The organism is Candidatus Methylomirabilota bacterium, from assembly GCA_035764725.1.
Classification (GTDB): domain Bacteria; phylum Methylomirabilota; class Methylomirabilia; order Rokubacteriales; family CSP1-6; genus DASRWT01.
Map to the genome: position 1 here is coordinate 1 of DASTYT010000047.1, position 228,921 is coordinate 228,921.

Sequence of the window (228,921 nt, forward strand, 5' to 3'; positions counted from 1 at the left end):
GTGGTGGCCCCAACGGGGTTCGAACCCGTGTTTCAGCCTTGAGAGGGCCGTGTCCTAGACCACTAGACGATGGGGCCGGCCGTGCGTCGACTGCGCGCGTCTACTTGCTCCGCTGGCGTCACACCTCGAGCGCTGCGGAAACGAAAAATGGCTGGGGGAGGAGGGCTCGAACCCCCATTACCAGGGCCAGAACCTGGCGTCCTACCATTAGACGATCCCCCAGCGCGACGGCCATTGTACGTGCCCGTGTTCGCAAGTGTCAAGGCAGCGGGCGGCATTGCGCGTACTGTGTGCGGCCCCGGGCGCGAGCGTTACGGGTGAGCCGGACCGCTAGAGAACGGCGGCCTTCAGCGAGCGGCTCGGCTTGAAGCGCGGTACTTTCTTTGCGGGAATGCGAATCGCGCTGCCCGTGCGCGGGTTGCGACCGTTGCGCTCGGCGCGGCGGCTGACCATGAAAGTCCCGAAGCCGCCGATGGTGACGCGGCGCCCGTGGCGGAGCGACTGGAACACACCGCGCACGAAGGTCTCGAGCGCCTTCTCCGAGGAGACCTTCGATCCGCCGGAGGCCTTCGCCATCGCGGCGACGAGATCGGCCTTGGTCATGCCCTCATCTACCCGATGCGGTGGCGCGAAGTCAAGACCGCGCGCGCTCAGAGGGTGAGGCGCTCGATGGCGGCGAGCAGATCGTCGGCCTTGAACGGCTTCTCGAGCACGGCGATGTGCGCGGACTGGACGAAGGCCCACGCGCCGGGATTGGCGGTGTCGCCGGTGATGAACAGGAAGCGGCCGGCGAGCGCGGGCCGCGCCGCCACCGCCTCGCGATAGAAGGTCTCGCCGTCGCCCGCGGGCATGCGGATGTCGGACACGACGAGATCGTAGTGGGCGGCGCGCACGCGCTCGAGGGCCGCCCGGCCGCCGTCGGCGGTCTCCACCTTCCAGCCCGAGCGCTCGAGCACGGTCGTGACGACCTCGATGATCTCCGGCTCGTCGTCGACGACGAGCGCACTGCGGCCCGATCCCACCGCGCGCGCCCGGTCGGCCGCGCTTGCGGTGGGGGCGGGGCGGCCCGCCGCGTAGCGGGGCAGCAGCACCGTGAAGACGGTGCAACCGGGCTCGCTCACCGCGCTGAGCCGCCCCGCGTGCTGCTCCACGATGCCGTACGACACGCTCAGGCCGAGGCCGGTGCCCTGCCCCACCGCTTTCGTCGTGAAAAACGGCTCGAAGATCCGCGGCAGCACGGCGGGCGCGATGCCCGGGCCATTGTCCTCCACCTCGAGACGCACCCACTCCACTCCACCGATCCAGGTCGCCTCGGTGCGCACGATGATCCGGTCCCCGGACTCCCCGGTGTCGTCGATGGGGCGGGGCCGCTCGGCTCGCGCCTGGAGGATGGCCTGCTCGGCGTTCAGCAGCAGATTCAGGATCACCTGCTGCAGCTGATGCGCGTCGCCCTCGGCAGGCGGCGAATCGGACGCGAACTCCAAACGCACCTCGATGCCCGAGAGGCGGAGCTGCGCCGCGCGCAGGAACAGGGTCTGCTCGATGATCTCGGGCAGGTTCACGGGCCCGCGCGCGGTGGCACGCTGCCGCGAGAACAGGAGCAGCCCCTGGACGATCTTGGCCATGCGATCGCCCTGGGCGACGATCAGCTCGATGGGACGGCGGATCTCGGCCGGTGGATTCTTGGAGAGCATGAGCTGCCCGTGGCCGATCACCACGGACAGGGGGTTGTTGAGCTCGTGGGCGACGCCGGAAACGAGCTGACCCACCGCGGAGAGCTTGGCCGCCTGCACCAACTGGGCCTGCGTGTCCTGGAGCGCGCGCAGCCGCTCGCGCGTCTCCTCGTAGAGGCGCGCGTTGTCGAGGGCGAGCGCCGCCTGATCCGCGAAGGCCTCCGCGAGGGCCACGTCGCCGGGCGTGTACACGCGCCCGGTCTGGTCGCCCACGGTGAGGGCGCCGATGATCTCCCCGCGCACGCGGAGGGGCACGCCGAGGACGGCGCGTGCGTCGCTGCGCTGGCTGTACTGGCGGAGGCCGTCGGTGAGGGTCGTGCGTGCGTCGGAGGCGAAGTCGGACACCCAGACTGACTTACCCTCCTGGACCGCGCGGCCGGCGATGCCCGCGCCCGGCGGCAGCATGTGCCGCGGCCCCACGAAGTCCGGCCCCTCGCCGAACCACGCCACCGCGCGCAGGGAGCCGTCGGGCTCGCGGAGGCGGAGCCGCGCGAAGCTCGCGCTCAGCAGCGGGCACACCCCTTCCACGATGTGGCGGCCCACCGCGGTGACGTCCAGCGTCTCGGTGAGGCTGCGCGCCACACTGGCCAGCTCTTCGGCCTCGAGACGGCGGCGCGTGGCCTCGACGTAGAGGCGCGCGTTCTCGAGCGTGAGCGCGGCCTGATCGGCCACCGCCTGGGCCACGCGCACGTCGCTCTCGGTGAACACACGGCCGGCCAGGTCGCCCACCGACAGCGCGCCCAGGACGGTGTCGCGCGCCACCAGCGGGACCGAGAGGACCGCGCGGTACGTGGCCTGCTCGATGCGGGCGCGCACCTCCGGGGGCAACGTGATGCGCGGGTCGTCCAGGAGGTTCGCCGTGATCACGGGCCGGCGCTCGCGCGCCGCCAGGCTGGCCACTCCGGTGCCGCGCGGAAACACGACGACGCGCCCCTGGGTCGGCCCCACGTCGCCCGAGGTCGCCACCGCGATGATGTCGCCGGAGTCCGGATCGAGACGGTAGAGCCCGGCGGTCTGCGTGCCGATCAGCGCGCGCACGGCGTCCGCGATCTCCTGGGCCATCGCGACCGGGTCGAGCGTCTGCGCGAGCACACGGCCCAGCCCGGCCAGCGATTCCGCCTCGCGCCGGCGCGCCTGGGTCTCCAAGAAGAGCCGTGCGTTCCGGACGGCCAGGGCGGCCTGGGACGCGAACGAGACGAGCAGCTCGCGGCCGTCCTCGCCGAGCCCCTCGCCGCGCCGGAGATTGAGGGTGAGCACGCCGGCCAGCACGTCGCCGGCCACCACGGGCGCGCCGGCGAACGCCGTGAGGTCATTGGCGCGCGCCCAGCTCACCGACTGGATGCGCTCGTCGACCGTGACGTCGTCCACGAAGAGCGGCGCGCGGTTCCGCGCGACCCAGCCCGTGCCGCCCTGCTCGAAGCCGAGTTCCATGGGCATGTCGAGCATGCTCACCGAGGGGTGCACCGTCCACGCACGGCGCACGAGCCGGCGGTTCACCGTGTCGGCGTCCCAGAGCACGACCGCGGGCGCCCCGGTGACCCGGGCCAGCGCCTCCGTGATGTGGCGGAGCAGCGGGGCGAGGTCCAGCTCCTGGATGAGGGCCGCGTTCACCTCGGTCAGCGCGGTGAACCGCCGCTCGCGGGCCGCGAGGCCGGCCACCGCCTGCTCGCGCTCCCGGCTCGCGGCGGCGAACTGCCGGCCAATGAGCCAGGCCACTCCGAGCCCGAAGGCGGTGATCGCGCCGAGACCGAAGAGGTTGGCGCGGAAGCGCGCCGCCGCGGGCCCGTAGGCGACACGCGTAGGGGTGGCCGCCACCACCATCCACGGCGCTTGCGTGAGCCCGGCGGCCCCGGCGAGGTAGCGCGTGCCGTTCTCCGCCCGCCACTCACCCACCCCGTCGCGAAGGCGGATCAGCTCCGAGGCCTCCCGCGCCGCGCCGATCATGCGGCCGACGAGCGGCCCGGCGGGCGTCGTGCTCGCCAGCACCTCGCGCTCGGCGCTCAGCACGCTGAGCGCCACGCCCTCGTGTGTGGACGTGGCGTCGAGGAACGTGGAGAGCTTGTCGAGATCGAGCTCAGCGACGAGGGCCCCCGTGACCTGACCTCGCATCCCCGTGGTCGGCACCACGATGGCTGCCGCCCGCGCCGCGCCCAGCATCCCGGCGCGCGCATCCCCGACCTGCGGCTCGACGCCCTTGAACGCCGCCTGGAAGGCCGGATCGTCGACAAGCCCCGCGAGCGCGCGGGCATCGGGCGGCGCGCTCGAGACGAGCACGCGGCCCTCGGGGGTGGTGGCCAGGAAGCCGGAGACGAAGGGCTGCGTGGCCTGCGCCTGCTCGGTCATCTCGGCGAGGTCGGCGGCCTGCAGTCGATCCAGGACTCGCACCGCCGCGAGCGTCCGGAGGCTCTCGATGCGCCCCGACAGGAGGGCGTCGAGCTGATGCGCGCTCGCGCGCGCCACCGCGAGGAGCGCCTCCTGGGACTGCGCCCGGGCGATGCGCTGGTCGAGCCAGAAGCTCCAGGCGGCGCCCGCGACGAGCAGCGCGAGCACGCCCAGCACGAGGGTGACGAGTTTGGCGCGAATGGTCCAGCGCATGGGGCCGGCCGACGGCCGTCACGCATGAGTATAGTCCACCGAACTGCCAATGCCGCGGTCGCGAAAAACCCGGCGGAACGGGCCAGGTCTCCACGGCCGCCGGCCCGGCACGGCAGGTGACGATCCGCGCGCTACTCGTAGCCGCTGGATGGACCCTTATTGTTCTTGCCGATGCAAAGCCGTGTCACGACCTTGACAACCCTGGTGGCCGCTTCCATACTTCCGCGCGTCGGCCCGGGTCGTGACCGTCGGGAGGAGGCCGGCGGGCTGAATCGGAGTCTTACACGTCGTGTCTTCAGAGCGGAAGTTCGGGACCGCTGAGGAGAGCCGAATGAATCGGAGAATTCTTGGCTTGGTCGCGAGCGTCGCCGTGGCGCTCCTGGTCGTTCCCTCCATCACCCCGGCGCAGAGCCCCGCGCCTGCCGGCATGAAGATGTACGTGTTCAGCTCGGGCGGCCTCACGATCGCGAAGAGCGCGCTCCAGTCCGGGGCCTCGAGCAATCCCATCACCGTGCCGGTCGGCTTCTTCGTGGTTCGGCACCCGAAGGGTAACTTTCTCTTCGACACCGGGAACAACGACAAGATCATCAATGACCCGAGCTACTGGGGACCGTTCATCAAGGGCCTCACGCCCGAGCGCGGCCCCGACGTGGCCATCGACACGCAGCTCAAGAAGATCGGGCTGACCCCCGACGACATCAAGTACGTGGCCGTCGGGCACATGCACCTGGACCATGGCGGCAATGTCTGCAAGTTCCCGAAGGCGATCTTCCTCGTCCAGAAGGACGAGATGAAGAACGCCGCGTGGCCTGAGCCCGGCACCGCCGGCCCGTACGTCCCGGGCGACGTGGCCTGCCTGCGGAACGACATGGGCGAGGCGCTGCCGAACAAGTACAAGATGGAGCAGCTCACCGGTGACCTCGACGTGTTCGGCGATGGTAGCGTGGTGCTGAAGAGCTGGCCGGGCCACACTCCCGGTAGCCAGATGGCGATCGTCCGTCTTCCGAAGACCGGGACGGTGATCCTGACCAGCGACAACGTCTACTTCTCCGAGAACGTCACCAAGAATCTACTGCCCGACATCTCGCTGGCCTACAATCCGACGGGCATCCTGAATGCCTACGAGTACATCCGGACGATGCAGGGTCGGGAGAACGCGAGCTTCATGACCGCCCACGATCCGGACGGTCCCGCCGGGAAGGCGCGCTCCACCCACGCCCCGCAGGTCTTCGAGTAGACGGCCGGAACGAACCCACGCACCGTCGGACGGCGAGACCGTCCGGCGGTGTCGTCTTCTGCTCCGCATGCCTCCGCTGATCGCCGTCGAGCAGCTCAGCAAGTGGTATGGCTCCCGCCTGGCGGTCGATCGAGTCTCCCTCGAGGTCGAGCGCGGCGAGGTCATGGGTCTGCTCGGCCCGAACGGCTCGGGCAAGACGACGATCCTCCGGATCCTGACCGGCTACCTCCATCCCAGCGAGGGCGCGGTCCGCATCGCGGACCTGGACATGGTGGCCCGATCGCGCGAGGCCCGCGCGCGGGTAGGCTACGTCCCCGAGGACGTGCCTCTCTACGAGTGGATGCGGGTCCGCGAGTTCCTCCGATTCATGGCGCGGCTGCGCGGCCTCCGGGGCGGCGCGGTGAGCCGCGCCGTCGAGGCCGCGGTCGAGCGTCTGGCGCTCGGAAGCGTGCGCGACCTGCTCATCGCAACGCTTTCCCGGGGATACCGACAGCGCGTCGCGATCGCGCAGGCCCTTCTCGGAGATCCGGCGGTCCTGGTGCTCGACGAGCCCACCAACGGTCTCGACCCATGGCAGATCATCGAGATGCGCGGTCACATCCGAGCCCTCGCGGGCGCCCACGCGGTCCTGGTCACGTCGCACATCCTGGGCGAGATCGAGCGGGTGGCGGACCGAGTGGCGGTCCTGCTCGCCGGCCGGCTTCTGGGCGTGCATCGCCTCCGGACGGATGGCGTCGACGCTCGACTTCGTCTGCGCGTCCAGGGTCCCGTCGAGGCGGTCCGCGCCCGGCTCCAGGAGATCCCCGGCGTGCAGGCGGTGACGGTGGAAAGTACCCCCGCGCCGGACGTCAACAGGTACCTGGTGGAGAGCCGGGTGGGACCGAACGCAGACCGGATCGCCGCAGCGCTGATCGCGGCCGGCTTCGGCCTCCTCGAGATGACCACGGCTCCCCGGGACCTGGAAGCGCTGTTCCTCGAGCTCACGGGCCAGGCTCCGGAGGCGATCCGGTGAGTCACCTCGGCACCCTGCTGCTGAAGGAGGAGCGGGCCGTCTTCTCCTCGCCGATCGCCTACTCCACCGTCGCGGTCTACCTCCTCCTGATGGGCTATACGTTCACCGCGGTGCTCTTCCTCAACCGCACCGGAGATCTCGTGCGCGTCTTCTTCCAGGCCGCGGTGCTGTTCCTGCTCATCGTGCCGGTGGTGACCATGCGTCTGTTCGCGGAGGAGCGGCGCGCCGGCACCCTGGAGCTCCTGCTCACCGCGCCGGTCCGGGAGATGGACATCGTGGTCGCCAAGTTCCTGGCCGGGCTCACCCTGCCGACCCTGATGCTCGTCCTGACCGCGAGCTACGCGATCGTCCTCGGCGTCTACGGCGATCCGGACTGGGGGCCGATCTACAGCGGGTTCCTCGGGCTCTTCCTCCTCGCGGCGGGCTTGACCGCGGTCGGGCTGCTCGCCTCCAGCCTGGCCCCGAACCAGATCGTGGCGGCGATGGCGGCCATGGGCGTCGGCATCCTGCTGTGGATGATCGACACCCTCGGCTACCTCCTGCCCGACCCCTTCGATCGGATCGTCTCCCACGCCTCCCTGGTCGCGCACTTCACGCCCTTCGCCACCGGCGCGATGTTCCTGTCGGACGTGGGGTTCTTCGTCACCCTCGTCCTGACCGGGCTGTTTCTGAGCAGCCGCGCACTCGCCCGCCGATAGGCCGGCGATAGGGATGGATCGTCTCGACGTCGTCAACTCTCTCTGGTTCGTGGCTTGGCTCGCGGCCCTCGCAACGCTCTTCGTCCTCGGGGCCCGGCTGCCCTTGCAGCCCCGCCTGCGACGGCCGCTGGCCCTCGCCTATGGCGCCGGGATCGTCCTGGCCACGCTCGGCATCGCGGTGCTGGCCAACGTGGCCCTCGTGCTGCACGACGCGCACTTCGACCTCACCCGCGAGGCCGTGTTCACGCCGTCCCGGCAGGCCGAGCAGGTCGTCGACCTGCTCCGACGCGACGTCAAGCTGACCTATTTCTACCAGGCTCAGCACCAGGAGGGGCGCCGTGCCAAGGACATGGTGGAGGTGCTCGGGCGGCGTAATCCCCGCCTGCACGTGCGCACCGTCGACCCCGATAAGCAGCCGAGCGTGGCCGACACCTACGGGGTGCGGATCTACAACGCGGCGGTGCTGGAGAGCGACGACCGCCGCATTCAGGTCTTCAGCACCGACGAGAACCAGATCGCGCTGGGCATCCTCCGCGTGCTGCGGGAGCGCGTCACCACCGTCTGCTTCATCGAAGGGCACAACGAGTATCCGATGGAGAACTTCGAGTTCCACACCCACTTCGAGGGGGTGGCCGGCCATGGGCACGGCGAAGGCGCCTCCGCCCTCGTGCAGATGCGCTCCCACGGAGCCGGGCGCTTGCGCCGCGCGCTGGAGTCCTTCGGCTACGACGTCCGCAAGGTCGTGACCGGGGCGCGGCCCGAGATCCCATCCGACTGCGCGGCGGTGGTGGACGTCAATCCCCGCACCACCTATCTCCCCGCCGAGAGCGACGCGCTCTTCGATTACCTGGCTCGGGGAGGCGCCGCGGTGCTGATGTACGACCTTGGGTTCGTGCTCGAGCCCCGGCTACGGGCCGGGCTCGCGCAGCTCGGCCTGGCCGTCGACCAGAACGTTGTGATCGACCCGCTCGACCACTACTCGACAGATCCCGAGGTCGTCGCGATCCCGGTCTACGAGCCGCACCCGATCACGCGCGGCATCGCCCTCAGCTTCTTCCCCGGCGTTCGCTCGCTGACCTTGGGGCCGCCGCCGCCCGGCGTGACCGCCAAGATCCTCTTCGCGAGCAGCCCCCAGAGCTTCACCCAGCCGGTGAAAGTCGTGAATGAGCTCGCATCCAACGGGAGGGACGCGGCCCGCTCCGCGCCCGGCCAGCCGGGCCGGCGTCCCCTCGCGGCGGCCTTCGAGGGCTCGTGGCCCGGACAGCCAGCGGGGCCGCGGCCGTTTCGCCTGGTCGTGGTCGGCGACGGGGATTTCGCGAGCAACTCGTTTCTGCCCTACATGTCCAACGGCGATCTGTCCCTCGCCATGATCCGCTGGGCGGCCCGCGAGGAGCAAACCCCGACCGTCACCACCCGCATGCCAGTGCCGCCGCTGGTGCTCCTGACCAAGTCCCAGATGCAGCGGATCTTCCTCCTGATCGAGGTCCTGCTCCCGCTCTCGGTGGTGGGGGTGGGGGTGATGGTGTGGTGGAGACGGCGATAGGGCCGAGCCGCCGCGTACTGGCTCTGCTGGGCGCGCTCCTCGCCTTGGGCGTGCTCGCGGCGATGGTGGTCTCCGGGCAGCTCCCGGAGAGCAAGCAGTTCGTGAAGTTCACCCCCGCGGGGGTGATGAGCGAGCAACCCGCCGAGATCGACGGCGTGGAGGTGCGGACCGCGGCCGGTCGCTGGCGGTTCGTCCGCGCCGCGGACGGCTGGCGCGACGGCGCGCGGCCCTTGCCCTCGGGCCTGGCCGCCCATCTGGACGCGTCCATCAAGTTCATGCACGTCTCGGCCCCGGTGCGGGTGATGGAGCCGGCGGAGTGGGTCCCCATCGGCCTGCGGGAGTTCGGGCTCGATCCCCCCGGATTCGTGGCCACGCTCTATCGCGGCGAGACCCGCGTGCTGGAGGCCGCCTTCGGAGCCCCGAACCCCCAGCAAGTACTGCAGTACATGAAGCTGGTGGGGCACGATCAGGTCTATCTCATGTCGCGCTTCATTGGAGCCGAGTGGGAAGAGTTCATCCGCGACTCCACCCGCGGATGAGCACCCTATCCCTCCGACACGCGCTCGGGGCCCTGCTGTTCCTCGCCGTGCCCGCTGCCGGTCTCGCCCATACCGGCGGTACCACCGGGTACGCGGTGATCACGGTGAGCCGGGGCACCGTCCGGTACGAGGCGACGCTCGCCACCGCCGTCCTGCCTTCAGACCTCGCGGAGGCGCTCCGTCTCGCCCAGGGGGGAGACGCGCCGAGCCGCGAGCCGCTCCTCGACCTCGTGCGGAAGCACATCGTGCTGCGGGCCGGCGACGTCCGCTGCGAGCCGGGGCCCGGCGAGGTCGTTCCCGGGGCCTTCCCGGCCCCGACTTTCACGATACGCGTGGACTTCGCCTGCGGGCGCGCGCCGCGGGAGCTGACCGTCCAGGACAACACCTTCGAGATACTGGGTCCGGACCACCACACTCTCGCCCGGATCGAGGCGCCGGGGGGCACGCAACAGTTCGCGTTCGCCCCCGAGACACGCGTCGGTCACTTCCCCATAGAGGCCGTACCGGAGACCTCCCGCGCGACGGGCAGCTTCGTGCTCCTGGGCATCCATCACATCCTGAGCGGCTACGACCATCTGCTCTTCGTGATTGGGCTGCTGCTGCCGGGCGGGGACCTGCTGTCGCTGGCCAAGATCATCACCGCGTTCACGATCGCCCACAGCGTGACATTGTCGCTGGCGGTGCTGCAGGTGGTCACCCTGCCCGATCGCCTCATCGAGGCGGTGATCGCGCTCTCGATCGCCTATGTCGCGGCCGAGAACCTGGTCGGCCGGCCTGCCGTCTCCCGCCGCTGGCTGGTCAGCTTCTGCTTCGGGCTGGTCCACGGCTTCGGCTTCTCCTCCGCCCTCCGCGAGCTCGGCTTGCCCGCGCACGGCCTGCTGCTCTCCCTCCTCGGCTTCAACGTCGGCGTGGAGCTGGGCCAGGCCCTCGTGGTCGCGCTCTGCTTGCCCCTGTTGATCGTGCTCCGCCGCACCCGCTGGTCGCACGCGGCGGTCGTCACCTCGTCCGCCGCGATCCTCGTGGTCGGCCTCGTGTTGTTCCTGGAGCGCGCGTTCCTCTGATTTTCGCTGCGCGTGGCCCGAGCGCGCGCGCTGGGGAATTCGGGCCACGCGCGGCGGGGGGCCGGCCGACGGCCGCCACGCATGAGTATGGACGACTCTGGCGTATAATCGCCCGCATGGCGCGCGCGTCGTTCGATGTATCCTTCGTCGTGCTCGCGGCGCTCGCCCTCGTCACCGCCGCGCTGGCCTACCTGAAAGACCCCGGGCTACCGGCTATCGGTGCGCGCAACGGCCTCGCGCTCCTCTGGTTCATCATTCCCCGGCTGGTCCCCGCGCTGATCCTGGCCGGCATGCTGCAGGTGCTGATCCCGCAGGAGACGGTGGCGCGCTTCTTCGGGCGTCAGTCCGGCCTCACCGCGATCTGCGTGGCGAGCGTGGCCGGCATGATCACTCCCGGCGGCCCCATGGTGAGCGTGCCGCTGCTCGTGGTGCTCGCCAACTCGGGGATGGCGCTGGGCCCCCTGGTCGCCTACATGACCTCCTGGTCGCTCTTCGGCCTGCAGCGCATCATTGCGTGGGAAGCGCCGCTGATGGGCTGGCACTTCGTGGGCGTGCGCGTCGCGTCGAGCGTGATCTTCCCCGTCCTCGCGGGGTGGCTGGTGACGCTCTACTACCATGAGTGAGGGGGCCCGGTAGCCGGCGTGGCTTTCGGCGATCTCCGCGAGTTCGTCGCCCACCTCGAGAAGACGGGCCAGCTCCGCCGGATCAGCGCGCCCGTCTCGCGCGATCTCGAGATCACCGAGATCACCGACCGCGTCTCCAAGCGCCCGGGTGACGGCAACATCGCCCTGCTGTTCGAGACCGTCGAGGGGTTCTCGATGCCGGTGCTGATCAACGCCTTCGGCTCGCCGACACGCATGGCGGCGGCCCTAGGCGTGGATCGGCTCGCGGATCTCTCCGCGCGGGTCGCCAAGCTCCTCGATCTCCGCATGCCGGGCTCGCTCTTCGACAAGCTGCGACGCCTCGGCGACCTCTTCGACCTCGCCAAGGCCGGTCCCAAGCGCGTGCGCACGGCGTCCTGCCAGGAGGTCGTGGAGACCGATCGGCCGAACCTCGGGACTCTCCCCGTGCTGCGCTGCTGGCCGGGCGACGCGGGACGCTACATCACGCTGCCGCTCGTCTTCACCCGCGATCCCGCGACCAAGGCCCGCAACGTCGGCATGTATCGCCTCCAGGTGTACGACGAGCAGACCCTCGGCATGCACTGGCAGATCCACAAGGGCTCCGCCGAGCATCAGCGCGTGGCCGAGGAGCGGGGCGCGCGGCGGATGGAGGTGGCCATCGCCCTCGGCGGGGATCCCGTGTCGATCTACGCGGGCTCGGCGCCGCTGCCGCCCAGCGTGGACGAGATGGTGTTCGCGGGCTGGCTCCGCGGCGGCGGCGTGCCGATGGTGGCGTGCAAGACCGTCGACCTCGAGGTGCCGGCGGAGGCCGAGATCGTGCTCGAGGGCTGGGTGGACCCGGCAGAGCGGCGGGTGGAGGGGCCGTTCGGCGATCACACCGGCTACTACTCGCTCGCGCGCGAGTACCCCGTGTTCCACCTCCAGGCCATCACGCGCCGGCGTGCTCCCATCTACCCGACGACGATCGTGGGCCGCCCGCCGCAGGAAGACTACTGGCTGGGCAAGGCCACCGAGCGCATCTTCCTGCCGATCATCAAGATGATGCTGCCCGAGATCGTGGACATGAACATGCCGGCGGAGGGCGTGTTCCACAATCTGGTGATCGTCTCGATCCGCAAGCGCTATCCCGGCCAGGCGCGCAAGGTGATGTACGCGCTCTGGGGGCTCGGGCTCATGATGCTGGCCAAGAACATCCTGGTCGTGTCCGAGCACGTGGACGTCCAGAACCTCTCCGAGGTCACCTGGCGCGCCACCGGGAACGTCGACCCCAAGCGCGATCTCGTGCTCGTCGACGGCCCCGCCGACGACCTCGACCACTCCGCGCTTCGCCACCGGTTCGGCGGCAAGCTCGGCATCGACGCCACCGAGAAGACGGCGGCTGACGGCATCGGGCAGCCCTGGCCCGATGAGATCGTGATGACGCCCGAGATCCGCGAGCGCGTCACCCGGCGCTGGACCGAGTTCGGGCTCTCATGAGCCGCGGGACGGGCGCCCTCCGCCACTTCCTCGACGCCATCAAGTTCGAGCACACCGTCTTCGCCCTGCCCTTCGCCTACATTGCCATGGTGCTGGCGGCCGACGGCTGGCCCGGCTGGCACGTGCTCGTCTGGGTGACGCTCGCCATGGTGGGCGCGCGCACCCTGGCGATGTCGGTCAACCGCCTGGCGGATCGCTGGATCGACGCGAAGAACCCGCGCACCCGCGGGCGTCACCTGCCGGCGGGCCTCCTGTCGGCGGCGCAGGTGACACTCGCCGCGGTGGCCGCCGGGGCCCTGCTGCTCGCCTCGGCCTGGATGCTCAACCCGCTCTGCCTGGCGCTGTCGCCGCTTGCCGTCCTCTTCCTCGTGGGCTATTCCTACACGAAGCGCTTCACCTGGCTCTCGCACTGGATCCTCGGCTTCACCGACGGCATCGCCGCCGCGGGGGGCTGGATCGCCGTGCGGGGCGCCTTCGAGCCGCCCGCCTTCATCCTCTGGTTCGCGCTGACCGTGTGGATCGGCGGCTTCGATCTCATCTACGCCTGCCAGGACGTCGAGTTCGACCGCGCGGAGGGCCTCCACTCCTTCCCGGCGCGCTTCGGCATCGCCGCCGCGCTGCGCACCGCGCAGGCGTGCCACGTGCTGACGGTGGCCGCGTTCGCGCTGTTGGGCTGGACGCTCTCCCTCGGCTTCCTCTACTGGGGCGGCGTCGGGGTGGTGGCGGCGCTGCTCGTCTACGAGCACTCGCTGGTCTCACCGGGCGATCTCTCGAGGCTGGACATGGCCTTCTTCAACGTCAACGGCTACATCGCGGTGATCCTCTTCGCGGCCGTCCTCGCCGGGCGCTGGGCATGAGCTCCGCTTCGCGCGATCTCGGCGTCGGGCCCGACAAGGCGCGGTTCGTGAGCGAGATGTTCTCGCGCATCGCGGGACGCTACGACCTCATGAACGGCCTCATGACGTTCGGCATGCACCACGCGTGGCGCCGCATGGCCGCGCGCCAGACCATCGCCTGCCCCGACGGCCCCGCGCTGGACCTCGCCACCGGCACCGGCGACCTCGCGCTCGAACTGCGCGAGATCCACCCGCATCGCGACATCATTGCCGCGGACTTCGCCCTCGGCATGCTGCGCGAGGCGGTGACGAAGGTGCGCCAGGTGGGCGCGGCCGAGCGCGTGCGCCTGGTCGCCGGCGACGCGCTCGCCCTGCCCTTCGCCGACCGCACCTTCGCTTGCGTGACCTCCGCCTTCCTGCTTCGCAACCTGGCGGACCTCCGCCAGGGGCTGGCCGAGATGAAGCGCGTGACCCGCCCCGGCGGCCGCGTGGTCGCGCTCGAGATCACCCAGGCCACGCTGCCCGGCTTCCGCTCGCTGTTCCGCCTCTACTTCAACCACCTGGTGCCGCGCATCGGCGGGCTCATCGCAGGCGATCGCGAGGCCTACACCTATCTCCCCCAGTCCGTGGACCGCTTCCTCACCCCCGCCGGACTGACCAGTCTCATGGGCGAGGTCGGGCTCCGCGCCGTGAAGGTCCAGCGCGTCGGCATGGGCACGGTCTGCATCCACACCGGCGTCGCGTAGACTGATCGCATGGCGAGGGCAGCGGTGAGCGGGCGGGTGGCCGAGGTCTTCTACTCGATCCAGGGGGAGGGCGCGACGGCAGGCGTGCCGGCGGTGTTCGCGCGGCTCCAGGGCTGCACCGTGGGCTGCGCCTGGTGCGACACCAAGTACTCCTGGGACGCGGACGCCGGCCGCTCCATCCACCTCGACGGGCTCCTCGCGGAGATGCACGCCTTCCCCTGCCGCCGCGCGGTGGTCACCGGCGGCGAGCCGCTCGAGTCGGCTCTGTTCGCTCCCCTCGTGGCGGCGCTGCTCGCCGGCGGCTGGGAGGTCGAGGTCGAGACCTCCGGCACGCTCGCCCCGCCCGCGGGTCTCCACGCGCGCCGCATTCAGTGGAACGTGTCCGTGAAGCTGGCCGCCTCGGGCGTCGCCGAGGCTCGGCGCATCCGGCCCGATGCCATCCGCGCATTCCTGGCCGCCGAGGCCTGGTGGAAGTTCGTGGTCACCGACGAGGGAGACCTCGCCGAGGTCCTGCACCTCGCCGAGCGCTTCGCCCTGCCGCGAGGCCGCATCCTCCTCCAGCCCGAAGGCATACGCCGCGAGGACCTGATCGCGCGGAGCCCGTGGGTGGCCGAGGCGTGCACCCGCCACGGCTTCCGCTTCTCACCGCGTCACCACGTGATGCTCTGGGGGGCCCGGCGGGGCGTCTGATGGGCCCACGTGCCGTGGTGCTCCTTTCCGGTGGGCTCGACTCCAGCACCACGCTGGCCATCGCCCGCGCCCAGGGCTTCACGTGCTGTGCGCTCTCGTTCGACTACGGCCAGCGCCACGCCCGCGAGCTCGAGTCGGCGCGCCGGGTGGCTCAGGCGCTCGAGGCGGCCGAGCATTGCGTGCTCCCCCTCGATCTCCGGGCCATCGGCGGCTCGGCGCTCACCGCCGACATCGCGGTGCCCAAGGGCCGTAGCGAGGCCGCGATCGTCGAGGGCATCCCCGTCACCTACGTACCAGCCCGCAACACCATCTTCCTCGCCTACGCGCTTGGCTGGGCCGAGGTGATGGGCGCCCAGGACATCTTCATCGGCGTCAACGCCCTCGACTACTCGGGCTATCCCGACTGCCGCCCGGAGTTCATCGAGGCATTCGAGCAGCTCGCCAACCTCGCGACGAAGGCCGGCGTAGAGGGCACGAGCCGCTTCCGCGTGCACACGCCGCTCATCGCCCTGTCCAAGGCGCAGATCGTGCTCCGCGCGTGGGAGCTGGGCGTGGACTTCGCCCTCACCTGGTCGTGCTACGAGCCGGGCGCGGACGGGCGGCCGTGCGGCGCATGCGACTCCTGCTTGCTGCGCGCCAAGGGCTTCGCCGAAGCGCGCCTGGTCGACCCCGTCGCGACGCCGTGATCGCCCTCGACCACTTCCCCCGCGAGCGCACCTGGCTGCTTCCCGCTCTTCACGCCGTGCAGCACGCGGAGCGCTGGATCTCCCCCGACGCGATCGCCGACATCGCCGCGCATCTGCGGGTGCCGGTGAGCGAAGTTTACGGCGTCGCCACCCACTATCCGGAGCTGCGCCTCGCCGAGCCGGGCCGGCACGTGGCCCGCGTCTGCGTGGGGGTGTCCTGCCGCGTGGGCGGGTCGCTCGATCTCCTGGCCGCGCTCGAGCGGCGCCTCGGCGTGAGGGCGGATGCCACCACCGCCGACGGCGAGTGGACGCTCGAGCGCCTCGACTGCGCCTTCAACTGCTCCATGGCGCCCGTGGCCGAGGTGGACGGCCGCCACCTCGGCCGCGTCGCGCTCGACGACGTGGATCGCGTGCTGGGGGCGCCCGCGCCGATGGGGCGCGGTGCGGAGCCGGGCGTCGAGTACGAGCCCCACCCGCCCGTGATCGCGTTTCCCTCGTCCCCGCCGTCGCCGCTGCCCGCGGGCGATCACGGCCCGGCCATCGGCCAGGTCGTGGATCCCTCGGTCTGGTTCAACGGCCTGGAGCGCGCGGCCCGGGCCCTCGCGAGCCCGGGCGAAGTCCGTCTCGCGGTGGGCGTCGGCTCCTGCGGCCTCTCGGTGGGCGCGGCTACCACCCTGGCTGCCCTCGCCGCCGAGGTAGGCCTGCGCGGCGTGCGCGCGCGCGTGATCGCCGCAGGCTGCTCCGGCCTGTGCTGGGCCGCGCCCACCGTGACCGTGCTCCGCCCCGGCGCGCCGCCCGAGACCGCGGCGCGGGTCGCCCCGGGCGACGTGGGCGCGCTGCTCGATGCCGTCGAGGCCGGCCGCCGCGTCGAGTCGCCGGCGGTGACCGCCTTCCTGGCCGGGCAGCGCCGGGTACTCACCGAGCGATTGGGCGTGGTCGACCCCGGCGACATCGGCGACGCGATCCACCGGGGAAGCTACGCAGCCCTGGCCGCCGTCCTCGCCGCGGGCGATCCGCTGGCGGTGATCGAGACCGTGAAGACCGCGTCACTGCAGGGGCGCGGTGGCGCCTACTTCCCCGCGGCGGTGAAGTGGGAGGGTGCGCGACGCGCCGCCGGCGAGCCCAAGTACCTCATCGTCAACGGCGAGGAGGGCGAGCCCGGCATCTTCAAGGACCGCCATCTCCTCGAGGGCGATCCCCACCGTCTGCTCGAGGGCGCCCTGCTGGCCGCGTATGCCGCCGGGGCCAGCCACGTGTATCTCTATGTGCACGGCGAAGCCAACCTCGCCGCGCGGCGCTTGGAGCGGGCGCTGGATACCGCGCGGCGCTGGGGCCTCGTAAGCCAGCACGTGCTGGGCAGCGATTTCTCGGTCGAGGTCGAGATCCGCCGAGGAGCCGGAGGCTTTGTTCTGGGCGAGGAGACGGCGCTCATGGAGTCGCTGGAGGGGCGTCGTGCCATGCCGCGGGCCAAGCCGCCCTTTCCCGTGGAGGCGGGTCTCTGGGGTAAGCCCACCGTGATCAACAACGTCGAGACGCTCTTCGCCGTGCCGCTGATCGTGGGGCGCGGTGCGGCCTGGTGGAAGGGGCTGGGCCGCGGCCACGGCATGAAGTGCTTCGGCCTCTCGGGCCATGTCCGCCGGCCCGGCCTGGTCGAGCTGCCGATGGGCGCCACGCTCCGCGATCTGGTGGAGGGCCTGGGCGGCGGGCCGGGCGATGGCCACCGGATCCAGGCCGTGCTCGTGGGCGGACCGTCCGGGAGCCTGGTCCCGCCCCGGCTCCTCGATGAGCCCATGGTGCCGGGCGGCGCCGTCAGCCCCGGGACCGGCGGGATCGCGGCCCTGGATGAGCGGGCCTCGCTTCGCGACATCGTGCGCACCCTGCTCGACTTCAATACCCGCGAGTCCTGCGGCAAGTGCACCCCGTGCCGCGAAGGCACGGCGCGGCTCCGGGATCTCCTCGACGGTCGGAGCAACAGCCAGGGGGGCCCGACGCTCGAGGAGCTGAGCGAGGTCGTGCGCCTGGCGTCCCTCTGCGGGCTCGGTCAGGCGGCGCCGCTCTCAATCCTGTCCGCCCTCAAGGAGTTCCCCAGGGAATTCGCAGATCTCCGCTGAACATGTATCATAGCGGAGCAGGCGCAGTCGCGATGGATGGGATCGCGCATGGCCATCACACTCCGCGTAGACGGCTCGGACATCGAAGTCCCCCCGGGCGCCACGGTGCTGGACGCCGTGAACCGACTCGGCGTCCCCCTGCCCCAGCTCTGCAAGGACCCTGACCGGCCGCCGCTGGGCGCCTGCCGCACCTGCCTCGTCCATGTCGAGGGGCAGCGCGGTTTCCCCGCGGCCTGCCACCTGCCCGCGCGCGAGGGCATGGTGGTCGACACCCAGCACGAGGGCGCGGTCCGCCTCCGCAAGGCCGTGCTCGACCTCACGCTCTCCATGCTGACGTCCTCCGGGGACCGGGACAGCTTCGGCCAGGTCGGCGAGGCCGCTGCCCGCCACGGGCTCGAGCACCCGACGTGGCAGCCACACCATCATTTCGAGACCGACGCTTCGAAGTCCTTCTTCGTGCTCGACCGAGAGGCCTGTATCCTCTGCGGCCGCTGCACCACCGCGTGCGCGGAGACGCAGCACATCGGCGCCATCTCGCTCTTGGGCCGCAACCAGGACGCCCGGGTGGGCGTGGTGAGTGACGGCCCCATGTCCGCCTCGATCTGCACCTCGTGCGGCCAATGCGTGGCCACGTGCCCCACCGGCGCCCTCCGCCCCAAAGAGGCAGTGGTCCCGGTCGTCCGTCGGGTGGACACGATCTGTCCGTACTGCGGTGTGGGCTGCGGCATCACCCTCGGCGTCAGGGCGGATGGGCGGCTGGCCGGCATGGCCGACGACGCGCCGGCGAACCCGTCGAGCCGCGGGATGCTCTGCGTGAAGGGGCGCTTCGGCACCGGCTTCGTCCATGCGCGCGACCGCATCATCACCCCCATGATCAAGCGTGAGGGCATCTGGCACGAGGTCAGCTGGGACGAGGCCCTCGATGCCGCCGCCGACGGCCTCGCGCGGAACCTCGGGCACTTCGGCTCGCTGGCCTCGGCCAAGGCCACCAACGAGGACGGCTACGTGATCCAGAAGCTGGCCCGCCACATCATGGGCACGAACAACGTGGATCACTGCACGCGGCTCTGCCACTCACCCTCGGTGGAGGCCATGCTGGTCTCGATGGGCTCCGGCGCCACGTCGAACTCCTACGACGACTACGAAGAAGCGGGCTGTCTCATGGTCGTGGGGGCCGAAGCCTCCGCCAACCACCCCGTGATCGCGGTGCGCTTCCGGCGCGCCGTCGCGCGCGGAGCTCGGCTGATCGTGGTCAATCCCAAGCGCGTGGAGATCTGCAACCAGGCCGATCTCTGGATACAGGAGCGGCCGGGCACCGATGTCGCGCTGTTCAACGCGATGGCCAAGGTGCTGCTGGACGAGGGGCTGGCCGATCTGGGCTGGATCCGCGCGCGCACCGAGAACTTCGACGCGTGGGCGGCGGCGCTGGGGCCCTATACCCTGGAGTACGCGGAGACGGTCACGGGGGTGCCGGCCGAGGACATCGCCCAGGCCGCGCGCTGGTATGCGAAGCCGCCGTTCGCGGGCTCCTGCCTCATCTGGGGTATGGGCATCACCCAGCACATCAACGGCACGGCCAACGCTCACGCGCTGCTGAACCTCTCGCTGGCCGCGGGCCAGATGGGCTTCCCCGCCTCGGGAATCTCGCCGCTCCGGGGGCAGAACAACGTCCAGGGCTGCGGTGACGCGGGCTGCATCCCCACCAACCTGCCCGGCTACGCCGACTACTCGGCCCAGAGCCTCGACCGCTTCGAGCGGGTCTGGGGCCGCCGGCCGCCCGCCGAGCCCGGCCTCGTCGTCACGGAAATGGTGGAGGGCTGCCTCGACGGTCGCATCCGCGCCATGTACGTGGTGGGCGAGAACCCGCTGCTGTCCGAGCCGGACCTCCACCAGGCCGAGAAGGCGCTGGCCCAGCTCGACTGCCTGGTGGTCCAGGACCTCTTCATGCACGAGACCGCGGAGAAGGCCCACGTCTTCCTGCCCGCGGCCGCGTTCGCCGAGAAGGACGGCACGTTCACCAACTCCGAGCGGCGCGTGCAGCGCATCCGTCGTGCGCTGCCCCCGCCGGGCCAGACGCGACCGGACTGGTGGGTGACCGGCGAGCTGGCGCGGCGGATCGCGCGACGCCTGGGGCTCCCACCCACCGGCTTCGACTACGACGATCCGAGCCAGATCTGGACGGAGCTGGTCAGTCTCTGGCCCGCGGTCGCCGGGATCTCCTACGCCCGGCTCGAGTCGGGCGGGCTCCAGTGGCCGTGTCCCACGCCCGAGCATCCGGGCACGCGCTTCCTCTACGCCGAGTCCTTCCCTCGCGGGCGCGCGCGCTTCGTGCCGGTGGAGCAGACCGCCACGGCCGCCGAGCTGCCCGATCCCGACTATCCGCTCATCCTCAGCACGGGGCGCCTGCTCTATCACTGGCACGGCGGCACGCTGACCCGGCGGGTGCAGGGCCTGCTCGAGCTGGCGCCGCGCCTCGAGATCGCGGTGAACCCGGCCGACGCCCGCCGGCTCGGGATCGAGACCGGCGCCCGGGTGCGGATGACCTCGCGACGGGGCGAGCTGGACGGCTACGCCCAGGTCACCGAGGCGGTGCGGGCGGGCGCCGTGTTCGTCCCGTTCGTGAAGCTCGAGACTTCCGCGGCCAACTTCCTGACCAACTCGGCCCACGATCCCTCGGCGAAGATCCCCGAGTACAAGGTCTGCGCCGTCCGCCTCGAACGCGCCTGATCCTCTTCGACCTGGGCGGCGTGGTCTGCCGCTTCGTGCCCCAGCGGCGCCTGGCGGCCCTCGAGCGGCTCACGGGGCTCTCTTCCACCGAGGTCCACAGACGCGTCTGGGCGAGCGGCCTGGAGGAGGCCTGCGAGCGAGGCGACTTTCCGGCCGACGAGGCGGCGACCCGGATCGCGGCCGCCCTCGGCCGGCCGCTGACGCTCGACGAGCTCGCGGCCACATGGGCGCTGGCCTTCGAGCCCGACCTCGACGTGCTCGAGATCACCCGCGCCCGACGGGCGCGCGGCCCCATCGGGCTCCTGACCAACAACGGCCCGCTGCTCCTTCACGCCCTCCCGACGGCGCTGCCGGAGATCGCGCACGGCTTCGATCCCCTGCTCTTCTCCTGCCGTCTGCGCGCGCTCAAGCCGACACCGACCCTCTTCGCGGCCGTTCTGCGTGAGGTGGGGCGCGATCCGGACGAGGTGCTCCTGATCGACGACTCGGTGGCCAACGTCGAGGGCGCTCGCGCCGCGGGCCTGGAGGCCCTCCTCTATACGGACCCGGCGGCCCTGCGACGCGAGCTCTCGGCTCGGGCGGACGCCTAGCGGCCCTTTCGCCAGTCTCGAATCTGGCCGGCGTGCTCCCGGTAGTGCTGGGTCGTGGCGCCCTCGAACATCCCTCGAGCGGGCTGCTCAGGGGCGAAGTGCGACTCCGGAAGCGTCTCCGCAGCGGCGATGATGGCCCGATGCTCGCGGTCCACCTCGGCGAGGATGTCCGCCGGGTGCGTCCCCTCCCGCGCCGCCACGAATCGGGCGTTCCAGTCGTCGAAGTCGTCGTACTTGCCGTCGGGATACGCCTTCTCGCCACGGCTGACGCGCTCGAGGGCCGCCGCCATCTCGCGGTCCCACGCCGCGATGTGGATCAGGATCTCGCGCGTGCCCCACACCCCCAGGAACACCTGCGTGAGCTCCGAGTCGCTGAGCCCGCCGACCGCCTCGGTGAGCTCCCCGTATGCCTGGTTCGCCTCCGCCAGCAGTGCCTGCTTGTGCGCCATGTCGTCCTCCCCGGGCTCGCCTGAGCCGTGTTTTGCAGGGAAGACACCGTTTCCCGTCCGGCGTGAAAGGCTAGGCCGGAGGGAGCTCGCTCAGGAAGGCATCCAGGGCGCCGGCGAACGCCCCCGGGGTGTCGAGCGTCAGGTGATGATAGGCCCCGGGGAGATCGACGAACCGGGCCCTGGCCAGGCGCTTCATGATGTCCTGAGCCATGGGAACCGGCAGGATCGGCGAATGCTCCCCGCGCACGACCAGGGTGGGCGCGACGATGCGCTCGAGCAGCGGCCAGGCGTCGACCGGCTGACGCTCGCCGCTGGTGGCGGGGTCGAAGCGATAGAGGAAGCGCCCCTCGCGCTCGACGATGCCCTCGCGGGCCAGGTGCTGGAGCAGTGCGGGGTCGGCGATGGTCTCCCGCGGCAGCAGCCGGAAGCTCGCCAGGGCGGACCCGAAGGTCTCGTGCCGTCGCGGCCCCCGATGCCCGCGGTGGTGCATGGCGTTCAGACGCTCCGGCGGGAGCGACGGGCGGCTATCGATGATGGCCAGCGCGGACACGCGCTCGGGGTGCCAGCCCGAGAACGCGATGGCGTTGTGCCCGCCCATGGAGTGGCCGGCCAGCGCCATGCGCGGCCAGCCCATCGCATCCATCACGCCCGAGAGGTCGGCGGTGAAGTGCCCGGTGCCGTACTCCTGCGCCGGCGACCACTGGCTCTCCCCGTGCCCTCTTTGATCGAGCGACAGGATGTGATAGCGGCCGACGAACTTCGGAACCACGGCGTCGAACCAGTGGGCGTGCGCGGAGCCCCCGTGAAGGAAGCAGAGGGGGTGGCGACCGGGCGCAGGCCACTCCAGCGCGCTGAGCCGGAGGCCGTTCACCATGAAGCTTCTGCGTACCGCGGCGCTACAGGCGAATCCAGGGGTAGTGGTCATGAGCGGCATTCTATACCGCCCGCCGAGTGACCTTCGTGTCGAGCCCGCGACGCGAATTGTCAGCGAGAGTCAGCCGGGCACCGCTCGGGCTCGTCGCGCGTTGCATTCGTAGGACGTCATATCGCGAACTTGGTCCGACTTGGTCCGCGCCGCATCGATGGCAAGGGAGTTGCTGTCTGAAGGAGCGGGAGGACCATCCGTGACCGACTGGTGCGCTCGAGTGAAGAATTTCTTTCGGAGTGAACGTAGCGAGGCAGTAACGTCGGATTCGCCCATGACGCTTTCGCCCACGACCGAGACGCCACGACGGCGCCTCATCGTCGTCGGCGTCGTCGCGCTGGCGTCGATCTCTCTGGCCCTCCTCGCTGGGTACGTCCTCCTCGCCGCCCCGCAGCGCATCCTCGCGAGCCAGGGCGCGCCGGAGCCGGTGACGCTCGGTGGCCGCGTGGTGGATCCGGCCGGCAAGCCTCTCCGCGGCGCCTCCGTGATGGTGGGCAGCCTCCTCGTGCAGACGGACGCCGAGGGCCGCTACACGATCGGCCCCCTCGGGATCGACCGCTCGGCGCTGGTCCGGATGCCCGGCTACGCCAAGGAACGGCTGGCGCTCGAGGGCAAGGACCAGACGGTCACGCTCCGGCCTCATCCCATCAAGGCCGCGTACCTCACCTACTACGGGATCGCCGACAAGGGCATCCGCGAGCGGGTCTTCGATCTCCTCGGCCGCACGGAGCTCAACGCGGTGGTCATCGACGTCAAGGGCGACCGGGGGCTCATTCCCTACCGGACCCAGGTGCCCGCCGCCCTCGCAGCCGGCGCCCTGGGCCCGGTGATCATGAAGGACTTCGACCAGATCCTGGCCGACCTCAAGCGCCGGAACGTCTACACGATCGCGCGCATCGTCTCCTTCAAGGAGAACGTGCTCGCCAACGCCCGGCCCGAGCTGGCGATCATCGACACCCGCACCGGCAAGCCGTGGATGGACAACGAGAAGCTCGCCTGGGTGGACCCCACCCGTGAAGAGGTGTGGGACTACCTGATCGCGGTCGCCAAGGAGGCGGCGCTCAAGGGCTTCGACGAGATCCAGTTCGACTATGTGCGCTTCCCCACCGACGGCAAGCTGGGGGCGGCGAAGTACTCGAAGCCCATCACGCCGCAGGTGCGGATCGAGACGATCGCCGCCTTCCTCGCCAAGGCCAAGCGCGAGCTGGCGCCGACCGGGGCCTTCGTCGGGGCCGACATCTTCGGCTACACCGCCTTCAACGACAACGACACCGACATCGGGCAGCGCATCGAGGATCTGGCGCCCCACGTGGACTATCTGAGCCCGATGGTTTACCCGTCGGGCTATCACCTGGGCATCCCCGGCTACCGGAACCCAGTGCAGCACTCCTACGAGATCGTCCGTGAGAGCGTCCGCCTCACGCGCAAGCGCACCGAGGGCCTGCCGGTGCAGATCCGCCCCTGGATCCAGGACTTCAAGGACTACGCCTTCGACAAGCGCATCTTCGGCGTGACCGAGATCCGCGATCAGATGCGCGGCGCCGACGATGCCGGCGGGGCGGGCTGGATGCTCTGGAACCCGCGCAACGACTACACCGCGGCGGCCCTCCGCCCGGCGAACGCGACCCTGGCGAAGAAGTCGCCCGCGACGTCGCAGCCTTGAAGCGGCGGCCGCTCGCCGGGGCGATCGCCGCCGTCGCCCTGCTCGCTTCCCCGCTCCTGGCGCAGACGTCCCGGCCCGCCGAGCTCGCCGCCAACGAGCTCGGCCGGGTGATGATCCTCGAGTACCACAAGATCGACCATCCCGAAGAGCGCTGGACGCGGACACCGGCCAATTTCCGGCGGGACCTCCAGCGCCTGTGGGAGCGCGGCTATCGCACCGCCGCCCTCGGCGACTACCTCGACGGGCGGATCCGGCTGCCGAAGGGCACCACGCCCGTTATCCTGACCTTTGACGACTCTTCGCCCGGCCAGTTCCGCTACATCGAGAAGAATGGCGGCTGGGAGATCGACCCCGACTGCGCCATCGGCATCCTGGAGCAGTTCGAGCGCGAACACCCCGAGTTCGGCCACGCGGCGAGCTTCTACGTGCTGCCGGGGGCGAGCCCGCCCAACCGCCTCTTCAATCAGCCGGATCTCGTGGGCAAGAAGCTCGCGTACCTCAAGAGCCGCGGCTACGAGATCGGCAACCACACCCTCTGGCACGCGAACCTCGCCAAGTACGACGAGCCGACGGTGCGGAAGCAGCTCCTGGAATCCCAGGAGTGGGTGCAGCGGCATCTCCCGGGGTACCGCTTCCGGACCCTGGCGCTCCCCATGGGCAGCTATCCCAAGGACCTCGCGTGGGCCATCTCGGGCGGTTCAGGCGAGGGCTATCGCCACGACGCCATCCTGATGGTGGCGGGGGGCGCCGCGCTCTCGGCGCACGCGCGAGGCCTCGATCCCTATCACCTGCCCCGCATCCAGGCGACCGAGGCCGAGCTCAACTACTGGCTCAACTACTTCGACTCGCGCCCCGACGAGCGTTACGTGAGCGACGGGGACGCGGTCACCATCACGGTGCCCGGCGGCAAGAGCGCCCAGGTGCGGACGCCCGGAGGCGTCAAGGTCGTCGAGCGCCGATGAGGGAAACCGTCCCTCAGTAGATGAGATACGACGCGCGACGCTGGAGGAAGCTGGCTCGGTCGGCGTCGGCCCAGCTCCAGATGCGCGTCACGGGGTCCCTCCGCAGGAGGGACCAGATCGTCGAGCGGTTCACCAGCAGGTTCTGGATCGCGGCGGCCCGGAAGCTCGTCGGGTAGCGCCCCATCAGCTCGCGCGCGATCGCGAGCCCCATCGGCGTGGTCTGCAGGATGTCCCGGTCCGTCACGACCAGGCGCACCCCCGCCAGCGGCTGATTGGCGAACATGCTCGAGGTCGGCGTGAACCGGATCGGCTCGAAGCGCACCCCCTGCAGCTGCAGCGAGTTGAGGCCCTGGGCCAGCGGCGCGGGGTCCTCGATCCAGGGCGCCCCGATCACCTCGAAGGGCATGTCGGTGCCGCGGCCGACCGAGAGATTGGTGGCCTCGAGCAGCCCCACGCCCGAGTAGAGGAGCGCCTGGGGGAGCGAGCGGATGTTCGGCGACGGATTCACCCAGGGAAGCCCGGTCTCGTCGAACCAGCGCCGGCGGTCCCAGCCTTCCAGCGGCACCACGGTGAGGCTCACGTTGAGCTTCCGCTCGGCCACGATCATGCGGGCGAACTCGCCGATGGTCATGCCCGTCCGCACCGGGATGGTGTGCGGGGACGTGAAGGATCGGAGGTCCGCGTCCATCACCGGGCCCTCGACCAGCCGCCCGGTGATCGGGTTGGGCCGGTCGAGCACGATGACCGGCATGCCCCGGCGCGCCCCCTCCTCGAGGATGTAGACCAGCGTCGTGAGGTAGGTGTAGTAGCGGGCGCCCACGTCCTGGATGTCGAAGACGAAGGTGTCCACACCGCCCAGCATGGATGAGGTGGGCCGCCGCTCGGCGCCATAGAGGCTCCACACGGGTAGCCCCGTCGCCACGTCGCGGCCGTGCGGCACGTTGGTGTCGAGCTGGCCGGCCAGCCCGTGCTCCGGCGAGAAGATGGCCTTGAGCTTGACGCCGGGCGCCGCGGCGAGGAGATCCACATTCCGCCGCCCCTGCGCGCTCACCCCGGTCTGATTGGTCACGAGGCCCACCGAGCGGCCCACCAGGGGCGCGAAGGACTGGGCCACGAGCTGATCGAGCCCGGTGCGCACCACCGTGGCACGCGGCGCGACGGGATCCGCGGCGGGCGCGGGCACCTCGGCCGGCTCCGCCACCCTCGCGGGCGGCGCCGCGCCGCCGAAGAACGCGGCCCCCACCTCGCCGCTCGTGCGCCGGCGGAGGTCCATCACGTTGCCCTTGCCGTAGGGGTGCACGCGGTTGGTGAGGAGGATCGTGTAGACGCGGCTGGCCGGGTCCATCCAGATCGAGGTGCCGGTGAAGCCGGTATGCCCCACCGAGCCCACGGGGAAGAACGAGCCGAGGGTCCGCGAGTAGGCGGACGACATGTCCCAGCCCAGCGCCCGCGTGGTTTCGCCGATCTGCTGCGGGGTCAGCATCGCGGCGATCGTGGACTCCTTGAAGTAGCGCTTCCCGTCCAGCTCGCCCCCGCGCAGCAGCATGCGGCAGTAGCGCGCGAGGTCGTCCCCGGTGGAGAAGAGACCCGCGTGGCCCGCCACGCCGCCCAGGAGCCGCGCGTTGCCGTCGTGGACCGTCCCGCGCAGGAGTCCCGAGCCCAGGATCTCGGTGGGCGCGATGCGCGGCTTCCACTCCGCGGGCGGCCGGAAGGCCGTGTCCTTCATGCCCAGCGGCACGTAGAAGCGCCGGCGCGTGAACTGGTCGAGCGCCTCCCCGGACACGCGCCGTACCATCTCGGCGAGCAGGATGAAGCCGGTGTCGCTGTAGTGGAACGTGGTGCCCGGCGTGTAGACGAGCCCCGCCTTGGCGAGCAGCCGGGCCGTCTCCGGAAAGCCCCGCGGGATGGCCGTCGGGGACGGCAGGTCGGGGAATCCCGCGCTGTGGGTCAGCACCCGGCGCACCGTGATCTCCCTGTACGCGGGCCCGCCGAATTCGTGCACGTAGCGGCCGAGCGGCGCGTCCAGGTCGACCTTCCCGTGTTCGACCAGCCAGAGCACGGCGGGCAGCGTGGCCACGACCTTGGTGAGCGAGGCGATGTCGTAGATCGTGTTGACGGTCAGGGGCTCGGGCTTCGGCACCAGCGAGCGCATGCCCCACGCCTTGCGGTACAGCACGCGGTCACCCTGGCCCACCACGATGACCGCGCCGGGCACGTCCCCCGCCGCCGTGGAGTCACGGGCCGCATCGTCGAGGCCGCTCAGCTCGGGGGTGGTCGTCTGGGCCAGCGCGCGGCCCACGAGGCCGACGCCGAGGAGCAAGCCGAGCAGGAGCGCGACGAGCCGCACCCCCTTATCATACGTGCTAGGCTTCGCTCCGATGCAGCGCATCTTCGTGACCGGCGGCACCGGCTTCGTGGGCAAGCAGGTCATCCGTGCCCTCGTAGCCCAGGGCTTCCTGGTCCGTGCCCTCGTCCGCCACGGCTCGGAGCGTGATCTGCAGGGCTTCGAGTCGATCGAGCGCGTGCCCGGCGACGTGCTCAAGCCCGACGCCCTGCCCGCCTCCGTCGAGGGCTGTAGCGCGGTCGTGCACCTGGTGGGCATCATTCGCGAGCAGCGGAGCCGCGGCGTCACCTTCGACGCCCTCCACACCCGCGCGACCCAGAACATGCTGGCGGTGGCGCGCGCAGCCGAGGTGAAGCGCTTCCTCCACATGAGCGCGCTGGGCACGCGACCCGACGCGCGCTCCCGCTATCACCGGACCAAGTGGGCGGCCGAGCAGGCGGTGCGGACCAGCGGACTCGACTGGACGATATTCCGCCCGTCGGTCATCTTCGGGCGCGGCGACGAGCTGGTGACGATGCTGGCCGGCATGATTCGGCGATTGCCCGCGGTGCCGGTCCTCGGCGACGGCCGCTATCGCCTTCAGCCCATCGCGGTCGAGCAGGTCGCCGAGGGCTTCGCGCGGGCCGCGCGCAATCAGCGCAGCGTGGGACACGTTTATGGCGTGGCCGGGCCCGCGGACTACCCGTTCGTCGAGATCCTCGACCGCATCGGGCGGGCCGTGGGGCGGGCCCGCGTGCGCAAGCTCCACGTGCCCCTGGGCCCCGTGCGCACCGCGACGTCGATGCTCCAGGCCCTGCCATTCTTTCCGCTCACGCGGGATCAGCTCACGATGCTGGAAGAGGAGAACGTCACCGATCCGAGCGCCTTCTACGCGGATTTCGGCATTCGCCCGGAGCCGTTCGACCTCGGCCTGGCGCGTATGTTCGCCGAGGGCGCCACGCCGGCAAAGATCGCGGGAGCCTGATGTCGGGCGCGGGGGGCGCCTTCGCCCATCAGCACGGCGACCCGCGCAGCCTCGCCGAGCGGATCGAGGCGCAGCTCCGCGCGCGCATCGAAGAGGCCGCCGAGATGGCGAGCCTCGACCTGCTGGTGGCCCTACGTGCGCGCGCCGGGCGCCCTGCCCCGGAAGACGGGAACGAGCGCGACCGCGCGGAGCTCTCCGCCCTCGCCTTCGAGTTCCTAGGCGCGCTGCGGTGCACGCTGGTCGCGGAGCTCCCGGAGGCCGAGCGCGCGGCGCTCGAGGCGGCCGAAGCACGCGCGGAGGACGCGCGCGCCCACGCCCTGGCCGGACACGCGCGCCTCGCTCGCCGCCTGCCCGACTACTGGCAGCGCTTTGAGGCCGGGCGCCTCGCCTTCGCGGAAGCCCGCGTCGCGACCGTCGGGCAGGAGCGCGGCTGGCTCCGGCGGATCTTCGGCCGCTAGGCCGCGCGTCGATCTGATGTGCCGGCTGGTGTGCTGGCCGATGTGCTGGCGGACGCGCCGGCCGATGCGCCGCCGGTCGCGCTCGCCGCAGCCGTCGCGCGCAGGCCCGCGACGGCCCAGAGGTCGGCGCAGGCCTCCAGGGCGCGCGACCATTCCTCGTAGCCGGCGAGCAGGCGCAGCCGTGCGGCGGCCAGTCGCGCCTCGGCCTCCTCGGTCCGGGCGCGCGCCTCGGGGTCGAGTCCCGCAAGCGCCGCCCCGGTGCCCGGGGACACGGCCAGACGGTCCAGGAGCTGTGCCAGGTCGGCTCGGAGCAAGCGGTCGAGAGCGCTGCCATTCAGCGGGTTCGTGGGGCGACTCATGGGGACCTCCTCCTACCAGGTAGATATACTCAACATATGAAGAGGTGCCCTGTCAAGCCACACTTGACTGGCGCGGAGGGCTCCCCCACAGTCGCGCGCGGGATGCAGCGCGATGCCTGGCTCGTCTTCGCCGCCAAGACCACGCGCACGTTCTGTTACGGCGCGCTGGGGGTCCTGGTGCCCGTTCACCTGGTCCGCCTGGGCATGGATGCCCGGGGCCTGGGTCTGGCGGTCACGCTGACCCTGGTATCCAGCGCCGCGCTCACGTTCGCCGTGCAGCGGCCCTCACGTCGCTGGGGGCCTCGCGTGGCCCTGGTGGGGCTCGCGGGGCTGAGTCTGATTGCGGGCGTGCTCTTCTTGGTGTCCTGGGAGCCATGGCTGGTGGTCATGGCCGCCATGCTCGGCAACCTCGCCGTGGGCACGGGGGAGACCGGCCCCTTCCAGGCGCTCGAGCAGGTCGTGGTGACGCGTGCCTCGCCGCGCGACGCGCTCACGCGCATGCTGAGCCTCTACAATCTCGTCGGCTACGTCGCCTCCGCCTTCGGCGCCGCGCTGATCGCCCGCCTCCCCGACTCACCGCGTGGCGTCTTCGGGCTATTCCTCGTGGGGGCGCTCGTACAGGTCGCCGCCTACGCCCGGATGCGGCCGGCCGTCGCCGCGACACCGGCCCAGCGCGTGGCCTCGAGCGCGCCCTCGCGGCCCCTCGTGCGTCGCATCGCGGCGCTGTTCGCTCTGGATTCCCTCGCGGGTGGCTTCGTGATCCAGAGCATGGTGACGTACTGGTTCTACACGCGCTTCGGGCTGACCCTCGCGCAGCTCGGCTGGATCTTCTTCGGCACCCAGATCCTGTCGGGCCTCTCGCTGCTGCTTGCCGCGAGGCTGGCCCCGCGGCTCGGCCTGGTCAACACGATGGTATTCTCGCACCTGATCTCGAACCTCTTGCTGATCGCCGTGGCCCTGGCGCCTACGGCGCTGGGCGCGGTGGCCTTGCTGCTGGCGCGCCACCTCCTCTCCCAGATGGACCTGCCCACGCGCCAGACCTTCCTGATGCTCGCGGTGGAGGACCATGAGCGGGAGCATGCCGCCACGCTCACCAACACGAGCCGGACCCTGGCCCAGTCCGTGAGTCCGACCCTCACGGGATGGATCATGCAGGGGCTGTCGCTCTCCGCCCCGTTCATCCTGGGCGGCGGGCTCAAGATCGTCTACGATCTGCTGCTCTACGTGACGATCCGCAACGTGCGGATGCGCTAGCTCCGCGGCGCCGTCGCCCCGAGCGCTCGGCCCATGACGCGGTCGACCAGGCCCGGAACGAGCGCGGCGAGACCGGCCAGGAGCCGCGCGGGCCGGTAGGGATACACCTCGGGGCGCGGGCGCCGCACGCAGCGCAGGATGGCGCGGGCCACCGTCTCCGCGGACTGAATCGGCCCCGTCCGGCGCATCTCCATGCGCCGCGTCTCGGCCTGATGGAACTCGGTCGCCGTGTAGATCGGGTACACGAGGCTCACGACGATGCCGGTGTCGCGCAGCTCGAGCCGCAGCGCCTCGCTAATGGCGCCGAGGGCGAACTTGGTGGCGCCGTACGCCGCGCGCCCTGGCATGTTGCGCCGTCCCACTATCGACGACACGTTGATGACATGGCCGCGGCCCTGGCGGCGCATATGGGGGAGCGCGGCCTGGATGGCGACGATGGGCGCCAGCAGGTTCAGCTCGAGCAGCGCGCGGAACTCGGCGGTCGACGTGTCCTCGAAGCGAGCGGCGAGCCCGCGCGCCGCGTTGTTGACGAGGACGTCGAGCGCGCCGTGGCGCCGCGCCACCTCGTCCACCATCGCGCGCACCGCCGCCTCGTCGGTGACGTCGACGGGATGGACCGAGACCAGGGCGCCGCGTGCGCCCAGCTCGGCCGCCAGGGACTCCAGACGATCTGCCCGCCGCGCACAGAGCGCGAGGCGCATGCCCGCCTCCGCGAGCACGCGCGCGGTGGCCGCGCCGATCCCGGCGGAGGCGCCCGTGATGAGGGCGACGCGCCCCCGCGGGTCAGGCACGCGAGGTGCCGATGGCGCAGGAGATCCGGTAGCGGTTGCGGGCGATCCAGCGATATGCGAGCGGCGCCACGAGCCCCGCGCCGGGCAGGCGGAACAATGCGGCCGCCCAGCGCCAGCCCCGCAGCCGGCGGAGGATCTCGGGCAGCGCGTCGGCCCCGCCCAGCACGCGGCCGTCCGGGAGCACCAGCTGTATCGCCTCCATGCACGTGGCCTCCGCCATGGCGGGATAGCGCGCGTGTCGCTCCGGCGCCTGGCACGGCAGGAACTCGAACGCGTCCGGGCGGGCGCGGCGCGAGACCCAGCCCACGCTGCCCTGGCACAGGCCACAGGTGCCGTCATAGATGACGACGGCGCGGCCGGGCGCCGCCTTCAGGTCTTTCGAGCTCGTGGGCTCGCTCATGGGCTCATTGTAGGCGCGGAGGACCGTCCGGCGAAGCCGGCGTCAGCGGTACGCGCAGGGCGGCGTGGGGGTGCTCCAGACCACGCTCGGCAGATGCCGCCCGTCCGCGAAGAGTCCCTGCTGCAGCGGCGGACGCTCCCGCGCGAGGCGGCGGCCACCCAGGGTGAGGTAGTAGCCCGCGCGGTAGACGTCCACACCGAGACGCCGGAGATCCTCGGCGCCCCGCAGCACCACGCGGCGCCGCTCCGTCACGATGCGTTCGGCCGCGCGCGGACCGACGCCGGGCACGCGCAGCAGCAGGTCCTGGGCCGCGCGTGCCACGTCCAGGGGAAAGTCCTCCGGGTGCGCCAGGGCCCACGCCGTCTTGGGATCGTGCTCCAGCGGCAGATTGCCGTCGGCGGCGAAGGGCAGCTCGTCGAAGCGAAAGCCGTACTGGCGCATCAGGTGCTCGGCCTGATAGAGACGGAACTCGCGAGCGGAGGGCGTGGGCGGCAGGCCCTCCATCGGCGTGCCCGCCACGGGCTGGAACGCGCTGAAGTGCGCGTGATGTAGCAGGCCCTGTCGCTCGAGCCGGCCCACCAAGCCCAGGATTTCCTGGTCCTGCTCGCCCTGCGCCCCCACCACGAACTGCGTGGTCGTGCCCATGCGTGCGGGCCCGTCCAGCCGGTGCTCCAGCCGCGCGTCACGCGCGAGTCGGCCGGCGAGCTCGAGGCTCGGCAGCAGATCGCCCGAGAGGTCCTTTTCCTTGGCGAGCCGTCGCACCACGTCGTCGCGCGGCCCCTCCAGATTGACCGAGACCCGATCGCAGAGCCGCGCGGCCTCGCGCACCTGATCCCGCTGGGCGCCCGGCAGGACCTTCATGTGGACGTAGCCCGTGAAGCCCTCCCGTCGCCGAAGGATGTGCACGGCGTCGAGCATCCGATCCATGGCGCGAACGGCGCGGCCCGGCACGCCCGAGGTGAGGAAGAGGCCGCTGACGAGCCCGGCGCGATGGGCCTCGACGAACGTGCGCGCGACCTCCTCCGGCGCCAGCGCGGTGCGCTTCACGTGGCCGCCGCAGAAGGTCGGGCAGTAGCCGCAGGACAGCGAGCAGGCGTTCGTCTGCATCACGCGCATGAGGCTGGTGCTGCCGCGCCCCGGGATTCGCACCTTGCGGATCCCGACGGGGCTCTCACCCGCGCCGGGAGCGGCCAGGCGGTGATGGGGCAGCGGCATGCCGTGCTCGCGGTCGTCGGCCGCGGCCTCCGAGAGAATGGCCAGTCGCGCGTGTCGGTCCAGGCCTTGGCTGCTCATGAGGGCACCTCCCAGGGAAGCTCATACTAAACATACGACGAGTAGTATTGCAAGCCCTCAGCGTCCTATGATCCGGCCCATGAAAATCACGGCGATCGACAGCGTGGTCCTGGCCCTCCCCTGCGCGCCCCCGATGTCCCTCGAGTTCCCCGAGCACCGGATGGTCGCCGTCACGATCTCGACCGACGAGAGCGTGAGCGGGCTCGGCTACACCCTGGCCTTCGCTGGCGGCGGGGCGGAGGCCATCCAGGTGTATCTGGAGACGCGGCTCAAGCCGCTGCTGCTCGGCGAGGACCCCGCCTTCGTCGAGCGCCTGTGGGAGCGCATGTACCGCGCCGACCGCGGCATCAAGCGCCAGGGTGTGGCCGCCTACGGCATCGCGGCGCTCGACATCGGGCTCTGGGACATCGCCGGCAAGGTGGCGGGGCAGCCGCTCTACAAGCTCTGGGGCGCCTACACCGACCGCGCCGAAGCCTACGGCAGCGGCGGCTGGGGCAAGTACCGCGTGGAGGACGTGATCGCCGAGGCCCAGAAGTACGTGGGGCGCGGCTGCCGCTACTACAAGATGAAGATCCACGACCCCGACCCGCGCGTGAACCGCAAGCGCGTCGAGGTGGTGAAGAAGGCGCTGGGCGACGGCGTGCGCCTGATGGTCGACGTCAACCAGAAGCTCGACGTGCTGGGCAATCTCCGCCAGGCGCAGGCGCTGGAGGATCTCGACCTGGTCTGGTACGAGGAGCCCGTCCTCGCCGACGACTTCGCCGCCTGCGCCGAGGTGGCGCACGCGATCAAGATCCCGGTGGCGACGGGCGAGAACGCGTATTCGCGCTACGAGTTCCGCGAGCTGATCGAGCGGCGGGCCGCCCGCTACCTCATGCCCGACGTGTGCCGCGCCAACGGCTTCTCCGAGACCCTGCGCATCGGCCATCTCGCCGCCGCCCACGGGCTCCCGCTCTCACCCCACGTCGTGCACGAGATCTCGCTCCAGGTGGTGGGCGCGCTCTCGAACGGTTTCCTCGTCGAGCTGATGGACTGGGCGCCGCCGGATCTGTTCGTGGAGCAGCCGCGCTGCGAGGGCGGCGTCTTCCGCATTCCCGACCGGCCCGGCCACGGCATGGAGCTGGCGCCGGGCGCGATCGACAAGTACCGCCTTCGCTGAGGCCGGGCGGCAGAGCTCGTCAGGGGTCGGTGGGGCCGGACGCGGGGCGCGGCGCGTAGAGCAGCGACCCCTTGCGGATGTTGAAGAAGACCAGCTCGGGCAGGCTGAAGAGCATCCCGCGCAGACCCGCCCGCAGCGTCGCCCCGTGATCCGCCGCGACCGTGAAGAGGCCCGCCGCGGTCACGCCCAGCCCCGTCACGAGATTCGCCGCGCCCAGGAGCGGCCGCACCGGCAGCGCGTCGTCGGTGAAGAAGAGGAACGCGGAGTCCTCCGGGTGCGGGACATAGAGCGTGGACGTGAGTGTGTTGGACTCGCGCAGGTAGACCTGGATCCGGTTGTCCCGGCGGTACATTGCGGCAAGGGCGGCCAGGCGATACGAGGGAATCTCCGCGTTCTCGGCCACCGCGTAGGCGGCCTTCACCGACTCGGACGAGGTCGCCGGAATGAAGTTCAGCGTACCGTCGAGGGCGATATGGCCTCCGAGGCGGCGCTCCGAGGCCTCGCGCGCGGTGGTGCCCGGCGGCTCTGCGGCCAGGAGCCCGGCCTCGATGGTCCGAAAGATCTCGGTCACGCAGTTCCGGGTCACGACGTTGTAGCCGTCGCGTGCTTCGAGCCGCGCCGCATGGGCGTCCTCGCGGGCGCGGGCCTGCTCGAGGGCGCGAGCGAGCGCCTCTGAGGTGGCCAGCGGGTCCGGAATATCGTCGACCCGCGCGCCCCGAGCCGGCACGCCCAGCCCGAACGGCAGCCGCATGGCCCGTGCTCCATCGAGAGCCGCCGCGATCTCGATCAGCCGATTGCCGGCCTGCTCGAGCGTCGCGAACGCCAGCTCGGGGAAGAGGCCGTCCGACTCGGCGCGGGGGACGAGGCGCGCCCGGGCGGCCGTGAAGTCGCGGCGCGCCTCGTCGAGCAGGGCGCCCGTCGCCTGGGCGCGACGCCGCACCGCCGCCACGGATACGACGGCGGCATCCGCGGGGAAGACATCGAGGAAGATCCAGCGCCCGAGCCGCCGCGATTCCTCGAGAGCGGCAAGGCGCGCCATTCCCACCAGCAACGGAAAGCCCCAGTCTGGGCGGCTCGAGCGCACGAGTCGCACCAGGCTCGCTTCGAGCGCCCGCGCGAGCGGATCCAGCATGCCGAGATCCGCCTCGTCGAGGGCGGGGCCTCCGTGCACGAGCAGAGCCGGCTGGAGCGGCGGTGCCTGGCGAAGGACGTCCAGGGCCAGGAGCGCGCTCAGACCGTGGCGATACCGATCGGCCAGCCCCGCGCGGGCAGGATCGAGCGTCAGAAGCTCTTCGGTGAGACTGGCCTCGAGGCCCGCGATGAAGCCCGCGCCGTGCGCCTCGGCCACGTGCGCGTGGAGGGCGGCCAGGACCGCGCTCCTCTCGCCCGCCGCCGGCGGCGGCGCGTCGAGGCGCGCGGCCTCGAAGAAGTAGCCGGCGCCCTCCACCGTGAGCGGTCGCTCCCCCGCCTGCCCGCGACGCCGCGCGAGCAGCGTCTCGAGGAGGCGGCGATCGGCCGTCAGCCCCCGCTGCGTTCGGAGCCGATGCTCCTGATCGAAGTACCGCTGGGTGAACGCGTCGAGCAGGTGCTGATAGGTCTCGGGCGTCACCGCGAGGCGGTGGAGCGAGAGGCTCCGGTTGTCGAGGATCGTGTAGCGGAACCGCAGCGCATCGAAGGCGTCGCGGCGTATCTGGACGAGGGGCGAGACGTACTCGAAGTGAAAGACCTGGTCGCCGAAGCGCAGCCCGGCGTGGCCCCCGCTCGCCCCGCCTTCATTGGCGTCGGCGTAGATGTACTCGAGGCGCGGGGTCCCGGCCCACGCCGGCGCCGCGGCGAAGACACTCGCCAGGAGGACACCGGCGCGGAGCCAGGTCATGGCGCGACGTCTCGGTGCTTATTTCTCGGCGTCGTAGCCCCGCTTGATCGCTTCCGCCTTCTTGGGATCACCGCCAGCGAGGCCACTCGTGTAGGTGTCCACCTCGACCTGGCTGGCCTTGGCCTTGCCGAGCCCGCGCCCGATGCCCTCGTAGGTTACGAGATTCTCCTCCCAGTTGGTGACCTCGTGCTGCCGAGCGATCTCGCCCAGGCGGGTCTTGAAGTCCGCAATGCGGCCGCCGGACTTCACGAAGGACGCGGTGTAGTCCCGCACGTCCTCCATGTACTTCTGCTCCTTATTGCCCGGGGAGCTGCTGGAGGAGGACTCCGAGGAGGAGGCGGAGGAGTTCGACGAGCTCGCGGAGCTGGCCGAGAGCGAGCAGCCCTGGGCCAGGAGCGGGGCGCCGAGGAGCACCACCGCCAGCACGAGGCGCAGCGACGACCAGGAGATGCCCCAGCGGTGTCCAGCGAGCGTGTTCATCCTCTCCTCCGTGACCTGCCGGTTTAACTGCGAGCCCCCCGCACGCGGCGACCGTGCCGGGACGAACATAGCACAGGGGCTTGCCGCGGGGCCTATCCCAGGGTAGGGTCGGGGGTCATCAGAGGGTCGGCGCAGTCCTTCGTGCAGCGTTCCCACAAACGGTTCACGCGGAGGAGCCAGATCATGACGCGAGCCAAGCGAATCGTCCGGGGTTGCCTGCTCTTCTTGACCGTTCTCGCCCTGGTCATGCCCGGCACCGCCGGCGCGCAGGCCAAGCCCGATCTGACGATCGCGCTGTCGAGCTTCGCCACCGAATCGCTCGATCCGCCCGTCGCCGGCCACCTCGTCAAGTACTACCTCTCCCTGATGTTCGACTATCTCGTGGGGACCACTCCCGACGGGCAGCTCTCCGCCAACGGCGGCATCGCCACCAAGTGGGAGAGTTCGGCGGACCACAAGCGCTGGACCTTCACCCTCCGGAAGGGCGTCAAGTTCCACAACGGGGATGACCTCACCTCGGAGGACGTGAAGTTCAGCCTGGAGCGCGCGGCGGGGAAGCGCTCGACCACCGGCTATGCCGGCCTCCTGCGCACCCTCGTGGCGAGCATCGAGACGCCGGCGCCCGACCGCGTGGTCATCGTCACCAAGGACCCGACCCTCATCATCCCGAACTATCTCTCGCGGGCGCTGTCCAGCGAGGGCATGATCGTGCCCAAGAAGTACATCGAGTCCGTGGGCGACGACGCCTTCGCCCGCAAGCCGGTGGGAAGCGGCCCCTACAAGTTCGGGGAGCAGATCACGGGCTCCCACATCCGCCTGACCGCGCTGGACAACCACTGGCGCATCGGCGCGCCCAAGTACAAGACCGTGACCATCCGCATCGTGCCCGAGGAGACCACCCGGATCGCCCTGCTGCGCCGGGGCGAGGTCGACGTCACCGAGATCAGCCGCGAGCGGGTCGGAGAAGTGGAGAAGGAGGGCTATCCGGTCCACTTCAGGAAAGAAGAGGCCATCCTCAGCATGTGGTGGATCCTCGGGCCGGACGGCATGGTCGCGCCCATGAAGGACAAGCGCGTGCGCGAGGCCATGAACGTCGCCATCGACCGCAACGAGATCGCCCAGTCCATCTTCGCCGGCCGCGCCGAGCCGGCGGCCATCCCGCTGGGCCTGTCCTGGTCCTTCAAGGAGATCGGCCTCAAGGTGACGCCGGACATGATGTATCCCTACGACCCGGCGCGCGCCAAGAAGCTCCTCGCCGACGCGGGGCTCGCCAACGGCTTCAGCCTCGATGCCTACGCTTATCAGCTCCCCGGGCTCCCCGAGGGCAAGGCCTTCGCCGAGGCGGTGAGCGGGTACTGGGAGAAGGTCGGGATCAAGATCAAGCTCATCCCCGTGGACTACCCGGCGTTCCGGAAGAACTGGGTCGATCGGAAGACGCCGGGCTCGATCGGCTATTTCAACATCGCCAATCGCGACTGGATGGGCACGTTCGCGCTGCTGGAGAAGATGGCCTACTCGCCGTCCAAGCCCAACGACACCGTCAACGATGCCGAGGTGGACGGCATGATCTCGCAGGTCGCGAAGCAGACCGACCGCGAGAAGATCAATACCCTCATGCGGAACACCTACACCCGCATCCGCAGCGAGCACCTCGGCATGCCGATCGTATACCTCCACTCGCCCTACGCGGCGTCCAAGAAGCTCGGCAAGTGGAATCCGGGCAGCGTGATGTACGACCTCTTCTTCGACGAGCTCGCGTCGGGAAAGTAGGCGACGGCCGGGCTTGATCCGCTTCGTCCTGTCGCGGCTGCTGCAGTCGCTGGTGGCGCTGGCCATCCTGTCGGTGGTGGTCTTCGTCCTCGCCCGCGCCACCGGCGACCCGCTGCAGCTGATCCTGCCCATGTCGGCCACGCCGGAGGACTATGCGGAGGCCCGGCGCTATCTGGGACTGGATCGTTCCTACGTCGAGCAATATCTCTCGTTCATCGGCCGCGCCGTCACCGGCGACTTCGGCATGTCGATTCGCGCGCGGCGGCCGGTGGTGGAGCTCCTGCAGGAGCGGCTGCCCAACTCGCTCCGCCTCGCCGCCTTCGCCATGGGCATCACCCTCAGCATTGCGTTCCCCCTGGGCGTGATCGCCGCGGTGCGGAAGGGCACGGGCGTCGACCGCGTCGCCCAGGTGGTCGCCGTGCTCGGCCAGTCCTTGCCGACCTTCTGGGTGTCCATCGTGCTGGTGGAAGTCGTGGCGGGGCGGCTGCAGTGGTTGCCGGCGGGCGGCAACGAGGCCGGCCTTGCCAGCTACGTGCTGCCCGGCTTCACGCTCGGCTGGTTCGTCGTGGCGGGCATGATGCGCCTGCTCCGCTCCGGCATGCTCGAGGTGCTGGACTCCGAGTACGTGAAGCTGGCGCGGGTGAAAGGCCTGCTCGAGCCGCGCGTGGTGTGGATACACGCCCTCAAGAACGCGCTGATCCCCGTGGTGACCTTCGCGGGCATCTACTTCTCCATCCTCGTGACCACCGCGATCGTGGTGGAGACGGTGTTCGCCTGGCCGGGTCTGGGCCGCCTGGCCTACGAGGGCATCAGCTCGCGCGACTACCCCGTCATCCAGGCGGTGGTCCTCACCACCGCCGTCATCGTTGCGGTGGTGAACCTCTCCGTCGACTGCCTCTACGCGGTGATCGACCCACGGATCCGCCATGCCCGCTGAGCCGGTGACCCCTGACGCGCTGCCCCTGCCCGACGTTCAGGTGTCGGCGGCGCGCGAGGCCCGCGGCCGCCGCCTGCCGTACTTCTCGCTCGGCATCATCACGCTCTTCGTCCTCGTCGCCATCCTGGCGCCCTTGCTGAGCCCGGCGGACCCCGCCGATCAGTCGCTGCGCAACCACTTCAAGCCGCCGGCGTGGATGGAGGGTGGCACCGCGAAGCACCTCCTCGGCACCGACCGCCTCGGCCGCGACATGCTCTCGCGCATCATCTGGGGCTCGCGGGTGTCGCTCGCCGCCGGCGTCATCACCGTGCTGATCGCCACCGCCTTCGGGGCTGCCATGGGGCTCGTGGCGGGTTACTACGGCGGCCGGGTGGACGCGGTGCTGATGCGCGTCACTGACGCGACCATGTCGTTCCCCGTCATCCTGCTCGCCTTGATCCTCGCAGTGACGGTGGGTCCGAGCTTCACCAACGTGGTGGTGGCCATCGCGGTGATCCTCTGGGCCCGCTTCGCGCGGGTCATCCGCGGCCAGGTCCTCACCCTCATGGGCCTGGACTTCATCGCGCAGGCGCGTATTGCGGGCGCAGGCGCCTGGCGCATCATCACGCGACACCTCTTCCCCAACACGCTCAACACCCTCGTGGTGCTGCTGACCCTCCAGATCGGCTACGTCATCATCGTGGAGGCGTCCCTGTCCTTCCTCGGCGCGGGCATTCCGCCGCCCACGCCGGCGTGGGGCTCGATGATCGCGGAGGGGCGCGAGTTCGTCACCAGCGCGTGGTGGGTCTCTGGTCTCCCCGGGCTGGCCATCCTGTTGGTAGTCCTGGCGTTCAATCTCCTCGGCGACTGGCTCCGGGACACCCTGGATCCCAAGCTTCGCCAGCTCTGAGCCGAGCGCCCACGCCCGTGGCCGTTCCCGTGATCGACGTGCAGGACCTCCGCACGCATCTGGTCACCCGCTGGGGCACGGTGAAGGCCGTGGACGGGGTGTCCTTCAGCGTCGCCGAGGGCGAGACGCTGGGCCTCGTCGGCGAGTCCGGCTCGGGCAAGAGCATGACCTGCCTCAGTCTGATCCGGCTGACCCCCCGCCCCGCCTCGCGCATCGTCAGCGGGCGCATCCGCCTCGACGGGGACGAGCTGACGAGCAAGAGCGAGGCGGAGATGCAGAAGATCCGCGGCCGGAAGATCGCCATGATCCTCCAGGATCCCATGAGCTCGCTGAACCCCGTGTACTCCGTGGGCATGCAGGTGCGCGAGCCGGTGTCCCTCTATCACGGCCTGCGCGGGAAGAGCCTCACCGCGCGCGCCGCCGCGCTGCTGGCCGCCGTGCGGATCCCCGCTCCCGAGACGCGCCTGCGCGCGTTCCCCTTTCAGATGTCGGGCGGCATGCGGCAGCGCGTGGTGGGCGCCATGGCCATCGCGGCCCCGCCGCGGCTCCTCATCGCCGACGAGCCCACGACGAGCCTCGACCTCACCATCCAGGCCCAGTATCTCGGCCTGCTGGAAGAGCTCCAGCACCGGCACCGGCTTGCCATGATCTTCATCACCCACAATCTCGGCATCGTGTCGAAGATCTGCGACCGCGTGGCCGTGATGTACGCGGGCCGCATCGTGGAGATGGGGCCGGTGCGCCAGATCTTCAAGACACCCGCGCATCCCTACACGCGCGCGCTGCTGGATTCCATCCCGCGCCTCGGGGCGCGCCGGGAGCGGCTCACCGCCATCGACGGCCAGCCGCCGGACCTCGCTCGCCTTTCCGGCGGGTGCGCCTTCGCGCCGCGCTGCCCGAAGGTGATGGACCGCTGCCGCGTGGAAGCGCCGCCCGCCTTCCCGGTGGCGCCGGGTCAGACCAGCGCCTGCTGGCTCGACGCGCCCGCATGAGCGCGACGGCGGCGACGGCGCCGCTCCTCGAGGCCGCCGACCTCACCAAGCACTTCACGGTGCGCCGGGGCGCCCTGGGCTGGAGCACCGGCATCGTGCGCGCGGTGGACAGCGTGTCCTTCCGGATCGCGGCGGGCACCACGCTGGGCCTCGTGGGCGAGTCGGGCTGCGGGAAAACGACCACGTCCAAGCTCGTGCTGGGGCTCGAGCAGCCCACCGCGGGGGCCATACGCTTCGAGGGCGTCGAGGTCGGCGGCCTCGATCGATCTGGACGCCGGCACTACCGGAAGTCGGTGCAGGCGGTCTTCCAGGACCCCTACGCCTCGCTCGATCCGCGCATGCGCGTGGGGTCGATCATCGCCGAGCCGCTGGTGATCAACGAGCGCGCGGGGGCCGACGCGCGCCGGCGTCGGGTGCTGGAGCTGCTCGACCTGGTGGGCCTGCCCGCGCGCGCGGCCGAGCTCTTCCCCCACGAGTTCTCGGGCGGGCAGCGCCAGCGCATCGCCGTCGCCCGCGCACTGGCACTGTCACCCCGATTGGTCGTTCTGGACGAGCCGGTGTCCGCCCTCGACGTGTCCATCCGCGCGCAGATCCTGAACCTCCTGCGCGATCTCCAGCGGCGGCTGGGCGTGGCGTATCTCTTCATCGCCCACGACCTCGCCGCGGTGGCCCACATGAGCCACACCATCGCGGTGATGTACCTCGGGCAGATCGTGGAGTGGGGCGACGCCGACGCGGTGGCGCTCCGGCCCAAGCATCCCTACACGCAGGCGCTCTTCGCGGCGGCCTTGCCCATCGACGTGGACGACGCGCCCGAGGCCCCCACCCTGACCGGCGAGGTACCGAGCCCGCTGGCCCCGCCGGGCGGCTGCCGCTTCCACCCGCGCTGCCCCCACGCCATGCCCCGGTGCGCGACGGAGCCGCCGGCCCCGCGCGAGGCGGAGGGGCGCCTGGTGGCCTGCCACCTCTACGAGTGACGAGGGCGGGCGGCAGCGGGTCTAGAGGCTGACGCGCGGCACGCCGCTCGCCTCGAGGGCCGCGCGCATGGTCGCGATCTCCTCCGGCGAGGGCTTCAGCACGGGCGGGCGCACCAGCGCGCTCCGGAAGAGCCCGCGCATGGCCATGCCCTCCTTCATGCGGGCATGCGCATCCCCCGAGGGCTCCCCGGCGCCGTACACCGCCTCCTTCACCGGCCAGATGCGGTCGTTGGCGCGGCGGGCGCGGGGGAGATCGTCTGCCTGCATGGCGGACATGAGCTCGTAGGTCAGCTCGGGAATGAGGCTCGCGCAGCCCACCAGGGTGCCGTCGAGGCCGTGCACGAACGTCGGAAAGAGGTACTCGTCCATGCAGTTCAGCAGCAAGACGTGGGGCGTCTCCGCGCGCAGGGCGCGGATGTCGCGCTCGTACTTGCCGAGGTCGCGCTCACCCATCTTGAAGCCCTTCACCTGAGGAAGGCTCGCCAGGCGCGTCATCAACCGTGTGGAATAGGAGGCCTTCGTGTTGGCGGGATAGACGTGGACGATGAGGTCCAGGCCACTCTCCGCGCCGATGGCCTTGAAGTACTCGTAGACCGCGTCGTCCTTCACGCCGAAGCGGAGCCACATGTGGCACGGCATCACGTCGAGGGTGTCCGCGCCCGCGTGCGCGGCCGCCTTGGCGTGCGCGATGGCCTCGAAGGTGCCCTCGGAGCACACCGCCGAGATTACGCGAGCCCGACCCTTCACCGCGTCGGCGACGACATGGGTCACCTCCGCGCGCTCCTCGGGGAGGAGCGAGCCCACCTCGCCGGTGTGGCCGTTGGTCATGACGGCAGTGACGCCCGGACAACCCACAAGCCACCGCGCGAAGCGGGCGAGCCCGTCCTCGTCCAGCTTCCAGTCGTCCCGGAACGGCACCGCCATCGCCGGGATGACGCCGGAGAACGCCCGCTCCGCGCTGGGGGCCATCACTTGCCCGTGACCGCCTTCACGGCGTCGCGGGTGATCGAGATCATGCGGTCGAGCTGCTCCTCGGAGATCACCAGCGGCGGCGAGAAGAAGATGCTCTCCATGCGCGCCCGGGTGACGAGGCCTCGCTTGGTCATCTCCTGCATGAGGCGCGGCCCGACCTTCTTCTCCGGGTCGAACATCTTCTTCGTGGCCTGGTCCTCGACGAGCTCGACGGCCGCGAGGAGACCCTTGCCGGAGCGGATGTCACCCAGGTTCGGATGCCCGTCGAAGGCGGCGTGCAGGCCCTTGTGCAGGCGCTCGCCCATGACCGCCGCGCGTTCCCACAGGCGCTCGCGCTCCATGATGGCGAGGTTCGCGATGCCCACCGCGCAGCAGGTGGGATGCCCCGAATAGGTGTAGGCGTGCATCCACCGGTCCTCGAGCTTCACCGAGTCCATGGCCTCCTTGATCGCCTTGGATACCATGATGCCGCCGAGCGGGAGATACCCGGACGACACGCCCTTCGCGAACGACATGATGTCCGGCTGCACCTTCCAGTGCTCCATCGCGAACCACCGGCCGGTGCGGCAGAACCCGGTGATCACCTCGTCGGCGATGAACAGTACCTGGTGGCGGTCGCACACCTGGCGGACCAGCGGGAAGTAGTCATCGGTGGGATAGATCACGCCGCCGCCGCCGTGGATGGGCTCGGCGATGAACGCGGCGACGGTGTCCGGGCCCTCGCGGAGAATGGCCTCCTCCAGGAGCCGCGCCGCGGTCTGGCCGGCGGTCTCGCCCGGCTTGGCGCCGTCCTGGCGATAGGGGTAGCAGGTGGGGATGTGGACCATCCCCGGCACGCGCGGCTCGAACATCTTCCAGTAGGGCGCCATACCGGTGGCGCTCATCGCCTGCAGCGTCACCCCGTGATAGGCGTTGATCCGCGAGATGATCTTGACCTTGTCGGGCTTACCCTTGGCCTTCCAGTAGAAGCGCGCGGTCTTGAAGGCCGACTCGTTCGACTCGGCGCCGCCCGAGGTGAAGAACACCGCCTGCATGTTCTTCGGTCCCAGCTCGATGAGCTTGTCGGCGAGCTGAATGGCGGGGACGTTGCTGGAGCCGGTGTAGCAGGAATAGTAGGCGAGCTCACCGATCTGGGCGGCCGCCGCCTTGGCGAGCTCCTCGCGGCCGTGTCCGACGTTGACGTTCCACAGGCCCGCGAGGCCGTCGATGTAGTCGCGGCCCTGGATGTCCGTGACGACGGCCCCGCGGCCGCGCACGTAGACCATCGGCTCCAGATGCTCGCTCGGGTGATGCAGCGGATGGATGAGGTGATCCTGATCGTCCTTGATCAGCTGCGCGGCTTCGAGCGCCATCGGGAGCCTCCTAAGCTATCGGCCTGCGGTGAATGGAGCGCGCGGGCGCGTGCGCCCGCCAGTCGCCGCCGGGAACGGGCACGCCGCGGTCGAGCGGTCCATGATACCAGTAGACGTACGCCTCGACTGGCTTGCTAGTCATCTCGACGGTCACGCGACTGCGATGATACTGGGGTCCCTCGGCGGAGTCCAGCGCCGTCCAGAGCGCGGCGGCGTCGAGGTGGAACACCTCGCCGCGCAGCCGCGCGGCGCCATCGGGAATCGCGCCGGGATAACGCCCGAGGTCGATCAGGCGCGCAAGGATCACGCCCTCCCCGACGAAGGTCGCGCCGCCGGCGATCAGCCCATGGAGCGGGAGCCCGCGCATGAGCGTCCCGTAGGTGAAGAGATACGGGGTCTCGGTCACGGCGGGATGGCCCGCGATGCCTCGCGGGGTGATGCGCGGCGGACGGGACGCGCGCGTCAGCCCACCGCCTTCAGAACGGCGGCGAGAAACTGCGACTCCGGCAGCGCACCCTCGAACTGCACGCGGTCGTTGATCACGATCTTCGGCACCGCCATCACGCGGTAGCGCTGCGAGAGCTCGGGAAACTCCGTCGCCTCGATGCACTCCGCCTTCACCCTGTCCGCCGCCACCGCCATATGCTGGGCCAGGCGCACCGCCCGGGGACAATGCGGTCAGGTGGGGGTGGTGAAGACCTTGATCGTCACGTCCTCGGTGAGGCCGGCCAGCGCCTCCGTGGTCGCCGCGCTGAGCGCGGGCGTGCCGGTGGACACGACGATGATCGAATCGATCAGGTTGGCGAACTCGTACCCGGCGGGAATGCCGAGGAACCGAATGCCGTAGTCGGCGGCGCCCTCGACCACCACGGCGGGCGTCAGCTCGATCCCGTAGGCGGCGGCGCGCTCGCGATCGATGTGGGGGTTCAGCACCTCCACGGTGATCTTGTCGGAGAGCGCAGCGACTTCCTTGACGAGGGCCACCGTCTGCCGATGGGTGTCGTCGCCCAGCTCGGACGCGAAGACGACCACCTTCACGGGCCCGGTGAGCTTGGTGAACTCGTCACGTACCGCCTGCGTATCCGCGTCGGAGAGGTATCCCATGACAGGCAGTGTACCTCAGCGCGCGGGCGCGCCCCGGACGACCTCGAGGGTGCGCCGGTAGCCGGAAGCGTCGATGCGGGCGTCGATGAGGGCGGGGCCCCCGGAGGCCTGGGCGGCCACGAGGGCATTGGCGAAGGACGCCTCGTCCTCCGCGATCCACGTGCGGAGGCCAAAGGCGCGCGCCAGCGCCGGAAACTCGGGCCCCTGGTAGCGCATCGACGCGCCCGCGATCCCGCGCTGCTCCTGCTTGACCTCGATCAGGGACAGCGCCTGGTCGTCGAACACCACGATGAGGATGGGCAGCTGGAGCCGCGCCACCGTCTCGAGCTCGGCAGCCACCATCATGAGGCCGCCGTCGCCCGTGAAGCACACGACGCGGCGGTCCGGGTGGTGGAGCTGAGCGGCGATGGCCGCGGGCAGCGCGAAGCCCATGGTGGCCAGGCCGTTCGAGATCAGGCATTCGCCGAGCTCGATGGCATCCCAGTACGCGGTGACCGGGAACATGTGGGCCCCCGCGTCCACCGTCGCGATGGCGCCGGCGGCGAGGAGCTCGCGCGCGAGCTGCGCCACGCGGTGCGGCGCCAGCCCCGGCACCGGAATCTCCAGCGCGGCGCGGCGCTCGCGCCGCCAGCGGTCCACCGCGGCGACGTCCCAGTCCGCAGCGCTCGCGGAGGCCAGGCGCGGCGCCAGCTCCTCCAGGATCGCGCCCAGCTCGCCCACCACCTCGGCCGCCGGCCGGAAATACGCGCCGCCGCCGGGCGCGGCCAGTCCGGGCGCGTCGGACGGGCAGCGCGTGAGGTTCAGCACGGGGGCCTGATACGGCCACGCGCGCGGGATCAGCTCCACCGGATCCAGGCCGAAGGCGATGATGAGGTCGGCCTGGCGGACGAACGGCTCCTCGAGGGCGCCGCCGGTGACCACGCCCATGGCGAGCGGGTGGGGATCGGGCAGCGCCCCCTTGCCCTTGTAGGTGGTGAGGACCGGCGCGGGCAGGGCCTCGCAGAACGCGCGCAGCCACTTGGTGTCGGCGGACCGGCAACCGAGCCCGGCGAGGACCACGGGGCGCCGCGCGGCGCGGAGAAGCGCGGCCGCGCGCTCGAGCGCGGCGTCCGAGGGGCGCGCGGGTGGCGGCGGCGTCACGCGCGCGGCCACCGGCAGCGCCTCGCGCCCGGCCACGTCCGCGGGCAAGTCCAGGTGCACGGGCCCGCGCGGCTCGCGGAGGGCTAGCTGCACGGCGTGCGCGATCCAGTGGCTCGCGGAGTCCCGTGAGACGGTCTCCGAGCCCTTCACGAGCGCAGCCAGGTGCGCGGGGTGATTCACCGTCTGGTGGGTCGTGAACGCGAGCGCGGCCTCGGGGTGGCGGTCGCTGAAGTAGATGAGGGGCGCGCGGTCGAGCCGCGCGTAGGCGAGGCCCGTGGCGCTGGCGGTGACGCCCGGGCCCAGGGTCGAGAGGGCCGCGCCGGGCACGCCAGTCAATTCCCCGGTCACCGCGGCCATGATGCAGGCCGCCCATTCCTGGTGGGCAAGCACGAACGGCAGGCCCTGCACGCGCGCCGCCTCCAGTAGCTCGAGGTTGGAGCCGCCTCCCGGCACCCCGAAGAGGCGAGGCACGCCAGCCTGGCGGAGCCCCGCGATGAGGAGATCGGCCACCGAAGGCATCAGGAACTGCATTCTTCACCACGGGGTTCCTTTTGTCCATCGCCGGGGTAGTTTCTACCGGGCACCCCCGCGTGGGTGCGCGCGCGGGCGCGCTCTCCGCACGGAACTGGGCGTGATTGCGGCCCTCTCGACCTCGGAGTGACCCGGCACGGCCCTTGCGATGCTCAGGACGGCAAGGGAGGAACACGCTCATGCTCGAGACCGTTGCCGTCGTGCTGCTGCTGCTCTGGGCGCTGGGGTTGGTGACGTCCTACACCTTGAGTGGGTTCATTCACATCCTGCTCGTGGCCGCGGTGATCATCGTCCTCGTGCGGGTGATCCAGGGCCGCCGACCAGTATGACGGCGGCGTTGTGAGCCTCCGTGCCGTCCTCCTCGTGACCGCCGTGGCGACGTTGGCCACGGGCTGCATCACCGCGCCGTCGCCCGATACGCCCACGCGGCCCATCGTGCAGGTGGACAGCGTCGACGCCCGGGCGCGTCAGTTCGGCAACACCACGACCGAGATCATCACGAATCCTACCCTCGCCCCGAAGATCCATGCGCTGTTCGGGCCCGACTGGGCGCTCGAGCCGGGTGCGCGCCTGCGGGCGCCCGCCTCATCGTTCTTCGCCAGCGGCGATCCGCCGCGCATCCTCCGCACCGCGGAGGCCGAGTACGTCGCGGTGAGCGGCTGCGGCCCGGCGGGCTGCGGGCTGCAGCGCGTGCTGCTGCTCGTGCGGCCCGACACCGAGGCCTTGCTCGCCCGCCTCGACGAGGGGGGATTCAGTCACTACTACGCCTATGGCGCGGGACTCACCATGAGCCCCGCCACCCGCGCGCTCCTCGACCGCGCCCGCACCGTCGTCGAGAGGCCCGCCTAGGAGGATCGTGATGACGTTCCAGGTACGCAACGCCCTCAAGCCCAGCGGGCTCAAGGGTATCTCCGACGAGCAGATCGCCCAGCACTGGACGCTCTACGAGGGCTACGTCAAGAACAGCAACGAGGTGCTCGCCGAAGTTGCCAGCATGGAGCGCGGCTCGCGCGACTGGGCCGAGCTCAAGCGCCGGGCCGCCTACGAGGTGGACGGGATGGTGCTCCACGAGCGCTATTTCGAGAATCTCAAGGCCGGCACCAAGATCCACCCGCGCGGCCGGCTGGCCCAGGCCCTCGGCGCCGGGTGGAAGAGCGTCGAGGACTGGCAGAAGGACTTCGCGGCCACCGGCATGATTCGCGGAGTCGGGTGGGCCATCCTCTACCAGGACGTCTCCACGGGTCAGCTTCTCAACTGGTGGGTCGGCGACCACGAGATCGGCCATCCGGCCGGCTGGACGCCCGTGCTCGTGATGGACGTCTGGGAGCACGCCTTCATGGTCGATCACGGCGCCGGCGGCCGGAAGGAGTACGTCGAGGCGTTCCTGGAGAACGTGAACTGGGACATCGTCGAGCGGCGCTTCGAGGAGCGCCGCGCGCAGGCTGCCTAGCCGAGCGCGAACAGCGCCGCCAGACCGAACGCGGTCAGGATGGCGCCGGAGAGCCGGTTCACCCAGCGCATGCCCGCGGGCGAGAACCGCCCGCGGACAGCGCCGGTAATTCCACTCAAGATCAGCCACCACGCCGCCGAGCCGACAAACACCCCGCCCACGAGCATGCTCGCGCCCGCATAGTCCCCGCCCCCGGCCGCGCCGGTCGTTCCGAGGCCGAGCCCGGCGAAGATCGCCACGAAGGACAGGATCGTCGAGGGGTTCGTCAACGTGAGGCCGAGCGTCGAGAGGTAGGCGCCGATGAGCCCCCGGCTCTCCCGCTCGGCGCTACGGGAGGCGGGCCGGGCGAGGAACGTCCGCACGCCGAGGTAGCAGAGGAACACACCGCCGATGAGCCGCATTGGGGTTTGCCAGCGCACGAGGAAGCCGGAGAGCGCGGTGAGCCCGAAGCCCGCCACCGCGCCGTACGCGGCGTCCGCGGTGGCGGCGCCGAGCCCGGAGACGAAGCCCACAGCGCGTCCGTCGGCGAGCGTGCGACGGATGCAGAGGAGGCCGATCGGCCCCACCGGGGCCGCGATCGAGAACCCGATGACGAGCCCGCGAAGGAAGTAGGCGAGCACGCCGGCGTTCAGCCGGCGAGTCGGGCGAGCACGGGCCGCATGCGCTCGAGCGCCTTGCGGATGTTGGCCTCGGAGTTGGCGTAGGACAGGCGGAGATAGCCCTCGCCGTACTCGCCGAAGGCGGAACCGCCCAGCACCGCCACACCGGCCTCGTTCAGGAGATGGCTGGCGACGTCCGCCGACGGCCGCCCGAGCTTCTTCACGTTGGGGAACACGTAGAAGGCGCCTCGGGGCGAGCGACACGTGACCCCGGGCAGCGCGTTCAGGCCGTCCACGATGATGTCCCGCCGGCGCTTGAACTCCGCGACCATCGCATGCACGGGCTGCTGATCGCCCTGGAGCGCGGCAATGCCCGCCCACTGGGTGAAGGACGCCGTGCACGAGTTCGAGTTCACCATGAGCCGCGAGACGTGGTCGGCGAGGTCACGCGGCATCACGCCATAGCCGAGCCGCCAGCCCGTCATGGCATACGACTTGGAAAAGCCATCGAGGATGATCGTGAGGTCCTTCATCCCGGGAAACGCGGTGATCGACGCGAACTCCCCGTCGTAGAGGAAGGACTTGTAGATCTCGTCGGCGATCACCGGGATGCGGTACTTCCGCGCCGCCTCCGCGATGCGTCCGAGCTGATCCCTCTCCAGCACGCCGCCGGTGGGGTTCTGGGGCGAGTTGAGCACGATGAGCCGGGTCTTCGCCGAGACCTTCTTCTCGAAGAGGTCCATGTCGAAGCCGAAACCGGACTCCTCGCGCAGCGGGATCGGCACGCCCTTGCCGCCCACGAAGTTGATCACCGATTCGTAGATGGGGAAGCCCGGGTTCGGGTAGATCACCTCGTCGCCCGGATCTACCAGCGCGGTGATCACGAAGTACATGATGGGCTTGGCGCCCGGTGTGACCACGATCTCGTCGGGCTCCACGGGAAGCTGGCGCGTCGACCCCACGTCCTTGGCGATGGCCTCGCGCAGCTCGGGCAGTCCCGCCGCCGGGCCGTAGTGCGTGGCTCCGCCGTCCAGCGCGCGCTTGGCCGCCTCGCGGATGTGCGCGGGCGTGTCGAAATCGGGCTCGCCGATCTCGAGGTGAATGATCTCCTTGCCCTGGCGCTCGAGGGCCTTCGCCCGCGCGAGCACCTCGAAGGCCGACTCCGTGCCGAGGCGCGACATCCGTTCCGCGAATCGCATGGCGACGGCCATTATACTCGGAGACGTGGAGCTGGTGGACATCGCGGCGGGTTGGCTCGAGACGGTCGATGGGGCCGAGCCGGTGCGACGCGTGTGGGTCGAGGCGTTCGCGATCGGCCGCTATCCCGTGACGAATGCCGAGTACGCGCCCTATCTCGCCGCCTCCGGCGCGGCGCCCCCGCCCTGGTGGACGCATCCCGACTTCGACGACCCCGCCCAGCCCGTGGTGGGTGTGTCCTGGGACGAGGCGCTGGCGTTCTGCGCGTGGGGCGCAGTCGCGCTGGGGCGCGCGCTCACGCTGCCCACGACGGCGCAGTGGGAGCGGGCGGCGCGCGGGGGCCTCGAGCGCGCGCGCTTTCCGTGGGGTGACGCGCATCCCGGAACGGGACGCTTCCCTCGCCCGCCACGGGTCACCGCGGGGCCGGCGAATCCGCTCGGTCTCCACGCGCTGTCGGGCGTGTGCCACGAATGGTGTCTGGACGGCGACCCCACACGCCGCGCCTCGCGGGGCGGCGCCTGGCGACACCAGGACCCCTGGAGCCCGGTGGGGCATCCCTCGTCGCTACCGCCCGGCCTCCGCTACTCGGACTACGGCTTCCGCGTGGTCGCCGCGACGACCACCAGACCTTCCGGCGCCTAGCCGACCGAGTCCAGGGCGGCGAGGAAGCGCTCCACGTCGCCGGCGTCGTTGTAGAGATGCGCCGAGACGCGAATGCGCCCGTCCCCGCCCCAGACCAGGACTCCCTGTTGGGCGAGACGCGCGGCCAGCCCCGCGCCGTCCTCCTCGAGGAAGCAGACATTGCCCGCGCGCTCGGCCGGCGCCTCCGGCGTGACGACCTTGCGGCCGCGCGCGGTGAGGCCCGCGATCAGCGCGGTGCCGAGATCGCGCGCGTGCGCCTCGATCGCTGCGGGGCTCAAGCCTTCCGTGCGCGCGAGGGCGTTGTCGAGCACGAACACGGGAAGCAGGGCGGGGTTCCCCGCCTCCAGGCGCGCGGCGTCCGCGCGCAGCGGCATCGCGAGGGGATCGGTGGATCCGCCGCGCTGCGCGACGCTATGCCAGCCGAGCGTGGCCGGCACGAGGTCGCCCACGCGCGCCGGGTCGTACGCGAAGATCCCCACGCCGAGGGTGGCGAGCAGCCACTTGTAGCAGGCCGACACCACGAAGTCGCAAAGCCCTCCGGTCACCGGCACGACGCCCAAGGCATGCGTGGCGTCCACCGCGAGCCAGGCCCCGCGCGAGCGGCAGAGCTCGGCGCAACGCGCGAGATCCAGGCGCTGGCCGGTGAGGAAGCTCACCTGGCTCACCAGCACGAGCCGCGTCCGCGCGTCTACCGCGGCGGCGAGGGCGTCCATCGACAGATAGTGACCGATGGCCCGCACCACGCGCGGCTCCACGCCCCGATCGCGCAGCGCCGCCACGGGATAGATGAGCGACGGGTACTCGAGGTCGGCGAAGACGGCGTTGTCACCCGCCCGCCAGTCGACCGCGCGCACCGCCTGGTTCAACCCCTCGGAGGCGTGCGCGAGGAAGGCCACGCGGTCCGGCGCCACGCCGAGCCGCGCCGCCACCTTCGCCTTCGCGCCCGCGTAGACGCGGAAGATGGCCTCGCGGCCCGCCATGCCGCCGCTCTTGAGCGCACCGAAGCGGCGGCAGGCCTCGTCGTGCGAGCGGAGCCACGGCGCCTCGCCGCCGGTGCAGAGATGGGTGATGCCGTCCAGGCCGACGAATTCGGACTTCGGGACGAGGCTCATCTCACCAGAGGCTGGCGGGCATGGGCAGACCCTCGAAGTCGGCTACCGGCAGGGGATCGGGAAGCGCCACGCCGAGCTCGGTCGCCACCACATGGAGCTGGCGGAGATGCTGCGCGGCATGCCAGGTCGTCCGCTCGAGGAGATCGTGACCCGACTGCGGCCCGTAGTACACGTTGATGATCCGAGCGTACTCGCTGTCGGCCGCGCCCTCGAACCAGCCGCCGAGCCGGCCGCGCACCAGCGCGCCGTAGCGCGCCACCGCCGCGCCGTCCTTGAAGTCCGGGGGCGCCTCGGGCACCCTCTCCTGCAACCATGTGTAGGGGAACTCGCCCAGGTCCATGCCGTCGGCGAAGGCCAGGGCCAGACGAAACACGTGAAAGCCCAGGTTCAGCAGGTCGCGATCCCGCTTGGCCGGCTTGTAGGCGAGCGCTTCGGGCGGCAGGGCCAGGATGAGCCGGCCGGTGAGGGCCAGGATGCGGTCGAGGCGCCCCCCCAGCTCCGCGGGCGAGAGCTTCACGGTCGGCCGATGCTCCACCCCCACCAGCGCGGCATAGCCGGGCGGGTTCCAACCATGCACCACCCGGCCGTCAGGCAGGGCCACCGCGGGCACGCCGGGTACCCCGAGGGCGCGCAGCTCCTCCAGACCGGCAGGATTGCCTTCGACGTTTACCGGGTCGAACTCGACCCCCCAAGACGTCAGGAGCTCCTTCGTCTTGGCGCAGCTGCTTCAGCCGGGGCGGTAGAAGACTCGGGCTTTCATGCCGTCATCTTACGCTAAAGACGATGTAGGAACTCGTCGCGGCGCGACGGCTGTCCCTGTAACGGGCAGCGGGAGCGGGATTTACAAAACCTAGCTACGCGACCGAAGTACAGGCCGATCAGCCCGGTCGTGAGAAGCAGCACAGAACTCGGCTCCGGGACCGAGATACTGCTGCCCGTCAAGGGATAATGTGTTCCTGAGGCTGCCGAAAGCGAGGCATTCGGTACCGGCCGGCCGTCCGCGTCGAGAAGATCGACCGACGAAAGAGTGATGGTGTCGGCGAAGTCCGTGATGCCTGCGAAGTTGGCGGGGCCAGTGGGATCCAACCGCACTCGCGACAGAGATATCATCCGCAACTCGACGGTGTTCGGCTCCCCGTAGACGATACCGAAATCGAACTGCGGCATGAAATGGTCGTACTCCGCAGCGTCGAGGGTGAGGACGCGGTCATTGAAGCGAAAGAAAGAGTTTGTTACTTGTCCCAACAGCTGCGTGTATGCGGAGCCATCCGAGTTGATGCTGCTGACCTCCGCATGGTTCTCCCCCGAGATATCGAAGGTGTAGACGAGACGGCCGAGTGTGCCCGCAGGGAGACCTTGAGGCGTGAGGATGTCCTCGCTTCGCGCTTCTGCGATCGCCGTGTTTAGGACATTGGAAGGGCCCGTGCTGTGCACCAGAAGCGACGCCGCCGTTCCCATGCTGGTAAACCCGGCCCTGGCTTCTGCGGACCCGGCTGCCGTGAAATTGCCGCAATCAGCGCTGACCGGTGGGACGAACGTAGCCGCGTTGCCGCTCTCGGCCAGCGTTTGGCCGCAGAGGGAGACAGCCGCGCTCGCGATGAGACCGGCCACCGCAGGTCCGGCAAAGAGCGGGGAGAGTAAGGAGATGGCCGCTACGATCCAAAGTCTCGCCATGACGCGTCGTCGATGCATATCCATGCTCGTCCTCCTGGAAGTGGCCGGTCGTAGTCCAGCGGCCGTTGACGGGCGGTCACCATTCCATCGGACTTCGCTTCCGAAGCGGCGGCGGACGACCATTCGTTAGATGAACGTCCCCTGCTGTCAGCCCCCCAGCTCCGCACGCTGGAGTCCCGTTGGAGCCGTAGGCAGAGCGCAGATGACCGGATTCCGGGCGGCCGACGGCGCCATATCGAGGCTGATCGAGATGCTACGCAGGCGCTCCCTCGTCGTCAACCGGCAAGTGGGACGCAAGTGGGAGTTCCCGCGTTTCTCATCTCACGCTAAAGAAGATGTAGAGGGTGTGCCGGTCGGCGAAGACGAGATCGAGCAGACCGTCGCCGTCCACGTCGGCCGCGGCGAGGTTCGACTCGATGGGACCGCGCAGGGTGACGCTCCAGCGCTCCACCCAGCGGCCCGCATCGAGCTCGAGCGCAGCTACCGCCACGCGCGACTGGCGCGGCACGATCACCTCGGGCCAGCCGTTTCCGTCCAGATCGGCCAGGAGCACCTGATCCTCGTTGCGCGAGCCCGCGCTGTGGGAAGCAAAGCCCGGCGCCTGCGCGATCACGTCGAGGCCGTTGCCCTTGCGCCGGAGCGCGGTGAGGACGCCGCCGACCGGCAGCACGCGTACCGTCACGACTTCCGGCGCGCCGTCGCCCGCCATGTTCGCCGCGCCGACCACGTGCACCCAGTCACTGCCGGGTTTCGCCGTCTCGGCGACGGGCACCAGCGTCCCGTCACGCCAGCCCAGCGCCACCACCGCCGCGCCCACTTCCGGTGCGCTGCGGGCCACCAGCACCACGGGACGGCCGCCCTCGCTGATCGGCGCCAGCACGGGGACGAGATCCTCGAAGACCGCCGTGGCGAGCGCGTAGCGGGCGCGGAGGGTCAGGCCAAACGGCGTGATGCCGATGATGGTGGCGCTGGCCGCCTCCAGCCGATCGCCGAGCAGCCCGTGCCCGAAGCGCTCGGTGGGATCCGAGAGCACCACCGCCTCCGGGAGGCCATCGCCGTCGAGGTCGGCGAGCGTGATGCGCGCGTCGGGCAGGGCGTGCGCCTCCACGCGCGAGACGATGCGCGGGGCGGAGGGCAGCCTCGCGATCAGCACCACCGCGCCGTCGGCGGCCACCGCGAGCAGATCGTCCCAGCGCTGGCCGGGGAGCCGCACCGGCAGCGGAAAGCTCAGGCGCGAGAGTGGCGCGCCGACGTCGTAGCTCCGGAGCGTGCCCTCGCTCCACAGCACGAGCCGTCCATCCTTTCCCACGAGAGCGAGCCCCGGCGCGTCGTCGTCGATCACCACGACCGCGGGCGGCGCGTCGGGGCTCACGATCTCCCCATAGCGGGCGGCCACGGTCAGCCCGGCGCGGGTGGCCTCCAGGATCCACAAGGTACCGTCGCGATCCACTGCAGCCAGCCGCTCGCGGTCGGCGACCACCACCCAGCGCATCGGCACCTCGGTGGCGATGCCGAACGCCTGCCAGCGAGGAAAGGTTCCGCGCCCGGATGCGACGCGGTTGCCGGAAGCCTGCCCGAACGACAGCGCCCAGGCGAGGACGGAGCTGGGCGAGAGCAGCAGGAGGAAGAGGGCGAAGAGAGGGAGCGCGGGACGGGGCGCCGGGCGCCTCATCCCGCGGCCTGCCCGCGGGCGCTTGCGTCGCGGGCGGGGCGCGCGGCGACGGCTGCCGCGAGCGACCGGAGCTCGTCGAGGAACGGATCGCGCGGCAGGTCCGCCTTCACCGCGCGGCACGACACGCAGGCGGTGAGGCTGTTGTCGAGCCGCCGGCGCTCCGCCACCCCGCTCCGCGCGCTGAAGTGATCCACCGCGAGCACGAGACCGCGCCGCCGGCCTTCCGTCTGAAACACGCCCGTGGGCGTTCGCCCGCAGTAGCGGCACGTGTAGTCGTCGCGATCGAAGACGATGGCGTCCCAGACGGCGGCGAGCGTATCGCGGCCGAGCCGCCGCCCGGCCAGCCCGTCCACGTGGCGCTGCTCGAGCGTCCGTGGCTCGGCAGGCAGCGCGCCGTCCTGGACCAGGCGCGCCAGCGCCGTCTCCACCTCGCCGGCCGCCTTCGCGCCGCGCGCCTTGATCTCGCGGATCAGCTCGCGCGAGAGCAAGCCCTGGTTGTTGGGAAGCTCCCGCGGCCCCGTCCACACCGGCAACTCGCGGTAGTGACGGTAAGCGCGGGCGAGCTCCGCCCAGGTGGCCGAGGGCACGGGATCAGCGGCCCTTGAAGCTGACCGGTTGCTTGGCCGCGAACGCGCGCACGCCGGCCCGGAAGTCTTCGGTGTGGCCGGAGGCGGCGATGGCCTGCGCCTCGAGCTCCATCTGCGTCTCGAGGCTCTCCTGCGTCGACTGATGGAAGAGCGCCTTGGCCCGGCCGAAGGCGAGCGTGGGGCCGGAGGCGAGCTCGCGCGCAAGCGCCGCGAGGGCGCCCGGGAACTCCGCGTCGGGATGCACGCGGTTCACCAGCCCCCAGTCCAGGGCCTCACGCGCGGTCAGCACGCGATTCGTATAGTGGAGCTCCAGCGCGCGGCGCAGCCCGATGAGGCGCGGCAAGAAGTAGGACGACGACCCGTCGGGGGAGGCGGCAATGCGCGAGTAGGCCATGGTGAACTTGGCAGACTCCGTCGCGACCACCAGGTCGCCCCCCAGCGCCAGGCTCATCCCGCCGCCTGCCGCGATGCCGTTGACGCCCATGATGACGGGCTTCGCCGAGCGGGCCAGGCGCGAGATCGCGCCGTGGAGATAGGTCGTGAGCTCCTTGATCACGATGCCCACGCGATCGCCCGCCTCCGCGAAGTCCTTCACGTCGCCGCCCGCGCAGAAGGCCTTCCCCGCCCCCGTGATCACCACGCAGCGCACCGCGCGATCCTCGTCGGCCTCGAGGGCGGCGTGGAACAGCTCGCGCCCCAGCGTGAGGTTCAGGGCGTTGTAGGCGTCCGGCCGGTCGAGGGTGAGGGTGGCCACGGCGTCCTTCACCTCGTAGCGCAGCGTCTGGTAGCTCATCGTGGTCTCCCGCGGTCGGGTCGAGAGGCGAACCCCTCAGCGGCGTTCGCCGACGCGATGGAACTTGAGCAGGTTGGTCGTCCCCGTCACCCACATCGGCGAGCCCGAGATGATGACGAGCACGTCGTTGTTGCGCACGGTGCCGTCGGCGAGCAGCGCGGACTCGATCTCGTCCAGCATCTCGTCCGTGGTCTCGACCTTCCGGATGAGGCGCGAGCCGACGCCCCAGTAGAGACCGAGCCGCCGCTGCACCTCGGGGAACGGCGTGAGCGCGAGGATGGGCACGTCCGGCCGCTCCTCGGAGATGAGCCGCGCGGTGAACCCTGACTGGGTGAAGGCGACGATCGCCTTGGCGTGGAGCACTCGGGCGGCGTGGCAGGCGGCCTGCGAGGTGGCCTCGGGGAAGCCGTAGGGCTCCAGCCGATCGCCGCGCCGCTGGTCGGCGGGGCTGCGCGACAGCGCCCGCTCTGCGCGCTCGGCGATGCGCGCCATCACCGTCACCGTCTCCGCCGGAAAGCGCCCGGTCGCCGTCTCCGCCGACAGCATGGTGGCGTCCGCGCCGTCGAAGATGGCGGTGGCGACGTCGGTCACCTCCGCCCGCGTGGGCCGGATGTGACGCACCATGGACTCCAGCATCTGGGTGGCGACGATGACCGGCACCTTGGCGAGGCGCGCCTGCCGGATGACCTCCTTCTGGATCACCGGCACCTCCTCGAGCGGCACCTCCACGCCGAGATCGCCGCGCGCCACCATCACCGCGTCCACCAGGGGCAGGATCGACGGCAGATTCCCCATCACCTCCGCGCGCTCGAGCTTGGCGATGATGGGCAGGTCCGCGCCCTGCTCGTGGATAAACCTCTTGACCTCCTGGATGTCGCTCGCCGTGCGGACGAAGGACACCGCCACGTAATCCACGCCCTGGGCGATGCCGAAGCGCAGGTCCTCGCGGTCCTTCTCGGTGAGCGAGGCCACCGGGACCGGGATGCGTGGCAGTGAGATGCCCTTGTGGTCCGATACCACCCCGCCCGCGGTGACCCGGCACACCGCCTCCTCCGGCGCGGCGGACTGGACCACGAGCTGGATCATGCCGTCGTCCATCCACACCTGGTCGCCCGGCTTGAGGACGGGAAGAAACTCGGGATGCGACAAGGTCGCGCGCGTGTCCGTGCCCATGATGCTCTTGGCGCTGAGCGTGAACGACTCCCCGTTGAGCAGCAGCGCCTGCCCGCCCACGAAGCGCCCCAGCCGCACCTTGGGCCCCTGGAGATCCTGCACGATCGTGACGGGATGGCCCCAGCTCGACTCGGCGTCGCGAATGGTCCGGATGGCCTCCGCGTGCTCCTCGTGCGTGCCGTGGGAGAAGTTCAGCCGGACGACGTCCATGCCGGCCGCGACCATGCGGTCGAGCATCTCGCGGCTGGAGCTCGCCGGTCCGATGGTGCAGACGATCTTGGTCCGTCTCATGCGATGGCGCTCCCGGCGGCCAGCGTCCGGTGCAGGAACTGTCCCGTGTAGGACTTGACGCTCCCCGCGACGTCCTCGGGGGTCCCGGTGGCGATGACACGCCCGCCCTCGTTCCCGCCCTCGGGGCCGAGGTCGATGATCCAGTCGGCCGTCTTCACGACGTCGAGGTTGTGCTCGATGATGACCACCGTGTTGCCCTGATCCACCAGCTGATTGAGCACCTGCAGCAGACGGCGGATGTCGGCGAAGTGCAGACCGGTGGTCGGCTCGTCCAGGATGTAGAGGGTGCGCCCGGTCGCCCGGCGTGACAGCTCAGTGGCGAGCTTCACCCGCTGCGCCTCGCCGCCCGACAGCGTGGTCGCCGACTGCCCGAGGCGGATGTAGTCGAGCCCGACGTCGTGCAGCGTCCGAAGCTTCTGCTTGATCGCGGGCACCGGCTCGAAGAACTCGAGCGCCTCCGCCACCGTCATGTCGAGGACCTCGGCGATGTTCTTCCCCTTGTAGCGTACCTCGAGCGTCTCCCGATTGTAGCGCTTGCCCTTGCAAACCTCGCAGGTCACGTACACGTCGGGGAGGAAGTGCATCTCGATCTTCACGAGCCCGTCGCCCTGGCACGCCTCGCAGCGCCCGCCCTTGACGTTGAACGAGAAGCGGCCGGGCTGATACCCGCGCACGCGCGCGTCGGAGGTCCGGGCCATGAGCGTGCGGATCAGCGTGAACACGCCGGTGTAGGTCGCCGGGTTGGACCGCGGGGTCCGCCCGATCGGCGACTGGTCGATGTCGATCACCTTGTCGAGGTGCTGGGCGCCCTCGATGCGGTCGTGGGCACCCGGCCGGTCCCCCGCCCGGTGCAGCATCTGGGCGAGCGCGCGATAGAGAATGTCGTTGACCAGGGTCGACTTGCCCGAGCCGGACACGCCGGTCACGCACGTGAAGGTGCCGAGCGGGATCCGGACGTTCATGCCCTTGAGATTGTGCTCGCGCGGGTTGTGGATGACGAGGCCCTTGCCGGTGCCGAGGCGGCGCTGGTCGGGCGGTGCGATGCGCTCGATCCCGGCGAGGAAGCGGCCGGTGAGCGAGGCGGGGTTGTCCACGATCTCGTCCGGGGTCCCCACCGCGACCACGTGGCCGCCGTGCTCCCCCGCTCCGGGTCCCAGGTCGACCACGTAGTCCGCGGCGCGGATCGTCTCCTCGTCGTGCTCCACCACGAGCACGGTGTTGCCGAGGTCGCGCAGGCGCTTGAGCGTGTCGAGCAGCCTGCGGTTGTCACGCTGGTGCAGCCCGATGGAGGGCTCGTCCAGGATGTAGAGCACGCCCACCAGGCTCGAGCCGATCTGGGTGGCCAGGCGGATGCGCTGGCCCTCGCCGCCGGAGAGCGTGGCGGCGCCGCGGTCGAGGGTGAGGTAGTCCAGGCCCACCGCGGAGAGGAAGCCCAGCCGCTCACGCACCTCCTTGAGCACGCGCCGGGCGATGGCCGCCTCGCGCTCGGTGAGGACGAGCGACTCGAAGAACTCCGACGCGGCCTTGATGGGCAGCCGCACCAGATCGGCGATGGAGCGCCGGGCGATCTTCACCGCGAGCGCCTCCGGCCGGAGCCGCGAGCCCTTGCAGGCCGGGCAATCCTGGAGCGTCATGAAATGCTCGATCTCCGCGCGGATGTCCTCGGACAGGGTCTCCTTGTACTTCCGGTCCAGGATCCTCAGCACGCCCTCGAAGCCGTCGTCCTCCTCGCCGTGGAGGATCATGTCGCGGACCTTCTTGGGCAGCTTCTCCCACGGGGTGTCGAGGCTGAACTTGTGGCGGCGCGCCAGCACCTGCAGGGTCTGCTTGAACACGGTGCCGGGCTGGCCCGCCCACGGCGCGAGCGCGCCCTGATTGAGCGAGCGCTTGCCCGTGGGGACGATTCTCTCTGGATCAACCTCGTAGCGTGTTCCGATGCCGCCGCATTCCGGACAGGCGCCGTAAGGGTTGTTGAACGAGAACATGCGCGGCGAGACCTCGGGGAAGGAGATGCCGCACTTGGCGCAGGCCAGCCGCTCGGAGAAGAGCATGCTCGGCCCGTCCACCACCTCCACCTGGGCCACGCCGTCGGCCAGACGGAGCGCGGTCTCGAGGGAGTCGGCAAGGCGGGTCCCGAGACCCTCGCGGACGATGATGCGGTCCACCACCACCTCGATGGTGTGCTTCTTGGTCTTGGCGAGCTCGATCTCCTCGCCCAGCTCGTGCACCTGGCCGTTGACCCGTACCCGCACGTAGCCCTGGCGCTTGAGATCGTAGAAGAGCTTGCGGTACTCGCCCTTGCGGCCGCGGACCACCGGGGCGAGCACGAGGAGACGGCTCCCGCCCGGCAGGGTGAGCACGCGGTCGACCATCTGCTGCACGGTCTGTGCGGAGATGATGTCCCCGCACTGCGGGCAGTGCGGCACCCCGACCCGCGCGAACAGCACCCGCAGGTAGTCGTAGATCTCGGTGACGGTGCCCACGGTCGACCGCGGGTTCTTCGACGTGGTCTTCTGCTCGATCGAGATGGCGGGCGAGAGGCCCTCGATGGAGTCGACGTCGGGCTTCTCCATCTGCTCGAGGAACTGCCGCGCGTAGGCCGACAGCGACTCCACGTAGCGGCGCTGCCCCTCGGCGTAGATCGTGTCGAAGGCCAGCGACGACTTGCCCGACCCGGACAGCCCGGTGATCACCACCAGCTGATCGCGGGGGATCTCGAGGTCGATGGCCTTGAGGTTGTGCTCGCGGGCGCCCCGGATGACGATGCGGTCGTTGGCCATGCGTCCAGATCATACCGCTTCGGCGGGCCGAGGGTAAGCCGGGCGCCGCGCGCGGGCCCGCTCCAGCAGCACGAAGGTCAGGAGTCCCGCACACGCGCCCACCGCGCCCACCGCGAAGCCCGCGTGGAACGACAGCCGCTCGATGACGAACCCCACCAGCGCGGAGCCCAGCACCACGCCGACGTCCCACGAGGCGGACAGCGTGCCCATGGCGAGCCCGCGCTCGCGGTCGGGTGTGCGGTCCACCAGCAGCGCGATCATGGTCGGGTAGGTCAGCGAGGCGCCGGTGCCCAGGAAGAGCGCCCCCGCGATGAGCGTGGCGCCGCTGGGCGGCGCCGCCAGCATGAGAAAGCCCATGGCGGTCGCCGTCATGGACGGCCCCAGGACCTGGACTCGCCCGACCTGGTCCGAGATCCCGCGCAGGAGGGCGCGGCAGAGGATCATCCACACCGAATAGAGGGCGAAGAACCAGCCGATCCAGCCGCCGAGCCCGTGGCGCTCGGCGTAGAGCGGCACGAAGCCCACGATGCTCGACTGGCCCAGCGTGATGAGGATCATCACCGCCGCCGCGCCCAGCGCGTGCCGGCTCCAGAGGCGCAAGCGGCCGCCCGCCGCATCGGGCCGGCCCGCGCCGGTGGGCGTCAGCAGGACGGTGAAGAGCAGGATGAGCGCGGCGAGCACGGTGACGAGGTAGAAGTTCCACTCGATGCCGCCCAGGCGCAGGAGCGCGATGCCGGCGGGCGCGGCCACCGCCACCGCGAGCGAGGTCCCGAGATAGTAGAGGCCGAGAGCTTCTCCCCGCTGGGCGGGCGCGGTCGCCTGCGCGGCGAGCACGCCCGCCGCGGTGGAGATCAGCCCGTTGGCGAGGCCGACGCCGGCCATGAGGACGATGAGGGCGCCCGGTGAGCCCGCGCCGTGCAGCCCCAGCGAGGTCAGGGCGAGGACCACGACGCCGGGGATCAGCACCACGCGGACGCCGTGGCGGTCCACCCAGCCCCCCACGACGGGGCGGAAGAACATCGCCACGCCCGCGGTCACCGAGAACATCAGGCCCACCTGCGTGCCGGTCGCGCCCAGCGCGGTGGCGCGAAAGGGCAGCACCGCGTTCAGCATGTAGGCGGCGACGTGGATGGCGATCGTGATCGCGAGCGCGCCGATGAGGGGGCGCGTGTAGAGCGCGCGCCCGCCCGCGCCCAGGACGCGGATCACCGGGTCCGGCGCCCGCCGCGCGTCGCCAGCCAGAGGGCGCCGAGCCCCGCCGGCACCGCGAGCAGCGCGGGCTGCTCGCAGAGGGCGCCGATGAGGCTTTCGGCCGGGCGCGCGAGGCCGGTCACGCGCCCCAGCAGGAGCAGGATCCCGTACACCGCGAGCGCGGTCACGCCGGCGACCGTGGCGATTTCGGGCCGCTCGGCGGCATTCGGCAGGAGCGCCCGCGGCAGGAACACCGCCGCGCCGGCGCCCAGCGCGGTGAGACTGACGGCCCAGGGATCGACGTGCCAGAGGCTTGCGAGCGCCGCCACCACGAACACCATGGTCCAGAGACCGAGATCGCTGCCGATCTCGCCATCGCCCGCCGGATCAACCGCGGCCAGTCGCGCGCGGAGCGCCACGGTGGAGGCCATGAAGCTCGCACCCACCGCAACCACCAGCAGGAGCTGCAGCTGCACCCCGGTGGGACGCGCGACCATCGCAAGGCCCGGCACATCGACCAGCCGATCGGGGGTGATCCCACCCATGAAGATCTCGGGCGCGGCCAGCACCGCATAGACTGCCCAGGCCTGGAGCGCCCAGAACGTGGCGAGCAGGATGGCGCCGACCAGGACGATTTCCCCGCGCGAGGCGCGGTCGGCCAGGGGCGGGCCGAACAATGCCACGCCGCCGCCCAAGAGCGTCACGCCGAGGCCCACGCTGGCCAGCGTGGCGACGATGCCCTGCGCTCCGCCGTCCGCCCAGACGAGCCCGGTGGCCGGGGCGCCGGGAACGCGGCGCCCGGCCTCGAACTTGACGCGCGCGCCGGGAGTGGGCTCGAGCTGATCGCCGGGCCGCAAGGTGAACGATTGTCCCGTGGCCAATGGCGCTTCACGATCAAGAGTTTGGCGCCCTTCCCTGATACGCGTCCTCAAGGTCGTCTCGACGGCCGCCGTGATCCGGTGCGCCTCTTCGAAGCGCAACGGCTGTAGCCCCTGGGCGAGTCGGAGATCGCGCCCCTCGGTCACCCAGCGACTGGTGGGCGGAAAGACGAAGGCCGGGCGCTCCGACACCGCGCGCCACGCCGCGAGGGGCGAAAGCCCCGCGGAGGCGGACATCGCGATCAGCGGCATCAGCGCGCTCACCGCGGCCACGAACAGGAGCACGGGGACCGCGCGCTCCGCGCCCCGCCACGCGGTGAGGAGTAGCCCGCCCGCGGCGGCCAGGGCGATGCCGTGCCAGCGCGGGGCACCGAGCCGCGATCCGAGATCGCCCGCCAGCACGAGCCCCGCCCAGATCAGCAGCGCGACCATGACGAAGAACGTGGCGACGTGCACCAGCGGGATGGGCGCGCGCGTCGTGTCGTCCGCCGGGAGGCGCGCGCGCAGCGCGAGCGCGAGCAGGGGCGCCACGACGATGAGGAGCCCGGGCCAGAGTCCAGCCGCGCCCTGCGCGACGAGCAGCGTGGGCACGGCCAGCCACGTCGCGGGGCCGAGCCACGCGGCGAGGACCGCGCCGGCGGCCCTCATCCGCGCGCGCCGCGGGCCAGCGCGGCGATCAGCGCGAGCGCCGGCGCGATCACGCCCCCGTACCACCACACGAGGGAGAGCGGACCGACGCGCACCTGGGCGACGTCACCAGGCAATGAGGCGAGGACGAGGAAGAGGGCCAGCAGCACGAGCAGGAAAACCCCGCTTGCTTTCCTCATCACGGGCCGCATTATAGGCGAACAAAGGAGAAGACATGAGCGAGCGCATCCAGCGTGTCATGGTGGTGACGGCGCATCCCGACGATTCGGAGTTCGGCGCCGGCGGCACGATCGCCCGCCTCGTGCGGGAGGGCAAGCAGGTCAGCTACTGCATCGTCACCAATGGCAATAAGGGCTCGAGCGACCGCGCCATGACGCCGGAGCGGCTGGCCGCGATCCGCGAGGAGGAGCAGCGGAACGCCGCGCGCGTGCTGGGCGTGGAGACGGTGGAGTTCCTCGGCTTCCCGGACTGTGAGGTCGAGAACACCCGCGAGACACGCATGGCGGTGACCGCCTCCATCCGGCGCCACCGGCCGGATCTCCTCATCATCCAGAATCCGCACCGCACCAAGAATCTCGGCGCCTCGCACCGGGACCACCGCACCGTGGCCGGCATTGCGCTCGACTGTGTCTATCCCCTCGCCCGCGACCACATGGCGTTCCCCGAACTCCTCGCGCAGGGGCTCGAGCCCCACAAGATCAAGGAAGTCCACATGATGTGGTTCGAGAGCCCGGCGCTGGTCGTCGACATCAGCGAGACCATGGACATCAAGCTGAAGGCGCTCGCCTGCCACCAGAGCCAGTTCAAGGACTTCGTCGGCGTGGAGAAGCGGGTGCGCGAGCGCAACGCCGAGCTGGGCAAGCTCAAGGGCTACGCCTACGCGGAGTGCTTCGAGACCATTGTCATCGAGCGCTAGTCCGGTGGCAGTGGCTCGGCGAGCCGCAGCCGAAGGCGAGGCGAGCGGATACATGATGGGGGTCCCGAGCGGAGCGAGGGCAGGCCGTTGGCGTGAATTTCCGCTAAAATGACGGGGTCTCCATGATCAAGGCCGCCACGCTTGCGGAGCTTATGGGGCAACGGGTCAGCGCCGACCCGGACAAGCCCTACTTCACCCTCTTCGACAGCCCCGTGCTCTACGGCCAGCTCTGGCGTGAGAGCGAGCGTTACGCGGCCGGGCTGCGTCGCCACGGAATCGACCGCGGGGACAAGGTCTGCCTGATCTTCCCGACCTGCGCCGAGTTCTTCTACACCTTCTTTGGCGCCCTCCGTCTCGGCGTGATCCCGGTGCCGCTCTATCCCACGCTGGGCGTGGAGGCCACCGCCGGCATCTTCCGTGACTCCGAGGCCAAGGCGGTGGTCACCATCGGCTGGTTCCGGACGGGCGTGGACGAGTCCGCGGGGGCCGCCCCCAACGTGCGCCACGTCCTCGAGCCGTCGGATCTCGAGGCGAACGCCCCCGTTCCCGCCTTCCCCGCGATCCGGGAAGACGACGTGGCCTTCATCCAGTACACCTCGGGCAGCACGGGCCAGCCGCGGGGCGTCGTCCTCACCCACGCCAATGTGTGCCGCACCGTCGAGTTCATGGCGGAGGCCGCGCACCTCGGGCGCGAGGACGTGGTGGTCTCCTGGCTCCCGCTCTATCACGACATGGGGCTGATCGGCTGCGCGTTCACCCCGCCCACCACCGGCGCCGCCCTGCACCTCCTGCCGCCCGACCTCAAGAGCCCGCGGGTCTGGCTCGAGACGATCACGCGCGTCCGCGCCACCTTCACGGTGTCGCCGGACTTCGGCTATCGCAACTGCGTGCGAAACATCCCCGACGCCGCCGGCCTCGAGCTCTCCTCGCTCAAGCAGGCCCTCTCGGGCGCCGAGCCGGTGCGGATCAGCACGATCGAGGCCTTCGAGCGGAAGTTCGGGCTGCAGAACGTCATCACGCCCTGCTACGGGCTCGCCGAGGCCACCCTCGCGGTGGCGATCTGGCCGCGCTTCACCCCGCTCCGGCTGGACTCCTCCGGCAAGTTCCTCTCCGTCGGCCATGCCTGCCGGGGCGTGTCCGTGCGCATCATGCAGGACGACCGCGTGCTGGGACCGGGCGAGGAGGGGGAGATCGTGGTGCAAAGCCCGGGCGTGATGCAGGGCTACTACAACAACCCCGAGGCGACTGCCCGCGTGCTCTCCCCGGACGGCTGGCTCCGCACCGGAGACCTCGGCTTCCTCGACGCCGAGGAGTACCTCTACATCACCGGACGCGTGAAGGACCTGATCATCCTCGCCGGCGTCAACGTGATCCCCGCCGACGTCGAGGAGGTCGTGGATCACGTGCCCGGCGTGCGCTACTCCGCCGCGGTGGGCATCGACAGCCAGCGCACGGGCAGCCAGCGTCTGCACGTCGTGGCGGAGCTCCGCGGCGACGGTGGCACGCGCGAGGAGCAGTCCACGCTCGTGCGCGAGATCGTGCAGCGTGTGCACCGCGCCACCGGCCATCGCCCCGCCAAGGTGCTACTCGTCCGTCCGAGCACGATCCCCAAGACGTCGAGCGGCAAGATCCAGCGGGCGCGCCTCGGGGAGATGATCGCCGGCGACGAGGTGGCCGACGCCATCGTCTACGCCTCCGGCGCCGGCGCCCGCTAGCCACCCATGGCCGCGCCCGCGCCGACGTTCGGCTGTCACCTGCCCGTGTTCGGCCCCATCGCCACCCGGGGCAACGTGCTGGCCTTCGCGCGGAAGATGGAGGCGCTGGGCTACGAGTCCCTCTGGGCGAGCGACCACGTGGTGCTCCCGTACACGATCAAGTCCAGGTATCCCTACAACGCCACCGGCGAGTTCCCGCTGCCGCCCTCGGCGGCGTTCCTCGAGCCCCTGACCACGCTCGCGCTGGTCGCCGGGGTCACCGAGCGCGCGCTCCTCGGCACGACCATCCTCGTCCTGCCCCATCGCCACCCCGTGCTCGCCGCGAAGACCATCGCGACCCTCGATCACCTTGCCGAGGGCCGCGTGATCCTGGGCGTCGGAGTTGGCTGGATGCGCGAGGAGATCGAGATCCTGGGCGGGAACTACGACCGGCGCGGCGCCTGGTCCGACGAGGCCATCCGCATCATGCGGACGTGCTGGGCCGAGGAGCGGCCGCGCCATGCGGGCGAGTTCTTCACCTTCGGCGAGATCGGGGTGGCTCCCCAGCCCCCGCGCAAGCGCATCCCGATCTGGGTGGGCGGGCACACGCCTCGCGCCCTGCGGCGCGTCGCCGAGCTGGGCGACGGCTGGCACGCCGCCTTCACCCCGCCCGACGCGTTCGCGCGCGACATGGAGCGCCTCCGCGCCGAGTGCGCGCGGGCCAATCGCACGGTCGACGACCTCGCGATCACGCTCCGCGTCGGGCTCGCGTTCCGCGACCGGCCGGGCGGCACCGACCGCAAGCCGCTGCAGGGCACGCCCGAGCAGATCGTCGCCGACATCCAGCGCTATCGCGAGCTCGGCGTCGGCTCGTTCCTCCTCGAGGCCCGCTATCGAGATCTCGACGACATGGTGTCCATCTTCGAGCGCTTCGCGCGCGAGATCCGCCCCCAGGTCCCCGCCACCACCGGGAGAGCATGACATGAGCACGGCCAGCGACGTCGAGGTCCAGTCCACCGAGCTGCTCCGCACCCTCATCCGCAACGGCTGCGTCAACACCGGCGAGGAATCCTCCGGCCACGAGGACCGGAGCTGCGACGCGCTCGAGACGTTCTTCCAGGGCTCGGGCCTCTCCTGCGAGCGCTATACCTCGTCGCCCGGCCGCATGAGCTTGATCACCCGCATCCAGGGCCGCGACCCCAAGGCGCCCACGCTGCTCTTGATGGGCCACACCGACGTGGTGCCGGTGAGCCCCTCCGGCTGGCAGCGCGACCCCTTCGCGGGCGACCTGGTGGACGGCATCGTCTGGGGCCGCGGCGCCATCGACATGCTGAACCTCACCACGACGATGGCGGTGGCTACCCGGCGGCTCGCCACGAGCGGCTGGAGGCCCAAGGGCACGCTGATCTACCTGGCCGTCGCGGATGAGGAGGCAGGAGGCGTGTACGGCGCCGAGCACCTCGTCGAGCACCAGCCCGACGCGGTCAAGTGCGACTACGTCATCACCGAGAGCGGCGGCGTGCCCATCCCCACGCCCACCGGCTACAAGCTGCGCGTCTCGGTGGGCGAGAAGGGCGGCAACTGGCGCCTGCTCACCGTGCACGGCACGCCGGGGCACGGCTCGCGACCCTTCCGCACCGACAACGCCCTCGTCACCGCCGCTCAGGTCATCCAGCGCATTGCCGACTATCGCCCCGCCGCGCGCATCCTCGACGCGTGGAAGAACTACATCACCACGCTGGGCCTCGACCCCGACCTCACCGCCGACCTCATCGACCCGGACCGCGTGTGGAAGGCCGCCCGCGACATGGACAACGTCACGCTCGCCCGCGAAGCGCACGCCTGCACCCACACCACGTTCTCACCCAACGTGGTGCGCGGCGGGACCAAGGTGAACGTGATCCCGGACACGGTCGAGATCCAGGTGGACATCCGGGCTCTCCCCGGCATCACCTCCGAGGAGGTCGAGGCGATGCTGAAGGAGGCCATGGGCGACCTCGCCGACCGCGTGACCATCGACACGCCGCCCAATCGCCGACGCGGGGGCTCGCTCTCGCCGCTCGACACGCCGATCATGCACGCGATGTCCCGCGTCGCCACCAAGCTCATGCCCAACGGCAGCGTGGTGCCGGCCATGACCACCGGCGGCACCGACGCGCGCTTCTTCCGCTGGAAGGGGATCCCGTCCTACGGCTTCGGGCTCCACTCGCTGCGCATCCCCTACCACGAGTATCCGGTGATGTTCCACGGTCACAACGAGCGCGTGGACACCGAGAGCTTGCGCCTGTCCGCCGAGATGTGGGAGGCGCTCTGCCGCGACTTCCTCGGATAGAACGGAGGCTGATCCCATGCTGACATCGACCATGCCGATACTCGGTGCCCTGATCTTCACCGGCGCCCTCTTGGGAATCGGCGGCGCCGCCGAGGCGGCGGACATCAAGGTGCTGAGCGCGGGGGCGGTACGGGCCATCGTGACCGAGCTGACCCCGGCCTTCGAGAAGGAGACGGGGCACAAGGTCTCTTTCGAGTTCGGCACCGCGGGCCAGACACGTCAGCGGCTCGCCAGCGAGCCCGCGGACGTGGTCATCTTGCCGGACACCGCCCTCGACGAGCAGATCAAGCAAGATCGCGTGGTCGCCGGCTCTCGCGCCGACATCGCTCGTACCGGCATGGGCGTGGGCGTCCGCGAGGGCGCGCCCAAGCCCGACATCTCCACCACCGAGGCGTTCAAGAAGGCGCTGCTCGCGGCGAAGTCCATCACCTACGTGGATCCGTCCCAGGGCGCGACGAGCGGGGTGTACTTCTCCGGCCTCCTCCAGAGCTGGGGCATCGCGGACGCGATGAAGCCCAAGACCACGCTCGTCTCGGGGGGCTATCCGGCGGAGCGGGTCGCCAAGGGCGAGGTCGAGCTGGTCGTGCACCAGATCAGCGAGATCATGCCCGTGAAGGGCGTGACCGTCGTGGGTCCCCTGCCGAAGGATATTCAGAAGGTGACGACGTACTCGGCGGGCCTCGCGGCCAAGGCGACCGCCGTCGAGGCGGCGCGCGCTTACATCGCCTACCTCATGTCGCCGCCGGTGCGGCCCAAGTTCGCCGCGGCCGGCCTCGACTACAAGGAGTAGCGCCCCCGCCGCCGCCTTGACGTCCGAGGGATTCGGGCGGAAGCTCGGCCTCATCCGAGCGCCGGCATGAGCTCCCCGTCCCACGATCTCCAAGCCTCCGGAGCGCATCTGGTCGGCAGCGTGCCGCTGACCAGCTCGGAGGCGGTGTTCCGCGCGGTCGCCGGCGCCATCGGGGACCGCGTGCGGCGCATCCCCGACGGCGAGACCGGGCCGCGCTCGGACTGGATTGTCTGGCAGCTCCCCGTGTTCACCACCCAGCGGCAGCTCGAGGTGGTGCCGCCCGGTCCCGACAGCTGGCGTCCCTTGCCGCGCGTCCGCCTCACCGAGGGCGCGCGCGCGGAGAGCGTGACGTTCGGCGCGCTCGGCTACGCCGACGCGGCGGTGTCGTCGTACCGTGTCTTCGCCCGCCTCAAGCGCGACGGGGTGGTCCCCGTGGCCTGCCGCCTTCAGGTCTGCCTGCCCACGCCCCTGGCTCCCATCAGCGCCTTCGTGGTGCCCGAGCATCGGGCGCTGCTCGAGCCCGTGTACGAGGAGCAGGTCCTCGCCGAGCTCGCGTCCATCCTGCGCGAGGTGCCGCACGATCAGCTCGCCATCCAGTGGGACACCAACTTCGAGCTGGGGATGCTCGAGGGCGTCTACCCCGTGTGGTTCGGGGAGGTCAAGGGCGGCATTCTGGAGCGCCTGCTGCGGATCTCCCGCCACGTGCCGCCGGACGTCCCGCTCGGCTATCACCTCTGTTACGGTGACGTGCAGCACCGGCACTTCAAGGAGCCGGCGGACGCCGGCCGGCTGGTCGACCTCGCCAACGCCCTCGCCGCGAGCCTGGGGCGGCCGCTCAACTGGATACACCTTCCCGTCCCCCGCGAGCGCCTCGACGACTCGTACTACGCGCCGCTGCGCGACCTGCGCCTTCGGGCCGAGACCGAGCTCTACCTCGGCCTCGTCCACCACACCGACGGCGTCGAGGGCACCCGGCGGCGCATGGAGGTGGCCAGGCGCTTCGTCTCCGGCTTCGGAGTCTCCACCGAATGCGGCTGGGGCCGGCGGCCCGCCGCCACCATCCCGGACCTCCTCCGCATCCACGCGGCGGTGAGCGGCCCCCTGCAGCCGGCGGGCCGTCCACGCGCGCGGTTCCAGTGGCCGGCCGGCTTCGCCCGAGTGCCGGACCAGGACTGGGTGCGGCAGCCCATGGACACCTTCGGGCTCAAGTACGACACGGTGGAGAACCACGGCTGGTACAGGAACCTCGATCCGACGGTCGAGGACCTCGCTCGCCATCTCGAGGACGGCCATCTACTCATCGACTACTCGGGCGGCACCGGCATCCTGCTGGATCGGCTGAACCTGCGGATCTTCGACCGCCAGGTCGGCGTGCTCATCGTGGACAGCTCGCCCAAGTTCCTCCGCGTCGCGCTGGACAAGTTCGGGGGTGAGGAGCGCGTGGCCTTCCGCCTGCTCCACTGGCTGAAGGAGGAGCGTCGCCTCGAGCTGCTCGACGAAGTGCTGGGGCCCGAGCTCCTCGCCCGGAAGGCCGACGTGATCGTGTCCACCAACGCGATCCACCTCTACCGCGGTCTCGGCGACACCCTCGGCTCCTGGGCCCGTGTGCTGAGGCCGGGTGGACGGGCGTTCGTGCAGTCGGGGAACATCCGGAACCCGCAATCGCGCCCCAGCGAATGGATCCTGGACGAGACCGTCTACGCCATTCACGAGGTGGCGATGGGACTTGTCCGGAACGATGCGCGGTACGCCGCCTACCGTCCCCTCCTCGACGACGAGGCGCGCCTGCAGGCTCATGTCGCGCATCGGGACCAGGTGTTCCTCCCCGTCCGGCCGCTCGCTCACTATCTGGGCGCGCTGGAAGGGGCGGGCTTCACGGTGGAGGAGGTCCGCGCGCGCTCCATCGAAGCCCGGGTGGACGAGTGGTTCGAGTTCCTCAGCGCGTATCACGAGGCGGTGCTCGGCTGGGTGGGCGGCTCGGCCAAGGTTGATGGCCGCCCCCCGAGCGCGCAGGCCGTGACCGACCGCCTGGCCCTGATCCGCCACGCCATGGACACGCTCTTCGGCGGGCGCGACGCGTTCCGCTGCTGCTGGACCTACCTCAACGCCGTGCGACCCTGATCATCACTCGGCGTCGTGGAAGATGACGCCGAGGGTGTAGCGCTCGCCCGAGCGGATCTCGCTCACGCCGTGGCGCAGGGCCACACGGTACCAGCTGCGGGCCCCGCGCGCCGGCCGGTAGCGCGTCGTGAAGATCACGGCCTCGCCGGGAGCCAGCGGCACCACGTGCGCGGCGGACTGGGCGCGGGGCCGTTGCTCCACCAGGACGAACTCCCCGCCGGTGAAGTCGCGCTCCGGCTCGCTGAGCAGGATCGTGAGCTGGAGCGGGAAGGCGACCTTGCCGTAGATGTCCTGGTGCAGGCAGTTGTAGCCGCCCTTGCCGTAGCGCAGGAGCAGCGGGGTGGGGCGGGTCTGGCCGTGGCGGGCGCAGAGCCGCGCCAGGCCGGCGTGGTCGGCGGGAAAGCGCTCGCGTGCGCCGAGCCGCTCGGCCCAGCGGTTGGCCACCGGCGCCAGCGGCGGGTAGAGGGCGTGGCGCAGCGTCGCCACCGGCTCGGGTAGGGGCGCCGCGAAGTACTTGTACTCCCCTTCCCCGAAGCGGAAGCGGGCCATGTCCACGCGGCTGCGAAAGCGCGCCTCGTCCGCGTAGAGGTCGACGAGGGCGGCGCAGTCCGCGGCCTCCAGCAGTGGGCCGGTGGTGGCGTAGCCGCGCGCGTCGAGGGACGCCGCGAGGTCGTCCCACGCGAGCCCCGCGCAGCGGCGCGCGAGGTCCTCCGGGGTCTTCATGCGACCTGCGCGGGTCGGCATACCCGGCACGGCCGGTACCCCACCGACCGCGCATCCTCCACGGAGGCGAACACCACACGGTTCTCCGGCTTCGCGCGGCGGAGATGTGAGCACCCCACGCGGCACACGACACGGGTGCTGGTGCAGCCCTCCAGCACCGGCGTAGTGCGCTCGATCTCGAGCAGGCGCCCCTTGAGCCGCGTGCCAAAGATGTACCCGCCCGCGGTGCCGTCGCTCTTCAGCACGCGGTGACAGGGGACGATGAGCGGCACGGGATTCTTCCCCAGCGCGGTCCCCACCGCGCGCACCGCGCCAGGATGCCCGATCCGCTTGGCCACCCACGCGTAGGGCCGCGCCTGGCCGAACGGAATGGCCCCGGCCGCGCGCAGCACCTTGGCCTGGAACTCGGGCGCCTCGTGGAGATCCACCGGCACCGAGAAGTAGACGCGCTGGCCGCGGAGATACTCGTGCAGCTCCTCGCGCGCCCGCTCGATCAGCCGCCGGGCCGCGCCGGTCTCCCCACGCGTCTGGCGCCCGAGGCGGATCAGGCGGACACCCTCTGCCGTGGCCGACACGGCCAGCCGGTCCAGCAGCGCCTCCGCGTCGCGGTCCGCCCCCTCGGCGCGGCGGATCACCTGCGGCGCGAGGGCGACCGGTCCGCCCGCGGGCTTGAAGTAGTCGATGAGCATCAGGTCGACTCGATCGCGAATCATGCCTGGCCTCCCTCGGCGAGCGCGGCGCGCAGGATGGACTTGCCGCGCGCGAGCTGGCTCTTCACCGTATTGATCGAGATGCCGCGGATGCGAGCGAGCTCGGCGTTGCCGAGCCCGTTCACGTAGTGGAGGGCGAGAAGCACACGCGCCTCGCGCGGCACTTTGGCGAGCGCCCGCGCCACGTCGATGCGCCGGCCAGCATCGCCCGGCGCATCGAAGGCGGGCGCGGGCTCCTCCGCCTCGGCGGCTGCGGCATGCGCGGCGCGCACGCCGCGGCGGCGCAGCTCGTCGACGCACACGTTGGTGAGCACGCGGTAGAGCCACGTCGACACCGCCCAGCGCGGCTCGTAGCTCCGCGCTCCTTGATAGGTCTGGAGCAGCGCCCGCTGCACCGCGTCCTCGGCATCCGCGCGGGATCCGAGGAGCCGTGTGGCCACGGCCATGAGCTTGGGGCCGTAGGCCTCCACCAGCTCGGTGAAGGCCCGGCCGTCGCCCTGGGCGACCCGCCGCATCAGGGCCCGTTCCCTGTCCATGTCAGTCAGGTATACGGGCCGGGGGGCCCGGGAGGGTGGAATGGGGCCCTAGATCTTGGAGCCCGACTTCTCCCAGTCCTCCAGGAACTTCTTGAGGCCGATGTCGGTGAGGGGATGCTTGACCAGCATCTCCAGCACACTGAACGGCATGGTCGCCACGTGGGCGCCCGCCTTGGCCGCGTCCAGCACGTGAATGGGATTGCGGATGGAGGCGGCCAGCACCTGGGTCTTGAACCCGTAGTTCTTGTAGATCTGGCAGATGTCGCGGACGAGGTCCATCCCGACGGCGCCGATGTCGTCCAGCCGCCCCAGGAACGGGCTGATGTAGACGGCGCCCGCCTTCGCGGAGAGGAGGGCCTGAGGCGCGGAGAAGCAGAGCGTCTGGTTGACGCGAATCCCCTGCCCGGTGAGATGCTTCACGGCCTTGAGGCCGTCCTTGGTGAGCGGGCACTTCACGACGACGTTGGACGCCACCTGGGCCAGCTCCTTGCCCTCCTTCACCATGCCGTCGTAGTCGGTGGCGACCACTTCCAGGCTCACGTCCCCCGGCACGATGGAGCAGATCTCCTCCACGAGGGGACGGAAGGGGCGCTTCTCCTTGGAGATCAGCGACGGGTTGGTGGTGCAGCCATCGACCAGACCCATGGCCACACCTTCCTTGAGCTCGTGGATGCTCGCGGTATCGAGGAAGATCTTCATGACGCCTCCTGCGCGGGCCGCCCGCGGCGGCTCACGCGCGCTCGATGCGGATGGTGGTCCCGGCGGTGACCTTCTTGAACACGGTAGGGTCGCCTAGGAGCTGCCCGAACACATTGACCGCGCTCGCGGGGCGAATCTCCTGACCCCGGCTCGCCGGCGTCCGTCCGAAGAAGATGCAGAAGGCCGAGCCCGGGGGCCAGTAGCCGAGGGCGCCCATCTCCACCGTCTCCTGCGGACTCTCGGGCTTGGCCTTCACGGGAATACCGAAATAAATCTCGTCGCCCCAGGTGTCGCCGGGGATCGATAGCGGCAGCGCATCCCACACCGCCTGCGCCGTGTTCGAGTCGTCGAGAATCGCGTCGGCCTTCACCGCTCCCGCCGTGATCCGGATGCGTCGCTCGCCCATCTCGCGTTCAGTCTAGCACTGTCAACCGCCCCGCCGCCGCCGGTACTCGGCCAGGCGCGTCGTGAGGGCCGCGCGATCGAGGAGGCTCGAGGCGCCCTTGCCCTCGACCGCCGCCGCCGAGGCCACCGCCGCGGCCGCCGCGGCCTCCCAGGGATCCCCGTTGCGGTGGTATTCGGTCAGGAGCGTGGCGGCGAAGACATCGCCCGCTCCGGTGTCGTCCACTGCGGTGGCAACGTCCGGCGACACGTGATAGGGCTCGCCGTTGACGAAGAGCGTGGCGCCTCGCACCCCCGCGGTGAGGGCGCCCAGCGGCACCCGCTGCAGCCACTCCACCGCGTCTTCTCGAAAGCCCGTGACGTCCTCCTCGCTCGCCACCATGAGCTGCGCCCACGCCAGCACCGCCTCGGCCTCCTCCCACGGTTGGGCCACGATGCGGCCTCCCTGCTCGCGGCGGCGCATCCAGCCCTGGGGCAACACGCCCAGGGACGCGGCGCCGAGCGATTCGGCCAGAGCCGGGTCGACCTCGTTGATCACGGGGCAGAGCAGCGCCAGCGGCGACGCGGTCCAGTCCGGAGGCAAATCGTCGGTCTCCAGATCCGCGGCGCGGGCGCCGAGCGTCAGCGTGCGGGACGACCCCGTGCCCGTCAGGGTGAACGTCGTGCTCCTCGGGCTGTCGACCTTCGCGACCAGGATGTCCGACGGGATCGTGTCCGGGGGAAAGTCGTCGCCGAACGAAGTCAGAAGGCCCACCCGCAGTCCCAGGCGGTGGGCAGCGAGCGCGGCGTAATAGGCGGCCCCACCCGGGCGGGTGCCCCCCGACGTCACGTCGAGGGTAACGTGTCCGGCGACCACCAGATCGGGCGGCACACCCTCACACCATGGTCAGGCCGCCGGACACGGACAGGGTCTGTCCGGTCACGAAGCCCGACTCATCCGAGGCGAAGAACACCACGGCAGGGGCCAGGTCCTCGGCCGTGCCGAGGCGACCGAAGGGAATCACGCGCTTGAGGCTCTCCGCGAGCTTCGGATTACCCGCGGCCACCTCGGCGAAGAGCGGGGTGTCGGAGGGACCCGGGCACACACAGTTCACGTTGATGCGGTGCCGCGCCATCTCGCGCGCGATGGTCTTGGTGAACGCGATGATGCCGCCCTTGGCGGCCGAGTAGACGGCCTCGCCGGTCGAGCCCACGCGCCCGGCGTCGGACGCGATGTTGACGATCTTGCCCCCGCCCTGCCGCATCATCACGTCGAGCACGGCGCGCGTGCAGACGATGGGGCCCTTGAGATTCACCCGCAAGATGAGGTCCCAGTCCGACTCCGGCGACTGGACGAAGGGACCCACCTTGTCGAGCCCGGCGTTGTTGACCAGGACGTGCACGCCGCCCCAGCGGGCCGCGACCTCCGCCACCACGGCGTCGATGCGCCCCTTGTCGCTGATGTCGGCCCGCCAGGCGCCGGCCTCCCCGCCCGCCTTCGCGATGGCCTCCACCGTCTCTTTGGCGCCGGCTTCGTTCAGGTCCACCACCGCGACGCGCGCGCCTTCCGCGGCCAGCGCGAGCGCGATCCCGCGCCCGAGACCGCTGGCCGCACCCGTCACAATCGCCACCTTGCCCGCCACCCGTCCGGCCATGGATCAGAGCCTCATCTGCTTGGCGATGATCTCCTTCATGATCTCGGAGGTGCCGCCACCGATGGTCATGAGGCGATAGTCGCGGAAGAACCGCTCGATCGGGTACTCACGCATGTAGCCGTAGCCGCCGTGGAGCTGCACGCAGTCGTAGGCCACGCGCTGGGCCATGTCCGCGGTGAAGAGCTTCACCATGGAGATCTCGCGCACCGCGTCCTCGTGACCCTGGAACTTCAGGCAGGCCGCGTAGGTGAGCCAGCGCCCCGCCTCGATCAGGGTCGCCAGCTCGGCGAGCTTGTGGCGCACCACCTGCTTCTCGGACAGCGGCCCGTCGAACGCGTGGCGGCCCTGCACGTAGGCGATCGTGTCCTCGAGCGCCCGCTGGCACCCGGCCGTGCAGTGGAGCCCCGCCACCAGCCGCTCGCGCTGGAAGATGCGCATGACCTCGTAGAACCCCGTGCCCTCCTGACCCAGGAGATTCTCGGCGGGCACGCGCATGTCCTGGAAGGCGAGCTCCGCGGTGTCGGAGGCGCGCATGCCCATCTTGTCGAGCTTGCGGCTCACCGAGAGCCCGGGCGTGTCCCGCTCGACGAGGAACATCGAGATGCCCTTGTGGCGCTTGTCCCGCTCGCCATCCTTCGTATTGCTCGTCTCGCCTTCGGCTGCGCCTCGCCCTGCGAGGCGCGCGGCCACGAAATAGAGGTCCGCCATCACCCCGTTGGTGATGAACATCTTCGCGCCGTTGAGCACGTAGTAGTCGCCGTCGCGCACCGCGCGGGTCTTGATGGCGGCCACGTCGGACCCGCCACCGGGCTCGGTCACCGCGATGGCGCAGAGGTAGTGCCCCTTGCAGACCCCGGGAAGGTACTTCTCCTTCAGCGCCTCGCAGCCCGTCCAGTAGAGGTGCGGCGAGGACATGTCGTTCTGGACGCCGACCGCCATGGCGAGCGAGCCGCAGCGCGAGCGGGCCATCTCCTCGTGAATGACCGCGGAGGTGAGGAAGTCGGCGCCGGCGCCGCCGTACTTCTCGTCGTACTCGACGCCGAGGAAGCCCAGCTCGCCCATGCGCGGCCAGATCGACTTGGGGATCTGCCCCGCCCCCTCCCATTCTTCGATGTGCGGGGTGACCTCCCGGTCCACGAAGGCGCGCACCGTCTGGCGGAACATCTCGTGCTGCTCGTTGAACACCTTCACGCTAGTGTCCGTCGCCCCACTTGGACTTGACCGCCTCGCGGTCCACCGCGCCGTCCGCGCCGCGCGGCATCGCGTCCGTGAACACCACCACGTGCGGCCGCTTGAAGCGCGCGATCTTCGAGACCACGAACTCGCCCACCGACTGTGCGGAGTGGCGGGCGGCGTCCTTGACCTCCAGCACCGCCTTGATGGCCTCACCCCATCGGGGATCGGGGATGCCGTAGACGCACACGGCGGTGACCCCCGGCATCTGCATGATGACGGTTTCCACCTCGGCGGGGTACACGTTCTCGCCGCCCGGCTTGATCAGCTCTTTCTCGGGCTTCCGCTTGACGTAGTAGAGGTACCCCTCGGCGTCGAAGCGGCCCACGTCTCCCGTGTGATGCCAGCCGCCGCGGAAGGTGTAGGCGGTGACGTCCGGCTGGTCGTAGTAACCCTGGAACACCAGCGGCCCCCGCACCACGATTTCGCCGGGGCTGCCCGCGGGCACGTCACGATCGTAGTCGTCCACCACCTTCACGTGAGCGGCGGGCACCGGCTTGCCTGCCGAGCCCGGCTTGTCCACCACGCGGACGATCGACACGAAGCCCGTGGTCTCGGACTGCCCGAAGCCCGTCCAGAACTTGGCGCCGGTCGTGTCGTGAAGGCGCTGGATGGTCTGCGGCGCGTCGAGGCCGGACACGTGGTGCAGGCTCGACAGGCGGCTGCCCGCCTTCTCCGCCGCGTCGAGCAGCGTGGTGAGCACCGGGGGGAAGTCGGAGAGATAGCTCACGCGGTGGCGATCGATCAGGCGCACCGCCTCGTCCGCGTCCCAGCGCGAGACGAGCACGCTCGCCCCCCCGGCGTGGAAGGTCGCGAGGGTCCAGCCCAGCGCGGTGATGTGGAAGAGCGGCAGCGCGGCCAGATAGCGGTCGGCGGGGCCGAGGCCGGTGGCCGCCATGATGGTAAGGTTGGCCGCGAGCACATTGGTGTGGGTGAGCGCGGCGCCCCGGGGAATCACATCCACTGCCGCGGTGGAAATCACGGCGAAAATGTCATTGCTGGCCACTTCGTCGCCCGCCGGGCCGGCGCCGCCGCGGTAGAGCGTCGCGAGCGGCGCGAAGCCGGGGGCGCTGGGGGAGGAGCCGAGCAGGTACCAGTACGGGACCGTCTTCTTCTCCCCGGGCCAGCCGCCGACCACGCCGAGCGTGGAGGCGTCCGCCACCATCATCGTCGGAGCCGCGCGCTCCAGCACGCGCGCCACCTCGTCGCCGGTCAAGCGCCAGTTGATGGGGTAGGCGATGATCCCCTGCCGCGCGCAGGCGCCGTAGAGATCGAGGTACGCGAGGTCGTTCTGGGCGAGGATGCAGATGCGATCGCCCCGGCCGATGCCGAGGGCGGCGAGCCCGCCCGCGAGGGCGTCCACGCGCTCCTGGAAGGCCCGAAACGATACGGTGGTGTCGCCGTGGACGAAAGCCGGCGCGTCCCCGTGCGCGGCCGCGCCGCGCGCGATGACGTCGTAGACCGTCATACCCTGCGCGGACACGGATCCCTCAGCTCAGCCAGCGCTTGCGCCGCTTGTAGTGCTTGACGTCGCGGTAGGACTTGCGCGCGCCCACCTCGGTGAGCCCGAGGTAGAACTCCTTGATGTCGGCGTTCTCCCGGAGGGCGTCGCCGGTGCCCTCGAGCACGATGCGTCCGTTCTCCATGACGTATCCGTGGTCCGCGATCCTGAGCGCCATGGTGGCGTTCTGCTCGACGAGGAGCACGGTGAGCTTCTCCTGCTGATTCAGCCGCTGCACGATGCTGAAGATCTCCTCGACGAGCATGGGGGCCAGCCCGAGCGACGGCTCGTCGAGCAGCATCACCTTGGGCGTGGACATGAGGGCACGCCCGATCACCAGCATCTGCTGCTCGCCGCCGGAGAGATAGCCGGACTGCACGTGGCGGCGCTCCTTGAGGCGCGGGAAGTACTGATAGACGCGCTCGATCCCCTCGGCGACCTTGCCGCGGTCGCGCTGGGTGTGGGCGCCCGCGATCAGGTTCTCCTCGGTGGTGAGGTGCTCGAACACTCGCCGGCCCTCGAACACCTGGACGATCCCGCGCCCCACCACCTCGTAGGCAGGGAGGCGGTCGATGCGCTCCCCGTTGAGCTCCACCGTGCCCTTCGTCACCTCGCCCCGCTCGGTACGGAGCAGGCCGGACACCGCCTTGAGGGTGGTGGTCTTGCCGGCGCCGTTGGCGCCCAGCAGCGTGGTGATGCGTCCTTCCGCACAGCCGATGGACACGCCCTTGAGGACGAGGATCACGCTGTCGTAGATGACCTCGACGTTGTTGAGGCTCAGCATCGCGCTGTTGCGCCGGAGGGAGCGCGGGCCCCCTCCGGCGCGTCTCCGTTCTCCGCGGCTACTTGGCCGCCGCGGCCTTGATGTGCTTGGCCACCACGTCCGTGTAGGCCGAGTACCAGTCCGTCTCCTTCTCGAACTTGCCGCCCTTCACCTGCCAGATCTGGACCAGCCCGCCGCCCTCGTGGTCGGTCGGGGTGATCTTGAGCGGCGGCACCAGGCCGCCCAGGGTGAAGTTGGAGATCTTCTCGAAGCCGTTCTTCACGTCCTGGCCGGTGATCTTCCCGTCCGGCTTGGCCTTCAGCGCGTTGCGGATGGCCTCGACGTGGAGCGCGGCCACGAGGACGCCCCGGTTGTAGAACACCGTGGAGGCCATCTCCTTGGGCGCCGGCTTGCCCTGCTTCTTGTACATCTCGCGGATCTCGTTCAGCACGGGGTAGTCCTGCCCCACTCCCGCGTACTGCATCGTGTGATAGCCCTCGGCGACGCCGAAGCCGCCCGCGGCCTCGATGTTGGCCTCGGCGGAGCCCCACACGAACGAAACGACCTTCTTCAGCGGATAGCCCACGCGCTTGAACTCCTTGATCGACACCGCAGGCGCCCCGCCGAAGAGGTGGGCGATCACGTAGTCGGCGCGGAACCGCTGGGCGATGTCGAGCACCTGCGCGCCCATCTCGACGCCGGGCGGCGGCACCGCGAACTCCTTCATGGTGAACCCTTCCACCTTGGCGAGGTCCTGCAGCACGTCGATGGGCTCGCGGCCGGCCGGGTTGTCATAGAAGATGTACGCGATCTTCTTGCCCTTGAGGCTGCCGCCCAGCTGCTTCTTGGCGAAGTCCACCGCGGCCGCGCCCTGCGACCAGTACGTCGCCGCGATGGGGAAGATGTACGGATACCGTACCCCGTCGGCGGCGGCGGCGCTGCCGAAGCCGGGCGAGGTGCCGGGGATCCGGTCCTCGGTCAGCTTGGCGGCCAGCGCGTAGATCTGCGGGGTGCCGTACACCGACATCGTCACCGCGCCTTCCTTCTTGAACCGCTCGTAGGACTCGACGGCGGGCGGGACCTTGTACTCGTGATCGATCTCGAGGGCCTTGATCTTGTAGCCCTCGACGCCGCCCTTCGAGTTCACCAGGGCGATGTAGTCGTGGAATCCGGGACAGAGGATGGTGCCCACGATCTGGGTCGCCCCCGTCCGGTCGCACTGCGCGCCGAGCACGATCTCACCCTTGTACTGCTGCGCCTGGGTGGGACCCGTCGCGAGCAGGCTGCCCGTCGCCAGGGCTAGAACCGCCACGATGGCCAGGAATCGCCTCATAGACTTCTCCTTTCTTCGCGCACGCTCAGTACGCGAAAGGCCAGATGCGGAAATAGTTCCGGATGTTCCGCCACAGACGGTTGAGACCCTCGGGCTCCACGATGAGGAAGAACACGATCAGGGCCCCGAACAGCATCAGGCGGAGGTTGGGGATGAGGTTGAGCACGGTCTGCGGCGAGAACAGGACGTCCCCGAACGCCTCCATGGACAGCCGGATCACGATGGGCAGGAGGGTGACGAAGATCGCCCCGAGCACCGAGCCCAGGACCGACCCGAGCCCGCCGATGATGATCATGGCGAGGTAGTCGATGGACACGGTGATCTGGAACTGCTCGTAGTTGGCGATGCCGAGGAAGTAGGTGTAGAGCACCCCGGTCACGCCCGCGTAGAACGACGAGATCGCGAAGGCCAAGAGCTTGTACCGGAAGATGTTGATGCCGATGATCTCGGCCGCGATGTCCTGGTCGCGAATGGCGATGAAGGCGCGGCCGATGCGACTCCGCACGAGGTTCAGCGTCGCGAGGATGGCGAGGATCACGAAGAAGAGGAGGAAGAAGTACATCTGGCGCTGGCTGGAGAGAACGATCGGCCCCAGTCGGGGGCGCGGTACCTCGATGGAGGCCTGCACGCCGCCGCTGATGAACGTCACGTGGTTGATGGTCCACTCGATGATGAGCTGCCCAGCCAGGGTGGCGATGGCGAGGTAGAGGCCCTTGATCCGGAGCGAGGGGATGCCCACCACCGCGCCCACCGCCGCCGCCATGAGCCCACCGGCGAGGAGGTTGACCGGCCAGGGTGAGTCGAGCCGGGTGGCGAGGTTGGCCGCCGTGTACGCGCCGACCGACATGAACGCGCCGTGGCCGATCGACACCTGGCCCGTGTAGCCGACCAGGATGTTGAGGCCCAGGGCGCCGATGACGGCAATCCACACGAGATTGCCGATCGACAGGTAATACTCGTGCAGCGTGAGCGGCAGCACCACCACGAAGAGCACGGCGAGCGCCCCCACCGCCCAGCGCGCGATGGGCAAGGGATACAGTGCCATGTCCGCCTGGTACGTCGTCTTGAGCACGCCGCATTCGCGGTGGATCACGTCCGAGGCCACCAACGAAGCAGATGGACCGTTGTCATCGCGCTAGATCCTCTCGATGATGCGCTTGCCGAAGATGCCGTACGGCCGAATCATCAGGGCCATGATCATCAGCACGTACGGCGCGAAGTCCTTGGTGCCGCCGCCCACCATGGGATCGACGTAGCCGGCGGCGACGTTCTCGACAATCCCCACGATGAGCCCACCGATGATGGCGCCGGGGATCGAGTCGAGCCCGCCCAGGATCACCACCGGGAAGACCTTGAAGCCCACCAGGGAGAGGTTCACGTCGACCCCGAGGAGGTTACCCCAGATGATACCCCCGAGGGCGGACACGACGCCGGTCATGGCCCACGCGAGGCCGAAGTAGCGCTGGACATTGATCCCCATGGCCATGGCTACCTGCTGATTGTCAGCCACCGCGCGCATCGCGATGCCCTTCCGCGACTTGAGGAAGAACCAGCCGAACGCCGTGAGGAACAGCAGGCTCACCCCCGCGCCCACGAGCTGGATGGGCGGGATGAAGAGCGGGCCGATGACGAAGGGCTCGTCGCTGATGGGGAGCGGCAGGTTCTTCGTCCCCGCCCCGAAGAAGGTCGGCCCGACGCCGCGCAGGATGGAGGCCAGCCCGATCGTCGCCATCACGACCGCGATGACGGGCCGGCCGATGAGCTTCCGGAGCACCACCCGCTCCAGCGCGAAACCGAACCCGATCATGGCGGCGAGCCCGATGAGGATGGCCAGCCAGAGGGGCGCCCCCGCAGCGATGATGGCGAGGGCCACCACGAGGCCCGCGATCATCACGAACTCGCCCTGGGCGAAGTTCACCGCGTCCGTCGCCTTGTAGACGAGCACGAAGCCCAGGGCGATCAGCGAGTACATGAGGCCGATCAGCACCCCGTTGGAGATCAGCAGGAAGAAGAAGCCGAGCGCATCAGACATGGGCGGGTACCCGCTCCACGTCCTCGATGACCACGCGCGAGTGCACGGCGGCCTGCCGGCCGTCCTCGTAGGTGATGCTGGTCGACAGCTCCACCTCGCCCGCGCCGCCGTAGAATGCATCCACCACCGGGGCGTATTTCTCGGCCACGAATCGCCGCCGTACCTTACGGGTCCGGGTCATCTCGGCGTCGTCCGCCTCGAGGTCCTTGGTGAGGAGGAGAACGCGGCGCACCTGCGTGGACGGGGGCAGGGTCGCGTTCGCCTTGGCGACCTCGCCGACCACGAGCTCCCGCACCTCCGGCTTCTGCGAGAGGTCCATGTAGCTCGTGTAGGCGACCCCATTGCGCTCCGCCCAGCTTCCCACCGTGTTCATGTCGATGGCCACCATCGCCACCACGAAGGGTCGGCCGTTCCCGAAGCACACCGCCTCGCGGACGAAGGGGCTGTACTTGAGCTTGTTCTCGATGAACTGGGGCGCGAAGGGCGTGCCGTCTTGCATAGCGCCCACGTCCTTGGCGCGGTCGATGATCACGAGATGCCCACGGGGATCGATGAAGCCGGCGTCGCCGGTGTGGAACCACCCCTCGCTGTCGATGACCTCGCGCGTAGCCTCGTCGGCCTTGAAGTAGCCTTTGAAGATGCCCGGGCTCTTCACGAGCACCTCGCCCCGGTCGCCGATCCGGACGTCGATGCCCGGGCAGGGCCGGCCCGCACTGTTGGGATCGGCTTCGCCGTCGGGCTGCAGCGAGGCCAGGCCGGACGTTTCCGTCGATCCGTAGATCTGCTTGAGGTTCACCCCGAAGCCGCGGAAGAAGCGGAAGGTCTCCGGCCCCAGCGGGGCGCCGCCGGTGAGGCACCAGCGCGTGCGCGCAAGCCCCAGCTGGTCCCGCACCGGCCGGTACACGAAGAACTCGCCCAGCGCGTGCTTGAATCGGAGGCCCGGCGGCAAGGCCTTGCCCTCGCTCCGGAGGAGCTCGGCGGCCTCGGCGGTGCGGCGGAAGAACTCGAACACCCGCCGCTTGAGCCGGGTGGCATCGGCCGCGCGCACCTGTACCCCGGTGAGCATGTTCTCCCAGATGCGCGGGGGGGCCAGCAGCGCGGTGGGGCCCAGCTCGCGGAGGTCGCGCTGCACCGTCTCGGGGCTCTCCGGGCAATTCATGCAGAAGCCCACCGCCAGGCTCAGCACCATGCTGTAGAGGGCATCGCCGACCCAGGCCATCGGCAAATAGGCGAGGTAGTCGTCCCCGGGTCCGATCTTCTCGACATCGACGAAGGAGCGCGCCACCGCGATCACGTTGGCGTGGGTGAGCATCGCGCCCTTGGGATTGCCGGTGGTGCCCGAGGTGTAGCAGATCAGCGCGATGTCCTCCGGCCGCCCCCGCTCGACCTCGGCATCGAACGCCTTGGGCTCCTTGGCCGCGCGCTCGCGGCCCAGCGCCTGGACGTCCTCGAACGACTTCAGCCAGTCGGCCTTATAGTGCACCATGCCGCGCGGGTCGTCGTAGATTACGAGGCGGAGCTTGGGGAGTTGCTCCTTCAGGGCGAGGATCTTGTCCACCTGCTCCTGATCCTCCGCCACCACCACCGACACCTCGGCGTGGTCGAGGACGAAGGCCAGCTCCTTGGCAATTGCGTCCTGGTACACGGGTACCGAGCGGCCGCCCAGGCACATCGCGGCCATCTGCGCCCAGTAGAGCCGCGGGCGATTGTCGCCGATCACGCTGAGAGCCTCGCCACGCTGGAAGCCGAGCGCGGCGAGGCCCAGAGCAAGGTCGCGGACCTCGTCGTGATACTGGGCCCACGTGTGTGTCTGCCAGATGCCGCGATCCTTCTCGCGGATGGCGGGACGGTGGGCGAGCTCGCGGGCGTTCCGCTGCAACAGCCGCGGGAGGGTGGTGGGCTGCGTATCGGCCATGTCAGCGGCCTCCGTTTCGCGGACCCTTGGTCTCTCCGAGATAGGCCTTGATGACGCGCGGATTGGCGCGGACCTCGTCCGGCGTGCCGTCGGCGATCTTCTGCCCCATGTCGAGCACCGCCACGCGGTCCGAGATGTCCATGACCACGCCCATGTCGTGCTCGATGAGGATCACGGTGACGCCCCACTCCTCGTTGACGTCGAGGATGAAGCGCGCCATGTCCTCCTTCTCTTCCTGGTTCATGCCGCCCATCGGCTCGTCGAGGAGCAGCACCTTGGGGCGGAGGGCGAGGGCCCGTCCCAGCTCCACACGCTTCTGGAGACCGTAGGCCAGCGAGCCGGTGGGCCGCCGGCGCAGGTCCTGGATCTTGAGGAAGTCGATGATGTCCTCGACGGCCCGCCGGTGGACGACCTCTTCCTTCTGGGCGAAGCCCCAGTAGAGGACGGAGGCGAGCACGCCCGATTTCATATGAACGTGGCGGCCGAGCATGAGGTTGTCCAGCACCGTCATCCCGCGGAAGAGGGCGATGTTCTGGAAGGTCCGCCCCACCCCGCGCTCGGCGATACGGCTGGGGGCCAGCTCGGTGACGTCGGCGCCGTCGAGCACGATGCGGCCAGTATCCGGGTGATAGAAGCCGCTGATCATGTTGAGTAGCGAGGTCTTCCCTGCCCCGTTGGGCCCGATCACCGACAGGAGCTCGCCCTGCTGGACGTCGAGGCTCACGCCGCTGACGGCCTGCACGCCGCCGAATGACTTGGAGACCTCGCGGATCTCGAGCTGGGCGCTCACGAGAGCCACCGCTTCCGACGCCGGTACGATTTCACGTCCCGATAGCTGCGGCGCTGGCCGACACCGGAGAGTCCCAAGTAGAACTCCTTGATGTCCTCGTTCTCGCTGATGGTTCGGCGGTCGCCGTCGAGCACGACCCGCCCGTTTTCCATGACGTAGGCGTACTCGGCGACGCGGAGGGCCATCGCCGCGTTCTGCTCGGCGAGGAGCACCGCGACCTTCTCTTCGCGGTTGAGCCGCGCCACGATCTCGTAGATCTCGGCCACCAGCATAGGCGCCAGCCCCATTGAGGGCTCGTCGAGGAGCATGACCCGGGGACGCGCCATGAGAGCGCGCCCGATCGCCAGCATCTGCTGCTCGCCCCCGGAAATGTAACCGGCGCTGATCCCGCGCCGTTCCACGAGCCGGGGGAAGTACTCATACACCTTTTCGAGATCCTGCTTCATCGCGCGCCCACCCCCCTGGGTGTAGGCGCCGGCGAGGAGGTTCTCCTCCACGCTCAGGTGCTCGAAGACGCGGCGGCCCTCCATGACCTGCACGATGCCGCGCCGGACCACCTCGGATGGGTCGAGCTGCTGGACCGGCGCGCCCAGCAGGTCGATGCTTCCCTTGGTGACCTCCCCCCGCTCGGTGCGGAGGAGCCCGGAGATCGCCTTGAGGGTCGTGCTCTTCCCCGCGCCGTTGGCCCCGAGGAGGGCGACGATGCCCCCCTCGGGGACGGTCAGCGAGACCCCCTTCAACACGAGGATCACGTGGTCGTAGATGACCTCGACGTTGCTCACCGCGACCAGCGCGGTGGCGGTATCGGCCAGAGGCCGGGCCACGCTCATCGGGCGCCCCTACTTCTCCTTCGAACAGTCACGCATCGTGTACTTGAGGTTCTTGCCCTCGGCGATCGCGGCCTCCTCGATCATGGGCCGGACGACGTCGCGCATGGGCTGCACCCAGTCCGAGACGATGTTCCACTTCTTGCCGTCCCACTGCTGGATGAGCACCGGCCCGTTGCCCTCATGGTCCTCGCAGGCCACTTTCACCGGGTGGGTGAACCCCTTCATCCCCAGTTGCTCCAGCCGCTGGTCGGTCATGTTGAGGTTCTCGAAGCCCCAGCGCACTTCCTCGCCCGAAAGCGACTTGTTGCCGAACTTGCCCATCGCGGTCCGGATGGCCTCCACCGCGAACATCGAGTTGACGACACCGCGGTTGTAGAGGGGCTCGCCCATCGCTTCCTTCTTGCCCGCGCCCTTGCCCTTGTCGTAGACGAACTTCGCGATGTCCGCGTGCACCTTGAAATTGGTGCCGGGGGCGTGGAAGGTGGCGCCCTTGTAGCCCCGGGCGCCGTCGCCGGCGGGCACGACGTCGGAGTCGTTGGCCGACCACCAGTTCCCGATGAAGTGATCCATCTTGAACCCGATGGCCGCCGCTTCCTTCACCGCGACCTGGTTCATGACGCCCCAGCCGGACATGAAGATCCAGTCGGGGTTGAGCCGCCGCACCTGCAGCCACGTGGACTTCTGCTCCTGGCCGGGATGGTCCACGGCGAGGAGGTTCAAGTCGAAGCCGTACTTCTTGGCGAGCACCTCGAGGGTGGGGTTGGCTTCCTTGCCGTACGGGCTGTTGTGGTAGATGTGGGCGATCTTCTTGCCCTTGAGCTTCTCGAGCCCGCCCTCCTGCGCGCCGATGTAGCGGATCACCGCGGAGGCCTGGCTCCAGTACGTGGTCGGGAAGCCGAACACCCACGGGAACCACCGTCCGTCAGCGGCCGCCGCCATGCCGTAGCCCATCGAGAACACCACGACCTTGTCCACCGGCGCCTTGGGGATGAGCTGATAGGTGATGCCGGTGGAGTAGGGATTGACGAGCAGGGCGTTCTTCCCCTTGAGCCGCTCGTAGCACTCCACTCCCTGCTTGGTGTCGTACTGGGTCTCGCACTCCTCCCAGGCGAGCTTCACGCCGTTGACGCCACCGTCCCGCTCGTTGACGAGCGTCAGGTAGTCGGACATGCCGTTGGCGATGGGGATCCCGCTGGGCGCGTACGGCCCGGTGCGATAGACGAGGAGCGGGATGAAGGCGCTGCCGCCCTGCGCGAGCACGGCGCCGGCGAGCGGCCCCGCCGCGAGGGCAACGGCAACGAGGACGACCAGCATGGTTCTGAGCTTCATGGAACCCTCCCGGTTAATGAGGAAACGGCCACAGCCGCAGCTTCTCCTTGGTGATCTGCCAGAGCCGCGCGAGCCCCTGCGGCTCCACGATCAGGAAGAAGACGATGAGGCCGCCGAACACCATCAGCTCGACCTGCTTCTGCAATGCTACCGGCATGGCGAGGCCCACCGCGTGCGGCACGTTGGTGAGGAAGATCGGCACCATCACGATGAAGGCGGCCCCGAGGAAGGACCCAAGGATGCTCCCCAGGCCGCCGATGATGACCATGAACAGCACGAGGAACGAGAGGTTGATGTCGAACGCCAAGGTCTCGGCGCTACCGAGGTAGAGAAACACGTACTCGGCCCCCGCCACCCCGCAGTAGAAGGACGAGATGCCGAAGGCGAGGAGCTTGGTGCGCAGAGGCCGCACCCCGATGATCTCGGCGGCGATGTCCCGGTCGCGGATGGCCATCCACGAGCGCCCCACCCGCCCGCGCACGAGATTCTTGGCGAAGAGGGCGAAGAGCACGGCGAAGGCGAGTGCCGCCACGTACCGCGCCTGTGCCGACGCCTGGGGGCCCGTCACCATCACGCCGAAGGTGGTGTGGGGCGGCGCGGTGATGGTGCCGGACGGCGCGTAGTTGGAGAACCACGCCACCTTGTTGAAGAGCCAGACGAGGAAGAACTGGGCGGCCAGGGTGGCCACCGCCAGGTAGAAGCCCTTGATGCGGAGCGACGGGATCCCGAACACGAGCCCGACCCCCGCCGCCACCAGCCCCGCGGCCAGGAACACCACGAGGATGTTCACGTTTGGGAAGGCGGTGGAGAGCTTGAACGCGGCGTACCCGCCCACCGCCATGAAGCCACCGGTACCGAGGGAGATCTGGCCCGCGTAGCCGGTGAGGATGTTGAGTCCGAGCGCGGCGAGCGCATAGATCAGGAACGGGATCAGGATGGCCTGAAGCCAGTACTCGCTGGCCAGCGCGGTCGGGAGCACGAAGGCGGCGGCGAGCAAGGCGAGCACGACCCAGCGGTCCTGGACCACCGGGAACATGGCCTGATCGCTCGCGTAGGTCGTCTTGAACTGCCCGGCTTCGCGGTAGATCACGTCGCTCGCTCCGCTCGCGCACGCATTCTCAGATTTCGCTCGTCTCGCCTTCGGCTGCGCCTCGCACTACACTCGCTCGATGATGCGCTCGCCGAACAGGCCCTGGGGCCGGAAGACGAGGAAGACGAGGGCCAGCGCGTAGGCGAACCAGTTCTCGATCGCGCCGCCCACCAGCGGCCCCCAGTACACCTCGCCGAGCTTCTCGCCGGTGCCGATGATGAGCCCGCCCACGATGGCGCCCGGCACCGAGGTGAAGCCGCCGAGAATCAATACGGGCAGCGCCTTGAGCGCGATCAGGGACAGACTGAACTGTACGCCGCTCTTCGCGCCCCACATGATGCCGGTGGCGAGGGCAACCAGCCCCGCCACCGACCAGACCACCACCCAGATGGTCTTGAGGGGAATGCCAATGCTGAGCGCGGCCTCGTGGTCGTCGGCGACCGCGCGGAGCGCCCGTCCGATGCGCGTGCGCTGGAAGAACACCGCGAGCACGCCTACCAGCACCGCTGCGGTGCCCGCCGCCGACATCTCGAGCTTGTTGATGAGGACGCCCGCCACCTTCACCGATTCGTCGGGGATGCCCACGTCGAGCTTCTTCACGTTCGCGCCCCACAGCATCTCGCCGAAGCCCTCGAGGAAGAAGTTGAGCCCGATGGTGGCCATGAACAGGATGATGGGGGCCTGGTTGACGAGCGGGCGCAGCACCACGCGCTCGATGCCGAAGGCGAGCGCGACCATGACCGCGACGGTCAGCAGGAGGGCCAGCGCCACCGGCACGCCCTTCTCCATGAGCCCCACCAGGGTCAGGGCGGCGAACAGCACCATGACGCCCTGGGCGAAGTTGAACACGCCCGAGGCCTTGAAGATCAGGACGAAGCCCAGGGCGACCAGGGAGTACATCAGCCCGGCGGCGATCCCACCGATCAGCACCTCCACGAAGAACGCGGGCGCGCTCGCCATGTCCAGGAACGGCGCCACCAGCACCGCGTGGAGGAGGCTAAGCATGCGCCACCCCCAGGTACGCATCGATCACCGCGGAGTTCGCGCGCACCTCGTCCGGGGTCCCGTCGGCGATCTTGCGGCCGTAGTCGAGGGCGATCACGTGCTCCGAGATGTCCATGACCACGCTCATGTCGTGCTCGATGAGCGCGATGGTGGTCCCGAACTCGTCGTTGACGCCCAGGATGAAGCGGCACATGTCCTCCTTCTCCTCGAGGTTCATGCCCGCCATGGGCTCGTCGAGAAGGAGGAAGGCCGGCTCGGCGGCGAGGGCGCGCGCGAGCTCCACGCGCTTCTGCAGGCCGTAGGGCAGCCGGCCCGCGGAGGTCTTGCGAATGGCCTGGATCTCCAGGAAGTCGACGATGCGCTCGACGAAGGCCCGATGCTCGAGCTCCTGCCGCTTCGCCGGCCCCCAGTAGAGGCCCTCGAGGAGGAAGCTCCCCCGCATCTTCAGCAGGCGGCCCGTCATGATGTTGTCGAGCACGCTCATGCCCTTGAAGAGCGCCACGTTCTGAAAGGTGCGCGCGATGCCCAGCGCGGCCACGTCGTAGGGCTTGAGGTGGGTGCGGTCCTTGCCGTCGAAGCGGATGTGCCCCTCGTAGGGATGGTAGAAGCCGCTGATCACGTTGAGCAGCGTGGTCTTCCCCGCCCCGTTCGGCCCGATGATGGCGGCGATCTCGCCGCGCCCGATCGTGAGGCCCACGCCCTCCAGCGCCTGCACGGCGCCGAAGCGCACGCTGATCCCGTCCACCTCCAGCAGCGGCGCGCGGCGGACGGCCCCTCGCATCAGGCGCCCGCCACGACGGCGTCGGCGATGCGGACGTCGGCGCGGACGGTGCCGACGCGCCCGTCCTCGTAGGTGACCTGCGCCTCGACGTTGACGTGGGCCACTCCGGAGTAGAGGCCCTCGATCAGGGCCGCGTACTTCTGGGCGATGAAGCCCCGGCGCACCTTGCGCGTCCGGGTGATCTCCTGGTCGTCGGCGTCCAGCTCCTTGTGCAGGAGCAGGAACTTTCGGATCTGCGCCCCCGCCAGCTCGCCGTCCTCGGCGAGGCTCGCGTTCACGCGGCCCACCGCCTCGCGCACCAGCTCGTAGACCTCGGACTTCTGCGCCAGATCCGCATAGGACGTGTAGGCCAGGTTGCGGCGCTCGGCCCAGTTCCCCACCGCGGCGAGATCGATGTTGAGAAGGGCGACCACGAAGGGCCGCCCGTCCCCGACGCACACTGCCTCCTTGATGAAGGGCGAGAACTTGAGCTTGTTCTCGAGGTACTTCGGCGCGAAGAGCGTACCCCCGGAGAGCCGGCCCACGTCGCGCGCGCGGTCGATGATCTTGAGATGCCCATCGCGGTCGACGACGCCCGCGTCACCGGTATGCACCCAGCCGTTCTCGAGGGTCTGGGCGGTGGCCGCCTCGTTCTTGTAGTAGCCACGGAACATCCCCGGGCTCCGAAACAGCACCTCCCCGGACTCCGCGATCCGGATCTCGACCCCAGGAAGCGGCGTGCCCACGGTGTCGAGCTTCACGTCGCCGTTCCGCTGAATGGAGATCAGCGCGCTCGACTCCGTCATCCCGTAGACCTGCTTCACGTTCACCCCGAGTGAGCGGTAGAACTCGAGGAGCTCGGGCCCGATGGCCTCACCCGCGGTGTAGGCAGTACGGATCCGGCGCATCCCGAGATTATCGCGCAGCGGGCCGTAGACGAGCAGCCCGCCCAGGGGGGCCAGGAGCCGGTCGAGGAGGCCGGGCGGCCGGTGGGCGAGTCGCGCCTGCTCGATACGCCGCGCCAGCTCCAGGAACGAACGCACCATCGCACGCTTTGGCGCCCACGCGTCGTCCACGCGGATCATGACCGAGGTGAGGAGATTCTCCCAGATACGGGGCGGCGCGAAGAAGTAGGTCGGCCCGATCTCCCTGAGGTCCTGGAGCACGGTGTCCTGGCTCTCCGGACAATTGATGGCGAAGCCCACCACCACCGACTGCGCGTAGGAGAACAGGTGATCCCCCACCCAGGCCACGGGGAGGTACGCCATCACCTCTTCGTCCGACCGCAGTCCCTCGAGCACCGCCGCGTTGCGCGCGGTGAGGATGAGGTTCCGGTGCGTGAGCATGGTGCCCTTGGGCTGGCCGGTGGTGCCGGACGTGTAGCAGAAGATCGCGACGTCGTCGGCCCGCCCCGCCGCGAGCTCACGTTCGAAGTAACCGGGCTGCTCGCGGTCGAGCGCCTCGCCGCGCGCCTTGAGCTCGGTGAGGCTCAGGAGGCAGGCGTCCGTGTAGTGGCGCAGCCCGCGCGGGTCGTCGTAGATGATGTACTCGAGGCGCGGGCACTGCGCGCGGACGTGCAGGAGCTTGTCGACCTGCTCCTGATCCTCCACCACCGCGAACCGCGCCTCCGCGTGGTCCACGATGAACTGCATCTCCTTCTCGATCGAGTCCTGATACAGCGGCACGGCCACGCCGCCGAGCGCCTGCGTGGCCAGCATCGCCCAGTAGAGCGCTGGACGATTGTCACCCACGATTGCGGTCTTGTCGCCGCGGGCGAAGCCGAGCGTGGCCAGCCCCAGCGCGATCAGGCGCGCTTCCGCCAGGTACTGGCTCCAGGTGTAGGCCTGCCAGATCCCGAGGTCCTTCTCGCGCACCGCGACCTTGCCGCCGAAGCGGCGCGCATTGTCGACGACGAGCTTGGGGAAGGTGTCGAGCGAGGGGTCGAGCGCGTCAGGCGGCGCAGCAGGTGGACGGCCGCCACCCTTCGCGGCTGCGGCCGTCGCGCGTGTCATGCGTCTGCACCGTTGGAGACCTGCGCCATTTCAGGTGGGGCGATTCCTCTATCAGACCCCTGAAGTTGCGAGAGTGTAGCCGACGCCCCTAGGGCTGTCAAGGGGGTTTGGTCGGTTCTACAAGGGTTTACGGCCCTCCAAGCCCTCCCTTGGCGCCCGTGAGCCAGGCCAGATCCCGGGCCGAAGGGCGCCGCGCCAGGCGCCGTTCCAGGAGCCGGGCGGCGTTCACCCCCCGGCCGGCGCGCAAGTATGCTTGGATCAGGGTTTCCTCGAAGATGTCTCGCTGCGCGTGGCTCCCACCGAGACGAATCACCCCGTCGGCCACCGGCTCGATGTGCCGGATCGCCCCCGCGTAGTCGCCGGCCGCGAAGGCGCCCAGCCCCTCGGCGAGCGCCGCGGGGACCGGCCCCGATGGAAGGCGGCCCGCCTCGTCAGCCTCGCGGAACGCCTCGATCAGCTTCGCCAGCGCTACCCGATCGCCGTGGCCGGCGTAGGCGAGCGCCGTGTGGATGTCGGCAAAGGCCACGCCGGGGCGCGGGAAGGCCCGCGCGGCGAAGTCGCGCACCGGCCCCCACCGTGCTGGCGCGGGGGGCGCCCCGTAGAGACCCAGCCGCCAGAGGAATGCCGCGGAGTCAGTGAGCGTGTTGAGCGGCGGCGCGATCGAGGCGCCTGGCGCGATAGCGTCCTCATAGACGCGGAGCGCGGCCTCGACGTCGTCGCGTCCGAGCTCGAACAGCGCGAGATGCCACGAGAGATGGCAGTGGAGCGGCGTCGCGCGCTCGTAGGTCGGCAACCAGCCCTCCAGGAAGCGCGCGCCCTCGTCCCCCGCCCCCGTCTCGTAGAAGATGTGTGACATCCCGTGCGCCGCGTTCGCGCTGCGCGGCTGTGCGGCGAGCGCGCGCTCCATCAGCGTCCGCGCCTCCACGGGCCGGCGCGCCTCGTTGAAGGCCCAGCCGTGCGCGAAGGCGAACCACCAGTCGTCGCCGTAGTGGGGCGCGAGCTCGTCGAGCAGCGCCAGCAGCAGGGCGTTGTGATCCGAACGCCCGCCGAACGCGATGAGGCCGAAGGCGCCCACCGCCAGGCTCAGCACGAGGGCGTCGCGCGGGAACTCGGCCACGTGGGCGCGCACCGCGGCGAGCGCGCCCGGGGCGTTCCCGTCCAGGAGCGCGCCGATGGCCGCCACGTGCTGCTGCTCGCGGCGCGAGAGCCCACCGGTAAGCGCGCGCGCTCGGGCTGCCGCAGCCTGCGCCTCGGGGATGCGCCCGTGAACCTGCAGAGTGCGCGCGAGGCCGATCGCCGCCAGTGCGAAACCCGGATCCGCGGCCAGCGCCTCCTCGAAGGCCCGATCCGCGCCGTGCGCGGCGAGGAGGATGCGGTCCACGCCCGCGCGATAGGCTTCCACCGCGCGCGGCGACGTTGATGTCAGCGGGAGCCCGTATCGATCTTCCACGCGGCTTTCTCTCCCCAAGCCTACCCAACCGCGCTATCTTCGGCCATGGACATTCGCAGAGCGTCGGAAGCGGATTTCGAAGGCGTGTGGTCCATCTTTCAGGCCGTCGTCGCCACCGGCGATACCTACGCTTTCTCGCCCACGAGCAGCCGCGAGGAATGTCACGCCTACTGGCTTGGTCCCGGCGTGACGTCGTTCGTGGCGACCGAAGGTCCCCGCATTCTCGGCATGTACAAGCTCCGAGCGAACGCGCGCGACCTCGGCTCGCACGTGGCGAATGCCTCGTTCATGGTCGGTCCTGCGGCGCAGGGCAAGGGGGCTGGCAAGGCCATGGGCCAGCATTGCCTCGCGGAAGCGCGAAAGGCCGGCTATCTGGCCATGCAATTCAACTTCGTGGTGAGCACGAACACGGGCGCCGTCTCACTGTGGAAGAAGCTGGGCTTCTCCATCGTGGGCACGCTACCGAAGGCGTTCAACCATCAGCGGCTCGGTTATGTCGATGCCTACGTCATGCATCGGTTCCTGAACGACGGCTAGCCCTTCCCCGCCTTCCATCCCTGCACGATGCCGCGCGCCTCGAGATCGCGGCGCTCGGCCTCGGTGTAGCCCAGCTCGACGAGAATGTCGGCCGTGTCCTGACCGAGGATGGGCGCGGCCTTGTCCACCGCGCCGGGCGTGTCGGAGAGCTTCACCGGGATGCCGAGCGCCTTGATGGGACCGGCGCCGGGGTGGATCAGGTCCACGACCATCTTGCGGGCGAGCGTCTGAGGATCGGCGAGCGCTTCGGCGTAGTCGTTGATGGGCCCGGCGGGCACGCCCTCCTTGTCGAGACGCTCCAGCCAGAACGCTCGCGGCTCGGTCACGGTCGTCTTCTCGATCTCGAGGATGAGGGCCTTGCGATGCTCGCGCCGCCCGGCGCCGGTGGCGAAGCGAGCGTCCTCGCCCAGGTCGGCGCGGCCGATCGCCCGGCAGAATCCGTCGTAGAGGCGGTCGTTGTTGGCGCCCACGGTGAAGTAGCCGTCGGCCGCCTTCAGGGCCTGATACGGGGCCGAGAGGCGGTGGGCGGAGCCCAGCGCCTTCGGGGTCTCGCCGGTCACCCAGTACTCGGTGGCCTCCCACACCGTGAGCGCCATCGCCGCTTCGAGCAGGGAGGTATCGACGAGCTGCCCCTGCCCCGTCCGCTCCCGGTACTCGAGTGCGCAGAGAATCCCGTAGGCGGAAAAGAGGCCGGCAGCCAGGTCGGAGAGGGGCACACCGGACTTGGCGGGCGCGCCGTCCTCGTCGCCGGTGACGCTGATCACCCCGCTCATGCCCTGGGCGATGAGATCGTAGCCACCCCGCGGCGCATACGGACCCGTTCCGCCGAAGCCACTTACGGCGCAGTAGATGAGCCGCGGGTTCACCTCGCTGAGCGCCGCGTAGCCCAGGCCCAGCCGCTCCGCGACGCCGGGCCGGTAATTCTGCACGAACACATCCGCGGTCTTGACTAACCGCCTGACCAATTCCACCCCAGCCGGCTGCTTGAGATCCACCGCGAGGTCGCGCTTGCCGCGATTCATGGTCATGAAGGTCGCGCTGTGGCCGCGCTTGTGAACCGCGCCCAGGTGGCGGGTGGGCTCCCCCTCGCCCGGAGGCTCCAGCTTGATGACGTCGGCGCCGAGGTCGGCCAGGTTCATCGTGCAGTAGGGCGCCGCCATCGCCTGCGTGAAGTCGATGACGCGGAGGCCGTGCAGCGGCTTCATCGTGTCAGGACCTCGCTCGCTCCGCTCGCGCAGGCATCATGTATCCGCTCGGCTCGCCTTCGGCTGCGCCTCGCCCGCTCGCTCCGCTCGCGCAGGCATCATGTATCCGCTCGGCTCGCCTTCGGCTGCGCCTCGCCAATCAACTGCCTTTCTGGTCGCGCACGTCCCAGACGCCGCGGTAGTCGCGGTGCCAGAGGTCGACGTACTCGATGGCGTTCTTGCGGATGTCGGCCAGCTCATCGTCCGACATCTTGCGGATGGGCTTGGCGGGCACGCCCATCACGAGCCACCCCGCGGGCACCACTTTCCCCTGCGGAACCACCGCGCCCGCGCCGACCTGGGCATTCTCCTCCACCACCGCGCCGGTCAGCACCACCGCCCCGATGCCGATGCGCACGTTGTCCATGATCGTGCACGCATGCACCACGCAGCGGTGCCCGATGGTCACGCCGGCGCCCACGATGCAGGGGAACTCCGGCGTGACGTGGAGCACGGAATTGTCCTGCACGTTGGAGTTCTTGCCGAGACGCACGTAGTTGTCCTGGTCGCCGCGGAGAATGCTGAACGGCCAGACGCTGGCCCCCTCGTCGATGGTGACGTCGCCGATGACCTGGGCGGCGATGTCGACGAAGGCACCGGAGTGCACCTTCGGAGTGCGCCCGGGAACGGAGCGGATCACGTGATCTTTCGCGCGTGGAGGGAGGCGATGTCGGATGGGGCATAGCCGAGGCCCCCGAGCACCGTGTCGGTGTCGGCGCCCAGCAAGGGGGCGGCGGCGCGGAGCGTCGCGGGCGAGCGCGAGAGCTTCACGGGATTGCCGAGCGCCTTCACGCGGCCGGCCTGCGGATGGTCGAGCTCCTGCACCATGCCGCGCGCCTGGGCGTGGGGATCGGCCTGGGCTTCGGGAATGCTGTAGATCGGTCCCGCGGGAATGCCGGCGGCCTCGCACCTCGCCAGCCAGTGGGCGCGCGTCTCCTTCCTCGTGGCGACCTCGATCTCCTTCTCGAGGGCGGGGCGATTCTTCACGCGGTCCCCCACGCCCTTGAAGCGCGGGTCCTGCGTCAGCTCGGGGCGGCCGATCAGCCCCGCGAAGATGGGCCAGAGCTTGGGATTGGCGGCGCCCACCGTGAAGTAGCCGTCGCTCGCGCGGAAGGCCTGGTAGGGCGCGTTCAGCCGATGCGCGGTGCCCAGGCGCTTGGGGATCTCGCCCGTGTACCAGTACTCCGTCGCCTCCCAGGCCGAGAGCGCGAGCGCGGCCTCGTAGAGCGAGGTGTCCACGCGCTGCCCCCGTCCGGTGATGCGACGCGCGCGAAGCGCGGCGAGAATGCCCAGCAGCGCGAAGAGCCCGGCGCCGAGATCGGCGATGGGCACGCCCACCTTCACGGGCGGTCCCCCGTCGCTGCCGGTGGCGCTCATGATGCCGGCCATGCCCTGCGCGATCAGATCGTAGCCGCCGCGCGAGGCGTACGGGCCCGTCTGGCCGAAGCCGGACACCGAGCAGTAGATCAACCGTGGATTGACGGCGGCCAGCGTGTCGTAGTCCACGCCCAGCCGCGCCGCCACGCCGGGGCGATAGTTCTCGACGAGCACGTCCGCGGTGGCGACGAGGCGCTTGAGCACGGCCACGCCGTCCGGCTGCTTCAGGTCCAGCGTGATGCCCTTCTTGCCGCGGTTTACGGCGAGGAACGAGGCGCCGACGCCGGGCGCGACCTCCAGGCCCACGTGACGCGCGTGCTCGCCCTCGGGGGGCTCGACCTTGATGACCTCCGCGCCCATGTCGGCGAGCAGCATGCTCGCGAAGGGGCCCGCCATCACCTGGGTCTGATCGATCACGCGAATCCCGTCGAGGGCGCCCGCCATGGCGAGGCGTAGGCTAGCACGTTTCCGCGAGCGGGTGATATTCTCCGGCCACCACCGCATTCGAGGAGGCACCCGTGAGCACCCCCGGCACAAATCAGGACGCGCTCGTCACGCGTGATGGGCCCATCATGACCCTCACGTTCAACCGGCCGCAGACGCGCAACGCGATGACGTGGGCGATGTACGACCGCCTGCTCGAGGCCTGCGAGGAGGTGGACGCCGACGACTCGATTCGCGTCCTCGTGCTCCGCGGCGCGGGCGGCAAGGCCTTCGTCGCCGGCACCGACATCAGCCAGTTCAAAGTGTTCGAGACGGCCGAGGACGGGCTCGCCTACGAGCGCGACGGCGCCGCCCGCTCCGCGCGGCTCGAGCGCGTGAAGAAGCCGGTGATCGCGCAGATCCAGGGCTTCGCGGTGGGCGGCGGCTTCAACCTCACCGCGTGCTGCGACCTCCGCATCGCCACCCCCGAGGCCAGGTTCGGCGCGCCCATCGCGCGCACGCTGGGCAACTGCCTCTCCATGGAGACCTACACGCGCTTCGTGGACCTCCTGGGCCCGTCCATCGTGAAGGACCTGATCTTCCGCGCCCGCTTCCTCACCGCCGCCGAGGCCCACGCCGCGGGGTACGTGCACGAGATCGTCGCGCCCGAGGAGATCGAGGCCCGCGTGAAGGCCATCGCGCTCGAGCTGGCGGAGCACGCGCCCATCACGCTGCAGGTCACCAAGGAGGCGCTGCGCCGCATCCGTGACCACCGCGGCGTGCCCGACGGCGACGACCTGATCGCCCGCACCTACACCAGCGCCGACTTCCGGGAGGGCGCCGCCGCCTTCGTCGAGAAGCGGAAGCCGCGCTGGACGGGTAAGTAAGGATCGCGCTACGGTAGCGGCATTCCTCCATCACCCCGCTCCAGTGAGGATCCCGGCATGAAGAAGACGGCTTCCATCGAGAGCACCGCCGACGCCTATCTCGAGCTGCTGGCCGCGCGCGGCGTGGACTTTCTCTTCGCCAACGCGGGCACGGACTTCGCCCCGCTCATCGAGGCCTACGCGCGGCGGCAGGCCAACGGCCTCGCCTGCCCCAAACCCATCACGGTGCCCCACGAGATCCCCGCGGTGGCGATGGCCCACGGCCACGCCATGGTGTCGGGGAAACCGCAGGCGGTGATGGTGCACGTCATCGTGGGCGCGGCCAATGCGCTGGGCGGCATCATCAACGCTGCGCGCTCGCAGGTGCCCATCCTCTTCACGGCCGGTCGCACGCCCATTACCGAGGCGGGCATGGCGGGAAGCCGCGATCGCCCGATCCACTGGGCGCAGGAGGCCTTCGACCAGGGCGGTCTCGCCCGGGAGTTCGTGAAGTGGGACTACGAGCTGCGCAACTTCGTCCAGCTCGAGACGGTGGTGGATCGCGCGCTGGCCATCGCGCGCAGCGAGCCGGCGGGCCCGGTCTACCTCACGCTGCCGCGTGAAGTCCTGGCCGAGCATCACGAGAGCTTCGAGTACGCCGACCCGTCCGCGCTGGCGCCCAACGGGCCCACCGTGGCCGGACCCGAGGAGATCGCCACCACCGCGCGGCTCCTGGCGGGCGCGCGCAGCCCCATCATCCTGACCAAGGCGGGCGGCCGTGATCCGCGCGCGGTGCCCGCGCTGGTCGCGCTCGCGGAGACCCTCGGCGCGCCCGTATTCGAGGACTCCTTCCGCACGTATCTGAACTTCCCCCAGGATCATCCGTTGCACACCGGGTTCGATCCCGGCCCGCATCTGGCCACCGCCGACGTGGTGCTGGTGGTCGAGGCCGACGCGCCCTGGTTCCCCGCGCTGCGCCAGCCTGGGCCCCAGGCCAGGATCATCCAGATCGGCCAGGACCCGCTCTACTCGCGCTATCCCGTGCGCGGCTTCCCCACCGACGGCGCGCTCGCCGGCGCCCCGCGGCTCACGCTCGCCGCGCTGGCCGCCGCGGTCAAGCCATTGGTGGACGCGAAGGTCGTGGCGGAGCGGCGCAAGAAGTGGGAAGGCGAGGCCGCCCAGAATCGCACCGTGGTAGAAAAACGGGCCAATGCCGTGAGCAAGGATTCGCCCATCGACATGGCCTGGGCTTCGAAGTGCGTGGCCGACTGCGTGGACGACGACACCATCGTGGTGAACGAGTACGATCTCGACTCCTCCCAGACCCGCATGCGGGTGCCAGGCTCCTACTTCGCCTCCTCCCCGGCGGGTGGGCTCGGCTGGGCGCTGGGCGCGGCGCTTGGCGCCCGGCTCGCCGCCCCGGGCAAGACCGTGATCTCCTGCATGGGCGATGGCACCTACATCTTCGGCAGCCCCACCGCCAGCCACTGGGTGTCCCGCGCCTATCAGATTCCCGCGCTCTTCGTGATCTTCAACAACCGCGCGTGGAACGCGGTGAAGCGCTCCGTGGCCTCCCTTGCCAAGGATGGCTGGGCCATGCGGGCCGAGACCATGCCGCTCTATCAGCTCGATCCCGCGCCGGACTACGAGATGGTCTGCCGGGCCTCGGGGGGCTGGGGCGAAAAGGTCGAAGATCCGGGGGCTTTGCCAGGGGTGCTGAAGAAGGCGCTGGATGTGGTGCGGAACGGGAAGCGTCAGGCCCTGGTGAACATCATCTGCAAGAAGCCGTAGGCGGAGAGGCGGGCTTGGTGCGGCGGCTCTCCCATCACTGGATGACTTCGTCTGCCTGCGCCAGGACCGATGGCCGGCGGTTCAGCATGGCGCCGATGAAGCCTAGATGCCCTGGCGTCACTCATTCTGATGCCGCGGCCGCGGCATGAACGAGCTCGGCCACCCACTTTGGGATCTGCACCGCTGGTGGGTTGGGTATCTGGCCACAGGGCTCGGGGACATCCGCCGAGTCGATGAGCCGCTCTGACTGAACGTCTCTGAGCTCGTAGTGAACCGAGCAGCCAAAGTGAACCGGCTCCTGTCCGAACGCCACGCGCGTTCCGCCATCGACGAACTGCCACTTGAAGATCGGGAGTCCGATGCCGGTTAACCGATGCACCTTCCCATTGGCGTAGATGACGAGCTGAAGCGGGATGTCGTACGAGGTGCAGCAATTCTTGAATTCGGCTTGCGCACCCACTGCGGTCCGACCGGTTGAGATGATCGGGTTCGCGAACGCTGTCTGGTCGCTTTCTCTTCGCACGACGATCGTCCTGTGATCGGACGTGGTGATGACCAGACTACCCTCTGCATCGATCGCCACAGACTCGTAGGTCTCAACACGCCGCGCGTCAGCCGCTCGTGGCTGCGCCGGCGCACCTGCCGGCAGGAACAACAGCGCGAGGACTGCGTACACCACAGCACCCAGAGCCCTGTTCGTCGCCAAGGCGTTTTCCATCCCGTCGAGAATACTCTGCTTTCCTGAATCGTGAGCGCGGGTGGTGTGGCGCGAGGCCGGGCTGGACGGCCAGGCGAATAGCGGCGGCAATTCGGCGGATCGGCCCGGTGGAAACAGAGTAAAATTCGCGCGATCGAGGCGGAGGGGTCAACCATCTGCAAGCAGCCGTGAGGAGACGACCATGAGGATCCTCGCCACCGGACCGAGCGGCCCCCCCGAGGAGCTGGAGGCGCTGCGGACCGCCGGCCACGAGCTCGTGATCGGCCGGCCCCTCGACATGCCCGGACGTCGCGCCTACACCACCACCGAGCTGATCGAAGCGTGCCGGGACGTCGAGGTCGTCCTGGCCTCGCACCTGGAAACCATCTCCGCCGCCGTGCTGGGCGCGGCCCCGCGCCTCCGCTTGGTCATCGTGCCCTTCATCGGGACGGACAAGATCGACATCGCGGCCGCCTCGCGCCTGGGCATTCTCGTGGCCAACAGCCCGACGCCGGAGAACTTCGTCGCGGTCGCCGAGGCCACGATCGGCGTCACCCTGATGCTGCTCAAGCGCATCAAGCACAACGAGGCCAAGTTGCGTCACGGCGAGTGGGCCAAGCGTGAAGATCGGGGCGACTTCCTCTTCGGCAAGACGGTGGGCCTGATCGGCCTCGGCCGCATCGGCACCCACGTGTCGCGGCGCCTCGCGGGCTGGGACGTGCGGCTGCTCGCCTCCGACCCTTACGTGCCCCCCGCACGGGCGGCCCGGCTCGGGGTCACGCTGGTGGACCTGCCCACCCTGCTCGCGGAGTCGGACATCGTGTCGCTCCACTGCACGCTCACCGACGAGACCCGCGCGATCGTGGGCGAGAAGGAGCTGCGGCGCATGAAGCTGACCGCGCTCCTCATCAACACCGCGCGCGGCGAGGTGGTGGACGAGGAGGCGGTGGCCCGTGCCCTCAACGAGGGCTGGATCGCGGGGGCCGCGGTGGACGCCTTCGCGAAGGAGCCCCTGCCCCCCGACCACTGCTATCGGACCGTTGACCCCGAGCGGCTGATCCTCACGCCGCACAACATCGCCCACAGCGAGGCGGGCCGCCGCGCCAACCTGCGCCTCGCCCTGGATCAGGTCCTCGCGGTGGGGCGCGGCGAGGCGCCCGAGCACACCGTCAACCCCGATGCGGTCCCCCGCTGGAGAGGTAAGCGATGAGCGCGTTCACGATCCTCGACGCCGACGGCCACGTGACCGAGTCGCAGGAGCAGGTGTCCAAGTACCTCGACGACCGGCACAAGCGCCGCCCGCAGACCTTCTCCTTCTATCCCTGGGACGGCTGGGACCGGCGCCTGCTGGGCACGCTGGGGGACGCCGCGGGCAATGCGGAGGCCTGGCTCCGCGCGCTCGACAAGGGCGGGATGGAGCTGACCGTCCTCTACCCGACGCTCGGGCTCTTCATGAGCTTTCTGCGCGACAAGGACTGGGCGGTGGCGCTCTGCAAGGCCTACAACACGATGCTCCACGAGGAGTTCGTGAAGGTGAGCCCGCGGCTGAAGGCGGTGGCGCTTCTGCCCGTACAGGAGCCGGCCGCGTGCGCCCCCGAGCTACGCCGCGCGGTGAAGGAGCTGGGCCTGTCGGGCGGCATGCTCCCCGCCGACGGCACGCATCTACTCGGCGATGCCGCCTATGATCCCGTCTACGCGGAGGCGGAGCGGCTCGGCGTACCGCTCGGCATCCACGCCTCCGGCTCCCACCTCGGCGGGGCGGGCGTCGACATGTTCCCGCGCTTCATACAGGCGCACACGTGCTCGCATGCCTTCGGCCAGATGCGTCAGATCACCTCGATGATCTTCGAGGGTGTGCCCGAGCGCTTCCCGAAGCTCAAGATCGCCTATCTCGAGGCCGGGTGCGGCTGGGCGCCCTACTGGATGGAGCGCATGGACGACGAGTACGCCAAGCGCGCGGTGGAGGCCCCGGTGCTGAAGAAAGAGCCCAGCGCCTACTGCCGGAGCGGCAACATCTTCTTCTCCTGCGAGGCGGACGAGTGGCTGCTGCCCCAGGCGCTCAAGCTCGTCGGCGAGAACCAGATCGTCTACGCCTCCGACTTCCCCCACTGGGACAACTCCTACCCCGGCTCGATCGACGAGATCCGCATGCGCGGCGACATGACCGACGCCCAGAAGCAGAAGGTCCTGGGCGACAACTGCCGGCGGCTCTACGGGCTCGCATGACGCGACCGCTCCCGGCACGGACCGTCGGCGTCACGGCGGCCCTGACCTTCGCGCTCGTGCTGACCTTGCCAGCCCTCGCGCAGCCCGTCGCGAGGACGTACCGGATCGGATGGCTCAGCACCTTCTCGCATCCCATGCTCGAGCCCTTTCGTGAAGGACTGCGCGCCCACGGGTACGTGGAAGGACAGAACCTCGTCATCGAGCAGCGCTACGCTGACGGCAAGCTCGAGCGCCTCCCGTCACTTGCCGACCAGCTCGTTCTCCTCCGGCTCGACGTGCTGGTGGTATCGGGGCGCGCCACGACCATGGCAGCGCGAGATCACGCCAGCCGTGTCCCGATCGTCTTCGTCACCGGCGACCCCGTGGCCGACGGCGTGGTGACGAACCTCGCCAGGCCGGGCGGAAATATGACGGGAATGGCGCTCATGACGCACGAGATCGCTGCCAAGTGGGTCGAGCTGGCACGCGACGCGCTGGGCGCAAGCCGGATCGGCATCGTCGCCGATCCTGGTGGGGGCAAGGCGCAGCGGCTCAGCGCCGAGCAGGCCGCGCGTCAGCTGGGCCTCGAGTGGCACATCCTGGAAGTGGGAACGGAGGACGGCATCGAGCGCGCCTTCCAGGCGGCGGCGCGGCGCCGCGTCCAGGCGCTCATCTTCCTCTCGTCTCCATTCTTCGCACGCGAGCGTTCGCGTCTCGTCGGAGCGGCCGCCCGGCACCGGCAGCCCGTCATCTACGAGCATCGGGACTTCGTGGACAGCGGCGGCCTCATGTCCTACGGCCCAAACGTGCGTGACGTCTTCCGGCGAGCCGCCGCTCAGGTCGACAAGATTCTCAAGGGCGCCCAGGCCGGAGACCTCCCCGTCGAGCAGCCCACCAAGCTCGAGCTCGTGATCAATCTGAAGGCAGCCCGCCCACTCGGCCTCACGTTCCCCCAGTCGGTGCTTGTCAGAGCCGACGCCGTGCTCCAGTGACACGGCCGGCCTGCACCTAAGCGAGGCGCAGATGGCTCAGGACCTTCGCAGCTACCTGGACGCGGTGAAGACGCGCAAGGGGGACGACGTGCAGGTCGTCACCCAGGAAGTGGACCCCGCCTTCGAGATCACGGCGATCGTGGTGAAACTCGAGCGGGAGCTCAAGCGCCGGCCCGTGCTGCTGTTCGAGAAGGTCAAGGGCACGCGCTTCCCCGTGCTGACGAATCTCCACGCGAGCCGCTCCCGCCTCGCCGCGGCCATGCGCTGCGCGCCGGACGCGATGCTGAAAACGTATCTCGCCGCCATGGACAAGCCCATTCCGCCGAAGGTGGTGGGGACCGGGCCCGTGAAGGATGTCGTGCTCACGGGCGACCGGATCGATCTTCACGATCTCCCCCAGATCGTCCATCACGAAGGGGATGCGGGCGTCTACCTCACCTCGGCGATCTCGTTCGCCAAGGATCCCGCCGGCGAGACGTGGAACTGCGCCTACAACCGCCTCATGATCAAGGGGCGCGACACCACGTCCATCCACCTCACGCTGGGGAAGCATCTCTGGGAGTTCTCCAAGATCGCCGAGGCGCGCGGCGAGGCGCTGCCGGTCGCCTTCGCCATCGGCGTCCACCCAGCGATCGCCCTGGGCTCGCTCGCCATCGGGTCCATCGACGAGGACGAGCGGGCCATCATGGGCGCGCTCCTCGGCGAGCCACTGGAGCTCGTGAAGTGCGAGACCTCCGACGTGCTGGCTCCCGCGCACGCGGAGATGATCATCGAGGCGGAGATCCTGCCGGGGGCGCGCACGCCGGAGGGGCCGTTCGGGGAGTTCACCGGCTACAGCCTGGGGCAGCGCGACCGCGAGGTCGTGAAGGTGAATGCCATCACCCACCGCGCCGGCGCCTGGTTCCAGGACATCACGGTGGCGCACCTCGATCACATGCTGCTCTCCACCATCCCGATGGAGGCGAATCTCTACCGCGCCGTCCGGGCCATGGTGCCCTCGGTGAAGGCGGTGCGCGTGCCCGGGCCCTTCACCTGCTACGTCTCGATCGAGCAGCGCCTCCCCGGCCAGGCCAAGAACGCCATCCTCGCCGTGCTCGGCGCGGACCTCTACATGAAGCGGGTGGTGGTGGTCGATCACGACGTGGACGTGTTCGACGATCGCCAGGTGAACTGGGCGCTCGCCACGCGCTGCCAGCCCGACCGCGATATCACCGTGATCACCCACGCCCGCGGCTCGGACCTCGACCCCTCCACCAAGGAGGACGGCTACTCGGCGAAGTGGGGCGTGGACGCGACGGCCAAGCCCTCGCTCGCCGCCTACACGCCGCGCCACCGCGTGCCGCCCGAGGTGGCGCAGCGGCTCGACCTCAAGGCCTTCGGGCTGTAGCGGACGCGCCAGCGCGTGGCGGTGATGAAGGTGCCCGGCGTGCTCGCCGCACTGACGGAGGCGGCCCGCGCCCGGCCCGACGACGACGCCCTGTTCGAGGCCGACCGCGTGCTCACCTGGCGCGGGCTGGCGCGGCGCGCGGGCGGCGTGGGGCGCCGGCTGGCCGCCGATGGCATCGGTCCGGGCGACCGCGTGGCCATCACGCTGCCCAACGGCTGGCGATTCGCGGTCGCGCTGCTCGGCGCGCTCGGCACGGGCGCGACCGTGACCCCGCTCAACCCGGCGCTGTCGCCGGACGAGCGCGCGCGCACGCTGGCCGATCTCCGGCCGCGGCTCACCCTCGACACGGTGGGCGAGGGGCAGGGCGAGATGGAGGAATGGGCACGCCCGGTCGATCCGGCATCCGCCGCCCTCATCCTCTACACCTCGGGGAGCACCGGGCGGCCCAAGGGGGCGGTGCTGTCGCATGGCGCGCTCGACGCCGCGCTGGAGTCGTGGGCCGGGCCCGTGATGGCGCTGACGACGGCAGACTGTGTGCTCGCCGCCCTGCCGCTGTCGCATTCCTTCGGGATCAACGGAGCCCTGCTCGCGCCGCTGCTGGCGGGGGCCCGCGTGGCCGTCGTCGAGTCCTTCGCGCCGCCCGCCGTGCTCGCCGCCATCGCCCGGCATCGCGTCACCGTGCTGCCTGCTGTCGCCACGATGTTCCGGCGTCTTCTCGAGGCGCCCGCGCTCGCCGAGACGGACCTCGCGAGCCTGCGCCACGGCCTGTCCGGCGCGGCCCCCTGCCCCTGGGAGCTGGCGGAGGCGTGGCAGCGGCGCACCGGCGTGCGTATCCTGCGCGGCTACGGCATGACCGAGCTGTTCCGCCCGATCTCGTTCCTGGCCGGCGACGCGCGAGAGATTCCGGACTCCATCGGCCGCGCCGTGCCCGGCGTGGAGCTGCGGGTGGTCGACGACGAACACCGCGCGCTCGCCCCGGGGATGACGGGCGAGCTCTGGATCCGCACGCCCGCCGCCATGGACGGCTATCTGGAGAATCCGGAGGAGACCCGCGCCGTGCTCGTCGACGGCTGGTTCCGCACCGGCGATCTGGCCACGATCTCGCCCGACGGGTTCGTGACCATCGTGGGCCGCAAGAAGGAGCTGATCCTGCGCGGCGGCTACTCGGTGGTGCCCGGTGAGGTGGAGGCGGCGCTGCTGGATCATCCCGCGGTGGCCGAGGCCGCGGTCATCGGGGTCCCCCACGCCGACCTGGGTGAAGAGGTCGCGGCCTTCGTGACGCTGCGGGCCGGCGCCAGCGCCGATCCCGGGGAGCTCATCGCTCACTGCCGGGCGCGCCTGGCGGGCTACAAGTACCCGCGGCGCGTCACCGTGGTCGCGGCACTCCCCAAGAGCAGCACGGGCAAGGTGCTGAAGGGACAGCTGACCGCCGAGGTCCGCTGACTACTTCGGCTTGCGGGTGATGGGCCGGGTGGCTAGCACCCGGGGCCAGTGTCGCCGCCCGGGGTGAGGCGGCGCTCGATCTCGTCGAGAAACGGCGCCTGGCTCTTGAGGATGCGCCGCCGCGCTTCGTCCAGCGTGAACCACGCCGCGCGATCGATCTCCGGGAATTCCTGCTGGCGGGCCGACCGCGGGGGCCATTCCATGGAGAACGTCACGCTCCGGATGGCGCCTGCGTCGAGATCGCCGCGCATCGCCCATGCATGGACGAGCTTGCCGCCCGCCTGGCGCCGGGGCGTCAAGGCCATGGCCTCCCCGCCCGGCGGCGGAAACCCCGTCTCCTCCTCGAACTCGCGCCGCGCCGCCGCGAGAGGATCCTCGCCTTCGGCGATCTCACCCTTGGGAATGGTCCAGGCGCCGGCGTCCTTCTTCGCCCAGTAGGGTCCGCCGGGATGCGCCAGAAGCACCTCGAGCCGTCCCGCGCGCTCGCGAAAGAGCAGGACCCCGGCGCTCACCTTCACGACGTTCCGACTCACCCCCGCGGGAGCTGGAACGCGGGCAGCTGCCAGCGGAAGAAGATGGCAAGGAGCCGCAGCGCAGCCACGGCAACGACGCCGGCGACCACGGCACCAGTCCGACCGGCCCCCATCGCCTGCAGCACCAGATAGAGCGCGATACCCGCGATCGCGGCCGTCGCGTAGATCTCGCCCCGGCGCAGAATCAGCGGAACCTGCGCGGTGAGCACGTCGCGGAGCACCCCGCCCGCGACCCCGGTCATGGTCCCCATCAGCACGACGATAATCGGTGATAACCCTGCGCTCTCCGCAATCTGGGCGCCCACGATGGCGAAGAGGGCAAGGCCCAGTGCGTCCGCCACCAGGACCGACCGTTCGAACGGCGGGAACACGCGAGCGAAGAGCACGGTCCCCAGCGCGGCCGCCGTGATCACGATCAGGTAGGTCGGGTCCTGGATCCAGAAGATCGGGTGGCGGTTCAGGAGAAGATCGCGCACGGTGCCGCCGCCGATCGCGGTGAAGGAGGCGATCACGACCACGCCGAGCAGGTCAAGCCCCGCCCGGCCGGCGGCGATCGCGCCGCTGATCGCGAACACGGCGACCCCGGCGAGGTCCAGCCAGTGCAGCATCAGAGCGGACGGCGAATCAGCCGGGCCAGCTCGCCGACCACTCCCCGCCTGAAGGTCAGAACGCACACGACGAAGATCGCGCCCTGCACGACCGTCACCCAGGCGCCGAGCTGAGCGAGATAGTTCTCGAGCGCGATCACGATGAAGGCGCCGACCACCGGCCCGAACACCGTGCCGAGACCGCCCAGGAGGGTCATCAGCACCACCTCGCCGGACATGGTCCAGTGCACGTCGGTCAGCGACGCGAGCTGGAACACGAGGACCTTGGTGCCCCCGGCCAGGCCCACCAGCGCGGTGGAGAGCACGAAGGCGATCAGCTTGTAATGGTCGGCCTTGTAGCCGAGCGACAGGGCCCGGGGCTCGTTCTCGCGGATGGCCTTGAGCACCTGACCGAACGGCGAGTGAATGGCGCGGTAGATCACGAGGAAGCCGAGGAGGAAGACGGCCAGGACCACGAAGTAGAGCGTGAAGGTCTGGTTGAGGTCGAGCAGGCCGAACAGGCGCCCGCGAGGAACGCCCTGAATCCCATCCTCGCCGTGGGTGAACGGCGCCTGGACGCAGAAGAAGAAGATCATCTGGGCCAGGGCGAGCGTGGTCATGGCGAAGTAGATGCCCTGGCGCCGGATGGCGATAACCCCGATGAGGAGACCGAGCACCGCCGCCACCACCACGCCGGCGGCGAGGGCGGCCTCGGGCGGCCAGCCCCAGACCTTCGCCACATGCGCGGTGGCATAGCCCGCCGAGCCCAGGTACGCGGCGTGGCCGAACGAGAGCAGGCCCACGTAGCCGAGAAGGAGGTTGAAGGCGCAGGCGAAGAGGCCGAAGCAGAGCGCTTTCATGAGGAACACCGGATAGACAACGAACGGCGCCACCACGAAGAAGAGCACCATCAGCGCGAAGGCGACCGCCTGATGACGCGGGCGGACGCGCGCCATCTACTGCGCCCGCCCGAAGAGGCCGGCGGGCTTCACCAGCAGCACGAGCGCCATGATCACGAAGATGACGGTGTTCGACGCCTCCGGGTAGAAGACCTTGGTGAGCCCTTCGATGATGCCGAGGCCGAACCCCGTGATGATCGACCCCATGATCGAGCCCATCCCGCCGATCACCACCACCGCGAACACCACCACGATCAGGTCGCTGCCCATGAGGGGATTGACCTGGTAGATGGGCGCGGCCATCACGCCGGCGAGGGCGGCGAGCGCGACCCCGAAGCCGTAGGTGAGCGTGATCATGCGCGGCACGTTGATGCCGAAGGCCTGCACGAGGGTCGGATTCTCGGTGGCGGCGCGGAGATAGGAGCCCAGCCGTGTGCGCTCGATGATGAACCAGGTACCGAGGCACACCGCGAGGGAGAACCCGATGACCCAGGCGCGGTAGTTCGGCAGGAACATGAAGCCGAGGTTCTGGCCGCCGGCGAGCTGGGGCGGCATCGCGTAGGGCAGGCCGGATGAGCCGAACTGGTTCCGGAAGAGCCCCTGGACGATCAGGGCGAGGCCGAAGGTCAGCAGCAGCCCGTAGAGATGATCGAGCTGGTAGAGCCGCTTGAGCATGGTGCGCTCGAGCACCATCCCGATGATTCCCACCACGATGGGGGCGATGAGCAGCGCCCACCAGTAGCCGAGGCCGGAGTACTGGAGGAGGAACCACGCCGCGAAGGCGCCCATCATGTACTGGGCGCCGTGGGTGAAGTTGATGATGTTGAGGAGGCCGAAGATGACGGCGAGGCCGAGGCTCAGGAGGGCGTAGAACGAGCCGTTGATGAGGCCGATCAGGAGCTGGCCGAAGAGGGCCTGCGGCGGGATGCCGAGGAGCGGGATCATCGCCGCCGCAGGGCCTCGTCGACCCTTACTTCTTCACGAGCGGACAGTCGCCCTGGTCCAGCGGCCGGAAGGCCTGCTCGGCCGGAATGGTCGCGCGCAGCTTGTAGTAGTCCCACGGCCCCTTGGACTCCGCGGGCTTCTTCACCTCGAAGAGGTAGGCGGGGTGGATCTTGCGGCCGTCGACCCGGATGGTTCCCTTGCCGAACAGGGGGTCGTCGGTCGGGGTCGCCTTCATCTTCTCGATGACCTTGGTCCCGTCGTCCGACTTCAACGCCTCCACGGCCTTGAGGTAGTGCAGCACCGACGCGTAGACGCCGGCGTGGATCATCGTGGGGTGAACGCCCCGGTTGCGCTCGGCGAACTTCTTGGCGAAGGCGCGGGTCTTATCGTTGGTGTCCCAGTAGAACGTCTCGGTGAAGATCAGGCCCTGCGCGGTGGGCAGGCCCAGCGCGTGCACGTCGGTGATGAAGACGAGCAGGCCGGCGAGGTTCTGCCCGCCCCGGACGATGCCGAACTCCGAGGCCTGCTTGATGGAGTTCGTGGTGTCGCCGCCCGCATTGGCGAGGCCGATGATCTTGGCCTTGGACGCCTGGGCCTGGAGGAGGAACGACGAGAAGTCGGCGGTGTTCAGCGGGTGCCGCACCTTGCCGAGCACCTTGCCGCCGTTCTTCAGCACCACCGCCTCGACGTCGCGCTCGAGGGCGTGGCCGAAGGCGTAGTCCGCGGTGATGAAGAACCAGGTGTCGCCGCCGGTCTTCACGATGGCGTTGCCGGTGCCGTTGGCGAGGGCCCAGGTGTCGTACGTCCAGTGAATGGTGTTGGGCGAGCACGCCTTGCCGGTGAGGTCCGACGTGGCCGCGCCCGAGACGAGGAAGGCCTTGCCCTTGTCGCGCGTGACCTGGTTGACGGCGAGGGCCACCGCGGAGTTGGGCACGTCCACGATCACGTCAACCTTGTCGGCGTCGTACCACTGCCGCGCGATGGCGGAGCCGACGTCGGCCTTGTTCTGGTGGTCGGCGAAGATGATCTCGACCTTGAGGCCCTTTGCGGCCGCGCCGTAGTCCTCCACCGCCATGCGGGCAGCCAGTACCGAGCCCTGCCCGGTGAGGTCCGCGTAGAGGCTGGACTGGTCGTTGAGCACGCCGATCTTGACGACGCCGTCCGAGACCTCGGCGGCGGCCGGCCCCGCGGCAAGCAGCACCGCCGCGAGGATGAGGGCGATCCGGAATGTCATATTGCTGACTCCTTTCATGACTGGCAATTCGAGCGCCGCATTATACCCCGAGGTAGTCGTGGAGCCGGGGCATGCTCGCGGCCAAGTCGGCATTGGCGATCTGGTCCACCACCCGGCCGTGCTCCATCACGTAGTGCCGGTCGGCCACGGTGGCGGCGAAGCGGAAGTTCTGCTCCACGAGGAGGACGGTGAAGCCCGCCTCCTTCAGGCGGCGAATGGTCGCGCCAATCTGCTGCACGATCACCGGAGCGAGGCCCTCGGTGGGCTCGTCGAGGAGGAGCAGGCGGGCGCCGGTGCGCAGGATACGGGCGATGGCCAGCATCTGCTGCTCGCCACCCGAGAGCTTGGTGCCTTGGCTCCGGAGGCGCTCCTTGAGGTTGGGGAACAGCCCGAAGATCGCGGGGCCGTCGAGACCGCCGGGCGCGACCACCGGCGGCAGCCGGAGGTTCTCGTCCACGTTGAGGCTGGCGAAGATGCCGCGCTCCTCGGGGCAGAACGCGATGCCCAGCCGCGCGATGGCGTTGGACGGCCGGCCGATCAGCTCCGCGTCGCCCAGGCGCACCGAGCCGCGCCGCTTGCGCACGATGCCCATGATGGACTTGAGCGTGGTGGTCTTCCCCGCCCCGTTCCGGCCCAGCAGGGTCACCACCTCCCCCGAGCGGACCTCGAGGTCCACCCCGTGCAGGATGTGGGACTCGTCGTACCAGGCCTCGAGGCCGCGGACGGTGAGGAGCGCGCTCACACGCCCGATCCCATGTACGCTTGGATCACCTCGGGGTTGCGCGACACCGTCTGGTAGTCACCCTCGGCGAGCACCTCGCCCCGCGCGAGCACGGTGATGTGGTCCGAGAGGTTCTCCACCACGCTGAGATTGTGCTCGACCATGAGGACGGTGCGGTCGGCGGCCACGCGCTTGATGAGGGCGGAGATGCGCTCCACGTCCTCGTGGGTCATCCCCGCGGTGGGCTCGTCGAGCAGCATCATCTCGGGCTCGAGCGCGAGAGTGGTGGCGATCTCGAGGGCGCGTTTGCGCCCGTAGGGCAGCTCCACCGCCGTGGCGGGGGCCAGCTCGGCCAGCCCCACCGCCTCGATGAGAGTCAGGGCCCGCTCGTCCAGCGCCTCCAGCGCCCGCTCCGATCTCCAAAAATCGAAGGAGTTTCCGCGGCGCCGCTGCAGCGCGATGCGCACGTTCTCCAGCACGGTGAGGTGCGGGAACACCGCGGAGATCTGGAACGAGCGCACGAGGCCGAGGCGCGCGATGACTGCGGGGCTCGAGCCCGTGATGTCGCGGCCCTGGAAGCGGATGCGGCCCCGCGTGGGGGTGAGGAAGTGCGTGAGCAGGTTGAAGCAGGTGGTCTTGCCCGCGCCGTTCGGGCCGATCAGCGCGTGGATGCTCCCGCGGCGCACGCGGAGGGTGACATCCTTCACGGCGACGAAGCCGCGGAACTCCTTGGTCAGCCCCTCCGTCTCAAGGATGTAGTCGGCGGCCATCAGGGCGCCTCGGGCGCGGGGGGCGGATAGAAGCGCGCTTCCCGCCGCTCGTCCCAGGCACGGTTGGCCTCGCGGATCTCCCACGAATCCATGCACTCGGCCTGGGCGCGCAGCACGTCCTCGATGAAGGCACGCGGGTCTTCGTGGAACGAGGCGTGGAGCAGGCGCTTGGCGTGGCCGGTGGCGGTGCGCGAGGCGTGGAAGGCCTTCTCGACGATCCGAGTCAGCTCGGCGTCCAGCTCCTCCGTCGGCACCACCCAGTTCACCAGTCCCATGGCCAGGGCGGCCTCCGGGCTGATGTGATCGTTCAGCAGCGTCAGCTCCTTGGCGCGGCCCAGGCCGATCAGCCGGGCCAGGCGCAGGATGGAGCCGTCGGGGACGAGGCCGTGCTGGGTGGCGCCGAGCCCGATGATGGCATCGCGCGCGGCCAGGCGCACGTCGCACGCCACCGCGAGCTGAAGGCCGCCCCCGATCGAGTAGCCGTGCAGCACGGCGACCGAGAGCTTGGGCATGTCCTCGAGACAGTTCAGCGCGCGCACCCAGTTCCGGAAGAAGGCCTCGCTCACCTGGCCGGCGGACAGGGCCTTGCGATCCATGCCGGACGAAAACGCGCGCCCGGCGCCCCGGACCACCGCCACCCACACCGCCGGGTCCGCCGCCGCCCGCTCGGCGGCGTCGGCCAGCGCGACGGTGAGCGGCAGATCGAGGGCGTTGAGCACGGCGGGACGATTCAGCGTGATCGTCGCCACGCCGCTCTTCACCTCGTACCGCACCGGGGAATCGGTCATGGGCAGGCGGCGCTCAGCGGAGATCGAGAATCGACCGCGCGATGACCATCCGCTGAATCTCGGAGGTGCCTTCGCCGATCTCGGTGAGCTTGGCGTCGCGGAAGATGCGCTCGATGGGGAACTCCGTGATGTAGCCCGCGCCGCCGTGGATCTGCAAGGCCTTGGTGGCCGCCTTCATGGCCACCTCGGACGCGAAGACCTTGGCCATGGAGGCCGCCACCTTGGCCGGCTTGCCCGCGTCCTTCAGCGACGCCGCGCGGAGGGTAAGCAGCCGAGCCGCCTCCACCTCGGTGCCGATCTCGGCGATCATCCCCTGGAGCCCGTTGAATTCCGCCAGGGTCTGGCCGAACGCGCTCCGCTGCTTCATGTAGCGCAACGCCTGGTCCAGCGCGCCCTGGGCCAGGCCCACCGCCATCGCGGCCATGGCGATTCGACCGCCTTCCAGCACCTGCATGGTATTGACGAAGCCCATGCCCTCCTCGCCGAGGAGATTGGCGGCGGGCACGCGGACGTTGTCGAGGATCAGCTCGGCGGTGTTGGAGGCGTGCAGGCCGAGCTTCCGGTACGGCGCTCCCGAGCTGAAACCGGCCATGCCCTTCTCGAGGATGAAGGCGGAGATGCCCTTCTTGCCGCGGGCGGGGTCGGTCACCGCCATCACCACCGCGACCTGGGCCACCCCCGCGTTGGTGATGAAGGCCTTGGTGCCGTTGAGCACCCAGTCGCCGCCGTCGCGGACGGCGCGCGTCTTCATCGCGGCGGCGTCCGAGCCGGAGCCGGGCTCGGTGAGCCCCCACGCGCCCAGCGTCCGGCCGCTGGCGAGCCCGGGGAGATACGTCCGCTTCTGCTCCGGCGAGCCGAACAGCGTGATGTGGTTGGTGCAGAGGGAGTTGTGCGCCCACATGGTGATGCCCACGGAGCCGTCCACGCGATTGAGCTCCTCCACCGCGATGGCGTAGGAGACGTAGTCCAGGGCGGCGCCGCCGTACTCCTCCGGGACCAGCGCGCCCAGGAGCCCGGTGGCGGCGAGCCGGGCGAGGATGGCGTGGGGGAACTCGTGCTTCTCGTCGAACTCCCGGATGACGGGCGCGATCTCCGCCTCGGCGAAGTCCCGGGCGAGGGTGCGGACAGCCTGCTGGTCGTCGGTGAGGGCGAAGTCCATCCTGACGCGCTAGACGGCGGCGCGGATGTTCTCGCGCACGAAGCGCACGATGTCCTGGGTCGAGGCGCCCGGGGTGAACAGCTCCTTGACGCCCAAAGCCTTGAGGGACGCGATGTCCTCCGCGGGGATGATCCCGCCGCCAAACACCACGATGTCCTCGGCGCCCTTCTCGCGCAGCAGCTCGAGCACCCGCGCGAAGAGATAGTTATGGGCGCCCGAGAGCACGCTGAGCCCGATGGCGTCCACGTCCTCCTGGATGGCGGTGGCGACGATCTGCTCGGGGGTCTGGTGGAGACCCGTGTAGATGACCTCGAAGCCGCCGTCGCGCAGGGCGCGGGCCACGATCTTGGCGCCGCGGTCGTGCCCGTCGAGGCCCGGCTTGGCGACGATGACGCGCACTTTTCGCTCGGTCATGGGGTGGCCGGTCCTTATTTGAGCAGCTCGCGCAGGCGCTCGCCGTTCTTCATGATCTGGTCGCGATTCCCGGGGACGAGCTTCCAGTCGAAGCCCTTGCCGTCGTGGTTCCAGCGCGGGATGAGGTGGAGGTGGAAGTGCGGCACCGACTGGAAGGCGGCGGCGCCATTGGCCTGGAGCAGGTTGAGCCCGTCGGGCTTGAGCCCGTGCTGGATGGCCGCCGCCACCTTCTTGGCCGTCGCCATCACCGCCTTGAGGTCCTCCACGTCGGCCTCGTGAATGGTGGCGGCGTGCGCCTTGATGGCGACCAGGCAGTGGCCGGAGTTCAGGGGGTTGATGTCCATGAACGTGAGCGTGCGCTCGTCCTCGTGGATCTTGAACGACGGAATCTGCCCGTCCCGGATCTTGCAGAAGACGCAGTCCATGGCTCCTCCCCTGGCGGCGGCCTAGACCTCGACCGTCCACCGGTGCGGATCGGGATTCTTGCCGTATTGGATGCCCACGATGGCGTCGTATAGCCGCTGGGTCAAGGGCCCGATGCGCCCGCCGTTGATCGTCATCTTCTCGCCCCGGTAGGCGAGCTCCCCCACCGGCGAGATCACCGCGGCGGTGCCGGTCCCGTACACCTCTTCGAGGCGCCCGGCTTTGTACGCCTCGATCACCTCGTCGATGGAGATCTGGCGTTCGGTGGCCTTGATGCCCCAGTCGCGCAGCAGGGTGAGCACCGAGTCGCGAGTGACGCCGGGCAGGATGGTGCCGCCCAGCGCCGGCGTGATCACCTCGCCGCCGATCTTCACCATGATGTTCATGGTGCCGACCTCGTCGATGTACTTCCGGTGCACGCCGTCCAGCCACAGCACCTGGGTGAAGCCCTCGTGCTTGGCCTCCTCGCCCGCCATGAGGCTGGCCGCGTAGTTCGCTCCGGTCTTGGCGCCGCCGAGGCCGCCGTCCACCGCGCGCACGTATTTCTCTTCCACGCGGATCTTCACCGGCGCCATGCCCTCCGGATAGTAGGCGCCCACCGGCGAGAGGATGACGTAGTAGATATACGACTTGGCCGGCCGCACCCCGAGGAAGGCCTCGCTGGCCAGGATCACCGGGCGCACGTAGATCGAGGTGCCGATGGTGCTGGGGACCCAGTCGCGGTCCATCCGCACCAGCTCGACGATCGAGCGCAGCGCCAGGTCCGGGTCGAGGAGCGGGATGCTCATCCGCTTGGCGGAGTTGTTCATGCGCTCGATGTGCTTCTGGGGCCGGAACAGGCGCACGGTCCCGTCGACGCCCCGAAACGCCTTGAGGCCGTCGAACACCGCCTGGGCGTAGTGCAGCACCGCCGCCGCGGGGTCGAGGGGCAGCGGGCCGTAGGGCTCGATCCGCGGATCGTACCAGCCCTTCTCCTCCTGGAAGTCGGCCAGGAACATGTGGTCGGTGAAGATCTGGCCAAAACCGAGCTCACCGTCCTTGGGCTTCTTCTTGAGCGTCGTCGCCTTGCTGATGCGAATGGGGTCCATCGTCATGATGTCTCTCCTAGAAGATGATGGGCTCACGATAGAGCCCGAACACCTGCCGGTACACGTCCGAGATCTCGCCGAGCGAGACGTAGTCCTTCACCGCGTCCACCAGGACCGGCATCACGTTCCCGCCGTTGCGGCACGCCTCCGCGAGCTGCTTGAGCCGGCGCTCGACCTTGGCGGCGTCACGCGCCGCCTTCAGCCGGCCGACCCGCTCGACCTGCTCGCGCTCGATGGCGTCGTCGATCTTGAGGATGGGGAGCGGCCGCTCCTCGGCCATCACGTACTTGTTCACGCCGACCACGGTCTTCTCGCCGCGATCATCCATGAGCTGATAGCGATAGGCGGCGTCGGCGATCTCGCGCTGCGGGTACCCGTGATCGATGGCGGCCACCATGCCGCCGAGCTCGTCGATGTGACGGATGTACTTCATCGCGCGTGTCTCCATCTCGTCGGTGAGCTTCTCGAGGTAGTAGGAGCCACCCAGCGGGTCGACGGTCAGCGGCACCCCCGACTCCTCGGCGATGATCTGCTGGGTCCGCAGCGCCACCGTCACCGCGTCCTCGGTGGGGAGGGCCAGCACCTCGTCGAAGGAGTTGGTGTGGAGCGACTGGGCGCCGCCCAGCACGGCGGCGAGGGCCTGGATGGCCACTCGCGCCACGTTGTTGAGGGGCTGCTGCGCGGTCGCCGACACCCCGGCGGTCTGGGTGTGGGTGCGGAGGCGCATGGACTCCGCCTTCGTCGCCCCGAAGCGGTTCCGCATGACGGTGGCCCAGATGCGCCGGGCCGCGCGGAGCTTGGCGATCTCCTCGAAGAAGTCGTTGTGGATGTCGAAGAAGAAGGACAGCCGGGGGGCGAAGTCGTCCACCTCGAGCCCGCGCCGGATCGCCGCGTCCACGTACGCGAAGCCGTCGGCGAGGGTGAAGGCCAGCTCCTGCACTGCGGTGGAGCCCGCCTCGCGAATGTGGTAGCCGGAGATCGACACAGGGTTGAAGCGCGGCACGTGGCGGGCGCAGAACTCGATGGTGTCCACCACGATGCGCACCGCGGAGTCCGGCGGCGAGATCCACTCCTTCTGGGCGATGAACTCCTTCAGCATGTCGTTCTGCATGGTCCCGCCGATCCGGTCCCACGACACGCCCTGCTTCTCGGCGAGAGCGAGGTACATGGCCAGCGCCACCGAGGCCGTGCAGTTGATCGTCATCGACGTGGTGACCCGATCGAGCGGGATGTCGCGGAACAGGATCTCGAAGTCGGCAAGCGTCGAGATCGACACGCCTTCCTTGCCCACCTCGCCCCGCGCGCGCGGATGATCGGCGTCGTACCCCATCAGCGCCGGCATGTCGAACGCGGTACTGAGCCCGGTCTGCCCCTGCTCGAGGAGATACTTGAAGCGGGCGTTGGTGTCCTCGGGGCGGCCGAAGCCGGCGAACATCCGCATCGTCCAGAGGCGTCCCCGGTACATGGAGGGGTAGGGCCCGCGGGTGAACGGGAACTCGCCCGGATAGCCGAGGCGCTCGTCGTAACGCCAGCCCGCGAGATCCTCGGGGGTGTAGACCGGCTCCACCGGGATGCCCGACAGCGTCTCGTGGCGCGGCAGCCGCTCGGGCGCCTTCGCGACATACGGCCCGTAGGTTCTCTGGCTCCAGCGATCCTTGTCCGTGGCCATGGCCTCTCCCGTCACTCGCTGAGCAGGTGCCGCGCGATCACGAGCTTCTGGATCTGCGACGTCCCCTCGTAGATCTGGGTGATCTTGGCGTCCCGGAAATAGCGCTCGACCTGATACTCCTTGATGAACCCGTAGCCGCCGTGCACCTGCACCGCGTCGGTGGCGATCTTCATGGCCGACTCCGCGCAGAAGAGCTTGGCCATCGCGGCCTGGGTCGCGAAGGGCTGCCGGGCGTCCTTGAGGGCGGCGGCGCGCTGAATCAGCAGGCGCCCGGCCTCGATGGACGTCGCCATGTCCGCGAGCATCCACTGGACCATCTGGTGCTGCCCGATGGGCACGCCGAAGCTCTTGCGCTCGCGCGCGTAGGCCACCGACAACTCGTACGCGCCCACCGCGATGCCGAGGGCCTGCGCGGCAATGCCGATGCGGCCCCCGTCGATGGCGGTCATGGCGACCTTGAAGCCCTCGCCCTCCGCGCCGAGGCGCTGGGCGGCCGGCACGCGGCAGCCCTCGAAGAGCAACTCCGCCGTATCGGAGGCGCGGATGCCCAGCTTCGCCTCGGTCTTCACCACGGTGAACCCGGGTGTGCCCTTCTCGACGAGGAAGGCGCTGATGCCGTGGCTCTTCTTGCTCCGGTCGGTCTGGGCGAAGACGAGGGCGGCGTCGGCCTCCCGGCCGTTGGTCACGAAGATCTTCCGCCCGTCGATGACGTACTGATCGCCTTCGCGGCGGGCGACCACGTGCTGATTGGTGGCGTCGGAGCCGGCCTCCGGCTCGGTCAAGGAGAAGCAACCGAGCTTCTGCCCGGCCGCGTAGGGCGCCAGGAAGTGCTGCCTCTGCTCCGGCGTGCCGAACTTCAGCACCGGCTCGCAGTAGAGCGAGTTGTTCACCGACATGATCACGGCGTGCGAAGCGCAGACCCGGGCCAGCTCCTCCACGGCCAGCGAGTAGGCCACGGCGTCCCCGCCGCTGCCGCCGCACTCCTCGGGGATGAAGATGCCCATGAGTCCGAGCTCGCCCATGCGGCGCACGGTCTCCTTCGGGAAGCGCGCCTCGCGGTCGATGGCCTCCGCGATCGGGCGCACCTCCTTCTCCGCGAAGTCGCGCGCGACGGACCGGATGGCTTGCTGTTCGTCCGTGAGCTCTAGATGCATATCCTCTTAGTCTCGAGTTATTTCTCCAGGAGCTTCTTGAACTCTTCGGTCAGGAGCGGGGCGACCTCGAAGAGGTCGCCCACGATGCCATAGTCCGCGATCTTGAAGATCGGCGCCTCGGGATCCTTGTTGATGGCGCAGATCACCTTGGACGTGCGCATGCCGGCCAGGTGCTGGATGGCGCCGGAGATCCCGAACCCGAGGTAGAGCTTCGGCGAGATGGTCCGGCCGGTCTGCCCGATCTGGAAGCGATGCGGCCGCCACCCGGCATCCACCGCCGCGCGCGAGGCGCCCACCGCGGCGCCGATCACCTTGGCGAGGTTCTCGAGGATCACGAAGTTCTCCGGCCCCTTGAGGCCGCGCCCGCCCGAGACCACGATCTCGGCCTCGGTGAGCTCGGGCAGGCCGGTGGCCGACTCCTCGCGCCGCTCCACGAACTTGAGCGCGGCCTCCGCGGCCGTCACGCTGGGCTTGTCGACCTGCGGCGCGGCGCCGGGCTGCGCGTCTCCCGGGCGGAACACGTTGGGCCGCAGCGTGGCGAGCCACGGCGTCTTCGCCCACGTCATCTTGGCGAGGAGCTTGCCCGAGTAGACGGGCCGCGTCGCCACGAGGCGATCCCCGTCCACCGCGAGCGCGGTGGAGTCGGCGGAGAGGCCGGCCCCCAGCCGCGCGGCCAGCCGCGCCATCAGCTCGCGCATGCGCGTGCTCACGGGGGCAAAGAGGGCCTTCGGCGACTCCTTGCCCGCGAGATCGGCCAGCGCCGCCGCCCACACCTCGCCGCGATACGGGGCGAAGGCCGCCCCCTCGAGCAGGAGCACACGCTTGGCGCCCCACTCCCCGAGCTGCTTGAGTCCCGCGTCGTTCGCCTTGTCGGTGAGCCATACCGCCTCGGCTTGGCCGCCGGCCTTGGCGGCGAGCCGCCCCGCCTCGCCCAGCACCTCGGCCATGACCTTCTTCGGGTTGCCCTGCCGATCGTCCTCGACCACGCTCCAGAACGCGCCTGCCATGTCGCGGAGCTCCTTAGATGGCCTTCGCGTCTTCGCGAAGGGCACGAACCAGTTCTTTGGCGGCGTCGGCGGCCTCGCCCTGGATGATCCGGCCGGGCGGCCGCGCGGGCAGCGGCTCGAGGGTCACCACGGTGAGGGCGGGCGGCTCGACGGCGATGCCGAGATCGGCCGCCTTCACGTCCTTGATCTCCTTCTTCTTGGCGCCCATGATCCCCTTCAGCGTCGGGTACCGGGGCTCGTTGAGCCCCTTCTGGGCCGACACCACCGCGGGCAGCGGCAGATCGAAGACCTCGAGGCCGCCTTCCACCTGGCGCGCCACGCGCACGCTGCTGCCGCCCGCGTCCACCGCTTCCTCCATGATCCAGGACGCGCAGGGCCAGCCGAGCAGCTCCGCGGTCTGGGCGGCCACCGCGCCCATGTCGTCGTCGATGGCCTGGCGGCCGAAGATGGCCAGGCCCGGCGCTTCCTGCTTGAGCAGCGCGGCGAGCGCGCGGGCCGTGGTCAGCGTGTCGGCGCCGTTCCAGGCTCCGTCGAGTAGATGAATGGCGCGGTCCGCGCCCATGGCCAGGCACGAGCGCAGCGCTTCCTTGACGCGGTCCGGGCCGAGCGACACCGCCACGACCTCGCCCTGGCCGCGCTTCTCCTTGATCCGGAGCGCCTCCTCCACCGCGAACTCGTCGTAGGGGGAGACGATCCACGTGATCCCGGTAGTCTCGATGGCCTTGGGATCGGCGCTGATCTTCACCTGGGTGGCCGTGTCCGGCACCTGCTTCACCATCACGAGAATCTTCAAGACTCGATCTCCTCTGGGCCCTCGCTGCCGTTGATCTGGTCGTAGTGCAGGTCGCGGGTGATCCGGAACCGATCGCCCGGGATGAACACGCGGTCATAGACGATGGGGGTGCCGTCCGCCGCGAACGACGTCCGGTCCGACTGAAAAGCCGGCGCGCCGACGCGGCAGCCGAGCTCGCGCGCGGCCCGCGCGGCGAGCGGCACCGCGGAGACGGTCTCCCGCGCGGCGGTGATCTCGATGCCGAGCTTGAAGGACAACACCTGCCGGAGCGGGGTGACGCGCAGATCGGCCTTTTCAACGTCCTCGCCGAGGGCGGCCGCGAGGTAGGAGGCCTGGAAGCTCGTGGGCCGCCCCGCCACGAGGCGCAGCCGCTCGAGCGCGAACACGCGCTGGCGGGGCCGCACGCCCAGGGCGCGCGCGACTTCACGATCGGCCGGCTCGAACTGAGCGCGGAGGAAGCGCGTGGTCACGTCCTCGCCCCGCGCCGAGAGATCCCCCGCAAAGGTGCGGAGGGACAGGATGTCGTAGTCCACGGAGCGGCTCGCCACGAAGGTCCCCAGCCCGTGGCGCCGCGCGATGAGGCCATCGCGCTCCAGCACCTCGAGGGCCTGGCGCAGCGTCATCAGCGTCACGCCGTACTCCTGGGCAAGCCGGCGCTGATTGTCGAGCCGCGCGCCGGGCGCCAGCGCGCCGCCGGCCATGCGCTCGCGGAGACTCTGCGCGATCTGGTGGTACCGGGGTACCCGGCTCCTCACGCGACTGACCTCCTCGCCTCTCGGTGTTCTAGAACTGCGTTGGCCCCGTGACGCCCTTGCCGTGCGCTCGATCGGAATTCGAAGCGAAAGGACGGGCAGTTGCGGCGACCAGACCCCATATTACTGTCGCGACGGGGGGTGGGTCAATAGAAGGGCCGGGCGGCCCGGGGGCCCGCCGCCGGGCCCCGCTCAGGCGTCCCGCGCGGGAGCCAGACGATGCGACAGCGCCGCGAGCTCGCCGAGCTTGCGCGCGGCGGCGCCGGAATCCACGGAGGCGGCGGCCATCGCCACTCCGTCCTTGAAGTCCTGCGCCTTGCCGCCCACGACCAGCGCCGCGGCGGCGTTCACGAGCACGATGTCGCGCCGCGGCCCCGTCTCGCCCGCGAGGATCCCGCGGATGATCTGCGCGTTCTCCTCCCGGTCGCCGCCCTGGAGCTCGCGCAGTGTCGCGCGGGGCACCCCGAAGTCCTCGGGCCGCAGTTGCGACGTCCGCACCACACCCTCGCGCGCCTCGGCGATCTGGGTGTCGCCGGTGGTGGTGATCTCGTCGAGGCCGTCGGCGCCGTGCACCACGAGCGCGCGCCGCGTGCCGAGCTCGGCGAGCACGCGCGCCAGCGGCTCGGTGAGCGCGGCCGAGTAGACGCCGATGAGCTGGGCGTTGGCGCCGGCGGGATTGGTCAGGGGCCCCAGCATGTTGAACACGGTCCGCACGCCCATCTCGCGTCGCGCCGCCATCACGTGCTTCATGGCCGTGTGCAGGAGCGGGGCGTAGAGGAAGCCGATGCCGACCTCGTCGAGGCACCGGGCGACCTGGGCCGGACCCAGCTCGAGATTGACCCCGAGGGTTTCCACCACGTCGGCAGACCCGCAGAGGGATGACACCGAGCGGTTGCCGTGCTTGGCCACCTTCACCCCGGCGCCCGCGGCGACGAACGCGGTGGCGGTCGAGACGTTGAAGGTGCCGGAGGCGTCGCCGCCGGTCCCACATGTGTCGATCAACATTTCTCGATCGGTTCCGGTGGCGCCGACGACGTCGCCGTCGTGCGTCCGTACCTTGACCACCTTCTGCCGCATGACCTGAGCGAAGCCGATGAGCTCCTCGACGATCTCCCCCTTCATGCGGAGGGCGGTGAGGAACGCGGCGATCTGGGCATTGGTGGCGGCCCCCGACATGATGGCCTCCATCGCCGCCGCCGCCTCGATGCGGCTGAGGTCGCGGCGATCGACGAGGGCGCGAACCGCTTCGGTGATGATCGGGCTGGTCATGGGGCGCTCAGGCGCCCGATTCTACTCCCTGGGGCGGAGCGTGGCCAGCAGGGCCAGCGTCTCCTGGAGGCCGAGCGGCTTGGTCAGCACCGCCTGGACGCCGTGTCCGGCCAGCTCCTGCGGCGACACCTCCACCCCGAAGCCGGTGACCACGAAGATGGGGAGACCAGGGCGAAGCTCGCTGATGGCCCGGGCCACCTCCCAGCCCGACATGCCCGGCATGGCCAGGTCGGTGAAGACGGCGTCGAAGGGCTCGGTCCGGAAGCGCTCGATCGCCGCGGTCCCGCCATCCAGCACCACCGCGGTGTGCCCGGCCGAGGCGATGATGTCTCCCAGCACCTCGCCCACGGCCCGCTCGTCGTCGACCACGAGGCACCGGAGGGACGCGGCGGCGGACGGCGCGATCGCCCGCGCGTCGGAGGCTTCGGTGAGGGTGGTGTGCGGGAATGTGAGGCGGAAGCGCGTCCCCTTGCCCTCCTCGCTCTCCACCGTGATCCTGGCGCCGTGCCGCGAGAGGATGCCGTAGGTCATCGACAGCCCGAGGCCGGTGCCCTGGGGGCCCTTGGTGGTGAAGAACGGATCGAAGATGCGCTCGCGCACGTGCTCGGGCATGCCGGTGCCGGTGTCGGCCACCGAGAGCTCCACGTGCTGGACATTGGCCTGGGTGGCGAAGGACAGCGTGCCGCCCTCCGGCATCGCGTCGAGCGCGTTCAAGATGAGGTTGATCAGCGCTTCGCGCAGCTCGGCGGGATCGCCGGCGACGGGCGGCAGGCTCGGCGCCAGCGCGGTCACGATCTGGATGGTCACCCCCGGCGTGCGCGCCTCGTCGCGCCAGCGGGACTCGGTGCTCTCCAGGGACTCCTGGACGACGCGGTTGAGGCTTACCGCCACCACTGGCTGGTCGCGGCGGATCCGCGTGAACTCCTGGAGACGGCGCACGGTGTGGGCCCCGTCCATGCCGGAGCGCTCGATCACCTCGATCCAGCGGCGGTGCTTGGGATCGCGCACCTCGTTGAGCAAGAGCTGGGCGCGCCCCACGATGGCGGCGAGCACGTTGTTGAAGTCGTGGGCGACGCCGGAGGCCATCTCGCCGAGAGCCCGGAGCTTCTCCGTGCGCACGAGCTGATCCTGCGCGGCGGCCAGCTCGCCGTAGGCGCGCGAGCGCTCCCCGTAGAGGGCGGCGCTGCGTAGCGCGAGCGCGGCCAGGTCCGCGATGTTGCCGAGGAGATGCTCGTCGCCCGCGGTGAACTCTCGGTCGCGGCGGCGCAGGCCCAACACGCCGACCGGCCGCTCGCCCGCCTTCATGGGCACTCCGAGCCAGTGCGGGAGCGGCTCCGGCCCCTGGATCGGCGCGACGCCGTGGCGCCCGCACTCCGCCAGGTACTCGCGCGTGCGGACGGGTCGGCCCGAGTCCAGCACCACCGACATGAGGCCCACCCCGCGACGCGGGTAGCGGCGGGGCACGCCGCCGTCCACGCGCCCGCCCGCGATGCGCAGCAGGAGCTCGAACTCGTCGGCCGCCTCATCGTGCACCAGGATCACGAGGTGCTCGACTTCGAAGATCCGGGCGATGTGCTGGTGCAGCGTGGCCACCACCGCGGCGCGGTCCAGGCTCCCCGTCACCGCGCGGGAGAGATCGTTCAGCACAGACAGCTCGGCGACGCGCCGGTCGTTGTCGCGGAAGAGCCGCGCGTTCTCGAGCGCCACCCCGGCCTGGCTGGCCACGCCCTCCATGAGGCGCAGCTCGCTTTCGGGGAACGCGCGGCCGCGCTGCCGCCAGAACACCGTGAAGCCCCCGATCATCCGGTCCTTGGCCACGATGGGCACGAAGAGCTGGCTGTGGTGCGAGACCAGGTGGGTGGCCGCGCCCGTCAGTCGAGGGTCCTCGGACACATCCCCGGACGCCACCGAGCGCAGGGTGCGCGCCGCCTCCGCGTAGAAGGGATGCGAGGCCACACGCACCCGGAGGCCCCGGAACGCCTCCAGGCGGTCCTTGGGGATGTGATAGCCCATGAACGGCTCGAGCCAGTCGCCGGAATCATCCAGCAGCCAGATGCCCGCGCCGGTGGCGCCGAGCGAGCGCGAGATGTGGCGGAGGAACTGGCGCGGCATCTCGTCGAGGTCGAGGGTGGACGAGAGCGTACGGCTCACCGCGAGGAGCGTCTCCGTCTCCTGGAGCTTGCGCGCGGTCTGCTCCACCAGCTCCACGTTCTCCATCGCGAGGCCGACCTGGGCGCCGAGTCCCTCAATGAGACTGATCTCGGCGGGCTGCGGGTGCCGCCCCGCGCCCCACCACACGAGGAAGAGCGCGCCCCGCGCCTCTCCCCGCACCAGGATGGGGGCGAACAGCACCGAGTGCGGCGCCATCGCGGCGAAGGATTCCCGGTCGAACCGCGGGTCATTGGTCACGTCGGCCGCCCAGATCGCGCGGCCCGCGCGCCAGCAGGCGGTGAGCGTGGGAGTGCGCTCGAGGTGGAAGGGATGCTCGAGGAAGTGGCGCACCAGGTGCTTGGGCACGTGATAGCCGGCCACGGGAAGCAGCGCATCGCGCGCCGGGTTGAGCCCGTACACGCCCACCATGTCGGTGCCGAACGCGCGGCTCACCTCGCGCGCCACCCGCCGCATGACCTCCGCGGGCTCGCCGGGCTGCGAGAGCACCTCGCCGACCGCGAGGAGCGTGCTCGTCTCGCGCAGCCGCTCCTGGGCCTCGCCGTAGAGGCGCGCGTTCTCGAGCGAGAGCACGAGCTGGCCGGCGATGGCCACGGCGAGCTTCACCTGCCACGGCGCATAGGTGCCGGGCCGCTCGCAGTAGTCCAGGCTCATCAACCCGATGATCTCGTCCTGGCGGATGAGCGGCACCACCATCGTGCTGCGGAGACCGAACGTACGCGGCCACTCCACGGGCACCAGATCCGACGCCACCGCGTCCTCGATGACGACGGGCCGCCGGGTCTCGATGGCGCGCGAGTGCGCGGGCACCTCGCGGGGCGGCTGCGGGGGCAGCGTGGTGAAGGCGGCCCACATGCGCGGATCCCGCCGCCCGTCGGCGAACTGCGACATGAGGGGCAACACGCGGTCGGCTTCCCAGCGCTCGATGGTGCAGCGGTCCACCGCGCAGACCTGCGCGATCTTGATGGCCACGCGCTTGAGCAGGCGCTGGGGCTCCAGCGTCGAGTTGAGGATCTCGGTGACGTCGAGGAGCGCGCGGGTCTCCTCGAGGCTCCGCCGCGTCTCCGCATAGAGCAAGGCGTTCTGGATGGCGGTGGCGGCCTGGCTGCCCAGCGAGTGGAGGAGCCCGAGATCCTCCTCGTCGAAGGGGTGCCGCTCTCGCACCGACACGGACAGCGCGCCCAGCACGCGATCCCCCAGCAGGAGCGGGATGCCGGCGAACGAGATGATCCCCTCGGCGCGGATCCGCTCCCCGTTGACCGCCCGGGCGTCCTCGCGCAGGTCGGCGACGAGCAGCGGCACCCGCGTGGTCACGATGCGGCCCATGAGGCCCTCGCCCACGGGCATCTGGGTGTTGCCGCTCACGGTGGTCATGGCGCCCGCGCTGGCGCGCAGCGACAGCGTGCGACCGCCCTCGTCGACCAGCCAAAGCCGCGAGACGCTGGAGCCGAAGAGGTCCACCACCGACTGCACGACTCGGTCAAGGACGTCCTCGAGGCTCAGCGAGGCGGTCAGCGTCTCGTGCAGGCGCGCCAGCGTGGCGAGCCGCCGGCCGCGGTCGGTGGCGGCCTGATAGAGGCGCGCGTTCTCCAGCGCCACCGCCGCCTGGCCGGCGAGAGCGACGAGGAGGCTCATCTGGGAGGGATCGGGGACCCGCGCGTCCCACCAGTACACGGCGAGAGCGCCGTAGGGCTGGCCCTTGATGAGGATTGGCACCGAAAGCACCCCGCGATACCCTTCGCGGGCGATGAGGGCCCGCTGCCGGTCGTCGAGGTGCAGGGACCCATCGGCGAGGATGTCCGCGGTCCATGCGGGCTCCTGATCGAGATAGCTCCGGCCCGTCGTGCCCTCGCCCGACCGCACCGTGAGATGCGCCACGAAGGCCGGCGAGAGCCCGATCCCGCGCTCGTAGATTAGCACGCCCGCCTCCGCGTCGAAGCGGAAGACCCCGGCGGCGCCCGCGCCCAGCAGCGCGCGGCAGCGGTCGACGATGACGTCGAGCACGCTCTGGACGTCGAGAGTGGAGCCGACGGCCGCGGCCACCTCGACGATGGCGCGGTATTCGGCATTGAGGGCTTCGAGCTTCCGGTTGCGGAGGAACAGATCTTCGAGCGAGGCGTTGATCATCGTGGGGCTAGGCGACGCGGTGGCGGCGCCCGTCCATCAGCTCGCGGACCCTGCGCGCGAGGGCGTCGGGCGCCACCGGCTTCTGGAGGAAGGTGACCCCCGGCCCCAGGATGCCGTGGTCCACCACCGCGCGATCGGGATAGCCGGACATGAAGAGCACGGCCACGTCGGGGTGCGCCGCGGTCAGCCGCTCCGCCAGCTCGCGGCCGCTCATGCCTGGCATCACGACGTCGGTGAGGAGCAGGTGGATGCGCCCCGGATGCGCGCGCGCGGCCTTGAGAGCGGCAGTGCCGTCGCCGGCGAGCAGCACGGTGTAGCCCTGCGCCTGCAGCACGTCGCGCGCGTAGTCGCGCACGTCGCCCTGGTCCTCCACGAGCAGGATGGTCTCGGAGCCGCGCGGGGTCTCGTCGGCGGCCGACTCGCCGGACTCCCCCGCCGCGCCCTCGGCGACGCGGGGGAGATAGATCTTGAACGTGGTGCCCCTGCCCGGCTCGCTGTACACCCAGATCGTGCCGCCGCTCTGGTTCACGATGCCGTGCACGGTCGCGAGCCCCAGCCCCGTCCCCTCCCCGAACGGCTTCGTGGTGAAAAACGGCTCGAAGATGCGCGCCTGGGTCGCTTCGTCCATGCCCAGCCCGGAGTCGGTGATGGCGAGCAGCACGTGCGGGCCCGGCCGCATGCCCACGCGGCCGCGCACCGCGGTGGCGTCGAGCTCGACGTTCGCGGTCTCCAGGGTGAGACGGCCGCCGCGCGGCATCGCGTCGCGCGCGTTGACCACGAGATTCATGATGACCTGCTCCATCTGGCCGCGGTCGGCACGAACCTCGCCCAGCCCGACTGCGAGCGCGGCGCGGAGCTCGATGGTCTCGCCGATCAACCGCTCCAGCATGGGCGCCAGCTCGCCCACCACCGCGTTGAGGTTGAGCACGCGGGGCTCCAGGACCTGCTTTCGGCTGAAGGCGAGGAGCTGCCGGGTGAGATCGGCGGCGCGCTGGCCGGTGGAGCGGATCAACTCGAGGTCCCGTCGCATGGGGTCGGCGCCGGGCAACCGCCGCAGGAGCAGATCGCTCCGCCCCAGCATCACCATGAGCATGTTGTTGAAGTCGTGCGCCACTCCGCCCGCGAGCAGACCCACCGCTTCCATCTTGCGCGCCTGGGCGAGCTGATCCTGGGCCTGGGTGAGCTCGTCGAACGCGCGCTGGGTCTTCTGGTAGAGCCGGCTGTTCTCGAGCGCGATCGCCGCCTGCGAGGCGAAGGTGGCGGCGAGCTCGACGTCGTCCTCGGTGAATCCCTCCGCGCGGGATGAGCGGATCGAGAGCACGCCGACCACGTCGTCGCCGGTCTTCACGGGCACGCCGAGGAAGGCGCGGATCCCCAGGCGGCGGTAGCCCTCGCGGTGCGCGGGAAGGAGCCGCGGGTCGTCGAGGGGATTCGTCACGACGAGCGCCTCACCGCGCGCGGCCACGACCCCGGTGAAACTCTCGCCGATGCGCAGGCGCGGGGACGCCAGGGCATCCTCGGTGTGCCCCCAGCTCGCGCACAGCACGAGCTGCTCACCCTCGACGAGGCGGAACGCCACCGAGCTCGAGTTGAAGAGGTGGGCGCATGCCTCCGCGATGCGCTCGAGCAGGGACTCCACCGGCTGGATCCGCGCGAGCTGGCGGCCGACCTCGAGGAGGGCCTCCAGCCGCGCCTGCCGGGAGCGCAGGGCACCCAGGAGATTGAACTGGCGCTCGTAGAGGCGGGCGTTCTCGAGCGCCACCGCCGCCTGGTCGGCGAAGGCCTGGGCGAGGTGGATGGCGTCCGCGTCGAAGTCGTCCCCCCCGCCCCGGCCCACGCCGAGCACGCCCACCACCCGCTCCTGCACGAGCAGCGGCACGGCGAGGCCGGCCCGGCAGGGCGACTCCGCCACCCGCATGCGCTCCTCTTCGCCCATGACGATGCGCGGATCGTCCAGCATGTTGCGGGTGACCATCGCGCGGCGCTCGGTGACGGCGAGACCCACGATGCCGGTGCCGGGGGCGCGCACGAGCTTGCCGCCGTTGGCGGGAATGGTCTTGCCCGAGGCGGCGAGCAGGACCAGCTCGCCGGAGTCGGGATCGAGGCGGTAGAGCGCGGAGGTGAGGCCGCGCAGCAGCGAGCGGATGCTGTCGGCGATGCGCTGGCGGGTGTCCTCCGAATTCAGGGTCCGCGATGTGAGTCGCGCGATCTCGGCGAGGGCCTCCGCGGTCTCGCGCCGGCGTCGCGTCTCCGTGTGGAGGCGGGCGTTGTCGATGGCGATGGCGGCCTGCGAGGCGAAGACCTTGAGGAGTCTGATCTCCCGGTCCGTGAAGCGGTGGCGTGCGCGCGTGAGCAGGAGCGCCACGCCCACGAGGCCCTCCCGGCCGTGGAGCGGCAACCCCGCGCAGGAGACGAACCCCTCCTCGCGCAGCCACGCGAGATTGTGTGCGCGCGCGTCCCCGATCAGGTCCTCGAGGACCAGGATCTCGCCCGAGCGCGCGACGTGGCCGGTAAGCCCTTCGCCGAGAGCGAGCTCGGTGACCAGACCCTCGCGCGGCGCGCGGATCCCGTACTCGCTGCTCAGCACGAGGCGCTCGCCCTCGGCCACCCAGATACGCGAGGCCGAGCTCGGCAGCAGGCTCGCGACGGCCTCCGCCACGCGCCCCAGCGCCTCGCCCAGATCCAGGCAGCTTGACACCACTTGCACCAGCTCGGCCAGGGTCTCGTAGGCGCGGTCGCCAGAGACGCCGAGGGGACCCCGAAAAGTGTCAGCCGGGGTGACGTCCAGGCTTCCGCCCTGACGTTGGCCGGGTCGCGCACCGCTTGCGCCTCCCGGCCGATCACTCAACGAATGCGCATATTTGGACGGACCGATCGCATCGGGCACATGAACCAGCGGTGCAACCAGCGAGCCAGCTCAGAGGCCGAGATAGGCCTGCTTGACGTGCGGGCTGGCGAGGAGCTCGGCGCTGGTCCCCGACAGCACGATGCGGCCGCTCTCGAGCACGTAGGCGCGATGCGCCAGCCCGAGCGCGCGCCCGACGTTCTGCTCCACGAGGAGAATGGTCGTGCCCTCGCGATTGATCTGGGCGAGGTTCTCGAAGATCTGCTTCACGATCACGGGCGCCAGGCCCAGGCTCGGCTCGTCGAGCATCAGCAGGCGTGGCCGCGCCATGAGCCCGCGGCCGATCGCGCACATCTGCTGCTCCCCGCCCGACAGCGTGCCCGCGAGCTGCCGCGCGCGCTCGGCGAGGCGGGGGAACAGGCGCAGCACCCACGCCAGCGTCTCGGCGCGCCGCATCCGGCTCTCGCGGCCTGCGGCCCCCAGCTCGAGGTTCTCGCGCACCGTCATCGTGGGGAAGAGCTGGCGGCCCTCCGGAACGTGCGCGATCCCCCGGCCGACGATGCGCGCGGGTGAAAGGCCGTCCAGGCGGTCGTCATCCAGGGCCATCCGCCCACGGCGAAGCGGGATGAGCCCCGTGATCGCCTTGAGCGTGGTGGTCTTGCCGGCGCCGTTGGCGCCGATCAGAGCGACCACTTCGCCCGTGCCGACCTCCAGCGACACGTCCCGCACCGCGGTGAGCGCGCCGTAGCCGACCTCGAGCCCGTCAAGCCGGAGCAGGGTGGACATAGTCCTCGCCGAGATAGGCCTCGATGACGCGGGGATCGTTGGCGACACGCGTGGGCAGCCCCTCGCCGATCTTCTGCCCGAAGGACATCACCACGAGGCGGTGGGACAGGGTCATCACCGCGCGCATGTTGTGCTCGATGAGGAGCACCGACACACCGTCGGCGTTGATCCCGGAGACGAGCCGCACCATGTCCGCGGTCTCGGGGCCGCTGAGCCCGGCCATGACCTCGTCGAGCAGAAGCAGCGTGGGCTCGGTGGCGAGCGCACGCGCCAGCTCGAGCCGCTTGCGGTCGGAGAGTGTCAGGCTGCCCGCGGCGGCGTCGCGCTTGCCGTCGAGCCCCACGCGCGCCACCACCGCGCGCGCCCGCGCGTCGGCCTCACGCGCGTCGGGATGCCGGCCGAGGGCGCCCACCCGCACGTTGGCCAGCACGGAGAGATGCGGGAAGGGGCGCACGATCTGGAACGTGCGCGCGAGCCCCCGCCGGCAGATGACGTGCGGCTTGAGCCCGGTCAGGCTCTCCCCCCGGAACCGCACGGTGCCCGCGTCGGGGGCGAGAAATCCCGAGAGGAGGTTGAACACGGTGGTCTTTCCCGCCCCGTTCGGTCCGATCAGCCCCAGCATCTCCCCGTCCGCCATCTCGAAGGACAGCCCGCCGACCGCTTGAAGCCCCCCGAAGCGCTTCGCCAGGCCCTCGACCATGAGCATCTTGCTCATGGGCGGTGGGGGGGCCGGGGGCCGGGGGAGCGCGAGGGGGGCGTAGCTCCCCTCGGTCGAACAATCCGGCGCACGCTCCCCCCCAGTTTCAAAAGAGTCGGATACGCGCCCTGCGGGAAGAACAGCACGACCGCGATGAGCAGCACGCCGTAGGCGATGAGATGCAGCCCGCTCCACGCCCCCTGGGAGAGATACATGCGCGAGAGCTCGCCGAGCGGGCTCAGGATGAACGAGCCGAGCACGGGGCCGAGCACGGTGCCCGCGCCGCCCACGATCGGGCGGATCATGATCTCCACCGACAGCGGGATGCCGAACACCGCGTTGGGCTGGAGCGAGAAGAGGTAGTACGCGTAGAACGTGCCGCCGACGCCCGTGAGGAACGACGAGATCACCATCGCCAGCAGCTTGTAGCGGAATGTGTCGACCCCGAGCGCCTCGCAGGCGTTCTCGTCCTCGCGAATGGCCTTGAGGTACTCCCCGAAGCGCCGCCGCTCCAGCGCGGCCACGAGGGCCGTGGCCGCCAGCATCATGACGAGAGCCACGTAGTAGTAGGCGCGGTTGTCCTGGAACTGGAACTGGCGTGGATTGCCGGTGAACGTGATGTAGAGGCCGAGGGCGCCCCCCACCGCGTCGGTGTTGAGGGCGACGATGCGGCCGATCTCGGCGAAGGCCACGGTGAGGAGCACGAAGTAGAAGCCCCGCAGCCCGAAGCGGAAGCCGAGATAGGCGATGAGGGCGCCCAGCGCGGCAGCGAGGGCGCCGCCCACCAGCATCCCGAGCCAGGGCGTGAGCCCGAGTGTCATCGAGAGCATGGCCGAGGTGTAGGCGCCCAGCCCCACGAACACCGCGTGTCCCGCGGAGAGCTGGCCGGCATAGCCGCCCACGAGGTTCCACGCCTGGCCGAGGTAGGCGTAGAAGAAGATGAAGATGAATACGGTCACCGCGTACGAGCTGAGCACGGTGGGCAGCGCCACCAGCGCCAGTACCCCCGCGAGCGCGGCCAGCCGCGGGGCGGTCATGCCGCGCGCTTGCCGAACAGGCCGGCGGGGCGGAACAGCAGGATGACGACGAGGAGCGAGAAGCTGACCAGCTCCTTCATGGACGGGGCGAGGAACACCGCGCCGAGCGACTCCGCCACCGAGACGAGCAGCCCGCCCACGAAGGCGCCGAGCAGGCTGCCCATTCCCCCGATGATGACGATGTTGAACGACGCCACCGAGAGGGACAGTCCGCCCGCGGGCTGAAAGGGCAGGATCGGCGAGACCAGCGCCCCCGCCGCCCCCACGCAGGCGGCGCCGATCCCGAAGGCGACGGCGTAGACACGGCCCACGTCGGTGCCGATCACGAGGGCGCCGTAGGGATTGTCGGAGGCAGCCCGGATGCGCCGGCCGAGATCGGTCCGGGCGAGGAAAACCCAGAGCGCGCCGGTTAGGGCCAGGGCCACGCCGAACGTGACGAGCCGGCCCACGTCGACGAAGAGCGGCCCCAGCCAGAGGGTGGCGGCGGTGAGCGGCGAGCGCACGCGCTGGGGATCGGGCCCGAACGCGACGAGGGCGGCGTTCTCGAGCACCAGGGCCACCCCCAGCATCAGGAGAATCTGCATCTCGTGGGGGGCGTCCACGATGCGATGCACGAGGCCGCGCTGCACCGCCCAGCCCAGGGCGAACAGGACCGCCGCGCAGACGGGGAAGCCCACGTAGGGATCGATACCGGCGCGGGTGGCGAGCATCCACGCGAGGTACATGCCCCAGACCATCATGTCCCCGTGGGCGAAGTTGACCACCCGCATGACGCCGAAGATCAGCGTCAGGCCCACCGCCATCAGGCTGTACACGCCCCCGAAGAGGAGCCCGCTGAGCAGGCCCTGCCCGACGAGGGTCAAGTCCACCTCAGGCGGCTCCGCGCCGGCCGCGCGTCAACGCTTCGGGCGCGGGAACACGAGCTTCTGGACCGCTGCCTCCTTCGGCCACACCGCGACCGGCTTCTGGCCGAGGATCTGGATCATGGTGGTGACGGCGTTGGGGTTGTCGCCCAGCTCGTTGAACATCACCGGACCGGCGTACTGCATGAGGCCGGCGGTGTAGCTGGTCTTCTTGATCGCGTCCACCACCGTGTCGGGATCGGTGGACTTGGCGCGCTCGAGCACGTCCGCGAGCACGAAGATCCCGTCGTAGGAGTAGCCGGAGTTGGTGTCGAAGGTCTTCCCGCTGGAGCGCTTGAGATAGTCCTCCGCCACCTTCTGGGTGCGCGGGTTCTTGAAGTTGGCCCACGGCACCGCGGACATCACGTACTCGAGGTCGTCCTTCAGCACCGCGAGCTGCCCCGCCTCGTAGAGCCCCGGACTCCCCGGCCCCACGATGCCCATGACCTCCACGCGCTGCTTGCGGAGCTCGGGGAGCAGGAGCTGGGCTGAGGCCGGCCGCGTGATGGGCGCGATGATGTCCGGTCGGGCGGCCTTGGCGCGCGAGACCTCGGTCGAGAGGTCCTGGGGCGGCTCGGGCCACGGGATCACGTCCACGATCTCCCACGCGGGCTTGGCGGCGGCGTGGCCGGCCTGGAAGCCCTTGGCCGCGTTCTGACCGAAGAGGTCGTTGCAGTACATCAGGACGACGCGCTTGGGCGCGACGCCGGATTCCGCGAAGATCTCCGTGAAGTAGCGCACCGCCCGCGCCCCGAAGGACGAGCCGGTGGGGAAGTTGCGGTACACGTACTGCACCTTCTGCTGCCCCTCCTTCACCGCCTTGGCGACGTTGGCAGTGATGGGATCGGCGGCGGCGATGTCGACGAGGAAGGGCACGCGGCGCTGCTGCGCCACCGGCACCATCGCCGCGGTGCTGCCCGAGTCGAACGAGCCCATGAGGATCTGGGCGCCCTGGTTGATCACGCGCTCCGCCTCGGTGCGCCCCACGTCGGGCTTGGTCTGCGTGTCGCCGACGATGAGCTCGAGCTTGGCGCCGCCCATGGACTTGATGCCGCCCGCCGCGTTTACCGCCTCCACCGCCATCGTCGCGCCCAGCCGGCAGGCCTGCCCCGGCTCGGCGAGCGGACCGGTGACGGGATGGACGGCGCCGATCTTGATCGCCGGCGCCTGGGCGCGCAGCGGGAGGGGGAATCCCAGCACCGCGGCGCCGGCGGCGGCGCCCTTGAGGACGGTCCGGCGGGACACGGAGGAGGACGGGCGGCGGCCGGTCATCGAGACTCTCCTTGCTCCAGCAGGGCCCGCGCGATGACGAGCCGCTGGATCTGGTTGGTACCCTCGTAGATCTGCGTGATCTTGGCGTCGCGCATGTAGCGCTCCACCGGGAACTCGCGCGTGTAGCCGTAGCCCCCGAAGATCTGCACGGCGTCGGTGGCGACCTTCATGGCGGTGTCCGAGGCGAGGCACTTCGCCACCGAGGCCTCGAACGCGGTGGAGGCGGCGCCGCGGTCCATGAGGGCGGCGGTGTGGTGCACCGCCAGCCGGGAGACGTGCACCGCCATCGCCATGTCGGCCAGCATGAACTGGATGCCTTGGAAGGTCGCGATAGCCTGATCGAACGACTTCCGCTCCTTCGCGTAGGCCACCGCGGCGTCGAGCGCCGCCTGAGCGATGCCCACCGCCTGCGCGCCGATGGTGGGCCGCGACGCCTCGAGCGTGCGCATGGCGAGGCGGAATCCCCCGCCCTCCTCGCCGAGCCGATTCTCCACGGGAATCTCGCAGTCGGTGAAGTGCAGCGCCACCGTGGGGCTGCCGCGGATGCCGAGCTTCTTCTCGTGCTTGCCCACCGTGAAGCCGGGCGTCCCCGGCTCGACGAGGAGCGCGGTGACGCCCCGGGCGCGCTGGGCGCGATCCGTGCTGACGAACACCGTGATCACGCCCGCGTGCGAGCCGTTGGTCACCCACATCTTGGAGCCGTTGACCACGTAGCGGTCGCCCTTGCGGACCGCCGAGCACGTCATGCCCGCGGCGTCGGAGCCGGAGCCCGGCTCGGAGAGCGAGAACGCGGCGGTGATCTCGCCGGTGGCCAGGCGCGGGAGGAAGCGCTTCTTCTGCTCCGTGTTCCCGCCCAGGGCGATGGGGTAGCCGCCGAGGTTCTGCACGAGGAAGATGGTGGACGTGGCGGCGCAGGCGCGCGCGACCTCTTCCGCGGCGAGGCAATAGGCGAGCGCGCCCGCCGCGGCGCCGCCGTACTCCTCGGGGATGTGCAGGCCCATCAGGCCCTGTTCGCCCAGGAGCCGGAGCTGCTCGGCGGGATACTCCTCGGTCTCGTCCACGTGGGCGGCCCGGGGCGCGATGCGCTCCTGCGAGATCTCGCGCGCGAGCCTCTGAATCGCCCGCTGGTCGTCAGTGAGGTACCAGGCCTGGTTCATGTTTTGCGGTAATCGTAGAACCCTTTGCCGGACTTGCGGCCGAGCTGCCCGGCCATGACCATTCTCTTGAGAAGCGGCGGTGGGGCGTAGCGGGCCTCGCGGAACTCTTCGAACATCACCTCGGCCACGTACATCGTGGTGTCGAGCCCGACCAGATCGAGGAGCGTGAAGGGGCCCATCGGATAGCCGCAGCCGAGCTTCATTGCGGTGTCGATGTCCTCGAGCGTCGCCAGCCCGCCCTCATAGACGCGGATGGCGTCGAGAAGGTACGGCACGAGGAGCCGGTTCACGATGAACGCGGTGGAGTCCTTCGCGCGCACCGGCACCTTGCCCGCCGCCTGCACCCACTCATACGCCTCCGCCACCGTCTTGTCGTCGGTGAGGATGGTCTGCACCACCTCCACCAGCTTCATCAACGGCACCGGGTTGAAGAAGTGGAGGCCCAGCACCTGGGCGGGGCGCTTGGTCGCCGCCGCCATGGCGGTGACGTTGCACGAGGAGGTGTTGGAGGCGAGGAGCGCGTGAGGCGGGCAAATGGCGTCGAGCTTCGCGAAGGTCTCGTTCTTCAGCGGCTGGTTCTCGGTGATCGCCTCGATGACGAGGTCGCAGTCCTTGAACGCCGAGAAGTCCGTGGCGCCGGTGATCCGGTCGAGGATCTGCTTCTTCCCGGCTTCGTCGAGCTTGGCCTTGGCGATGAGGCCGTCGAGCGTGCGCCGGAGGCCGCCGAGCCCGCGCTCGAGGAGCTCCGGGCTGGCCTCGACCACCACCGTGCGGAACCCCGCCTGCGCCGCGACCTGGACGATGCCGGAGCCCATGAGCCCACACCCGATCACACCGACGGTCTTGATGGCCATGCTGGGCAACTCCTGTTCGACCGCGCCTGGCGCAGGCCGGCGTTGTCGGGGTCGTGCGACGCGAGCGGGCTAGCGAATGCGGCGCACGGGCGGCGGGGGAAGCAGCGCCTCGTGGTTCGGATCGTCGGGGCAGTCGTTGACCATCACCTTGACCCGCGTCTTCCCGTAGCGGATGCTGCCGTCCGGCATGCGCTCGGGCGCATCGAGCCGCGCGGCGGGGACCGGCGCGAGATCGGGCCGCAGCGACTCTCGGAGGCTCGTGTCCGCGCTCTCGGGCTCCCGGCTGTTGAGGAGCTGGAGGATGGCCGAGGGCCCGGCCACGGGAGCCTTGGCGTCCTCGGCGCGGACGGGCGCCGCGGTGGCCACGATGGCCCCCAGCAGCCCGGCGGCAAGGAGGGTGATCAGCCTCATGGGCCTAATCGTACCTGATCAGGGCCTCGATCGGATAGCCACGAAGTCGGTCCCGACCCTTGAGGAACCCCAGCTCGATCAGGAAGGAGGCCCCTACCACCTTGCCCCCCAGCCGCTCCACCAGCCGCAGGGTGGCGGCCATGGTGCCCCCCGTGGCCAGGAGATCGTCCACCACCAGCACCGTCTGGCCGGGCTGGATGGCGTCTTCGTGGATCGCCAGGACGTCGCGCCCGTACTCCAGCTCGTACTCCTCCTCGATGGTCGGTCCCGGCAGCTTGCCCCGCTTGCGCACGGGCACGAAGCCCGCCTTGAGCTCGTGGGCCAGCGCCCCGCCGAAGATGAAGCCGCGCGACTCGACTCCCACGACGATCTCGACCGGGATCGCGTGATACTTCTGGGCGAGATGGTCGATCACGGCCGCCCATGCGGGGCCATCCTTCAGCAGCGTCGTGATGTCCTTGAAGAGGATGCCCTCGGTGGGAAAGTTCTTGATATCGCGAATCTTCGAGCGGAGCTCGGTCACGTCCATCGCGGGACAGGATGTTACCCGTAGCCTGCGAAGGGTGCAAGGTGTAACCCGGCCTCAGCCGGCGGCGAGGTGCTCCCCGAGCGAGGCTAGATCGGTGACGACGAGATCGGCGTGCGCGGCGACCGGCCGGCCGCCGACCACGTAGTGCACCGCTCGCATGCCCACGGCCCGCGCCCCCTCGACGTCCGCCTCAGGATTGTCGCCGATGTGCGCGACCTCATGGGGCTCGAGGCCCAGCTCGGGCCCGAGCTTGGCCAGGGTGCGACGGAAGATCTCCGCCTCCGGCTTTCGCAGCCCCACCTCGTCCGAGAAGGTGACGACTTGGAAGTGGCGCAGCAGGCCCTCGCGCTCGAGGTACCGGCGCAGCACCATGCCCGGCGTCCGCCCGGTGTTCGAGATGACCCCCAGCCGGAGACCCTGGGCCGCCAGCGTCCGGACCGCGTCCCCCGCGCCCGGGCAAAGCGCCGGCGGCCACCGGAGGACGGGATCGGCGTAGCCGCGGAGCAGCGCGTCCATCCGCGAGCCGGTGACTCGGGCGGCCGCGCCCGGCGCCACGCAGTCGAGCACCAGGGCCACCTGCTCGGCGAAGCCGGGGTCGCGGTGGCGATTCCAGAAGCGCTCCTCGAGGAGTCCCTGGGAGCGCTCGTAGCCCTCCTCCACCTGGTCGGCGTCGACCTCGAGGCCCGACCAGCGCAGCGCCGAGTGGAGCGCCTCGAGGCGGAGCCGGCGCTGCGCCGCGAGATTCTCCGGCGCGTCCTCCGCCAAAGTCTGCCAGAAATCGAACGTGACGCCCCGGATCATGCGTGCCGCTCCAGCACCGCGATGGCCTCCGGCAGCGCCTCCAGGCCCGCGATCACGAGATCCGGCTCGGGTGGGCCCGCGGCGCCCCCTGCCGCCACGACCTGCACCACGCGAAGCCCCGCGTTGCGGGCGCCCTCGACGTCCAGCCGCGAGTCGTCGCCCACGTGGGCGGCCTCTCCGGGCGGCACGCCGAGGGCGTCCAAAGTGAGCCGGAAGATCTCGGCGGCGGGCTTTCGCACCCCGACCTCATCGGAGAACGTCAGGTGATGGAAGCAGGACAGGAGGCCGTGCCCCTCGAGAATGCGGCGCAGGGCGCGGCCGGGCGTCCGCATGGTATTCGACACCACCCCCAGCCGAAGCCCGCGCCCGGCCAGGGTCTGCAGCGCCCCGCGCGCGCCGGTGTCCGCCCGCGGCGGGACCAGCAGCGCGGGCGCGGCGTAGGCCTCGATCAGCGCCTCCATCGTCGCTTCGGCCACCCGGGCGGAGAGGCCGGGTTCGGCCCCTTCGAGAATGGACGCCACGTGGCGGACGACGGGGATGTCGCGATTGTCCGACCACACCCAGGTCAGCTCGCGCGCGGAGTGCTCGTAGCCGCGACCGAGGTCTTTCGGCGTCACGCGGAATCCCGCCCGGGTGAGGATGGCCTCGAAGTCGGCGAGGCGCCGCTCGCGATACCGATCGTCGGCACGCGGGCCCTCGAAGACGAGCGTGCCCCAGAAGTCCACGGTGACGGCACGGATCGGCCGGGGCACGGGGGCGCGGGCGCCGCTCAGGCGAAGCGGGGCTTCCGCTTCTCCAGATAGGCGCTGAGCGCCTCGCGGGGCTCGCCGGTGGTGTAGGACTGTGCGAAGGCGTGGATGCCGGACTCGATGGCGGTGCGAAGGTCCGTGTTCCGCCACCGGATGATCAGCTCCTTCTGCAGCCGCACCGCGCTGGGCGCGCACTCGAGGATGGACGCGGCGAGCTCGCGCGTGGCGGGCTCGAGCGCCTCCGGCGCCACTGCGCGGTTGACCAGCCCCCACTGCAGCGCCTGCGCGCCGGTGACCGGCGCGCCCACCAGCAACAGCTCCGCGGCGCGCCCCGGGCCCACCAGCGCAGGCAGGAGCGCCGCCTCGATCACCGAGGGAATGCCCACGCGGATCTCGGGAAGGCCGAGCAGCGCCGTGGTCGTGGCCACGCGCAGGTCGCAGGCCATCGCCAGCTCGAACCCGGCACCGAGACAGGCGCCGTTGATCATGGCGATGGTCGCGAAGGGCGCCTCGTGCACGGCGTGAATGGCCTCGTGGAGCCCGCTGATCAGCGCCTTCGCGCTCGTGGGATCCAGATCGCGCAGCACCTGGATCTGCATGCCCGCGGTCATCGCCCGCCCCGCTCCGGTGATCACGGCGACGCGCACGTCGGGCTCGCGCGCGAGCCCGACGAACGTGTCGCGCAGCCCGCGGATGATGCCGGGCTCGAGGAGGTTCAGGGGCGGCCGGTCGAGCGTCACCCAGGCGCAGCCGTCCTCCTGCTCGACCCGGACACGGCCGTCCATCAGTAGCGCGGCATCCCGCGGTCCACCGAGCGCGCCCACTGATCGATGCCGCCGGAGAGGTTCCAGACCCGGCCGAAGCCGAGCTGGGCGAGATAGTCCGCCACCGCCGCGCTCCGCACGCCGTGATGGCAGATCACCACGATCTCGTCCTTGGGGTCGAGCTCGTCCGTGCGGTGCTCCAGCTCCTCCATGGGGATGTGCATCGCGTTGTCGATGCGGGCGAGCGCCGTCTCCCAATTGTCGCGGATGTCGAGCAACACTACCGGCTCGCGCGCATCCAGCCGTTTCTTGAGATCGGCGGGCTTGATGTCCCGGGCCATCGCAATCGCCTCCTCGGGGGGGATGTTGCGCTCACCATACCACTAGTCCGCGGGCAGCAGGACGGAGGTCTCCGGGGAGACCTCGATCTTCACGCGGTCGCCGTGCTTGAAGCCGCGGCCGGCCAGCGCGGACGTGAGCATCTCCACCCGCACGACCGCGCCGGGAATCGCGACGTCGTAGAGGGCGCGGCCGCCCTCGAAGACGTAGCTCTGCACGGTGCCGGGAATGCCGCCCGGCACGAGCGCCGCCTCGTCGATGCGCAGGGCCTCGGGCCGCAGGCAGAGGAGCCCACGCGCTCCCAGCGTCCACGGGTGTCCGCCGTGGCCTACCGGCACGCGCGCGCCTCCGTCGGTCTCCACGACCACGCCCATCTCGCGAAGCTCGACCACGCGCACGGCCACGAGGTTGACCCCGCCCACGAGCTCGGCCACCGCCCGGCGGCGCGGGCGCCAGTAGACGTCCTCGGGCTTGCCTTCCTGGACGATGCGGCCGCCCACGAGCACCGCGATGCGCGTGGAGAGCGCGAGCGCCTCGGCGCCATCGCGCGTGGCGTAGATCGTGGTGATGGCGGCCTCCTTGAGCAGGCGCGCGAGCTCGAGGCGCGCCGGCCCGCGTCGCGGCGCCTCCAGCGCGGCGACCGGCTCGTCGAGCAGGAGCAGCCGCGGCTCGGTGGCCAGCGCCCGCGCGAGCGCGGCGCGCAGGGGCTCGAGGTCGCGCAGGTCGCCCGGGCGCCGGTCGGCGAAGCCCGCGAGCCCGACGCGGCCGAGCGCTCGGGCGACCTGCCCGGCGAGCGCGGCGCCGCGCGCGCCCCGCTGGCGCAGACCGAAGCCCACGTTCTCGCCCACCGTCATGTGCGGCCAGAGCGCGTAGTTCGCGACGCCTCCGAAGACCATCCCGATGTTCCGCTCCCACGTCGGCACGGCGTCGATGGGGACGTCGTCCACCACGATGCGCCCGGCGTCCGGCCGCTCGAACCCGGCGAGCAACCGGAGCAGCGTGGTCTTCCCGCTGCCCGGCGATCCCAGCAGCGTGTAGATCTCACCGGGAAGCACGAACAGCGATACGTCGTCGACCGTCCAGCCGCCGCGGGCGCGCTTGCCCACGCCCTCCATGCGGACCTCGGAGAGACGGACCAGCGCCTCGCCGCTCATGCCGCGATCGCGTCCGCGGCGCCGCCCCGGCCGCGGAACGCGCGCCGGAGCAGCGGCACCACCGCCAGGCCGAAGGCCGCGAACAGCACGAAGACGGTCCACATCGGCGCCATCGTCAGCACGGTCGTGGCGAAGACCGGACCGAGAAAGGCCGCGCCGATGCGCGAGGAATTGACGAAGCCGATCGCGGTGCCGGAGGAGCGCTGCGCGATCGCCGCGACGGAAAGCGGGAAGATCGGCGCGATGCAGAGCACCTGGAGGAAGCGCAGGGCTCCAAAGCTCCACACCTCGGGCGCCAGGGCCTGGGCGGCGAGGAGTACCGAGGAGAGGGCCAGGAACCAGACAATGGCCCGCAGATCGCCCACCAGCTCGCCGAGGCGCGGGGCGACCAGCGAGCCCACCGCGGCGGCGAGCCCGGTCACGAAGATGACGAGGCCGCCGGTTTCCAGGGTGTCCGCGGGCGCGACGCCCAGCGGAGGAAGAACCTGTGGAAGGATCGCAGTGAGGAAGAAGATCTGCGTGGAGGCCGCGAGCACGAGGAGGCAGACGGTCGCGACCTCGAAGATGGAGGTCGTCCCCTTCCGCGTCTCCGCCGCCGCGGGCGCGGCGCCGCCGGGCACGCCGAAACCCACGAGCACGCAGCAGCCCCACAGCAGCGTGCCACCGAGGAGGAACGACTCCGTGAAGCCCATGCGCGCGGCGGAGAAGGCGCCCACCGGCGGGCCCAGCACTTGACCCAGCGTCATCCCCGACTGGATGGCGGAAATGTCACGCCGTACGTCGCCCCCCGTGCGCCGGCCCGCCATGATGAAGGCGAACGTGGACGAGGCGCCCATGAGCCCCAGGAAGACGCGTGCGCCCAGCATCTGCGGCAACGTGCGGGCCATGGCCATCAGGAAGAAGCCCGCGCCTTGGAGGAGCTGCACCAGCATGTAGAAGCCCTTGGGATCGCCGCGGCCGGCGAGGCGCCCGGAGAGCGGCGCCGTCACCACCGTGATCAGCGAGCTGATGCCGAGGATCCACCCCGTCCACCGGATCGTGGACACCTCGTCGAGCGTGCTGATCCGGTGGATGTAGAAGGGCAGGCTCACGAAGACGAACGACCACGCGAAGCTGCCCACGAACATCGCGAGGGGAATCGTCCAGCGCGCGCGGAACGCGCGGGTGACGCCTCCCGGGCCCTTCACTCGTACACGATCACGCTACGCTTCACGTCCCCCTGGAGCATGAGCTCGAACGCCTGATTGAGCTCGGCGAGGGGCAGCCGACGGCTGATCAGCTCGTCCAACTTGTACGTGCCCGCCTTGTAGAGATCGAGGAGGAGCGGCACGTCCGTACGCTGATGCCCGCCGCCGAACGAGGTCCCGGTGAGGATGCGCTGCTGGAGGAACATGGTGGGATCGATGGACAGCCGCGTGCCGGAGGGGCACACCCCCACCACCACCGCCATGCCCCCGCGGTGCGTGCTGGCCAGCGCTTGCTCGATCGTCTTCTGCGTGCCGACCACCTCGAACGCGTAGTCCACGCCGCCCCGCCCGGCGATCTCGACCACGCGGGCGACCGGATCCTCGCGGGAGGCGTCGACGAGGTGGGTCGCGCCGAACTCCTCCGCCCAGCCCAGCTTCTTGCGCGAGAGATCGACGGCGATGACCTTCCCCGCCCCCACGAGGCGCGCGGCCTGTATGGTGTTGAGGCCCACGCCGCCGCAGCCGAACACCGCCACGCTCGCCCCCGCCGGCACCTTCGCGGCATTGAGCACGGGCCCCGCCCCCGCGAGCACCCCGCAGCTCACGAGGCACGCCACGTCGAGGGGCACGTCGCGGCGGATGGGGATCACGCTCTCCTCCATCAGTACGCCGTGCGTCGCGTAGCCGGCCACGCCGAGGAAATGGTGCAGCGGCTGCCCGCGCTTGCGGAGCCGCGTCGTCCCGTCGAGCAGGAACCAGCGCGGCTTGTCGCGCAGCGCGCAGAGGGTGGGCCGGCCGTTGGCGCAGTACCAGCATTTGCCGCACGACGGGATGTAGCTCGAGCACACGTGATCGCCCACCTGCACCGACTCCACCCCCGGCCCCACCGCCTCCACCACCCCGGAGGCCTCGTGGCCGAGCACCACCGGGAGCGGGTGCGGGTAGTCTCCGTTCACCACGTGGTAGTCGCTGTGGCAGACCCCGTTGGCGGCGAAGCGCACGCGCACCTCGTGGGGGCCGGGCTCGAGGAGCTCGACCGTCTCCACCACCAGGGGCTTCTTCACGTCGTAGAGCACCGCCGCCGTCGTGTTCATGGCCGTCCCTCACCGCAGCATGCAGAAGCCCTGCGCCTCGATGCCGAGCGCCGGATTGAACTTCGAGCGGAAGTTCTCCAGCGCCACCGCTGCCGCCAGCTCCACGATCTGCGCCTCGCTAAAGTGTCCCCGCAGCCGCGCGTGGAGGGCGTCGGTCACGCGCTCGCCGGTGATCGTCATCGCCTCCGCGTATTCCAGCGCGTCCCGCTCCATCGGCGAGAACAGCGCGCTGTCCCGCCAGCGCGGCACCTCCTGCACCTTCTCCTCGCTCGCCCCCGCCTGCATCCCCCTGGATGCGTTGATGTCGATTCAGAAGGGACAGCCGTTGATCAGGGCGACGCGGAGATAGACGAGCGGCAGCAGTCCCTTCGGCAGGAGCCCCGATCGGTCCACCGCCGCGGCCAGCCGCTTGGCCGCCTGCAGGATGCCCGGCGTGTGGCCGAGGACCTTGCTGGTGTTGAGCACATAGCCGAAGGTCTCGCGCTCCTTGCCGAAGATCTCCTGGAGGATCGGGTCGCCTCCGTCGTCCTCGATCTCGCGCACGCGCGGCATGCCGCTCCTCCTCTCGCTTCTCAGGCCACACGCGCGAGCAGCGCGCGGACGCGCGCCACCGTGTCGGCGGGCTCGAAGGGCTTGGCGATGAAATCGTCGGCGCCGAGCTCGGCGGCGCGGGCGCGACCCGCGTCGTCGGCGTTCGCGGTGAGCATGATCACGGGCAGCCGCGCCGTCGCCGGCGCCTCGCGGAGGCGGCGGAGGGTCTCGAAGCCGTCGGGGGCAGGCATGACCACGTCCAGGATGATCAGGTCGGCGGGCGCCTCTGCCAGCCGCGCCAGCGCTGCCCGTCCGCCATTGACCGCGGCCGCGTCGAAGCCGGCGGCGTGAAGAATCATGGCGAGGATTCGGCCGATCTCCGGCTCGTCGTCGACGATCAACACTCGTTTGCGGTTCTGGATCCCGTCATCCATTTATCCGCTCGCCTCGCCTTCGGCTCGCCAAGCAACTGCCCCCGGACCGCCGTCTCAAGCGTGCGGCTCGCCAACCAACTGCCCCGGACATTACGTTCAGGCAAAATAGCTCGGCATGATCTCGCGGAAGAGGGCGAGGAGGCCGCCCTCGCGCGCGGCGGGGGCGACGCGGTCGGCGCGCGCGCGCACCCCGTCGGGCGCGCTCGGCATGGCCACGCCGAGGCCCGCGGCGTCGATCATCTCGAGGTCGTTCTCCTGGTCGCCCACCGCGATGGTCCGCTCCAGCGACACGCCGAGATGCTCGCAGAGATGCCGCAGCGCCACGCCCTTGGACGCCGCGGCCGGGATCATCTCGAGATAGTCGGTGCGGGTCATGACCAGGCGGGCGTCGGGCTGCGCCACCGGCTCGAGCTCGCCGCGCACCACCGGCAGCGTCGCGGGGTGGCCGATGAAGAGGCTCTTCACGAAGCCGCCCAGCCGGAGGAAATCCAGCGGGTCCGGCATCGTCTCGAGGCGGATCTGCTGCTCTCCCGCGTACTCGAGCACGGGAAAGGTCTCCTCGAGGCAGTAGAGCCGGTCGTCCCTGTAGAACAGAGGATGCACCGGCGCATTCGCGAAGATCTCGTAGGCGCGCGCGAGAATGCCGCGCGGCAGCGTGAGCGAGAAGAGGTCGCGCCCCTCCTCGTGATCCCGCACGAGCGCGCCGTTGTAGAAGATGCACGGCGCGGTGATGCCGAGCTCGTCGCGGAAGCGCTCGGCGCCCGGCGGCATGCGACCGGTGGCGAGCGAGATCAACAGGCCGCGCTCACGCGCGAGGTGGAAGGCCTTGACGAGGGCGGGATCGAGCGGCTCGGACTTGCCGACGAGAGTGCCGTCGAGATCGCAGACCAGGAGGTCCCAGGTCATGCCTAGCGGCGGCCCGCCGGCGCGGGCGCCCCGAGCACGGCCGCCGTCTGATCGCGCAGCCGCTTCGCCCAGCCCGCCGCCTCGCCGGTGGCGCCGGGCAAGGGACAGGCCGCCACCGCGGTGGCCTCGACGCCCAGCGCGCGCACCCGGCTCACGATGTCGGCAAGCGGGATCACGCCGTCGCCGGGGGGCAGCCGATGCGCATCGCGGAGCGTCTCCGGATCGCCCGCGGGGGCGTCCGCGATCCGCACGAGCCCGATCCAGCGTGGTCGCAGATGCCCGACGTCCTCGGGCCGCGATCCCGCCAGGTGCATGTGGAACGTATCGAGCGCAATCCCGAGCGACTTCCGACCCACCGCCTCGATCACGTCCCCCGCCTCGCGGATGGTGCGGATCGACGACCACGCGTGCCCGAGGGGCAGAATGGCCAGACCCACGTCGTAGCGCTCGACCGCCAGCGCGAGCCGGCCCAGCGTGTGGCGGGCCTCGCGGAGGGCGTCCCGCTCGTCGGCGCCGTCGGGCCGCTCGCCCGGCTGTATCACCACCCACGGCGCGCCGAACGCGCGGGCGAGCGCGGCGGCTCCGTGGACCTGCGCGGTCACCGCCTCCAGCCCCACGCGCTCGCGGAAGGTGGCGTCGGGGATGGGGGCGAGCGCGGCGGCGGCGAGGTTGCGGCGCTTGAGCGCGGCCGCCACCGCCTCTGGCCCCCTCCGCTCCAGCTCGCGCCACAGCTTGGGGAGCCAGAGCTCCACCGCCTCGTACCCGGCGGCCGCTGCGCCCGCGAGCTCCTCGTCGAGCGGCCAGTCCGGCACGCAGGCGCCGGAGAGGGCCAGCCTCACGCCTTGCGCTCCCGCTCACTGAACTCCGCGGCGCAGCGCGGCCCGCAGAAGTAGACGCTGCGCCCGCCCGATTCGTCGCGAATCGCGCGCGAGCGGACCACGTAGGTCCCGCACACGGGATCCTTCACGAGCTCGTCGCGGCCGCGGGACTCCTCGAGCCGCGTGCGCCCGAGACGCTCGAGGGCGCCCTTGACGACAGGCCAGAGCACGACGATCAGCACCATGATCAGGCCGAGGAGGAAGAGCCCGCGCATCCGCTTAGCCGCGCGGCTCGGGGCGGATCGACAGCGAGCGGAGGAAGTCGCGATCCTGCTCGGTGACGTCGAACGCGTCGCCGCCGTCCGGCTTGCGCGCGCCCGCGAAGAAGATGCCGGTCTCCGCCCCCCGCCGCAGGATCTCCTGCACGGCCTCGCGCGAGGCCTGGGTGGCCCTCAGCGACACTTCGATGGCCTGCAGCAGCTTGGCCATGAGCGCGTCGTGGGGCTCGGAAGGCATGGTCAGATGCTATCACGTAAGATCGGGCGCGAGGAGGGCCGCTCAATGGCCGGTGACTGGCAGTTCGTGCGCTCCACCCCGCTCCGCTCGATGGGCAAGCTGACGCTGCGCGAGGATACGTGGCGGCTGCCCACCGGTACCGAGCGTGCCTATCCCGTGCTGTACGTCGGAACCACCGTCGGCGTGGTGCCGCTCGTCGAGAGGGACCGGGTCGTGCTGATCCGCCAGTTCCGGCACCTCGTGAGAGACGATTCCTGGGAGCTACCGGGCGGCGGCGCGCTCCCGGGCGAGCGGCCGGAGGAGGCGGCGCAGCGGGAGCTGCGCGAGGAGGGCGGCTATCGCGCGGGGCGGCTCACGTTCCTGACCCGCTTCTTCCCCTCCAGCGCCTATCTCGACGAGGAGGCCCACTGCTATCTGGGAGAGGAGCTGGTCGCGGATCCCCTGCCGTCGGACGACGACGAGTTCTTCGAGCGGCGCATTGTCCCGCTCCGGGATGCGGTCGCGATGGCGCTGGACGACCGAATCACGGAGTCCGTGTCCAAGGTCGCGCTCCTCGCCGCGGCGCTCCGGCTCGGAGTCCGGGTCTAGACGTCACGCAGCGTAGCGGTGTCGGCGCGATTTACGATCTTGCGATCCGGCGATTCTGGCCACCGGCAAGTGGCCGTTCCAGCGCGGATCTCATTCCGGCACGGCTCTTGCCACAGCAGGTGTATTAGCAGCAACGGCAGTACAGGCGGGGCTGGTCACGTCCGCGGCCTGACCAGCCCGCCGCCACGGGCGCCGGTCCTCCCCGGCGCCCGTGGTTCTCTTCTTCCTATGGCTTCCTCTCCTCCACCCTCCCGACCTTCCGCACTCCTTCGGCGAGCCTTTTCGCGTCCGCGGCGAAGAAGCGGGCGAAGTCGTCCCCCTGCTTGAACGCGATGGGAGTCTCGATCTTGTCCATCGCCCCCTTGAACTCGGGGTCGGCCACCGCCGCGCGCAGCGCATCCCGCAGCCGGGCCAGCACGGGCTCGGGTGTCCCGCGTGGAGCGAACACGCCCGCCCAGATGTAGAACTCGGCGTCGGGGTAGCCGAGCTCCTTGAACGTCGGCACGTCGGGCAAGGCGGCCACGCGCGACTCCCCCCAGCCCGCGAGGGCGCGGAGCTTGCCCGCCTTGATGTGCGGGAGGACCACCGCGGGACCGGACGCGAGCGCGTCGACGTGGCCGCCGAGGAGCGCTGTCAGCGCGGGCCCCGCACCCGCGTGGGGCACGTGCCGGAGCTTGATGCCCGCCGCATGGGACAGGAGCTCCATCGCCATGTGGAGCGTGCCGTAGATGCCCGAGGACGAGTACGAGATCTGCCCCGGCCGCTGCCGCGCGTCCTCGATGAAATGCTTCGCGGTCTTCCACGGGCTCTCCGTGCGGACGACGAGCACGGTGGGATCGGCGGAGATCAGCGCGATCGGCGTGAGCTGATCCACCGTGTAGGCGGGTGGGCGCCCGAAGAGCTTGTCCGCCTCGGGGATGATCGAGATGCTCGACAGCGCCAGCAGCAGCGTGTACCCGTCGGGCTTGCTCGTGGCCGCGAACTGCATGCCGACGGCGCCCGCCGCGCCCGTCTTGTTGACCACGCCCACCGGCTGCTTGAGCGTGCGCTCCATCGCGGCGGCCACCGGCCGCGCGGTGAGATCGGCCACGCCGCCCGGCGGGAAGGGCACCACCATGGTGATGGGGCGCGAGGGATATACGTCCTGGGCGAAGACAGGGCCCGCCATGCCCAGGAGGCCGGCAGCCAGCGCGAGCGCGATCCGGTATCGACTCACGGGGCGTCTCCTTTCTCCGCGAGCGCGAGGCGCCCGCGCCAGTCGAGGCCGCGCACGATCCACGCGCGCAGGCCGAGGAGCAGCAGGGCTGCCCCCACCGCCAGCAGCACGGCGGCGATGGGGCGGCTAACGAAGATGGCGTAGTGGCCGTCGGACATCGCCAGCGACTGGCGCAGGCTCATCTCGAGCAGCGGTGCGAGAATGGCGCCCAGCACGATGGGCGCGGTCTCGAAGTCGAGCTTGCGCAGGAGCCAGCCCAGCACGCCCATGGTGACGGCGATCCACACGTCCACGACGCTGCCGTTCACCGCGTAGACACCCACCACGCAGAACACGATGATGGCGGGGTAGAGCAGCGCGTAGGGGATGCGCAGCACGTTCACGAAGAGACCCACCATGGGCAGGTTCAGCATGAGCAGCATCACGTTTCCCACGTACATCGACGCGATGAAGCCCCAGAAGAGCGCCGGCTGCTGCTGGATGAGCAGCGGCCCCGGCGACACGCCGTGCACCATGAGGGCGGCCAGCATGACCGCCGGGATCGGGCCGGAGGGCACGCCGAGGGCGAGCATGGGCACGAAGGCGCCGGAGGTGGCCGAGTTGTTGGCGGACTCGGGGCCGGCCACGCCCGCCACCGCGCCCTGCCCGAACTCCTCCGGGTGCCGCGAGAGACGGCGCTCCACCGCGTAGGAGACGAAGCTCGAGATGATGTGCGCCGAGCCGGGCACGATGCCGATGAGGAAGCCCAGCACGGTGCCGCGGCCGATCGGCCCCATGGAGTCGCGCCACTCCTGGCGCGAGGGCAGGAGCTCGCGCAGCTTCGGCTTCTGCACCTTGGGCGGCGTCGGCTGCCCGGCGCTTGCCAAGACCTCGGCGAGGCCGAAGAGGCCCACCGCGAGCGGCACCACGCCGATGCCGTCCCCCAGCTCCACCACGCCGTAGGCGAAGCGGAAGTAGCCCGACATGGGATCGATGCCCACCATGCCCAGCAGCAAGCCCAGCGCGGCCATCGCGAGGGACTTCAGCATCGAGCCGCCGGTCATGTAGGCGAGCACGAGGAGCCCCAGCAGGAGCAGGGCGAAGTTCTCCGGCGGACCCAGGCGCAGCGCGAAGCTCGCCAGCGGCGGGGCAAGGAGCATCAGCCCCACCACCGACACCGTGCCCGCGACGAAGGAGCCCACCGCGGCGATGGCCAGAGCGGCGCCCGCCCGCCCCTTGCGCGCCATCGCATAGCCGTCGATGCAGGTCATTACCGAAGCGGCCTCGCCGGGGATGCGCATGAGGATCGACGTCGTGGAACCGCCGTACATGGCGCCGTAGTAGATGCCGGCGAGCAGCACGATGGCCCGCGTCGCGTCGAGGCCGAACGTCGCGGGAAGCAACAGGCTGATCCCAGCCAGTGGTCCCACGCCCGGCAGCACGCCCACGAGCGTGCCGATCACGCAGCCCGCGAACGCGTAGAAGAGAATCGGCGGCTGCAGTGCCACGCTGAAGCCCAGCGCCAGGTTCTGCAGCGTCTCGAGCACGCGGTCAGAACCCCAGCGGTCCCACCGGCAGCGGGACCTTGAGCAGGGTGTTGAAGAGGTAGAACGAGCCCCACGCCATTCCCGCCGCGAAGGCGGCGGTGGTGACGAGGCCGCGGCGCTCGACGGCACCCACGAGGAAGAGCAGCATCACGAGCACGCTCAGCCGGTAGCCGACACGCTCGAGACCGAGCGTGAGGAACGCGCCGGCCGCCACGATCACCAGGGCGCGTCGCGTCTCGCGCCAATCCACGTCGCCGAGGCGGGTGGCGCGGCCGCCGAACGCCACGATGGCGATGCCGAGCCCCAGGGCGACGAGGGCCAGCGCGGCGGGAAACGCCCCGGGCCCCGGCTCGCGCCAGCTGCCGAGGGGCAGGCGGCGGCACTCCCACAGCACCCAGAGCGCGAGGAGCACGAGCGCTCCGCCCCCGGCGCGATCGATGGTCAGCACGTATTTAATACGTGGCCCGGCCGCCGGAGAGGTCGTACACCGCGCCGGTGCTGAAGGAGCACTCGTCGGAGGCCAGCCAGGCCACCAGCGCCGCCACCTCCTCCGGACGCCCCACGCGGCCCATGGGGATCTTGGAGACGAGGAAATCGACGGTGCTCCGCTCCATCTGCTGGAGCAATTCGGTGCCGATCACCGCCGGCGCCACCGCATTGACGAGGATCCCACGCGTGGCGACCTCCTTCGCGACCGCCTTGGTGAGACCGATGACGCCGGCCTTCGCGGTGGAGTACGGGACCAGGGTGGGATTGCCTTCCTTGCCGGCGATCGAGGCAATGTTGATGATGCGCCCGCCCCCCTGGGGGAGCATCACCTTCACCGCGGCGCGGCAGCCGTAGAACACGCTGGCGAGGTCGACGTCGATCACGCGTGCCCAGTCCTCGTCGCTCAGCTCCCAGATGGGAAACGAGCGCCCGGTGATGCCGGCATTGTTCACGAGGACGTCGAGCCGCCCCCAGCGGCGCACGACCGCCGCCACCGCCGCGTCGACCTCGGCCGAGCGCGTGACGTCGGCCGTGAGCGCGAGGACTTCAGGTCCGAGGGTCTTGGCCGCCGCCTCCGCGCCCGCGCGGTCGAGGTCGAGCACGGCCACGCGTGCCCCGTCGGCGGCCAGCCGGCGGGCGATGGCGAGACCGATGCCGCGGGCGGCGCCGGTGACGAGCGCGGCGCGACCGGTCAGGGACACGGTGTCCTCCTAGTACACGGGCGGCGCGTAAATGGTCAGACAGAAGAGCGGCGCCGTGCCAGGATTGTCGACGTGGTGCCGGGTGCCCGCGGGAATCATGACGCAGGCGCCGGGGCCCGCCTCGCTCTCCACCTCGCCCATACGCACCCGGGCGAGGCCCTCGATCACGTAGATGATCTGGTCGCCGGTGTGGGTCTCCGCCGGCCCCGCGTCCTCGCCGGGCCCGATCGTCATGACCGCGGTCTGGCTCCGCCCCGTGTCCTGCATGATCTCGAAGTACTGGCCGTGGAAGCGGCGCGTGTCGATGACGCCGCCGCCGGCTCGGTCCGATTCACTCATGGCTGTCCTCCCGGGGCGGGCCCGGCGGCGGCCTGTGTCCAGGCCTGGGTGCGCCGGGTGACGCCCTTCATGGCGATCCAGTAGAGCAACCGCACGCCCAGTCCCATGGCGATGATGAGGACGGACATCGCGGCGGCCTGGGCGGTGTCGCCCGCGTCGTCCATCAGCAGCACCGCGACCGCGGCCAGCTCCGTCCCGGGCGCGACGAGGAACACCACCGCGGACAGCGTGACCATCGCGTTCAGGAAGAAGTACATGCTGATGGCCACGATCGAGGGCAGCGCCATCGGCACCGTGACGCGCCAGAACGTGCGGTAGAACGGCACTCCCAGCGAGGCAGACACGTTCTCGAACTCGGCGTCCATCTGCTTGAGCGAGGCGGTGGCGGTGAGGAAGCCGACCGTGAAGTAGTGGATCACGTTCGAGACGACGAGGATGGCGAGCGTGCCGTAGAGCCGGTTGAGCGGACTGTCCGGGGCGTTGAACGTGAAGATGTAGGCGAGACCCAGGACCATGCCCGGGATGGACACGGGCAGGATCGACAGGAGATAGAGCGGCCCGCTCGCCACCGTACGGCACTTCTCCACCACGTAGGCGCCTCCGAAGGTCAGCACGGTCCCCACCAGGGCCGTCCACAGCGCCACGTGGAGGCTGTTCCAGAGCGGCGTGTAGCCGCCCACCGTGTCGAACGCGTAGTGCTTGAGAGTGAGCCCCATGTTGTAGGGCCAGCGGTGCACCAGCGAGGCGATCAGGATCACCACGTAGATCCCCCCGATCACGAGGGCGATGAGCCCGCAATAGATGGTGGCGAGCCCGTCGGTGAGCGGCGCGGGCGCCGGGATCAACGGCTTGGACGACGCGGTCACCAGCGCGTACTGCCGGCGCTGGACCACGCGATCGACCACGAAGGCCAGCAGCGCGGGGATCAGGAGGACCACCGACACCGTGGCGCCCATGGTGAAGTTCTGCTGGCCCGACACCTGATTGTAGATCTCGGTGGCCATCACGGAGAACTTGCCACCGATCACCTTGGGCGCGCCGAAGTCGGTGATGACGGTGGTGAAGACCACGAAGCAGGCGCTCACCAGCCCGAACTTCACGCCGGGGAGCGTCACGGTGAGGAAGGTCTTCGCGCCCGAGGCCCCCAGCGTCCGCGCCGCGTCGTAGAGCCGGGCGTCGGTGGCGGACAAGGCCGCGATCAGGATGAGGAGCGCGTGGGGGAAGCAGTAGAACACCTCCGCGAACACGATCCCCTTGGCCCCGTAGATCCCCACGTTCCAGCCGGTGGCGCGGGTGAAAATCCCGTTGTTCCCGAAGACGTAGACGAACGCGAAGGCCTGCACCAGCGACGGCGCGAAGATCGGCAGCATGGCGACCACCCGGAAGAGGCCCTTGGCCGGCACCTGCGTGCGCGTGAGCGCATAGGCGTAGGCGAACGCCAGGGCCACCGTGAGCGCCATGGACAGCAGCGCGACGGAGAGGCTGTTGGTGATGGACGCCGAGATCGCCGGCGTCCCGAAGTAGCGGACGTAGTTGGCGAGGCCGATCCAGCGCCCGTCGTTGTCGAGCAGGCTCCGCCAGACGATCTTCGCCATCGGCAGCAGGATGAAGAGATAGAGGACGGCGCCGAAGCCTGCGACCAGCGCCCAGCGGACGGCGTCTTCCTTGCCGAACCGGTGGCGGACGGTCCGGTCGGGGATAGCGGCGCCGGCTTCCGCGGAGACGACGGCCACGCGCTAGCCCTCGGCGGGGAACACGCGCAGGGCCTCCGGCCGCAGCGCGAGGTCGAGCTCGCCGCCCTCCTTCACGCCCAGCTCGGCGAAGGCGTTCGCCGCCACGTCGCACTCGAGCACCGCCCCCGCCTCGCCGGGCAGCGCCAGGGCCAGACGCGTGAAGGAGCCCAGGAACTGGGCGGCGCGGATGCGCATGGTGAGGCTGTTGGCGGCGCCGCGCGCGGCCGGGCCCACCACGATCTCCTCGGGCCGGATGGCGAGGGTCAGCGGCATGCCTGGCGTTACCGGACCGTCCGCGCCGATGCCCGGCACGTACCTCAGCTCGACCGGACCGAGGCAGGCCGAGCCCGGCGTTGGGCCGGCCACCGCAGCGAGGAAGTTCATCTGGCCCACGAAGCGCGCCACGAAGGGGGACCGCGGCCGCGTGTACACCTCGTGCGGCGGCCCCACCTGCTCGACCACGCCGTGATTCATCACCACGATGCGGTCGGCCATAGCGAGCGCTTCTTCCTGATCGTGGGTGACCATGATCGTGGTGATGCCGAGCCGGCGCTGGAGCGCCCGGATCTCGTGGCGGAGCGCCTGCCGCACGCGCGCGTCGAGGGCGGAGAGAGGCTCGTCGAGCAGGAGCAGCGCCGGCGAGGGCGCCAGGGCGCGGCAGAGCGCGATGCGCTGCTGCTCGCCGCCGGAGAGCTGGGCGGGATACTTGTCGCGGTGGTGGCGCAGGCCGACCAGGCCGAGCAGCTCGTCGACTCGCCGCGCGATCTCGGCGCGCGACACCTTGCGCGTCTCGAGCCCGTAGCCGATGTTGCGCGCGACGGTGAGATTCGGGAACAGCGCGTAGGACTGGAAGACGATGCCGTAGTTGCGCTCGGCCGGCGGCAGCGTGGAGACGTCGCGGCCCGCCATCATCACCGCGCCGGCGTTCTGCCGCTCGAGCCCCGCGATGATGCGGAGCAGCGTCGTCTTCCCGCAGCCCGAGGGGCCCAGGAAGCACACGAACTCGCCGGCGTCCACCGACAGGCTCACCCCGCGCAGGGCGATGAACACACCGAACTTCTTGGCGATGCCCTCCAGCGCGACGGCAGCGGGGCGCGGGACGTCAGCCATGCTGCGCCACCACCTCGAGGAAGCCCGCGCCATAGCGCTCGGCCTTGTGGCGGCCGATCCCGTGGGCCAGCAGCAGGTCGTGGAGCGTGCGCGGCTTGAGGAGCGCAATGTCGCGCAGCGTCCGGTCGCTCGCCACCATGAATGGCGCGATCCCCTCCGCCCGGGCCAGGCCGAGCCGGTGCCGGCGCAGCGCCTCGAACAGCGCCTCGGCGGCCGCCGCCGCGATCGGATCGTCGGACGCGGGCGCACGCTTCGGCAAGCCCGCGCGCCGCCGTGCGCCGTCGTCCGGCCGTGGCGCTCCCGCGCTCGCCGGCGGGAGCAGGAGCCGCGCCGGGCGCTCGCCCTTCATCACCGCGCGGCCCTCGTCTGTGAGGACCACCACCGGCCGGTCACCCCCCGTGAAGCTCACCCACCCCGCGGCCACGCAGCGCCGCAGCACCGCGACCAGCCAGGTCTCTCCGTGCTCGCGCAGGTTGCCGAAGGTCGGCACGCGGGTGAGGCCGGCCCGCTCGAGGCGCGGCTCCGCCTCGCCACGGATCAGCTTCACCGCAGTGCCGAGGCCGAAGCGGCCATGGACGCGGGCCACGCCCGACAGGGCCTTCCTCACGATCAACGACACCGCCTCCGCGTCATGCTCACCGACACCGTCGCCGCCGCCCGCGGCCAGGGCCACGCACACGTCGCAGCGCCCGCAGCCGTGCAGGGTCTCCGCCTCGTCACCGAAGTAGCGCAGGATGGCGTCGTGGCGGCAGGAGCCGCCCTCGGCCCAGCGCACGAGCTCGAGAAAGAGGCCCCACTTGTGCTCGACCACGTCCGGCTCGGGCGGCGGCGCGCCCTCGCTGCCGCGCTCGAGCAGCGCGCGCCGCAGCGGGAGATCGCGCGCGGAGGTGAGAAGCAGCCCCACCGCGGGAGCGCCGTCCCGTCCCGCGCGACCGACCTCCTGGTAGTAGGCCTCGATCGAACCCGGCGGCGCGAGATGGATCACCGCGCGCACGTCGGGACGATCGATGCCCATGCCGAAGGCATTGGTGGCGACCACCAGCTCCGCCCGGCCCTCCGCGAAGGCCCGCTGCGCCCGCTCGCGCGCGGCGCCGGCAAGCCCGGCGTGGTACACCTCGGTCCGCCACCCCAGCGCGGCGAGACGCGCCGCCTCCTCCTCGGCGCTCTTGCGCGTCGGCGCGTAGACGATTCCCGTGCCCCGGCCCCCGCGTGGGCGGCCCAGCATCTCGGCGAGGACGCCGTCGACCTGCGCGCCGCGCTCGCGGGGTCCGCCAATCGTGACGGCGCGCAGGCCCAGGTTCGGCCGCGCGAAGCCGCGCACCATCTGGCGCGTGTCGGCGGGCAGACCGAGCCGCGCGAGGATCTCGTCCCGCACGACCGGCGTCGCGGTGGCGGTGCACGCAAGCACGGCAGCGCGCGGCAGCTCCGCGAGCAGGCCGCCGATCTCGAGGTACTCCGGGCGGAAGTCGTGGCCCCACTCGCTGATGCAGTGGGCCTCGTCCACCGCCACGAGCGGGCAGTCGAGATCGCGCAGCAAACCGCGGAAGCCGGGAAAGGCCAGGCGCTCGGGTGCCACGTAGGCGAGGCGGAACGCCCCCGAGGCCAGACTCCGCATGCGCGCGCGCAGCTCTTCGGCGGAGAGCGTGGCGGCGAGGTAGGTCGCGGGCACGCCGCGCGCGACGAGCGCCGCCATCTGATCATGCATGAGGGACACCAGGGGCGAGATCACCAGACTCGTGCCGGGCAGGAGCGCGGCGGGTAGCTGATAGGTCAGGCTCTTGCCGCCGCCGGTGGGCGCGACGAGGAGCAGCCGCCCCTCGGCCAGCAGCGTCTCGACGGCCTCGCGCTGCCCGGGGCGGAACGCGGTGTAGCCGAGGCGCGCGAGCCCGGCCGAGAGATCGAGCGAGGCGGCCGGCCCGCGAAGGGACGAAGCGGCCGCCGCGCCCCGCATCAGGCTATTTCGCGTACCGCTTGCTCCACTCGGCGAGGATGCGATCGCGGTTCTTCGCGGACCACTCGAAGTCGTTGGGGTATACCACCTTGCTGATGTCCTTGGGCAGACCCTCGGGAACGGGGAAGCCGGCCACGCCCACCGCGGCGAAGAATTTGGCGTAGAGCGCCATCGCTTCATCGCTCGCCGCCCAGTCGAGGAACTCCTTGGCGGCCGGATTCTTCGCCCCCTTCTTGGTGAGACCGTTGGCCTCCATCTCGTAGCCCGAGCCCTCCTTGGGCAGCACCATCTCGACCGGGCTCCCCTTCTTCTTCATCTCGAGGGCAACGTACTCGAACGAGACGCCGACGGCGCGCTCGCCGGCCGCCGCGTCCTTGCAGGGCTTGGAGCCGGACTTGGTGTACTCGGCGATGTTGGTATTCAGGGCGTCCAGGTACTTCCACCCCTCCGCCTCACCCAGCCGCTGCAGGATGGATGCGACCGAGAGATAGCCGGTGCCGGAGCTCGCCGGGTTCGGCATCACCACGTGACCCTTGTAGACGGGCTTGGTGAGATCGGCCCAGGACTCGGGCTTGGGGAGATTGTTCTTCTTGCCGACCTCGGTGTTGTAGCAGAAGGCCGACATGTAGATGTCGATGCCGACCCAGGACGGCGGGTTCGCCTTGTCGCGGAACAGCGGCTGGATGCGGTCGAGTCCCTTGGGCGCGTACGGCTCGAGAAGCCCGGCGTTCTTGAACACGAGCATGTTCGTGGCGGCCACGCCCCAGATGAGATCGGCCTGCATGTTGTCCTTCTCGGCCATGAACCGAGCCGCGATGTCGCCGGTGGACAGCCGCAGCATCTTGACGTCCAGGTTCGGGTGGGACTTGTTCAACGCCTTCATGTACTCCGTGACCTGCTCGTTCTCGATCGCGGTGTACACCACCACCGTCTGCTTCTGGGCGAACGCGGGGACGGTGAGGAGCGCCGTGACGCCGACCGCGAGCACGGCGACCATCCAGCTGCGCTTCAGCATGCGAGCCTCCTTGGGCTGGTCCGGGTGGTGATTGGGCTGCCAGAGACTACCATACCCATCGCGTGTTACTGGGCCATGAAGCCGCCGTCCACGATCATCTCGGCGCCCGTCATGAACGCCGACTCGTCGGAGGCGAGGAAGAGCGCGGCGTAGGCGATGTCTCGCGGCTGGCCGATGCGGCCCAGGGGGATGCCGGTCTTGAACTCCGCCCGCAGCTCGTCCGTGAGGTACGGCGCCTGGAGCGGGGTCTCGACGATCCCCGGATGGATCACGTTGGAGCGGATCCCGTCCTTGGCGAACTGGATGGCCAGGGACTTGTTCAGCGAGATGAGCGCCCCCTTGGCGGCGGTATAGGCGTCCTGGGCGCGGGTGAAGCCGGCCAGCGCGGAGACCGAGCCCACCAGGATGATGGAGCCCCCGCCCGCCGCCCGCAGATGCGGGATCCCGTACTTGGTGACCCAGAACACGGACTTGAGGTTGATCCCCATGACGCGGTCCCACTGCGCGCCGTCCGTCTCCAGCACCGAGCGGTCCTTGTCCTTCCACAGCACGCCGGCATTGTTGTAGAGCACGTGGAGGGCGCCGAAGGCGCGGATTCCGGTCTCCACCATGCGCTTCACGTCGGCCTCGACGGCGACGTCCCCCACCGCGGCGACGGCCTGGCCCCCGGCCTTCTCCACGAGGGACACCGTCTCCTTCGCGGCCTGCTCATTGATGTCGCAGACGACGATGCGCGCGCCCTCGCCGGCGAACAGGGTGGAAGCCTCGCGGCCCATGCCCATGCCGGCCCCGGTGATCAGCGTTACCTTCCCGTTCAATCTGCCTGGCATTGCGTTGAATTCTCCTGGAGCGCCTGGCTAGATGCTAGATGCGCTCGAAATATCGAATCAGCTCCCAGTCGGTGACGACCTGGTCGAAGGCTTGCTGCTCGAGCCGGCCGAGGCGCAGGTAGTGCTCGACGACCTTGGCGCCAAAGGCCTCGCGCGCCACGCGCGAGCCCTCCAGGGTGTCGAGCGCTTCGCGAAAGGTCTTCGGCACCTGGGGCAGCTTGGGATCCTCGTAGGCGTTGCCGGCATAGGGCCGGGGCGCCTTGAGACGCTTCTCGATGCCGTGGAGCCCGGCCGCGATGGTGGCGGCGAAGGCCAGGTAGGGGTTCGCATCGGCGCCCGGGATGCGGTTCTCCACCCGGAAGCCCGCTCCCTCGCCACAGATGCGGAAGCCGCAGGTGCGGTTGTCCCAGCCCGCGGCGATGCGGGTGGGGGCGAAGGTCCCCGCCTGATAGCGCTTGTACGAGTTGAGCGTCGGCGCATAGAACAGGGCGAAATCCCGCGCCATCGCCATCTGCCCGGCAAGCCACTGCTGGAAAAGGAGGCTCCCCTGGCGGTCGCGGCCAGGGAACAGCGCCTTGCCGCTGCGGTGATCCCATAGCGACGAGTGGACGTGGCAGGAGGAGCCCGCCGCCGCCATGTCGTACTTGGCCATGAAGGTGACGGACACGCCCTGCTGCCAGGCGATCTCCTTCACCCCGTGCTTGTAGAGGACATGGCGATCCGCCATCTCGAGGGCGGGAGCATAGCGGAGGTTGATCTCCTCCTGCCCCTTCCCCCACTCGCCCTTGGAGAACTCCACCGGCACGCCCGCCCCTTCCATGCCGTTGCGGATGGTCTGGACCAGCCCTTCCTCCTTGGTGGTCTGGAGGATGTGGTAGTCCTCGAAGTAGCCGGACACCGGCGTGAGCCCGTGGAAGCGCTTGGGCCGCGCCTCGTCGAAGGACTCGCGGAAGAGATAGAGCTCGAGCTCGGACGCGGTGTTCACGACATAGCCCGCCTTGGCGGCGCGCTCCACCTGGCGCCGCAGCACCCAGCGCGGCGCCTCCTCGATGGGCTCGCCCTCCTCGGTGTAGACGTCGCAGAAGACCAGCGCGGTCGCCTTGAGCCAGGGGATACGGCGCCACGTGCCGAGATCCGGCACCAGCTTCATGTCACCGTAGCCGCGCTCCCACGAGGTGAGAGTGAAGCCGGGCAAGGGCTCCATCTCCATGTCCACGGTGAAGAGGTAGATGCAGGCGTGGACGCCGTCGCCGAGCACGTGATCCAGGAAGTAGCGGCCGACCACTCTCTTGCCCATCAGGCGCCCCAGATGGTCGGGGAAAACGGTGAGGACGGTGTCGATCTCCCCCTTGCGGATCAGCGACTCGAGCTCGGCCGTCTCCGAGGTCTTCGCGGGCGTGGGTTTTTTCAAGGCGGGGGGATTCTAGCGGGCTTCCCCGAGGGCGGCAAGCCGCTCAGGCGGGTCGACAGCTGGAGACACCCATCTCCTGCACGATGTCCGCGACGGCCGCGAGCACCCCGCGCATCTCCTCCTCGCCGAGGCGCCCGATGCAGCCGATGCGAAAGCTGTCGGCCACGGTGAGCTTGCCTGGGTAGATCACGTAACCCCGCTCGGCGAGCCGGTCGTAGAGCGTCTGGAAGTGGAACCTCGCGTCGACGGGCATCCGGACCGTCACGATGATGGGGGCCTGGATGGCGTCGGGCAGCAGGGTCTCGAAGCCCATGGCCCGGAGACCGCCCACCAGGATGCCGCAGTTACGAGCATACCGGGCCCCGCGGCCCTCCACGCCGCCTTCGGCCGCATGCTCGGCGAGGGCCTGGTCGAGCGCAGCGATCACGTGGGTGGGCGGGGTGAAGCGCCATTGCCCCGTCTTCTCCATCGCGACCCACTGATCGTGGAGGTCGAGCGAGAGCGAGCCGCACTGCCCCTTGGCCCCTTCCAGCGCGGTCTGCCTCACGATGGCGAACCCCATGCCGGGCACGCCCTCCAGGCACTTGTTCGCGGAGGCGACCATGGCGTCGAAGGGGCCGCGGTGCGCGTCGAGCGGCAGGGCGCCGAAGGCGCTCATTGAATCCAACAGGAAGCGGCGGCCCCGGCGGGCGACCACCGCGGCCACCTCGGCCACGGGATTGAGCACGCCGGAGGTGGTCTCGCAGTGGACCAGCGCAACGTGCGTGATGCCGGGATCGCCGGCCAGCGCGGCGTCGACCGCGGCTGGATTCACCGCACGATCCTCCGGGACCTCCAGCTCCACGTAGGCGCGGCGGTGATACTGGCACATGCGGAGCATGCGTTTGCCGTAGGCGCCGTTGACGAGGATGAGGAGCTTGCCGTCCGGCGGTACCATGGTCGCGAGCATCGCCTCCACGATGAAGGTTCCGCTCCCCTGTAGCGGCACGCACACGTGCGTCCCCTGCCCGCCCGCGAGGGCGACCAGCCGCTCGCGCACCCGCGCGTTCAGCGCCATGAAGGCGGGATCGCGCGAGCCCCAGTCCCGCAGCATCGCCTGCTTGGTCGTCGTCGAGGTCGTGAGCGGACCCGGGGTGAGGAGGAACGGCTCAGCGCGGCGGTCGATCATGGGACGGCGTCTCCTCTGAGTGTCGGGGCTAGCTCTTCACCCGCAGCGCGGCGGGATCGTACGGCGCGCGCAGGCCACCGCGAGCGGCGACGCACCGGTCCGCGATCTCCAGCTCGAACTTGGCGTCCGTGATGGCGCGGGGATCGGCGGCGCCCGGCATGTCGACATAGCCCATGGCCACCGCGCGGCCCAGCGTGTGGCCGTAGGCCGCGGAGGTCACGGACCCGACGATGTGCCCGTCGTGATGGATGGGCTCGTCGCCCCACGGCAGCGCGCCCGGGTCGTCCAGTACGAAGGTGATGAGCCGCTTGGTGAGGGGCTGCTCCCGCTGCCGCAGGAGCGCGTCGCGTCCGATGAAGCCTCCGGGCTTGTCCCAGGCCACCGTGAAGGCGAGGCCGGCCTCGAGCGGCGTGTCGTCGCTGGTCAGCTCGTGCCCCCACGCCCGATAGGCCTTCTCCATCCGGAGCGAGTCCATCGCGTAGTATCCGGCGTCTCGGAGTCCGAGCGTCGCGCCGGCGCCCACCAGCGCCTCGTATACCACGGCGGCGAACTCCACCGGCACGTAGAGCTCCCAGCCGAGCTCGCCGACATAGGTGATGCGGGCGGCGCGCACCGGCGCGGCCCCGATCGCGAGGCTCGTCAGCGTGCCGAACGGGCACGCGGCTCCATCCAGCGCGGCCCCGGTGACGGCTTCCAGCAGCGCCCGCGAGCGCGGACCCATCAGCCCGAGCACCGCCCACGCGCCGCTCACGTCGGTGAGGGTGGCGCGCTCGCCGTCACCGATGTGACGCCGGATCCAGTGCGCGTCCCGCGTGATCTGGGCCGCGCCGGTGACGATCTGGTAGCAATCGTCAGAAAGCCGCGCCACCGTGAGGTCGCTCTCGTACCCGCCGCGCTCGTTGAGCATGCCGGTGTACACGATGCGCCCGGGTGGCACTGCCACGTCGTTGGTGCAGAGGCGCTGGAGCACCGCCTCGGCGTCGCGCCCCTGCAGGGAAAGCTTGCCGAATGAGGTCTGGTCGAACACCGCCACCGCCTCGCGCGTCGCGCGGTGCTCGGCCGCGGCGTACGGAAACCAGTTCTGGCGCCCGAACGAATAGACGGGCTCCGGCGCGACACCCACCGGCGCGAACCAGTTCGCCCGCTCCCAGCCCATCTTGGAGCCGAAGCAGGCGCCCCGGGCGGCGAGGCGATCGTAGAGGGGTGAGCGGCGCAAGCCGCGGCCGCTGACCCATTCGCGATTGGGGAAGGCGATGGAGTAGTGCACGCCCACGCCCTCGCTCGCCCGCGTGCGCAGGAAGCCAGGGTCGGCGTGGAACGGGGCGAAGCGGCGGATGTCGGCGCGCGAGAGGTCCATCGGCGCCGCGTCGTCGGCAATCCACTGGGCGAGGGCCCGGCCGGCGCCCCCCGCCGCGGCGATCCCACCCGAGCAGAAGCCCGCGCCCACGTAGTAGCGCCGCACCTCCGGCGCCTCGCCGAGGATGAAGTAGTTGTCGGGCGTGAAGCTCTCCGGCCCGTTCATCAGCAGGCGCACCGGCGCCGTCTCCAGCGCGGGCACACGCTGGATGGCGTTCTTCATGAGGACCTCGAACTTGTCCCAGTCCTCGGGGAGCGTGCCGAACGAGAAGTCGGCGGGGATGCCCTGCATGCCCCAGGGCTTGGCCCAGGGATCGAAGCCGCCCATGAGGATGCCGCCCACCTCTTCCTTGAAGTAGATGTGGCCGTCGGGATCGCGCATGACGGGCAGGTCCGGGGCCACCCCGGCGATGGGCTCGGTCACCATGTACATGTGCTCGCACGCGTGTAGCGGCACGGTGACACCGCTCAGGCGGGCCAGCTCCCGCGCCCAGATGCCCGCGCAGTTCACCACGACGTCGGTGGCGATAGCGCCCTCGGATGTCTCGACCCCCGACACCGCGCCGGCACGGAGCGTGACGCCGGTGACGCGGATCTTCTCCAGCACCCGGGCGCCGCCGGCGCGCGCGCCGGTGGCGAGCGCCTGGGTGATGTCGGCGGGGTTGCCCTTGCCGTCGCTGGGAATCCACACCGCGCCTACCAGGTCGTCGGTGCGCAGCAGCGGATAGCGGCGCTTCGCCTCGTCGAGGCCGATCTCGTGCGCCTCGATGCCGAAGCCGCGCGCCATCGCGGCGTTGCGGCGGAGCTGGACCATCCGCTCCTCCGTGCGTGCGACGGAGAGGCTGCCGCAGCGGCGGAAGCCGGTGGCCTTGCCCGTCTCCGCCTCCAGGCGCTCGTAGAGCTCGGCGCTGTAGCGGATGAGGCGGGTGAAGTTGGCGGTGGAGCGGAGCTGCCCCACGAGCCCGGCGGCGTGCCAGGTCGTCCCGCCGGACAGGCTCCCCTGCTCCAGGAGCACGATCTCACGCCAACCCAGCCGCGTGAGGTGGTAGGCGACGGAGGTGCCGATGATCCCGCCGCCGATGATGACGACGCGCGCGTGGCTGGGGACGGTCACGGGGCCACGCTCAGGCCCAGGGCAAGGAGTAGGTCTTCACGTTGGTGAAGCTCTTCATCGCCTCGAGCACGCCCTCCTTGTAGCCCAGCCCTGAGTCCTTGATCCCCCCGAACGGCGAGCTCTCGAGGCGATAGCCCGGCACCTCGCGGATGTTCACCGTGCCCACCTCGAGCCCATTCACGAAGCGCGTGATCCAGTCGAGGCGATTGGTGCAGACGGCCGACGAGAGCCCATACGGGGTGGAGTTGGCGATGCGAATGGCCTCCTCGATGTCGCCGAAGCGGATGACCGGCGCCACCGGGCCGAAGGTCTCGCGCGCCACCAGCTCGCAGTCGGCCGGCACGCGGTCCACCACGGTGGGGCTGTAGAGGGCGCCGCGGCGCTCGTGACCGTGGAGCAGCCGCGCGCCACGCCCGATCGCGTCGTCGACCAGGCCCTGGAAGCGGCTGGCCGCCGCCTCGTCGATCACGGTGCCCATGTCCACCGTCGGGTCCATGGGGTCGCCGTACTTGACGAGCCGCGTCTTCTCGACGAGGAGATCCACGAAGCGCGCGGCCACCGACTCCTGGACGAGGATGCGCTTCACCGCGGTGCAGCGCTGACCGGAGTTCTTGTACGCGCCCGACACCGCCAGCGACGACGCCTCCTGGAGGTCGGCGTCCTCCATCACGATGAGGGGATCGTTACCGCCCAGCTCGAGGACGGCGCGGCGATACCCCATCCTGGCGGCGATGTACTTGCCCGCCTCCACCCCGCCGGTGAACGTAATCAGCTCGGCATCGGGATTGGTGATGAGCTCGTCGGCGATCTCGCGGGGATCGCCCGTCACCATCGACAGCATCGCCGGCGGCAGCCCCACGTCGTAGAGGATGTCGGTCAGGAGCAGCGCGGTGAGCGGCGTCTTCTCCGAGGGCTTCAGCACCATGCGGTTGTTGGTGGCGATGGCCGGGGCCACCTTGTGCGCGACCTGATTCAGCGGGTGGTTGAAGGGCGTGATCGCTCTGATCGCCCGCAGCGGCTCGCGCTGGGTGTGGATGCGCCGGCGCCGGCCCTGCGCGCTGATGTCGCAGGAGAAGGTCTGGCTGTCGTCGACGAGGGCGGCGTGGGAGGCGAATGTGAAGACGTCGCAGGCGCGGCCCACCTCGTAGAGCGTGTCCTTCTTGCAGAGGCCGGACTCCGCGGTGATGAGGTCGGCGATCTCCTCGCGCCGCGAGGCCAGGCGGTCGGCGGTCCGGCTGAGGATCAGGGAGCGGTCGTGGCGCGAGAGGGGCGAGCGGAAGGCCCGCGCCGCCGCGAACGCGCGCTGCACCTGGGCCACCGTCCCCTTGGGCACGGTGCCGACCAGCGCGCCGTTCCACGGGTTCTTGACCTCGATCACACGCTCGCCCGAGCCCACGTGCTCCCCGGCGATGCGCATGCTTTCGCGACGGATGTCGGCCATGACGGCTCCTCAGGCGGCGTGGTTGAGCGCGACGTCGTAGATGTCGAAGTTCCGGAGGCGCGCCGCGGGAGACAGGCCCGGGGCGGGCCGGCTCACGATCAGCGGGACCCGCTGCTCGCTGAGGCCGCCGTGGGAGCGGAGCGGCGCGTCCAGCCCCGAGAGATCGTGCCGGGCTTCCGCGGTGCCGATCACCCAGTCCTTCCGCGACACCGCGACCACGTCGCCCATCCGGTCCTTGGGCAGCTCGAAGCGCCGGCAGGCTTCGTCGCGGTCCAGCACTACCTCCATGCCGGCGACGGCGGCGATCCGCGTGACCATGGCCGCCGCGTCGACCCCCCCGGGCAGATGCACGGTGGCGAAGGAGCCGAGGGCGCCGTGGTGGACCACGTACGGATCGGTGATGGGGAGGATCACCCGGGCGCGGCCCGCGCCGATCCACCCGTCGAGCACATCCTGGAGGTAGATCACCTGCGGCCGCCCCGCGGCGTCGGTCTTCCCGTTCATCCCGTGATCGGCGGTCAAGGCCACGGTGGCGCCGAGCGCGTCCAGACGCGCGAGATAGCCGTCCATCATCCGGTAGAACGCGTTGGCCTCCGGCGTCCCCGGCGCGTGCTTGTGCTGCACGTAGTCGGTGGTGGAGAGATAGACGAGGTCGGGCCGCCGGGTCTCCATGAGCTTGACGCCCGCGGCGAACACGAACTCGGAGAGCGCCGCGCTGTACACCGAGGGCACCGGCCGCCCGAGCCACGCGGCGGCATCGTCGACGCCGTGCTCGGCGCGCGTCGTCCCGGCGGCGCGCTCGGACGAGAAGCACGCCGCGGTGCCATCGGGCCCGAGGCGCAAGCCCTCGCCGAGCAGACGGCGCAGCTTGTCCTTCGCCGTCACCACCGCGACGGCGGCGCCGGCCTGGGAGAAGGCGGCGAGGATCGAGTCGGCGCGCAGGTACTTGGGGTCGTTCATCATCACCTCGACCCCGGCGTCCGCGTCCCAGAAGTAGTTGCCGCAGATCCCGTGCACCGACGGGGGCGCGCCCGTCACGATGGAGAGGTTGTTGGGATTGGTGAAGCTCGGGATGACGCAGTCGGCGATCCGATCCGTTCCCCGGGCCCGCGCCACGGTCAGCCAAGGCGTGACGCCTGCCGCCGCCGCGCGCGCGAGGTAGTCGGGCTCGCAGCCGTCCACGCAGACGACCACCAGGGGACGGCGGGGCCAGGCATAGGTCCGGCCGTTCACGGTCAGCGAGCGTGGGGACTGACTCATCGAAGCCTCCTCGGAGCCCGGCAGGGCGCGCCCCGAGCATACAACAGCGGCGCCGGACGTCGACAGCCGGGCGAGGTGGGTGCCGACCGCCGTAGTTAGGTGAAGGAGAAGGGAACGGGCGGGACCAGCAGCACGAGCAGCACGAGACAGAGCACGCCGACCGCGTAGCGCCCCGGCGACAACGGGGTGACGTCGTCGAGGGGCGGGCTGTGGTGGAACCCGATGAGGATGGCGATCAGCCCCGCGAACACGATCCAGTTGAGCGAGCCCGAGATCGCGCCCAGCGCGATCAGAGCCACGAAGGTCGCCAGCGACACCTTGCGGTGCTGGGGCCCGAACAGCGCGTAGACGATGCGCCCGCCGTCGAGCTGCCCCACCGGGAAGAGATTGAGCGCGGTGACGAACAGCCCCACCCAGCCGGCGAGCGCGACGGGATGCACGAACACGTCCATGCCATCCGGGATCCTGCCGAACATGAGCCAGGTCATGAGGCGCATGAGGAGGGAGTCGCCGAACGCCATCGTGCCGCCATCCGGGATCGCGGCCACGTGCGACCACGAGAGCCCCAGCCACAGGGCGGGGATCGCGATCACGAGGCCGGCGAGCGGGCCGGCGGCGGCGATGTCGAACAGCGAGTTGCGGTCGCGCGCGGGCGAGCGCATGCGGATTACCGCGCCCAGGGTCCCGAAGAGGAACAGGGGCGGCGGCGCCGGGATGAAGTAGGGCAGGCTCACCGAGGCCCCGTAGGCGCGCGCGGTGAAGTAGTGGCCGAACTCGTGGGTCCCCAGGATGGCGAGCAGCGTGAATGCGAAGGGCAGCCCGTCGAGGAGGCGCGCGGGCTCCACCAAGGGATCGAATGTCACCCAGGGGAAGGAGCCGGCCACCATGGACCCCGCGGCCAGCGTGGAGAACACCGTCAGGATGAACAGCGCGAGGTTGAGCCCGATGCGCGCGGCCTCGGCCACGTCACCCAGCGGCAGCACCTGGATCCAGGTGTGCCCGCGCTCCCGGTTGATGAAGGGGGCATATCCGTGGGGGCGGAGGCGCCCCTGGAGCAGGTCGCAGGCGCGGCCCGGCTCCATCAAGAGCTCACCCCCGAAGATGAAGGCATTGCCGCGGGCGCCCTGCTCGCTGATCGCGAGCACGTCCTCCACATTGCGGCGGGCGAGGTCCTGCAGCACGAGGAATCGCTCGGACGGCGCCGCCGGGAGCGGCCGCCGGCCGTGTCGTGTGAAGGGCCAGAGCGGCATCACGTTCACGCTACCACAGGGCCACCGAGGCGACCACGCGGCGGGCTCCCGCGAGGCCCGCCTCGAGATAGATCCCGCCCAGCAGGGCTTCGAACGCGGTGGCGAGCACGGATTCCTTGCTCCCCCCGCCCGTCTGCTGCTCCCCGCGCCCGAGCCGAAGTTGGGTGCCGAGTCCCAGCCCCTCCGCCCAGCGCGCGAGGCTCGGCCCCGAGACCAGGGCGGCGCGGCGCGGCGTCAACACGCCGACGGCCGCGTCGGGATCGGTGGCGCGGAGATGCTCGGCGACCACGAGGGCGAGGACGGCGTCGCCGAGGAAGGCCAGGGCCTCGTTGTCGCGCGTGCCGGGATGCTCGTTGGCGAACGAGCGGTGGGTCAGGGCTTCGAGGAGCAGCGCGCGGTCGCGGAAGGCGTGACCGATCCGCGACTCGAGGGGGGCAAGCCCGTCCGGCGCGCCGGTCACCTAGGCGCGGTATTTCCGGAAGGCGAGCGTGGCGTTGGTGCCGCCGAAGCCGAACGCGTTGCTGAGGGCGACCTCGACGTCCTGCTTGCGCGCCTGATTGGGCACGTAGTCGAGATCGCAGTCCGGATCCGGCTTCTCGTAGTTGATGGTGGGAGGCAAGACGCCGTGATGGATGGCCAGCGTGGTGGCGATGGCCTCGATGCCGCCCGCCGCCCCGAGGAGGTGCCCGGTCATGGACTTGGTGGACGACACCGGCACCCGCTTGGCGTGCTCGCCGAACACCCGCTTGATCGCGAGGGTCTCGAACTTGTCGTTGTAGGGCGTGGACGTCCCGTGGGCGTTGATGTAACCCACCGTGGAGGGCTCGATCCCGCCGTCCCGCAGCGCGGCGGCCATCGCGCGGGCCGCCCCGTCGCCCTCGGGATCGGGCGCGGTCATGTGATGCGCGTCGCCCGTCATCCCGTAGCCCACCACCTCGGCGTAGATCCGCGCGTCACGGCGGCGGGCGTGCTCGAGGGACTCCAGGATCACGAGGCCGCCGCCCTCGCCGCACACGAAACCGTCGCGCTCGGCGTCGAACGGCCGCGACGCCTTGGAGGGCTCGTCGTTGCGGGTGGACATCGCCTTCATCTGGCAGAAGCCCGCGATGGTGAGGGGAATGATGATGGCCTCGGCACCGCCCGCGATCATCACGTCCGCGTCTCCACGCTGAATGATGCGCGTGGCGTCGCCGATGGCGTGATTGCCGGTGGCGCAGGCGGTGACCACGGAGGAGTTCGGGCCCCGCGCGCCGAAGCGCATGGAGATGAGCCCGGAGGCCATGTTGATGATGAGCATCGGGATGAAGAACGGCGACACCCGGTCCAGCCCCTTGTCGAGGAGCACCTTGTGGGATTCGAGCAGCGTGCTGATGCCCCCGATGCCCGAGCCGACGAGGACGCCGAAGCGATCGCCGTCCTCCTTGGCGGGGTCGAGGGCGGCGTCCTCCACCGCCATCACCGCGCAGGCCAGCGCGTACTTGAGGTAGAGGTCGAGCTTGCGGTCGTCCTTCTTGTCGACGTACTTGAGCGCGTCGAAACCCTTCACCTCGCCGGCGATCCGCGTTGGAAATCCAGCCGAGTCGAAGCGGGTGATCGGCCCGATCCCGGACTTGCCCTGGGTGAGCGCCGCCCAGAACTCCTCGGCGGTGTTGCCGACGGGCGTCACCGCCCCCAGTCCGGTGATGACGACCCGCGTCTTCTCCACGGCGCTCACGGCGTGCGACTCAGACTTTTTCCTTGATGTAGCGGATCGCGTCGCCGACCGTGGTGATCTTCTCCGCATCTTCGTCGGGGATCTCGAGGCCGAATTCTTCCTCGAAGGCCATGACGAGCTCGACGGTGTCGAGCGAGTCCGCGTTGAGATCCTCGATGAACTTCGCCTCCGGAACAACCTCGTCGGGGCGCACTCCCAGGTTGTCGCAGATGATCTCCTTCACCCGCTCGTCTACTGGCTTGGTCATCAACACCTCCTCATCGCACGCTGGTGTGCGTCTTCGTCCCGCCCGATTGCTCCGGTCCCACTGCCGGCCATCCTCACATGTACAGCCCACCGTTGACGTGGATGACCTGGCCGGTGATGTACCCACCGCCCTCACCGGCCAGGAACCGCACGACCTCGGCCACGTCCTTCACCGTCCCGATCCGCTTCAGCGGGACCTGCTGCATCAGGGCCTCGCGAGCCTCGGCGGGAATAGCCGCCGCCATGTCCGTCTCGATGAGCCCCGGCGCCACCGCGTTCACCAGGATGTTCCAGTGCGCCAGCTCGCGCGCCGACGCCTTGGTGAGCCCGATCACGCCCGCCTTCGCCGCCGAGTAGTTCGCCTGTCCGGCGTTCCCCATCGCCCCCGCGGCCGAGGAGATGTTGACGATGCGTCCACCCTTCTGCCGCATCATCACCTTCCCCGCTGCGCGCGTCATGAGGAACACGCCGCGCAAGTTCGTATCGAGCACCTGGTCCCAGTCGTCGTCCTTCATCCGGACGAGCAGCTGGTCCCGCGTGATGCCCGCGTTGTTCACGAGGACATCGATGCGCCCGAAGCGCTCCTTCGCCGCCTCGACGAGCCGATCGGCGTCCTCGCGCTTGGCCGCGTCGGCGACCACCGCGAGCGCGCTTGCGCCCAATGCTTCCAGCTCTTTCGCCGCATTCTCGAGCCGGGCCGGATCGCGGCCAGAGACTACCACGGAAGCCCCGTCATCTGCCAGCGAGCGGGCCACCGCCAGGCCGATTCCGCGCGTCCCGCCGGTGACCAGCGCCACCTTCCCGGCGAGGGGCTTGGCCTCGCTCATGCGGGGGCGTTCCCCGCGAGGTCGCGGACCGTCCGGTCCAGGGAGGCCGCGTCCTCGACGTTGTGCCCGCGCGCGCCGTCGAGCGTGCGCTTGAGCAGGCCGGCGAGCACGCGCCCGGGGCCGACCTCCACCCACGCATCCCCGCCCTCACGGGCGAGCCGGGCGAGACAGTCCGTCCAGCGCACCGGGCTCGCCACCTGCTGCACGAGGAAGGGCTTGACCTCCTCCGCGGTGGTGGTGACCCCGGCGTCGACGTTGCGCACCACCGGGATGCGCGGCGGCTTCACCGTCACGCCCTCGAGCGCGGCGGCGAGGCGGTCGGCCGCCGGCTTCATGAGCGCGCAGTGGAAGGGCGCGCTCACCGGCAGCAGCATGCTCTTCTTCCCGCCGCGCTCCGCGGCCACTTTCACCGCGCGCTCGACCGCCCCGCGGTGGCCCGCGATGACGATCTGGCCCGGCGAGTTGATGTTGGCCACGCCCACCACCTCGCCCTGGGCCGCCTGAGCGCACGCTTCCTCGGCCCCCGCCAGCTCCATCCCGAGCAGCGCGGCCATCGCGCCCGTGCCCACCGGCACCGCCTCCTGCATGAACTCGCCGCGGCGGCGGACCAGCCGCGCCGCGTCCGCGAAGGCGAGCGCCCCCGCGACCACCAGGGCCGAGTATTCGCCCAGGCTGTGGCCGGCGGCGAGCGCGGGCGTCACGCCGCGCTCGGCCAGCGCGGCGGCGCCGGCGACGCTGGCGGTGAGCACCCCGGGCTGGGTGTTCGCGGTGAGGCCGAGATCGGCCTCGGGCCCCTCGAAGCACAGGCGGGAGAGGGAAAAGCCGAGGGCCTCGTCGGCCTCCGCCCACACGCGGGCGGCGGCGGGCGACGCGGAGGCCAGGTCCTTGCCCATGCCGACGGACTGCGAGCCCTGGCCGGGAAACAGGAAGACCGTGGTCACGGGCGGGTTACCAGCGCACGAGGGCGGCGCCCCACGTGAAGCCGCCGCCGAACGCGGCGAGGAGCACGAGGTCGCCGGTATTGAGGCGCTTGGCCGACCACGCCTCCTCCATCGCCACGTAGACCGACGCCGCGCCGGTGTTGCCGTAGCGGTCCACGTTGATCACGACCTTCTCCATTGGCACCTTGAGACGCTTCACCGCCGCTTCGATGATGCGGAGGTTGGCTTGGTGGGGGATGAAGAGGTCGAGGTCCTCGGCGGTGAACCCGTTGCGAGTGAGGATGCGCTCGGCCGCCTCGCCGAACATGCGCACCGCCACCTTGAACACCTCGTTGCCCTTCATCTTGGCGTAGTGCATCCGCTGCGCCACGGTCTCGTGGGTGGCGGGGTTCCGCGAGCCGCCGCCGGGCTGATAGAGCAGCTCCCAGTAGCGGCCGTCGGAGTAGAGATCGGTGTCGATGATGCCGGACTCGCCCTCCACCGCGCGAAGCACCGCGGCCCCCGCCGCGTCGGCAAGGAGGATGCACGTGCCGCGATCGGTGTAGTCGGTGATGCGGGAGAGGCACTCCGCGCCCACGCAGAGCACCGTGCGGTACTTCCCGGTCTGGACGTACTGGGCACCCACCGAGAGGCTGTACACCGAGCCCGCACAGGCGGCGTAGAGGTCCACCGAGCCGGCGTTGCGGCAGCCCAGGCGGTGCTGGACGAGATTGGCCGTCGTGGGAAACGCCATATCGCCGGTGGTGGTGCCGACGACAATGAAGTCGATCTCCCGGGGCTCGACCCCGGCGCGCTCCATCGCCTGCTGCGCCGCGCGGAGCGCGAGGTCGGAGGTGGCCTCGTTCTCGGCGGCGATGCGGCGCTCGCGGATGCCGGTGCGCTGGACGATCCACTCGTCCGAGGTCTCCACCATCTTCTCCAGCTCGGCATTGGTGAGGACCCGCTGGGGAGCGTAGGCGCCCACACCCACGATCTTGGCGCGCTTCATTCACGTCCTCCCTCGCGCCCCTCGGCAAGCACCGATTCGGCCTCGAGCGCGGTCTTGATGTGGTCGTTCACGTTGTTGCGCACCCATTCCGTGGCCACGCGCAGCGCGTTCTTGATCGCCTTCACCGGTGAGGCGCCGTGGCAGATGATCGACGCGCCGTTGATGCCGAGGAGCGGCGCTCCGCCCATCTCCGTGTAGTCCACCCGCCGCTTCATGCGCGCGAACGCGCGTTGGGCCAGCACCGCGCCCGCCTTCGACAGCACGTCGCGCGTGAGCTCCTCGCGGATCATCGAGGTGAGCATCTCGGCGAGGCTCTCGGACACCTTGAGGCATACGTTGCCGGTGAAGCCGTCGGTGACCACGACGTCGCAGCGGCCGTTGTAGATGTCGCGCCCCTCGATGTTGCCGACGAAGTTGAGGGACGAGCCCCGGAGGCTCTCGAATGTGTCCTTGACCAGCTCGTTGCCCTTCCCTTCCTCCTCGCCCACGGAGAGGAGGCCCACGCGGGGATTGTCCTTGCCGATGATGTCCCGCGAGTACACGTGGCCCATCACCGCGAACTGGAAGAGGTGGCGTGGCTTGGGGTCGACGTTGGCGCCCGCGTCGATGAGCACGGTGAAGCCAGCCAGACTCGGCAGCGCGGTGGCGATGGCGGGCCGCTCGACGCCGGGGAGGAGCCCGAGCACGAACATGCCGATGGCCATCGCGGCCCCCGTGTTCCCCGCGGAGACGAGCGCCTGGCACTCGCCGTCCTTGACGAGGTCGGCAGCCACGCGCAGCGACGAGTCGCGCTTGCGGCGCAGCGCCTGGGAGGGCGCCTCCGCCATGCCCACGACCTGGGTCGCGTGGCGGATAGACAGGGGAAGGTCCTGCGCCTTCAGGCGGAGGATCTCGCGCTCGATGGCCGCCTTGTCGCCGACCAGCACCGAGGCGATCTCATGCTCGCGAGCCGCGACGACGGCGCCCTCCACCACCACCGCGGGCCCGAAGTCGCCTCCCATCGCATCGAGCGCGATCTTCATGGGAGCAGGAGGAATGGGGCGCTACTCGCCCTCGACGGTTAGGACCTCGCGCCCCTTGTAGAAGCCGCAGTGCGGGCAGATCTGGTGCGGCAGCTTCGTCTCGCGGCACTGGGGGCAGATGGACCGTGTGGGCGTGGCCATCTTGTAGTGCGTGCGGCGCTTACGGCCGCGGGTCCGGGAATGACGTCGTTTGGGCAGCGGCATCGGCGTGGGCTCCTATCGTGAGAGTCGGTCCGCCAGGCCCTTCAGCGGCGCCCAGCGCGCATCGGTCCCGCGCTCGGGGCAGCCGCAGGCCGTGACGTTTCGGTTGGCGCCGCACACCGGGCACAGTCCCCGGCAATCCTCGCGGCAGAGTGGCTTCATGGGCAGCGCCAGGCTTGTTTCCGTCTCCACCAGGGCTCCCAGGTCCAGTTGATCGTGCATGTACACGTCGGTCTCGAGATCGTCGGAGCCGAGCTCACGCTCCTCGGCGCGGCCCGGCGGCGCGGGGAGAAAGCGGGCCTCGACCTCCGGCGCCACCTCCGTCGCGAACGGCTCGAGGCACCGGCCACAGACCTGGGGCACCCGCGCTCTCAGCCTACCCCGGACGAAGACCGCATCCCCGTCCCTTTCGACGAGCAGGTCCACGCCGGACAGGGTCCAGGCTGGATCCGCGAAGGGCTGGCCCAGGGAGTCCGGTCCCTCGATCCGGAGACCCTCGTCGGGAATCTCCGAGACCCGGACGATCATGTCGACAACCTCGGTTAAAGATTCAAGAAACAAGGCGCTTTTCAACAACCGCGCCAGTATAGACACGCCGGAAAGGGCTGTCAACCCAAAACCCCCGGGGGGCTGCTCAACTTGACGACCCTGGGGGCCGCTGTTAGCATTCCCAGCGGGAGGACCACCCACATGGGAAATGTGCTTAAAACCGGATTTCTTCTGGCCGTTCTGACCTGCCTCGTGGTCCTCGTAGGCCAGGCGATCGGGGGCCAGCAGGGCATGCTAATCGCGCTGGTCATGGCACTGGTCATGAATTTCGTCAGTTACTGGTTCTCGGACAAGATGGTTCTGGCCATGTACCGGGCTCAGCCCGTGGACGAGGCGGCGGCGCCGGAGCTCTACGGCGTGGTCCGGGGCCTCGCCACCCGGGCCCAGGTGCCGATGCCCAAGGTCTACATCATCCCCACGGATACCCCGAACGCCTTCGCCACCGGGCGCAATCCCGAGCATGCGGCGGTCGCGGTCACCGAGGGGATCATGCGCATCCTCAACCGCGAGGAGCTCGAGGGCGTCATCGCGCACGAGCTGTCGCACGTGAAGAATCGCGACACGCTGATCATGACCATCGCGGCCACCATGGCGGGCGCCATCACCTATCTCGCCCACATGGCGCAGTTCGCGGCCATCTTCGGCGGCTCGCGCCGCGACAGCGACGAGCGCGGCGGCGGGGTGTTCGGCGCCCTCGCCCTGGCGATCCTCGCTCCCATTGCCGCGATGCTGGTGCAGCTGGCGATCTCCCGCGCCCGTGAGTTCCACGCCGACGCCACTGGGGCCCGGATCGCCGGCAAGCCCTTTGGGCTCGCCTCGGCCCTGGAGAAGCTCGATCAGGCGTCCAAGGCGCTCCCGATGGATGCCACGCCGGCCACCGCGCATCTGTTCATCGTGAATCCGCTGAGCGGCAGCATGCTGCGCAGTCTGTTCTCCACGCACCCGTCCACGGAAGAGCGCGTCGCGCGCCTGCGCGCCATGGCGCTCACCCGCTGACCACGCTTCCCTCGGCCGTCAGGGGGGGAGACAACCTGCCGTCTCCCCCCTCGTGCTCTCGCCGGCCGCGCCCGATGATGGTCTGGCAATGATGCCTTCGCGATGATCGCGGCCACCGGCCTCAGAAAAACCTTCGGGGCCACCCTGGTGCTCGAGGATGTCATCCTGGACGTGCCCGCCGGACAGTGCCTGGCCGTACTCGGGCCCAACGGGGCGGGCAAGACCACGCTGCTCCGCATCCTCGCCACGCTGGCGCGGCCCAGCGCGGGCACGCTCCGCATCGATGGGGTGGATGCGCTGCGCGAGCCCGACGCGGTGCGCGCGCGCATCGGCATGGTCGCCCACGGCTCCCACGTCTACGAGGACCTCACCGCGCTGGAGAACCTCCGCTTCTGGGCGGCGATGGGCGGGCTCGACGCGAGCCCCGCGCGCCTTCGCGAGCGGCTCCAGGCGGTGGAGCTGGACACCGTCGCCGACGAGCGCGCGCGCACGTTCTCCGCGGGCATGAAGCGGCGGCTGGGCCTCGCGCGCGTCACCCTGGGGCAGCCGCGCCTGCTCCTCCTGGACGAGCCGTTCAACGGGCTCGACCGCCGGGGCCAGAAATGGCTGGGCGAGTTCTTGCTCGCCTTCAAGGCGGGCGGCGGCACCATCGTCCTGGCGACCCACGGCTTCGCGAGCGCCCTCGCCGTGGCCGACCGGGCGGCGATTCTCGTGGGCGGCCGGATCGCGCTGGACCGGGCCGCGGCGGGGCTCGAGCGCGAGGCGCTGCACCGTCTCTACGATGACCTGATCGAGGCCGAGCGATGAGCGGGTACGCGCGGCGGGTGGGCATCGTGCTCTGGAAGGATCTCCTCGTCGAGCGGCGCACCAAGGAGAGCCTGAACGCGCTCCTCTTCTTCGGGTTGCTGCTCCTCTTCCTCTTCCAGTTCTCGCTGGGGCCGGACCGCGCGCAGGTCGAATCCGTTCTGCCCGGCTTGCTCTGGCTGGGCTTCGTCCTCGCGGGGCTGCTCGGACTGGGGCGGAGCTTCCTCGCCGAGCGCGACAACGACTGCTGGGAGGGCCTGCTCCTCACGCCGGGGGACAAGTCCGCCATCTATCTCGGCAAGCTCGCGGCCAACCTGTGCGTGATGGGCGCGGTGGAGCTGGTAATCCTGGCCCTGTTCGGCCTCTTCTTCGACGTGGATCTCAGCCGGGCGCTGCCGGGGCTCGCGGTGGTGCTGCCGCTCGGCACGCTGGGGCTCGCCACGGTGGGCACGCTCTTCGCCGCCGTCACCGCCCAGGTCCGGGCCCGCGAGCTGCTCTTCCCGGTCCTGCTGCTGCCGGTGCAGGTGCCGGTGTTGCTGGCCACCGTCAGCGCCACCCAGGTCGCGCTCGCCGGCCAGCCGCTGGCCGACGCGCGCGCGTGGCTTCAGCTCCTCGCCGCCGCTGATCTCGTGTACCTCGTGATCGGGCTGCTCACCTTCGAGTTCGTGCTGGAGGTTTGATGCCCCACCGTCCCCTCGTGCGCGCCCTCGGCTGGCTGGCGCTGCTCGCGCTGCTCGCCGGGCTGAGCATGGCCTTCGGCTACGCCCCGCGCGAAGCCGTGCAGGGCAACGTGCAGCGGATCATGTACGTGCACGTGCCGGCGGTGCTGACCGCCTACCTGGCGTTCGGGCTCGTGCTGATCGGCAGCATCGGCTACCTCGCGACCGCCCGGATGGGCTGGGACCGGCTCGCCGCCGCTGCCGCGGAGCTGGGCGTGCTTTTCACGGGCATCACGATCGCGTCCGGCTCGATCTGGGGCAAGCCGACCTGGGGCACCTGGTGGACGTGGGACGCGCGGCTCACCTCGACGGCGATCCTCTTCCTCGTGTACGTGGGCTACCTCCTGCTGCGCGCGACGGTGGAGGAGCCGGAGCGGCGCGGCCGCTTCGCCGCGGTGGTGGGCATCGTGGGCGCCGCCAACATCCCCATCGTCCACTTCTCGGTGAAGTGGTGGCGGGCTCTGCATCAGCCGTCGACGATACTGGGTCCCGAGCCTTCGCCCATCGCCGCGCCGATCGCGCTCGCCCTGCTCGTGAACTGGGTGGCCTTCACCCTCCTCTTCGCGTACTTCCTCACCCGCCGCGTCGAGATCGCCCGGCTGGAGGACGCCGCGCTCCAGGGAGCCGTCCGTGCCCGATAAGGTGATGCCCGACCACTGGGGATACGTGCTGGCCGCGTACGGCCTCGCCGCCGCCGCGCTGCTCGGCTACTGGCGCCATCTCCTGCGCCGCGCCCGCGGCCTCGTCGCGCGCCGGGCCGGCAGACCGACGGCATGAAGCGCCGCGCGAAATTCCTCGCCGGGGGGGCCGTGATCCTGGCCGCGCTCGTCTATCTCGTCTACGCCGGGGTGAGCCAGTCCGTCGTCTACTTCGTGACGCCGGCGGAGCTGCTTGCCGCGCCGGCCGCGGGGAAGACCTATCGGCTGGGCGGCATGGTGCAGCCGGGCAGCCTCGTGTGGCAGCCGCGCACGCTCGACCTCCGCTTCACGCTGTCCGACGGAAAGGCCACGGTGCCGGTGCGCCACAAGGGCACCCCGCCCGATCTCTTCGCCGAGGGGCGCGGCGCCGTGGTCGAGGGCGCATGGAGCGGCGAGGGCTACTTCAAGGCGACGACCATCCTCGCCAAGCACTCCGAGGAGTACAAGGCGCCGCACGACCCCTCCCAGACCGGCTACAAGGAGCTCCTGAAGACGCTCCGCGGCGACCAGGCGTCGCAGCCCCGATGAGCCCATGCTGATCGGCGCGCCGGAGATCGGCTACGCCCTCACGGTGGTGGCGCTGGGGCTCGCCCTCTGGGGTGGCGCCGCCGCAGTCACCGCCGCGCGCGGCGGTCGGCCCGCGCTGCTCGCTTCCGCGGAGCGCGCCGCGGTGGGCGTGTGGGCGCTCGTAACCGGCTGCATGCTCGTGCTCGTCCACGCGTTCCTGACCTTCGACTTCTCGATCCGCTACGTGGCGGCCAACACCAATCGCGGCACGCCGTTCTACTACCGCATCACCGCGCTGTGGGGCGCGCTGGAAGGCTCGATCATCCTGTGGGCCTGGCTGCTCGGCCTCTACATGCTCATCGTGGTGATCCGCTACCGCCGGCGGCAACCCGAGCTCTACCCGTGGGTGCTCACCGTCATGCTCGCGATCCTCGCCTTCTTCCTCCTGGTGATGACGGTGCCGGCGCCGCCCTTCGAGCGCCTGTCGCCGGTGCCGCCGGACGGACGCGGCCTGAATCCGCTGCTCGAGGACTCGGGCATGATCACGCACCCGGTGGCGCTCTATCTCGGCTTCACCGGCTTCACCGTGCCCTTCGCGTTCGCCATGGCCGCCCTCGCCCTGGGTCGCACCGGCGAGGAGTGGATCACGATCACGCGGCGCTGGACCATCATCGCCTGGTATTTCCTCTCCCTCGGCCTGCTGATCGGAGGCTGGTGGAGCTATCACGTGCTCGGGTGGGGCGGGTACTGGGCGTGGGATCCGGTGGAGAACGCCGCCTTCATGCCGTGGCTCACCGGCACCGCGTTCCTGCACTCGGTGATGATCCAGGAGCGGCGCCGCATGCTGAAGCTCTGGAACCTCACGCTCATCATCCTCACGTTCGGGCTCACGCTCTTCGGCACGTTCCTCACGCGCTCCGGAATCATCGGCTCGGTGCACGCGTTTACCCAGGGCTCGATCGGCGCGTTCTTCCTGACCTTCCTCGCCCTCGTGCTCCTCACCTCCTTCTCGCTGCTGGCGTGGCGCATGGACCGCCTCAAGGGACAAGGCGAGCTCGACTCCATCGTGTCGCGCGAGTCCGTGTTCCTGCTGAACAACGTCTTTCTCGTCGCCGCGAGCTTCGCGGTGTTCTTCGGCACGATCTTCCCGCTCCTCTACGAGGCGGTGTGGCAGGAGAAGGTCAGCGTGGGCGGGCCGTACTTCAACACCATCAACATCCCGCTGTTCCTGGGCCTCCTGTTCCTGATGGGCGTGGGGCCCCTCATCGCGTGGCGGCGCGCCTCGATGGAGAGCCTGCGACGGAATTTCCTCAAGCCGGTGCTCGCCGGCGTCGTCGCGGCCGCCCTCCTGCGCGTGATCGGCATCGGCAACGCGCTCGTGCTGCTGGCCGCGGGACTCGTGGTCTTCGTCGCCGGGACCATGGCGCTCGACTTCTGGCGGGCGGCCCGGGCACGCCGGCGCACTGGGGACGGCTGGCGCGCCGCCACCTTCGGGCTGCTCCTGCGCCAGAACCGGCGCTACGGCGGCTTCGTCGTGCACCTGGGCATCCTCGTTGTCGCTCTCGGCGTCGCCGGCTCGCAGGCCTGGTCGCTCCAGACCGAGGCCACGCTCGCGAAGGGCGAGAGCGTCGAGCTGGGCGGCTATCGGGTGCGCTTCGACGGCGTCGACGCCAGCGAGGAGTCGAATCACGCCAAGGTAACGGGCACGTTCAGCGTCACTCACGGCGCGCGGCCCGTCGACGTGCTCCAGCCGGCCAAGAAGTTCTACCCGCAGGAGCAGACACCGATCGCCTACGTGGACTACCGCCTCGGCTTTTTCGAGGACGTCTACCTCGTCCTGGGCGACTTCGCCCGCGACGGCTCGCACGCCACCATCAAGGTGCAGGTCAACCGCATGGTGTCGTGGCTCTGGCTGGGCGGGCTGGTGCTGACCCTCGGCACCGTGCTCGCGGTGCTGCCCGATCGGCGGAGGCCCGCATGAGCCGTCTCCGCTGGGTGATCCCGCTCGCAGTGCTGCCCGTGATCGCGCTCCTCGCCTATGGCTTCTGGACGGATCCGCGGGGCGAGGTGAAATCGCCCCTCATCGGCAAGCCCGCGGCGCCGTTCACCCTGAGCACGTTCACCGGCACGCCGGTGTCGCTGGAAGGCCTCCGGGGTCGCGTGGTCCTCGTCAACTTCTGGGCCTCGTGGTGTATTCCCGCCTGCTACGAGGAGGCGCCGGTGCTCCAGGAGGTGTGGCGTGACTACGAGCGGCGCGGCCTCGCCGTGGTCGGCATCAACGTGCAGGACAAGGACGATGCGGCGCGGAAGTTCATGGAGCAGTTCGGCTTCACCTTCCCCAACGCGATGGACGTCGGCGGCAAGGTCGCGGTGAACTACGGGGTCTACGGCGTGCCCGAGACCTTCCTCATCGACAAGAAGGGCCGCATCCGCGAGCGGAAGGTGGGCGCGGTGGACGCGGAGGCGCTCCGCGGCCACGTCGAGCGGCTCCTCGCCGAGTCCTCATGAGGCGTGCGGCCGCCGTCTTCGGCCTCGTCATGGCCGTGGGCGTCCTCGGCTTCGGGCTCGCCCTCGCGGCGGCGCCGGTGGACGAGCAGACCGTGCATGCGATCGCCGCCCAGCTCCGTTGCGTGGTGTGCCAGAGCCTCTCGGTCGCGGACTCCCCCTCGGAGACCGCCCACCAGATGCGCGACATCATCCGCGAGCGGCTCGCCGCGGGCGAGACGCCGGAGCAGGTCACTGCCTACTTCGTGGCGCGCTACGGCGACTGGATCCTCCTGGCGCCGCCGCGGCGCGGCTTCACCCTGCTCGTGTGGGTGGTGCCGTACGTGGGGCTCGCGCTCGGCCTCGTGGTGGTGGCCGTCGCGATACGCCGCTGGAGCCGGGTCACGGCCGGCCGTCGCGCCGCCGCGCCGCCCCCCGAGGTGGACGCGGCCACGCGCGAGCGCATCCGCCGCGAGATGGCGGAAGGCGGGCCGTGAGCGGCGGTCAGGTCGTCGCGATCCTCGCGCTGGCCGCGCCGATCGCCCTGCTGGTGCTCTGGCCGCTGCTCCGCGCGCGGAGCGCGGACCGCGTACCGGCGGCGCCCGTGGGCGAGGACCGGCGCCTCGAGCTCGACGAGGAGCGGGCCACGGTGTACCGCGCGCTCCGCGAGCTGGACTTCGATCACCAGGCCGGGCACCTCGCCGACGACGACTACCAGGCGCTGCGCGCCACCTACGAGGCGCGGGCCGCGGCGGCGCTGAGCGCCCTCGATGCCCTGGGCGCCCCGCCCGAGCCCGCACGGCGCGCCGCTCCCGAGCGCGCGCGGGCGGCGCAGGCGTGGACGCGGAGCCCCGCGGCACTCGCGGTGGGCGGCGTCCTGCTCATGATCTTCGGCATCGTGGTCGGCGTGAGCATGGGACGCTACACCGAGTCGGTGCCCGCCGCGCCCATGGGCGCGCCATCCGTCCCCGCGATGCCGCCCCCCACGGGCCGCCTCAGCGAGCCAGCGCCCGGCGGCCCGACGCCCGGCGGCGTAGCGGCGCCCGGCCGCCCGATCCCGCCGGAGATGCTGCAAGGCATGCTGCAGGCGGCGCGGCAGAGCCTGATGGCGGGACGCTACGCGGAGGCCATCGCCGCCTATCAGGCCGTGCTCAAGCGCGAGCCGCGGAACGTGGACGCGCTCACCCATCTTGGCTTTATCGTGGCCCTGGGCGGCCATGCCGACCCCGCGCTCGAGACCATCGACAAGGCCCTCGCCATCGATCCGGACTACGCGCTCGCCCACTACTACCGCGGCCAGGTGCTCTACGAGGCCAAGGGCGATGCCGCAGGGGCCATCAAGGAGTGGGAGCGATTCCTCGCCCTGGTGCCGTCGGGGCCGGAGCACGATCAGGTCAAGGCCCTCATCAAGGACGCGCGCGTCCGGCCGGCGCCCGCCGCCGCGCCGACACCGCTTCCCCGCTGACGCGGCCCGGCCCGCCCACCTCGGCGGCCCGTCGCCCCGCGCGGGGACGATTAGCGTTGACTGCGCGGTCGACTTAGGGCTACCTTAGCCGCGACATCGGGGCCTTCCCGACCACAACCCCTCCGCTCAGCCTCCCCCACAGGAGACGCTCCATGCGCATGTCAACGAATCGGACGACGCGGGGGGCCATCGCCGGCGCCGCCGTCCTGCTCTGCGGCCTCGCGAGCGCCGCCGTCGCCAACGAGGTCGTGGTCTACTCCGCCCGCTCGCACTACGGGCAGGAGCCGGCCATCGAGGCCTTCACCAAGAAGACCGGGATCCAGGTCAAGAGCCACGGGGGCAACTCCTCCGAGCTCTTCGATCGTCTGAGGGCCGAAGGCGACAAGACGCCCGCCGACGTGCTCATCACGGTGGACGCGGGCAATCTCTGGAGCGCCGCCCAGGCCGGGCTCCTGGCAAGGATCGACGCGCCGGAGATCCAGGCGAACGTGCCCGCCAACCTCCGCGATCCCGACGGCCGCTGGGTGGCGCTGACGATGCGCGCGCGGACCATCATGTACAACACGAGGAAGGTGAAGCCCGAGGAGCTCTCCACCTACGAAGCGCTCGCCGATCCCAAGTGGAAGAACCGGATCTGCCTCCGAACGTCCGGCTACATCTACAACCAGTCCTTCCTCGCCACCATGATCAAGCGCCAGGGCGAGCCGAGGGTCGAGACGGTGGTGCGGGGCTGGGCGGCCAATAACCCCTCCCTGATCAACGGCGACACCAAGATTCTCGAGTCCATCGCCGCCGGGCAGTGCGACGTCGGGATCACCAACACGTACTACCTGGCCCGCATCCTCGCCAAGGATGCGGCCTTCCCGGTGGCGCCGTTCTTTGCAAATCAGCAGACCACCGGCACCCACGTCAACATCTCCGGCGCCGGCATCACCGCCCATGCCAGGAACAGGGCGAACGCGGTGAAGCTCCTCGAGTTCCTCACCTCGCCCGAGGCGCAGCAGATGTTCGCCGACTCGAACTTCGAGTATCCGGCGAACCCGCAGGCGGCGGTGAATCCGATCCTCGCCCGGTGGGGGAAGTTCAAGCAGGACGACATCAACGTGGCCGCCGCGGGCGAGCTCCAGGCCGCCGCGACCAGGCTCGCCGACCGCGCCGGCTACAAGTAGGGTGCCCGCGCCCCCGCGCGCGGCGGCTGCCTCCCTCGGAGGGCAACCCGCCGCGCGGCCGCACGGAACGGAATGGACGATCGCCGCCATCCTCGTGGCGGCCGGGCTCGCCGCGCCCGTGCTCGTGGTGCTCTCCTCCCTCCTGTCCCCGCGGGGCGAGATCTGGCGCCATCTCTGGCGCACCCAGCTCGCCGAGCTCCTGCTCAACACGCTCGCGCTGCTCGCCGGCGTGGCCGGCGGCACGCTTCTCGTGGGGACCGTGCTCGCGTGGCTGGTGGTGCACTACCGCTTCCCCGGGCGCGACCTCTTCGAGTGGGCACTCATCCTTCCCCTCGCGGTGCCGGCCTACGTGATCGGCTTCGCGTTCCTCGGGCTCTTCGAGTTTGCGGGCCCCGTGCAAACGGCGCTGCGCCGGCTCTTCGGCCCCGGCGTCCGCCTTCCCGAGCTGCGCTCGTGGGGTGGCGTGGTGCTGATGATGACGCTGGTGTTCTACCCTTACGTCTACCTGCTCGCGCGGGCGGCCTTCCGCGAGCAGGGCTCCGCGGCGGTGGAGACCGCGCGCAGTCTCGGGCGTTCGCCCACGCGGGCCTTCCTCGAGGTCACGCTGCCCCTGGCCCGGCCGTCGCTGGCCGCCGGCGTCGCCCTCGCGATGATGGAGGCTCTCGCCGACTTCGGCACCGTGGCGACCTTCGGCTATCGGACGCTCACCGAGGGCGTGTACCGGGTCTGGTACGGGATGTTCGACCGCATCGCGGCGAGCCAGCTCGCCGCCGTGCTGCTGCTGTTCTCCGCCGCGCTTCTCTGGCTGGAGCGCGCCTCGCGCGGCCGCCGGCGCTTCGTGCAGCGCCCGCGCCACGGTCCGGAAGCGGCGCCGGTCACGCTGCGCGGCGTCCGGGCGCTCGCCGCGTTCGCTGCCTGCGGCGGCGTCCTCGGCCTGGCCTTCGCGCTGCCCGTGGGTCAGCTCGTGGTGTGGGCGGCGCAGGCCGTCCGGGCCGGGCGGGTGACGCCGACATTTCCGGCGCTGCTCGCCAACACGCTCGCCCTCGCGAGCGTGGCCGCCCTCGCCGCGTGCGCGGTGGCGGTGACGCTGGCTTACGCCCTGCGCTTGCATCCCGCGCCGGCCACGCGCGCGGCGAGCCGCCTTGCCTCCCTCGGCTACGCGCTGCCCGGTGCCGTCATCGCCGTGGGCGTGCTCATCCCACTCGCCGCGCTCGATCGGTCGCTCGTGCCCCTACTCGAGCGTCTGCTGGGGCGCCCGCTCGGTCTGCTCTTCACCGGCTCGGCCGTGGGTCTCGTGTACGCGTATCTCGTGCGCTTCATGGCGGTGTCGCTCCAGACGGTCGAGGCGAGCCTCACGCGCATCCCGCCGAGCCTCGACGATGCCGCGCGCGCCCTCGGGGTGAGCGCGCGCGGCGCGCTCCGGCGCGTGCACCTGCCGCTGCTGCGCGGCGGCCTCGCCACCGCGCTGGTACTGGTCTTCGTGGAGACCATGAAGGAGATGCCGGCCACCCTGCTGCTGCGCCCCTTCGGACTCAACACGCTTGCCATCGAGGTGTGGGAGCACACGTCGGAGGCCATGTGGCAGGAGGCGGCGGTGCCCGCGCTCGCCATCGTAGTCGCGGGGCTGGGGCCCGTGCTGCTGGTGATGCGCTGGAGCCGCCTGCCGGTCTCGCGAGGGGAGGATCCATGACGAGGGCCACCACATTCGCGGAGCTCCGCGGGCCGCCCGCCTCCTGAGCGCGCGCGGAGGGCGTGCTATTCTCGGGTTTATCCATGGCTCGAGAGCAGGACGCCGCCGCCCGTGTCGAGACGCTTCGCCGTGAGATACGGCGGCACGACGAGCTCTATCACGCCCAGGACCGCCCGGAGATCGCGGACGCCGAGTACGACGCGCTGAAGCGCGAGCTCGTCGCCCTCGAGGAGGCGCACCCCGAGCTCGTCACCGCCGACAGCCCCACCCGCACGGTGGGCGCGCGCCGCAGCGAGGCCTTCGCTCCCGTCGAGCACCGAGGCGCCATGCTGTCGCTCGACAACGCCATGAGCGTGGACGACCTCCGCGAGTTCGAGGCGCGCCTGCGCCGCGCCCTGCCCGGCGCGAGCTTCCAGTACGTGTGCGAGCCCAAGATCGACGGCCTCGGCGTGGCGCTCCTCTACGGGCGCGGCCGATTCGTGCGCGGGGCCACCCGGGGCGATGGCCGCGTCGGCGAGGACGTCACCCATACCCTCGCCACGCTCGCCCAGATTCCCAAGCGGCTGCATGGGCCGCTAGCCAGCGTCGCCGAGCTGGAGGTCCGCGGCGAGGTGTACATGCCGCTCGCCGCATTCCGGAAGCACAACGCGGCGCTGGTGGAGGCGGGCGAGGAGCCCTTCGCCAATCCCCGCAACGCCGCCGCGGGCGCGGTGCGCCAGAAGGACCCCGCGATCACCGCGTCCCGGCCGCTGGCCATCTTCCTCTATCACGTGAGCGAGGCCGCGGGCGCGCGGCCCGGCTCGCACTGGGACACCCTGGAGGCCCTGCGCGCGAACGGCTTCCCGGTGAATCCGGAGTCGAAGCGGTGCGAGAACCTCGACGCGGTCATCGCCTACTGCGCCGAGCTCGAGGCGCGCCGCGACGGGCTCGACTACGAGGCCGACGGCGTGGTCGTGAAGGTCGACGACCTCGAGCAGCAGCGGCGGCTCGGCGCCACCTCCCATCATCCCCGCTGGGCCATCGCGGTGAAGTTCGCCGCCCGCCAGGCCACCACCCGCGTGCTCGCCATCGAGGTCAACGTGGGGAAGTCCGGCGCGCTCACCCCGGGCGCGTCCCTCGAGCCGGTGCAGCTCGCGGGCGTGACCGTGCGCGCGGTGAGCCTGCACAACGAGGACGAGGTGCGGCGCAAGGACGTGCGCGTGGGCGACACCGTGCTCATCGAGCGCGCGGGCGACGTTATCCCCTATCTCGTGCGGGTGATCGAGGAGAAGCGGCCGGCCCGCACCGAGCCGTTCCGGATGCCCGACCACTGCCCGGTGTGCGGCGGCGCTGCCGTGCGCGCGGAGGGCGAGTCGGTGTGGCGCTGCACCAACAGCGCCTGCCCCGCCCAGCTCAAGGAGCGGCTCTTCCACTTCGGCTCGCGGCGCGCCATGGACATCGAGCACCTCGGGGAGGGGGTGATCGCCCAGCTCGTCGACAGCGGCCGTGTCACCGACTTCGCCGGCCTCTATTCCCTCACCGTCGACGAGCTGGCCGCGCTCAATCGCCTGGCGAAGAAGTCGGCCTCCAATCTCCACGACGCGATCCAGAAGTCGAAGGACCGCGGCCTCTCGCGCCTCCTCAACGCCCTCGGGATCCGGATGATCGGCGAGCGGGCGGCGCAGCTCCTCGCCTCGCGCTTCGGCACCATGGAGCGCTTGCAGGCCGCCAGCGCGGAGGAGATCAACGACATCCATGGTATCGGCCCGGAGATCGCCCGCGCCGTGCGCTCGTTCTTCGACGAGCCCCGAAACCAGGAGACGATCCATCACCTGGCCGAGGCAGGTGTGCTGATGCGGGAGGAGGGGCACACCGAGGGCCCGCGTCCGCTGGACGGGAAGACGGTGGTGCTCACTGGCAGCCTCCGCACCCTCAGCCGCGATCAGGCCAAGGATCTCGTGCTCCGTCTGGGCGGGCGCGTCACCGGCTCCGTCTCCAAGAAGACCGACTACGTGGTGGTGGGCGAGGAGGCGGGCTCGAAGGCTGACGCCGCCAAGCGCCTCAAGGTGCCCACGCTGGACGAGCAAGGGTTCCTCGCCCTGGTGGGGCGCGCGTGATGCGTCTCGCCGCGGCGCTCGCCGTTGTTCTCGTCGCCGGCGCCGCGTGGGCGCAGACGCCGGCCCCGCCCCCGGCCAGCCGCGACCAGGCCCTGGCCGACCTCACGCAAGCCGACGTCGAGGCGCGCCGGCGCGCCGCGGCGGCGCTGGGGGAGGTCGGGCGCATGGAAGACGTGCCGGCCCTCGTGCAGGCGCTTCGCGACGGCGACGGGATCGTGCGCGCCCTCGCCGAGAACTCGCTCTGGGGCGTATGGAGCCACTCGGGCGATCCCGAGATCGACGCCCTGTTCGAGCTCGGCGTGGAGCAGATGAACCTGCGTCAGGGGCCCGCCGCCATCGCTATCTTCACCCGGATCATCGAGAAGAAGCCCGAGTTCGCCGAGGGCTGGAACAAGCGGGCGACCGTCTACTTCCTGATGGGCGAGTACGAGCAGTCGCTCCACGACTGTGACGAGGTGATGAAGCGCAATCCCTCCCACTTCGGCGCCCTCGCCGGCTACGGCCAGATCTATCTGCGCCTCGGTCTGCCGGAGCGGGCGCTCCCCTACTTCCAGCGGGCCCTCGCGGTGAATCCCAACATGGAGGGCGTGGCGCAGATGGTCGAGGAGATCAAGGCGCTCCTCGCCGAGAAGCGACGGGAGAGCGTCTAGTGGGCCGGCCCGCGCGCGTCGCCTGCCCGCGTTGCGGCGAGCCCGGCGACCTCGCCGCGCCGCCCGCGGTGTGCGCGCGCTGCGGGACCGTGATGGAGATCGAGATCGATCTCGGCTTCGCCCGGCCGGGCCTCGCCGAGCGCATCCGCCGGCGGCCGCGCGGGCTCTGGCGCTGGCACGAGTTCCTCCCCGTCGACGCGAGCCGTGGAATCACGCTTGGTGAAGGCGACACCCCGCTGCTCCACGCGCCCCGCCTTGCCCGCGAGCTCGGCCTCGAGCGGCTGCACGTGAAGAACGACACCGTGCTCCCCACCGGCTCGCTCAAGGACCGGTCGGTGACGGTGGCCCTCACGCATGCCCGCACCCTGGGCGCCGGCACGGTGGGCGTGGCCTCGAGCGGCAATCACGCGGCCTCGGTGGCCGCCTACGCCGCCGCCGCCGGCGTGCCCGCCGTCGTGATGGTTCCCGCCGCGACCTCGCCGGCCAAGGTGCTGCAGGCGCGCGCCCACGGCGCGACCCTGCTCGCGGTGCGCGCGGGCTTCGACGCGACCTTCGCCCTCTTCAAGGAAGCGCTCAAGGCCTTTGGCTGGTACTCGTGCCTCTCCACCAATCCGTGGCGAAACGAGGGGAAGAAGAGCTACGCCTTCGAGACCTGGGAGGATCTTCGCGGCGAGACGCCGGACTGGATGCTTCACCCCATCGGGGGCGGGCTCGGCGTGACCGCGTGCTGGAAGGGGTGGCGCGAGCTGGTCGAGCTCGGCTGGGCCTCCCGCGTGCCGAGAATGGTGGCCGCCCAGCCCACTGCCGCCGATCCCATCACGCGCGCGTTCGAGGCGGGCGCCGACCACGTGGCGCCGATCGCCGCCGCCGACACCGTGGCCCAGGCCATCGCGGTGGGCGCCCCCAGCCTCGGCTGGCGCTGCCTCGACGCCGTGCGCCGCAGCAGCGGCGCCGCCGCGAGCGCCACCGACGCCGAGCTCCTCGAGGCGCAGGCCCTGCTCGCCCGCACCGCCGGCATCTACTGCGAGCCGTCCGCGGCGGCCTCCGTCGCGGTGGCGCGTCGCCTGCGCCGGGATGGCCGCATCAAGGCCACCGACCTCGTGGTCTGCGTGGTCACTGGCCACGGCCTCAAGCAGCCGGGCCCCGTCGAGCCGGCCCCGATGCACACCGTGGACCCCACTCTCGCCGCCGTGGAGGCGGCCCTCAGCAAAGGAGACCCGACGTGGCGCTGACCACCCAGCAGATCGACGCCCTCAAGAAGATCACCAGCCCCAGCGTGGCCAATGCCATCGAGACGTTCAATGTCCGGCCGCGCGAGCAGGGCAATCTCTCCTCGGACATCAAGGCCCTTTTCCCGGAGATGGGGCCGATGGTGGGCTATGCCTGCACCGCCATCATCCGCGCCGAGTCCGGGCCCATCGAGGGGCATCGGGCCAGCCTCTTCGGCTGGTGGGACTTCATCCAGACGATCCCCGCGCCGCGCGTGATCGTGGTGCACGACCTCGACGACCCGCGAGGCCAGGGCGCGCAGTGGGGCGAGGTGCAGGCCAACATCCACCGCGCGCTGGGCTGCGTCGGCGTGGTGACGGACGGGTCCGTGCGCGACCTCGACGAGGTCCGCGCGCTCAATTTCCAGTTCTGCGCGGCTCACGTGTCGGTGTCGCACGCCAACGTGCACATGGTGGACTTCGGCATCCCCATCAAGGTCGGCGGCGTCTGGATCAAGCCGGGCGACCTCGTGCACGGCGACCAGCACGGCGTGGTGACGATCCCCCAGGAAATCGCGCCTGGCATCCCCGACGCCATTGCCAAGGTCGAGGCCAACGAGAAGCGCATCATCTCCGTGTGCCAGAGCCGGGACTTCACCGCGGAAAGGCTCAAGGCGCTCTACAAGGAGATCCGCCCCGGTACGTATTGATCGGGGGTGGGCGGCGCAGGCATGCGGCTGGTTGGCTGGAACATCCGGGCGGGCGGCGGGATCCGCGCTTCGGCGCTCGCCGCCCAGCTGGGCCGCTGGGCGCCTGACGTCGTGGCGCTCTGCGAGTTCCGCGCAACGCCGCCCAGCGCCGCTCTGGCCCTCGCCCTCGCCGGGCAGGGGCTCACGCATCAGGCGACCACCGCCGACCCGCGCCGGCCCGGCGTGAACGCCCTCCTCATCGCCTCGCGCTGGCCCCTTCGCCGCCTCGCCGCGCGCGCCTGGCCGTGCGAGCGGGGCCGCTGGCTCCTCGCCGAGGTGGGGGCGCCGCGCCCCTTCACGGTGGGCGCGATGCACGTGCCCAATCGCGACACCGGCCGCAAGTGGCCGTTCCTCGACGCGGTGCTGCGCACCGCCACGCGCTGGGCCGACGGTCCCGCCGTGCTGATCGGCGACACCAATTCCGGCCGCCCCGGCGTCGACGAGGCGCCGACCTGCAAGGTGGGCTTCAACGCGCGCGAGGGCGGATGGATCGAGGGCCTGGAGGGGGCGGGCTGGCGCGACGGCTTCCGCCATCTCCGCGGTGACGAGCGCGCCTACACCTGGTACTCGCCCAACGCGCGCAACGGCTTCCGCCTGGACCAGGCCTTCGTGAACGCCGAGCTCCTCCCCGCTCTCGGCGACGTCCGCTACGAGTGGGGCCGGCGGCGGCCGGGGCGGCGGCCGAGCTTCGCCCTGTCCGATCACGCCGCGCTGCTCCTCGACTTCCACGCGGGCGCGCCTCTACAATGACGACGGCGCCATGATCGAGATCCGCCTACCCCGCCTCGCCGACGCGACCGCGTGCACAGAGCTCGCCGCGCTCGTGATCGGCCCCGAGCGGGCGGGCACGTTCGTGAAGTCGCACTTCGAGCGGCATCAGGTGATGGTGGCGGAGGCGGGCGGCGAGGTCATCGGCTTCCTCGCCTACCGCACCGACTGGTTCCAATGCACCTACATCACCTTGGTGGTCGTGCGGGAGGACTACCGGCGCAAGGGCATCGCCCGCGAGTTCTTCCGCTCGGTGGAGGCGGTGTCCCTCTCCCCGCGCGTGTTCTCCTCCACCGAGGAGACCAACGCCCCGTCCATCCAGATGCACACCGCGCTCGGCTACGCGCCGAGCGGCTACATCGACAACCTGCCCCAGGGCGTGCGCGAGCTCCTCTTCTACAAGCGCGTGCCGCCCCGCGGGCTGGCCTGACGGAGGCTTCCATGTCGGACAAGCGTCAGCTCCTCACCGAGGCGGAGACGGAGTTCCAGTCCCTCAAGCGCGCGGTGGCCGGACTGGACGACGCGGCCCTCCGGGAGGTCTGGTGCGGGAGCTGGAGCGTGCGGGAGATCCTGGGGCACATCTCGGGCTGGCATCGCGAGATGCAACCCGCTCTCGAGCGGCTGGCGCGGGGCGAGAAGCCGGTCCCCTCGGGCGTGTCCTACAGCGACGTGGACGCCTGGAACGCGAAGTTCGCGGCGTCCGTTCACGGGAGCAACGCCGAGATCCTCGGCGAGCTCGACCGCTCCCACGCCGACTTCATGCGCACGGCGGCGACGGTGCCCGACGAGCGCGTGGTGCCCGACCGCACCGCCTACAAGCTCATCGACGCGAACAGCCGGCATCACTACCGAGAGCACATCGAGGACATCCTGGCCTGGCGCAAGCGCCGGGGGATCTGATCCGCTAGCGCGCGGGCGGGGCGAAGGGCGCGGGGCGCGCGCCCAGGCACGCATTCTCGACGGGGTCCCATCGACCGCCGGCCGCCGCGCACTGACGCTGGCCGGCCACCCGAAGGGTGCGGTGCGCGCCGTAGAGGGCGAGCGCGACCAGGCCCGCCATCACCCCCAGCAGCACGACGGTTCGGAGGGGCTTCAGCGCTGCCCCCGCCGCTCGTCGCGGCGGAGCTTGTACTCGATCGAGTCCACCAGGGCCTGCCAGGACGCCTCGATGATGTTGTCGGCCACCCCCACCGTGCCCCACGTCTCGTCGCCATCGCCCGATGTGATGAGCACGCGGGTCTTCGCCGCGGTGGCCTTGGCCTCGTCCAGGATGCGCACCTTGTAGTCGAGCAGGCTCATCTGGCGGAGGTTCGGGTAGAAGTCCTCTAGCGCCTTGCGGAGCGCGTGGTCCAGCGCGTTGACGGGCCCATTGCCGGACGCCGCGGTGTGCTCCTCGATCCCCCGCACACGCAGCTTCACGGTGGCCTCCGCCACCGGCTCGGTGCCGCTGCCCTGCTCCTCCACGATCACCCGGAACCCCTGGAGCTCGAAGTACGGCCGGTGGTTGCCGAGCGCGCGCTCCATCAGGAGCTCGAACGACGCCTCCGCGCCCTCGAACTGGAAGCCCTCATCCTCGAGACGCTTGAGCGTCTCCAGGATGCGGCGGGCGTCCGGGGTGTTCTTGTCGAGGTCGATCCCGTACTCGCGCGCCTTCCAGAGGATGTTCGACTGCCCGGCGAGCTCGGACACGAGCACCCGGCGGTGATTGCCCACCACTTCGGGATCGACGTGCTCGTAGGTGTCGGGGTGCTTGAGCACGGCGGAGACGTGGATGCCTCCCTTGTGGGCGAAGGCGGAGTCGCCCACGTAGGGCTGGGACGCCCAGGGCTTGCGATTGGCCAGCTCCGATACGAAGCGAGACACGTCGCGGAGATCGCGCAGGTGCTCGCGCGGGATGCTCTCGAGCCCCATCTTCAGCATGAGGTTCGGGATGATGGAGACCAGGTTCGCGTTGCCGCAGCGCTCGCCGTAGCCGTTGATCGTGCCCTGCACGTGGTCCACGCCCGCCGACACCGCGGCCAGCGTGTTGGCCACCGCGCACTCGGTGTCGTTGTGGACGTGAATGCCGAGCGGGGTCTCCGGCCGGAGCGCCTTCTTCACCTCCCCAAGGATCGCGATGATCTCGTGGGGCACGCAGCCGCCGTTGGTGTCGCACAGGACGAGACAGTGGGCCCCCGCCGTCTCCGCCGCGCGCAGGGTGGCGAGGGCATACTCGCGATTCTTCTTGAAGCCGTCGAAGAAGTGCTCGGCGTCGTAGAGCACCTCCTCGAAGTGCTTGTGAAGGTACGCGATCGAGTCGCCGATCATGGCGAGGTTCTCGTCGAGCGTGGTGCCCAGGGCCGCGGTCACGTGGAAGTCCCAGGACTTCCCGAAGATCGTCACCACCGGCGGGCCGGCCTCGACGAGGGCCTGGAGGTTTGGATCCTCCGGCGGCCGCACCCCCGGCCGGCGGGTGGCCCCGAAGGCGGAGATCCTCGCGGTCTTGAACACCGCCCCCTGCACCCGCTTGAAGAAGCGCAGGTCCTTCGGGTTCGAGCCCGGCCAGCCGCCCTCGATGTAGTGAATCCCCAAGGCGTCGAGGCGCTGGGCGATGCGGACCTTATCCTCCATGGAGAAGGACACGCCTTCCCCTTGGGTGCCGTCCCGCAGCGTGGTGTCGTAGAGCTTGATGAGCCGCGTCATGGAGCACACATCATGGAGAACGCCTCGCGGGGAGTCAAGTTTACGGGGCGGCGGGCGCCGTGTCGGCGGTGGCCCCGTCAGACCACCCCGGCGGCGCGGAGCTTCGCCACCTTGGCCGGGGAATACCGGAGCAGGCGCGTGAGCACCTCGTCGGTGTGCTGGCCGAGTAGCGGCGGCGCGGCTTGGGGCGCGCCCGGGGTCTCCCAGAGGCGGATCGGCACGCCCATCATCGTGACGGCGCCCGCCTTGGGGTGTGGCAGCGACACCACCATGCCGCGCGCCTTGAGATGCGGGCTCTCGCACACCTCGGCCACCGTCTTGATCTTGCCGGCGGGGACCCCGGCCTTGTCCATGCGGGCCAGCCACTCCGCGGCGGGGCGCTGACCCAGCTCCGCGTTGAGGATCGGGTTCAGCACGTCGCGGTTCGTCACACGCTTGGCCTCGGTGTCGAAGCGGTCGTCCTTGACGAGGTCGGGCCGGCCGAGGGCCCCGCAGAACCGCTCGAAGAGCGAGTTGTTGGCGACGCCGAGGGTGAGATAGGCATCCTGCGCCTGATACACCTCGTAGGGCACGATCGAGGGATGCGCGTTGCCCCGCCGCGCCGGCCGCCCGCCCGCGTTCCAGTAGAGGCCGGCCTGATACGTGAGCAACGCGGCCATTGCGTCGAGCATGCCGATCTCGACCTTCTGCCCGCGCCCGCTGCGCTGCCGCGCGAGGAGCGCCAGCGCGATCCCGTGCGCGGCCGACATGCCCGCGACGAGATCGGCGATGGAGTTGCCGACCTTGAGCGGCGGCCCATCCGGGAAGCCGGTGAGATCCATCACGCCCGACTCGCCCTGCACGATGAGATCGTAGCCGGGCCGGGGCGCCTCGGGGCCGCTCTCGCCGAAGCCCGAGATCGAGCAATAGATCAGCCGCGGGTTCTTCTTCCGCAGCGCCTCGAAGCCGAAGCCCAGCCGCTCCATGGTCCCCGGCCGGAAGTTCTCGAGCACCACGTCGGCCCGCGCGATGAGCCCGTGGAGGATGGTCTGACCTTCCGGCGCCTTCAGGTTCAGCGTGAGGCTCTTCTTGCTGCGGTTCACCGACATGAAGTACGTGGCCTCGCCACCCGCGAACGGCGGCCAGCCGCGCGTGTCGTCACCCTTGCCGGGCTCCTCGACCTTGATGACCTCGGCGCCCATGTCGCCCAGCGCCATCGCGCAGAACGGGCCCGCGAGCACGCGGGTGAGGTCGATGACGCGGATGCCGGCGAGCGGCGGCCGGGCGCCGGGAGCGCGGCGGGCGCGTGGGGGAGCGGCGGTGCGTGTCTTCGGACGGCGCTTACGGCTGGCCACTGGACCTCCCCCCGAGGAGCCCCTGGACGAGACTCTTGCTGATGGCGGCGACCTTCTCGCCCCGCGCGCCGGCGCGGCGCCAGAACAGACGCGCCCGGTCGGCGAAGCCCATGTTCGAGAAGTAGTACACGGAGTCCACGTCCTCCACCGCCACGCGCGAGCCGATCTTCACGCCCTTGGTCTCCTCGCCGTGGCAGAAGAGCCGCGCGCCGCCCTCGAGCTCGACCAGCGCGATGTGCAGCGGCGAGCGAAAGCCCTCGGGCGGCGAGAAGAGCGTGGTGAACGAGACGACCTCGCCGGTGTTCGGCACCGTCGCGGCCTCCATGGCCGTGCCGTGGTCGGGGCAGCGCGGCGCAGGCGGCACCACGAGACGCTCGCAGCGCGGACAGATCGAGGCGGGGAGCGTGGCCTCGATCACCGCGCGGCCTCGAGCAGGAGCACCCAGTTGTTGGTCGCGAGGCCGCCGATCGACTGCGCGAGCCCCACCCGCGCGGCGACCTGGCGCGCCCCCGCCTGGCCGCGGAGCTGCCAGCACAGCTCCACCGCCTGCCCGATGCCCGTGGCGGCCAGGGGATGGCCGCGCGCCTTGAGCCCACCCGACGGGCTCACGGGCAGGCGGCCATCCAGCGCGGTCTCGCCCTCGAGCGTGGCCCGCCCGGCCTTGCCCGCGGGCATGAGGCCCAGATCCTCGAGCGAGATGATCTCGAAGGGCGAGAAGGCGTCGTGGAGCTCGGCCACGTCGACGCGCTCGGGGCCGAAGCCGGCCATGCGATAGGCGGCGCGCGCGGCGACCTGGGTGGCGCGAAAGGATGTGAGATCGGAGCGGTAGCGGATCGCGATCGAGTCGGTCCCCTGCCCGATTCCCGCGACCCGGACCGCCGAGCGACTGCTCGTGAGCACGACCGCCGCCGCGCCGTCGGAGATCGGGCAGCAGTGATAGAGCCGCAGCGGATCGGCCACCACCCGGCTCTCCATTACCGCCTCCAGGGTCACCGGCTCCTGGAAGTGGGCGTAGGGGTTCCGCGCCGCGTTGGCGTGGTTCTTCACCGCCACTTGCGATATCTCACGTAGCGTCAGCCCGTGCTTGTGCATGGCCGCCCGCGTGATGAGGCCGGCGAGGGCGGGCATGGTCGTGCCGTACCGGCGCTCGTGGGGATCGATGGAGCGGCCGATGATCTCGGACACCCGCGGCGTGGCCAGGTGCGACATCTTCTCCCCGCCGAGGACCAGGACGTTCCGGTGCAGACCCGCGGCCACCGCGGCGAATCCCGTGTAAAAGGCGGCCAGCCCCGACGAGGTCGCCGTCTCCACGCGCAGGGCGGGCAGCTTGGCGAGGCCGAGGTGCGTGTTGATGAGGGAGCCGAAGTTCCCGTCGCCGGTGAACTCCTCGGGATTCATGGCGCCCACCACGAGGGCGTCGGGCTGGTCGATGCCCGCGTCGGTCAGGGCCGCGTACGCCGCCTCCGCGATCAGGTCGGGAAGCGACTCGTTCCGCTTCCCGAACCGAGTCATCCCGGCGCCGGAGATCCAGACGTCCGCCACGCGGTCATTGTCGGGCTCCCGACCGCCGAGTGTCAACGTCCTCAGCGGCCGGCGCGACCCGTCGCGGAGGCGGCTCGCGGTGCGGGACGTTCACACCGAACTCGCGGATGAGGCGCAAGAGATACGTGCGCTGTAGCCCGAGCGCGCGCGCCGTCCGCGTCCGGTTGCCGCCGAGTTGGAAGAGCGTGGCCTCGATCAGCCGCCGCTTGAACTCGGTGACGGCGCCGTGGTAGCCGGGCGGCGGCTTGGGCGGTCCGGGCGGTGGAGCGGCGGGGAGCGCGGGCGATGTCGGCATACGGCCGGATATCGCAAGGCACGTGCCACGCCCCGATCGTGGACATTTCGAGGAGATGACGACGCGAGATGCCGCACGCTGCACCGCCGCCTGTGCACGCACGGGAGGCCGTTGCCCGCGGCAATGGGCAGGCGCGCCGCGTAGCCCGAGACACGGGACGATGCGCGGAGGACGAAGCGGCGAGCCCGACGGTGGAGGGAGCGAACGCGACGGCGGGGATCCGGGACTCGGATCCCCGCCGAATCAGCCGCGCCGAGTGGGGCTCAGGATTTGGTCGCGGGCTTGACGCCCGGGTTGTCCTTGAAGAACTGCTTGTTCAGCTCGGTGAAGTTCTTCCAGTTCGCGGGCACTTCGTCTTCCGCGAAGATCGCCTTCACCGGGCAGACCGGCTCGCAGGCGCCGCAGTCGATGCACTCATCCGGGTGGATGTAGAGCATGTCCTTGCCCTCGTAGATGCAGTCCACGGGGCAGACCTCGACGCAGGCCTTGTCCTTGACGTTGATGCAGGGTTCCGCGATCACATACGCCATTCCCGCCTCCTGGATGACCAGTTGCGCCGGAAATCGCCGTAGGTTCGTCGGCTTCCGGCGCGGGCAAACCGACGTAGTTGTATCAATCACCCCTCAAACTGTCAAGCGATTCGGGCACCTAGAGGGAGCGCAGCTTCGGGTCGAGCGCGTCCCGCAGCGAATCGCCGAAGAGGTTGAAGGCGAAGACGGCCAGACTGATCGCGAGCCCAGGGAAGACGGCCATCCACGGCGCCGTCTCGGCGAACTCCACCGCCGCGCCCCGGAGCATGAGCCCCCACGCCGCGGTGGGCTCTTGCACGCCCAGGCCGAGGAAGGACAGCGACGACTCGAGCAGGATGGCTTGACCGAGGAACGAGGTGATGAGGATCAGGAACGGGGCCATGACGTTCGGCAGCATGTGGCGGAGGATGATGCGCGCATGCCCGAAGCCGGCGGCGCGCGCCGCGTCCACGTAGGGCATCTCGCGGATCGACAGCGCGGAGGATCGGATCACCAGGGCGCAGCGCGGGATCATCGGGATGGTGATGGCCATGATGACGTTGTGGAGCGCATTCCCCAGGATGGCGACGATGGCCAGGGCCAGGATGATCAGAGGGAAGGAGAGAAAAATGTCCATGACGCGCTGGACGTAGAGATCGAGCCGTCCGCCGAAGTAGGCGCTACCCACACCGAGCACTGCCCCCATGATGGAGCCGACGAAGGCGGCGCCGAATCCCACGAAAAGCGCCGTGCGCGAGCCGTAAATGAGGCGCGACAGCACGTCACGGCCGAAGGCGTCGGTGCCCAGCCAGTGCTGCGCGGAGGGCCGCGACAGCATCGCGCCGAAATCCACCGCGACCGGATCATAGGGGGCGAGCACGCCGGCGAGGAGCGCGACCACGATCATGACCACCACCACCGCCGCGCCCACCGCACCGAGCGGCCGGCGCCGCGCGAAGTCGAGCACCGCGGCCAGCCAGCGCCGGGACGAGGCCTTCTCCAGGCCGAGCGACACCTCGCCCGTGGGGCTGATGGCCATGGGTTAGCGGTATCGGATCCGCGGATCCAGCCAGGCGTAGAGAAGATCCATGGCGAAGTTCACCAGGATGAAGAAGCCGGCCACGATCATCACGAGGGCCTGGACGAGCGTGTAGTCGCGATGGGCCACCGCCTGCACGAAGAGGAGGCCGAGGCCGTTCAGGTTGAACACCTGCTCGGTGACGACGAGGCCGCCGAGCAGGAAGGCGAACTCGAGGCAAACGACCGTCACCACCGGGAGCATCGCGTTCTTGATCGCGTGCCGCGAGAGGATGAGCTTCTCCATGAGCCCCTTGGCACGGGCGGTCCGGATGTAGTCCTCGCGCAGGACCTCCAGCATCGCCGAGCGCGTCATGCGCGTGGCCACCGCAGAATAGCGGTACCCCACCGCGAGGGCGGGCCAGATGAGCTGGAGGAGGTTCTGCCAGGGATTGACCCAGAAGGGCGTGTACACCATGGGGGGCAGCCACTTGAAGATGATGAGCATCAGGAGGATGAAGACGATGCCGAGCCAAAAGGAGGGCGTGGCGAGCCCCGCGATGGAGACGACGCGGATGGTGTAGTCGACCCACGTGTCCTGCTTGAGTGCGGAGATGACTCCCAGCGGGATGGCGAGGAGCACGGCCACGATCGTCGCCATGATGGCGAGCTGAAGCGACAGCGCGAACCGCAGCTTGATCTCCTCGTAGATGGGGGCGCCGGTCCACATGGACTTCCCGAAGTCGAACCGGATGGCGCCCCAGAGCCACGTGACGAACTGCTGCCACACCGGCCGGTCCAGCCCGAACTTCGCCCGCTCCTCCGCGAGCGTCTGCTCCGACACCGAGTTGCTGTCCCCGGCCAGACGAAGCTCGACGACATCCCCCGGCACGATGCGGATGAGGAAGAAGATGAGCATCGCCACCCCGAGCAGAGTGGGAAACATCAGCAGAAAGCGCTTGAGTAGGTACTTCTTCATGCCGCGCGCCCGGGGACCGGACAGGCCGCCGACCGGCCCGGTCCCCGGCTGCCGCCTATTCGCTCAGCCACACCGTGTCGAGCTGGTTGTTCAAGTAGTGGCTCGGGGTGATCGTCCACCCCTTCACCTTGGAGCTGTGCGGGATGATGCGGTGCCACTGCAGCGTGTACAGGACGTGCACTTCCTCGTCGATCAGGCGCTTCTCGAGAGCCCGCAGGAGCGTCCGGCGCTCCGCGGGGTCGACCGCACGGGCCTGCTTGGTGAAAAGATCGTCGATGACGGTATCCTTGTGCTTGCCGTAGTTGGCGTCCGAGCTCGTCACGAAGCGCTGGAGGTCGAGGTCCGGCTCCACGATGAAGCCGCATGCGAAATCCATCGCGGCCTCGAAGTCGCCCCGCTTGAGCATCGGGTGATAGGCGGACGCCTCCACGATCTCCTGCTTGACGTTCAATCCGATCTGCCGCCACTGATCAATGAGCCAGATCGCCACCGGCTCGTAGGGCTGCGGGATCCCGCGATTCTTGAACGTGAAGGAGAAGCCATCGGGAACTCCCATTTCCTTGAGCAGCCGCTTCGCCTCGGCCCGGGCTTTGGTGATATCGCGCCCGTATCCGGCCAGCTTCTCCAGCTCCTCCGGCGGCGTGGCCCATGGAGTTCCCGGAACCTGGATGCCCGCGACGTCCCGAACGATGGCGATCTTGGACAGGTTCTTGGACGCTTCGTAGCGGTCGAGGGCCAGGGTGAGAGCGCGACGGAAGCGCTTGTCGTCGAAGGGCTTCTTCTCGTGGTGCATGGCCACCATCAGCACGCAGTCCCACGGGCTCTCCTGCACGGTGATCTTCGAGCCGAGAGCCTGCACGAGACTTTCACGGTCGGCGGGCGTGAAGCCGCGGAACTGAATGTGCGCCCGCTCACCCCGCACCGCGGCCACCTGGGCCGAGGAGGAGCTGATGAAGAGGGCGCGGAACCCGTCGAGGTACGGCTTGCCCTTGTCCCAGTAGTCGGGGTTCTTCTTCCCGACCCAGTGGGAACCCTTCACGTGCTCGACGAACTTGAATGGGCCGGTGCCATTGATGTGGGTCTCGTACCAGTGGATGTCCTTGGCGAGCACATCAGCCCGGTAGATGAAGTTCCAGGGGGACGCCATGTTGAGCAGGAACGAAGCCTCTGGCCACTTGAGGTGGAAGCGCACGGTATAGGGGTCCGGCGCGTCCACCGCCTCCACCGCCTGGTACGAGGCCTTGCGCGACGACTTCATCCCTGGCGGCGGGAAAATGATCTTGTCGAAGGAGGCCTTCACGTCCTTCGAGGTCATCTCCGCGCCATCGTGGAACTTCACGCCGCGGCGTAGCTTGAAGGTGTAGGTACGCCCGTCCTTGCTGATCGTCCACGACTCGGCAAGATCGGGCGCGGGTTTGGTGCCGGTCTTGTCGAAGGGGTCGACCCGAAGCAGGGTGTTGTAGTGAGGTCCGATCGGATGCATCACGCCGAAGGTCTCTTCCTGATGGGCGTCGTAGCTCGGCGGCTCCGAGGGCACCGCGAAGACGAGCTCGCCACCGTAGCGCGGCTTGTCCTGCGCGCCCGCTGACCCTGCGAGGACGAGCACCACTGCAGAAGCGAGCACCAGCGGCAGCATGGAGCGGGTCCGGAACGCTCTCATACCTACCTCCCCATTGAGATCGAGAGATGGAAGGGCTTGACGACTGAATCCGCAACGGAAGCCCAAAGTTCCAAGAGCTTGGCGTACCTTAGCCAGTGGCCCCTCCGGCTGTCAAGCGTCAGGCCCGGATGCAGGCCACGCGGTGGTCCGCCCGAGTCTCGCGCAGGGGAGGAATTTCCCGGCTGCATTCGTCCACTGCGATCGGGCAACGGGGGTGGAACACGCAGCCGCTGGGGGGGTTGAGCGGGCTCGGCACCTCCCCGCCCAGCACGATGCGCTCCCGGCCTGCCTCGACGGCCGGGTCCGGGATGGGCACTGCGGACAGGAGGGCGCGAGTGTAGGGATGCTGCGGGTCCTCGTAGAGCGACTTCCGGTCGGTGATCTCCACGATCTTGCCCAGATACATCACCGCCACGCGGTCCGAGATGTGCCGGACCACGGAGAGATCATGCGCCACGAAGAGGTAGGTCAGGCCGAACTCCGCCTGGAGCTCCTCGAGGAGATTGATGATCTGCGCCTGGATGGACACGTCCAGCGCCGAGACCGGCTCGTCGCACACGATGAGCGCAGGCTCCATGGCGAGCGCCCGCGCGATGCCGACCCGCTGACGCTGGCCCCCGGACAGCTCGTGGGGGTAGCGCTGGGCCATGGCCGGCAGTAGCCCGGCATGGCCCAGCAGCTCGCGGACGCGCGCGGCCCGCGCCGCCCGATCCGGGACCAGGCCGTGCACCGCGAGAGGTTCGGCGATGATCTGCCCCACCGTCATGCGTGGATTCAGCGAGCTGTAGGGGTCCTGGAAGATCACCTGAAGCCGCCGGCGCACCTTGCGGAGCTCCGCGTCGGAGAGCGTCGTGAGGTCCCGCCCCTCGAAGATCACCTGGCCCGAGGTCGGCTTCTCGAGCTGAAGGATGCAGCGGCCGGTGGTCGTTTTGCCGCAGCCCGACTCCCCGACCAGGCCCAGGGTCTCGCCGCGCCGGATGGCGAACGAGACCCCGTCTACCGCCTTGACCACCGCGGCCTGGCCGCCGAAGGCGCCGCTGCTGATGTGGAAGTGCTTGACGAGATCCCGCACCTCCAGGATGGGCGCGTCGCTCGTGGGCCCGCTCATGCCGGCACCCGCGCGTCCAGCCGCGCCGACTCCCAGCATGCCGACGTGTGGGCCTCCGCCACCGTCGCGAGCTCGGGCCGCTCGAGGCGGCAGCGCTCCACCACGAAGGCGCAGCGGGGCGCGAAGGCGCAGCCGGGCGGCAGCCGTGTGAGATCGGGCGGCTGCCCGCTGATGGGATCGAGGCGCGACTTCCGCGGCTCGTCGAGCCGGGGCACCGAGCGAAGCAGCCCGAGGGTGTAGGGATGCCGCGGGTTGGCGTAGATCTCCCGCGCCGTCCCCCGCTCCACGATGCGCCCCGCGTACATGACGTTGACCCGATCGGCGTAGCGCGCCACCACGCCCAGGTTGTGCGTGATCATCAGCATCGCCACCCCGAGCTTCCGCGAGAGATCCTTCATGAGCTCGAGGATCTGCGCCTGGATGGTGACGTCCAGCGCGGTCGTGGGCTCGTCGGCGAGAATCAGCGCCGGATTGCAGGACAGCGCTATCGCGATCATGATGCGCTGCCGCATCCCGCCGCTGAACTGATGCGGGTACTGACGCAGCCGCCGATCGGGATCGGAGATGCCCACGAGCCCCAGGATCTCCCCCGCCCGCGCGCGCGACTGCGCGGATGACATGCCGAGGTGGATCTCCATGGTCTCGGTGAGCTGCCGTCCGATGGTGAGCACGGGATTGAGCGAGGTCATCGGCTCCTGGAACACCATACCGATCTCGCGCCCGCGCACCTTGCGCATCTCGTCCTCGGGCAGGGCGAGGAGATCGCGGCCCTTGAAGAGGATGCGGCCGCCGATGATGCGCCCCGCGGGTGCCGCGACTAGCCGCATGACCGAGAGCGCGCTCACGCTCTTGCCGCAGCCGGACTCGCCCACGAGCGCGACGGTCTCGCCCGCGCGCACGTCCCAGGACACCCCATCGACCGCGCGCACCACGCCGTCCGAGGTGGTGAACTGGGTTTGAAGGTCACGCACGTCCAACAGGACGTCCATCAGGCCGGGAGTCTAACACAGCCGCTCCGGCGGAGCCCGGAGGCGGTTCGCCGAGTGCGCGGCGACGGCGGTCGAGCGTGAGCGCCGTCGCTCAGGGAGCCGGCGAGGCCAGCGGCGTCCCACCCCAGCGCTCGAGCGTGGCGAATTCCGCCACGGGCTTGCGCTTGAGCCTGGTGAGGCGCGCGGCCGGCCGCCCCAGCGGCATGACCGCCGCCACCGCGATGTGGGCGGGGAGGCCCAGGAGCGCCTGGAGCTTCGGCTCCTCCGACACCGGCAGCGTCGTGATGGTCCCGGCCAGCCCCTCGTGGCGCGCCGCGAGCAGGATGTTCCACGCAAAAGGATAGATGGACGCGCCACTGATCACGCCCACCCGCGGAAGATACTGGTCGACCGACGCCACCACCTTGAGGTCCACGCACACGACCAGCACCACCGGCGCCTTGACGTACGACTCGACGAGTCGCGGCGGTGGGGATGTCCGCTCGATGGTGGCAGCATCCGCGCGGGTGGGATCGATGGTGTTCCAGGGGTTTTCGCCCAGCGCGACCTGGGCGGTGTACCGCTTGGCCGACGGCATGGTGAGGTCGACGAACGCCCGACGGGTGGCGGGGTCGCGCACCACGATGACACGCCAGCCCTGCCGGTTGCCGCCGCTGGGGGCGAAGCGCGCGTGGTCGAGGATCTTCGCGATGAGCGCGTCCGGGACGGGGTCGGGCGTGAACTCCCGCGCGGAGAACGTGGTCCGCATCACGTCGTAGAGCTCCATGCCTGGGCCTCCTGCTCGGCGTCGGGGACGGGCGGTGCTAGCGCTGGGTGCAACGCGCGTGGTCGAGGTGCTGCGAGGCGGCCGGCTGGAGCTCGGCGTAGAGCCCGCACACGCGCTCGGCCACGCAGGGCCAGCGATGCTCGGCGGCCCAGCGGGTGGCTTCGCGGCCGAGGCGCTCGCGCAGCCGGGAGTCGGCGAGAATGCCGGCGAGCCGCGCGGCCAGGGCGCCCGCGTCGCCCTCGGGCACGAGATAGCCGGTCACGCCGTCGCGCACGGTCGTGGTGAGCCCGCCCACGCGCGAGGCGACCACCGGGCTCCCGCACGCCATCGCCTCGAGGGCAACCATGCCGAACGACTCGTAGTAGGACGGCATGACCGTCACGTCGGAGGCGGCGTAGAAGAGCCGCAGGCGCTCCTGCGGCTGGGCGCCGAGGAACCGCACGCGCTCGTCCAGCCCGAGCGCGGCGACCCGGCCGCGCAGGTACTCGCCGTGCCCATTCTCGGGCTCGTCCTGGTCGCCGCCCACGATGAGGAGGCGCGCCTCGTCGGGCAAGTGCACCATCGCCTCCAGCAGCGTCTCGAGCCCCTTGATGGGCTGCAGACGCCCCACGTAGAGCAGCATCGGCGCGGGCGGCAGCCCGAGGAGATCCTTGGCGGTCGCCCCGCCCATCGGCTGGAACAGCTCGGTGTCCACCCCGCACGGGATCACCGCGATGCGGTCCGCCACGGCGCCGTAGTACCAGACCAGATGCGCCCGCTCGACCACGTTGGCGGCGACGATGCGGTCGACCGCGCCGATGATCCGCGTCTCCTCCCGGATGCGCAGCTCCGGCTCGAGCTCGTCGGGCGCGCGCGCCACCGTGTTCTTGAGGCGGCCCAGGGTGTGGAACATCTGCACGACGGGCGTGTCCCAGCGCTCGCGCAGCGCGAGCCCCGCGACGCCGGAGAGCCAGTAGTGGGCGTGGATGAGGTCGTAGGCGAGGTCCTCGGACTCGCGGAAGGATTCGATACCCTCCACGAACTCCGGCAGGTGCCGGTGCACGCTCTCCTTGGGATACGGACGCTGCGGACCCGCGGGGAGATGGATGACGCGCGCTCCCTCACCGAGCGGGACGATCCGGCGGATGCCGGGATCCTGCGAGCGAGTGAACACGTCGACCTGCACCCCCATGCGACCGAGGGCGCGCGCCGACTCGCGCACGTACACGTTCATGCCACCCGTCTCCTTGCCGCCGAGGGCGGCGAGCGGGCACGTGTGGACCGAGAGCACGGCCACCCGGAGCTTCATGGGGCAAGCCTCGCGCTCATCACGTCGGAGGGCGTGGGCCCGAAGGCGTACTTGTAGGGCTCCTCGCCACGCAGGAAGTCGAAGACGGGCACGCGCCGCTCGATGGCGTCGCGGATCACGTGGCCCAGGAGCACGATGCCGGGCGCCAGCCGCGAGTGCGCGGGATCGAAGCCGGAGTTGTAGAGCCCCACGCAGTCGCCGTACTCGGTGCAGATGAACGACGCGACCGGCGTGCCCGCCGACTCGAGGAACCACAGACGCACCCACCCGGCGGCCGCGAGGGCGTCGAGGGCCCCGCGGAAGAAGGCCTCCATGCGCTCGTCCATGAACTTGGCCTTGCCGGTGCGGGACGCGCGGTGCAGCCGCAGGAACTCGTCGAGCCCCGCGCCCATCTCGGCCGGTGCGGCCACGCTGCGCACACCCACCGCGGGGAGCTCCGCCTCGAGCTTGCGCATCTTGCGCCGCAGCTCGTGGCGATCCTTGCCCGAGAGGGTGGCCAGGTAGGCGTCCCAGCTCTCGGGCAGCCGCAGGAGCGGGCAGCGCTCCTCGCGCTCCACCACGCAGGTCAGACCGTGCGCCGGCGCGAGCCCCGGCAGCCGCGTGACGGTGGGCGATTCCGGACGGAGACCGCGCAGGTGCCAGACGGCGCGCTCGGCCGCCCGGTGCTGGAGCAGCGCCTCCCAGATTTCCTCTTCGCGCCCGGGGGCGGCAATGAGGTCGAGGTAGTCCGAGACGTCCACGCCGCCCACGATGCGCCAGAGGCCCGGCTCGTCTTCGTAGAGCGGCAGCAGCCCCACCAGCGCGTCGGTCTCGTCCCGAGCGGCCAGCACGCGAAGGGACCGGCCATGCCCGAACGCCCCCAGCCAGGCGGCCTGCCACGGCCACGTGAGGAAGACGGAGGCGGTGGTCGACTGCGCGACGAGGGCATTCCAGCGGGCGGGGTCCACGGCCTCGAGGCCGGGCAGGGTCTCGATCTTCACGAGCTAGAGACCGTCCCCGTCGTCGGCGCCGCTCGTGGCGCCGTCGCCCGTAGTGTCCCCGCCCCCGTCGTCGCCCTCGGCCATGGCCTCCTCCATGGCGGCGTCGACGTCCTCGCCCAGGTCCTCGCCCATCTCCTCGCCCATGCGCTTGGTGAAGCGGGCGATGCTGGCGGGGTCGTTCTCGTCGAGATCACCGAAAGAGGAGGGATCGGAGAGGGAGTCGAGGCGGGCATCCTCGGATTTGACGGTCGCGAAGCGGGACATGAGGCGGGTCAGCTCGGCGCTGCCGCAGCGGGGACATCGCGGCGACTCCGCCTTGGAGGGGGTGAGCACGAGCAGGCTCACCCGTCGGCTACAGCCCCCGCATTCATACTCGTAGATCGGCACGGATCCTGGACCTCGCGGTTATTTGGATGGTGATTCTAGCACCGGCGATTCAGGCCGGGGCGACCTCGACGCGAGCGTCGAAGGAGGCCTGTCCCGCCGAAAATCCGAACACATCCACGGCCTCGTCGGGCAGCGCGGCCTCCCCACCGGTGAGCCGATTGAGGCCGCCCCACCCGTCCCGCATCCACACGGTGCCGGGGGGCACCTTGTCGGTGACATGGGCCCGCGCCGCCAGCTCTCCGCGCTGGTTGAAGATCCGGATGGCCGCGCCGTCCGTCAAGCCACGCGCCGCGCCATCGGTGGGCGAGATCCAGAGCCTTGGCTCCGGATCGAGCCGGGCCAGCATGGGCAAAGCCTGGCCGTGATCGTAGAACGAGTGGAACTGGGTGAGCGTCCGGCCCTGGCAAAAGGTCAAGGGATACGTGGAGGCGGCGGGCGCCTCGTGCACGGGCAGCGGGGGCAGCCCCAGGCTGATCGCGCGCTCGGAGTAGAGCTCGAGCTTGCCGGACGGTGTCGGGAAGCGCAGGTCAGGATGCGCCACCTGCGAGATGCGCAGCGGGCGGATTCCCCCCTCGGCCCGGAGCGCGGCGACGGTGGCCCCGCCCGTCGAGGGGTGATCGATCAGTGAATCGAGCACGGCCTCCTCGCCCGCCCATGGGTAGAAGTCGGCGAGGCCGAGCCGGCCCGCGAGCCCGCGCAGGACATACGTCAGGGTACGCGCCTCACCCGGCGCCGGCAGCGCCCGCTCCATGAGATAGAGATGCGTATTGGTGCTCTTGCACCCCACTTCCTCGAGCCAGGAGGTGGCGGGCAGGAGCACGTCCGCGAACTGGCGTGCCGTGTCGTGCAGGAAGAGATCGTGGCTCACCACCAGGTCGGCGCGCCTTAGCCCTTCCGCCACCGCGCCCGCGTCCGCGTAGGACGACAGCATGTCGGTGCCGAAGAGCAGCAGCGCGCGCAGGCGGCCGTCGTGCAGCGCCTCCGTCATGCTCGACATCTGCAGCGGCAGATAGCATCCCGGCGGGCGGCGCGTGGGGTCCGTGATGTCGTGGAGCTCCTGGCCGTGCGCGCGGCTCCCGTGCCGCGGGCCGAAGCCGGCGCCGGGGAGCCCGACATTGCCGGTGAGCGCGGGCAGGCACGAGATCGCACGCCCGGCCTGCCACGAGTTCGCGCCCTTGTGCATGGACGAGCCGCCCAGCACGATCATGGCGGGCCGCGTGCCCGCGTAGCGCCGCGCCAGGGCGGTGATCCGCTCGGAGGGAATGCCGGTGATCTCGGCGGCCCACGCCGGTGTGTGCACGCGAACATGGGCAGCGAGCGCGTCGAGCCCCACCGTGTGCCGCGCCGTGAAGTCGCGGTCGTGCAGGCCTTCGCCGAGGATCACGTGCATCAGCCCCAGCGCCAGCGCGGTGTCCGTGCCCGGCCGGATCGTGAGCGCCTCATGGGCCTGCGCGATCGCCTCGGTGTCGCGCACGTCGATCGCGATCACGTGGGCGCCGCGGCGCTTCGCGGCGGCGAGATAGCGCGCCGTGTTCGGCTGGCTCGCCAGGTTTGCGCCCCAGAGGACGACGAGCGCGGCGTGCGCCCCCATGTCCTCCTTGGTGCTGGTCTCGAGAAAGCCGGTGAGGCCGAGGCCGAAGGCGCCGAGGCCCCAGCAGATCATGGTGGGGTTCCACCACTGGCAGCCCCAGTGATTGGCGAAGCGGCGCAGGAGATGCGAGCCGACGCGCGTACCGTAGTTGTTGGAGAACGCGCCGTGGCCGCTCCAGAGCCCCACCGCCTCGCGCCCGACTGTGCGTAAGCGGTCCGCCACGAAGTCGAGCGCCGCCGGCCAGTCCGCCTCGCGCCAGGGCCCGTCGCGGCGGTCGCGCATAAGGGGGCGCAGCAGGCGCTTGGGGTTGCCGATGACCTCGCGCGAGGCCTGGCCGCGCACGCAGAGGAAGCCCTGGCTGTCGGGGTTGTCGGGATCCCCCTTCACCTCGAGCAGCCGGCCGTCCTCCACCTCCACGAGCATCCCGCAGAGGGTGGGATGGCAGTTCATGGGGCACATGGTGCGGATGACATGGCGGCCCAGCGTCCCGGCGGAGGTCACGGGGCCAGTGTATGGAATTCCGCCCGTCAGTGGAAGTCGTGGGAGGGGACGGCCCCCATCTGCATGTCCAGCCGCCAGAGGCGCTCGGCCCGCACGGAGATGACGTGATCCTCGTGCTGCAGCGTGCCCTCGACGAGCAGGAAGGGCTCGGACGTGAGGAGCACGCGATAGCGGGCGAAGAACTGCGGCCGCACGATCACGTTGATGAGCCCGGTCTCGTCCTCGAGGTTCAGGAAGACGAAGCCCTTGGCGGTGCCGGGGCGCTGACGCACCACGACCGCCCCCGCGACGCGCACCGCGCTGCCGCCGGGCAAGCCGGCGAGATCAGCGGCGCGCACCACGCCGGCGGCGGCGAGCCCGCGCCGGCGGAGCGCCAGGGGATGCGGCCCGATGGAGAGATCCGTCCCCTCGTAGTCCGCGACCACGCGCTCCTCCACCGTCATGCGCCGCAGCGGCGAGGGCGAGAGCGGATTGGGCAGCGCGGCGTAGAGCGGCCCGGTGGGCCGGATGGCGCGCTCGCCCTCCCAGAGGGCCTGGCGGCGCTCGAGCCCGAGCCCGCGGAGCGCCCCCACCTCGCCGAGCCGCGCCAGCTCCTCGCGGTTCACGTCGCTGCGCCGCACCAGATCGGCCACCGAGTCGAAGGGCCGCTCCGCGCGGGCGGCTTCGATACGCTTGCCGATCTCCTCCCGGAGCCCCTTCACGTAACGGAGCCCGAGCCGGACCGAGCCGTCGCCCTCGATGGCGCAGAGCCAGCCCGACCGGGTGACGTCGATGGGCCGGAGCGCCTGCCCGTGTCGCTGAGCGTCCCGCACGATGGTGGCGGGGTGATAGAAGCCCATGGGCTGATTGTTCAGGAGCGCGGCGTAGAAGGCGGCGGGGTGATGCGCCTTCATGAACGTGCTCGCGTAGGCGAGGAGGGCGAAGCTCGCCGCGTGCGAGTTGTGGACGACGAGATCGTTGGCGATGAAGTTGTGATCGCCCTCGACGGAGAGGTCATAGGTCTCCTGGATGTCCACTGCCTCGATTGCCACAACAGAGTCCCAGTACACATCAGAGCTCGCAAGACGGCTTAACACTGGAGACTCGAAGCATTCTCCCAGTCGAGCTACTACCCACCGCCGATATCCCCGCTTGGATTGATCGGGGGAACAGAGTGCTCGCGGGGACAGTCCCGTCCGCTCCTGGATCTCATTCCATGTCATCCCAGCTCGTACACGAGACCCATTGATGATCTCGTGTATCGCCACTGGAATGACATCTCGAGAGGAACATTTGCTCATGCCTGGTCGCGTGAGCACATTGGCCAGGGATCGCTTTCGTTCGCTCAAGAATTGACGAGCGATCAGACGATTGAACTCCTGAAGATTGTCATCTCCAGTAACCGTCACAATGAAACTTGTGACCTGACGATCACGATATGGTCTGGTCCGTTCGTATATGCGAGCCACCATCCCCAGCCGGAGGAGAAGATGCTGCACGTCCTTCGCGAGCTGGCGAGACGCCGTATCGTAGGATGCATGACGAGCACGCGACAGCGTGCCATCTCCCTCCCACAATCGGGCAAGAAGAATGGCGAGATCCTCGTCATGAAGTGTGAACACTTCCTCAGGGAGACGCTTGGCGTGAGCATTCACGCCCCAGAGCCCCAGGCGCTTAGCCCACTCGACCACACCATTCGGCCGTGACAGCTCTCTGCGGCGTGTATGAACACTGAAGCAGCTCCGGTGCAACGCCACCGTCGCCTGCGTATTGTCGAACTTCTCCACCGCCGCGACGAATTCATCTCGGTGCTGAGCATCCGTCGTGTAGAAGTACGGCGTGCTCGGATGACACAGATTCCCTTCGGCGATGAGATCCGCGAGAACGACGAGCTCATGACGGGGCCACCGACGCTCCCCTAGACCAGGCAGCGTACGTGGCGCCGCGATCTGATCCCCCACGCGCAGATGCCCCAGCGGGCACCAGCCGTCCAGGGTCAGGAGCGGGTGCTCGGCGGTAGCCGTCACCTCGCGGCCGAGCGCGGTGCGTAGCCGATAGACCATGCGCGGGCCGCTGGACGTCGCGGCCAGGACCCGGCGCTTGTGAAGCCGGAGATCTTCGCCGCAGGCCAGGGTGTGGGCGAGCGAGGCTCGTCCGGTCACGACGTCCTCGATCTTCACGCGCCGGCCCGTGTCCGCATCGATCACCCGCGTGTCGCCCACCACGCACTCCGGAAAGCCGTACAGCGCGAAGGCGGTGATGGAGCGGATGATGGCCTCGGCGGGCTCGCCGGTGATGCCCTGGCGGGCCATCCCCGCGCGGAGCTTGGCCTCGATCTCGCCCATGGCGCGCACGGAGCGCTTGAAGCCGAGGGCGCGGCGCAGCTCCTCGGCCTCGCCGCCGGTGAAGCCGGCGGTGGCCATGGCCATGCGCAGCAATTGCTCCTGAAACAACGGAACGCCCAGTGTCCGCCGCAGGATGGGCTCGAGCGAGGGATGCGGCACCGTCACGGGCTCGCGGCCGCCGCGGCGGCGCAGATAGGGATGCACCATGTCGCCCACGATGGGGCCGGGGCGGATGATGGCCACCTGCACCACGAGGTCGTAGAAGCGCTCGGGGCGCAGGCGCGGCAGCGTGGCCATCTGCGCGCGGCTCTCCACCTGGAACACCCCCACGGTGTCGGCCTGCTGCAGCATCGCGTATACCGTGGGATCGTCGGCCGGGAGCTGCGCCAGGTCCACGATGTTGCCGCGCGCGGCCAGCATCTCGATGGCGTCCTGGAGGAGCGACATCATGCCGAGCCCCAGGAGATCCACCTTCACGATACCCAGCGCTGCGCAGTCGTCCTTGTCCCACTGCACGACGGAGCGGCCCGGCATGCTGGCGGGCTCGAGCGGCACGACGCCGTCGAGGCGGCCCTGGCAGATCACCATGCCGCCCGAGTGCTGGCCGAGATGGCGCGGCAGATCCTGGATGGCCGTCCAGAGCTCGGCGAAGCGCTGGATGCGCGGGTGCGCGGGATCACAGCCCGCGGCGGGCAGATGCGTCAGCAGGGTATCGCCGGGGTCCTTGTACTCGAACTCGGACACGAAGCGGCTCAGCCGCTCGATGAGATCGGGGGGCAGCCCCAGTGCCTTGCCGACCTCGCGGGCGGCCAGGCGTCCGCGATACGTGATGACGTTAGCGGTCATGGCGGCGCCGAGGCGGCCATAGCGCTCGTAGACGTACTGGATCACGCGCTCGCGCCGGTCACCGCTGGGGAGATCGAGGTCGATGTCCGGCCACTCGCCCCGCTCCTCGGAGAGGAAGCGCTCGAAGAGAAGCTCCATCCCCACCGGATCGACGGCGGTGATGCCGAGCGCGTAGCAGACGGCGCTGTTGGCCGCCGAGCCCCGCCCCTGCACCAGGATGTTCTCGCGGCGGCAGTACTCCACGAGGTCCCACACGATGAGGAAATAGCCGGCGAGGTCGAGCCGGGCGATGAGATCCAGCTCGCGCGCGATCTGCTTGCGTGCGCGCTCGGCGAGCTTGGGATCGCGCGCGTAGCGCACGCGCCGGCCCGCCTCGGCGAGATGGCGCAGGAAGCCGATGGGCGTCTGGCCCGGCGGCAAGGGGTAGTCGGGGAAGCGATAGCCCAGGTGCTTGAGCGTGAAGGCGAGACGGATGGCGAGCTCGCCTGAGTTGGCCACCGCCTCTGGGCAATCGGCGAAGAGGCGCTCCATCTCCCGCGTCGGCCGGAGATGGCGCTCGCTGTTGTCGGTGAGCAGGCGCCCCGCGCGGTCGAGTGTGGTGTGGTGGCGAATGCAGGTGAGCGCGTCCAGCAGCGGGCGCTGGCCGCGCTCGGCCAGGCGCGGGGCATTGGTGGCGAGCAGCGGCAGGCCGCCGCGCGCTGCCTCGCCGCGCAGCCACTCGTTGCGCGCCTCCTCGGCACGGCGCAGGCGGCGCTGCAGCTCCACGAACACGTTGCCGCGGCCGAACAGGCCCACGAGCCGATCGAGCCGTGCTCGCGCGGCGTCCGCGCCGCCCGTCTCCAGCGCCAGCGCCAGGGGCCCGTCACCGCTGCCCGTGAGGCAAACCAATCCCGCCGCGTGCTCGGCAACTTGGTCTAAAGTCACCGCAGCCTCGCTCCGCGAGGCAACCATTTCCATATCCGCTCGCCTCGCCTTCGGCTGCGGCTCGCCAAACATCTTCATCTTCGTGATGAGCCGGCAGAGGTTCTGATAGCCCTCGGGGCTTTCCACCAGCAGCGGCAGGCGCCCGCCCTCGGCGAGCGTGACCTCGGCGCCGACCAAGGGGTTGATCCCCACGCGCGTGGCCGCGCGGTAGAAGCGCGGGGCGCCGTAGAGGCCGTCGCGATCGAGGAGGGCCAGCGCCGGCTGCTCGAGCGCGGCGGCGCGCTCGGCCAGCGCCTCGGGCAAGGCCGCCCCCTCGAGGAAGCTGAAGGCGCTCCGCGCGTGGAGCTCGACGAACACGGTCGCCCTTCCGCGCCGCTAGGCCGGCGGCCGGCGTGGCGCGACGTGGGACGCGAAGGTGCGCGGCTCGATCAGGCCGAGCAGCTCGGCGAAGCCCTCGCGGAGCACGTGGGTGGGCCGCACCTCCGCCTCCGCCCGGGTCTCCGAGCGGGTGAGCATCGCAGGCGTCCAGTGCGTGACCCGACGCAGCAGCGCATAGCCGGGCCGGCCGCGCACGTCGCCATAGCCGGCGAACACGTCGACCACGCCCGCCGCCTGTGCCATCGCGACGTCCTTGACGAGGCTGTCGCCGACGTAGACGGCCTCGCCGGGCGCGGCGCCCAGCTCGTCCAGGATCCCGCGCAGCACCGCGGCGTCCGGCTTCCACGCGCCCGCGCGCGTGTGGCGGTGCACGGTGGCGCCGAGGCGGTAGTGCTCGGGCGGATAGCGGCGAATGGTCTCGGGGGTGGCACCGTCGGGCAGCGCGTGATCCGGCGGCGAGTAGAGCGTATCGAGCACGCCGTCGAGCCCCAGCGCGCGCACGCGGTAGGCAGCGTAGTACGCCAGCGACTCCGTGTAGGCGATCACGCGCATTCCCGCCGCGCGCAGGGCGCGGAGGGTGTCGAGCACGCCGGGGTAGAGGCGCAGCGTGCCCCGCCGCGCCGCGCGATAGGCCTCGATGGCGCCCGCGTAGCGCGCCCTCAGATCTACATCTGGGTGGCGCGCCCGCAGCGACGGCAGTGCCTGGATGACGAAGGCGTACTCCGTGGTGCCGTGCTCCTGATGGAGCTGGTAGATCTCGCGCTCCAGCGTCTCGCGCGGCACCCCGCTGTCGGCGACCAGGCGCTCGAGCATGGCCCCGAAGGCGGCGTGCCACATCGCGAGCCAGTCGAAGAGGGTGTTGTCCATGTCGGTGACGAGGACGCCGATGGCGGGCCGGCCCATGCGTCAGCGTGGGCTCCGGCCGGGTGAGCCCCGGAAAGACCGGAAGAACGTCCGCAGCTCCTCGGCGAGGAGCGCCGGCTCCTCCGCGGCGATGAAGTGGCCGCCCCGCGGGAGCTCCACCCAGCGGCGGATGTCGGCATAGCCCCGCTCGGCGCGCTCGCGCGGCGGATGCTGCACCTCCTCGCGAGTGAGGGCCACGCCGGTGGGCACGTTGATGCGCGTGGTCATGCGGCGAGGCTCGCGCGCCCGCTCGTAGTAGGAGCGGTTCGCGGCATTGGCGGTCTCGGTGACCCAGTAGAGCGTGACGTTGGCGAGGAGGAGATCGCGCGAGAAGTAGCGCTCCACGTCGCCGGCGGGATCGGTCCACACGCGCCACTTCTCCACGATCCACGCGGCGAGCCCGGCCGGCGAGTCGTGGAGGCCGTAGGCGAGCGTCTGCGGCCGGGTCTCCTGGATGGCGTTGTAGCCCGCCTCCTCCCGCATCCAGCGTGCCTCCACCTCCTCGAAGGCGCGCTCGGCCGCGGTGAGCGGCTTGGCGTCCTCGCCGATCACCGGCCCGGGAAAGGTCGGCATGAGGGTATGGAGCGCGATCACCCGCTCGGGCGCGTCGTAGGAGAGCCAGCCCGAGATCACCGCGCCGATATCGTTGGCGTGGAGGGCATAGCGCGCGTAGCCCAGGCCTTCCATGAGCCGCGCCCAGAGCCCGGCCACGCGGCTGCGCGTCATGCCGCGGCCAGGCCGGTCGGAGAAGCCGAAGCCGGGCACGGACGGCACGATGACATCGAAGGCGTCCGCGGGATCGCCGCCGTGCGCGCCGGGATCGGCGAGCCGCGGGATGATCTCGAGCATCTCCACCACGGAGCTGGGCCAGCCATGCGTGATCAGGAGCGGCAGCGGCGCGGGCCCGCGGCCCCGCACGTGGATGAAGTGCACGCCGGTTCCCTCCACGTCGGCGCGAAACTGGGGGAAGGCGTTGAGCGCCTGCTCGTGTCGGCGCCAGTCGAAGCGCGTGGCCCAGTACTGCATCAGCTCGCGCATGTAGGCGAGGTTGGCGCCGTAGTCCCAGCCGGCGCCGTCCACCTCGTCGGGCCAGCGGGTGCGAGCGAGGCGGGCCCGCAGATCGTCCAGCGTGGGCTGCGGCACGTTCACCGTGAAGGGGCGGATGTCCATGGGGTCCTCGATCAGGGGTCCAGAAGTCAGTCGTAGATACCTTCGAGCACCCAGGCCGAGCCATCGTGCGCGAGCCGGCCCAGGGTGCCATCGGCCAGCTCCACGTCCCATTCGTCGGAAGCCCAGCGGTTCTCCAGCCACCACTCGCCCGAGCTACGCCACGGCCCCGCGCTCGCCACGATGGGGCCGGCGAGCCCGGCGGCGCGGAGATGCACGGGCCGGCCGCCGATGAGTCGCACCTGCGCCGGCCGCGGCGGGCGGCAGCGGCGCAGGGCGAGCGTGCCCCTCGCTCCCTCTCCATCCGTGCTCTTGGCTTGGTTCAGCAACGCGGCAGCATTCAGTGGCTCCAGCCGCAGCGAGTCGGGGCGATGGCTGTCGAGCAGCACGGGCACGCCGAGATTGCCCGGCCCCACCAGCGCGATGACGCGCGCCACCGTCTCGGCGAGCGTGCGCGGGCTGGGCCGCCCGTCGCCGTCCAGCGGCTCCTGCGAGGCGGACACGCGCACGGGCTGAGCGCGCAGAGCGAGCGCGGTCACGGGAGCCGGCGGCGGCTCCGCAGCGAGCGTGGCGCGGAGCACCGCCATCACCGCGCGCGCCTCGTGCGTGGGCACGGGCGGGACGAAGGCGCCCTCGACGGTGCGCGCCGTCTCCCTCACCCGTGTGACCAGGCGACACGACCACTCGAAGCGATCGGCGGCGAGCGCCTGCGCCTCGAGCCGCGCGCAAAGCCGCTCGGCGCATTCGGCGAAGAGGCCGAAGAGGGGCTCGAGATTGTCGAGCGCCCAGTCGAGCTCGCGGGTCTCCTCGAAGCGGGGCGGTGGCCGCCAGGGATCGAGCGGGCGCAGATCTTCTCCACGCGCGAGGGCCTGAAGCCGCGATCCCTCGGTGCCGAGCCGCTCGGCGAGGTCGCGGCCAGGCAGATCGGCCAGCTCGCCGAGCGTGCGAATGCCCCAGCGGGCGAAGCGCTGCGCCATCTCGAGCGAGAGATCGAGAAGCGCGATGGGCGCCGCGCGGAGATGGGCGGCGTCGGCGCCGGGCGGGACGCAGACGCACTCCTCCGCGCGACGCGCGGCCAGCCGCGCGGCCACACGGCTGCCCGCGATGCCGACGCGCGCGTGAAGGCCGGCCACGCGCGCCCGCGCGGCCATCCGTCGCGCCAGCGCCGGCTCGTCGCCGAACAGCGCGCCGAGCCCGGCGACGTCGAGATATACCTCACCCGGTCCCGCCTCCTCGACCCGCGGCGAATGCACCACGCCCACCTCGAGCAGCGCCTGCTGCGCCGCCGTCTCGTGGGCAGGCACGCGCTCGCGACAAATCACCTCACCGGGACGGGCCTGCGCCGCCGCTTCCGTCATGCCCGGCAGCACACCGAGCGCACGCGCTTCCGCGCTGGCCTCGATCACCAGGCGCCCGGGGCGCGCCCCGTCGAGCACGGCCAGCGGGCGGCCGGCGAGCGCGGGCTCGACGCGTACTGCCGCCGCGGCGGCGAAGCGGCGGACGAGGAGACAGCCGATGCGTCTCAGAGATGCCATGCGAGTGTCCATCGCGCATCGGTCGAAACCGCGGGAAGAAACGGGGACGAGGCGCGCGTTTTCGCGACTTCCACTCGCGAGCCGATGCCCTCGAGCCGGGTGGGCCGCGGCGCCCCCATCCAGCGCGCGGAGCCGCGCGTCACGCTCAGCACGAGCGCGGCCGCGCTGCCCGCGAGATGCAGCGAGGCATGGAGCACCAGCCGCGTGGGCGTGTCGCGCACGGCGCGCTGCAGGCGAATCCAGGTGGCCGCGCCCAGGCTCGACAGGCGGCGCTCGGACGGCTCCGTGGGATCCGTGGAAAGATCGAGCACCACCCAGGCGAAGCCGCCGGAGCGCGCCAGCAGCTCGGCCGCGCGGCAGGCGGCGTCGGGCCGGCGGCCCGCGCGCACCCAGAGCAGCGAGCGCAGGGCGGCGCCGGCGGCGGCCGCGCCGGCGGGATCGAAGCTATCCGATCCGTCGACGAGCGCCACCAGCGCGCCGGCCGCGGTCGCGTGGGCGAGCAGGCTCGTGACGAGGCTGCTGCCTCCCGCGGACCGGGGGCCGACGATCTCGCTGAGCTGGCCTCGGGGAAACGCCTCCAGCAAGGAGGCCGCGCTCCCCTCGAGACCCCACCCTGGCGGGGGCAAGGACTCTTTCTGTATGGCCATTGATCGGGGCTCGGTCGTGCTGAGTGGCCGTATTACACATCAGGTGTTGAGTACAGGCAAGATTCAAGATACGGGGTATCACCCATAGCCCCTCTCCTAGATGTAGGGCCCGAGGGCCGTGCTCGGACCGTGCTACCCTGCCGCCGTGACCAAGCGCGAGCGGGTGATGGCGGCCCTGCGCGGCGACCCGGTGGACCGCGTACCCCTGGCCTTCTGGCTGCACAACTTCGCCACCGAGAACTCGGCCAAGGGTCTCGCCGACGAGACGCTTCGCCTCCTGCACCGCTTCGACTGGGATTTCTTGAAGCCCCAGTCGCGCGCCCAGTGCTTCGCCGAGATGTGGGGCCTGACCTTCACGCCGTCGCGGGACAAGGCCCGCCCGTACACGGTGACCGACGTGCCGGTGGCGGACGCGGCCGGCCTCGCCGCGCTGCGCCCCGTGAATCCCGAGCAGGGGGCGCTCGGCGAGCAGCTCGAAGCCCTCCGACTGATCCGCGCCGCCGTCGGCCCCGACGTGCCGATCATCTGGACCGTCTTCTCGCCGCTCATGGTGCTGCCGATGCTGGTGCCCGGGGGCCGCGAGCAGGCCCTGGCCCTCGCGCGGTCGGCCCCACGCGAGACGGAATCGGCCCTGGGCGCCCTGGCTGTCACCCTCGCGCGCTACGCCAGGGCGTGTCTCGCCGATGGGGCGGACGGGCTCTTCTATGCGACCAACATGGCCACGCGCGAGCTCATCAGCGCCGAGGAGTGTCGCCGCTGGCAGCGGCCTTTCGATCTGCGCGTGCTGGAGGCGGTGGAGGAGGCGCCCTTCAATCTGCTCCACGTCTGCGGCGCCGGGATCCACTTCGACGAGTTCGCCGACTACCCCGTGACGGCGTATTCCTGGGCCACGGTGCCCGGCAATCCGACCCTCGAGACCGTGCACGTGCAGACCGGCAAGGCGGTGGTGGGCGGGCTCCCTGCCAAGCCGGAGATCGCGTCGATGAAGGCCGAGGAGCTCGAGCGTCGGGCACAGCGTGCGATCGCCGAGATGAGCGGGCGCTGGCTCCTGCTCGGTCCCGACTGCTCGATCAATCCCGACACGCCGGACGCGCTGATGGCGATACGCCCATGACCAGCTTCCACGTCAACGGCCGCGCCGTGCAGGTCACGGTCGACGCGGACACGCCACTGCTCTGGGCGCTGCGCGATGAGCTGGGGCTCACGGGCACCAAGTACGGCTGCGGGGCCGCGCAGTGCGGCGCCTGCACCGTGCACCTCGACGGCCAGGCCATCCGCTCCTGCGTGACGCCCATCACGGCCGCGGAAGGCCGGCAGGTCACCACCATCGAGGGTGCGATGGGCTCAGGCGCGACGGGGCGGGAGGCGCGCGCGGTGCAGGAGGCCTGGAATCGGCTGGACGTCGTGCAGTGCGGGTTCTGCCAGCCCGGCCAGATCATGTCGGCGGTGGCGCTCCTCTCCGCGATCCCCCGGCCCACCGATGCCGACATCGACGCCGCCATGACCGGCAATCTCTGCCGCTGCGCCACCTATCAGCGGATCCGCGCCGCGATTCACGAAGCGGCGCAGAGCCTGTGACGCCGACCCGCCGTCAGTTCCTCGAGGGTGTGGCCGCCTTGGGGATGGGGCTCGTCGTGGGGGTCCGGCTCGAACCCGCGCAGGCCCAGCCCGGCGCGCCGGCACCCGGCGTGCTCGCGCCGAACGCCTTCGTGCGCATCGCGCCGGACAACACCGTCACCATCATCGCCAAGCACATCGAGATGGGCCAGGGCGCGCATACCGGCCTCGCCACCCTCGTCGCCGAAGAGCTCGACGCGGATTGGAGCCAGATCCGCGTCGAGGCCGCACCCTCGGATCCGACCCGCTACAACAATCTGGCCTGGGCGCCCCTGCCCGCGCAGGGCACGGGCGGCAGCACGTCCCTGGCGAACTCGTGGGAGCAGCTCCGGCGGGCCGGCGCCACCGCGCGCGCCATGCTCGTGGCCGCCGCCGCCCAGCGCTGGAGCGTGCCCGCGTCGGAGATCACGGTGGATCGCGGCGTCGTGGCGCACGCCCCGAGCGGGCGCCGCGCGACCTTCGGCGAGTTGGCGGCGGACGCGGCCCGACAGACCCCGCCGAGCAACGTCAGCCTGAAAGATCCGAAGGACTTCAAGCTCATCGGGCGCCATGCGCCGCGGGTGGACTCGCGCCCCAAGACGGACGGGTCGGCCACGTACACGCTCGATGTGCGGCGCCCCGACATGCTGACCGCCGTCATCGCCCGCCCGCCGCGATTCGGCGCGACCGTGCGCTCGTTCGACGCCACCGAAGCGCGACGGGTGAACGGCGTCACGGATGTCGTCCAGGTGCCGGCCGGTGTCGCCGTGGTCGCGAAGGGGACCTGGGCGGCCATCAAAGGACGGCGCGCGCTTCGCATCGACTGGGACGAGCAGGCCGCGGAGCGGCGCGGCTCCGAGGAGCTCTACGCGCACTACCGGACGCTCGCCCTGCAGCCCGGGGCGGTGGCGCAGGGGCAAGGGGACGTGCCGGCGGCCATGGGGAGCGCCGCTCGTGTGCTCGAGGCAGTGTACGAGTTCCCCTACCTTGCCCATACGCCCATGGAGACGCTCGACTGCGTGGTGGAGCTCCGCCCCGACGGCTGCGAGATCTGGCTGGGCTCGCAGGTGCCGACCCTCGATCATCAGACGGTGGCGGCGGTGGTGGGCCTCCCGCCGAGCAAGGTGCGCGTGCACACGCTGCTCGCCGGCGGCAGCTTCGGCCGCCGCTCCACCGCGCGCAGCGAGCTGGTGGTCGAGGCGGCCAGCGTCGCCAAGGCCCTGGGCGGCGCGCGGACCGTGAAGCTCGTGTGGACGCGCGAGGACGACGTGCGCGGCGGCTTCTACCGGCCGCTCTACACGCATCGGCTGCGCGCGGGGCTCGATGCCGCCGGCAACGTGGTGGCGTGGGCGCACCGCATCGTGGGGCAGTCCATCGTCACCGGCACCCCGCTGGCGCCCCTTCGCGTCCGGGGCGGCATCGATCTCACCTCGGTGGAGGGCGCCGCGAATCTCCCCTACGCCATCTCCAACACGCTCGTCGATCTCCACTCGCCCACCGTCGGCATCCCGGTGCTCTGGTGGCGCGCGGTGGGAAGCACGCACACCGCGTACTCCACCGAGGCCTTTCTCGACGAGCTGGCCCGCGCCGCCGGCCGTGATCCGCTGGACATGCGCCGCGCGATGCTCGGACGGCATCCGCGACATCTGGCCGTGCTCGATCTCGTCGCGCGGCAGTCGGGCTGGGGCCAGCCCTTGGCGCCGGGCCGCGCCCGCGGCGTGGCCGTGCACGAGTGCTTCGGGAGCGTGGTGGCCCAGGTCGCCGAGGTCTCGCGCGGCGCCGACGGCCTGCCCCGCGTCGAGCGCGTGGTGTGCGCGGTGGATTGCGGGATCGCCGTGAACCCCGACGTCGTCCGCGCCCAGATGGAAGGCAGCATCGGCTTCGGGCTCGGCAGCGCCCTCTGGAGCGAGATCACCGTGGTGGACGGCCTCGTGCAGCAGTCCAACTTCCACGACTTCCGCATCCTGCGCATCGACGAGATGCCGCGCGTGGATGTGCACATCGTGCCGTCGGCGGCGCCGCCCACGGGTGTCGGCGAGCCCGGTGTGCCCCCCATCGCGCCCGCGGTGGCCAATGCCTGGCTGGCGCTGACCGGCCAGCCGGTGCGCCGCCTACCCTTCTCTCGTCTCGCCCGCGCGGGGCGCGCGTGACGTCCCGCGTGCGCCGCGCCGCCGCGGTCGCCATCGCGCTCGCCGCGGGCGCGCTGGCGGCGGGGGCGGGCGCGCAGGACCCCGTCGCGCTGCAGGGCCCCGATGCCTTCGTGTCCATCGGGGACCGCGCCCAGCGCTCGATGGCCCTCTTCACGGAGGCGGGCAAGGTGCTCCAGCACCCGCGCTGCCAGAATTGCCATTCCAGCGACGAGCGCCCGCGCCAAGGCGATGACGGCCGGCCGCATCTGCCCGCGGTGCGGCTCGGCGCCGATGGCTTCGGCGCCGCGGGCCTGCGCTGCCCCGCCTGTCACGGCGAGGCGAACTTCGACGCGGTCGGGATGCCCGGGATGACGAACTGGCACCTGGCGCCCGTCTCCATGGGCCTCCGCGGCCGCTCCATCGGCCAGATCTGCGCCCAGCTCAGGCAGCAGGACAAGGACGGCACGCTGCCGCTGCCAGACCTCGTCGGTCACGTCACCCGCGACCCACTGGTGATCTGGGCTTGGGGTCCGGGGCCAGGGCGCCGGCCCGCCCCCGGTACGCACGAGACCTTCGTGGCCTTGATGCGAGCCTGGGTGGATTCGGGCGCGGAGTGCCCGGCAGCGGATCGGTAGATAGGCTCGCCCCTCTCTCGCGATCTCTGCTGCTCGGGCCCTGAGGGCGATTTCCACTCGGTAGAATCTCACGTCATCGATAGGGCCCGTTCGACGGCGGAGCCGATAAGTGCTGGCCACTCCTCGACATCGATCGGCACACTCCACGAGCTTGGAGCCGGCATCGCGATTGCTCTGAGTCATCCGAGCCGAAACCGGGGGTGGGGCGGTGGGCAAGCGCAGTCGAGTCGCGGGCGTGCTCGCGGTCGGTAATGCCCTTCTCCTCGTGGTCGGACTCGGGCTCCCGTCCCGGGTGACCGCTCAGACCCCGGCGCAGGGACAAACCCTGGCAATCCTCCTGCTCCTCGGCCTCGGCCCCCGGCCGGGCGCGCAGCAGGCGATACAGGGACAGAAGCCGGCCCCCGCGAGCATGAGCGCCGGGACCGATCGGCGAGCCCACGACAAAGCGGCGAAAAAGCCTCAGCGCCCCGAAGGCGGCCCCGGCCGGGTGACCTACGACGAGGTGAACGGGCGGAAAGTCGCGCGGACGGTCGAGTCAGCGAGGCCTCCCGCGGAAGGCAAGATGAGCGCTGCCCTTCCCCTCGCCGCTCCCGCCATCCGGTGATCCAGCCTCCTAGAGCCGGAAGCGGACCGTGATGTCCTCCGGACGCTCCGAGTAGGGCGGAATCTCCTCGGCGGGATCGAAGGCAATGGGCAGGATGAGGAGGGCCGGCCCCGCCGCCTTGCGCGTCGCCGCCAGCGCCGCGGCGAGCGCCGCGGGCTCGGCCACCGTCGCCACGTGGCCGATGCCGGAAGCGCGGGCGAGCGCGCCCCAGTCCACCGGCGCGCCCGGCAGCATCTGCCCGCCCGACGACTCGTAGTGGCCGTTCAGCCAGAGGACGCACGTGAGATTCGACGGGCAGGCCGCGGCCACGGTGGCCAGCACATTGGGGCTCATCAGGAGCGAGCCGTCCCCTTCGAGCGCCACCACGTGGCGCTCCGGGCGCGTCAGCGCGATGCCGAGGGCGAGCGGGATGGCGGCGCCCATGGAGTCGCACAGCGCGAAGACGGGCGCGGGCACCGTCATGTGCGGGAGCCAGCGGGCGTTGGCGCCCAGGCACGACACGAGCACGTCCTGCGGCATCAGCGCCGCCACCAGCGCGTCCAGAAAGGGCTTGCGCGGGATCACGCGAGGTCCTCACCGCTGATGAGAAGCACGAAGGGCCCGCGCGACTCCACGGAGAACTCCACGCCGCGCTTCACCTGCGCCGCGAGATCGCCCTTGCCGTCGGCCAGGGCATGCGGGAGCCGCCATGCCTGCAAGGTCGCCTGGGTCACACGGCCCTTGGGCGCGTGGTAGTAGACCGGGTCGCGGTGGTCGCCCCGCAGCGACACGATGAAGAAGCAGGGCAGCCGGTAGAGCTCGACGAGGCCCGCGAGGATGCCGCCGCAGTTGAGGAGCCCCGCGTTCTGGATGAGCACGGCGCCGCGGCCGCCCGCGAGGTTCGCGCCGCAAGCCACCGCCACCGCCTCTTCTTCCCGCGCCACGTCGACCGCGCGCACTTTCGCCGACGCGCGCACCGCGGCCATGATCTTCCCGATCCACGTATCCGGCACCGAGGCGGCGAGGGTGACCCCCGCGTCCTCGAGCCCCCGGACGATCGCCGCCGCGCCGCTCATCGGACCCGCCTCATCCGCTGATCACCGCGGTGGATTTCGAGCCGCCGCGCGCGCGGCGGCCTCGACCGCTTCGACGATGAAGTGGTAGCCGGTGCACCGGCAGAGATTGCCCGCGAGCATCTCGCGGATCTCGTCCGGCGTCGGATGAGGATGCTCCTTGAGGAACGCGTGGGTCGTCAGCAGGATGCCGGGCGTGCAGTAGCCGCACTGAAGCCCGTGCTTGTCCTGGAAGGCTTGCTGGAGTGGCGCCAGCCCCTCGTCCGGCGTGATGCCCTCCACGGTCGTGATGGCATGGCCGCCCGCCTGCACCGCGAGCATGAGGCACGAGCGCACCGGCTCGCCGTCCAGCAGCACCGTGCAGGCGCCGCAAACCCCGTGCTCGCAGCCCACGTGGGTGCCGGTGAGATCCAGCACGTCCCGGAGACAGTCGGCGAGCGAGAGGCGGGGTTCCACCTGCACCTCGTGCTCAAGCCCGTTGACCAGGAGCCGCACCGCGCGCGTCATGCCGCCCTCCGGCAGCGCCGGACCGCGTCCATCAGGGTGCGCTCGGCAAGCACCGCGGCCACATCCTGACGATAGCGCGCGGAGGCGTGGAGATCGCCCTCAGGGCTGAGCGCCGCCGCCGCCGCGCGCGCCGCCGCGCGAACACCGACCTCGGTGACGGGCTGCCCGGTGAGCGCGGCCTCCGCGGCGGCGCCGCGCACCGGCGTCCCGCCCACGCCGAAGAAGGCCAGGCGCACGCCCGCGGCGCGTCCCGCCGCGTCCTGCCACAGCAGGGCGGCGGCCCCCACGAGCGCGAAGTCGCCGTGGCGGCGCGCCACTTCGGCGAAGCCCCATCCGGCCTCGGGCCGCGGCAGGCTGAAACGTGCCTCGGTCACCAGCTCGTCGGCACGGAGCGAGGTGGTGAGCGGCGCGCGATAGAGCGCACCGGCGGCGACGGTACGCTCGCCCTGCGGGCCGCGCGCCACCACCTCGCCGTCGAGACAGAGGAGCAGCGCGGGCAGCTCGGACGCGGGATCGGCGTGCGCCACGCTCCCGACGACCGTGCCGCGGTTCCGGATCGCGGTGTGGCCCACGTGACGCAGGGCCTCGGCCATGAGCGGCAGCCGTGTCACCGCCCAGCGCGCGGCCGCGGCCTGCCGGCGCAGCGCGCCCACGTGAACGCGGCCGCCGGCCTCGCGGAGATAGTCGAGCTCGGTCGCGCCGTTGATGTCCACGAGCATCGCGGGCCGGGCAAGGCGGAGATTGAGCATGGGCATCAGGCTCTGGCCTCCCGCGAGGATCTTGGCGTCGTCGCCGTGCTGGGCCAGCGCCGCCACCGCCTCGGCCGTGCTCGCCGCCGGCGTGTAGTCGAAGGGCGCGGGCTTCACGGGCGCGCCCCCTGCCCCGCCGACGATTCCGCACGCTCGTGCGCGGCACGGATGAGGCCCAGCACGGTGTCAGGACCCAGCGGCGCGCGTGTCACCCGCACGCCGAGGTGCGCGAGGGCATCCTCGACGGCGTTGGCGATGGCGGCGGGCGGCGAGATGGCCCCGCCCTCGCCGATCCCCTTGATGCCGAGCGGGTTCCGCGGCGACGGGTACTCGAGATGCACGGTCTCGATCGGCGGCAGCTCCATCGCGGTCGGGACGAGATAGTCCATGAAGGTGCCGGTGAGGAGCTGGCCCTGCTCGTCGTACACCATCTCCTCGAGCAGGCCCCCGCCCACGCCCTGGGCCACGCCGCCGTGGATCTGCCCCTCGACGATCATGGGATTGATGAGCTTGCCGCAGTCGTGCGCCACCATGTAACGGAGGAGGCGCACCGCGCCGGTGCCCGGGTCCACTTCGACGTGGGCCACGTGCACCGCGCTCGTGTAGGTCACGGTGGGCTGATGGTGATACACCGTGGCCTCGAAGTCGGCCGTGACGGGCCCGGGCTTCGCGAACGTGGGCAGCGCCGAGCGAATCACCCGCTCCAGCGGCACCGACGAGGCCGGCGTGCCTCGAACACCCGCCATCCCGTCCGCGATCTCGACGTCACCCGGCGCGGCCTCCAGCAGTGCGGCAGCGGCCGCGGTGAGCTTCTCGCGCACCTTGCCCGCCGCGTCGAAGATCGAGCTGCCCGCGTTCACCGCGCTGCGGCTCGCGAAGGTGCCGACGCCGAAGGGAATGGCGGCGGTGTCCCCGCCCACGACGGTGACCCAGTCGAGCGGGATCCCGAGCACGTCCGCCGCCACCTGCGCGAACGAGGTCTCGTGCCCTTGCCCCTGGCTGCAGGCCCCGGTGGCGACGATCGCCCGCCCGGAGGCGTCCATCCGCACTGTCGCGCCCTCGTACGGCCCGATTGCGGTGCCCTCGACATAGCCGGAGATGCCGATCCCGCGGAGTATGCCCCGCTCGCGCCGCGCCGCCGCCTGCTCGGCGCGCAGCCGCTCGTACCCGATTGCGTCGAGCGCGGCGGCCAGATTGGCGCGGAAGTCGCCACTGTCGTAGACGAGGCGATTGCCGTCGCGATAGGGAATGTCCAGCTCGTAGGGCAAGTCGGCGGCGGAGAGATAATTCCGCCGGCGCAGCTCGGCGGGATCCATGCGGAGCTCCCGCGCGAGACAGTCCACGATGCGGTCCATCGCGTACACCGTCTCCGGCCGGCCCGCGCCGCGGTATGGCGCGTTGGGCGTCTTGTTGGTCACCACGCCCTGACATTCCACCTCGAGGGCGGGCACCCGATGCGGCCCGAGCAGATGCGCCACCGTGTTGTACGGCAGCACGATGCCCCACGAGTTGTACGCGCCCAGATCCACCCAGATCCGATCGCGGAGCGCCAACATATTCCCTTCGCGCGTGGCGCCGAGCTCGATGTCGTGCACCTGATGGCGGGCGTGGGCGGAGGCCAGCATGTGCTCGCGGCGATCCTCCGTCCACTTCACCGGCCGGCGGCAGGCGATGGCCGCGGCGGGAATCAGGAGATCCTCAGGATAGCCGTTGGCCTTGGTGCCGAAGCCCCCACCCACGTCGGGCGCGATGACGCGGATCTTGTGGGCGGGGAGGCCCAGCGCGGCCACCAGCCCCTGCTGGACGAAGTGGACGACCTGGGTACCGTTCCAGGTGGTGAGGGTCCCGTCGCGGACGTCCCACTGCGCGAGCACGCCGCGCGTCTCCATGGGCATGCCGACATAACGCTGCACGTAGAAGCGCTCACGCACCGTCACCGCCGCCGCGGCCATGGCACGCGCGGCGTCGCCGAAGCCAGTCTTGAAGCGCAGCGCCACGTTGTCGCCCCAGGCCTCGTGGATCACGGGCGCCCCCGGCTCGCCGCCCGCCACCATGTCCACCACCGCGGGCAACGGGTCATAGTCCACCTCCACGAGCTCGGCGGCGTCCTCGGCCAGGGCGCGGCTGTCCGCCACGACCATGGCCACGATCTCGCCCACGTGGCGCACCACGTCGCGCGCCATCGCGAGCTGGCCCACCTGCTTCATCGTGACCTCCACGCGTGCAGCGAGGCCGGGCGGGATGGCGCCGAAGAGCGGCAGCGGCTTCATCCAGCGCTCGAGGTCGGCGAACGTGAAGACGCGGAACACGCCGGGGCGTCGCGCCGCCTCGTCTGATCTGATGGCGCGCACGGTGGCGTGCGCGTGGGGGCTGCGCACGAAGGCCGCGTGAAGCATGCCGGGCAGCTTCATGTCGTCAACGAAGCGCCCCTCACCTCGGAGCAGGCGCGGATCCTCGCGCCGCGGGACCGACGCGCCGAACAGCTTGGCTCCCATGCTGACGCTAGCCTCCCAGATAGGCGCGCTTGACGTGCTCGTCGTCGAGCAGCGCGCGCGCGGGACCGTGTAGCGTGATGCGACCCGTCTCCATGACGTAGGCGCGGGTGGCCATGCGAAGCGCCATGTAGGCGTTCTGCTCGACCATGAACACGGTGGTGCCGTCCTTCTGGATCTCGCCGATGATGCGGAACGTCGTCTCCACCACCGTGGGTGCCAGCCCCAGCGACGGCTCGTCGAACAGGATGAGACGCGGCCGCGCCATGAGGGCACGCCCGATCGCCAGCATCTGCTGCTCGCCGCCGGAGAGCGTCCCCGCGGCCTGACGGCGGCGCTCGGCCAGCACGGGAAAGTGTGCCAGCACGCGCTCGAGATCGGCGGCCACCGCGCCCGTGTCCTCGCGCACGTAGGCGCCCATCTCGAGATTCTCGCGCACGGTGAGGTGCGGGAACACCCGCCGCCCCTCGGGGCAATGGGCGATGCCGGCGCGGAGGATATCCTGGGGCTTCCAGCCCTGGATCTCGCGCCCGTCGAACACGATGCGCCCGGCCGACGGCCGGACGAGGCCGGAGATGGTCTTGAGCGTGGTGCTCTTGCCCGCGCCGTTGGCGCCCACCAGGCAGACGAGATCGCCCTGCCCGACCTCGACGCTCACGTCGGAAAGCACCGGCGCCCGGCCATAGCCCGCGTACACGCCCTCAAGCCGCAGCATGTGTGGTCCCGAGATAGGCGCGGATCACTTCCGGATCACGCTGCACGTCCGCCGGGGTGCCGTCGGCGATCAGCCGGCCATGATTCAGCACGAGCACGCGGTCCGAGATGCCCATGACCATGCGCATATCGTGCTCGACGAGGAGCACGGTGACGCCCGACTCGCAGATGCGGCGTATCAGCGCGGCGGTCGTCGTCTTCTCCGCCGCCGTCATCCCGGACGCGGGCTCGTCCAGCAGGAGCAGGCGGGGGCGCGCGGCCAGCCCGATGGCGAGCTCGACCAGCCGCTGCTCGCCGTAGGAGAGATCGCTGGCGACGTCGTCGCGGCGGGTGGCCAGCCCAACGAACTCCAGCACACCGAGCGCCTCGCCCCGGAGGCGCCGCTCCTCCTCCGCCACCCGCCGCCGCCGCAAGAGCGCCGCGCCGATGCCGACGGCGCCGCGGAGATGGAGACCCGTCAGCACGTTCTCCAGCACGGACAGCGCGGGGAACACGCTCGTCTTCTGGAACGTCCGCACCAGGCCGAGCGCGGCGATGCGGGAGGGGCGCCAGCCGGTGATGGCGCGCCCGGCGTAGGCGACACCGCCGGCGCTGGGGGCCTGGAAGCCCGTGATGATGTTGAACGCGGTGGTCTTGCCCGCGCCGTTCGGGCCGATGAGGCTCGTCACGCCCCCGCCCTGCACCGTGAACGAGACGCCGGCCAGCGCCGCGACGCCGCCGAAGCGCATGGCGAGATCCCGGACGTCCAATTGCTGGTCGGCGGCCGGGGGCGCGCTCATCGGCGCGCGACGCGGGCGGCCAGCGCGGGGACGATCCCGCTCGGCATGAAGAATAGCGTGGCGATCAGGAGGATCCCGTAGAGCAGCATCTGCCACTGCCACGACGCGAGCGCACGCAGCGCCTCCGGCAGCACGGTGAAGATCACCGCGCCCACCACCGGCCCCGCCAGCGTGCCCTTCCCGCCCGCCACCACCATGATCACCATGGTGACGGTGTAGGTGAAGAGGAACACCTCGGGACTGACGAAGCGTGTGTAGTGCGCATAGAGACCGCCCGCTCCGCCCGCCATGGCGGCACTGATCGCGGCGGCCAGCACGAGGTAGAACGTGCCGTCGATCCCCACCGATTCCGCGAGGGTCTCGTTTTCCCGCAGCGCCACCAGCGCCCGCCCGATGCGGGAGGCGATGATGCGCCGGCACAGCACATAGGCGAGCACCACCGCCACGAGCACCAGGTAGTAGAACGCCCCCTTGGTGCGGAGCGAGAGCTCCGGCAGCCCCGGGAGCGCGATGGCGAGCGCCGGCACCCCGGGAATGCCGAGGGGGCCGTTGGTGAGGTCCATCCAGTTCACGCTCACGAGCGAGATCACGCCGGCGAACGAGATCGTGAGCAGCACGAAGTACGCGCCGCGCAGCTTCAAGGCGAGCCGGCCGATCCCCCAGCCCGCCAAACCCGGCAGCACGATGGCCGCGAGCATCCCGAGCCACGGCGACATCTCCAGTTTTACTGACACAAGAGCCGTCGCGTAGGCGCCGATGCCGAAGAAGGCGGCGTGGCCCAGGGAGAGCTGGCCGGTGTAGCCCAGCAGGAGGTTCAGCGAGAGCGCGAGGACAGCGAAGATGCCC

The 228,921-nt window shown here is 70.5% G+C and carries 222 protein-coding genes, 2 tRNA genes and 2 pseudogenes (1 of these 226 only partly in view); 69 read left to right on the forward strand and 157 right to left on the reverse strand.

Translation table 11 applies throughout. The features are described 5' to 3' along the window. Position 1 precedes the first annotated feature (1 nt). From VFX14_06955 to VFX14_06970, 4 genes are all read right to left on the reverse strand, one after another. Positions 2–77 (reverse strand) — tRNA-Glu (locus VFX14_06955). 71 nt (positions 78–148) lie between these two features. Beyond that, positions 149–222, reverse strand: a tRNA-Gln gene (locus tag VFX14_06960). Between the two features lie 108 nt (positions 223–330). Beyond that, a complete protein-coding gene (locus tag VFX14_06965; protein ID HEU5189411.1) occupies positions 331–603 on the reverse strand; it encodes an HU family DNA-binding protein in 273 nt (90 codons plus the stop codon). Between the two features lie 47 nt (positions 604–650). Continuing rightward, entirely contained in the window at positions 651–4,328 is a 3,678-nt protein-coding gene (locus tag VFX14_06970) for a GAF domain-containing protein (GenBank protein HEU5189412.1), read from the reverse strand. 331 nt (positions 4,329–4,659) lie between these two features. Between VFX14_06970 and VFX14_06975 the strand changes: the two genes are divergently transcribed. The 15 genes from VFX14_06975 (at position 4,660) to VFX14_07045 (ending at position 20,903) form a co-directional block, all read left to right on the forward strand. Then, positions 4,660–5,565: an N-acyl homoserine lactonase family protein gene (locus VFX14_06975; protein ID HEU5189413.1), complete on the forward strand. Its 906-nt coding sequence runs from the start codon at positions 4,660–4,662 to the stop codon at positions 5,563–5,565. Positions 5,566–5,632: 67 nt separating this feature from the next. Continuing rightward, positions 5,633–6,577 (forward strand): ABC transporter ATP-binding protein, encoded by a 945-nt coding sequence (locus VFX14_06980; protein HEU5189414.1) that lies wholly within the window; start codon positions 5,633–5,635, stop codon positions 6,575–6,577. Then, positions 6,574–7,275 carry an ABC transporter permease gene (locus tag VFX14_06985; GenBank protein HEU5189415.1) on the forward strand — a complete coding sequence of 234 codons (702 nt, stop codon included), beginning with the start codon at positions 6,574–6,576 and terminating at the stop codon, positions 7,273–7,275. The genes VFX14_06980 and VFX14_06985 overlap by 4 nt, the downstream gene beginning before the upstream one ends. Before the next feature lie 13 nt (positions 7,276–7,288). Continuing rightward, positions 7,289–8,818, forward strand: a complete 1,530-nt coding sequence (locus VFX14_06990; protein ID HEU5189416.1) for a Gldg family protein — start codon at positions 7,289–7,291, stop codon at positions 8,816–8,818. Continuing rightward, positions 8,803–9,357, forward strand: coding sequence for a hypothetical protein (locus tag VFX14_06995; GenBank protein HEU5189417.1), 555 nt, complete (start codon positions 8,803–8,805; stop codon positions 9,355–9,357). The genes VFX14_06990 and VFX14_06995 overlap by 16 nt, the downstream gene beginning before the upstream one ends. Beyond that, positions 9,354–10,418: a HupE/UreJ family protein gene (locus tag VFX14_07000; protein ID HEU5189418.1), complete on the forward strand. Its 1,065-nt coding sequence runs from the start codon at positions 9,354–9,356 to the stop codon at positions 10,416–10,418. Before VFX14_06995 ends, VFX14_07000 begins: the two co-directional genes overlap by 4 nt. Before the next feature lie 116 nt (positions 10,419–10,534). Further along, a complete protein-coding gene (locus VFX14_07005) occupies positions 10,535–11,041 on the forward strand; it encodes a permease (protein ID HEU5189419.1) in 507 nt (168 codons plus the stop codon). An 18-nt stretch (positions 11,042–11,059) separates the two neighbouring features. Continuing rightward, positions 11,060–12,517 carry a menaquinone biosynthesis decarboxylase gene (locus tag VFX14_07010; protein HEU5189420.1) on the forward strand — a complete coding sequence of 486 codons (1,458 nt, stop codon included), beginning with the start codon at positions 11,060–11,062 and terminating at the stop codon, positions 12,515–12,517. After that, positions 12,514–13,374 carry a UbiA-like polyprenyltransferase gene (locus tag VFX14_07015; protein HEU5189421.1) on the forward strand — a complete coding sequence of 287 codons (861 nt, stop codon included), beginning with the start codon at positions 12,514–12,516 and terminating at the stop codon, positions 13,372–13,374. The genes VFX14_07010 and VFX14_07015 overlap by 4 nt, the downstream gene beginning before the upstream one ends. After that, complete coding sequence (locus tag VFX14_07020) at positions 13,371–14,099, forward strand: ubiquinone/menaquinone biosynthesis methyltransferase (protein HEU5189422.1); 729 nt, start codon at positions 13,371–13,373, stop codon at positions 14,097–14,099. The genes VFX14_07015 and VFX14_07020 overlap by 4 nt, the downstream gene beginning before the upstream one ends. A gap of 9 nt (positions 14,100–14,108) precedes the next feature. Next, a complete protein-coding gene (locus tag VFX14_07025; GenBank protein HEU5189423.1) occupies positions 14,109–14,789 on the forward strand; it encodes a 7-carboxy-7-deazaguanine synthase QueE in 681 nt (226 codons plus the stop codon). Then, complete coding sequence (gene queC / locus VFX14_07030) at positions 14,789–15,475, forward strand: 7-cyano-7-deazaguanine synthase QueC (GenBank protein ID HEU5189424.1); 687 nt, start codon at positions 14,789–14,791, stop codon at positions 15,473–15,475. Before VFX14_07025 ends, queC begins: the two co-directional genes overlap by 1 nt. Then, positions 15,472–17,586 carry an NAD(P)H-dependent oxidoreductase subunit E gene (locus VFX14_07035; GenBank protein HEU5189425.1) on the forward strand — a complete coding sequence of 705 codons (2,115 nt, stop codon included), beginning with the start codon at positions 15,472–15,474 and terminating at the stop codon, positions 17,584–17,586. Before queC ends, VFX14_07035 begins: the two co-directional genes overlap by 4 nt. 48 nt (positions 17,587–17,634) lie before the next feature. Further along, on the forward strand, positions 17,635–20,313 hold the full coding sequence (gene fdhF, locus VFX14_07040) for a formate dehydrogenase subunit alpha (GenBank protein HEU5189426.1): 2,679 nt from the start codon (positions 17,635–17,637) through the stop codon (positions 20,311–20,313). A gap of 35 nt (positions 20,314–20,348) precedes the next feature. Further along, the gene (locus VFX14_07045; GenBank protein ID HEU5189427.1) at positions 20,349–20,903 is read left to right on the forward strand and encodes an HAD family phosphatase; all 555 of its coding nucleotides are present in this window, start codon (positions 20,349–20,351) and stop codon (positions 20,901–20,903) included. Here VFX14_07045 and VFX14_07050 read toward each other — a convergent pair. Together VFX14_07050 and VFX14_07055 are read right to left on the reverse strand one after the other, a co-directional pair. Then, positions 20,900–21,352 carry a ClbS/DfsB family four-helix bundle protein gene (locus tag VFX14_07050; GenBank protein ID HEU5189428.1) on the reverse strand — a complete coding sequence of 151 codons (453 nt, stop codon included), beginning with the start codon at positions 21,350–21,352 and terminating at the stop codon, positions 20,900–20,902. The genes VFX14_07045 and VFX14_07050 overlap by 4 nt on opposite strands. 70 nt (positions 21,353–21,422) lie before the next feature. Then, the gene (locus tag VFX14_07055; GenBank protein HEU5189429.1) at positions 21,423–22,226 is read right to left on the reverse strand and encodes an alpha/beta hydrolase; all 804 of its coding nucleotides are present in this window, start codon (positions 22,224–22,226) and stop codon (positions 21,423–21,425) included. Between the two features lie 325 nt (positions 22,227–22,551). Between VFX14_07055 and VFX14_07060 the strand changes: the two genes are divergently transcribed. Together VFX14_07060 and VFX14_07065 are read left to right on the forward strand one after the other, a co-directional pair. Further along, complete coding sequence (locus VFX14_07060; protein HEU5189430.1) at positions 22,552–23,940, forward strand: putative glycoside hydrolase; 1,389 nt, start codon at positions 22,552–22,554, stop codon at positions 23,938–23,940. Beyond that, entirely contained in the window at positions 23,937–24,902 is a 966-nt protein-coding gene (locus VFX14_07065; protein ID HEU5189431.1) for a polysaccharide deacetylase family protein, read from the forward strand. The genes VFX14_07060 and VFX14_07065 overlap by 4 nt, the downstream gene beginning before the upstream one ends. Before the next feature lie 13 nt (positions 24,903–24,915). On the opposite strand, the gene VFX14_07070 is transcribed toward VFX14_07065, so the two are convergent. Further along, positions 24,916–27,249, reverse strand: a complete 2,334-nt coding sequence (locus VFX14_07070) for an exo-beta-N-acetylmuramidase NamZ domain-containing protein (GenBank protein ID HEU5189432.1) — start codon at positions 27,247–27,249, stop codon at positions 24,916–24,918. A 31-nt stretch (positions 27,250–27,280) separates the two neighbouring features. Here VFX14_07070 and VFX14_07075 point away from each other — a divergent pair, with 31 nt between their 5' ends. Together VFX14_07075 and VFX14_07080 are read left to right on the forward strand one after the other, a co-directional pair. Next, positions 27,281–28,210 (forward strand): complex I NDUFA9 subunit family protein, encoded by a 930-nt coding sequence (locus tag VFX14_07075; GenBank protein HEU5189433.1) that lies wholly within the window; start codon positions 27,281–27,283, stop codon positions 28,208–28,210. Then, complete coding sequence (locus VFX14_07080) at positions 28,210–28,668, forward strand: hypothetical protein (GenBank protein ID HEU5189434.1); 459 nt, start codon at positions 28,210–28,212, stop codon at positions 28,666–28,668. The genes VFX14_07075 and VFX14_07080 overlap by 1 nt, the downstream gene beginning before the upstream one ends. Here the strand turns inward: VFX14_07080 and VFX14_07085 are convergent. After that, a complete protein-coding gene (locus VFX14_07085; GenBank protein ID HEU5189435.1) occupies positions 28,665–29,027 on the reverse strand; it encodes a hypothetical protein in 363 nt (120 codons plus the stop codon). The two genes, VFX14_07080 and VFX14_07085, sit on opposite strands and share 4 nt — an antisense overlap. A gap of 102 nt (positions 29,028–29,129) precedes the next feature. On the opposite strand from VFX14_07085, the gene VFX14_07090 reads away from it, so the two are divergent. Beyond that, entirely contained in the window at positions 29,130–30,281 is a 1,152-nt protein-coding gene (locus VFX14_07090) for an MFS transporter (protein ID HEU5189436.1), read from the forward strand. Here VFX14_07090 and VFX14_07095 read toward each other — a convergent pair. Genes VFX14_07095 through VFX14_07105 form a run of 3 tightly spaced genes read right to left on the reverse strand, consistent with a single transcriptional unit; the run spans position 30,278 to position 32,765 of the window. Continuing rightward, a complete protein-coding gene (locus VFX14_07095; GenBank protein HEU5189437.1) occupies positions 30,278–31,072 on the reverse strand; it encodes an SDR family NAD(P)-dependent oxidoreductase in 795 nt (264 codons plus the stop codon). The genes VFX14_07090 and VFX14_07095 overlap by 4 nt on opposite strands. After that, complete coding sequence (locus tag VFX14_07100; GenBank protein HEU5189438.1) at positions 31,065–31,472, reverse strand: DUF393 domain-containing protein; 408 nt, start codon at positions 31,470–31,472, stop codon at positions 31,065–31,067. The genes VFX14_07095 and VFX14_07100 overlap by 8 nt, the downstream gene beginning before the upstream one ends. Before the next feature lie 42 nt (positions 31,473–31,514). Continuing rightward, on the reverse strand, positions 31,515–32,765 hold the full coding sequence (locus tag VFX14_07105) for a radical SAM protein (GenBank protein ID HEU5189439.1): 1,251 nt from the start codon (positions 32,763–32,765) through the stop codon (positions 31,515–31,517). Positions 32,766–32,844: 79 nt separating this feature from the next. On the opposite strand from VFX14_07105, the gene VFX14_07110 reads away from it, so the two are divergent. Beyond that, entirely contained in the window at positions 32,845–33,924 is a 1,080-nt protein-coding gene (locus VFX14_07110; protein ID HEU5189440.1) for a mandelate racemase/muconate lactonizing enzyme family protein, read from the forward strand. A gap of 19 nt (positions 33,925–33,943) precedes the next feature. Here VFX14_07110 and VFX14_07115 read toward each other — a convergent pair whose 3' ends face one another. Together VFX14_07115 and VFX14_07120 are read right to left on the reverse strand one after the other, a co-directional pair. Further along, entirely contained in the window at positions 33,944–35,800 is a 1,857-nt protein-coding gene (locus VFX14_07115) for a hypothetical protein (GenBank protein ID HEU5189441.1), read from the reverse strand. An 18-nt stretch (positions 35,801–35,818) separates the two neighbouring features. Continuing rightward, entirely contained in the window at positions 35,819–36,280 is a 462-nt protein-coding gene (locus tag VFX14_07120) for a putative lipoprotein (GenBank protein HEU5189442.1), read from the reverse strand. A gap of 183 nt (positions 36,281–36,463) precedes the next feature. Here VFX14_07120 and VFX14_07125 point away from each other — a divergent pair, with 183 nt between their 5' ends. The 5 genes from VFX14_07125 to VFX14_07145 are packed head-to-tail and all read left to right on the forward strand — an operon-like array spanning position 36,464 to position 41,845. After that, the gene (locus VFX14_07125; GenBank protein ID HEU5189443.1) at positions 36,464–38,050 is read left to right on the forward strand and encodes an ABC transporter substrate-binding protein; all 1,587 of its coding nucleotides are present in this window, start codon (positions 36,464–36,466) and stop codon (positions 38,048–38,050) included. 13 nt (positions 38,051–38,063) lie between these two features. Continuing rightward, on the forward strand, positions 38,064–38,987 hold the full coding sequence (locus VFX14_07130; GenBank protein HEU5189444.1) for an ABC transporter permease: 924 nt from the start codon (positions 38,064–38,066) through the stop codon (positions 38,985–38,987). Further along, the gene (locus VFX14_07135; GenBank protein ID HEU5189445.1) at positions 38,977–39,876 is read left to right on the forward strand and encodes an ABC transporter permease; all 900 of its coding nucleotides are present in this window, start codon (positions 38,977–38,979) and stop codon (positions 39,874–39,876) included. The genes VFX14_07130 and VFX14_07135 overlap by 11 nt, the downstream gene beginning before the upstream one ends. Before the next feature lie 17 nt (positions 39,877–39,893). Further along, positions 39,894–40,868 (forward strand): ABC transporter ATP-binding protein, encoded by a 975-nt coding sequence (locus tag VFX14_07140; GenBank protein HEU5189446.1) that lies wholly within the window; start codon positions 39,894–39,896, stop codon positions 40,866–40,868. Then, positions 40,865–41,845 (forward strand): oligopeptide/dipeptide ABC transporter ATP-binding protein, encoded by a 981-nt coding sequence (locus VFX14_07145; GenBank protein ID HEU5189447.1) that lies wholly within the window; start codon positions 40,865–40,867, stop codon positions 41,843–41,845. Before VFX14_07140 ends, VFX14_07145 begins: the two co-directional genes overlap by 4 nt. Before the next feature lie 21 nt (positions 41,846–41,866). Here VFX14_07145 and VFX14_07150 read toward each other — a convergent pair whose 3' ends face one another. The 6 genes and pseudogenes from VFX14_07150 to VFX14_07175 form a co-directional block, all read right to left on the reverse strand. Further along, positions 41,867–42,814, reverse strand: coding sequence for a dihydrodipicolinate synthase family protein (locus VFX14_07150; GenBank protein ID HEU5189448.1), 948 nt, complete (start codon positions 42,812–42,814; stop codon positions 41,867–41,869). Next, on the reverse strand, positions 42,814–44,169 hold the full coding sequence (locus VFX14_07155; protein HEU5189449.1) for an aspartate aminotransferase family protein: 1,356 nt from the start codon (positions 44,167–44,169) through the stop codon (positions 42,814–42,816). The genes VFX14_07150 and VFX14_07155 overlap by 1 nt, the downstream gene beginning before the upstream one ends. A 10-nt stretch (positions 44,170–44,179) precedes the next feature. Continuing rightward, positions 44,180–44,575 carry a gamma-glutamylcyclotransferase family protein gene (locus tag VFX14_07160; GenBank protein HEU5189450.1) on the reverse strand — a complete coding sequence of 132 codons (396 nt, stop codon included), beginning with the start codon at positions 44,573–44,575 and terminating at the stop codon, positions 44,180–44,182. 56 nt (positions 44,576–44,631) lie between these two features. Beyond that, positions 44,632–44,835 (reverse strand): annotated as a pseudogene (locus VFX14_07165) (thioredoxin family protein). Positions 44,836–44,847: 12 nt separating this feature from the next. Next, positions 44,848–45,273, reverse strand: coding sequence for a hypothetical protein (locus VFX14_07170; GenBank protein ID HEU5189451.1), 426 nt, complete (start codon positions 45,271–45,273; stop codon positions 44,848–44,850). 15 nt (positions 45,274–45,288) lie between these two features. Continuing rightward, on the reverse strand, positions 45,289–46,932 hold the full coding sequence (locus tag VFX14_07175) for a thiamine pyrophosphate-binding protein (GenBank protein ID HEU5189452.1): 1,644 nt from the start codon (positions 46,930–46,932) through the stop codon (positions 45,289–45,291). A gap of 191 nt (positions 46,933–47,123) precedes the next feature. Between VFX14_07175 and VFX14_07180 the strand changes: the two genes are divergently transcribed. From VFX14_07180 to VFX14_07190, 3 genes are read left to right on the forward strand one after another with little or no spacing between them, the layout of a single operon-like run. Next, the gene (locus tag VFX14_07180) at positions 47,124–47,273 is read left to right on the forward strand and encodes a lmo0937 family membrane protein (protein HEU5189453.1); all 150 of its coding nucleotides are present in this window, start codon (positions 47,124–47,126) and stop codon (positions 47,271–47,273) included. 10 nt (positions 47,274–47,283) lie between these two features. Further along, a complete protein-coding gene (locus VFX14_07185; protein ID HEU5189454.1) occupies positions 47,284–47,793 on the forward strand; it encodes a hypothetical protein in 510 nt (169 codons plus the stop codon). Positions 47,794–47,803: 10 nt separating this feature from the next. Next, the gene (locus tag VFX14_07190) at positions 47,804–48,394 is read left to right on the forward strand and encodes a Fe-Mn family superoxide dismutase (protein HEU5189455.1); all 591 of its coding nucleotides are present in this window, start codon (positions 47,804–47,806) and stop codon (positions 48,392–48,394) included. Here the strand turns inward: VFX14_07190 and VFX14_07195 are convergent. Next, entirely contained in the window at positions 48,391–49,014 is a 624-nt protein-coding gene (locus VFX14_07195; protein HEU5189456.1) for a LysE family transporter, read from the reverse strand. The genes VFX14_07190 and VFX14_07195 overlap by 4 nt on opposite strands. Positions 49,015–49,022: 8 nt before the next feature. Then, positions 49,023–50,192, reverse strand: a complete 1,170-nt coding sequence (locus tag VFX14_07200) for a pyridoxal phosphate-dependent aminotransferase (GenBank protein HEU5189457.1) — start codon at positions 50,190–50,192, stop codon at positions 49,023–49,025. Between VFX14_07200 and VFX14_07205 the strand changes: the two genes are divergently transcribed. Beyond that, positions 50,191–50,832, forward strand: coding sequence for an SUMF1/EgtB/PvdO family nonheme iron enzyme (locus tag VFX14_07205; protein HEU5189458.1), 642 nt, complete (start codon positions 50,191–50,193; stop codon positions 50,830–50,832). The genes VFX14_07200 and VFX14_07205 overlap by 2 nt on opposite strands. On the opposite strand, the gene VFX14_07210 is transcribed toward VFX14_07205, so the two are convergent. The 12 genes and pseudogenes from VFX14_07210 to VFX14_07265 all read right to left on the reverse strand — a co-directional run bounded on the left by VFX14_07210 (position 50,829) and on the right by VFX14_07265 (position 63,810). Then, positions 50,829–51,944: an aminotransferase class V-fold PLP-dependent enzyme gene (locus VFX14_07210; GenBank protein ID HEU5189459.1), complete on the reverse strand. Its 1,116-nt coding sequence runs from the start codon at positions 51,942–51,944 to the stop codon at positions 50,829–50,831. The two genes, VFX14_07205 and VFX14_07210, sit on opposite strands and share 4 nt — an antisense overlap. A gap of 1 nt (position 51,945) precedes the next feature. Beyond that, positions 51,946–52,554 carry a DinB family protein gene (locus VFX14_07215; protein ID HEU5189460.1) on the reverse strand — a complete coding sequence of 203 codons (609 nt, stop codon included), beginning with the start codon at positions 52,552–52,554 and terminating at the stop codon, positions 51,946–51,948. Then, positions 52,540–52,653 (reverse strand): annotated as a pseudogene (locus VFX14_07220) (glutaredoxin domain-containing protein). Before VFX14_07220 ends, VFX14_07215 begins: the two are co-directional and overlap by 15 nt. A gap of 65 nt (positions 52,654–52,718) precedes the next feature. After that, a complete protein-coding gene (locus VFX14_07225; GenBank protein ID HEU5189461.1) occupies positions 52,719–53,642 on the reverse strand; it encodes a PEP-CTERM sorting domain-containing protein in 924 nt (307 codons plus the stop codon). A 292-nt stretch (positions 53,643–53,934) separates the two neighbouring features. Continuing rightward, positions 53,935–55,290, reverse strand: a complete 1,356-nt coding sequence (locus VFX14_07230; GenBank protein ID HEU5189462.1) for a VCBS repeat-containing protein — start codon at positions 55,288–55,290, stop codon at positions 53,935–53,937. Then, a complete protein-coding gene (locus VFX14_07235) occupies positions 55,287–55,877 on the reverse strand; it encodes a hypothetical protein (GenBank protein HEU5189463.1) in 591 nt (196 codons plus the stop codon). The genes VFX14_07230 and VFX14_07235 overlap by 4 nt, the downstream gene beginning before the upstream one ends. A gap of 4 nt (positions 55,878–55,881) precedes the next feature. Then, positions 55,882–56,670 (reverse strand): enoyl-CoA hydratase-related protein, encoded by a 789-nt coding sequence (locus tag VFX14_07240; GenBank protein ID HEU5189464.1) that lies wholly within the window; start codon positions 56,668–56,670, stop codon positions 55,882–55,884. 36 nt (positions 56,671–56,706) lie between these two features. Then, entirely contained in the window at positions 56,707–58,134 is a 1,428-nt protein-coding gene (pyk, locus tag VFX14_07245) for a pyruvate kinase (protein HEU5189465.1), read from the reverse strand. Next, complete coding sequence (gene uvrA / locus VFX14_07250; protein HEU5189466.1) at positions 58,131–60,914, reverse strand: excinuclease ABC subunit UvrA; 2,784 nt, start codon at positions 60,912–60,914, stop codon at positions 58,131–58,133. Before uvrA ends, pyk begins: the two co-directional genes overlap by 4 nt. A 9-nt stretch (positions 60,915–60,923) precedes the next feature. Continuing rightward, on the reverse strand, positions 60,924–62,123 hold the full coding sequence (locus VFX14_07255; protein ID HEU5189467.1) for an MFS transporter: 1,200 nt from the start codon (positions 62,121–62,123) through the stop codon (positions 60,924–60,926). Then, entirely contained in the window at positions 62,120–63,631 is a 1,512-nt protein-coding gene (locus tag VFX14_07260) for a hypothetical protein (GenBank protein ID HEU5189468.1), read from the reverse strand. The genes VFX14_07255 and VFX14_07260 overlap by 4 nt, the downstream gene beginning before the upstream one ends. Next, the gene (locus VFX14_07265; GenBank protein ID HEU5189469.1) at positions 63,628–63,810 is read right to left on the reverse strand and encodes a hypothetical protein; all 183 of its coding nucleotides are present in this window, start codon (positions 63,808–63,810) and stop codon (positions 63,628–63,630) included. Before VFX14_07265 ends, VFX14_07260 begins: the two co-directional genes overlap by 4 nt. A 35-nt stretch (positions 63,811–63,845) precedes the next feature. Between VFX14_07265 and VFX14_07270 the strand changes: the two genes are divergently transcribed. The 6 genes from VFX14_07270 to VFX14_07295 all read left to right on the forward strand — a co-directional run bounded on the left by VFX14_07270 (position 63,846) and on the right by VFX14_07295 (position 71,484). Next, positions 63,846–64,547, forward strand: coding sequence for a PIG-L deacetylase family protein (locus VFX14_07270; GenBank protein ID HEU5189470.1), 702 nt, complete (start codon positions 63,846–63,848; stop codon positions 64,545–64,547). A gap of 122 nt (positions 64,548–64,669) precedes the next feature. Then, entirely contained in the window at positions 64,670–66,262 is a 1,593-nt protein-coding gene (locus VFX14_07275) for an AMP-binding protein (GenBank protein ID HEU5189471.1), read from the forward strand. 6 nt (positions 66,263–66,268) lie between these two features. Next, positions 66,269–67,222: an LLM class F420-dependent oxidoreductase gene (locus VFX14_07280; protein ID HEU5189472.1), complete on the forward strand. Its 954-nt coding sequence runs from the start codon at positions 66,269–66,271 to the stop codon at positions 67,220–67,222. A gap of 1 nt (position 67,223) precedes the next feature. Beyond that, on the forward strand, positions 67,224–68,573 hold the full coding sequence (locus VFX14_07285) for a M20/M25/M40 family metallo-hydrolase (GenBank protein HEU5189473.1): 1,350 nt from the start codon (positions 67,224–67,226) through the stop codon (positions 68,571–68,573). Between the two features lie 16 nt (positions 68,574–68,589). Continuing rightward, positions 68,590–69,363 carry a substrate-binding domain-containing protein gene (locus VFX14_07290; protein HEU5189474.1) on the forward strand — a complete coding sequence of 258 codons (774 nt, stop codon included), beginning with the start codon at positions 68,590–68,592 and terminating at the stop codon, positions 69,361–69,363. Between the two features lie 66 nt (positions 69,364–69,429). Next, the gene (locus tag VFX14_07295) at positions 69,430–71,484 is read left to right on the forward strand and encodes a class I SAM-dependent methyltransferase (protein ID HEU5189475.1); all 2,055 of its coding nucleotides are present in this window, start codon (positions 69,430–69,432) and stop codon (positions 71,482–71,484) included. Between the two features lie 3 nt (positions 71,485–71,487). Here VFX14_07295 and VFX14_07300 read toward each other — a convergent pair whose 3' ends face one another. The 22 genes from VFX14_07300 to VFX14_07405 form a co-directional block, all read right to left on the reverse strand. Beyond that, positions 71,488–72,207 carry a 2OG-Fe(II) oxygenase gene (locus VFX14_07300; protein HEU5189476.1) on the reverse strand — a complete coding sequence of 240 codons (720 nt, stop codon included), beginning with the start codon at positions 72,205–72,207 and terminating at the stop codon, positions 71,488–71,490. Next, positions 72,204–72,920 (reverse strand): methylated-DNA--[protein]-cysteine S-methyltransferase, encoded by a 717-nt coding sequence (locus VFX14_07305; GenBank protein HEU5189477.1) that lies wholly within the window; start codon positions 72,918–72,920, stop codon positions 72,204–72,206. The genes VFX14_07300 and VFX14_07305 overlap by 4 nt, the downstream gene beginning before the upstream one ends. After that, positions 72,917–73,453 (reverse strand): RNA polymerase sigma factor, encoded by a 537-nt coding sequence (locus VFX14_07310; protein HEU5189478.1) that lies wholly within the window; start codon positions 73,451–73,453, stop codon positions 72,917–72,919. Before VFX14_07310 ends, VFX14_07305 begins: the two co-directional genes overlap by 4 nt. A gap of 48 nt (positions 73,454–73,501) precedes the next feature. Further along, positions 73,502–74,152: a fructose-6-phosphate aldolase gene (fsa, locus tag VFX14_07315; protein ID HEU5189479.1), complete on the reverse strand. Its 651-nt coding sequence runs from the start codon at positions 74,150–74,152 to the stop codon at positions 73,502–73,504. A gap of 31 nt (positions 74,153–74,183) precedes the next feature. Further along, on the reverse strand, positions 74,184–74,558 hold the full coding sequence (locus VFX14_07320; protein ID HEU5189480.1) for a cyclophilin-like fold protein: 375 nt from the start codon (positions 74,556–74,558) through the stop codon (positions 74,184–74,186). A gap of 21 nt (positions 74,559–74,579) precedes the next feature. Then, on the reverse strand, positions 74,580–75,425 hold the full coding sequence (locus VFX14_07325) for a PfkB family carbohydrate kinase (protein HEU5189481.1): 846 nt from the start codon (positions 75,423–75,425) through the stop codon (positions 74,580–74,582). A 4-nt stretch (positions 75,426–75,429) separates the two neighbouring features. Next, positions 75,430–76,188, reverse strand: coding sequence for a 3-oxoacyl-ACP reductase family protein (locus tag VFX14_07330; GenBank protein HEU5189482.1), 759 nt, complete (start codon positions 76,186–76,188; stop codon positions 75,430–75,432). A gap of 3 nt (positions 76,189–76,191) precedes the next feature. Beyond that, positions 76,192–77,379, reverse strand: coding sequence for an acyl-CoA dehydrogenase family protein (locus VFX14_07335; protein ID HEU5189483.1), 1,188 nt, complete (start codon positions 77,377–77,379; stop codon positions 76,192–76,194). A gap of 1 nt (position 77,380) precedes the next feature. After that, positions 77,381–78,904: an AMP-binding protein gene (locus VFX14_07340; GenBank protein ID HEU5189484.1), complete on the reverse strand. Its 1,524-nt coding sequence runs from the start codon at positions 78,902–78,904 to the stop codon at positions 77,381–77,383. A 7-nt stretch (positions 78,905–78,911) separates the two neighbouring features. Beyond that, positions 78,912–79,706, reverse strand: coding sequence for an ABC transporter ATP-binding protein (locus tag VFX14_07345; protein HEU5189485.1), 795 nt, complete (start codon positions 79,704–79,706; stop codon positions 78,912–78,914). 58 nt (positions 79,707–79,764) lie between these two features. Further along, positions 79,765–81,018 carry an ABC transporter substrate-binding protein gene (locus tag VFX14_07350; GenBank protein HEU5189486.1) on the reverse strand — a complete coding sequence of 418 codons (1,254 nt, stop codon included), beginning with the start codon at positions 81,016–81,018 and terminating at the stop codon, positions 79,765–79,767. Between the two features lie 25 nt (positions 81,019–81,043). Beyond that, the gene (locus VFX14_07355) at positions 81,044–82,090 is read right to left on the reverse strand and encodes a branched-chain amino acid ABC transporter permease (GenBank protein HEU5189487.1); all 1,047 of its coding nucleotides are present in this window, start codon (positions 82,088–82,090) and stop codon (positions 81,044–81,046) included. A 63-nt stretch (positions 82,091–82,153) separates the two neighbouring features. Continuing rightward, positions 82,154–83,050, reverse strand: a complete 897-nt coding sequence (locus tag VFX14_07360) for a branched-chain amino acid ABC transporter permease (protein ID HEU5189488.1) — start codon at positions 83,048–83,050, stop codon at positions 82,154–82,156. Further along, positions 83,043–84,965, reverse strand: coding sequence for an AMP-binding protein (locus VFX14_07365; protein ID HEU5189489.1), 1,923 nt, complete (start codon positions 84,963–84,965; stop codon positions 83,043–83,045). Before VFX14_07365 ends, VFX14_07360 begins: the two co-directional genes overlap by 8 nt. Before the next feature lies 1 nt (position 84,966). Further along, positions 84,967–85,755 carry an ABC transporter ATP-binding protein gene (locus VFX14_07370; GenBank protein HEU5189490.1) on the reverse strand — a complete coding sequence of 263 codons (789 nt, stop codon included), beginning with the start codon at positions 85,753–85,755 and terminating at the stop codon, positions 84,967–84,969. Then, complete coding sequence (locus VFX14_07375) at positions 85,752–86,585, reverse strand: ABC transporter ATP-binding protein (protein HEU5189491.1); 834 nt, start codon at positions 86,583–86,585, stop codon at positions 85,752–85,754. Before VFX14_07375 ends, VFX14_07370 begins: the two co-directional genes overlap by 4 nt. A 9-nt stretch (positions 86,586–86,594) precedes the next feature. Next, on the reverse strand, positions 86,595–87,914 hold the full coding sequence (locus tag VFX14_07380) for an ABC transporter substrate-binding protein (protein HEU5189492.1): 1,320 nt from the start codon (positions 87,912–87,914) through the stop codon (positions 86,595–86,597). A 13-nt stretch (positions 87,915–87,927) separates the two neighbouring features. Continuing rightward, positions 87,928–89,004, reverse strand: a complete 1,077-nt coding sequence (locus VFX14_07385) for a branched-chain amino acid ABC transporter permease (GenBank protein ID HEU5189493.1) — start codon at positions 89,002–89,004, stop codon at positions 87,928–87,930. A gap of 66 nt (positions 89,005–89,070) precedes the next feature. Further along, a complete protein-coding gene (locus VFX14_07390) occupies positions 89,071–90,009 on the reverse strand; it encodes a branched-chain amino acid ABC transporter permease (GenBank protein ID HEU5189494.1) in 939 nt (312 codons plus the stop codon). Next, positions 90,002–90,790 carry an ABC transporter ATP-binding protein gene (locus tag VFX14_07395; protein HEU5189495.1) on the reverse strand — a complete coding sequence of 263 codons (789 nt, stop codon included), beginning with the start codon at positions 90,788–90,790 and terminating at the stop codon, positions 90,002–90,004. Before VFX14_07395 ends, VFX14_07390 begins: the two co-directional genes overlap by 8 nt. Continuing rightward, the gene (locus VFX14_07400; protein ID HEU5189496.1) at positions 90,790–92,781 is read right to left on the reverse strand and encodes an AMP-binding protein; all 1,992 of its coding nucleotides are present in this window, start codon (positions 92,779–92,781) and stop codon (positions 90,790–90,792) included. The genes VFX14_07395 and VFX14_07400 overlap by 1 nt, the downstream gene beginning before the upstream one ends. 127 nt (positions 92,782–92,908) lie before the next feature. Then, entirely contained in the window at positions 92,909–94,231 is a 1,323-nt protein-coding gene (locus tag VFX14_07405; protein HEU5189497.1) for a tetratricopeptide repeat protein, read from the reverse strand. Between the two features lie 45 nt (positions 94,232–94,276). Here VFX14_07405 and VFX14_07410 point away from each other — a divergent pair, with 45 nt between their 5' ends. After that, entirely contained in the window at positions 94,277–94,768 is a 492-nt protein-coding gene (locus VFX14_07410) for a GNAT family N-acetyltransferase (protein ID HEU5189498.1), read from the forward strand. Here VFX14_07410 and VFX14_07415 read toward each other — a convergent pair. From VFX14_07415 to VFX14_07425, 3 genes are all read right to left on the reverse strand, one after another. Then, positions 94,765–95,973, reverse strand: coding sequence for a CoA transferase (locus VFX14_07415; protein ID HEU5189499.1), 1,209 nt, complete (start codon positions 95,971–95,973; stop codon positions 94,765–94,767). The genes VFX14_07410 and VFX14_07415 overlap by 4 nt on opposite strands. A gap of 139 nt (positions 95,974–96,112) precedes the next feature. Further along, positions 96,113–96,652 (reverse strand): gamma carbonic anhydrase family protein, encoded by a 540-nt coding sequence (locus VFX14_07420; protein HEU5189500.1) that lies wholly within the window; start codon positions 96,650–96,652, stop codon positions 96,113–96,115. Next, the gene (locus tag VFX14_07425; GenBank protein HEU5189501.1) at positions 96,649–97,833 is read right to left on the reverse strand and encodes a CoA transferase; all 1,185 of its coding nucleotides are present in this window, start codon (positions 97,831–97,833) and stop codon (positions 96,649–96,651) included. Before VFX14_07425 ends, VFX14_07420 begins: the two co-directional genes overlap by 4 nt. Positions 97,834–97,907: 74 nt before the next feature. Between VFX14_07425 and VFX14_07430 the strand changes: the two genes are divergently transcribed. Further along, a complete protein-coding gene (locus VFX14_07430) occupies positions 97,908–98,699 on the forward strand; it encodes an enoyl-CoA hydratase/isomerase family protein (protein HEU5189502.1) in 792 nt (263 codons plus the stop codon). A 57-nt stretch (positions 98,700–98,756) separates the two neighbouring features. Further along, positions 98,757–100,469: a thiamine pyrophosphate-requiring protein gene (locus tag VFX14_07435; GenBank protein ID HEU5189503.1), complete on the forward strand. Its 1,713-nt coding sequence runs from the start codon at positions 98,757–98,759 to the stop codon at positions 100,467–100,469. A gap of 121 nt (positions 100,470–100,590) precedes the next feature. Here VFX14_07435 and VFX14_07440 read toward each other — a convergent pair whose 3' ends face one another. Further along, on the reverse strand, positions 100,591–101,187 hold the full coding sequence (locus VFX14_07440; GenBank protein HEU5189504.1) for a hypothetical protein: 597 nt from the start codon (positions 101,185–101,187) through the stop codon (positions 100,591–100,593). 181 nt (positions 101,188–101,368) lie between these two features. On the opposite strand from VFX14_07440, the gene VFX14_07445 reads away from it, so the two are divergent. The 5 genes from VFX14_07445 to VFX14_07465 are packed head-to-tail and all read left to right on the forward strand — an operon-like array spanning position 101,369 to position 107,193. Beyond that, on the forward strand, positions 101,369–102,376 hold the full coding sequence (locus tag VFX14_07445) for an NAD(P)-dependent oxidoreductase (protein ID HEU5189505.1): 1,008 nt from the start codon (positions 101,369–101,371) through the stop codon (positions 102,374–102,376). Continuing rightward, positions 102,373–103,392, forward strand: a complete 1,020-nt coding sequence (locus VFX14_07450; protein HEU5189506.1) for an amidohydrolase family protein — start codon at positions 102,373–102,375, stop codon at positions 103,390–103,392. The genes VFX14_07445 and VFX14_07450 overlap by 4 nt, the downstream gene beginning before the upstream one ends. Then, the gene (locus VFX14_07455) at positions 103,389–104,363 is read left to right on the forward strand and encodes an ABC transporter substrate-binding protein (protein ID HEU5189507.1); all 975 of its coding nucleotides are present in this window, start codon (positions 103,389–103,391) and stop codon (positions 104,361–104,363) included. Before VFX14_07450 ends, VFX14_07455 begins: the two co-directional genes overlap by 4 nt. A gap of 31 nt (positions 104,364–104,394) precedes the next feature. Then, complete coding sequence (locus VFX14_07460) at positions 104,395–105,750, forward strand: UbiD family decarboxylase (GenBank protein ID HEU5189508.1); 1,356 nt, start codon at positions 104,395–104,397, stop codon at positions 105,748–105,750. Positions 105,751–105,774: 24 nt separating this feature from the next. Then, entirely contained in the window at positions 105,775–107,193 is a 1,419-nt protein-coding gene (locus tag VFX14_07465) for an AMP-binding protein (protein HEU5189509.1), read from the forward strand. 32 nt (positions 107,194–107,225) lie between these two features. On the opposite strand, the gene VFX14_07470 is transcribed toward VFX14_07465, so the two are convergent. From VFX14_07470 to VFX14_07680, 43 genes are all read right to left on the reverse strand, one after another. Next, complete coding sequence (locus VFX14_07470; protein HEU5189510.1) at positions 107,226–107,711, reverse strand: NUDIX domain-containing protein; 486 nt, start codon at positions 107,709–107,711, stop codon at positions 107,226–107,228. Positions 107,712–107,722: 11 nt separating this feature from the next. Next, a complete protein-coding gene (locus VFX14_07475; GenBank protein HEU5189511.1) occupies positions 107,723–108,337 on the reverse strand; it encodes a trimeric intracellular cation channel family protein in 615 nt (204 codons plus the stop codon). Beyond that, positions 108,334–109,269, reverse strand: a complete 936-nt coding sequence (locus VFX14_07480) for a branched-chain amino acid ABC transporter permease (GenBank protein HEU5189512.1) — start codon at positions 109,267–109,269, stop codon at positions 108,334–108,336. Before VFX14_07480 ends, VFX14_07475 begins: the two co-directional genes overlap by 4 nt. Further along, positions 109,270–110,157: a branched-chain amino acid ABC transporter permease gene (locus tag VFX14_07485; GenBank protein ID HEU5189513.1), complete on the reverse strand. Its 888-nt coding sequence runs from the start codon at positions 110,155–110,157 to the stop codon at positions 109,270–109,272. It lies immediately after the preceding gene. A 25-nt stretch (positions 110,158–110,182) separates the two neighbouring features. Next, positions 110,183–111,391, reverse strand: a complete 1,209-nt coding sequence (locus VFX14_07490) for an ABC transporter substrate-binding protein (protein HEU5189514.1) — start codon at positions 111,389–111,391, stop codon at positions 110,183–110,185. Positions 111,392–111,431: 40 nt separating this feature from the next. Further along, entirely contained in the window at positions 111,432–112,142 is a 711-nt protein-coding gene (locus tag VFX14_07495) for an ABC transporter ATP-binding protein (GenBank protein ID HEU5189515.1), read from the reverse strand. Then, on the reverse strand, positions 112,130–112,882 hold the full coding sequence (locus tag VFX14_07500; GenBank protein HEU5189516.1) for an ABC transporter ATP-binding protein: 753 nt from the start codon (positions 112,880–112,882) through the stop codon (positions 112,130–112,132). Before VFX14_07500 ends, VFX14_07495 begins: the two co-directional genes overlap by 13 nt. Next, positions 112,882–113,670 carry an enoyl-CoA hydratase/isomerase family protein gene (locus tag VFX14_07505; protein ID HEU5189517.1) on the reverse strand — a complete coding sequence of 263 codons (789 nt, stop codon included), beginning with the start codon at positions 113,668–113,670 and terminating at the stop codon, positions 112,882–112,884. Before VFX14_07505 ends, VFX14_07500 begins: the two co-directional genes overlap by 1 nt. A gap of 13 nt (positions 113,671–113,683) precedes the next feature. Further along, complete coding sequence (locus VFX14_07510; GenBank protein HEU5189518.1) at positions 113,684–114,829, reverse strand: acyl-CoA dehydrogenase family protein; 1,146 nt, start codon at positions 114,827–114,829, stop codon at positions 113,684–113,686. 9 nt (positions 114,830–114,838) lie between these two features. Then, a complete protein-coding gene (locus tag VFX14_07515) occupies positions 114,839–115,243 on the reverse strand; it encodes a cobalamin B12-binding domain-containing protein (protein HEU5189519.1) in 405 nt (134 codons plus the stop codon). Positions 115,244–115,257: 14 nt separating this feature from the next. After that, positions 115,258–115,668: an HIT family protein gene (locus VFX14_07520; GenBank protein ID HEU5189520.1), complete on the reverse strand. Its 411-nt coding sequence runs from the start codon at positions 115,666–115,668 to the stop codon at positions 115,258–115,260. A 21-nt stretch (positions 115,669–115,689) separates the two neighbouring features. Further along, entirely contained in the window at positions 115,690–116,760 is a 1,071-nt protein-coding gene (locus tag VFX14_07525) for a branched-chain amino acid aminotransferase (protein HEU5189521.1), read from the reverse strand. 10 nt (positions 116,761–116,770) lie between these two features. Continuing rightward, the gene (locus VFX14_07530; protein ID HEU5189522.1) at positions 116,771–118,423 is read right to left on the reverse strand and encodes a methylmalonyl-CoA mutase family protein; all 1,653 of its coding nucleotides are present in this window, start codon (positions 118,421–118,423) and stop codon (positions 116,771–116,773) included. Between the two features lie 11 nt (positions 118,424–118,434). Then, the gene (locus VFX14_07535; protein HEU5189523.1) at positions 118,435–119,577 is read right to left on the reverse strand and encodes an acyl-CoA dehydrogenase; all 1,143 of its coding nucleotides are present in this window, start codon (positions 119,575–119,577) and stop codon (positions 118,435–118,437) included. A 17-nt stretch (positions 119,578–119,594) separates the two neighbouring features. Then, entirely contained in the window at positions 119,595–120,584 is a 990-nt protein-coding gene (locus tag VFX14_07540; protein ID HEU5189524.1) for an electron transfer flavoprotein subunit alpha/FixB family protein, read from the reverse strand. A 13-nt stretch (positions 120,585–120,597) separates the two neighbouring features. Beyond that, positions 120,598–121,377: an electron transfer flavoprotein subunit beta/FixA family protein gene (locus VFX14_07545; GenBank protein HEU5189525.1), complete on the reverse strand. Its 780-nt coding sequence runs from the start codon at positions 121,375–121,377 to the stop codon at positions 120,598–120,600. Beyond that, positions 121,374–122,132 (reverse strand): GntR family transcriptional regulator, encoded by a 759-nt coding sequence (locus tag VFX14_07550; protein HEU5189526.1) that lies wholly within the window; start codon positions 122,130–122,132, stop codon positions 121,374–121,376. Before VFX14_07550 ends, VFX14_07545 begins: the two co-directional genes overlap by 4 nt. Before the next feature lie 189 nt (positions 122,133–122,321). Next, the gene (gene trpD / locus VFX14_07555; protein HEU5189527.1) at positions 122,322–123,398 is read right to left on the reverse strand and encodes an anthranilate phosphoribosyltransferase; all 1,077 of its coding nucleotides are present in this window, start codon (positions 123,396–123,398) and stop codon (positions 122,322–122,324) included. 21 nt (positions 123,399–123,419) lie between these two features. Beyond that, on the reverse strand, positions 123,420–127,694 hold the full coding sequence (locus VFX14_07560) for a GAF domain-containing protein (GenBank protein HEU5189528.1): 4,275 nt from the start codon (positions 127,692–127,694) through the stop codon (positions 123,420–123,422). Between the two features lie 7 nt (positions 127,695–127,701). Beyond that, positions 127,702–130,401 (reverse strand): GAF domain-containing protein, encoded by a 2,700-nt coding sequence (locus VFX14_07565; GenBank protein ID HEU5189529.1) that lies wholly within the window; start codon positions 130,399–130,401, stop codon positions 127,702–127,704. A 210-nt stretch (positions 130,402–130,611) separates the two neighbouring features. After that, positions 130,612–131,316 carry an ABC transporter ATP-binding protein gene (locus tag VFX14_07570; protein ID HEU5189530.1) on the reverse strand — a complete coding sequence of 235 codons (705 nt, stop codon included), beginning with the start codon at positions 131,314–131,316 and terminating at the stop codon, positions 130,612–130,614. Continuing rightward, complete coding sequence (locus tag VFX14_07575; GenBank protein ID HEU5189531.1) at positions 131,303–132,040, reverse strand: ABC transporter ATP-binding protein; 738 nt, start codon at positions 132,038–132,040, stop codon at positions 131,303–131,305. Before VFX14_07575 ends, VFX14_07570 begins: the two co-directional genes overlap by 14 nt. Continuing rightward, a complete protein-coding gene (locus tag VFX14_07580; GenBank protein ID HEU5189532.1) occupies positions 132,037–133,059 on the reverse strand; it encodes a branched-chain amino acid ABC transporter permease in 1,023 nt (340 codons plus the stop codon). The genes VFX14_07575 and VFX14_07580 overlap by 4 nt, the downstream gene beginning before the upstream one ends. Next, the gene (locus tag VFX14_07585) at positions 133,056–133,928 is read right to left on the reverse strand and encodes a branched-chain amino acid ABC transporter permease (GenBank protein HEU5189533.1); all 873 of its coding nucleotides are present in this window, start codon (positions 133,926–133,928) and stop codon (positions 133,056–133,058) included. Before VFX14_07585 ends, VFX14_07580 begins: the two co-directional genes overlap by 4 nt. Before the next feature lie 27 nt (positions 133,929–133,955). Beyond that, positions 133,956–135,233, reverse strand: coding sequence for an ABC transporter substrate-binding protein (locus tag VFX14_07590; GenBank protein ID HEU5189534.1), 1,278 nt, complete (start codon positions 135,231–135,233; stop codon positions 133,956–133,958). Beyond that, entirely contained in the window at positions 135,230–136,390 is a 1,161-nt protein-coding gene (locus tag VFX14_07595) for an acyl-CoA dehydrogenase family protein (protein HEU5189535.1), read from the reverse strand. Before VFX14_07595 ends, VFX14_07590 begins: the two co-directional genes overlap by 4 nt. Further along, positions 136,387–137,244, reverse strand: a complete 858-nt coding sequence (locus VFX14_07600) for a 3-hydroxybutyryl-CoA dehydrogenase (protein ID HEU5189536.1) — start codon at positions 137,242–137,244, stop codon at positions 136,387–136,389. The genes VFX14_07595 and VFX14_07600 overlap by 4 nt, the downstream gene beginning before the upstream one ends. A 69-nt stretch (positions 137,245–137,313) precedes the next feature. Continuing rightward, a complete protein-coding gene (locus VFX14_07605; GenBank protein HEU5189537.1) occupies positions 137,314–137,655 on the reverse strand; it encodes a hypothetical protein in 342 nt (113 codons plus the stop codon). Between the two features lie 4 nt (positions 137,656–137,659). Then, on the reverse strand, positions 137,660–138,184 hold the full coding sequence (locus VFX14_07610) for an adenine phosphoribosyltransferase (GenBank protein HEU5189538.1): 525 nt from the start codon (positions 138,182–138,184) through the stop codon (positions 137,660–137,662). A 54-nt stretch (positions 138,185–138,238) separates the two neighbouring features. Beyond that, complete coding sequence (locus VFX14_07615; GenBank protein ID HEU5189539.1) at positions 138,239–138,985, reverse strand: HAD family hydrolase; 747 nt, start codon at positions 138,983–138,985, stop codon at positions 138,239–138,241. Then, on the reverse strand, positions 138,982–139,737 hold the full coding sequence (locus VFX14_07620; protein HEU5189540.1) for an HAD family hydrolase: 756 nt from the start codon (positions 139,735–139,737) through the stop codon (positions 138,982–138,984). Before VFX14_07620 ends, VFX14_07615 begins: the two co-directional genes overlap by 4 nt. A gap of 17 nt (positions 139,738–139,754) precedes the next feature. Further along, positions 139,755–140,519, reverse strand: a complete 765-nt coding sequence (locus VFX14_07625) for an enoyl-CoA hydratase-related protein (GenBank protein ID HEU5189541.1) — start codon at positions 140,517–140,519, stop codon at positions 139,755–139,757. Beyond that, on the reverse strand, positions 140,519–140,839 hold the full coding sequence (locus VFX14_07630; protein HEU5189542.1) for a rhodanese-like domain-containing protein: 321 nt from the start codon (positions 140,837–140,839) through the stop codon (positions 140,519–140,521). Before VFX14_07630 ends, VFX14_07625 begins: the two co-directional genes overlap by 1 nt. A 42-nt stretch (positions 140,840–140,881) precedes the next feature. Continuing rightward, positions 140,882–141,991, reverse strand: a complete 1,110-nt coding sequence (locus VFX14_07635) for an ABC transporter ATP-binding protein (protein ID HEU5189543.1) — start codon at positions 141,989–141,991, stop codon at positions 140,882–140,884. Continuing rightward, positions 141,988–143,178: an MFS transporter gene (locus VFX14_07640; protein ID HEU5189544.1), complete on the reverse strand. Its 1,191-nt coding sequence runs from the start codon at positions 143,176–143,178 to the stop codon at positions 141,988–141,990. Before VFX14_07640 ends, VFX14_07635 begins: the two co-directional genes overlap by 4 nt. Next, complete coding sequence (locus VFX14_07645; GenBank protein ID HEU5189545.1) at positions 143,175–144,272, reverse strand: Zn-dependent alcohol dehydrogenase; 1,098 nt, start codon at positions 144,270–144,272, stop codon at positions 143,175–143,177. Before VFX14_07645 ends, VFX14_07640 begins: the two co-directional genes overlap by 4 nt. Positions 144,273–144,281: 9 nt before the next feature. Continuing rightward, complete coding sequence (locus VFX14_07650; GenBank protein ID HEU5189546.1) at positions 144,282–144,557, reverse strand: carboxymuconolactone decarboxylase family protein; 276 nt, start codon at positions 144,555–144,557, stop codon at positions 144,282–144,284. Between the two features lie 24 nt (positions 144,558–144,581). Next, the gene (locus VFX14_07655; protein HEU5189547.1) at positions 144,582–144,824 is read right to left on the reverse strand and encodes a hypothetical protein; all 243 of its coding nucleotides are present in this window, start codon (positions 144,822–144,824) and stop codon (positions 144,582–144,584) included. 20 nt (positions 144,825–144,844) lie between these two features. Next, entirely contained in the window at positions 144,845–145,237 is a 393-nt protein-coding gene (locus tag VFX14_07660; GenBank protein HEU5189548.1) for a response regulator transcription factor, read from the reverse strand. Positions 145,238–145,333: 96 nt separating this feature from the next. Next, the gene (locus VFX14_07665) at positions 145,334–146,143 is read right to left on the reverse strand and encodes an HAD family hydrolase (protein HEU5189549.1); all 810 of its coding nucleotides are present in this window, start codon (positions 146,141–146,143) and stop codon (positions 145,334–145,336) included. Positions 146,144–146,145: 2 nt separating this feature from the next. Beyond that, the gene (locus VFX14_07670; protein ID HEU5189550.1) at positions 146,146–146,982 is read right to left on the reverse strand and encodes a TIM barrel protein; all 837 of its coding nucleotides are present in this window, start codon (positions 146,980–146,982) and stop codon (positions 146,146–146,148) included. Continuing rightward, entirely contained in the window at positions 146,979–147,236 is a 258-nt protein-coding gene (locus VFX14_07675; GenBank protein ID HEU5189551.1) for a hypothetical protein, read from the reverse strand. The genes VFX14_07670 and VFX14_07675 overlap by 4 nt, the downstream gene beginning before the upstream one ends. A gap of 4 nt (positions 147,237–147,240) precedes the next feature. Beyond that, positions 147,241–147,477: a hypothetical protein gene (locus VFX14_07680; protein ID HEU5189552.1), complete on the reverse strand. Its 237-nt coding sequence runs from the start codon at positions 147,475–147,477 to the stop codon at positions 147,241–147,243. Positions 147,478–147,522: 45 nt separating this feature from the next. On the opposite strand from VFX14_07680, the gene VFX14_07685 reads away from it, so the two are divergent. After that, positions 147,523–148,065, forward strand: coding sequence for an NUDIX hydrolase (locus tag VFX14_07685; protein ID HEU5189553.1), 543 nt, complete (start codon positions 147,523–147,525; stop codon positions 148,063–148,065). A gap of 226 nt (positions 148,066–148,291) precedes the next feature. Here the strand turns inward: VFX14_07685 and VFX14_07690 are convergent, their stop codons facing one another. The 25 genes from VFX14_07690 to VFX14_07810 form a co-directional block, all read right to left on the reverse strand. Next, positions 148,292–149,281 (reverse strand): tripartite tricarboxylate transporter substrate binding protein, encoded by a 990-nt coding sequence (locus VFX14_07690; GenBank protein HEU5189554.1) that lies wholly within the window; start codon positions 149,279–149,281, stop codon positions 148,292–148,294. Next, the gene (locus tag VFX14_07695; protein HEU5189555.1) at positions 149,278–150,807 is read right to left on the reverse strand and encodes a tripartite tricarboxylate transporter permease; all 1,530 of its coding nucleotides are present in this window, start codon (positions 150,805–150,807) and stop codon (positions 149,278–149,280) included. The genes VFX14_07690 and VFX14_07695 overlap by 4 nt, the downstream gene beginning before the upstream one ends. A 4-nt stretch (positions 150,808–150,811) precedes the next feature. Continuing rightward, positions 150,812–151,255, reverse strand: a complete 444-nt coding sequence (locus VFX14_07700) for a tripartite tricarboxylate transporter TctB family protein (GenBank protein ID HEU5189556.1) — start codon at positions 151,253–151,255, stop codon at positions 150,812–150,814. 4 nt (positions 151,256–151,259) lie between these two features. Then, on the reverse strand, positions 151,260–151,997 hold the full coding sequence (locus VFX14_07705; protein HEU5189557.1) for an SDR family NAD(P)-dependent oxidoreductase: 738 nt from the start codon (positions 151,995–151,997) through the stop codon (positions 151,260–151,262). Positions 151,998–152,006: 9 nt separating this feature from the next. Next, positions 152,007–152,336: a cupin domain-containing protein gene (locus VFX14_07710; protein ID HEU5189558.1), complete on the reverse strand. Its 330-nt coding sequence runs from the start codon at positions 152,334–152,336 to the stop codon at positions 152,007–152,009. Further along, a complete protein-coding gene (locus VFX14_07715) occupies positions 152,333–154,069 on the reverse strand; it encodes a putative 2-aminoethylphosphonate ABC transporter permease subunit (GenBank protein ID HEU5189559.1) in 1,737 nt (578 codons plus the stop codon). The genes VFX14_07710 and VFX14_07715 overlap by 4 nt, the downstream gene beginning before the upstream one ends. A 3-nt stretch (positions 154,070–154,072) precedes the next feature. Next, a complete protein-coding gene (locus VFX14_07720; protein HEU5189560.1) occupies positions 154,073–155,179 on the reverse strand; it encodes a putative 2-aminoethylphosphonate ABC transporter ATP-binding protein in 1,107 nt (368 codons plus the stop codon). Beyond that, the gene (locus VFX14_07725; GenBank protein HEU5189561.1) at positions 155,172–157,130 is read right to left on the reverse strand and encodes a RecQ family ATP-dependent DNA helicase; all 1,959 of its coding nucleotides are present in this window, start codon (positions 157,128–157,130) and stop codon (positions 155,172–155,174) included. Before VFX14_07725 ends, VFX14_07720 begins: the two co-directional genes overlap by 8 nt. Positions 157,131–157,134: 4 nt before the next feature. Beyond that, on the reverse strand, positions 157,135–158,145 hold the full coding sequence (locus tag VFX14_07730) for a putative 2-aminoethylphosphonate ABC transporter substrate-binding protein (GenBank protein HEU5189562.1): 1,011 nt from the start codon (positions 158,143–158,145) through the stop codon (positions 157,135–157,137). Between the two features lie 65 nt (positions 158,146–158,210). Continuing rightward, a complete protein-coding gene (locus VFX14_07735) occupies positions 158,211–158,975 on the reverse strand; it encodes an SDR family oxidoreductase (protein HEU5189563.1) in 765 nt (254 codons plus the stop codon). A gap of 34 nt (positions 158,976–159,009) precedes the next feature. After that, positions 159,010–160,386 carry a glutamine synthetase family protein gene (locus VFX14_07740; GenBank protein HEU5189564.1) on the reverse strand — a complete coding sequence of 459 codons (1,377 nt, stop codon included), beginning with the start codon at positions 160,384–160,386 and terminating at the stop codon, positions 159,010–159,012. Between the two features lie 43 nt (positions 160,387–160,429). Beyond that, positions 160,430–161,554 carry a 2-aminoethylphosphonate--pyruvate transaminase gene (locus VFX14_07745; GenBank protein ID HEU5189565.1) on the reverse strand — a complete coding sequence of 375 codons (1,125 nt, stop codon included), beginning with the start codon at positions 161,552–161,554 and terminating at the stop codon, positions 160,430–160,432. Between the two features lie 28 nt (positions 161,555–161,582). Continuing rightward, the gene (locus tag VFX14_07750; protein HEU5189566.1) at positions 161,583–164,024 is read right to left on the reverse strand and encodes an FAD-dependent oxidoreductase; all 2,442 of its coding nucleotides are present in this window, start codon (positions 164,022–164,024) and stop codon (positions 161,583–161,585) included. 10 nt (positions 164,025–164,034) lie between these two features. Continuing rightward, positions 164,035–165,465 (reverse strand): phosphonoacetaldehyde dehydrogenase, encoded by a 1,431-nt coding sequence (phnY, locus tag VFX14_07755; protein HEU5189567.1) that lies wholly within the window; start codon positions 165,463–165,465, stop codon positions 164,035–164,037. A gap of 9 nt (positions 165,466–165,474) precedes the next feature. Beyond that, a complete protein-coding gene (phnA, locus tag VFX14_07760) occupies positions 165,475–166,725 on the reverse strand; it encodes a phosphonoacetate hydrolase (protein HEU5189568.1) in 1,251 nt (416 codons plus the stop codon). Between the two features lie 95 nt (positions 166,726–166,820). After that, entirely contained in the window at positions 166,821–167,975 is a 1,155-nt protein-coding gene (locus tag VFX14_07765) for a site-2 protease family protein (protein ID HEU5189569.1), read from the reverse strand. A 10-nt stretch (positions 167,976–167,985) separates the two neighbouring features. Beyond that, on the reverse strand, positions 167,986–168,435 hold the full coding sequence (locus VFX14_07770) for a ribonuclease III domain-containing protein (protein ID HEU5189570.1): 450 nt from the start codon (positions 168,433–168,435) through the stop codon (positions 167,986–167,988). Beyond that, positions 168,436–169,689, reverse strand: a complete 1,254-nt coding sequence (gene fabF, locus VFX14_07775) for a beta-ketoacyl-ACP synthase II (GenBank protein HEU5189571.1) — start codon at positions 169,687–169,689, stop codon at positions 168,436–168,438. It abuts the gene before it with no gap. 10 nt (positions 169,690–169,699) lie between these two features. Beyond that, entirely contained in the window at positions 169,700–169,936 is a 237-nt protein-coding gene (locus VFX14_07780; GenBank protein ID HEU5189572.1) for an acyl carrier protein, read from the reverse strand. A gap of 73 nt (positions 169,937–170,009) precedes the next feature. Continuing rightward, positions 170,010–170,762, reverse strand: a complete 753-nt coding sequence (fabG, locus tag VFX14_07785; protein ID HEU5189573.1) for a 3-oxoacyl-[acyl-carrier-protein] reductase — start codon at positions 170,760–170,762, stop codon at positions 170,010–170,012. Further along, a complete protein-coding gene (gene fabD / locus VFX14_07790; GenBank protein HEU5189574.1) occupies positions 170,759–171,703 on the reverse strand; it encodes an ACP S-malonyltransferase in 945 nt (314 codons plus the stop codon). Before fabD ends, fabG begins: the two co-directional genes overlap by 4 nt. A 7-nt stretch (positions 171,704–171,710) precedes the next feature. Next, complete coding sequence (locus VFX14_07795) at positions 171,711–172,691, reverse strand: beta-ketoacyl-ACP synthase III (GenBank protein ID HEU5189575.1); 981 nt, start codon at positions 172,689–172,691, stop codon at positions 171,711–171,713. Then, complete coding sequence (gene plsX, locus VFX14_07800; GenBank protein ID HEU5189576.1) at positions 172,688–173,713, reverse strand: phosphate acyltransferase PlsX; 1,026 nt, start codon at positions 173,711–173,713, stop codon at positions 172,688–172,690. Before plsX ends, VFX14_07795 begins: the two co-directional genes overlap by 4 nt. A 21-nt stretch (positions 173,714–173,734) precedes the next feature. Beyond that, positions 173,735–173,917, reverse strand: a complete 183-nt coding sequence (gene rpmF / locus VFX14_07805) for a 50S ribosomal protein L32 (protein ID HEU5189577.1) — start codon at positions 173,915–173,917, stop codon at positions 173,735–173,737. Positions 173,918–173,929: 12 nt separating this feature from the next. Beyond that, on the reverse strand, positions 173,930–174,442 hold the full coding sequence (locus tag VFX14_07810) for a DUF177 domain-containing protein (protein ID HEU5189578.1): 513 nt from the start codon (positions 174,440–174,442) through the stop codon (positions 173,930–173,932). Between the two features lie 162 nt (positions 174,443–174,604). Here VFX14_07810 and htpX point away from each other — a divergent pair, with 162 nt between their 5' ends. The 19 genes from htpX to VFX14_07905 all read left to right on the forward strand — a co-directional run bounded on the left by htpX (position 174,605) and on the right by VFX14_07905 (position 191,366). Next, on the forward strand, positions 174,605–175,459 hold the full coding sequence (gene htpX / locus VFX14_07815; protein ID HEU5189579.1) for a zinc metalloprotease HtpX: 855 nt from the start codon (positions 174,605–174,607) through the stop codon (positions 175,457–175,459). Between the two features lie 102 nt (positions 175,460–175,561). Beyond that, on the forward strand, positions 175,562–176,266 hold the full coding sequence (ccmA, locus tag VFX14_07820; protein ID HEU5189580.1) for a heme ABC exporter ATP-binding protein CcmA: 705 nt from the start codon (positions 175,562–175,564) through the stop codon (positions 176,264–176,266). Further along, positions 176,263–176,943: a heme exporter protein CcmB gene (locus VFX14_07825; GenBank protein HEU5189581.1), complete on the forward strand. Its 681-nt coding sequence runs from the start codon at positions 176,263–176,265 to the stop codon at positions 176,941–176,943. The genes ccmA and VFX14_07825 overlap by 4 nt, the downstream gene beginning before the upstream one ends. Next, positions 176,943–177,623 carry a cytochrome c biogenesis protein CcsA gene (gene ccsA, locus VFX14_07830; GenBank protein HEU5189582.1) on the forward strand — a complete coding sequence of 227 codons (681 nt, stop codon included), beginning with the start codon at positions 176,943–176,945 and terminating at the stop codon, positions 177,621–177,623. Before VFX14_07825 ends, ccsA begins: the two co-directional genes overlap by 1 nt. Next, positions 177,613–177,759: a hypothetical protein gene (locus tag VFX14_07835; protein ID HEU5189583.1), complete on the forward strand. Its 147-nt coding sequence runs from the start codon at positions 177,613–177,615 to the stop codon at positions 177,757–177,759. The genes ccsA and VFX14_07835 overlap by 11 nt, the downstream gene beginning before the upstream one ends. After that, positions 177,756–178,208, forward strand: coding sequence for a cytochrome c maturation protein CcmE (locus tag VFX14_07840; protein HEU5189584.1), 453 nt, complete (start codon positions 177,756–177,758; stop codon positions 178,206–178,208). The genes VFX14_07835 and VFX14_07840 overlap by 4 nt, the downstream gene beginning before the upstream one ends. A gap of 4 nt (positions 178,209–178,212) precedes the next feature. Continuing rightward, positions 178,213–180,168, forward strand: coding sequence for a heme lyase CcmF/NrfE family subunit (locus tag VFX14_07845; GenBank protein HEU5189585.1), 1,956 nt, complete (start codon positions 178,213–178,215; stop codon positions 180,166–180,168). After that, positions 180,165–180,695: a TlpA disulfide reductase family protein gene (locus tag VFX14_07850; protein ID HEU5189586.1), complete on the forward strand. Its 531-nt coding sequence runs from the start codon at positions 180,165–180,167 to the stop codon at positions 180,693–180,695. Before VFX14_07845 ends, VFX14_07850 begins: the two co-directional genes overlap by 4 nt. Then, positions 180,692–181,168, forward strand: coding sequence for a cytochrome c-type biogenesis protein (locus VFX14_07855; GenBank protein ID HEU5189587.1), 477 nt, complete (start codon positions 180,692–180,694; stop codon positions 181,166–181,168). Before VFX14_07850 ends, VFX14_07855 begins: the two co-directional genes overlap by 4 nt. Further along, the gene (locus VFX14_07860; protein HEU5189588.1) at positions 181,165–182,136 is read left to right on the forward strand and encodes a tetratricopeptide repeat protein; all 972 of its coding nucleotides are present in this window, start codon (positions 181,165–181,167) and stop codon (positions 182,134–182,136) included. The genes VFX14_07855 and VFX14_07860 overlap by 4 nt, the downstream gene beginning before the upstream one ends. 152 nt (positions 182,137–182,288) lie before the next feature. Next, positions 182,289–183,305: an extracellular solute-binding protein gene (locus tag VFX14_07865; GenBank protein HEU5189589.1), complete on the forward strand. Its 1,017-nt coding sequence runs from the start codon at positions 182,289–182,291 to the stop codon at positions 183,303–183,305. 1 nt (position 183,306) lies between these two features. Beyond that, positions 183,307–184,995 (forward strand): iron ABC transporter permease, encoded by a 1,689-nt coding sequence (locus tag VFX14_07870; protein HEU5189590.1) that lies wholly within the window; start codon positions 183,307–183,309, stop codon positions 184,993–184,995. Between the two features lie 83 nt (positions 184,996–185,078). Next, a complete protein-coding gene (gene ligA, locus VFX14_07875; GenBank protein ID HEU5189591.1) occupies positions 185,079–187,091 on the forward strand; it encodes an NAD-dependent DNA ligase LigA in 2,013 nt (670 codons plus the stop codon). Further along, a complete protein-coding gene (locus VFX14_07880) occupies positions 187,091–187,741 on the forward strand; it encodes a tetratricopeptide repeat protein (GenBank protein HEU5189592.1) in 651 nt (216 codons plus the stop codon). The genes ligA and VFX14_07880 overlap by 1 nt, the downstream gene beginning before the upstream one ends. Further along, positions 187,741–188,973, forward strand: coding sequence for a threonine synthase (gene thrC, locus VFX14_07885; GenBank protein HEU5189593.1), 1,233 nt, complete (start codon positions 187,741–187,743; stop codon positions 188,971–188,973). The genes VFX14_07880 and thrC overlap by 1 nt, the downstream gene beginning before the upstream one ends. Further along, positions 188,964–189,659, forward strand: a complete 696-nt coding sequence (locus VFX14_07890) for an RraA family protein (GenBank protein ID HEU5189594.1) — start codon at positions 188,964–188,966, stop codon at positions 189,657–189,659. Before thrC ends, VFX14_07890 begins: the two co-directional genes overlap by 10 nt. 21 nt (positions 189,660–189,680) lie before the next feature. Further along, on the forward strand, positions 189,681–190,448 hold the full coding sequence (locus VFX14_07895) for an endonuclease/exonuclease/phosphatase family protein (GenBank protein HEU5189595.1): 768 nt from the start codon (positions 189,681–189,683) through the stop codon (positions 190,446–190,448). Between the two features lie 10 nt (positions 190,449–190,458). Next, positions 190,459–190,896 carry a GNAT family N-acetyltransferase gene (locus tag VFX14_07900; protein HEU5189596.1) on the forward strand — a complete coding sequence of 146 codons (438 nt, stop codon included), beginning with the start codon at positions 190,459–190,461 and terminating at the stop codon, positions 190,894–190,896. Positions 190,897–190,907: 11 nt separating this feature from the next. Continuing rightward, positions 190,908–191,366, forward strand: coding sequence for a ClbS/DfsB family four-helix bundle protein (locus tag VFX14_07905; protein HEU5189597.1), 459 nt, complete (start codon positions 190,908–190,910; stop codon positions 191,364–191,366). A gap of 4 nt (positions 191,367–191,370) precedes the next feature. On the opposite strand, the gene VFX14_07910 is transcribed toward VFX14_07905, so the two are convergent. The 22 genes from VFX14_07910 to VFX14_08015 form a co-directional block, all read right to left on the reverse strand. Further along, on the reverse strand, positions 191,371–191,526 hold the full coding sequence (locus VFX14_07910) for a hypothetical protein (protein ID HEU5189598.1): 156 nt from the start codon (positions 191,524–191,526) through the stop codon (positions 191,371–191,373). Between the two features lie 32 nt (positions 191,527–191,558). After that, positions 191,559–193,148: a citramalate synthase gene (cimA, locus tag VFX14_07915; protein HEU5189599.1), complete on the reverse strand. Its 1,590-nt coding sequence runs from the start codon at positions 193,146–193,148 to the stop codon at positions 191,559–191,561. A 77-nt stretch (positions 193,149–193,225) separates the two neighbouring features. Further along, on the reverse strand, positions 193,226–194,482 hold the full coding sequence (locus VFX14_07920) for a CoA transferase (GenBank protein HEU5189600.1): 1,257 nt from the start codon (positions 194,480–194,482) through the stop codon (positions 193,226–193,228). After that, positions 194,469–194,900 carry an OB-fold domain-containing protein gene (locus tag VFX14_07925; protein ID HEU5189601.1) on the reverse strand — a complete coding sequence of 144 codons (432 nt, stop codon included), beginning with the start codon at positions 194,898–194,900 and terminating at the stop codon, positions 194,469–194,471. The genes VFX14_07920 and VFX14_07925 overlap by 14 nt, the downstream gene beginning before the upstream one ends. Next, complete coding sequence (locus VFX14_07930; GenBank protein HEU5189602.1) at positions 194,897–196,024, reverse strand: thiolase domain-containing protein; 1,128 nt, start codon at positions 196,022–196,024, stop codon at positions 194,897–194,899. The genes VFX14_07925 and VFX14_07930 overlap by 4 nt, the downstream gene beginning before the upstream one ends. A 4-nt stretch (positions 196,025–196,028) precedes the next feature. After that, positions 196,029–196,319, reverse strand: a complete 291-nt coding sequence (locus tag VFX14_07935) for a helix-turn-helix domain-containing protein (GenBank protein HEU5189603.1) — start codon at positions 196,317–196,319, stop codon at positions 196,029–196,031. Positions 196,320–196,582: 263 nt separating this feature from the next. Next, positions 196,583–196,849, reverse strand: coding sequence for a ferredoxin (fdxA, locus tag VFX14_07940; protein ID HEU5189604.1), 267 nt, complete (start codon positions 196,847–196,849; stop codon positions 196,583–196,585). A gap of 118 nt (positions 196,850–196,967) precedes the next feature. Beyond that, positions 196,968–197,867: an ABC transporter permease gene (locus VFX14_07945; GenBank protein HEU5189605.1), complete on the reverse strand. Its 900-nt coding sequence runs from the start codon at positions 197,865–197,867 to the stop codon at positions 196,968–196,970. Positions 197,868–197,870: 3 nt separating this feature from the next. Then, entirely contained in the window at positions 197,871–198,824 is a 954-nt protein-coding gene (locus VFX14_07950; protein ID HEU5189606.1) for an ABC transporter permease, read from the reverse strand. 55 nt (positions 198,825–198,879) lie between these two features. After that, on the reverse strand, positions 198,880–200,484 hold the full coding sequence (locus VFX14_07955) for an ABC transporter substrate-binding protein (GenBank protein ID HEU5189607.1): 1,605 nt from the start codon (positions 200,482–200,484) through the stop codon (positions 198,880–198,882). Positions 200,485–200,602: 118 nt separating this feature from the next. Further along, positions 200,603–201,592: a dipeptide ABC transporter ATP-binding protein gene (locus VFX14_07960; protein HEU5189608.1), complete on the reverse strand. Its 990-nt coding sequence runs from the start codon at positions 201,590–201,592 to the stop codon at positions 200,603–200,605. After that, complete coding sequence (locus tag VFX14_07965) at positions 201,589–202,581, reverse strand: ABC transporter ATP-binding protein (protein HEU5189609.1); 993 nt, start codon at positions 202,579–202,581, stop codon at positions 201,589–201,591. The genes VFX14_07960 and VFX14_07965 overlap by 4 nt, the downstream gene beginning before the upstream one ends. Before the next feature lie 91 nt (positions 202,582–202,672). Then, positions 202,673–203,347, reverse strand: a complete 675-nt coding sequence (locus VFX14_07970; protein HEU5189610.1) for a nitroreductase family protein — start codon at positions 203,345–203,347, stop codon at positions 202,673–202,675. A gap of 37 nt (positions 203,348–203,384) precedes the next feature. Then, positions 203,385–204,635, reverse strand: coding sequence for a glycosyltransferase (locus tag VFX14_07975; GenBank protein HEU5189611.1), 1,251 nt, complete (start codon positions 204,633–204,635; stop codon positions 203,385–203,387). Beyond that, positions 204,632–205,615, reverse strand: a complete 984-nt coding sequence (locus tag VFX14_07980; protein HEU5189612.1) for a GNAT family N-acetyltransferase — start codon at positions 205,613–205,615, stop codon at positions 204,632–204,634. The genes VFX14_07975 and VFX14_07980 overlap by 4 nt, the downstream gene beginning before the upstream one ends. 3 nt (positions 205,616–205,618) lie before the next feature. Further along, entirely contained in the window at positions 205,619–206,002 is a 384-nt protein-coding gene (locus tag VFX14_07985) for a zinc ribbon domain-containing protein (GenBank protein HEU5189613.1), read from the reverse strand. A gap of 49 nt (positions 206,003–206,051) precedes the next feature. Beyond that, positions 206,052–208,094 carry a molybdopterin-dependent oxidoreductase gene (locus tag VFX14_07990; protein HEU5189614.1) on the reverse strand — a complete coding sequence of 681 codons (2,043 nt, stop codon included), beginning with the start codon at positions 208,092–208,094 and terminating at the stop codon, positions 206,052–206,054. A gap of 26 nt (positions 208,095–208,120) precedes the next feature. Further along, positions 208,121–212,545, reverse strand: coding sequence for a DNA polymerase III subunit alpha (dnaE, locus tag VFX14_07995; GenBank protein HEU5189615.1), 4,425 nt, complete (start codon positions 212,543–212,545; stop codon positions 208,121–208,123). An 18-nt stretch (positions 212,546–212,563) separates the two neighbouring features. Then, the gene (locus tag VFX14_08000) at positions 212,564–213,469 is read right to left on the reverse strand and encodes an HAD family hydrolase (GenBank protein HEU5189616.1); all 906 of its coding nucleotides are present in this window, start codon (positions 213,467–213,469) and stop codon (positions 212,564–212,566) included. Positions 213,470–213,472: 3 nt separating this feature from the next. Further along, positions 213,473–214,639 carry an epoxide hydrolase gene (locus VFX14_08005; protein ID HEU5189617.1) on the reverse strand — a complete coding sequence of 389 codons (1,167 nt, stop codon included), beginning with the start codon at positions 214,637–214,639 and terminating at the stop codon, positions 213,473–213,475. A 26-nt stretch (positions 214,640–214,665) separates the two neighbouring features. Then, positions 214,666–216,171, reverse strand: coding sequence for a DNA polymerase Y family protein (locus VFX14_08010; GenBank protein HEU5189618.1), 1,506 nt, complete (start codon positions 216,169–216,171; stop codon positions 214,666–214,668). Next, entirely contained in the window at positions 216,159–216,818 is a 660-nt protein-coding gene (locus tag VFX14_08015) for a hypothetical protein (protein ID HEU5189619.1), read from the reverse strand. The genes VFX14_08010 and VFX14_08015 overlap by 13 nt, the downstream gene beginning before the upstream one ends. A 145-nt stretch (positions 216,819–216,963) precedes the next feature. On the opposite strand from VFX14_08015, the gene VFX14_08020 reads away from it, so the two are divergent. From VFX14_08020 to VFX14_08040, 5 genes are all read left to right on the forward strand, one after another. Next, positions 216,964–217,932 (forward strand): uroporphyrinogen decarboxylase family protein, encoded by a 969-nt coding sequence (locus VFX14_08020; GenBank protein HEU5189620.1) that lies wholly within the window; start codon positions 216,964–216,966, stop codon positions 217,930–217,932. Beyond that, a complete protein-coding gene (locus VFX14_08025) occupies positions 217,929–218,396 on the forward strand; it encodes a (2Fe-2S)-binding protein (GenBank protein ID HEU5189621.1) in 468 nt (155 codons plus the stop codon). The genes VFX14_08020 and VFX14_08025 overlap by 4 nt, the downstream gene beginning before the upstream one ends. After that, positions 218,393–220,564, forward strand: a complete 2,172-nt coding sequence (locus VFX14_08030; GenBank protein HEU5189622.1) for a xanthine dehydrogenase family protein molybdopterin-binding subunit — start codon at positions 218,393–218,395, stop codon at positions 220,562–220,564. The genes VFX14_08025 and VFX14_08030 overlap by 4 nt, the downstream gene beginning before the upstream one ends. Continuing rightward, entirely contained in the window at positions 220,561–221,178 is a 618-nt protein-coding gene (locus VFX14_08035; GenBank protein HEU5189623.1) for an Isoquinoline 1-oxidoreductase subunit, read from the forward strand. The genes VFX14_08030 and VFX14_08035 overlap by 4 nt, the downstream gene beginning before the upstream one ends. Before the next feature lie 208 nt (positions 221,179–221,386). After that, positions 221,387–221,782, forward strand: coding sequence for a hypothetical protein (locus tag VFX14_08040; GenBank protein HEU5189624.1), 396 nt, complete (start codon positions 221,387–221,389; stop codon positions 221,780–221,782). Between the two features lie 9 nt (positions 221,783–221,791). On the opposite strand, the gene VFX14_08045 is transcribed toward VFX14_08040, so the two are convergent. The 8 genes in view from VFX14_08045 to VFX14_08080 are tightly spaced (at most 21 nt apart) and all read right to left on the reverse strand, a layout consistent with a single transcriptional unit that may run on beyond the window. Further along, positions 221,792–222,346 carry a thiamine pyrophosphate-dependent enzyme gene (locus VFX14_08045; protein HEU5189625.1) on the reverse strand — a complete coding sequence of 185 codons (555 nt, stop codon included), beginning with the start codon at positions 222,344–222,346 and terminating at the stop codon, positions 221,792–221,794. Continuing rightward, complete coding sequence (locus tag VFX14_08050; protein ID HEU5189626.1) at positions 222,343–222,837, reverse strand: thiamine pyrophosphate-binding protein; 495 nt, start codon at positions 222,835–222,837, stop codon at positions 222,343–222,345. The genes VFX14_08045 and VFX14_08050 overlap by 4 nt, the downstream gene beginning before the upstream one ends. 21 nt (positions 222,838–222,858) lie before the next feature. Beyond that, positions 222,859–223,341, reverse strand: coding sequence for a (2Fe-2S)-binding protein (locus VFX14_08055; GenBank protein HEU5189627.1), 483 nt, complete (start codon positions 223,339–223,341; stop codon positions 222,859–222,861). Further along, a complete protein-coding gene (locus VFX14_08060; GenBank protein ID HEU5189628.1) occupies positions 223,338–224,207 on the reverse strand; it encodes an FAD binding domain-containing protein in 870 nt (289 codons plus the stop codon). The genes VFX14_08055 and VFX14_08060 overlap by 4 nt, the downstream gene beginning before the upstream one ends. After that, positions 224,204–226,585 (reverse strand): xanthine dehydrogenase family protein molybdopterin-binding subunit, encoded by a 2,382-nt coding sequence (locus tag VFX14_08065; protein ID HEU5189629.1) that lies wholly within the window; start codon positions 226,583–226,585, stop codon positions 224,204–224,206. Before VFX14_08065 ends, VFX14_08060 begins: the two co-directional genes overlap by 4 nt. Positions 226,586–226,592: 7 nt before the next feature. Continuing rightward, the gene (locus tag VFX14_08070; protein HEU5189630.1) at positions 226,593–227,297 is read right to left on the reverse strand and encodes an ABC transporter ATP-binding protein; all 705 of its coding nucleotides are present in this window, start codon (positions 227,295–227,297) and stop codon (positions 226,593–226,595) included. Then, entirely contained in the window at positions 227,284–228,075 is a 792-nt protein-coding gene (locus tag VFX14_08075) for an ABC transporter ATP-binding protein (protein HEU5189631.1), read from the reverse strand. The genes VFX14_08070 and VFX14_08075 overlap by 14 nt, the downstream gene beginning before the upstream one ends. Beyond that, positions 228,072–228,921, reverse strand: the 3' portion of a protein-coding gene (locus VFX14_08080) for a branched-chain amino acid ABC transporter permease (protein HEU5189632.1). It continues 104 nt past the right edge of the window; 850 of the gene's 954 nt are visible here — the last part of the coding sequence; its start codon lies off the right edge, out of view; its stop codon occupies positions 228,072–228,074. The genes VFX14_08075 and VFX14_08080 overlap by 4 nt, the downstream gene beginning before the upstream one ends.

Coding starts and splice junctions, on each gene's coding strand:
- fabG (HEU5189573.1), bottom strand. CDS start 170,762: ATGAGCGAGGCCAAGCCCCTCGCCGGGAAGGTGGCGCTGGTCACCGGC.
- VFX14_07850 (HEU5189586.1), top strand. CDS start 180,165: ATGAGCCGTCTCCGCTGGGTGATCCCGCTCGCAGTGCTGCCCGTGATC.
- VFX14_07960 (HEU5189608.1), bottom strand. CDS start 201,592: ATGAGCGGGCCCACGAGCGACGCGCCCATCCTGGAGGTGCGGGATCTC.
- VFX14_07935 (HEU5189603.1), bottom strand. CDS start 196,319: ATGCCGACATCGCCCGCGCTCCCCGCCGCTCCACCGCCCGGACCGCCC.
- trpD (HEU5189527.1), bottom strand. CDS start 123,398: ATGACCAGCCCGATCATCACCGAAGCGGTTCGCGCCCTCGTCGATCGC.
- VFX14_07330 (HEU5189482.1), bottom strand. CDS start 76,188: ATGGCCGGACGGGTGGCGGGCAAGGTGGCGATTGTGACGGGTGCGGCC.
- VFX14_07625 (HEU5189541.1), bottom strand. CDS start 140,519: ATGGACGGCCGTGTCCGGGTCGAGCAGGAGGACGGCTGCGCCTGGGTG.
- VFX14_07345 (HEU5189485.1), bottom strand. CDS start 79,706: ATGCTGAGCCTCAACAACGTCGAGGTCATCTACGACAGCGTGATCCTC.
- VFX14_07810 (HEU5189578.1), bottom strand. CDS start 174,442: ATGATCGTCCGGGTCTCGGAGATTCCCGACGAGGGTCTCCGGATCGAG.
- VFX14_07515 (HEU5189519.1), bottom strand. CDS start 115,243: ATGACCGAGCGAAAAGTGCGCGTCATCGTCGCCAAGCCGGGCCTCGAC.
- VFX14_07630 (HEU5189542.1), bottom strand. CDS start 140,839: ATGGCCCGGGACATCAAGCCCGCCGATCTCAAGAAACGGCTGGATGCG.
- VFX14_08070 (HEU5189630.1), bottom strand. CDS start 227,297: ATGCTGCGGCTTGAGGGCGTGTACGCGGGCTATGGCCGGGCGCCGGTG.
- VFX14_07300 (HEU5189476.1), bottom strand. CDS start 72,207: ATGAAGACCCCGGAGGACCTCGCGCGCCGCTGCGCGGGGCTCGCGTGG.
- VFX14_07380 (HEU5189492.1), bottom strand. CDS start 87,914: ATGAAGCTCAGAACCATGCTGGTCGTCCTCGTTGCCGTTGCCCTCGCG.
- VFX14_07605 (HEU5189537.1), bottom strand. CDS start 137,655: ATGAGGCTGATCACCCTCCTTGCCGCCGGGCTGCTGGGGGCCATCGTG.
- VFX14_07880 (HEU5189592.1), top strand. CDS start 187,091: ATGCGTCTCGCCGCGGCGCTCGCCGTTGTTCTCGTCGCCGGCGCCGCG.
- VFX14_07485 (HEU5189513.1), bottom strand. CDS start 110,157: ATGATCCCGCTCCTCGGCATCCCGCCGCAGGCCCTCTTCGGCCAGCTC.
- VFX14_07665 (HEU5189549.1), bottom strand. CDS start 146,143: ATGACCTGGGACCTCCTGGTCTGCGATCTCGACGGCACTCTCGTCGGC.
- VFX14_07735 (HEU5189563.1), bottom strand. CDS start 158,975: ATGCCAGGCAGATTGAACGGGAAGGTAACGCTGATCACCGGGGCCGGC.
- VFX14_07190 (HEU5189455.1), top strand. CDS start 47,804: ATGACGTTCCAGGTACGCAACGCCCTCAAGCCCAGCGGGCTCAAGGGT.
- VFX14_07635 (HEU5189543.1), bottom strand. CDS start 141,991: ATGAGCGGCGAGGCGCTGGTCCGTCTCTCCGAGGTCCGCATGGAGGGC.
- VFX14_06990 (HEU5189416.1), top strand. CDS start 7,289: ATGGATCGTCTCGACGTCGTCAACTCTCTCTGGTTCGTGGCTTGGCTC.
- VFX14_07895 (HEU5189595.1), top strand. CDS start 189,681: ATGCGGCTGGTTGGCTGGAACATCCGGGCGGGCGGCGGGATCCGCGCT.
- VFX14_07090 (HEU5189436.1), top strand. CDS start 29,130: ATGCAGCGCGATGCCTGGCTCGTCTTCGCCGCCAAGACCACGCGCACG.
- VFX14_07135 (HEU5189445.1), top strand. CDS start 38,977: ATGCCCGCTGAGCCGGTGACCCCTGACGCGCTGCCCCTGCCCGACGTT.
- pyk (HEU5189465.1), bottom strand. CDS start 58,134: ATGAGACGGACCAAGATCGTCTGCACCATCGGACCGGCGAGCTCCAGC.
- VFX14_07710 (HEU5189558.1), bottom strand. CDS start 152,336: ATGAGTGAATCGGACCGAGCCGGCGGCGGCGTCATCGACACGCGCCGC.
- VFX14_07945 (HEU5189605.1), bottom strand. CDS start 197,867: ATGGCCATCAGCCCCACGGGCGAGGTGTCGCTCGGCCTGGAGAAGGCC.
- VFX14_07840 (HEU5189584.1), top strand. CDS start 177,756: ATGAAGCGCCGCGCGAAATTCCTCGCCGGGGGGGCCGTGATCCTGGCC.
- VFX14_07765 (HEU5189569.1), bottom strand. CDS start 167,975: ATGCCGCTCTGGCCCTTCACACGACACGGCCGGCGGCCGCTCCCGGCG.
- VFX14_07000 (HEU5189418.1), top strand. CDS start 9,354: ATGAGCACCCTATCCCTCCGACACGCGCTCGGGGCCCTGCTGTTCCTC.
- VFX14_07285 (HEU5189473.1), top strand. CDS start 67,224: ATGAGCACGGCCAGCGACGTCGAGGTCCAGTCCACCGAGCTGCTCCGC.
- VFX14_07060 (HEU5189430.1), top strand. CDS start 22,552: ATGACGCTTTCGCCCACGACCGAGACGCCACGACGGCGCCTCATCGTC.
- VFX14_07525 (HEU5189521.1), bottom strand. CDS start 116,760: ATGACGATGGACCCCATTCGCATCAGCAAGGCGACGACGCTCAAGAAG.
- VFX14_07020 (HEU5189422.1), top strand. CDS start 13,371: ATGAGCTCCGCTTCGCGCGATCTCGGCGTCGGGCCCGACAAGGCGCGG.
- VFX14_07120 (HEU5189442.1), bottom strand. CDS start 36,280: ATGAACACGCTCGCTGGACACCGCTGGGGCATCTCCTGGTCGTCGCTG.
- phnA (HEU5189568.1), bottom strand. CDS start 166,725: ATGAGTCAGTCCCCACGCTCGCTGACCGTGAACGGCCGGACCTATGCC.
- VFX14_07305 (HEU5189477.1), bottom strand. CDS start 72,920: ATGATTCGCGATCGAGTCGACCTGATGCTCATCGACTACTTCAAGCCC.
- VFX14_07865 (HEU5189589.1), top strand. CDS start 182,289: ATGCGCATGTCAACGAATCGGACGACGCGGGGGGCCATCGCCGGCGCC.
- VFX14_07395 (HEU5189495.1), bottom strand. CDS start 90,790: ATGCGAGGGGCCGTCCGCCGCGCGCCGCTGCTGGAGGTGGACGGGATC.
- VFX14_07210 (HEU5189459.1), bottom strand. CDS start 51,944: ATGAGCCTCGTCCCGAAGTCCGAATTCGTCGGCCTGGACGGCATCACC.
- VFX14_07725 (HEU5189561.1), bottom strand. CDS start 157,130: ATGCGGGGCGCGGCGGCCGCTTCGTCCCTTCGCGGGCCGGCCGCCTCG.
- VFX14_07500 (HEU5189516.1), bottom strand. CDS start 112,882: ATGGCCGCCGACTACATCCTTGAGACGGAGGGGCTGACCAAGGAGTTC.
- VFX14_07730 (HEU5189562.1), bottom strand. CDS start 158,145: ATGCTGAAGCGCAGCTGGATGGTCGCCGTGCTCGCGGTCGGCGTCACG.
- VFX14_07680 (HEU5189552.1), bottom strand. CDS start 147,477: ATGCCTTCCGAGCCCCACGACGCGCTCATGGCCAAGCTGCTGCAGGCC.
- VFX14_07205 (HEU5189458.1), top strand. CDS start 50,191: ATGGCGACGGCCATTATACTCGGAGACGTGGAGCTGGTGGACATCGCG.
- VFX14_07085 (HEU5189435.1), bottom strand. CDS start 29,027: ATGAGTCGCCCCACGAACCCGCTGAATGGCAGCGCTCTCGACCGCTTG.
- VFX14_07275 (HEU5189471.1), top strand. CDS start 64,670: ATGATCAAGGCCGCCACGCTTGCGGAGCTTATGGGGCAACGGGTCAGC.
- VFX14_07110 (HEU5189440.1), top strand. CDS start 32,845: ATGAAAATCACGGCGATCGACAGCGTGGTCCTGGCCCTCCCCTGCGCG.
- phnY (HEU5189567.1), bottom strand. CDS start 165,465: ATGGCCGACATCCGTCGCGAAAGCATGCGCATCGCCGGGGAGCACGTG.
- VFX14_06980 (HEU5189414.1), top strand. CDS start 5,633: ATGCCTCCGCTGATCGCCGTCGAGCAGCTCAGCAAGTGGTATGGCTCC.
- VFX14_07115 (HEU5189441.1), bottom strand. CDS start 35,800: ATGACCTGGCTCCGCGCCGGTGTCCTCCTGGCGAGTGTCTTCGCCGCG.
- VFX14_07365 (HEU5189489.1), bottom strand. CDS start 84,965: ATGGCCGATACGCAGCCCACCACCCTCCCGCGGCTGTTGCAGCGGAAC.
- VFX14_07530 (HEU5189522.1), bottom strand. CDS start 118,423: ATGGCCACGGACAAGGATCGCTGGAGCCAGAGAACCTACGGGCCGTAT.
- VFX14_07295 (HEU5189475.1), top strand. CDS start 69,430: ATGAGCTCCCCGTCCCACGATCTCCAAGCCTCCGGAGCGCATCTGGTC.
- VFX14_07155 (HEU5189449.1), bottom strand. CDS start 44,169: ATGGCGCTCGAAGCCGCGCAGCTGATCAAGGACGATCAGGATCACCTC.
- VFX14_07615 (HEU5189539.1), bottom strand. CDS start 138,985: ATGATCCGGGGCGTCACGTTCGATTTCTGGCAGACTTTGGCGGAGGAC.
- VFX14_07855 (HEU5189587.1), top strand. CDS start 180,692: ATGAGGCGTGCGGCCGCCGTCTTCGGCCTCGTCATGGCCGTGGGCGTC.
- VFX14_07455 (HEU5189507.1), top strand. CDS start 103,389: ATGACGCGACCGCTCCCGGCACGGACCGTCGGCGTCACGGCGGCCCTG.
- VFX14_07350 (HEU5189486.1), bottom strand. CDS start 81,018: ATGAGGCGATTCCTGGCCATCGTGGCGGTTCTAGCCCTGGCGACGGGC.
- ligA (HEU5189591.1), top strand. CDS start 185,079: ATGGCTCGAGAGCAGGACGCCGCCGCCCGTGTCGAGACGCTTCGCCGT.
- VFX14_07180 (HEU5189453.1), top strand. CDS start 47,124: ATGCTCGAGACCGTTGCCGTCGTGCTGCTGCTGCTCTGGGCGCTGGGG.
- VFX14_07505 (HEU5189517.1), bottom strand. CDS start 113,670: ATGACCGATTCCCCGGTGCGGTACGAGGTGAAGAGCGGCGTGGCGACG.
- VFX14_07280 (HEU5189472.1), top strand. CDS start 66,269: ATGGCCGCGCCCGCGCCGACGTTCGGCTGTCACCTGCCCGTGTTCGGC.
- VFX14_07175 (HEU5189452.1), bottom strand. CDS start 46,932: ATGCCTTCGGTGGCCGATCTCCTCATCGCGGGGCTCCGCCAGGCTGGC.
- VFX14_07260 (HEU5189468.1), bottom strand. CDS start 63,631: ATGAGGGCCGCCGGCGCGGTCCTCGCCGCGTGGCTCGGCCCCGCGACG.
- VFX14_07410 (HEU5189498.1), top strand. CDS start 94,277: ATGGACATTCGCAGAGCGTCGGAAGCGGATTTCGAAGGCGTGTGGTCC.
- VFX14_07845 (HEU5189585.1), top strand. CDS start 178,213: ATGCTGATCGGCGCGCCGGAGATCGGCTACGCCCTCACGGTGGTGGCG.
- VFX14_08005 (HEU5189617.1), bottom strand. CDS start 214,639: ATGGACATCCGCCCCTTCACGGTGAACGTGCCGCAGCCCACGCTGGAC.
- uvrA (HEU5189466.1), bottom strand. CDS start 60,914: ATGGCCAACGACCGCATCGTCATCCGGGGCGCCCGCGAGCACAACCTC.
- VFX14_07970 (HEU5189610.1), bottom strand. CDS start 203,347: ATGGAGCTCTACGACGTGATGCGGACCACGTTCTCCGCGCGGGAGTTC.
- VFX14_07170 (HEU5189451.1), bottom strand. CDS start 45,273: ATGGGATACCTCTCCGACGCGGATACGCAGGCGGTACGTGACGAGTTC.
- VFX14_07975 (HEU5189611.1), bottom strand. CDS start 204,635: ATGAAGCTCCGGGTGGCCGTGCTCTCGGTCCACACGTGCCCGCTCGCC.
- VFX14_07950 (HEU5189606.1), bottom strand. CDS start 198,824: ATGAAGAAGTACCTACTCAAGCGCTTTCTGCTGATGTTTCCCACTCTG.
- VFX14_08000 (HEU5189616.1), bottom strand. CDS start 213,469: ATGGGCCGGCCCGCCATCGGCGTCCTCGTCACCGACATGGACAACACC.
- VFX14_07265 (HEU5189469.1), bottom strand. CDS start 63,810: ATGAGGAAAGCAAGCGGGGTTTTCCTGCTCGTGCTGCTGGCCCTCTTC.
- queC (HEU5189424.1), top strand. CDS start 14,789: ATGGGCCCACGTGCCGTGGTGCTCCTTTCCGGTGGGCTCGACTCCAGC.
- VFX14_07720 (HEU5189560.1), bottom strand. CDS start 155,179: ATGGCTGACGTCCCGCGCCCCGCTGCCGTCGCGCTGGAGGGCATCGCC.
- VFX14_07445 (HEU5189505.1), top strand. CDS start 101,369: ATGAGGATCCTCGCCACCGGACCGAGCGGCCCCCCCGAGGAGCTGGAG.
- VFX14_07425 (HEU5189501.1), bottom strand. CDS start 97,833: ATGGCGGGCGCCCTCGACGGGATTCGCGTGATCGATCAGACCCAGGTG.
- VFX14_07660 (HEU5189548.1), bottom strand. CDS start 145,237: ATGGATGACGGGATCCAGAACCGCAAACGAGTGTTGATCGTCGACGAC.
- VFX14_08055 (HEU5189627.1), bottom strand. CDS start 223,341: ATGACGCGCGCGGTGCGGCTCCTGGTCAACGGGCTTGAGCACGAGGTG.
- VFX14_07510 (HEU5189518.1), bottom strand. CDS start 114,829: ATGGACTTCGCCCTCACCGACGACCAGCAGGCTGTCCGCACCCTCGCC.
- plsX (HEU5189576.1), bottom strand. CDS start 173,713: ATGAAGATCGCGCTCGATGCGATGGGAGGCGACTTCGGGCCCGCGGTG.
- cimA (HEU5189599.1), bottom strand. CDS start 193,148: ATGACGCGGCTCATCAAGCTCTACGACACCACGCTGCGGGACGGCACC.
- VFX14_08010 (HEU5189618.1), bottom strand. CDS start 216,171: ATGGCATCTCTGAGACGCATCGGCTGTCTCCTCGTCCGCCGCTTCGCC.
- VFX14_07780 (HEU5189572.1), bottom strand. CDS start 169,936: ATGACCAAGCCAGTAGACGAGCGGGTGAAGGAGATCATCTGCGACAAC.
- VFX14_07225 (HEU5189461.1), bottom strand. CDS start 53,642: ATGGATATGCATCGACGACGCGTCATGGCGAGACTTTGGATCGTAGCG.
- VFX14_07540 (HEU5189524.1), bottom strand. CDS start 120,584: ATGGCAGGCGCGTTCTGGAGCGTGGTCGAGGACGATCGGCAGGGCAAC.
- VFX14_07535 (HEU5189523.1), bottom strand. CDS start 119,577: ATGCATCTAGAGCTCACGGACGAACAGCAAGCCATCCGGTCCGTCGCG.
- VFX14_07320 (HEU5189480.1), bottom strand. CDS start 74,558: ATGGGCGAGCGACGCATCCGGATCACGGCGGGAGCGGTGAAGGCCGAC.
- VFX14_07465 (HEU5189509.1), top strand. CDS start 105,775: ATGAAGGTGCCCGGCGTGCTCGCCGCACTGACGGAGGCGGCCCGCGCC.
- VFX14_07955 (HEU5189607.1), bottom strand. CDS start 200,484: ATGAGAGCGTTCCGGACCCGCTCCATGCTGCCGCTGGTGCTCGCTTCT.
- VFX14_07025 (HEU5189423.1), top strand. CDS start 14,109: ATGGCGAGGGCAGCGGTGAGCGGGCGGGTGGCCGAGGTCTTCTACTCG.
- VFX14_07400 (HEU5189496.1), bottom strand. CDS start 92,781: ATGACACGCGCGACGGCCGCAGCCGCGAAGGGTGGCGGCCGTCCACCT.
- VFX14_07415 (HEU5189499.1), bottom strand. CDS start 95,973: ATGAAGCCGCTGCACGGCCTCCGCGTCATCGACTTCACGCAGGCGATG.
- VFX14_07390 (HEU5189494.1), bottom strand. CDS start 90,009: ATGCTTAGCCTCCTCCACGCGGTGCTGGTGGCGCCGTTCCTGGACATG.
- VFX14_07645 (HEU5189545.1), bottom strand. CDS start 144,272: ATGAACACGACGGCGGCGGTGCTCTACGACGTGAAGAAGCCCCTGGTG.
- VFX14_06975 (HEU5189413.1), top strand. CDS start 4,660: ATGAATCGGAGAATTCTTGGCTTGGTCGCGAGCGTCGCCGTGGCGCTC.
- VFX14_07685 (HEU5189553.1), top strand. CDS start 147,523: ATGGCCGGTGACTGGCAGTTCGTGCGCTCCACCCCGCTCCGCTCGATG.
- VFX14_07490 (HEU5189514.1), bottom strand. CDS start 111,391: ATGACATTCCGGATCGCCCTCATCCTCGCGGCGGTGCTGCTTGCCGCG.
- VFX14_07270 (HEU5189470.1), top strand. CDS start 63,846: ATGAGCGAGCGCATCCAGCGTGTCATGGTGGTGACGGCGCATCCCGAC.
- VFX14_07650 (HEU5189546.1), bottom strand. CDS start 144,557: ATGCAGGCGGGGGCGAGCGAGGAGAAGGTGCAGGAGGTGCCGCGCTGG.
- VFX14_07610 (HEU5189538.1), bottom strand. CDS start 138,184: ATGGACGTGACCGAGCTCCGCTCGAAGATTCGCGATATCAAGAACTTT.
- fdhF (HEU5189426.1), top strand. CDS start 17,635: ATGGCCATCACACTCCGCGTAGACGGCTCGGACATCGAAGTCCCCCCG.
- VFX14_07310 (HEU5189478.1), bottom strand. CDS start 73,453: ATGGACAGGGAACGGGCCCTGATGCGGCGGGTCGCCCAGGGCGACGGC.
- VFX14_07745 (HEU5189565.1), bottom strand. CDS start 161,554: ATGATCGACCGCCGCGCTGAGCCGTTCCTCCTCACCCCGGGTCCGCTC.
- VFX14_07050 (HEU5189428.1), bottom strand. CDS start 21,352: ATGGCGCACAAGCAGGCACTGCTGGCGGAGGCGAACCAGGCATACGGG.
- VFX14_07145 (HEU5189447.1), top strand. CDS start 40,865: ATGAGCGCGACGGCGGCGACGGCGCCGCTCCTCGAGGCCGCCGACCTC.
- VFX14_07460 (HEU5189508.1), top strand. CDS start 104,395: ATGGCTCAGGACCTTCGCAGCTACCTGGACGCGGTGAAGACGCGCAAG.
- VFX14_07360 (HEU5189488.1), bottom strand. CDS start 83,050: ATGTCTGATGCGCTCGGCTTCTTCTTCCTGCTGATCTCCAACGGGGTG.
- VFX14_08015 (HEU5189619.1), bottom strand. CDS start 216,818: ATGGCCATACAGAAAGAGTCCTTGCCCCCGCCAGGGTGGGGTCTCGAG.
- VFX14_07435 (HEU5189503.1), top strand. CDS start 98,757: ATGAAGAAGACGGCTTCCATCGAGAGCACCGCCGACGCCTATCTCGAG.
- VFX14_07900 (HEU5189596.1), top strand. CDS start 190,459: ATGATCGAGATCCGCCTACCCCGCCTCGCCGACGCGACCGCGTGCACA.
- rpmF (HEU5189577.1), bottom strand. CDS start 173,917: ATGCCGCTGCCCAAACGACGTCATTCCCGGACCCGCGGCCGTAAGCGC.
- VFX14_07965 (HEU5189609.1), bottom strand. CDS start 202,581: ATGGACGTCCTGTTGGACGTGCGTGACCTTCAAACCCAGTTCACCACC.
- VFX14_08075 (HEU5189631.1), bottom strand. CDS start 228,075: ATGAGCGCGCCCCCGGCCGCCGACCAGCAATTGGACGTCCGGGATCTC.
- fdxA (HEU5189604.1), bottom strand. CDS start 196,849: ATGGCGTATGTGATCGCGGAACCCTGCATCAACGTCAAGGACAAGGCC.
- VFX14_08050 (HEU5189626.1), bottom strand. CDS start 222,837: ATGAGCGGCGCGGCGGCGATCGTCCGGGGGCTCGAGGACGCGGGGGTC.
- VFX14_07580 (HEU5189532.1), bottom strand. CDS start 133,059: ATGACCGCCCCGCGGCTGGCCGCGCTCGCGGGGGTACTGGCGCTGGTG.
- VFX14_07795 (HEU5189575.1), bottom strand. CDS start 172,691: ATGAAGCGCGCCAAGATCGTGGGTGTGGGCGCCTACGCTCCCCAGCGG.
- VFX14_07675 (HEU5189551.1), bottom strand. CDS start 147,236: ATGCGCGGGCTCTTCCTCCTCGGCCTGATCATGGTGCTGATCGTCGTG.
- VFX14_07655 (HEU5189547.1), bottom strand. CDS start 144,824: ATGCCGCGCGTGCGCGAGATCGAGGACGACGGAGGCGACCCGATCCTC.
- VFX14_07005 (HEU5189419.1), top strand. CDS start 10,535: ATGGCGCGCGCGTCGTTCGATGTATCCTTCGTCGTGCTCGCGGCGCTC.
- VFX14_07080 (HEU5189434.1), top strand. CDS start 28,210: ATGTCGGGCGCGGGGGGCGCCTTCGCCCATCAGCACGGCGACCCGCGC.
- VFX14_06970 (HEU5189412.1), bottom strand. CDS start 4,328: ATGCGCTGGACCATTCGCGCCAAACTCGTCACCCTCGTGCTGGGCGTG.
- VFX14_07595 (HEU5189535.1), bottom strand. CDS start 136,390: ATGAACCAGGCCTGGTACCTCACTGACGACCAGCGGGCGATTCAGAGG.
- VFX14_07825 (HEU5189581.1), top strand. CDS start 176,263: ATGAGCGGGTACGCGCGGCGGGTGGGCATCGTGCTCTGGAAGGATCTC.
- VFX14_06965 (HEU5189411.1), bottom strand. CDS start 603: ATGACCAAGGCCGATCTCGTCGCCGCGATGGCGAAGGCCTCCGGCGGA.
- fsa (HEU5189479.1), bottom strand. CDS start 74,152: ATGAAGATCTTCCTCGATACCGCGAGCATCCACGAGCTCAAGGAAGGT.
- VFX14_07015 (HEU5189421.1), top strand. CDS start 12,514: ATGAGCCGCGGGACGGGCGCCCTCCGCCACTTCCTCGACGCCATCAAG.
- VFX14_07590 (HEU5189534.1), bottom strand. CDS start 135,233: ATGACCGGCCGCCGCCCGTCCTCCTCCGTGTCCCGCCGGACCGTCCTC.
- VFX14_08025 (HEU5189621.1), top strand. CDS start 217,929: ATGACCAGCTTCCACGTCAACGGCCGCGCCGTGCAGGTCACGGTCGAC.
- VFX14_07910 (HEU5189598.1), bottom strand. CDS start 191,526: ATGGCGGGCCTGGTCGCGCTCGCCCTCTACGGCGCGCACCGCACCCTT.
- ccsA (HEU5189582.1), top strand. CDS start 176,943: ATGCCCCACCGTCCCCTCGTGCGCGCCCTCGGCTGGCTGGCGCTGCTC.
- ccmA (HEU5189580.1), top strand. CDS start 175,562: ATGATCGCGGCCACCGGCCTCAGAAAAACCTTCGGGGCCACCCTGGTG.
- VFX14_07575 (HEU5189531.1), bottom strand. CDS start 132,040: ATGAGCAAGATGCTCATGGTCGAGGGCCTGGCGAAGCGCTTCGGGGGG.
- VFX14_07105 (HEU5189439.1), bottom strand. CDS start 32,765: ATGAGCAGCCAAGGCCTGGACCGACACGCGCGACTGGCCATTCTCTCG.
- VFX14_07520 (HEU5189520.1), bottom strand. CDS start 115,668: ATGGACTGCGTCTTCTGCAAGATCCGGGACGGGCAGATTCCGTCGTTC.
- VFX14_07240 (HEU5189464.1), bottom strand. CDS start 56,670: ATGAGCTACCAGACGCTGCGCTACGAGGTGAAGGACGCCGTGGCCACC.
- VFX14_07375 (HEU5189491.1), bottom strand. CDS start 86,585: ATGAGCGTGGCCCGGCCTCTGGCCGATACCGCCACCGCGCTGGTCGCG.
- VFX14_07560 (HEU5189528.1), bottom strand. CDS start 127,694: ATGATCAACGCCTCGCTCGAAGATCTGTTCCTCCGCAACCGGAAGCTC.
- VFX14_07100 (HEU5189438.1), bottom strand. CDS start 31,472: ATGAGCGAGCCCACGAGCTCGAAAGACCTGAAGGCGGCGCCCGGCCGC.
- VFX14_07200 (HEU5189457.1), bottom strand. CDS start 50,192: ATGCGATTCGCGGAACGGATGTCGCGCCTCGGCACGGAGTCGGCCTTC.
- VFX14_08065 (HEU5189629.1), bottom strand. CDS start 226,585: ATGGGAGCCAAGCTGTTCGGCGCGTCGGTCCCGCGGCGCGAGGATCCG.
- htpX (HEU5189579.1), top strand. CDS start 174,605: ATGGGAAATGTGCTTAAAACCGGATTTCTTCTGGCCGTTCTGACCTGC.
- VFX14_07440 (HEU5189504.1), bottom strand. CDS start 101,187: ATGGAAAACGCCTTGGCGACGAACAGGGCTCTGGGTGCTGTGGTGTAC.
- VFX14_07055 (HEU5189429.1), bottom strand. CDS start 22,226: ATGGTGAACGGCCTCCGGCTCAGCGCGCTGGAGTGGCCTGCGCCCGGT.
- VFX14_07480 (HEU5189512.1), bottom strand. CDS start 109,269: ATGGCGCGCGTCCGCCCGCGTCATCAGGCGGTCGCCTTCGCGCTGATG.
- VFX14_07150 (HEU5189448.1), bottom strand. CDS start 42,814: ATGGCCCCCAGCGCGGAGCGGGCGTTCTCCGGCGTCATCCCGGCGATG.
- VFX14_07290 (HEU5189474.1), top strand. CDS start 68,590: ATGCTGACATCGACCATGCCGATACTCGGTGCCCTGATCTTCACCGGC.
- VFX14_07600 (HEU5189536.1), bottom strand. CDS start 137,244: ATGGCCATCAAGACCGTCGGTGTGATCGGGTGTGGGCTCATGGGCTCC.
- VFX14_07230 (HEU5189462.1), bottom strand. CDS start 55,290: ATGAGGCGCCCGGCGCCCCGTCCCGCGCTCCCTCTCTTCGCCCTCTTC.
- VFX14_07125 (HEU5189443.1), top strand. CDS start 36,464: ATGACGCGAGCCAAGCGAATCGTCCGGGGTTGCCTGCTCTTCTTGACC.
- VFX14_07075 (HEU5189433.1), top strand. CDS start 27,281: ATGCAGCGCATCTTCGTGACCGGCGGCACCGGCTTCGTGGGCAAGCAG.
- VFX14_07905 (HEU5189597.1), top strand. CDS start 190,908: ATGTCGGACAAGCGTCAGCTCCTCACCGAGGCGGAGACGGAGTTCCAG.
- VFX14_07450 (HEU5189506.1), top strand. CDS start 102,373: ATGAGCGCGTTCACGATCCTCGACGCCGACGGCCACGTGACCGAGTCG.